Annotated in this window: 197 protein-coding genes, 4 tRNA genes and 3 rRNA genes (1 of these 204 running past the window's edge); 59 read left to right on the forward strand and 145 right to left on the reverse strand. The window is 71.2% G+C overall.

From position 1 onward, the window contains the following. Positions 1-2318, forward strand: the 3' portion of a protein-coding gene (gene glgB / locus DEJ11_RS11030) for a 1,4-alpha-glucan branching protein GlgB (protein WP_111103451.1). The gene continues 244 nt to the left of window position 1, outside the view; the window shows 2318 of its 2562 coding nt (coding positions 245-2562); its start codon lies off the left edge, out of view; the stop codon is at positions 2316-2318. 211 nt (positions 2319-2529) lie between these two features. On the opposite strand, the gene DEJ11_RS11035 is transcribed toward glgB, so the two are convergent. Together DEJ11_RS11035 and DEJ11_RS11040 are read right to left on the reverse strand one after the other, a co-directional pair. Next, a complete protein-coding gene (locus DEJ11_RS11035; protein ID WP_111103453.1) occupies positions 2530-3540 on the reverse strand; it encodes a tetratricopeptide repeat protein in 1011 nt (336 codons plus the stop codon). After that, positions 3537-5279 carry a DUF8094 domain-containing protein gene (locus tag DEJ11_RS11040; protein WP_111054720.1) on the reverse strand — a complete coding sequence of 581 codons (1743 nt, stop codon included), beginning with the start codon at positions 5277-5279 and terminating at the stop codon, positions 3537-3539. The genes DEJ11_RS11035 and DEJ11_RS11040 overlap by 4 nt, the downstream gene beginning before the upstream one ends. A gap of 184 nt (positions 5280-5463) precedes the next feature. Here DEJ11_RS11040 and DEJ11_RS11045 point away from each other — a divergent pair, with 184 nt between their 5' ends. Continuing rightward, positions 5464-7305, forward strand: a complete 1842-nt coding sequence (locus tag DEJ11_RS11045) for a coiled-coil domain-containing protein (protein ID WP_181440821.1) — start codon at positions 5464-5466, stop codon at positions 7303-7305. Positions 7306-7392: 87 nt separating this feature from the next. On the opposite strand, the gene DEJ11_RS11050 is transcribed toward DEJ11_RS11045, so the two are convergent. From DEJ11_RS11050 to DEJ11_RS11095, 10 genes are all read right to left on the reverse strand, one after another. Beyond that, complete coding sequence (locus tag DEJ11_RS11050) at positions 7393-8142, reverse strand: alpha/beta hydrolase (RefSeq protein WP_111103454.1); 750 nt, start codon at positions 8140-8142, stop codon at positions 7393-7395. Then, positions 8139-8441: an Rv1322 family protein gene (locus tag DEJ11_RS11055; RefSeq protein WP_111103455.1), complete on the reverse strand. Its 303-nt coding sequence runs from the start codon at positions 8439-8441 to the stop codon at positions 8139-8141. The genes DEJ11_RS11050 and DEJ11_RS11055 overlap by 4 nt, the downstream gene beginning before the upstream one ends. A 12-nt stretch (positions 8442-8453) precedes the next feature. Beyond that, positions 8454-9368, reverse strand: a complete 915-nt coding sequence (locus tag DEJ11_RS11060; RefSeq protein ID WP_245166192.1) for an aggregation-promoting factor C-terminal-like domain-containing protein — start codon at positions 9366-9368, stop codon at positions 8454-8456. Between the two features lie 147 nt (positions 9369-9515). Beyond that, positions 9516-10064, reverse strand: coding sequence for a DivIVA domain-containing protein (locus tag DEJ11_RS11065; protein ID WP_071406375.1), 549 nt, complete (start codon positions 10062-10064; stop codon positions 9516-9518). Between the two features lie 84 nt (positions 10065-10148). Then, positions 10149-11093, reverse strand: a complete 945-nt coding sequence (locus DEJ11_RS11070) for a phosphatidate cytidylyltransferase (RefSeq protein ID WP_111038634.1) — start codon at positions 11091-11093, stop codon at positions 10149-10151. A gap of 65 nt (positions 11094-11158) precedes the next feature. Then, complete coding sequence (gene frr, locus DEJ11_RS11075; RefSeq protein ID WP_027465871.1) at positions 11159-11713, reverse strand: ribosome recycling factor; 555 nt, start codon at positions 11711-11713, stop codon at positions 11159-11161. A gap of 47 nt (positions 11714-11760) precedes the next feature. Then, positions 11761-12480 (reverse strand): UMP kinase, encoded by a 720-nt coding sequence (gene pyrH, locus DEJ11_RS11080; protein ID WP_071406376.1) that lies wholly within the window; start codon positions 12478-12480, stop codon positions 11761-11763. Between the two features lie 127 nt (positions 12481-12607). Next, positions 12608-13435: a translation elongation factor Ts gene (gene tsf / locus DEJ11_RS11085; RefSeq protein WP_027465873.1), complete on the reverse strand. Its 828-nt coding sequence runs from the start codon at positions 13433-13435 to the stop codon at positions 12608-12610. An 88-nt stretch (positions 13436-13523) separates the two neighbouring features. After that, on the reverse strand, positions 13524-14441 hold the full coding sequence (gene rpsB / locus DEJ11_RS11090; RefSeq protein WP_027465874.1) for a 30S ribosomal protein S2: 918 nt from the start codon (positions 14439-14441) through the stop codon (positions 13524-13526). A gap of 321 nt (positions 14442-14762) precedes the next feature. Beyond that, positions 14763-16205 (reverse strand): sugar porter family MFS transporter, encoded by a 1443-nt coding sequence (locus DEJ11_RS11095; protein WP_258367097.1) that lies wholly within the window; start codon positions 16203-16205, stop codon positions 14763-14765. Positions 16206-16524: 319 nt separating this feature from the next. Here DEJ11_RS11095 and DEJ11_RS11100 point away from each other — a divergent pair, with 319 nt between their 5' ends. After that, complete coding sequence (locus tag DEJ11_RS11100) at positions 16525-17100, forward strand: murein hydrolase activator EnvC family protein (RefSeq protein WP_111093366.1); 576 nt, start codon at positions 16525-16527, stop codon at positions 17098-17100. A 66-nt stretch (positions 17101-17166) separates the two neighbouring features. Here the strand turns inward: DEJ11_RS11100 and DEJ11_RS11105 are convergent, their stop codons facing one another. From DEJ11_RS11105 to rplS, 9 genes are all read right to left on the reverse strand, one after another. Further along, a complete protein-coding gene (locus tag DEJ11_RS11105; RefSeq protein WP_111103457.1) occupies positions 17167-18099 on the reverse strand; it encodes a tyrosine recombinase XerC in 933 nt (310 codons plus the stop codon). A gap of 25 nt (positions 18100-18124) precedes the next feature. Beyond that, positions 18125-19360, reverse strand: coding sequence for a DNA-processing protein DprA (gene dprA, locus DEJ11_RS11110; protein WP_111103458.1), 1236 nt, complete (start codon positions 19358-19360; stop codon positions 18125-18127). After that, positions 19360-20883, reverse strand: coding sequence for a YifB family Mg chelatase-like AAA ATPase (locus tag DEJ11_RS11115; protein WP_111103459.1), 1524 nt, complete (start codon positions 20881-20883; stop codon positions 19360-19362). The genes dprA and DEJ11_RS11115 overlap by 1 nt, the downstream gene beginning before the upstream one ends. Continuing rightward, positions 20880-21257 carry a YraN family protein gene (locus tag DEJ11_RS11120; protein WP_258375369.1) on the reverse strand — a complete coding sequence of 126 codons (378 nt, stop codon included), beginning with the start codon at positions 21255-21257 and terminating at the stop codon, positions 20880-20882. Before DEJ11_RS11120 ends, DEJ11_RS11115 begins: the two co-directional genes overlap by 4 nt. A gap of 163 nt (positions 21258-21420) precedes the next feature. Next, entirely contained in the window at positions 21421-21771 is a 351-nt protein-coding gene (locus DEJ11_RS11125; protein WP_017888250.1) for a histone-like nucleoid-structuring protein Lsr2, read from the reverse strand. A gap of 117 nt (positions 21772-21888) precedes the next feature. After that, entirely contained in the window at positions 21889-22212 is a 324-nt protein-coding gene (locus DEJ11_RS11130; protein WP_017888251.1) for a DUF2469 family protein, read from the reverse strand. Between the two features lie 44 nt (positions 22213-22256). After that, positions 22257-22964, reverse strand: a complete 708-nt coding sequence (gene rnhB / locus DEJ11_RS11135) for a ribonuclease HII (RefSeq protein WP_111023976.1) — start codon at positions 22962-22964, stop codon at positions 22257-22259. Further along, positions 22961-23704, reverse strand: a complete 744-nt coding sequence (lepB, locus tag DEJ11_RS11140) for a signal peptidase I (protein ID WP_111103462.1) — start codon at positions 23702-23704, stop codon at positions 22961-22963. Before lepB ends, rnhB begins: the two co-directional genes overlap by 4 nt. Positions 23705-23827: 123 nt before the next feature. Next, a complete protein-coding gene (gene rplS / locus DEJ11_RS11145) occupies positions 23828-24184 on the reverse strand; it encodes a 50S ribosomal protein L19 (RefSeq protein WP_017888254.1) in 357 nt (118 codons plus the stop codon). Positions 24185-24352: 168 nt separating this feature from the next. On the opposite strand from rplS, the gene map reads away from it, so the two are divergent. Further along, entirely contained in the window at positions 24353-25135 is a 783-nt protein-coding gene (gene map / locus DEJ11_RS11150) for a type I methionyl aminopeptidase (protein WP_110863976.1), read from the forward strand. Positions 25136-25305: 170 nt separating this feature from the next. On the opposite strand, the gene trmD is transcribed toward map, so the two are convergent. The 8 genes from trmD to aroA form a co-directional block, all read right to left on the reverse strand. Further along, positions 25306-25998: a tRNA (guanosine(37)-N1)-methyltransferase TrmD gene (gene trmD, locus DEJ11_RS11155; protein ID WP_110863975.1), complete on the reverse strand. Its 693-nt coding sequence runs from the start codon at positions 25996-25998 to the stop codon at positions 25306-25308. A 4-nt stretch (positions 25999-26002) separates the two neighbouring features. After that, the gene (gene rimM / locus DEJ11_RS11160; RefSeq protein WP_171907871.1) at positions 26003-26548 is read right to left on the reverse strand and encodes a ribosome maturation factor RimM; all 546 of its coding nucleotides are present in this window, start codon (positions 26546-26548) and stop codon (positions 26003-26005) included. A 19-nt stretch (positions 26549-26567) separates the two neighbouring features. Next, on the reverse strand, positions 26568-26804 hold the full coding sequence (locus DEJ11_RS11165; protein ID WP_017888258.1) for an RNA-binding protein: 237 nt from the start codon (positions 26802-26804) through the stop codon (positions 26568-26570). Between the two features lie 3 nt (positions 26805-26807). Continuing rightward, positions 26808-27221: a 30S ribosomal protein S16 gene (gene rpsP, locus DEJ11_RS11170; protein ID WP_027465884.1), complete on the reverse strand. Its 414-nt coding sequence runs from the start codon at positions 27219-27221 to the stop codon at positions 26808-26810. A 164-nt stretch (positions 27222-27385) separates the two neighbouring features. After that, positions 27386-29521, reverse strand: coding sequence for an oxidoreductase (locus DEJ11_RS11175; RefSeq protein WP_111103463.1), 2136 nt, complete (start codon positions 29519-29521; stop codon positions 27386-27388). A 4-nt stretch (positions 29522-29525) separates the two neighbouring features. Then, the gene (locus DEJ11_RS11180; protein ID WP_111103464.1) at positions 29526-30389 is read right to left on the reverse strand and encodes an SDR family oxidoreductase; all 864 of its coding nucleotides are present in this window, start codon (positions 30387-30389) and stop codon (positions 29526-29528) included. 83 nt (positions 30390-30472) lie between these two features. Beyond that, a complete protein-coding gene (locus DEJ11_RS11185; protein ID WP_111103465.1) occupies positions 30473-31651 on the reverse strand; it encodes an acyl-CoA dehydrogenase family protein in 1179 nt (392 codons plus the stop codon). Then, entirely contained in the window at positions 31648-34878 is a 3231-nt protein-coding gene (aroA, locus tag DEJ11_RS11190; protein ID WP_111103467.1) for a 3-phosphoshikimate 1-carboxyvinyltransferase, read from the reverse strand. The genes DEJ11_RS11185 and aroA overlap by 4 nt, the downstream gene beginning before the upstream one ends. 119 nt (positions 34879-34997) lie before the next feature. Between aroA and DEJ11_RS11195 the strand changes: the two genes are divergently transcribed. The 3 genes from DEJ11_RS11195 (at position 34998) to DEJ11_RS11205 (ending at position 38795) form a co-directional block, all read left to right on the forward strand. Next, the gene (locus DEJ11_RS11195; RefSeq protein WP_181433023.1) at positions 34998-36137 is read left to right on the forward strand and encodes a glutamate--cysteine ligase; all 1140 of its coding nucleotides are present in this window, start codon (positions 34998-35000) and stop codon (positions 36135-36137) included. A gap of 256 nt (positions 36138-36393) precedes the next feature. Next, positions 36394-37461 carry a tetratricopeptide repeat protein gene (locus tag DEJ11_RS11200; protein ID WP_111047090.1) on the forward strand — a complete coding sequence of 356 codons (1068 nt, stop codon included), beginning with the start codon at positions 36394-36396 and terminating at the stop codon, positions 37459-37461. An 86-nt stretch (positions 37462-37547) separates the two neighbouring features. Continuing rightward, positions 37548-38795 (forward strand): ATP-binding protein, encoded by a 1248-nt coding sequence (locus DEJ11_RS11205; protein ID WP_111103469.1) that lies wholly within the window; start codon positions 37548-37550, stop codon positions 38793-38795. A gap of 75 nt (positions 38796-38870) precedes the next feature. Here DEJ11_RS11205 and ffh read toward each other — a convergent pair whose 3' ends face one another. After that, a complete protein-coding gene (gene ffh, locus DEJ11_RS11210; protein ID WP_027465889.1) occupies positions 38871-40421 on the reverse strand; it encodes a signal recognition particle protein in 1551 nt (516 codons plus the stop codon). 44 nt (positions 40422-40465) lie between these two features. Then, the gene (locus tag DEJ11_RS11215; RefSeq protein ID WP_111103471.1) at positions 40466-41149 is read right to left on the reverse strand and encodes a VOC family protein; all 684 of its coding nucleotides are present in this window, start codon (positions 41147-41149) and stop codon (positions 40466-40468) included. Between the two features lie 84 nt (positions 41150-41233). Between DEJ11_RS11215 and lipB the strand changes: the two genes are divergently transcribed. Beyond that, positions 41234-41965 (forward strand): lipoyl(octanoyl) transferase LipB, encoded by a 732-nt coding sequence (gene lipB, locus DEJ11_RS11220; protein WP_111103503.1) that lies wholly within the window; start codon positions 41234-41236, stop codon positions 41963-41965. Then, positions 41962-42945: a lipoyl synthase gene (lipA, locus tag DEJ11_RS11225; protein ID WP_111103473.1), complete on the forward strand. Its 984-nt coding sequence runs from the start codon at positions 41962-41964 to the stop codon at positions 42943-42945. The genes lipB and lipA overlap by 4 nt, the downstream gene beginning before the upstream one ends. Positions 42946-43023: 78 nt before the next feature. Here the strand turns inward: lipA and DEJ11_RS11230 are convergent, their stop codons facing one another. After that, positions 43024-44049: a TerC family protein gene (locus DEJ11_RS11230; RefSeq protein ID WP_110859106.1), complete on the reverse strand. Its 1026-nt coding sequence runs from the start codon at positions 44047-44049 to the stop codon at positions 43024-43026. A gap of 217 nt (positions 44050-44266) precedes the next feature. On the opposite strand from DEJ11_RS11230, the gene ftsY reads away from it, so the two are divergent. Together ftsY and DEJ11_RS11240 are read left to right on the forward strand one after the other, a co-directional pair. Next, positions 44267-45136 (forward strand): signal recognition particle-docking protein FtsY, encoded by an 870-nt coding sequence (gene ftsY / locus DEJ11_RS11235; protein ID WP_017888268.1) that lies wholly within the window; start codon positions 44267-44269, stop codon positions 45134-45136. A 106-nt stretch (positions 45137-45242) separates the two neighbouring features. After that, positions 45243-45401 carry a hypothetical protein gene (locus tag DEJ11_RS11240; protein ID WP_017888269.1) on the forward strand — a complete coding sequence of 53 codons (159 nt, stop codon included), beginning with the start codon at positions 45243-45245 and terminating at the stop codon, positions 45399-45401. A 96-nt stretch (positions 45402-45497) separates the two neighbouring features. Here the strand turns inward: DEJ11_RS11240 and DEJ11_RS11245 are convergent, their stop codons facing one another. The 7 genes from DEJ11_RS11245 to DEJ11_RS11275 all read right to left on the reverse strand — a co-directional run bounded on the left by DEJ11_RS11245 (position 45498) and on the right by DEJ11_RS11275 (position 54710). After that, the gene (locus DEJ11_RS11245) at positions 45498-49250 is read right to left on the reverse strand and encodes an AAA family ATPase (RefSeq protein ID WP_111103474.1); all 3753 of its coding nucleotides are present in this window, start codon (positions 49248-49250) and stop codon (positions 45498-45500) included. Between the two features lie 31 nt (positions 49251-49281). Further along, entirely contained in the window at positions 49282-50253 is a 972-nt protein-coding gene (gene mutM, locus DEJ11_RS11250) for a bifunctional DNA-formamidopyrimidine glycosylase/DNA-(apurinic or apyrimidinic site) lyase (RefSeq protein ID WP_071405663.1), read from the reverse strand. 4 nt (positions 50254-50257) lie between these two features. After that, on the reverse strand, positions 50258-50983 hold the full coding sequence (gene rnc / locus DEJ11_RS11255) for a ribonuclease III (RefSeq protein ID WP_173034235.1): 726 nt from the start codon (positions 50981-50983) through the stop codon (positions 50258-50260). A 13-nt stretch (positions 50984-50996) separates the two neighbouring features. Further along, complete coding sequence (gene rpmF / locus DEJ11_RS11260) at positions 50997-51200, reverse strand: 50S ribosomal protein L32 (protein WP_017888273.1); 204 nt, start codon at positions 51198-51200, stop codon at positions 50997-50999. A gap of 55 nt (positions 51201-51255) precedes the next feature. Next, positions 51256-51828 carry a YceD family protein gene (locus tag DEJ11_RS11265; protein WP_071405664.1) on the reverse strand — a complete coding sequence of 191 codons (573 nt, stop codon included), beginning with the start codon at positions 51826-51828 and terminating at the stop codon, positions 51256-51258. 130 nt (positions 51829-51958) lie between these two features. Then, a complete protein-coding gene (gene coaD, locus DEJ11_RS11270; protein ID WP_110863963.1) occupies positions 51959-52444 on the reverse strand; it encodes a pantetheine-phosphate adenylyltransferase in 486 nt (161 codons plus the stop codon). A 37-nt stretch (positions 52445-52481) separates the two neighbouring features. After that, positions 52482-54710 (reverse strand): ATP-dependent DNA helicase RecG, encoded by a 2229-nt coding sequence (locus DEJ11_RS11275; RefSeq protein ID WP_258375372.1) that lies wholly within the window; start codon positions 54708-54710, stop codon positions 52482-52484. 97 nt (positions 54711-54807) lie between these two features. On the opposite strand from DEJ11_RS11275, the gene DEJ11_RS11280 reads away from it, so the two are divergent. Continuing rightward, complete coding sequence (locus DEJ11_RS11280) at positions 54808-55368, forward strand: RsmD family RNA methyltransferase (protein WP_027465899.1); 561 nt, start codon at positions 54808-54810, stop codon at positions 55366-55368. A 93-nt stretch (positions 55369-55461) separates the two neighbouring features. Here the strand turns inward: DEJ11_RS11280 and thiL are convergent, their stop codons facing one another. Next, positions 55462-56457, reverse strand: coding sequence for a thiamine-phosphate kinase (gene thiL, locus DEJ11_RS11285; RefSeq protein WP_111103476.1), 996 nt, complete (start codon positions 56455-56457; stop codon positions 55462-55464). A 24-nt stretch (positions 56458-56481) separates the two neighbouring features. Between thiL and DEJ11_RS11290 the strand changes: the two genes are divergently transcribed. Next, the gene (locus tag DEJ11_RS11290) at positions 56482-56967 is read left to right on the forward strand and encodes a DUF3515 family protein (RefSeq protein WP_111023961.1); all 486 of its coding nucleotides are present in this window, start codon (positions 56482-56484) and stop codon (positions 56965-56967) included. 9 nt (positions 56968-56976) lie between these two features. On the opposite strand, the gene DEJ11_RS11295 is transcribed toward DEJ11_RS11290, so the two are convergent. The 6 genes from DEJ11_RS11295 to leuC form a co-directional block, all read right to left on the reverse strand. Then, positions 56977-58059 carry a D-alanine--D-alanine ligase family protein gene (locus DEJ11_RS11295; RefSeq protein WP_111103477.1) on the reverse strand — a complete coding sequence of 361 codons (1083 nt, stop codon included), beginning with the start codon at positions 58057-58059 and terminating at the stop codon, positions 56977-56979. Positions 58060-58118: 59 nt separating this feature from the next. Continuing rightward, positions 58119-59132 carry an NAD(P)H-dependent glycerol-3-phosphate dehydrogenase gene (locus DEJ11_RS11300; RefSeq protein ID WP_031259730.1) on the reverse strand — a complete coding sequence of 338 codons (1014 nt, stop codon included), beginning with the start codon at positions 59130-59132 and terminating at the stop codon, positions 58119-58121. A gap of 79 nt (positions 59133-59211) precedes the next feature. Continuing rightward, positions 59212-59961: a lysophospholipid acyltransferase family protein gene (locus tag DEJ11_RS11305; protein WP_071405671.1), complete on the reverse strand. Its 750-nt coding sequence runs from the start codon at positions 59959-59961 to the stop codon at positions 59212-59214. A gap of 80 nt (positions 59962-60041) precedes the next feature. Beyond that, positions 60042-61409: a UDP-N-acetylglucosamine 1-carboxyvinyltransferase gene (murA, locus tag DEJ11_RS11310; RefSeq protein ID WP_111023958.1), complete on the reverse strand. Its 1368-nt coding sequence runs from the start codon at positions 61407-61409 to the stop codon at positions 60042-60044. Further along, a complete protein-coding gene (leuD, locus tag DEJ11_RS11315) occupies positions 61409-62005 on the reverse strand; it encodes a 3-isopropylmalate dehydratase small subunit (protein ID WP_111103481.1) in 597 nt (198 codons plus the stop codon). The genes murA and leuD overlap by 1 nt, the downstream gene beginning before the upstream one ends. Then, the gene (gene leuC, locus DEJ11_RS11320; RefSeq protein ID WP_111103483.1) at positions 62005-63462 is read right to left on the reverse strand and encodes a 3-isopropylmalate dehydratase large subunit; all 1458 of its coding nucleotides are present in this window, start codon (positions 63460-63462) and stop codon (positions 62005-62007) included. Before leuC ends, leuD begins: the two co-directional genes overlap by 1 nt. A 202-nt stretch (positions 63463-63664) precedes the next feature. On the opposite strand from leuC, the gene DEJ11_RS11325 reads away from it, so the two are divergent. Next, complete coding sequence (locus tag DEJ11_RS11325) at positions 63665-64732, forward strand: FUSC family protein (RefSeq protein ID WP_181440822.1); 1068 nt, start codon at positions 63665-63667, stop codon at positions 64730-64732. Between the two features lie 344 nt (positions 64733-65076). Here the strand turns inward: DEJ11_RS11325 and DEJ11_RS11330 are convergent, their stop codons facing one another. The 5 genes from DEJ11_RS11330 to DEJ11_RS11350 all read right to left on the reverse strand — a co-directional run bounded on the left by DEJ11_RS11330 (position 65077) and on the right by DEJ11_RS11350 (position 66796). Further along, a complete protein-coding gene (locus DEJ11_RS11330) occupies positions 65077-65682 on the reverse strand; it encodes a histidine phosphatase family protein (RefSeq protein ID WP_027465908.1) in 606 nt (201 codons plus the stop codon). Continuing rightward, positions 65679-66068 carry a fluoride efflux transporter CrcB gene (crcB, locus tag DEJ11_RS11335; protein WP_111087783.1) on the reverse strand — a complete coding sequence of 130 codons (390 nt, stop codon included), beginning with the start codon at positions 66066-66068 and terminating at the stop codon, positions 65679-65681. The genes DEJ11_RS11330 and crcB overlap by 4 nt, the downstream gene beginning before the upstream one ends. Beyond that, positions 66065-66505, reverse strand: a complete 441-nt coding sequence (locus tag DEJ11_RS11340; protein ID WP_111103486.1) for a fluoride efflux transporter FluC — start codon at positions 66503-66505, stop codon at positions 66065-66067. The genes crcB and DEJ11_RS11340 overlap by 4 nt, the downstream gene beginning before the upstream one ends. Before the next feature lie 106 nt (positions 66506-66611). Continuing rightward, positions 66612-66687 (reverse strand) — tRNA-Glu (locus DEJ11_RS11345). A 33-nt stretch (positions 66688-66720) separates the two neighbouring features. Next, positions 66721-66796: transfer RNA gene (locus tag DEJ11_RS11350), tRNA-Glu, on the reverse strand. Between the two features lie 103 nt (positions 66797-66899). On the opposite strand from DEJ11_RS11350, the gene DEJ11_RS11355 reads away from it, so the two are divergent. Then, positions 66900-67805, forward strand: a complete 906-nt coding sequence (locus DEJ11_RS11355; RefSeq protein ID WP_111047103.1) for a DUF72 domain-containing protein — start codon at positions 66900-66902, stop codon at positions 67803-67805. Between the two features lie 110 nt (positions 67806-67915). On the opposite strand, the gene DEJ11_RS11360 is transcribed toward DEJ11_RS11355, so the two are convergent. The 6 genes from DEJ11_RS11360 to DEJ11_RS11385 all read right to left on the reverse strand — a co-directional run bounded on the left by DEJ11_RS11360 (position 67916) and on the right by DEJ11_RS11385 (position 73424). Beyond that, the gene (locus tag DEJ11_RS11360) at positions 67916-68551 is read right to left on the reverse strand and encodes an MBL fold metallo-hydrolase (RefSeq protein ID WP_111103488.1); all 636 of its coding nucleotides are present in this window, start codon (positions 68549-68551) and stop codon (positions 67916-67918) included. A 10-nt stretch (positions 68552-68561) separates the two neighbouring features. After that, complete coding sequence (locus tag DEJ11_RS11365; RefSeq protein WP_111103490.1) at positions 68562-69578, reverse strand: LacI family DNA-binding transcriptional regulator; 1017 nt, start codon at positions 69576-69578, stop codon at positions 68562-68564. A 21-nt stretch (positions 69579-69599) separates the two neighbouring features. Further along, positions 69600-70097, reverse strand: coding sequence for a hypothetical protein (locus DEJ11_RS11370; protein WP_111103492.1), 498 nt, complete (start codon positions 70095-70097; stop codon positions 69600-69602). A 5-nt stretch (positions 70098-70102) separates the two neighbouring features. Then, positions 70103-70945 (reverse strand): carbohydrate ABC transporter permease, encoded by an 843-nt coding sequence (locus DEJ11_RS11375; protein WP_071405697.1) that lies wholly within the window; start codon positions 70943-70945, stop codon positions 70103-70105. A gap of 65 nt (positions 70946-71010) precedes the next feature. Then, entirely contained in the window at positions 71011-72036 is a 1026-nt protein-coding gene (locus tag DEJ11_RS11380; protein WP_111054684.1) for a carbohydrate ABC transporter permease, read from the reverse strand. Between the two features lie 104 nt (positions 72037-72140). After that, on the reverse strand, positions 72141-73424 hold the full coding sequence (locus DEJ11_RS11385) for an ABC transporter substrate-binding protein (RefSeq protein ID WP_111047108.1): 1284 nt from the start codon (positions 73422-73424) through the stop codon (positions 72141-72143). Positions 73425-73718: 294 nt separating this feature from the next. Here DEJ11_RS11385 and DEJ11_RS11390 point away from each other — a divergent pair, with 294 nt between their 5' ends. Then, entirely contained in the window at positions 73719-75035 is a 1317-nt protein-coding gene (locus tag DEJ11_RS11390; RefSeq protein ID WP_111029127.1) for a glycosyltransferase family 2 protein, read from the forward strand. A 146-nt stretch (positions 75036-75181) separates the two neighbouring features. Here the strand turns inward: DEJ11_RS11390 and DEJ11_RS11395 are convergent, their stop codons facing one another. Next, entirely contained in the window at positions 75182-76474 is a 1293-nt protein-coding gene (locus DEJ11_RS11395) for a glycosyltransferase family 2 protein (protein WP_111103493.1), read from the reverse strand. Between the two features lie 182 nt (positions 76475-76656). On the opposite strand from DEJ11_RS11395, the gene DEJ11_RS11400 reads away from it, so the two are divergent. From DEJ11_RS11400 to DEJ11_RS11415, 4 genes are all read left to right on the forward strand, one after another. Beyond that, a complete protein-coding gene (locus tag DEJ11_RS11400) occupies positions 76657-76881 on the forward strand; it encodes a hypothetical protein (protein ID WP_111029125.1) in 225 nt (74 codons plus the stop codon). Positions 76882-77010: 129 nt separating this feature from the next. Beyond that, positions 77011-77925: a beta-1,6-N-acetylglucosaminyltransferase gene (locus DEJ11_RS11405; RefSeq protein ID WP_111029124.1), complete on the forward strand. Its 915-nt coding sequence runs from the start codon at positions 77011-77013 to the stop codon at positions 77923-77925. Beyond that, positions 77922-79466: a lipopolysaccharide biosynthesis protein gene (locus DEJ11_RS11410; protein WP_111029123.1), complete on the forward strand. Its 1545-nt coding sequence runs from the start codon at positions 77922-77924 to the stop codon at positions 79464-79466. Before DEJ11_RS11405 ends, DEJ11_RS11410 begins: the two co-directional genes overlap by 4 nt. Next, positions 79463-80644, forward strand: coding sequence for a glycosyltransferase family 4 protein (locus DEJ11_RS11415; RefSeq protein ID WP_111103494.1), 1182 nt, complete (start codon positions 79463-79465; stop codon positions 80642-80644). Before DEJ11_RS11410 ends, DEJ11_RS11415 begins: the two co-directional genes overlap by 4 nt. Before the next feature lie 45 nt (positions 80645-80689). Here the strand turns inward: DEJ11_RS11415 and DEJ11_RS11420 are convergent, their stop codons facing one another. The 25 genes from DEJ11_RS11420 to otsA form a co-directional block, all read right to left on the reverse strand. Next, positions 80690-81697, reverse strand: a complete 1008-nt coding sequence (locus DEJ11_RS11420) for a glycoside hydrolase family 16 protein (RefSeq protein ID WP_146250048.1) — start codon at positions 81695-81697, stop codon at positions 80690-80692. Next, positions 81694-83622 (reverse strand): DUF7402 domain-containing protein, encoded by a 1929-nt coding sequence (locus tag DEJ11_RS11425; RefSeq protein ID WP_111103496.1) that lies wholly within the window; start codon positions 83620-83622, stop codon positions 81694-81696. The genes DEJ11_RS11420 and DEJ11_RS11425 overlap by 4 nt, the downstream gene beginning before the upstream one ends. After that, positions 83609-87160: a glycosyltransferase gene (locus DEJ11_RS11430; protein ID WP_111103497.1), complete on the reverse strand. Its 3552-nt coding sequence runs from the start codon at positions 87158-87160 to the stop codon at positions 83609-83611. The genes DEJ11_RS11425 and DEJ11_RS11430 overlap by 14 nt, the downstream gene beginning before the upstream one ends. After that, a complete protein-coding gene (locus DEJ11_RS11435; protein ID WP_111029118.1) occupies positions 87157-88119 on the reverse strand; it encodes a glycosyltransferase family 2 protein in 963 nt (320 codons plus the stop codon). Before DEJ11_RS11435 ends, DEJ11_RS11430 begins: the two co-directional genes overlap by 4 nt. Next, positions 88116-89048 carry a glycosyltransferase family 2 protein gene (locus DEJ11_RS11440; protein ID WP_111103499.1) on the reverse strand — a complete coding sequence of 311 codons (933 nt, stop codon included), beginning with the start codon at positions 89046-89048 and terminating at the stop codon, positions 88116-88118. The genes DEJ11_RS11435 and DEJ11_RS11440 overlap by 4 nt, the downstream gene beginning before the upstream one ends. A 427-nt stretch (positions 89049-89475) precedes the next feature. Next, the gene (locus tag DEJ11_RS11445) at positions 89476-92241 is read right to left on the reverse strand and encodes an alpha/beta fold hydrolase (RefSeq protein WP_181440823.1); all 2766 of its coding nucleotides are present in this window, start codon (positions 92239-92241) and stop codon (positions 89476-89478) included. Between the two features lie 363 nt (positions 92242-92604). Next, a tRNA-Gln gene (locus DEJ11_RS11450) sits at positions 92605-92676 on the reverse strand. Between the two features lie 45 nt (positions 92677-92721). After that, positions 92722-93723, reverse strand: coding sequence for an NAD(P)/FAD-dependent oxidoreductase (locus DEJ11_RS11455; protein ID WP_111103504.1), 1002 nt, complete (start codon positions 93721-93723; stop codon positions 92722-92724). A 36-nt stretch (positions 93724-93759) separates the two neighbouring features. Further along, complete coding sequence (gene gltX, locus DEJ11_RS11460; protein WP_111103501.1) at positions 93760-95247, reverse strand: glutamate--tRNA ligase; 1488 nt, start codon at positions 95245-95247, stop codon at positions 93760-93762. Between the two features lie 115 nt (positions 95248-95362). Beyond that, a 5S ribosomal RNA gene (gene rrf / locus DEJ11_RS11465) occupies positions 95363-95479 on the reverse strand. 152 nt (positions 95480-95631) lie between these two features. Continuing rightward, positions 95632-98759, reverse strand: a 23S ribosomal RNA gene (locus tag DEJ11_RS11470). A gap of 432 nt (positions 98760-99191) precedes the next feature. Next, positions 99192-100713: ribosomal RNA gene (locus tag DEJ11_RS11475) — 16S ribosomal RNA — on the reverse strand. The 16S, 23S and 5S rRNA genes sit together here, the layout of an rRNA operon. 519 nt (positions 100714-101232) lie before the next feature. After that, positions 101233-102003, reverse strand: a complete 771-nt coding sequence (locus DEJ11_RS11480) for a fumarylacetoacetate hydrolase family protein (protein ID WP_027466538.1) — start codon at positions 102001-102003, stop codon at positions 101233-101235. A gap of 30 nt (positions 102004-102033) precedes the next feature. Beyond that, the gene (locus tag DEJ11_RS11485) at positions 102034-103143 is read right to left on the reverse strand and encodes a branched-chain amino acid aminotransferase (protein ID WP_027466537.1); all 1110 of its coding nucleotides are present in this window, start codon (positions 103141-103143) and stop codon (positions 102034-102036) included. Positions 103144-103158: 15 nt separating this feature from the next. After that, positions 103159-104232, reverse strand: coding sequence for a 3-isopropylmalate dehydrogenase (locus tag DEJ11_RS11490; RefSeq protein WP_111104491.1), 1074 nt, complete (start codon positions 104230-104232; stop codon positions 103159-103161). A 13-nt stretch (positions 104233-104245) separates the two neighbouring features. After that, positions 104246-105835, reverse strand: coding sequence for a phosphoglycerate dehydrogenase (serA, locus tag DEJ11_RS11495; protein ID WP_071405810.1), 1590 nt, complete (start codon positions 105833-105835; stop codon positions 104246-104248). A 157-nt stretch (positions 105836-105992) separates the two neighbouring features. Further along, positions 105993-106376 carry a hypothetical protein gene (locus DEJ11_RS11500; protein WP_111055293.1) on the reverse strand — a complete coding sequence of 128 codons (384 nt, stop codon included), beginning with the start codon at positions 106374-106376 and terminating at the stop codon, positions 105993-105995. Further along, positions 106373-106837 carry a hypothetical protein gene (locus tag DEJ11_RS11505; protein ID WP_111047588.1) on the reverse strand — a complete coding sequence of 155 codons (465 nt, stop codon included), beginning with the start codon at positions 106835-106837 and terminating at the stop codon, positions 106373-106375. The genes DEJ11_RS11500 and DEJ11_RS11505 overlap by 4 nt, the downstream gene beginning before the upstream one ends. Positions 106838-106896: 59 nt before the next feature. Continuing rightward, the gene (locus tag DEJ11_RS11510) at positions 106897-108087 is read right to left on the reverse strand and encodes a mannitol-1-phosphate 5-dehydrogenase (RefSeq protein ID WP_071405813.1); all 1191 of its coding nucleotides are present in this window, start codon (positions 108085-108087) and stop codon (positions 106897-106899) included. 209 nt (positions 108088-108296) lie between these two features. Then, positions 108297-109322 (reverse strand): ketol-acid reductoisomerase, encoded by a 1026-nt coding sequence (ilvC, locus tag DEJ11_RS11515; RefSeq protein ID WP_027466530.1) that lies wholly within the window; start codon positions 109320-109322, stop codon positions 108297-108299. Between the two features lie 71 nt (positions 109323-109393). Then, positions 109394-109894 (reverse strand): acetolactate synthase small subunit, encoded by a 501-nt coding sequence (gene ilvN, locus DEJ11_RS11520; RefSeq protein WP_017888842.1) that lies wholly within the window; start codon positions 109892-109894, stop codon positions 109394-109396. After that, positions 109891-111714: an acetolactate synthase large subunit gene (locus DEJ11_RS11525; RefSeq protein WP_027466529.1), complete on the reverse strand. Its 1824-nt coding sequence runs from the start codon at positions 111712-111714 to the stop codon at positions 109891-109893. Before DEJ11_RS11525 ends, ilvN begins: the two co-directional genes overlap by 4 nt. Positions 111715-111759: 45 nt before the next feature. Beyond that, positions 111760-113454: a dihydroxy-acid dehydratase gene (ilvD, locus tag DEJ11_RS11530; RefSeq protein WP_071405815.1), complete on the reverse strand. Its 1695-nt coding sequence runs from the start codon at positions 113452-113454 to the stop codon at positions 111760-111762. Positions 113455-113524: 70 nt separating this feature from the next. Next, positions 113525-114307 carry a trehalose-phosphatase gene (gene otsB, locus DEJ11_RS11535; RefSeq protein ID WP_111039909.1) on the reverse strand — a complete coding sequence of 261 codons (783 nt, stop codon included), beginning with the start codon at positions 114305-114307 and terminating at the stop codon, positions 113525-113527. Next, positions 114300-115892, reverse strand: a complete 1593-nt coding sequence (gene otsA, locus DEJ11_RS11540) for an alpha,alpha-trehalose-phosphate synthase (UDP-forming) (RefSeq protein WP_071405817.1) — start codon at positions 115890-115892, stop codon at positions 114300-114302. The genes otsB and otsA overlap by 8 nt, the downstream gene beginning before the upstream one ends. A 250-nt stretch (positions 115893-116142) precedes the next feature. Here otsA and DEJ11_RS11545 point away from each other — a divergent pair, with 250 nt between their 5' ends. Then, positions 116143-118944, forward strand: coding sequence for a hypothetical protein (locus tag DEJ11_RS11545; protein WP_111104443.1), 2802 nt, complete (start codon positions 116143-116145; stop codon positions 118942-118944). An 83-nt stretch (positions 118945-119027) separates the two neighbouring features. Then, positions 119028-119999, forward strand: coding sequence for a magnesium transporter CorA family protein (locus DEJ11_RS11550; RefSeq protein WP_111089174.1), 972 nt, complete (start codon positions 119028-119030; stop codon positions 119997-119999). 45 nt (positions 120000-120044) lie between these two features. Here DEJ11_RS11550 and DEJ11_RS11555 read toward each other — a convergent pair whose 3' ends face one another. After that, positions 120045-121196, reverse strand: a complete 1152-nt coding sequence (locus DEJ11_RS11555; RefSeq protein ID WP_111089173.1) for an SLC13 family permease — start codon at positions 121194-121196, stop codon at positions 120045-120047. A gap of 93 nt (positions 121197-121289) precedes the next feature. Here DEJ11_RS11555 and DEJ11_RS11560 point away from each other — a divergent pair, with 93 nt between their 5' ends. Next, positions 121290-121478 (forward strand): hypothetical protein, encoded by a 189-nt coding sequence (locus tag DEJ11_RS11560; protein ID WP_027466522.1) that lies wholly within the window; start codon positions 121290-121292, stop codon positions 121476-121478. A 123-nt stretch (positions 121479-121601) separates the two neighbouring features. Here DEJ11_RS11560 and DEJ11_RS11565 read toward each other — a convergent pair whose 3' ends face one another. Beyond that, positions 121602-122765, reverse strand: a complete 1164-nt coding sequence (locus DEJ11_RS11565) for a mechanosensitive ion channel family protein (RefSeq protein WP_111039907.1) — start codon at positions 122763-122765, stop codon at positions 121602-121604. A gap of 138 nt (positions 122766-122903) precedes the next feature. On the opposite strand from DEJ11_RS11565, the gene DEJ11_RS11570 reads away from it, so the two are divergent. After that, the gene (locus tag DEJ11_RS11570; RefSeq protein ID WP_111031878.1) at positions 122904-124436 is read left to right on the forward strand and encodes an amino acid permease; all 1533 of its coding nucleotides are present in this window, start codon (positions 122904-122906) and stop codon (positions 124434-124436) included. A 76-nt stretch (positions 124437-124512) separates the two neighbouring features. Then, positions 124513-124812: a hypothetical protein gene (locus tag DEJ11_RS11575; RefSeq protein WP_146245099.1), complete on the forward strand. Its 300-nt coding sequence runs from the start codon at positions 124513-124515 to the stop codon at positions 124810-124812. 68 nt (positions 124813-124880) lie between these two features. On the opposite strand, the gene DEJ11_RS11580 is transcribed toward DEJ11_RS11575, so the two are convergent. The 7 genes from DEJ11_RS11580 to DEJ11_RS11610 all read right to left on the reverse strand — a co-directional run bounded on the left by DEJ11_RS11580 (position 124881) and on the right by DEJ11_RS11610 (position 129902). Then, positions 124881-125540, reverse strand: coding sequence for a PepSY domain-containing protein (locus DEJ11_RS11580; protein ID WP_181440879.1), 660 nt, complete (start codon positions 125538-125540; stop codon positions 124881-124883). 49 nt (positions 125541-125589) lie between these two features. Further along, on the reverse strand, positions 125590-126987 hold the full coding sequence (locus DEJ11_RS11585; protein WP_111104446.1) for a sensor histidine kinase: 1398 nt from the start codon (positions 126985-126987) through the stop codon (positions 125590-125592). Next, positions 126980-127657, reverse strand: coding sequence for a response regulator transcription factor (locus DEJ11_RS11590; RefSeq protein ID WP_111104447.1), 678 nt, complete (start codon positions 127655-127657; stop codon positions 126980-126982). Before DEJ11_RS11590 ends, DEJ11_RS11585 begins: the two co-directional genes overlap by 8 nt. A gap of 48 nt (positions 127658-127705) precedes the next feature. Then, positions 127706-127918 (reverse strand): SCO4848 family membrane protein, encoded by a 213-nt coding sequence (locus DEJ11_RS11595; protein ID WP_027466517.1) that lies wholly within the window; start codon positions 127916-127918, stop codon positions 127706-127708. A 162-nt stretch (positions 127919-128080) separates the two neighbouring features. Beyond that, entirely contained in the window at positions 128081-129007 is a 927-nt protein-coding gene (locus DEJ11_RS11600; RefSeq protein WP_111104449.1) for a hypothetical protein, read from the reverse strand. After that, positions 129004-129465 carry an ImmA/IrrE family metallo-endopeptidase gene (locus DEJ11_RS11605; RefSeq protein WP_071405780.1) on the reverse strand — a complete coding sequence of 154 codons (462 nt, stop codon included), beginning with the start codon at positions 129463-129465 and terminating at the stop codon, positions 129004-129006. Before DEJ11_RS11605 ends, DEJ11_RS11600 begins: the two co-directional genes overlap by 4 nt. Further along, positions 129462-129902 carry a hypothetical protein gene (locus DEJ11_RS11610; RefSeq protein ID WP_051596928.1) on the reverse strand — a complete coding sequence of 147 codons (441 nt, stop codon included), beginning with the start codon at positions 129900-129902 and terminating at the stop codon, positions 129462-129464. Before DEJ11_RS11610 ends, DEJ11_RS11605 begins: the two co-directional genes overlap by 4 nt. A gap of 101 nt (positions 129903-130003) precedes the next feature. On the opposite strand from DEJ11_RS11610, the gene DEJ11_RS11615 reads away from it, so the two are divergent. After that, on the forward strand, positions 130004-130654 hold the full coding sequence (locus tag DEJ11_RS11615; RefSeq protein ID WP_502866900.1) for a YigZ family protein: 651 nt from the start codon (positions 130004-130006) through the stop codon (positions 130652-130654). 105 nt (positions 130655-130759) lie between these two features. On the opposite strand, the gene DEJ11_RS11620 is transcribed toward DEJ11_RS11615, so the two are convergent. After that, positions 130760-130832: transfer RNA gene (locus DEJ11_RS11620), tRNA-Lys, on the reverse strand. Positions 130833-130927: 95 nt separating this feature from the next. Here DEJ11_RS11620 and bcp point away from each other — a divergent pair. Further along, the gene (gene bcp, locus DEJ11_RS11625) at positions 130928-131398 is read left to right on the forward strand and encodes a thioredoxin-dependent thiol peroxidase (RefSeq protein ID WP_111104451.1); all 471 of its coding nucleotides are present in this window, start codon (positions 130928-130930) and stop codon (positions 131396-131398) included. Positions 131399-131477: 79 nt separating this feature from the next. On the opposite strand, the gene DEJ11_RS11630 is transcribed toward bcp, so the two are convergent. Continuing rightward, positions 131478-131909 (reverse strand): hypothetical protein, encoded by a 432-nt coding sequence (locus DEJ11_RS11630; RefSeq protein WP_111104453.1) that lies wholly within the window; start codon positions 131907-131909, stop codon positions 131478-131480. Between the two features lie 261 nt (positions 131910-132170). Here DEJ11_RS11630 and DEJ11_RS11635 point away from each other — a divergent pair, with 261 nt between their 5' ends. Then, entirely contained in the window at positions 132171-132419 is a 249-nt protein-coding gene (locus tag DEJ11_RS11635) for a WhiB family transcriptional regulator (protein WP_017888820.1), read from the forward strand. A gap of 173 nt (positions 132420-132592) precedes the next feature. Here the strand turns inward: DEJ11_RS11635 and DEJ11_RS11640 are convergent, their stop codons facing one another. Further along, positions 132593-134095: a sensor histidine kinase gene (locus DEJ11_RS11640; protein ID WP_110865382.1), complete on the reverse strand. Its 1503-nt coding sequence runs from the start codon at positions 134093-134095 to the stop codon at positions 132593-132595. 118 nt (positions 134096-134213) lie between these two features. On the opposite strand from DEJ11_RS11640, the gene DEJ11_RS11645 reads away from it, so the two are divergent. After that, complete coding sequence (locus DEJ11_RS11645) at positions 134214-134654, forward strand: Rv3235 family protein (protein WP_111104455.1); 441 nt, start codon at positions 134214-134216, stop codon at positions 134652-134654. A 143-nt stretch (positions 134655-134797) separates the two neighbouring features. Here DEJ11_RS11645 and secA read toward each other — a convergent pair whose 3' ends face one another. The 6 genes from secA to mtrA all read right to left on the reverse strand — a co-directional run bounded on the left by secA (position 134798) and on the right by mtrA (position 143512). Further along, positions 134798-137584 carry a preprotein translocase subunit SecA gene (gene secA / locus DEJ11_RS11650; RefSeq protein ID WP_110865380.1) on the reverse strand — a complete coding sequence of 929 codons (2787 nt, stop codon included), beginning with the start codon at positions 137582-137584 and terminating at the stop codon, positions 134798-134800. A gap of 170 nt (positions 137585-137754) precedes the next feature. Continuing rightward, positions 137755-138465 (reverse strand): ribosome hibernation-promoting factor, HPF/YfiA family, encoded by a 711-nt coding sequence (gene hpf, locus DEJ11_RS11655; RefSeq protein ID WP_071405776.1) that lies wholly within the window; start codon positions 138463-138465, stop codon positions 137755-137757. A 158-nt stretch (positions 138466-138623) separates the two neighbouring features. After that, entirely contained in the window at positions 138624-139286 is a 663-nt protein-coding gene (locus tag DEJ11_RS11660; protein WP_146250089.1) for a ComF family protein, read from the reverse strand. Positions 139287-139383: 97 nt separating this feature from the next. Further along, the gene (locus DEJ11_RS11665) at positions 139384-141066 is read right to left on the reverse strand and encodes an LpqB family beta-propeller domain-containing protein (protein WP_111047600.1); all 1683 of its coding nucleotides are present in this window, start codon (positions 141064-141066) and stop codon (positions 139384-139386) included. Then, positions 141066-142832: an MtrAB system histidine kinase MtrB gene (mtrB, locus tag DEJ11_RS11670; protein WP_258375502.1), complete on the reverse strand. Its 1767-nt coding sequence runs from the start codon at positions 142830-142832 to the stop codon at positions 141066-141068. The genes DEJ11_RS11665 and mtrB overlap by 1 nt, the downstream gene beginning before the upstream one ends. A gap of 5 nt (positions 142833-142837) precedes the next feature. Further along, positions 142838-143512, reverse strand: coding sequence for an MtrAB system response regulator MtrA (gene mtrA, locus DEJ11_RS11675; RefSeq protein ID WP_017888813.1), 675 nt, complete (start codon positions 143510-143512; stop codon positions 142838-142840). A 329-nt stretch (positions 143513-143841) separates the two neighbouring features. Between mtrA and DEJ11_RS11680 the strand changes: the two genes are divergently transcribed. Genes DEJ11_RS11680 through DEJ11_RS11700 form a run of 5 tightly spaced genes read left to right on the forward strand, consistent with a single transcriptional unit; the run spans position 143842 to position 149276 of the window. Beyond that, positions 143842-145035 (forward strand): glycerophosphoryl diester phosphodiesterase membrane domain-containing protein, encoded by a 1194-nt coding sequence (locus DEJ11_RS11680; RefSeq protein ID WP_111104461.1) that lies wholly within the window; start codon positions 143842-143844, stop codon positions 145033-145035. Further along, the gene (locus DEJ11_RS11685; protein ID WP_146250090.1) at positions 144990-145673 is read left to right on the forward strand and encodes a DUF4129 domain-containing protein; all 684 of its coding nucleotides are present in this window, start codon (positions 144990-144992) and stop codon (positions 145671-145673) included. Before DEJ11_RS11680 ends, DEJ11_RS11685 begins: the two co-directional genes overlap by 46 nt. Beyond that, a complete protein-coding gene (locus DEJ11_RS11690; RefSeq protein WP_111104467.1) occupies positions 145670-146911 on the forward strand; it encodes a DUF4350 domain-containing protein in 1242 nt (413 codons plus the stop codon). The genes DEJ11_RS11685 and DEJ11_RS11690 overlap by 4 nt, the downstream gene beginning before the upstream one ends. 53 nt (positions 146912-146964) lie before the next feature. Continuing rightward, entirely contained in the window at positions 146965-147924 is a 960-nt protein-coding gene (locus DEJ11_RS11695; RefSeq protein WP_111104500.1) for an AAA family ATPase, read from the forward strand. Beyond that, a complete protein-coding gene (locus tag DEJ11_RS11700; RefSeq protein WP_111104470.1) occupies positions 147924-149276 on the forward strand; it encodes a DUF58 domain-containing protein in 1353 nt (450 codons plus the stop codon). The genes DEJ11_RS11695 and DEJ11_RS11700 overlap by 1 nt, the downstream gene beginning before the upstream one ends. Positions 149277-149289: 13 nt before the next feature. Here DEJ11_RS11700 and DEJ11_RS11705 read toward each other — a convergent pair whose 3' ends face one another. Beyond that, the gene (locus DEJ11_RS11705; protein ID WP_111055276.1) at positions 149290-150288 is read right to left on the reverse strand and encodes a stage II sporulation protein M; all 999 of its coding nucleotides are present in this window, start codon (positions 150286-150288) and stop codon (positions 149290-149292) included. Between the two features lie 42 nt (positions 150289-150330). On the opposite strand from DEJ11_RS11705, the gene DEJ11_RS11710 reads away from it, so the two are divergent. Next, positions 150331-151200: an RDD family protein gene (locus tag DEJ11_RS11710; RefSeq protein ID WP_111104473.1), complete on the forward strand. Its 870-nt coding sequence runs from the start codon at positions 150331-150333 to the stop codon at positions 151198-151200. A 123-nt stretch (positions 151201-151323) separates the two neighbouring features. Here DEJ11_RS11710 and ahcY read toward each other — a convergent pair whose 3' ends face one another. Further along, entirely contained in the window at positions 151324-152802 is a 1479-nt protein-coding gene (ahcY, locus tag DEJ11_RS11715) for an adenosylhomocysteinase (RefSeq protein ID WP_111104503.1), read from the reverse strand. Between the two features lie 105 nt (positions 152803-152907). Then, positions 152908-153123: a DUF3499 family protein gene (locus DEJ11_RS11720; protein WP_071405769.1), complete on the reverse strand. Its 216-nt coding sequence runs from the start codon at positions 153121-153123 to the stop codon at positions 152908-152910. A gap of 59 nt (positions 153124-153182) precedes the next feature. On the opposite strand from DEJ11_RS11720, the gene DEJ11_RS11725 reads away from it, so the two are divergent. Continuing rightward, positions 153183-153623: a metallopeptidase family protein gene (locus DEJ11_RS11725; RefSeq protein ID WP_071405768.1), complete on the forward strand. Its 441-nt coding sequence runs from the start codon at positions 153183-153185 to the stop codon at positions 153621-153623. A 58-nt stretch (positions 153624-153681) separates the two neighbouring features. Here the strand turns inward: DEJ11_RS11725 and DEJ11_RS11730 are convergent, their stop codons facing one another. The 5 genes from DEJ11_RS11730 to manA form a co-directional block, all read right to left on the reverse strand. Continuing rightward, a complete protein-coding gene (locus DEJ11_RS11730) occupies positions 153682-155091 on the reverse strand; it encodes a DUF5719 family protein (protein WP_071405767.1) in 1410 nt (469 codons plus the stop codon). Continuing rightward, positions 155088-157925, reverse strand: a complete 2838-nt coding sequence (locus DEJ11_RS11735) for a glycosyltransferase (RefSeq protein WP_111039892.1) — start codon at positions 157923-157925, stop codon at positions 155088-155090. Before DEJ11_RS11735 ends, DEJ11_RS11730 begins: the two co-directional genes overlap by 4 nt. Positions 157926-158103: 178 nt before the next feature. Continuing rightward, positions 158104-158436, reverse strand: a complete 333-nt coding sequence (locus DEJ11_RS11740) for a WhiB family transcriptional regulator (protein WP_081827389.1) — start codon at positions 158434-158436, stop codon at positions 158104-158106. A gap of 188 nt (positions 158437-158624) precedes the next feature. Continuing rightward, positions 158625-159587 carry a UDP-glucose 4-epimerase GalE gene (gene galE, locus DEJ11_RS11745; RefSeq protein ID WP_071405789.1) on the reverse strand — a complete coding sequence of 321 codons (963 nt, stop codon included), beginning with the start codon at positions 159585-159587 and terminating at the stop codon, positions 158625-158627. Positions 159588-159687: 100 nt separating this feature from the next. Continuing rightward, on the reverse strand, positions 159688-160896 hold the full coding sequence (gene manA, locus DEJ11_RS11750) for a mannose-6-phosphate isomerase, class I (protein ID WP_111104479.1): 1209 nt from the start codon (positions 160894-160896) through the stop codon (positions 159688-159690). Between the two features lie 66 nt (positions 160897-160962). Between manA and DEJ11_RS11755 the strand changes: the two genes are divergently transcribed. Further along, entirely contained in the window at positions 160963-162342 is a 1380-nt protein-coding gene (locus DEJ11_RS11755) for an O-antigen ligase family protein (RefSeq protein WP_111104482.1), read from the forward strand. A 13-nt stretch (positions 162343-162355) separates the two neighbouring features. On the opposite strand, the gene DEJ11_RS11760 is transcribed toward DEJ11_RS11755, so the two are convergent. Continuing rightward, positions 162356-163708, reverse strand: a complete 1353-nt coding sequence (locus DEJ11_RS11760; RefSeq protein ID WP_111104485.1) for a hypothetical protein — start codon at positions 163706-163708, stop codon at positions 162356-162358. A 92-nt stretch (positions 163709-163800) separates the two neighbouring features. Between DEJ11_RS11760 and DEJ11_RS11765 the strand changes: the two genes are divergently transcribed. Continuing rightward, a complete protein-coding gene (locus DEJ11_RS11765) occupies positions 163801-165102 on the forward strand; it encodes an O-antigen ligase family protein (RefSeq protein WP_146243540.1) in 1302 nt (433 codons plus the stop codon). Positions 165103-165197: 95 nt separating this feature from the next. Here the strand turns inward: DEJ11_RS11765 and DEJ11_RS11770 are convergent, their stop codons facing one another. Both DEJ11_RS11770 and DEJ11_RS11775 read right to left on the reverse strand, forming a co-directional pair. After that, on the reverse strand, positions 165198-165944 hold the full coding sequence (locus DEJ11_RS11770; RefSeq protein ID WP_111029478.1) for a polyprenol monophosphomannose synthase: 747 nt from the start codon (positions 165942-165944) through the stop codon (positions 165198-165200). After that, a complete protein-coding gene (locus DEJ11_RS11775; protein WP_071405761.1) occupies positions 165941-168427 on the reverse strand; it encodes a glycosyltransferase in 2487 nt (828 codons plus the stop codon). Before DEJ11_RS11775 ends, DEJ11_RS11770 begins: the two co-directional genes overlap by 4 nt. Before the next feature lie 138 nt (positions 168428-168565). Here DEJ11_RS11775 and DEJ11_RS11780 point away from each other — a divergent pair, with 138 nt between their 5' ends. Then, positions 168566-169852 (forward strand): glycosyltransferase family protein, encoded by a 1287-nt coding sequence (locus tag DEJ11_RS11780; protein ID WP_181440880.1) that lies wholly within the window; start codon positions 168566-168568, stop codon positions 169850-169852. Between the two features lie 99 nt (positions 169853-169951). On the opposite strand, the gene DEJ11_RS11785 is transcribed toward DEJ11_RS11780, so the two are convergent. Together DEJ11_RS11785 and DEJ11_RS11790 are read right to left on the reverse strand one after the other, a co-directional pair. Next, on the reverse strand, positions 169952-172444 hold the full coding sequence (locus DEJ11_RS11785) for a hypothetical protein (RefSeq protein WP_111055270.1): 2493 nt from the start codon (positions 172442-172444) through the stop codon (positions 169952-169954). 91 nt (positions 172445-172535) lie between these two features. Beyond that, a complete protein-coding gene (locus DEJ11_RS11790) occupies positions 172536-173144 on the reverse strand; it encodes a hypothetical protein (protein ID WP_111054490.1) in 609 nt (202 codons plus the stop codon). Positions 173145-173333: 189 nt separating this feature from the next. On the opposite strand from DEJ11_RS11790, the gene DEJ11_RS11795 reads away from it, so the two are divergent. The 5 genes from DEJ11_RS11795 (at position 173334) to DEJ11_RS11815 (ending at position 178658) form a co-directional block, all read left to right on the forward strand. Beyond that, positions 173334-174236, forward strand: a complete 903-nt coding sequence (locus DEJ11_RS11795; RefSeq protein ID WP_111029474.1) for an ABC transporter permease — start codon at positions 173334-173336, stop codon at positions 174234-174236. A gap of 3 nt (positions 174237-174239) precedes the next feature. After that, positions 174240-175469, forward strand: a complete 1230-nt coding sequence (locus DEJ11_RS11800; protein ID WP_111054489.1) for an ABC transporter ATP-binding protein — start codon at positions 174240-174242, stop codon at positions 175467-175469. Next, positions 175388-176563 carry a glycosyltransferase family 2 protein gene (locus DEJ11_RS11805; RefSeq protein ID WP_258367052.1) on the forward strand — a complete coding sequence of 392 codons (1176 nt, stop codon included), beginning with the start codon at positions 175388-175390 and terminating at the stop codon, positions 176561-176563. The genes DEJ11_RS11800 and DEJ11_RS11805 overlap by 82 nt, the downstream gene beginning before the upstream one ends. Positions 176564-176637: 74 nt before the next feature. Further along, positions 176638-177807, forward strand: a complete 1170-nt coding sequence (locus tag DEJ11_RS11810) for a glycosyltransferase family 4 protein (RefSeq protein WP_220038316.1) — start codon at positions 176638-176640, stop codon at positions 177805-177807. Then, entirely contained in the window at positions 177804-178658 is an 855-nt protein-coding gene (locus DEJ11_RS11815; protein ID WP_071406439.1) for a glycosyltransferase family 2 protein, read from the forward strand. The genes DEJ11_RS11810 and DEJ11_RS11815 overlap by 4 nt, the downstream gene beginning before the upstream one ends. Positions 178659-178915: 257 nt before the next feature. On the opposite strand, the gene DEJ11_RS11820 is transcribed toward DEJ11_RS11815, so the two are convergent. From DEJ11_RS11820 to DEJ11_RS11830, 3 genes are all read right to left on the reverse strand, one after another. Continuing rightward, on the reverse strand, positions 178916-180619 hold the full coding sequence (locus tag DEJ11_RS11820; RefSeq protein ID WP_146250040.1) for a glycosyltransferase: 1704 nt from the start codon (positions 180617-180619) through the stop codon (positions 178916-178918). 140 nt (positions 180620-180759) lie between these two features. Continuing rightward, a complete protein-coding gene (gene rfbA, locus DEJ11_RS11825) occupies positions 180760-181623 on the reverse strand; it encodes a glucose-1-phosphate thymidylyltransferase RfbA (protein WP_111029470.1) in 864 nt (287 codons plus the stop codon). A 14-nt stretch (positions 181624-181637) separates the two neighbouring features. Then, complete coding sequence (locus DEJ11_RS11830; RefSeq protein ID WP_017888782.1) at positions 181638-182246, reverse strand: dTDP-4-dehydrorhamnose 3,5-epimerase family protein; 609 nt, start codon at positions 182244-182246, stop codon at positions 181638-181640. A gap of 98 nt (positions 182247-182344) precedes the next feature. Between DEJ11_RS11830 and DEJ11_RS11835 the strand changes: the two genes are divergently transcribed. From DEJ11_RS11835 to DEJ11_RS11860, 6 genes are all read left to right on the forward strand, one after another. Further along, positions 182345-183286 (forward strand): glycosyltransferase family 2 protein, encoded by a 942-nt coding sequence (locus tag DEJ11_RS11835; protein ID WP_111029469.1) that lies wholly within the window; start codon positions 182345-182347, stop codon positions 183284-183286. Next, on the forward strand, positions 183276-184835 hold the full coding sequence (locus tag DEJ11_RS11840) for an ArnT family glycosyltransferase (RefSeq protein ID WP_111054485.1): 1560 nt from the start codon (positions 183276-183278) through the stop codon (positions 184833-184835). Before DEJ11_RS11835 ends, DEJ11_RS11840 begins: the two co-directional genes overlap by 11 nt. Next, positions 184832-186472 (forward strand): glycosyltransferase family 39 protein, encoded by a 1641-nt coding sequence (locus DEJ11_RS11845; RefSeq protein WP_111103276.1) that lies wholly within the window; start codon positions 184832-184834, stop codon positions 186470-186472. Before DEJ11_RS11840 ends, DEJ11_RS11845 begins: the two co-directional genes overlap by 4 nt. After that, positions 186469-187455 carry a dTDP-glucose 4,6-dehydratase gene (gene rfbB / locus DEJ11_RS11850; protein ID WP_071406432.1) on the forward strand — a complete coding sequence of 329 codons (987 nt, stop codon included), beginning with the start codon at positions 186469-186471 and terminating at the stop codon, positions 187453-187455. The genes DEJ11_RS11845 and rfbB overlap by 4 nt, the downstream gene beginning before the upstream one ends. An 11-nt stretch (positions 187456-187466) precedes the next feature. Further along, on the forward strand, positions 187467-188318 hold the full coding sequence (gene rfbD, locus DEJ11_RS11855; protein ID WP_111103274.1) for a dTDP-4-dehydrorhamnose reductase: 852 nt from the start codon (positions 187467-187469) through the stop codon (positions 188316-188318). Positions 188319-188508: 190 nt separating this feature from the next. Then, the gene (locus DEJ11_RS11860; protein ID WP_111103273.1) at positions 188509-189651 is read left to right on the forward strand and encodes a glycosyltransferase family 4 protein; all 1143 of its coding nucleotides are present in this window, start codon (positions 188509-188511) and stop codon (positions 189649-189651) included. A gap of 13 nt (positions 189652-189664) precedes the next feature. On the opposite strand, the gene DEJ11_RS11865 is transcribed toward DEJ11_RS11860, so the two are convergent. From DEJ11_RS11865 to DEJ11_RS11890, 6 genes are all read right to left on the reverse strand, one after another. Then, positions 189665-190432 carry a glycoside hydrolase family 16 protein gene (locus DEJ11_RS11865; protein WP_111103272.1) on the reverse strand — a complete coding sequence of 256 codons (768 nt, stop codon included), beginning with the start codon at positions 190430-190432 and terminating at the stop codon, positions 189665-189667. A 237-nt stretch (positions 190433-190669) separates the two neighbouring features. Then, a complete protein-coding gene (locus DEJ11_RS11870) occupies positions 190670-190942 on the reverse strand; it encodes a hypothetical protein (RefSeq protein WP_111103271.1) in 273 nt (90 codons plus the stop codon). Between the two features lie 40 nt (positions 190943-190982). Further along, positions 190983-191495, reverse strand: a complete 513-nt coding sequence (gene purE / locus DEJ11_RS11875) for a 5-(carboxyamino)imidazole ribonucleotide mutase (RefSeq protein ID WP_206647624.1) — start codon at positions 191493-191495, stop codon at positions 190983-190985. 9 nt (positions 191496-191504) lie between these two features. Beyond that, positions 191505-192602: a glycosyltransferase gene (locus DEJ11_RS11880; RefSeq protein WP_111103270.1), complete on the reverse strand. Its 1098-nt coding sequence runs from the start codon at positions 192600-192602 to the stop codon at positions 191505-191507. Positions 192603-192675: 73 nt separating this feature from the next. Further along, positions 192676-194331, reverse strand: coding sequence for a glycoside hydrolase family 6 protein (locus tag DEJ11_RS11885; protein ID WP_111103269.1), 1656 nt, complete (start codon positions 194329-194331; stop codon positions 192676-192678). Between the two features lie 222 nt (positions 194332-194553). Beyond that, a complete protein-coding gene (locus DEJ11_RS11890) occupies positions 194554-195690 on the reverse strand; it encodes a 5-(carboxyamino)imidazole ribonucleotide synthase (RefSeq protein ID WP_111022330.1) in 1137 nt (378 codons plus the stop codon). 113 nt (positions 195691-195803) lie between these two features. Between DEJ11_RS11890 and DEJ11_RS11895 the strand changes: the two genes are divergently transcribed. Both DEJ11_RS11895 and DEJ11_RS11900 read left to right on the forward strand, forming a co-directional pair. Continuing rightward, positions 195804-196292, forward strand: a complete 489-nt coding sequence (locus DEJ11_RS11895; protein ID WP_071406423.1) for a GtrA family protein — start codon at positions 195804-195806, stop codon at positions 196290-196292. Positions 196293-196307: 15 nt separating this feature from the next. Further along, on the forward strand, positions 196308-197864 hold the full coding sequence (locus tag DEJ11_RS11900; protein ID WP_111103267.1) for a DUF2142 domain-containing protein: 1557 nt from the start codon (positions 196308-196310) through the stop codon (positions 197862-197864). Between the two features lie 292 nt (positions 197865-198156). Here DEJ11_RS11900 and DEJ11_RS11905 read toward each other — a convergent pair whose 3' ends face one another. Then, a complete protein-coding gene (locus DEJ11_RS11905) occupies positions 198157-199188 on the reverse strand; it encodes a lysylphosphatidylglycerol synthase domain-containing protein (RefSeq protein WP_111029461.1) in 1032 nt (343 codons plus the stop codon). Positions 199189-199298: 110 nt separating this feature from the next. Further along, entirely contained in the window at positions 199299-201170 is a 1872-nt protein-coding gene (locus tag DEJ11_RS11910) for an ArnT family glycosyltransferase (RefSeq protein ID WP_181440810.1), read from the reverse strand. Between the two features lie 106 nt (positions 201171-201276). Between DEJ11_RS11910 and DEJ11_RS11915 the strand changes: the two genes are divergently transcribed. Beyond that, positions 201277-202554 carry an acyltransferase family protein gene (locus DEJ11_RS11915; RefSeq protein WP_181440809.1) on the forward strand — a complete coding sequence of 426 codons (1278 nt, stop codon included), beginning with the start codon at positions 201277-201279 and terminating at the stop codon, positions 202552-202554. A 136-nt stretch (positions 202555-202690) separates the two neighbouring features. Continuing rightward, positions 202691-203641 (forward strand): GH25 family lysozyme, encoded by a 951-nt coding sequence (locus DEJ11_RS11920; RefSeq protein WP_111031922.1) that lies wholly within the window; start codon positions 202691-202693, stop codon positions 203639-203641. Positions 203642-203647: 6 nt separating this feature from the next. Here DEJ11_RS11920 and DEJ11_RS11925 read toward each other — a convergent pair whose 3' ends face one another. Then, positions 203648-203875: a hypothetical protein gene (locus tag DEJ11_RS11925; RefSeq protein WP_111029457.1), complete on the reverse strand. Its 228-nt coding sequence runs from the start codon at positions 203873-203875 to the stop codon at positions 203648-203650. 131 nt (positions 203876-204006) lie between these two features. After that, a complete protein-coding gene (locus tag DEJ11_RS11930) occupies positions 204007-205230 on the reverse strand; it encodes a polysaccharide pyruvyl transferase family protein (RefSeq protein ID WP_181440808.1) in 1224 nt (407 codons plus the stop codon). Positions 205231-205278: 48 nt separating this feature from the next. Between DEJ11_RS11930 and DEJ11_RS11935 the strand changes: the two genes are divergently transcribed. After that, entirely contained in the window at positions 205279-206481 is a 1203-nt protein-coding gene (locus DEJ11_RS11935; protein WP_146250038.1) for a glycosyltransferase, read from the forward strand. Positions 206482-206551: 70 nt separating this feature from the next. Here DEJ11_RS11935 and DEJ11_RS11940 read toward each other — a convergent pair whose 3' ends face one another. The 3 genes from DEJ11_RS11940 to DEJ11_RS11950 form a co-directional block, all read right to left on the reverse strand. Then, positions 206552-207859, reverse strand: a complete 1308-nt coding sequence (locus tag DEJ11_RS11940) for a UDP-glucose dehydrogenase family protein (protein WP_111103263.1) — start codon at positions 207857-207859, stop codon at positions 206552-206554. A gap of 70 nt (positions 207860-207929) precedes the next feature. Further along, positions 207930-208478: a PH domain-containing protein gene (locus DEJ11_RS11945; protein ID WP_071244247.1), complete on the reverse strand. Its 549-nt coding sequence runs from the start codon at positions 208476-208478 to the stop codon at positions 207930-207932. A gap of 4 nt (positions 208479-208482) precedes the next feature. Next, positions 208483-209283 (reverse strand): biotin--[acetyl-CoA-carboxylase] ligase, encoded by an 801-nt coding sequence (locus DEJ11_RS11950; RefSeq protein ID WP_111103262.1) that lies wholly within the window; start codon positions 209281-209283, stop codon positions 208483-208485. Between the two features lie 74 nt (positions 209284-209357). Here DEJ11_RS11950 and DEJ11_RS11955 point away from each other — a divergent pair, with 74 nt between their 5' ends. Together DEJ11_RS11955 and DEJ11_RS11960 are read left to right on the forward strand one after the other, a co-directional pair. Next, positions 209358-210953 (forward strand): acyl-CoA carboxylase subunit beta, encoded by a 1596-nt coding sequence (locus DEJ11_RS11955; protein WP_071406413.1) that lies wholly within the window; start codon positions 209358-209360, stop codon positions 210951-210953. Continuing rightward, positions 210953-211207, forward strand: a complete 255-nt coding sequence (locus tag DEJ11_RS11960; protein WP_051596908.1) for an acyl-CoA carboxylase subunit epsilon — start codon at positions 210953-210955, stop codon at positions 211205-211207. The genes DEJ11_RS11955 and DEJ11_RS11960 overlap by 1 nt, the downstream gene beginning before the upstream one ends. Positions 211208-211837: 630 nt before the next feature. Here DEJ11_RS11960 and DEJ11_RS11965 read toward each other — a convergent pair. The 4 genes from DEJ11_RS11965 to DEJ11_RS11980 all read right to left on the reverse strand — a co-directional run bounded on the left by DEJ11_RS11965 (position 211838) and on the right by DEJ11_RS11980 (position 216298). Beyond that, the gene (locus tag DEJ11_RS11965) at positions 211838-212887 is read right to left on the reverse strand and encodes a DUF8320 family protein (protein ID WP_111022366.1); all 1050 of its coding nucleotides are present in this window, start codon (positions 212885-212887) and stop codon (positions 211838-211840) included. Beyond that, positions 212884-214137, reverse strand: a complete 1254-nt coding sequence (locus DEJ11_RS11970) for a sensor histidine kinase (RefSeq protein WP_111093348.1) — start codon at positions 214135-214137, stop codon at positions 212884-212886. The genes DEJ11_RS11965 and DEJ11_RS11970 overlap by 4 nt, the downstream gene beginning before the upstream one ends. Before the next feature lie 5 nt (positions 214138-214142). Further along, entirely contained in the window at positions 214143-214862 is a 720-nt protein-coding gene (locus tag DEJ11_RS11975; protein WP_017888757.1) for a response regulator transcription factor, read from the reverse strand. Positions 214863-215038: 176 nt separating this feature from the next. After that, positions 215039-216298, reverse strand: coding sequence for a class I SAM-dependent RNA methyltransferase (locus DEJ11_RS11980; protein ID WP_111029452.1), 1260 nt, complete (start codon positions 216296-216298; stop codon positions 215039-215041). Positions 216299-216312: 14 nt separating this feature from the next. On the opposite strand from DEJ11_RS11980, the gene DEJ11_RS11985 reads away from it, so the two are divergent. Continuing rightward, positions 216313-217107 (forward strand): Maf family protein, encoded by a 795-nt coding sequence (locus DEJ11_RS11985; RefSeq protein WP_111103261.1) that lies wholly within the window; start codon positions 216313-216315, stop codon positions 217105-217107. Between the two features lie 79 nt (positions 217108-217186). Further along, positions 217187-218971: an acetyl/propionyl/methylcrotonyl-CoA carboxylase subunit alpha gene (locus tag DEJ11_RS11990; protein WP_111103260.1), complete on the forward strand. Its 1785-nt coding sequence runs from the start codon at positions 217187-217189 to the stop codon at positions 218969-218971. A gap of 85 nt (positions 218972-219056) precedes the next feature. On the opposite strand, the gene DEJ11_RS11995 is transcribed toward DEJ11_RS11990, so the two are convergent. From DEJ11_RS11995 to DEJ11_RS12045, 11 genes are all read right to left on the reverse strand, one after another. Next, positions 219057-219995, reverse strand: coding sequence for a hypothetical protein (locus DEJ11_RS11995; protein ID WP_111103259.1), 939 nt, complete (start codon positions 219993-219995; stop codon positions 219057-219059). Between the two features lie 179 nt (positions 219996-220174). Beyond that, on the reverse strand, positions 220175-221851 hold the full coding sequence (locus DEJ11_RS12000; protein WP_111103258.1) for a phospho-sugar mutase: 1677 nt from the start codon (positions 221849-221851) through the stop codon (positions 220175-220177). Then, positions 221848-222690, reverse strand: a complete 843-nt coding sequence (locus DEJ11_RS12005; RefSeq protein ID WP_111031934.1) for a purine-nucleoside phosphorylase — start codon at positions 222688-222690, stop codon at positions 221848-221850. The genes DEJ11_RS12000 and DEJ11_RS12005 overlap by 4 nt, the downstream gene beginning before the upstream one ends. Before the next feature lie 29 nt (positions 222691-222719). Next, positions 222720-222998, reverse strand: a complete 279-nt coding sequence (locus tag DEJ11_RS12010) for a PTS sugar transporter subunit IIB (RefSeq protein ID WP_027466460.1) — start codon at positions 222996-222998, stop codon at positions 222720-222722. After that, a complete protein-coding gene (locus tag DEJ11_RS12015) occupies positions 222995-223441 on the reverse strand; it encodes a PTS sugar transporter subunit IIA (protein ID WP_111103257.1) in 447 nt (148 codons plus the stop codon). The genes DEJ11_RS12010 and DEJ11_RS12015 overlap by 4 nt, the downstream gene beginning before the upstream one ends. Before the next feature lie 3 nt (positions 223442-223444). Continuing rightward, positions 223445-224557: an adenosine deaminase gene (locus tag DEJ11_RS12020; RefSeq protein WP_111103255.1), complete on the reverse strand. Its 1113-nt coding sequence runs from the start codon at positions 224555-224557 to the stop codon at positions 223445-223447. 120 nt (positions 224558-224677) lie between these two features. Further along, positions 224678-225976 (reverse strand): thymidine phosphorylase, encoded by a 1299-nt coding sequence (locus DEJ11_RS12025; protein WP_111103254.1) that lies wholly within the window; start codon positions 225974-225976, stop codon positions 224678-224680. 5 nt (positions 225977-225981) lie between these two features. Further along, positions 225982-226464 carry a cytidine deaminase gene (locus DEJ11_RS12030; RefSeq protein WP_071406404.1) on the reverse strand — a complete coding sequence of 161 codons (483 nt, stop codon included), beginning with the start codon at positions 226462-226464 and terminating at the stop codon, positions 225982-225984. Positions 226465-226483: 19 nt separating this feature from the next. Beyond that, positions 226484-227776 carry an ABC transporter permease gene (locus tag DEJ11_RS12035; protein WP_084741425.1) on the reverse strand — a complete coding sequence of 431 codons (1293 nt, stop codon included), beginning with the start codon at positions 227774-227776 and terminating at the stop codon, positions 226484-226486. Then, entirely contained in the window at positions 227773-229140 is a 1368-nt protein-coding gene (locus tag DEJ11_RS12040; RefSeq protein ID WP_181440807.1) for an ABC transporter permease, read from the reverse strand. The genes DEJ11_RS12035 and DEJ11_RS12040 overlap by 4 nt, the downstream gene beginning before the upstream one ends. After that, a complete protein-coding gene (locus DEJ11_RS12045) occupies positions 229137-230657 on the reverse strand; it encodes an ABC transporter ATP-binding protein (protein ID WP_071406403.1) in 1521 nt (506 codons plus the stop codon). Before DEJ11_RS12045 ends, DEJ11_RS12040 begins: the two co-directional genes overlap by 4 nt. Between the last annotated feature and the right edge of the window lie 29 nt (positions 230658-230686).

Raw genomic sequence — 230686 nt, forward strand, 5'->3', positions numbered from 1 at the left:
ACGCCCCGACGGCCCCGACCGGCGGCGCTGCACCCGTGGTCCGTCCGGCCTCCGTCGACGCGCCGGTCGCCCCCAGCGCCGCTGCTCCGGCGTCGGCTGCTGCCTCGGCTCCGGCCACCGCTGCCGCCACCGGCACGGCCGCGGATCCGCGTCCGGCTCCGATCGAGGACTGGCTGCGTCTGCAGGTGGCCGAGGGCCGCTGGTCCCAGCCGCACGACGTGCTCGGCCCGCACCCGGTCGACGGTGGCACCAGCGTCCGCGTCGTCCGGCACCTGGCCCGCGCGGTGCGCCTCGTGCGCCCCGACGGCGACGACATCGAACTCACGCACGAGGGTGACGGGCTCTGGGCCGGCGCCACTGCCGAGACCCTCGGTCGCTACCGCGTCGAGTCGGAGTACGACTACGACGAGTCCACGGACGAGGACGACGCCACCTGGACCACCGACGACGCGTACCGGTTCGCCCCGACGCTCGGCGAGCTCGACCTGCACCTGTTCGGCGAGGGCCGTGACGAGCAGCTCTGGCACCACCTCGGCGCACACGCCCGCACGGTCGACGGTGTCGACGGTGTCGCGTTCGCCGTCTGGGCACCCCGGGCGACCGCCGTCCGCGTGATCGGTGACTTCGAGGGCTGGGAAGGCCGCACCACCGCGATGCGCCGTCTGAGCGACCTCGGCGTCTGGGAGCTGTTCTGGCCCGGCGCCGTCGTCGGGCAGCGCTACAAGTTCCAGATCCTCACCGACTCCGGCTGGGTGGAGCGGGCCGACCCCTTCGCCCGCGAGGCCGAGATCGCGCCCGCCACGGCCTCCGTCGTCACCGAGTCCACGTACACGTGGTCCGAGGGCGACGCCGCTTGGATGGAGCGCCGCGCACAGACCACCACGCACGACGCCCCGATGAGCGTCTACGAGGTGCACCTCGGCTCGTGGCGCCCCGGCCTGTCGTACCGCGAGGTCGCCGACCAGCTCATCGGGCACATGGAGTACACCGGCTTCACCCACGTGGAGTTCCTGCCGCTCGCCGAGCACCCGTTCGGCGGCTCGTGGGGCTACCAGGTCACCGGGTACTACGCGCCGACCGCACGCTTCGGTTCGCCGGACGACCTGCGCTACCTGATCGACCGCCTGCACTCCGCCGGCATCGGCGTGATCATGGACTGGGTTCCCGGGCACTTCCCGAAGGACGAATGGGCACTCGGTCGCTTCGACGGCTACGCGCTGTTCGAGCACCCGGACCCGCGCCGCGGCGAGCAGCTCGACTGGGGCACCTACGTGTTCGACTTCGGACAGCCGCAGGTGCGCAACTTCCTGGTCGCGAACGCGCTGTACTGGTTCGAGGAGTTCCACATCGACGGTCTGCGGGTCGACGCGGTGGCCTCGATGCTGTACCTCGACTACTCCCGAACCGACTGGCTGCCGAACATCCACGGCGGCCGCGAGAACCTCGACGCGATCTCGTTCCTGCAGGAGACGAACGCGACGGCGTACAAGCGCTACCCCGGCATCGTCATGATCGCCGAGGAGAGCACCTCGTGGCCGGGCGTGACCCAGCCGACGAGCGCCGGCGGACTCGGCTTCGGGCAGAAGTGGAACATGGGCTGGATGCACGACTCGCTCGAGTACGTGCAGCGCGACCCCGCGTACCGCAGCTACCACCACGACGAGATCACCTTCTCGTTCGTCTACGCGTTCAGCGAGCAGTTCACCCTGCCGATCAGCCACGACGAGGTCGTGCACGGCAAGGGCTCCCTGTACGGCAAGATGCCCGGCGACGAGTGGCAGAAGCTCGCCAACGTGCGTGCGTACCTGGCGTTCATGTGGGCGCACCCCGGCAAGCAGCTGCTCTTCATGGGCCAGGAGTTCGCCCAGCCCGCCGAGTGGTCCGAGGCGAAGGGCCTCGACTGGTGGCTCCTCGACCAGCCCGGCCACCGCGGTGTGCAGGACCTCGTCGCGGAGCTCAACCGCGTGTACAAGGACTCCCCTGCGCTCTGGACGCACGACTCGACGGCCGACGGCTTCGAGTGGCTCGAGGGTGGCGACGCACCGCACTCGACCCTCGGGTTCCTGCGGAAGGACGGCGACGACCGGGTCGCGGTGTTCGTGAACTTCTCCGGCGTGCCGGTGGAGCGTCGCTTCGGGCTGCCGACCGCCGGCGAGTGGCACGAGGTGCTCAACACCGATGCTGCCGAGTACGGCGGCTCCGGAGTCGGCAACCTCGGCGTCGTCACCGCCGAGGACACCCCGTGGGCGGGCCGCCCCGCCTCGGCGCACCTCGTGGTGCCGCCGCTCGGTGCCGTCTGGCTGAAGCTCGCCCAGTAGCCCGGCCAGCGTCCGCGACGCGACCGACCGACAGACGGGAGGCCCGGTGCCAGCTGGCACCGGGCCTCCCGTCTGTCTCGTCCCGGGCGAGCGGTTGTGCTCGGGACGCCGTCGTGTCCTCGAGACGCCCCCGAGACGCCGAGACGCCGCCGGATTCGGCGGCGTCTCGGTGTGACGACGGCGTCTTCTTCGCCGTACGGACCCCGCAGGTCTAGTACAGCGCGTTCGCCAGGCGGCGACGCGCCGCGACGACGCGCGGGTCCTCGCTGCCGATGAGCTCGAAGTACTCGACGAGCCGGACGCGCAGGGCCTCACGGTCGTCGCCGAACACCGTCGGCACCAGGTCCAGGAGACGTCCGAACGCGTCGTCGACGTGCCCGCCCGAGATGTCGAGGTCGGCGACCGCGAGCTGTGCCTGGACGTCCTGGGGCCCGGCGGCTGCTGCCGCACGGATCTCGTCGGCCGTCCGGCCGTTCAGCCGGTCGAGCAGCGACACCTGTGCGAGTCCCGCGACGGCCATCTGGTCGTGCGGGTCCTGCAGGATGGCGGTCTTGTACTCCTCGATCGCGGTGGCGTAGTCGCCCTGCTCGATCGCGTCGTACGCGGCCTGGTGGTGCGGCGGGAGTGGCTCCGGCTCCGGCTCGCCCTGCTCAGCGTCGACGTCGGTCGCAGCGCCGGCGACGGTCACGCGACCGGCCACGCCGTTCTGCTCGGCAGCCTGGAGCACCTGCTCGTAGACGTCGCGGACCTGCGCCTCGGGCAGTGCCCCGACGAAGAGCCCGAGCGGGCGTCCACCGATGACGGCTGCGACGGTCGGGATCGACTGCGCCTGGAACGCCTGCACGAGCTGCGGGTTCGTGTCGGCGTCCACCTTGGCGAGCACCACGCGGCCGTCGTACTCCGCGGTGAGCTGCTCGAGGATCGGCGAGAGCTGCTTGCACGGCCCGCACCACTCGGCCCAGATGTCCACGATGACCGGGACGACGTTCGACAGCTCCAGGACGTCCTGGAAGGTCGCGTCGGTGACGTCGATCACGAGCGACGGGACGGTCAGGTCGGCACCGTTCGCGGTGCCAGCCTCGGTGCCGGGAACGGCTCCGCCGGCGGAACCCGCCGGCGCCGGAGCACCGGACGGCTGGGACGGCCGCTGTGCGCGGTCGACGAGGGACGACAGGTCCACGGCTCCGCGGAGCCCGGACGGGGTCGGGGGGATGTTGCTCATTGCACCTCACTCGCTGCGGTCAGGCCCTGTGTGAACCCGAGCAGGACCACTTTGCCATCCGAGGCGACCGGCGGCACGTAGAAGAGCAGCTGGACGCTGTAGGTCGCGCTGATGCCCTTCTTGCTCGTGTCCACGCCGGACAGTGCCTTGACGGCACCCTCGGTGTTCACCTCGGCGCCCGACGCGGTCGGGGTCACCTTCTCGATCTCGTCCAGGTCGGCGGAGACCAGGGCGCCGGCGTCGTCGGTCGCGATCGCGACGGCGGAGTCGGCGGGCACCTCGGACGAGTACTCGATCTTCGCCGTGTCCGGCAGGGCCTTGGCCTTCTTGTCCTTGTACGCCTTGCCGATGGTGGTGCGGAGCGCATCGCCCTCGGTCGCGAACAGGTCGGCGTACTCGCTGGCGGTGTCCTTCGACAGGATGTCGCCGTAGGCGGTCGCGACCTGGTCGGGCTGGATCGTCAGGAGCTTCGACTCCGGCGCGAGCAGGGCGGCACCGATCGTCGTCGGGGCGAGGCTCGGGATCTTCGCGTCGGCCTCGAGCGAGACGTCGTACGCCACCTTGTAGGGATCGCGGGCCGTGTCCTGCACCAGGGTCAGGGCCTGCGGTGCCGACTTGGCGTCACAGTCCTCGGCGACGATCGTGAAGACCGTTCGGGGCCAGGTGTCGGTCTGCTGCGGCAGCGCGACGCACACCTGCGCGGCCGAGATCGCCGGCGGTGCCTTGACGTCCGAGTCTTTGCCGCGGATCGAGTAGTTCGCCAGACGGAGGTCGAGCGCCGCGCCGGAGAACCGGGTCCGGACCAGGTCACGGTCGCGCGCCCCGTCGGCCTGCTTGGCGACGGCGGCGGTCCGCTGCACGATGCGGGTGATCTGCTGCTTGGTCGCAGCCGTCGGCTCGGTGGTCTCAGCAGCCCCCGTGGCGGTGGCCGTCGGGGTCGGTGTGGCGAGCGACGGGTCGCCGCCCTGCGGCCAGTAGTCCGAGGAACAACCGGCCAGGGTCAGGGCGCCGACGAGCAGCACCGGGACGCCGATGAGGGCGCGCGTGCCGCGACGACCGCGACGCGGGACCTGGGCACCGGCGGCGGCGGCGCGACGGGACGCACGCACCCGCGGCGGGCGGCTGCCACCACTGCGACGGCGGGGGCCGCGGCCACGGCGCTGGTGCAGGAAGGCGAGGACGAGCAGCACGAGGCCTCCGAGGACGAACACGCCGCCGGCCACGAGCAGCGGACCGACCGCCGGCGTCGCGGTGTCCTGCGGCCAGGTGACGGACACGTCGCTCGGTGCTGCGGCCTTGCCGTCGCTCACGACGAGGACCGAGACGTCCTGCGGCAGGCGGACGGTGAACTGCCCGGCACCGTCGTACTCCTGGTACCAGAGGTCGCTGCCCTTCGGCGACGGGACGCTGGTCTCGCTGCCCGAGGTCGACCCGACCAGCGAGCCCTTCTCGGCGTCGAAGCGGAGCGTGGTGTGCTCGGCGTCACCGATCCAGGCGTCGACGTCGGCGGTCTTGCCGTAGGCCGCGAAGACCTTGCCGGAGCCGGACACGTTGATGCGCTGGTAGCCGGGGTTGGCGTTGAGCGTCGTCCCCGGGATCACGGTCACCGGGGCGGAACTGGTCGTCGAGCTCTCGGCCACGAGCGAGGACGGCGGCGCGAACACGGTCCGCTGTCCCACCGCCAGCGCCACGAGCAGCAGACCGATGACGAAACTGACGATCGCCAGGACGAATCGCACGAACTCTCTCCCTACCGCGCCGGGGTGGGGATGTCGGCGCGCGAATCAGCGACTCAGGATAGCGAGCAACGCTGGACAGCGCATCAATCCGCGCTGTCGCCGGACTCAGACGACCCGCTCCGGCCGCCACTACAATCGACCGCGGGCCGATCCGGGCCCTCCGCCGAGCACCCAGGAGCGACACGTGGCGAACGACGAGGCCGAGTTCGGGACCGAGCTGCGGGGGTACCGCCGCGACGAGGTGGAGCGTTCGCTGAACGACCTGCGCCGCGAGCTCATCAAGTCGAACAACGACCGCGCCGACGCCGCGAAGGAGATCCGTCTCCTGCAGGCCCGGGTCTCCGAACTGCAGGGCGAGCTCGACGAAGCCGGCACCCCCACGTACAGCGGTCTGGGCACCCGCCTCGAGTCCACCCTGCGTGTGGCCGAGGAGCAGTCGACCCGCCTCATCAGCCAGGCGGACATCGACGCCCAGCGCCTCCGGGCCTCGAGCCGTTCCGAAGCCGAGCGCACCGTCCGCGAGGCCCAGGAGGAAGCGCGCGACACCCTCGAGGACGCCCGCACCCGCGCCACCAACGAACTGACCCGCGCCCGCGCCGAGGCAGCCGACACGGTCGAACGTGCCCGCGCCGAGGCCGGTCTCCTCACGCAGGACGCCCGCAACGAAGCCGCCGCGATCCGCGGGGCCGCCGTGACCGAGGCCGCCGAGGTCCGTTCCGTCGCCATCCGCGAGACGAACGCACTGCGCGCCCAGGTCGAGCACGAGGTCGCCGAGCTGCGCGAGATCGCCCAGCGCGAGTCCGCCGACGCCCGCACCGCTGCCGCCGAGCTCGACCGCGAGACCGAGCACCGCCGTTCCGTCTTCGAGGCCGACCACGCCCGCCGCACCGAGGACCTCGACCGCGAGGAGACGACCCGGCGAGAGGCCCTGGAGCGCGAGGTCACCGAGGGCCGTGCCGCCTGGCACCGTGAGCGTGACGAGGAGCAGCAGGCACACGCGCTGGCACTCGAGACCGGTCGCGCCGAACTCGAGTCCGAGGTCACCCGCCGCCGCGCCGAGCTCGACTCCGAGGTCGCGGACCGCCGCCGCGAGCTCGACGAGGAACTCGCCGCGGCCCGCGCCCAGTGGGACCGCGAACTGGCAGCAGCCCGCACCTCACTCGAACAGGAGATCGAGGCGGCCCACGCGCAGCTCCGCGTCGACGAGGAGCAGACCCGCGTCGAGAACGCGCGCCTGGTGCAGGAGACCGCCGACCGGATCGCCCGGGAGCTCGAGGAGCACGACGCCCGGATCGCGCAGGAGCGCGCCGAGGCCGATGCGGCAGCCGAGCGTGCCGTCCGGGAGCACGAGACCGCCATCGCCGCCCGACGCGAGCGCGAGCACGCCGAGGTCGACACCGAGATCGCCGACCGCCGCACCGCCGAGCTCGGGGTGCTCGAGGCCGAGCGCACCGCCCTGCGGCAGGAGATCGACACCGCACGCGCCGCCCTGGTCAAGGAGCGCGACGAGGTCCGCGCCGAGATCGCCCGGGAGCGCGACGAGGCCCGCACGACGCTCGAGTCGGAACTCGCGTCCCGCCGCGACGACGCCGAGCAGGACTACCTGCGGAAGCACCACGAGACGGTGACCGAGACGCAGAAGTACCTGGACGAGGCCAACCTGCAGCTCGCCGAGGCCACGCGCCGCGCGACCGAGGCCCGCGAACGCGCCGAACGCCTGCAGCAGGAGGCCGACGACCTCGAGCGCACCAGCACGGCCGAGGCCCAGGAGCACGCCCGCACCATCGTCGCCGACGCGCAGGACCGCGTGCACCGGATGGTCGCCGACGCCGAGGAGCGCACCGCCGGCGTCATCGCCGAGGCCGAGGACCGCCTGGCGGCGATCCGCACCGAACGCGAAGCCGTCGCAGGCTACCTCGAGAACCTCCGCGGGGTCCTCACGAACGCCACGGGCCTGCTCGGCACGGCACCCGCCGCAGCGTCCGCTGCGGACGCTGACGACGACGTGGACGCGACCGACCGCTGACGGTGCACGGCCTGGAGGCGCGACCCGCGCCTCCAGGCCGTCCCACCTGGTGCAGGGGGCGGGCCGCAGGGCGTCGTACGGACGTGCTCAGACGGGCCAGTGGGTCGGCAGCGGGGCGCTGCCCGGCACGACGAGGTCGGCGATCGCGTCGAGGACGATCCGCACGTACCGCTCCCCCACCCACAGGTGCTTCGCACCGTCGACGGGCACGACCCGGACGTTCGGGGCGAGCGCGAACCGTGCCGCCGCGGCCTCGGGCTGCAGGAAGTCGTCGTGCTCGGGGACGAGCGCCACGACCGGGACCCCGACGGCAGCCCAGCGGGCGAGCTCCTCGTCCGAGGTGCGGTGCAGCGGCGGGGACAGCAGGACGACACCGGCGACCGTGCCGGCCTCGACGTGTTCGAGCGCGTGCTTGAGGATCACCTCGGTGCCGAAGGACCACCCCACCAGCCACGGGGTCGGCAGGCCGCGGTCGACGACCTCGGCGACGGCGGCGCGCAGGTCGAAGCCCTCGGACACGCCCTCGCCGAAGACGCCCTCGGACGTGCCGCGCGGGGACGTGACGGACCGGAAGTTGAACCGCAGCACCGCGATGTCGGCGAGGGCGGGCAACCGTGCCGCGGCCTTCTTGAGGACGTGCGAGTCCATGAACCCGTGCGCGGTCGGCAGGGGGTGGAGCGTCACGATGGTCCCGCGGGCCGGGGCGTCGGCCGGCTCGGCGAGCTCACCGACGAGCGTCAGGTGGTCGTCCGTGACGAGCTCGATCTCGGTACGACGGGCCGGCAGCACGGTGGCGGACCGGATCTCGGTGTCGTGCGGCACGTCGTGCTCGGTCATGCGATGCTCCAGCAGTGGTTGTGCCAGTGCCGGCGCGACGCCAGGTCGGCGGCGTCGCCGAGCACGCCGTCCGCACGCCAGACCACCACGTGGGCGGTGCCGGGCAGGACGGTTCCGCCGCACCCCGGGCAGATGTACTCCTTCTGCGCCGACGCGGCCGAGATCGGCTGCACCTGGTACTCGCGACCGTGGCGGACCTCGGTGCGCTTCCACGAGCTCATCAGCCGGTCGAGGGTGGTCTCCTCGTCAGGCTCGACGTCGCGACCACGGGGACGCCGCGGCCGGTTGCTGCGCGGCACCCGAGCAGCCGATCAGTACCAGTTGTTGGCCTGGCTGTGCCCCCAGGCACCGCAGGGGGTGCCGTAGACGCCGGCGATGTAGTTGAGACCCCAGGTGATCTGTGTCGCCGGGTTGGTCTGCCAGTCGGCGCCGGCCGTGGCCATCTTGCTGCCGGGGAGGGCCTGCGGGATGCCGTACGCACCGCTGGGGTTGTAGGCGTTCACCCGCCAGCCGGACTCCTTGTTCCACAGCGAGACCAGGCAGTTGTACTGGTCGGTGCCCCAGCCACGAGCCGTGACCTGCTGCAGGGCGATCGCCTGCGCGCTGCCCGGGTCGGGCGTCGCGGCGGTGGCGGCGAGCGTGTTGGCGGCCGAGACCGGCTGGGTCTCGGTGGCCGCGGCGTCCGCGCTGTCGTCGGTGGTCTCGGCGTCGGCGTCGGCTTCGTCCTCTTCGACGACGGGCTTGACGACCTTCGGGGCCGGGACGGTGACGTCGTAGCCGTCACGGTCGGCGGCGGCCACGGCGTAGGTGCCGTGCGCGGTGTACTGCTGCGGCGCCGGCGGCGTCTTCACGAGCACCGGGGTGTCGACGGCGGCCTGTGCCACGTCGGCCTGCAGCGGGTTGAACAGCGACCCGCCGACGAACAGGAACACGCCGACGAAGGACATCATCGGGGCGACCGCGCGCTTGCGGGCGACGGCGTTCACCGACGACGCGGTGGGCTTCACGAGCTTCGGCGTCGCACGGCGCTGCACCGTCGCGGTGCGCTGCTTCGCGGGACGCTGGTCGGCCTCGACCAGGGCATCGTGGGCGAAGGACGCCACACGCTCGTCGGAGACGCGGTTCGCCGCCACCGACTTCGGCGTGGCGACCGGACCCGTCGTCGCGGGCGCTGCCTGCGGGGTCACCCCGAACGCCGACGTCTCCGTCGTGCGGGTTCGCTGCATTGCCGCGCGGCGCTCACCGGAAGCCTGGAGGCTGAGGTGCTCGCGGGTATCGCGGTCGGAGCTTGAGTCTGCCGTGTGCCTGCCCATGAGTAGGACCAGGGTAACGGAACGATCACGGAAAGCGAAGCACCTGGGGACAGCGCGTCGTCACCGGACAGCGAGCATCACTTCGACGACGGCGTCGAGCAGGGCGTCGACCTGCGCCTCGCGGTACCCGCCGTGCTTCGGGCGGAAGACGATCGAGCGGACCTCGGTGAGGCTGAGCGGCTTGCCCTCGCGGAAGTACCCGGCGAGTCGGGCGGCGAACGCGTCGACGTCCTTCGGGTGGTAGCCGGTGCCGAGCACGCTGACCCGGCTGAACCGCTGCCCGTCGGGCCGCTCGAGCCGCGCCACGACGTCGGAGGCCTTCGTCCGTGCCTCGGCGTACCAGGCCTTCTTGCCGACCTCGCTCATCTCCCGCTCACGCTCGCGGGCCGCGAAGGCGTCCTCGAGTCGCTCGAGTGCGGCGTCGACGTGCGACGTGGAGTAGCCGCCCTTGCGCATCGAGAACGCCGTGGCGCGGATCTTCGCGGCCTCGATGCCGGGGGCGCTGTCGTCGGCGGAGTACGCGCGCCGGGCGTCCTCGAGGAAACGCTCGACTTCGTCGACGTCGTAACCGAGGGCGGAACGGGCTGCGGTCGGGAAGGTGGTGGCCACGGCGTCATTCTGCCAGTCCCGGACCGTGGCACAACCTGGACGCGCTGAGTGCGGCGTTCAGCCCGGCCCGACAGCGGTCAGTGGTCAGTGGTTGACGACGAGGTACAGCACGTAGGCGACGGCGGCGGACGGCAGGATGCTGTCGATGCGGTCGAGCAGGCCGCCGTGTCCGGGCAGGAACGACGAGATGTCCTTGATGCCGAGGTCGCGCTTGATCATCGACTCGGTCAGGTCCCCCAGCGTGGCCGAACCGGAGATGAGCACACCGAGCAGGACACCGGTCCACCAGGGCAGCCCGAGCATGAACACGGCCACCAGGATGCCGACGACGATGCTCGCCGCCACGGACCCGGCGAAGCCCTCCCACGTCTTCTTGGGGCTGATGCGGGGTGCCATCGGGTGCTTGCCGAGGTTCAGCCCGGTGGCGTACGCACCGGTGTCGACCGCGACGACGACGAGGATGAACCCGATCACCCAGAGGTTGCCGTCCGGCTGGGCGGAGAGCAGCACGACGCACGCGCCGAGCAACGAGATGTAGGCCTGGACGAACAGCCCGTTCGTGAGGTCTCGGGCGACGTTGCCAGCCGGGGGCTTCTGCCGCGCGACGGCGACCTCGACGAGTCGCCAGACGCTGATCAGGACGATGCCGCCGAGCAGGGTGAACAGCGCCGCGACCTGGCCGAGCAGGAACGCCGCCGGCACGATCGCGATCGCGACGGCGACGCTCGGGATCCGCGGGACGTCGCGGCCGGCGAACCGCATCGCGCTCGTGAGTTCGTAGACGCCGACGCCCAGCAGGAACGCCGCGACGACCATGAAGGACGGCGGCCAGAGGAGCAGCGTGCCGAGCATCACGACCGCGAACGCGAGCGCGATGCCGATCGCCGCCGGCAGGTTGCGCCCGGTCCGCGCGGTCAGCGCTTCGTTGCGCGCGCCGAAGTCGGCCTTGCGCTGGCGGAGCTGCGCCTCGAAGTCGGTGCGCGCCGCTCGTGCGCGCGCATCGAAGTCCTGACGGAGCCCCTTCTTCACGGGCCCGCTCGACGCGGGCCCGTGCTCTGCTGTGGGGCGGTCATCGCCCTGGTCGGAGCGACGCATCAGACCTCGAGGAGTTCGGCTTCCTTCTTCTTCAGCGACTCGTCGATCTGGTCGACGTGCTTCTTCGTCAGGGCCTCGAGGTCCTTGTCGCCGCGCGAGATCTCGTCGTCGGAGATCTCACCCTTGAGTGCATCGAGGTCGTCCTTGGCCTTGCGGCGGATGTTCCGGACGACGACCTTGTGGTCTTCGCCCTTCGTCCGCACGAGCTTGACGAACTCCTTGCGGCGGTCCTTGGTGAGCTCCGGGATCGTCACGCGCACGATGTCGCCGTCGTTCGTCGGGCTGGCACCGAGGTTCGGGAAGGTCGCGATCGCGCGCTCGATCTCCTTGAGCGCCGTCTTGTCGTACGGCGTCACGATGAGCGTGCGGGCCTCGGGCGTCTGCAGCGACGCGAGCTGCGCGAGCGGCGTCGGCGTGCCGTAGTACTCGACCGGGATCTTCTGGAAGAGTGCCGCGTTGATGCGGCCGGTGCGGACGGTCGAGAAGTCGTCCTTGGCGACCTCGACAGCCTTCGCCATCTTCTCGGTGGCTTCGGTCAGGACATCACTGATCACGGTGTTACTCCTTCGGTACTGGCGTCGAGTCTAGTCAGCGCCGGGGGTCAGTTGCTGACGACGGTGCCGATGCGCTCGCCACGGATCGCGGCCTGGACGTTGCCGTCGCCCTCCATGCCGAAGACGTGCATCGGCATGCCGTTGTCCATGCAGAGCGAGAACGCGGTGGCGTCGACGACCTTGAGGCCCTTGAGCAGCGCGTCCTGGTAGGTCACGTGGTGCAGCTTCTCGGCGGTGGCGTCCTTCTTCGGGTCGGCCGTGTACACGCCGTCGACGCCGTTCTTGGCGACGAGGACCTCGTCCGCCTTGATCTCGAGCGCACGCTGCGCCGCCACCGTGTCGGTGGAGAAGTACGGCAGTCCGGCCCCGGCGCCGAAGATGACGACCCGGCCCTTCTCGAGGTGCCGCTCGGCGCGCCGCGGGATGTACGGCTCGGCGACCTGGGTCATCGCGATGGCGGACTGCACGCGGGTCGCAGCGCCCGCCTGCTCGAGGAAGTCCTGCAGCGCGAGTGCGTTCATCACCGTGCCGAGCATGCCCATGTAGTCGGCTCGCCCGCGGTCCATGCCGCGCTGCGAGAGCTCGGCTCCGCGGAAGAAGTTGCCCCCGCCGACGACGATCGCGATCTCGACCTCGCGCGCGGCGACGGCGATCTCCTTGGCGATGGTGCCGATCACGTCGGGGTTCACCCCGAGGGAGCCGGCGCCGAACGCCTCTCCCGACAGCTTCAGCAGAACGCGGCGTCGTCCGGTCTTCTCGTCGGTCATCTGGTCCGCACCCTTCGTCGTGGTCTCGTGGAAATGTACTCGCGGATGTGTCGCGCGCGTGTCGTGCCGGCGCGCGCGAAAAACGGGGCCAGGAACCTGGTTGGTTCCTGACCCCGTCACGGGTTCGTTACGCGCCGACCTTGACGCGGGCGAAGCCCTGGATCGTGATGCCGGCGTTCTCGGCGGCCTTCGCGACGGAGATCTTGTTGTCCTTCGCGTAGTCCTGGTCGAGGAGCGACACCTGCTTGATGTAGGCGTTCACCCGGCCCTCGACGATCTTCGGGAGCGCAGCCTCGGGCTTGCCCTCTTCGCGCGTGATCGCCTCGACGGTCGCACGCTCCTTCTCGATGGCCTCGGCCGGGACCTCGTCGCGGGTCAGGTACGTCGGGTTCGCGAACGCGACGTGCTGGGCGATCGAACGTGCCTCCGCGGCGTTGTCACCCTCGTACGCGATGACGACGGCGATCTGCGGCGGCAGGTCCTGGCTGGTCTTGTGCAGGTAGATCTCGAAGGCCGAGCCCTCGACACGGCGGACCGTGCGGACCTCGAGCTTCTCGCCCAGCGCGGCAGCCGACTCGTTGACGACCTCGAGGACGGTCTTGCCGTCCAGCGGTGCGGCGTTGGCGGCAGCGACGTCGGCGGCACCGGCAGCGGCGACCGCGCCCAGCACCTTGTCGGCGAGGGTCGTGAACTTCTCGTTCTTCGCGACGAAGTCGGTCTCGCTCGCGAGCTCGACGACCGTGGCGGCGCCGTTCTCGGAGGTCGCGACGACGACACCCTCGGAGGTGGCACGGTCGTCGCGCTTGGCGACGGCCTTGGCACCCTTGATGCGGAGCAGCTCGACGGCCTTGTCGTAGTCGCCGTCGGCCTCGACGAGCGCGTTCTTCGCGTCCATCATTCCGGCGCCGAGGTCCTCGCGGAGCTTCTTCACGTCAGCAGCGGTGAAGTTTGCCATTGACTGGAGTCCTTTCTGGACTGTACGTGTGTGGAGAGTGGAGTGCAGTCGGGGCGCCGGACCCGATGGGGTCCGGCGCCCCGGCGACTCACTCGGCGGGGGTGGTCTCCGCGGCTGCCTCGGCCTCGGCCGTCGGCTCCGCGTTCTTCGCCTCGTCGGCGATCGGCTCGCCGATCTCCTTCGCGGCGACCTGCGCGTCAGCGTCGTTCTCCTCGACGGGGGCGGCGGGCGCCTCGGTCGTGGCGGCGGTCTCGCCACCGAGGAGCTCCTGCTCCCACTCGGCGAGGGGCTCGCTGGCCTCGTCCTCGTCGCCGCCGTTGTGGCGGGTCTTCAGGCCCTCGGCCGCGGCGTCGGCGACGATGCGGGTCAGGAGACCGACGGAGCGGATCGCGTCGTCGTTGCCCGGGATCGGGTACGTGATCTCGTCGGGGTCGCAGTTGGTGTCGAGGATGCCGATGATCGGGATACCGAGCTTCTGCGCCTCGTCGACGGCGAGGTGCTCCTTCTTGGTGTCGACGATCCAGAGCGCGCTCGGGGTCCGCGTGAGGTTGCGGATACCACCGAGGGTCTTGTGGAGCTTGTCCAGCTCGCGCTTCTTGATGAGGAGCTCCTTCTTGGTGAAGCCCTTCGTCGTGTCGTCGAAGTCGATCTCCTCGAGCTCCTTCATGCGCGCGAGGCGCTTGGAGACCGTCTGGAAGTTCGTGAGCAGACCGCCGAGCCAACGCTGGTTGACGTACGGCTGGCCGACGCGGGTCGCCTGCTCGGCGATGGAGCCCTGCGCCTGCTTCTTGGTGCCCACGAAGAGGATCGTGCCACCGTGCGCGACCGTCTCCTTGACGAAGTCGTACGCGCGGTCGATGAAGGCCAGCGACTGCTGCAGGTCGATGATGTGGATGCCCGAGCGCTCGGCGAGGATGAAGCGCTTCACCTTCGGGTTCCACCGACGGGTCTGGTGTCCGAAGTGGACGCCGCTGTCGAGCAGCTGGCGGATGGTGACGACGGCCATGTGCCGTCCTCCTTCTGTGTTCTCGGCGCGCAGCCGTGCTCTCGCACGTCGCTGCGGACCTGTTGCGGTTGTGTCGATCACGACCGTCGGTCGTGGTCCCTGGTGTCCTGGCACGCGACCGCCCGCTCGTGAGAGCGGGACCGGTGGTCGGGTACCGAGCCCGTGAGGGCTTGGTGGACACGCGAAGTCAGCGCGCATCAGCACGCTGCTGGATAGATGCTAACAGAAGGGAGGCCCGGATCACGCGCGCCTCGCGGCTGACGTGATCCGGGCCTCCTGTCCGGCGATCCGTGCGAACGGACGCGGTGCGCGACCGGCCGATCAGGCCTTGGCGTCCACCGTGTCGCCGTCGGCGGAGATGCCCATCTCCTCGAGTGAGCGGCCCTTGGTCTCCGGGATCTTGGCGATGACGAAGAACAGCGACAGCAACGCGAACAGCGCGTAGATGCCGTAGGTGACCGTCAGGTTGAAGCCGGACAGCACCGGGAACGAGATCGTGACGATGAAGTTCGCGATCCAGTTGGCGGCCGAGCCGATGCCCAGCGCGGTGGCGCGGATGCGGTTCGGGAACATCTCGCCGAGCAGCACCCACATGAGCGGACCCCACGTGGCACCGAATGACACCACGAAGAGGTTCGCGAAGATCAGCGCGATGACGCCCCACGAGCCGGGGAGGCTCGGGCTGCCGTCGACGATCGTCGCCTGCGAGAACGCGATGGCGACCATGGTGAGCGAGACGAACATGCCCGCGGAACCGGCGACGAGCAGCGGCTTGCGGCCGACCTTGTCGACCAGGAAGATCGCCACGAAGGTGACGGCGACGTTGACCACCGAGGTGATCGTGGAGATGAGGAACGAGTCCTCCTCCTTGAAGCCGACGGCCTGCCAGAGCGTCGTCGAGTAGTAGAAGATCACGTTGATGCCGACGAACTGCTGCAGCACGGCCAGGATGATGCCCACCCAGACGATCGGCTGGAGCCCGAAGCGGTTGCCCCGGATGGAGCCCTTCTTCTCGTTGGCTTCCTTCTTGATGCCGTCCTGGATCTCCTCCAGGCTCGTGTTCACGGTGTCGCGCGGGACGATCTTGCCCATCACCACGCGCGCATCGTCAGCACGGCCCTTGGTGAGCAGGTAGCGCGGGGACTCCGGCAGCGTGATCGCCAGGACGCCGTAGACGACCGAGGGGATCACCCCGACCAGGAACATCCAGCGCCAGGCGGCCAGGCCCCAGACCTCGGCCGAGGCGCTGCCCGCGGTGACGGCGAACAGCTGGTCGGACAGGAGCGCGGCGAAGATACCGAGCGTGATCGCCAGCTGCTGGAACGAGGCCAGCCGCCCGCGGATCGCCTTCGGGGAGACCTCGGAGATGTACGCCGGTGCGATGACCGAAGCGGTACCGATGCCGAGACCGCCGACGAGACGCCAGATCACGAGGTCCCACGTCGCGAACGCGAACGCCGAACCGATCGACGAGACGAAGAACAGCACGGCGGCCCAGAACATGATCCGCGTGCGGCCGTAGCGGTCGGCGAGGCGGCCTGCGAAGTAGGCGCCGAACGCGCAACCGATCAGGGCCGATGCGACCGCGAATCCGCTGGCCGCGTCGGAGAGGTTGAACTCGCCCTTGATCGCGTCGACGGCGCCGTTGATGACGGACGAGTCGAAGCCGAACAGGAAGCCACCGACCGCCGCCGCGATGGCGAACAGGGTGACCTTCCCCTTGAACGCACGGTCTTCGCCGTGCCCGGTGGTCGTGGTGGACACGATGCTCCTGGGTTCTGCCGCCGTGCAGTTGTGCAGCACGGTGCCCCGGCGGTCGGCTGGTTCGCCGTCCGAGCGGCGTTGCGTGTTCCGGAGCGGCCCCGACTGTACTCCTCGCTCGGGATCTGGTCATAACCGGGGCGTGATCGGGACGGCGCGGGCCTTGCGCGGCGACGCGGAACGACACTGTCGCCGTCGTACGACGTCGGTTCTGTCGTCTCCGTCCTCGGCACGTTCCTCCCCAGGCCTGGAGGCGCGACTCCCCCTCCACGGATCGCCCACGCCCGCCCCGGGGCCGGGTTCCACCGCCCAGGCTGGGGACATGCGATCGAGTGCGCGTCCCGTCCTGCTGTCCGTGGTGTGCGCGGCGGTGCTGGGCGGGACGGCGGTGTTCGGTGCCGCGCCGTCGACGGGAGCCGGGGTGTCGGTGGGCGCCGGGGCGTCGGTGGGCACTGCCACCGATTCGGGCCGGGTCGAGGCTCGCTGGATCTGGCCCACGGGATCGCGGGTGGTCGAGCGCGCCTGGGAAGCGCCGTCCTCGGACTACGCCGCCGGCCACCGGGGCCTCGACGTCCCGGCCGCCCTCGGCAGCACCGCCTCGGCGGTGGACGACGGCACCGTGGCGTTCGCCGGCGCGGTCGGTGGCCGCACCGTCGTGACGATCGACCACGGCGACGGACTGGTCAGCACGCTCGACTCGGTGACGCCCCTGGTCGCCGCCGGGGACGAGGTCGTGCAGGGCGCGCCGGTCGGCCGTGTCTCGGTCGGGCACTGTCCGGCGTCGGCGCCGTGCCTGCACCTCGGTGCTCGCGTCGACGGTCGTTACGTCGACCCGATGGCGTACCTGCCACCGGCTGAGTGGCCAGTGCTCCTGCCCGAGTCGGCCTGGCCCGGATGAGTCGAGCCGACCGGAAACCGATCGGAAGCTGACCGGGAACCGACCGGGACGCACGTCGGCCCACCGTCAGGCGCGCGGGTGCGCCGTCCGGTAGACCTCGCGCAGCCGGGCCGACGACACGTGCGTGTAGATCTGCGTCGTGCCGAGGCTGGCGTGACCGAGGAGCTCCTGCACCGCGCGCAGGTCCGCTCCCCCGTCGAGCAGGTGCGTCGCCGCGGTGTGCCGGAAGGTGTGCGGCCCGCTCGGGCCCTCGCCCGGCAGATCACCGAGCAAGCGCGCCACCACGCGGTAGGCACTGCGGACGCCGAGTCGGGCGCCACGGTCGCCGAGGAACAGCGCCGCGCCTACCGGTCCCTCCGCCCGTGCTGCGAGGGCGGGCCGTCCGCGCTCGAGCCACGCCTCGAGTGCGTCCCGCGCCGGAACCCCGAACGGCACCACGCGTTCCTTGCCGCCCTTGCCGAGCACCCGCACGGTCAGGCGTCCGCGATCGACGTCGGTCACGTCGATCCCGACGAGTTCGCCGACCCGGATGGCCGCCGCGTACAGGAGCTCGACAAGGGCCAGGTCCCGCAGCGCCGCCGGGTCGTCCGTCGCCGCTCGTGCACCGAGCCCGTCGAGCAGGACGCGCACCTGGTCGGCTGACACGACGCGGGGAAGGTGCGCCCCGCCCTTCGGTGCACGGAGCCGGACCCCGGCGTCGGTCGTGGTCACCCCGGTCTCGCTCGCCCACCGCGTGAACGCCCGCACGGACGAGGACCGCCGAGCGATGGTCGACCGGGCGAGCCCCCGGTGGTCGGCGTCCCACAGCCAGTCGCGCAGGAGCTCGAGCTCGACGTCGGCGACGCGGTCGACCCCTCGGGTGTCCGCGAACGCCACGAGCTGCTCGAGGTCGTTGGCGTACGCGCGCAGGGTCTGCTCGCTGAGGCCCCGCGCGTGCCGGGCGTGCCCGAGGAAGGCGTCCACCGCCACCACGAGTCGACCGTCCGTCCGCGCAACCACGACGCCAGCGTACGGCTGTCGACCGTCATGCCCGGCCCCACCCGCCGCCGCTCGCGACGACGAGTCCCTGCAGCTGCGCCAGGGCGAGCGCGTCGGCGACGTCGGCCGTCGACATGCCTGCCCGACGGGCGATCTCGGCTTCGGGCAGCGCGCGACGACCCAGCGCGTCGAGCACCCGGAGCACCTCGGGGTCCTGCCGACCGGACAGGAGCGGTTCGTCCGGCAACGCTCCCCCGCTCGTCCCGGTCGCCGGCCTCGCCGCCGCGACCGGATCCCCGGGGTGCACGACGATCTGCGCCCGTCCCTGTGCGATGAGCCGGTGGCACCCGACCGATGCCGAGGACGCGAACGCTCCCGGGACCGCGAACACCGGCCGGCCGAGCTGCGCGGCGTGGTGGGCGGTGTTGAGCGCCCCCGACCTGGCGCCGGCCTCGACCACGACCGTGACGTCGGCCAGCGCGGCGATCAGCCGGTTCCGCGCGAGGAAACGCCACCGCGTCGGTCGCGTCCCCGGTGCCGACTCGGCGAGCAACGCCCCCTGCCGCGCCACGTTGTGGAGCAGCTGCGCATTCCCCACCGGGTAGAGCTGGTCGATACCACCCGCCAGGACGGCGACCGTGGGCGTCCCGGCGGCGACGGCGACACGGTGCGCCACCGCGTCGATGCCGTAGGCGCCCCCGTTCACGATGAGGAATCCCGCGTCCGCCGCCGTCGAGGTGATCTCCGCCGAGGCCTCGGCACCGGCCACCGTGTTCGCCCGGGACCCCACGACGCCCAGCGCCGGCATCCCCTCGCCGAGGCGTGCACCTGTGCTGCGCGTCCAGAGGACCACCGGGGCGTGCGCCCCGAGGTCATCCATCGCGGGCGGCCACCCGTCGCTCTCGGGGACCAGCAGTCCGGCTCCGACCGCACCGGCCGCCGCGAGCACGTCGCCCACCTCGACAGCGGCCAATCGGGGCCGCCAACGTTCCACCGCGGTCTGCAGCACGCCGAGCAGCACCGCTGGGTCCTCCGCACCCGGCACCTCGGCGTCGACGCAGCATCCCAGCAGCGAATCGAAGTCTCCGTCCGCGGCGAGCAGCACCGCACCGAGCGCACGCTCGGGTCCGAGGCCGGTGAGGAGCTCTCCGGCGACGGAGTCCCCCGGTTCGACGATGGCCGACCAGGCGACCCGTGCCGCGGCCTGCACCGGATCCACCGCGGCACCGCTCCGTCCCAGCAGGCGCGCCACGGTGTCGAGGAGCTCCGTGCCCGCCTGCATCACAGCGCGCTCCGCAGGGCCAAGGCGCCGCGGACGTGCGCACCCGTGGGCCGCTCCACCGCGTCGAGGTCGGCGAGTGTCCACGCCAGTCGCATCACACGGTCCCACCCGCGCATCGTCAGGGTCCCGAGGTCGAGTGCGCGGTCGAGGTCAGCCGTCGACCCGGGTTCGATGCGCCCCTCGGCTCGGAGCCACGTCCCGGTGACCTCGGCGTTGCGCGTCCATCCTGTGCCGTGCAGTCGCTCCGCCATGCGGGCTCGTGCTGCCGCGACCGCCGCACGCGCGACCGCCGTCGTCGGGGTGCTGCCGTCCTTGTCCCGCATCCGACCCGTCGTCACCCGGGGCACCAGCACCCGGATGTCCATCCGGTCGAGCAGCGGCCCGGACATGCGGCCGAGGTACCGGCGGACGGTGCTCGGCGAGCACTCGCACGGCTGCCCGTGCGCACCACCGGCGTTGCCGCACGGACAGGGGTTCGCCGCCAGGACGACCTGGCAGCGTGCGGGGAACTCAGCCGCTCCCGCCGCACGGTGGATCGTGATCCGCCCGGACTCGAGCGGTTGCCGGAGCGCGTCGAGCACGGCCTGCGGGAACTCCGGTGCCTCGTCGAGGAACAGGATGCCCCCGGTGGCGCGCGACACGGCTCCGGGGCGCAGGACCCCGGATCCGCCGCCGATGAGCGAGACCGCCGATGCGGAGTGGTGCGGGGCTTCCCACGGTGGCTTCGTGCTCCACGACGCGGGACCCAGCCCGGCGACGGACCGGACGGCGGCGACCTCGAGCGCGGTCTCATCGTCGAGGTCGGGCAGTAGCCCGGGCAGCCTCTCGGCGAGCATGGTCTTGCCCGCGCCCGGTGGCCCGAGCAGCAGGGCGTGGTGTCCCCCGGCCGCCGCGGCGATGAGTGCTCGGACGCCGACCGGGTTCCCCACGACGTCCGACAGCTCGGCCACGGGACGCGGCACGGCCGTGACCGGGACCGGCAGCACCGGGTCGACCTCGACCGTCGGCAGGAGCGCCCCGGCGTCGATCGCCGCCGCCCGCAACGAGTCCACGCCCCGGATCCGGACCCCGCCGACCACACGGGCCTCGGTCAGGTTGCCGACGGGCAACACGACGCGGTCCACACCGGCGTCGCGCGCGGCGATCAACATCGGGATCACGCCGGGGACCGGACGCACCCGCCCGTCGAGGCCGAGCTCGCCGATGTAGACGATGCGCTCCGAGACGTCCGGCGCGAGACCGGCACCGGCCAGCACGGCCATCGCGATGGCCAGGTCGAACCCCGAACCGCGTTTCGGGATCGCCGCCGGGGTCAGGTTCACGGTGATCCGGCGGGCGGGCAGCGGACACCCCGCGTTCGCCGCCGCGGATCGCACACGTTCCCGTGCCTCACCCAACGAGGTGTCGGGCAGACCGATGATGCTGAACGCCGGCAGCTGACTGGTCAGGTGTGCTTCGACCTCGATGCGTCGACCGGTGACGCCGAGCAGCGCGACCGCGGCAGCGCGCCCTATGCCGGTCACAGCACACCCGCCAGGTGCTCGACGACCGTGCGGGGCCCGTCGACGTGGACCGCGACGACGTCCACCCGGACCGCGCGCGCCGAGACCTCGGGATGCGCGTCGAACCACTCGGGCACGAGTCGCCGCATCCGGGTGAGCTTCACAGCGGTGATCGCCTCGAACGGGTGGCCGGTGGTGGCTCCGGAACGGGTCTTCACCTCGATGAAGGCGAGCGTGCAGGAATCCCACGCGACGATGTCGATCTCACCGCGGGCACATCGCCAGTTCCGCTCGAGCACGCGGAATCCCCGGGCTTCGAGCCAGGCCACCGCTCGTTCTTCACCGAATCGTCCGAGTCGGCCGTTCCGGAGCGACCGCCCCGGTGCTCGTTGCACGTCTTGTTCCATGTCGTTGCCTCCACGACAACGATCTCCGGAACGAACACACCGATCGGCGGAGTCGGAGAGTCTGTGGAATCAGCGCGGGCGAATTGCCCCTGTGGAGGAAAGAAGAAGGACCCGGGTGATCGAGATCACCCGGGTCCTGCTGCGACGAGCGTCAGTGCGCTGCTGCGTAGGCTTCCTGCACCTGCGTCGAGATGCGCCCGCGGGAGGAGACCTCGTACCCGTTCTCCTTGGCCCACTCGCGGATCTTGCCGAGTTCTTCGGAGTTGCCGCGCTTCGGGGCGGACTTCGGCGCGGAACCGCCGCCGGTGCGACGACCGGAGACCTTGCGCGCTGCGGCGATGTAGTCGGAGATCGCCTCGCGGAACTTGTCGACGTTGTCGTTCGACAGGTCGATCTCGTACGACGAGCCGTCGAACGCGAATTCGACCGTCCGGCCTTCACCGGTGGTGATGGGGGAATCGTCGAGGTCGTCGACGAGCTGGACGGTGACCTTCTGTGCCATGGGGTGCTCCTGTTCGTGGGGCGGTTATTTCCCCATCAGAATAGCGCGCACAATTCACTGACGGTCCGGATCAGCGGCGATTCACCGAGAAAGAAGCAAGAGAAAGGAAATTGACGATCACTCGTCGAGTGCGAGTTCCTTCGGCAGTTCGAGTTCCCGCGTCGTGAGTTCCTCGACATTCACGTCCTTGAACGTGAGTACCCGGACACCCTTGACGAACCGGTCGGAACGGTAGACGTCCCAGACCCAGACGTCGTTCATCGTCAGTTCGAAGTAGAAGTCGTGCTCCGTGTCACGGCGCACGAGTTCGACCTCGTTCGCCAGGTAGAAACGGCGCTCCGTCTCGACCACGTAACGGAACTGCGACACCACGTCGCGGTACTCGCGGTACAGGGCCAGCTCGACCTCGCGGTCGTAGTCGTCGAATTCGTCCTCATCCATTGCGCCCACAGTCTACGGCGACGGAGGCCGTGCGGACGACGGGCTCAACCGGCGAGGGCGTCGAGTTCGTCGAAGCCGTCCAGTGCGACGCTCGAGGCCTGGTGCAACCACGACTTCCGGTGCAGCGCGTGCGCCCCGATCGCCCGGATGGCGTCGTAGTGCGCCGTCGACCCGTAGCCCTTGTTCGACACCCACCCGTAGTGCGGAGCCTCGTCGTGAGCGGAGATCATGAGCGCGTCACGAGCGACCTTGGCCACCACGGACGCCGCGGCCACCGAGGCGCAGTCGCGGTCGGCCTTGACCCGGACGACGACCTCGAGCGGATCGGCGGCCGGACGGAGCGACGCGGGCAGGGCACGGCTCAACCAGTCGAACGAGCCGTCGAGCACGACCACCGCGCCGTCGAGGGACACCCCGTCGGCGACCAGGGAGCCGAGCGCCTGCGCACCGGCTGCACCGAGAGCGGGCACGATGCCCTGCTGGTCGACGAAGTCAGCCGAGGCCATGCCGACCGCCGTGCGCGCCCAGCGCTGCACGACGGGCACGAGGTCGGTGCGGCGCGCTTCGGACAACAGCTTCGAGTCCGCGAGCCCCTGGGGCACACGACCGATGTCGAGCGTCACCGCGGCCACACCGACGCCGACCGGACCGGCGATGGCGCCACGGCCGACCTCGTCCATGCCGATGACCGTCACGCGGCCCTCGGCGAGCAGACGTTTCTCGACCCGGAGCGACGGACGGACGGCGGTCACTCGTCGCGCTCCTCCACGCCGGCGAACACGTCGGGGTGGTCGTCGAGCCACGTCCAGCGGCTCGCCGGCCACGAGATGACGAACGCGCGGCCCGTGACGTCGGACATCGGGACGAAGCCCTTCGACGGGGTGTCGCCGTTGTACCGGGAGTCCTTCGAGTCGTTCCGGTTGTCGCCCATCACCCAGATGGTGCCCTTCGGCACGGTCACCGAGAAGTCGGTCGCCGAGGCCGGGGCGCCGGCGGGGAGCTTCAGGTACGGCTCCTTGATCGGCACACCGTTCACCGACATCTGCCCGAGGTCGTTGCAGCAGGACACCTTGTCACCGGGCAGACCGATGACGCGCTTGATCAGGTGGTCGTCGCTGTCACCGGTGCCGAGACCGACCTGGGTCAGCGCCCAGTCGATGGCCTTCGCGGGCTGGGTGTCCGGCGTGACGCTCGGCACCTCGGACCCGGTGAGCCAACCGCCCGGGTCCTTGAAGACGACGACGTCTCCCCGCTTCAGCGCCACGGCGCCGGGGACGAGCTCGTTGACGATGACGCGGTCGTTGATCTGGAGCGTGTTCTCCATCGACGCCGACGGGATGTAGAACGACCGGATCAGGAACGTCTTCACCAGGAACGACACGAGCAGTGCCGCGATGAAGATGATGACGAGGTCGCGGAGGAATGTGAGGACACCGTTCCGTTGCTTCTCGGCACGTGGCCTGCGCCCGGAATCCTCTGTCGTGTCCGTCATTTCCGCTCTCGTTCGAACCACTGACTCCCCGCAAATGGGAAGAGCCCCCCGTCGATGCACAACCGTACATGGACGAGGGGCTCGCAGCGGCGTCCGGCTCGCGGACGTTCACTGTGAAGGCGATCAGGCGTCGCGCTTCTCCTTGATCTTGCGGCGGGCCGCCTTGCCGCGGAGCTCGCGCAGGTAGTAGAGCTTCGCACGACGGACGTCACCCTTGGTGACGATCTCGATGTGGTCGATGATCGGCGAGTGCACCGGGAACCAGCGCTCGACGCCGACCTGGAAGCTCACCTTGCGGACCTTGAAGGTCTCGCCGATGCCGTGGCCCTGACGGCCGATGACGACTCCCTGGAAGACCTGGATACGCGAACGCGTGCCTTCGATGATGTTGACGTGCACCTTGATGGTGTCGCCGGGACGGAAGTCCGGGACGTCGGTACGCAGCGATGCTGCGTCGACGTTGTCGAGGAGCTGGCTCATGGTGGGTTTCACTCTCTGCGGACGCGCACGGGTCGCCGCGGATCGAAGGTTCGGAAAGTGGTGGTGCGTGCCCGGTGTCGGCGACTCCCCCGTGGCAGAGTCCAGCCAGGGCACAGCGTTCAATACTGCCACAGAGAGCGCGGGAGACAAAACGACGAGGATGGACCCATGATCGAACTCCGCACCCCCGCCGAGCTGGACGGACTGCGCGTCGCCGGCCGGTTCGTGGCCGACGTCCTGGACGAGCTGCTCGAGACCGTCGACGTCGGCGTCAACCTGCTCGACCTCGACCGCGTCGCGGCGCGGATGATCGCCGAACGCGGGGCGGAGAGCTGCTACGTCGACTACCACCCGTCGTTCGGCATGTCGCCGTTCGGCAAGAACCTCTGCACCTCGGTCAACGACGCCGCCCTGCACGGCCTGCCGCACGACCGCACCCTGCAGGACGGCGACCTCGTGAGCCTGGACTTCGCCGCGAGCGTGGACGGCTGGGTCGCCGACTCCGCCGTCAGCGTCCAGGTCGGCACGCCGCGCGACGAGGACCAGGCATTGATCGCCACGGTCGAACGGGCACTGGCCGCCGGCATCGCCCAGGCGGCTCCCGGCAACAAGCTGGGCGACGTCTCGCACGCCATCGGTCACGTGGCGCACCAGGCCGGTCACGACGTGAACCTGCAGTTCGGCGGGCACGGCGTCGGTCGCACGATGCACGGGGACCCGCACGTGCCGAACGACGGCCGCCCGGGTCGCGGCCTGAAGCTCCGGCCGGGTCTGGTCGTCGCGATCGAGCCGTGGCTCATGCAGACGACCGACGAGCTCTACCAGGACGACGACGGCTGGACGCTGCGCAGTGTCGACGGCTCGCGTGCCGCGCACGTCGAGCACACCGTGGCGGTCACCGAGGCCGGCCCCGAGGTCCTGACCCTGCGTCGCGCCCAGCGCGACCAGTAGCGAGCCTGGAGGCGCGGCACCAGCTGGCACCGCGCCTCCAGTCCGTCACGCGTCGTCCCCACCCCACGGAAGCGACAGATCTCGCGGCCCGCGGACCGTCACAACAGCGAAAGCGACAGATCTCCGCGGATGTTCCGCGGAGATCTGTCGCTTTCGCGAGACGGGTGACGCTACGCGTCGGGCAGCAGGTCCGGACGGACGCGCCGCGTCCGCTCCAGCTGCTGCTCGTGCCGCCAGGCACCGACGCGGGCGTGGTGCCCGCTGAGCAGGACGTCGGGGACGTCGAGGCCGCGCCACGACGCGGGCTTGGTGTACGAGGGGTACTCGAGCAGGCCGTCCTCGTGGGACTCCTCGACCAGCGACTCGGGGTTGCCGACGACGCCGGGGACGAGTCGTCCGACGGCCTCGATCATCGCCATCGCGGCGACCTCGCCGCCGTTCAGCACGTAGTCGCCGAGCGAGAGCTCGACGACGGTGGCGCGCGACGACGCCCACTCGAAGACGCGGGCGTCGATGCCCTCGTACCGCCCGCAGGCGAACACGAGGTGCTCCGACGTCGACGCGAGCGACCGCGCGATCGACTGCGTGAAGGGCGTACCGGCCGGCGTCGGGACCACCAGGGTCGACGAGCCGTCGGGCCGGAAGAGCGCTTCGAGTGCCTGCGCCCACGGCTCCGGCTTCATCACCATGCCGGCGCCACCGCCGTACGGGGTGTCGTCGACGGTGCGGTGCCGGTCGGTGGTCCACGACCGCAGGTCGTGCACGTGCAGGTCGAGCAGCCCGCCGGAGCGGGCCTTGCCCAGCAGGGACACGTCCAGCACGGAGAAGAACTCCGGGAAGATCGTGACGATGTCGATCCGCACGGGACTAGTCCGTGACCGTCTCGGGGCGCGAGGTGTCCTCGGGGTCCTCGAACAGGCCCTGCGGCGGCGTGACCGTGACGGTGCCGGCCGCGATGTCGACCGCGGGCACGATCGCCGAGACGAACGGCACGAGGACCTCGCCGCGGGACGGCGTGTCGATCGCGAGCAGGTCCTGTGCGGGCATGTGGTCCACGCGCGCGACGGTGCCGACCTCGACGCCGTCGCGCAGGACCTTCAGCCCGACGAGCTGGTGGTCGTACCAGGCGTCGTCCTCACCGGTCTCGGCGTCGGCGTCCTGCTCGACCCAGAGGATGATGCGCGCCAGGGACTCGGCCGCGGTGCGGTCGTCGATCCCGGCGAAGAACGCGACGGGGTGACCGTTGTACCAGCGGAGTTCGTCCAGCTCGAGGGTCTTGCCCGACCACGGTGAGTCGTCGGGAACCTGGAGCGTGAAGGTGGCGCCCGGGGTGAACCGACGATCCGGGTCGTCGGTGTAGAGCTCGAGCTTGATGCCGCCCTTGAGCCCGTGCGCCTTCGTGATTCGACCCACCCGGAGCTGGGTCGTCTCCCTAGGAATCGGTGTCCACCACGTCGACCCGCACGCGCTTGCCGTCGGCCAGGGCCGTGACGAGCGTGCGGAGCGCCTTGGCGGTGCGCCCGGCGCGACCGATCACGCGGCCGAGGTCCTCGGGGTGCACGCGCACCTCGAGGACCTCGCCGCGTGGGGAGGTGGAGCTGGCGACGCGCACGTCGTCAGGGTGATCGACGATCCCCTTGACGAGGTGCGTCAGCGCGGATTCGAGCAAGGACTACGCCTCGGTCGTCTCGTCGGCGGTCTCGGCGTCGTCGGCCTTGGCGGCGGGAGCCGTCTTCTCCGACTTCGGCTTGAGCACGGCCTTCTTCGAGGAGTCGACCTGGAAGGCCGGCTTCGGCTCGGCGACCTTGACCTTGGACTCGGTGTCCTTCTCGCCCTTGAACTTGGCCCAGTCGCCGGTCAGCTTGAGGAGGGCCGCGACCTGCTCGGTCGGCTGCGCGCCGACGCCGAGCCAGTAGAGCGCACGCTCGGACTCGATCTTGATGACCGAGGGCTCCTCGGTCGGGTGGTACTGACCGATCTCCTCGAGGACACGACCATCGCGCTTGGTGCGCGAGTCGGCGACGACGATGCGGTAGTAGGGCGCACGGATCTTACCGAGACGCTTCAGACGGATCTTGACAGCCACAATTGCTCCTGTTTGCTTTCGTTGTGGTTGAACTGGAACCGCGGGCGTGGGGGCACACACGGCGAAAGCTCGAGAGAGATCGCTCACAGCTGGATAGAGGGTCGAGCTGCGGCGATTCGACCGTTCATTCTTGCAGATTCCCGGCCGTGATGCGAGCCGACTCGCTACGGCGCGAGGCGCCGCACCGCTTCGAGGGCCTCGGACGTCGCCCGGACCGCGTCCACGCTCCGTGCGTCACGCGCGCCGCCGACGACGGCGTACGGCACGCCGGCGGCCTGGAGGCCCGTCACGAGTCCGTCAGGCGCGTCGCCCTCGGCGTCGGTCGCGCGCTCCTGCCCGGCGCAGACCACGACGGTGTCCGCCGGCACGCCGACCTCGTCCCCGTGCTCGTCGCGGATCCAGAGCACCCCGGGTTCGATGCGCAGGTACTCCTGCACGCCGCCGACCATCCGCACCCCGGCGTCCCGCAGCCGACCGATCGCGACCCAGCGCGAGGTGATGCCGATCCCCTGGCCGAACTTGCCCGAACGCCGGAGCACCGTCACCTGGGACCCCGGCCGGGTGGTGCGCTGTGCCGCGGGGAGCCGCTGCGGCACGTCGCCGACGAGCTCCTCGGACACGTCGAGGTCCCACCGGGCCGCGAACTCGGCTGCCCGGACGACCTCGTCGGGCGACTCGGTCAGGAACGCCGCGGTGTCCACGCCGATGCCGCCGCCGCCGATGATCGCGACGGTGCCCTCGGGTACGCCGTTCCGCAGGGCCTGCTCGTAGGACAGCACGTGCGGCAGGTCGCTGCCGGGGACGTCGATGCTCCGCGGGACCACCCCGGCCGCGAGCACGACGGCGTCACTGTCGACGAGGTCCGGAGCCGTGGCCGGGCGTCCGAGGTGGATCGTGGCGCCCCGCTCCGCGAGCTCGGCGCGGGCGGACCGCACCGTGGCGGCGTAGTCCTCCTTGCCCGGGACGAGTGAGGCGAGACCGAACTGGCCGCCGAGGCGGTCGGACGCCTCCCAGACGGTGACGTCGTGGCCCCGGCGTGCGGCGTCCACCGCGGCGGCGAGCCCGGCCGGTCCGCCACCGACGACGTCGACGTGCTTCGGGTCGGTGGTCGGGCGGGCGGGGAACGCGACCTCGCGGGCGGCACGGGGGTTCACGAGGCAGGACACCGGTGCGCCGATGATCGAACGGTCGAGGCACGCCTGGTTGCAGCCGATGCAGGTGTTCACCAGGGCGAACCCGCCCGCGAGCGAGCGCGACACGATGGCGGGGTCGGCGAGGAACGGTCGGGCGAGGGCGACGGCGTCGATGGTCCCGTCGGCGAGGACGGCCTCGCCGTCGCGCAGGTCCGTCATCCGGTTCGACGCGATCACGCGGACGTCCGGGTACGGGGACGCGCGCACCACCGCGGCGATCCGTGTCGCGTACGCCAGCCAGGCCCCGTGCGGCACCGAGGCCTGCACGGTCGGGGTGCGGGACTCGTGCCAGCCGATGCCGACCGAGATGCCGTCGAGTCCGAGCGGCAGCAGGTCGTGCACGAGCGCGTCGACCTCGTCCTCGGTCGACGAGCCGGGCATCAGGTCGGCGCCGGACAGCCGGATGGTCACGGCGAGCTCGGGCACCGCGGCGCGCACCGCCCGGACGACCTCGATCGCGAAGCGCCGACGCCGTTCCGCATCGCCGCCCCACTCGTCGTCGCGCAGGTTCGTCAGCGGTGACTGGAACTGGTTGATCAGGTACCCCTCGGACGCCATGATCTCGACGCCGTCGAACCCGATCGCGCGGGCGGTGCGGGCCGCGGCGGCGAAGTCCTCGATCGTCCGCTCGACCTCGGCCGACGTCAGCTCGGTCGGCACCACACCGCGGGCGGCCGCCCACGGCAGGGCCGAGGGCGCCACCACCCGCTGCGGGTCTCCGTGCCGGTCGACCATGCCCGACGCGAGCGCGTACCGCCCGGCGTGGAACAGCTGCGCGAGGATCGTCCCGCCCTCGTCGTGCACGGCGTCGACCGCCACCCGGAACCGCTCGTCGGCTCCCCCGACGCCGAACACCGCGAAGTCCGGACCGCCACGGGCCTCGTCGTTCACCGCGATGCCGCCGGTGATGATGCACGCCGCCCCGCCGGCCGCCCGTTCGCGGTAGAAGGCGGCCATGCCGGCTCCGCCGTCGTCGTGCACCTCGAGCCCGGTGTGCATCGACCCCATCACCACCCGGTTCGCCAGGTGCAGGGGGCCGAGGGTCCAGGGTGACGCGACCGTCCGGAGGGACTCCGGCACGACGGGGGCGGAAGCGACGCTGCTCATGCGCCTATTCTGCGGTGTCCGCGGCCGGAGCGTCGGCCGGCAGCACCGCGTCGCGGAGGGGCGACGTCGTGTCCGACCAGTACGGCGGGGCGATGACCGTCAGCCCGCCGTCGACCGAGAGCACCTGCCCGGTGATGTACCCGGCCTTGTCCGACAGCAGGAAGTCGACGGCGTCGGCCATGTCATCGGCCGTCCCAGGGCGCTGCAGCGGGAGCTTCTCGAGCACGGTGTCCATCGGCGCCTGGCCGGGGACCTTCGTGTAGAAGTACTCGAGCGAGTCGGTGTCGATGAGGCCGCCGTTCACCGCGTTGACCGTGATCTGACGCGGACCGAACTCCACCGCCATGTACTTCATGTACGCCTCGCTCATGGCCTTGGCGGCACCGAGTGCGGCGTAGGTCGGGAATGCCCGGAGTGATCCGTACGAGGTCACGACGACGATGCGGCCACCCCGGTCCATGAGTTCCGCGGCGCGCTGGGCGCCGAGCACGAACGAGCGGGCGTTCGTGGCGTAGCTGCGGTCGAGGTGGTGCAGCTTGAGGTCGGCGACGGGCTTGAACGCGCTGGCGGCGGCGTTCGCCACGAACATGTCGAGGCGTCCGTAGGTGTCGCGCACCAGGTCGAACAGGGCGTCGATCGACTCCGGCTGCTCGATGTCGACCTGCGCCGTGATGCCGTCGCCGCCGGCCGCCTTGACGTCGGCCAGGGACTCCTCGGCCAGGTCGGCGTTGCCCTTGTACGTCACCACGACGGTGACGCCGCGCTGGCCGAGCTTCTGCGCGAGCAGGCGGCCGATGCCGCGCGAAGCGCCGGTGACCAGTGCGATGGGCGAGCTGAGCGCGATGGGTGCGTTGGTGCTGTCGGTCACTGCGGTCCTTTGCGTGCGTGGGGACGGACGGGAGGCGCGGGGCGGGCCCGCCACGGGCCTCCAGTCCGGTGGTTGGTTGTGGTCTAGAACCCGGCCTTGCCGGTCACGACGGCGCGGCCGACGATCAGCTTCTGGATCTCGTTGGTGCCCTCTTCGAAGCGCTGCGCGCGTGCGTCGCGGTAGACGCGCTCGATGGCGTTGCGCTTCCAGTAGCCCTGCCCGCCGTGCACCTGCAGGGCCTTGTCGGTGACGCGCGCGAGCATGTCGACGGCGACCATCTTCGAGGCACTGGACAGGGTGCCGGCGTCGGGGCGGTCTTCCTCGTAGGCGCGGGCGGCCTCGAGCACCAGGGCGCGTGCTGCGGCGATGTCGGCGTAGTTCTCGGCCAGGTAGAACTGGATCGCCTGGCGGCTGGAGAGCTGCTTGCCGAACGTCTCACGCTTGTTCGCGTACTCGACGGCGAGCTCGTTCGCCCGCTCCGCGAGCCCGACGGCGCTCATCGCGACGGACACCCGGCTCGGCAGCAGGAAGCCGCCGAGCGCGACCTCGAGACCCTGGCCCTCGGCGCCGAGCAGTGCACTCGCCGGCACGGGCACGTCGGTGAAGCGCAGGATCGCGTGGTCGGTGCCGCGGATGCCCATGGTGTCGGAGTCGTCGATCACCTCGGCACCCGGCAGCCCGTTGTTCGGCATGAGGAACGCGACCGTGCCGTCCTGGCCGCTCGTCCCCTCGAGGCGGGCGGCGATGAGCCAGTAGTCGGCCTTGACGCCGAAGGTGATGAGGTGCTTCTCGCCGTTCATCACGTAGGTGTCGCCCTCGCGCCGGACGGTCGTGCGGATGTCCGCTCCGGTGCCCGCGGTGGCCTCGGTCAGGGTGAACGCGACGAGCGTGTCACCGGCGACGGACGGCTTGACGACCCGCTCGATCTGCTCCGGCGTCGCGTAGGGGGCCATCGCGCGCCAGGTGCCGTTGATGACGTGCACGAGCATGCGGATGGAGGCGTGCGAGCGGGAGACGACCTCCATGATCTCGAGGTAGCGCGAGAACGGGATCGCCCGTCCGCCGAGCTCCGTCGGGGCGGCGAGGCTGAGCCACCCGTTCTCCTTGAGCTCCTGGAACAGCTCGGGGGCGACCCGGCCCGTGCGCTCGATCTCGTCCGCCCACTCCTCGCCGGGGCCGCGCACCCACTCGGTGACCTCGGCCTTGAGCTGCTGGAAGGCGGCTTCGTCGAAGCCCGTGCTCGTCTGCTCGACGATCGTCATCGTGTCTCGTTCTCCTTCGTCGCGACGAGCGCGGCCGCCTGCTCGCGCAGGATGTTCTTCTGGACCTTGCCGACCGCGTTGCGCGGCAGCTCGGTGGTGTACTCGAGTCGCTCCGGCCAGTAGTACTTGCTCACGCCGGCCGTGTCGAGGTACTGCTGCATCCCGGCGAAGTCGAGCGGCTCCTCCGCGCGGGCGTTCACGACCCAGGCGCAGGCACGCTCACCGAGCCGCTCGTCCGGCATCGCGACGATCGCGACGTCCGTGACCAGCGGGTGCTGGTACAGCAGGTTCTCGATCTCGACGACGGGGATCTTCTCGCCGCCGCGGTTGATGACGTCCTTCACCCGCCCGGTGATCGACAGGAAGCCCTTCTCGTCGACCTTCGCCAGGTCGCCGGTCCGGTACCAGCCGTCCGCGGTGAACACGTCGTCGGTCAGGTCCGGGCGGTCGAGGTAGCCCGCGAACATCGTCGGCGAGTGCAGCTCGAAGTTGCCCTCGGTCCCGGCGGGCAGCTCGATCCCCGCGTCGTCGACGATGCGGATCGCGATGCCCGGCAGCGCCCGGCCGTCGTGACCGTACGCGTCGGCGGGGTCGTCGCTCGGGCTGGACAGGGCTCCGAGACACGTCTCGCTCGTCCCGAAGGCGCCGAGGATGGCGCTGCCGAGCACCGTGCTCGCTCGCTGGGCCAGTGCGCGGGGCACCGCGGCGCCCGTCGGCACGAAGATCCGGAGCGACTCGGGCTGCGGAGCACCGGCCTCGACCAGGTCGACGAGGTCGGTCAGGAACGGCGTCGCGCACTGCACGAAGGACGCCCGTGCGACGCCGAACGCCTGCTCGAGTGCGACGCGGCCGTCCCACACCGGCTGGATGACCTGCGGGGCACCGAGCCGGAACGCCAGCAGCATGCCGTACAGGAACCCGGTCTGGTGGGCGAGCGGCGACGGGATGTAGATGCGGTCGGCGCTGGTCAGCCCGGACTGCGCCACGTGCATGGCGGTCGCGAGCCCGAGCGTGCGGTGCGGGTGCTGCACGCCCTTCGGCTCCCCCGTGGTGCCGGAGGTGAAGAGCAGCTGGCACACGTCATCCGGGCCGGGAGCGTGCGACGCGATCTCGTCGACGTCGACGTGCACTGCGGCGAGGGCGTTCTCGAAGTAGCGCCAGTGCCAGTCGCTCGCCACGACCCGTTCCAGGGCGTCGGCGGGCAGCGGCGGCTGGTTCGTCGGGGTGTCCCCCTGCCCGCGGGCCTCGGCGCGGAGCACGATGACGTGCTCGAGCGACAGGCGGCGGTCCTGCGCAGCGGCCTCGTCGATGACGTCGAGGAGTTCGAGCGCGGGACGGCGCTTCCGGAACACGTTCGGCAGGAAGACCACACGGGCCTTCGAACGCGCCAGCGTCATCGTGGTCTCGCGGGGACCGAACACCGGCATGATCGGGGTCGCGACGGCGCCGATCTGGATCGCACCGAGGGTGATCGACACGAACTCGCGCCAGTTCGGCAGCTGCATCGCGACGGATTCACCCGTGCGCACGCCGAGTTCGAGCAGCAGGGCGGAGACCCGGTCGGCCTCGTCCTGCAGCTCCTTCCACGTGGTGTTCGCGGGCGTCGCACCGCCGACCTCGATCACGGCCAGGCCGTCGGGGTCGGTCTGCGACAGGGCGCGGACCCGCTCGCTCAGGACGAGCGGGTCGGCGTCGACGCCGGCGAGCTCGGGCACGGCGACGGCGGGCTGCGCGGCGGTGGGCTGCGGGCCGGCGGGCTGCGCGACTGGCTGGTCGGTCGGCTCGGGCGCCGCAGACGTCTCGAGGGGCGTACCGAGGTGCGTGCGGACCCCGTCGGCCTCGGCGGCGTCGATCCGGTCGTCCCGCGCCACCTGGGCTGCGAGCCGGTCACCGACGGACATGTCGAGCCCGACGGAGTTCATCGCCTCGAGGAACGTCGGGTAGGAGATCCGGTAGGCACGCGGGTAGGTCAGGCCGGACACCCCGTCGGCACCCGAGGCCGCGACCGCGAGCGACATCAGCACGCGGTGGTCGTTGAACGAGGACATCGGCGCTCCGTGCAGCCCGGCCGCACCGACACCGGTGACCCGCAGCTCGTCCGCACCCTGCTCGGCACGGCCGCCCATCCGGTTCAGCTGGAGCATCGCCGCCACGCGGTCGGACTCCTTCAGCCGGATGTGCGCCACGTTCCACAGTCGACTCGTGCCCTCGGCGAAGGTGGCCATCGTGGACAGCACGGGCAGCAGGTCCGGGATCGGACGGCAGTCGACGTCGAGCGGCCGGAGCGGGGACCCGTCGTGCTCGATCCGGACGAAGCCGGTCTCCTCGTCGATCCGCATCGGGACGCCCATCGCGGTCGCGAGGTCCAGGAACTCGCTCTCCGGGTGGTCGGTCTCGGCCGTCGTCGTGGCCGTCATGCCCCGCAGCAGCACGTTCGACTCGCGGGTGCCGGCCGCCGCGATGCCGAACGCTGCGGAGCCGATGTCGGGCGGGATGACGTAGTCGTGCGGGGTGGCCTGCTGGCCCGCCGGGATCCGGTACTCGAGCCAGTCGTCGGAGACCTCGACCGTCAGGCCGAACTGCCGCATCATCCGCACGGTGAGCTCGACGTAGGGCTGCTCGTTGAGCCGCCCGCCGGTGATGTGGATCCGGGTCTCGTGCTCGGCGAACGGTGCCACCAGCAGCAGCCCGGACACCCACTGCGACAGGGTGCCGGCGATCGTCACGTCACCGCCACGCGGACGCTTCGGCTGCACGGTGACGGGCGGGCAGTCGTTCGTCGCCTCGAGCTCCACCCCCATCTGCGTCAGCGAGGTGAGGAGCGCCTTGATCGGCCGGCGCTGGAAGTACTTCATGCCCGACAGGGTCATCGGGCGGTCGGCCAGCGAGGCGAGCCCGGTCATGAAGTAGAGCGTGGTGCCCGAGGACCCCATGTTGAGCAGTCCGTCGGCACCGCGCGAGCCGTGGTCCACGACATCGGTGGCCTGGTACCGGCCGCCCAGTCCGGTCACGTGGTACGCGTTCCCACGACGCTTGACGTCGACGCCGAGCGCCCGGAGCGTGCCCACGGTCCACTCCACCTGTCGCGTCGCGCTCACCCCGGACACGACACTCGTCCCCTTCGCGAGCGACGCGAGCACCAGCGCGCGGTGCGCGTGGTACTTCGAGACCGGGATGTCGAGTTCTCCGACGAGCGGGGCGTTCGTCCCGCGCACCACCAACTGCATGCGTACCTCTTCCCTGTAGGAACATTTCAACGGTACGCCCACAGTGGAACTAGTTGCAGGACGATCCGCACGATCGGGACAACGCTTCGTTGTGCGTGTCCGACAAGGACCCGGGCAGGATGGACGGCATGGACATCCGCTTCACCGAGTCCCGCCCGTCGACCATCGGCGTCGAGTGGGAACTCCCCCTGGTCGACCGGTCGACCGGCGACCTCGCTCCCCGCGCCCCCGCCGTCATCGCCGCCGTGCACGAGCGGCTCGGTGACCACGACCGCGTCACCGAGGAGCTACTGACCAACACGGTCGAGGTCGTCTCGAGCGTCCACGACCGCGTGGGGGCTGCGACGAGCGAGCTGTCCGGCATCATCGGCGAGGTCATCGACGCCGCCGAACCGCTCGACGCCCAGGTGATGTGCTCGGGCACGCACCCGTTCGCGGTGTGGGACCAGCAGGAGATCACCCCGGACAGCGAGCACTACACGACCCTCATCGACCGCACCCGCTGGTGGGGACGCCAGATGCTCATCTGGGGCGTGCACGTGCACGTCGGCATCGACGACCGCGACAAGGCCGTCCCGATCATGAACGCGATGCTCGCCTACGTCCCGCACCTGCAGGCGTTCACCGCGTCGAGCCCGTTCTGGGGCGGCACCGACACCGGGTACGCCTCGAACCGCGCCCTCATGTTCCAGCAGCTCCCGACCGGCGGGCTCCCGCCGCAGCTCGGCGCCTGGGCGAACTTCGAAGAGGTCGTCGGCGACCTCACGCACACCGGCGTCATCGACGGCGTGAAGGACCTGCGCTGGGACATCCGTCCGTCGCCGGGCTGGGGCACCCTCGAGAACCGGGTCTCCGACGGCATCTCGACCCTGCACGAGGTCGGCGCCGTCACCGCGCTCGTCCAGTGCCTGGTCACCGCCTGCTCGGACCGGCTCGACGCCGGTGAGACCCTGCCCACCATGCAGCCGTGGTTCATCCGCGAGAACAAGTGGCGCGCGGCCCGCTACGGCATGGAGGCCGAGATCATCACGAACGTCGCCGGCGACGAGCGGCTCGTGACCGACGAGGTGCACGACCTGGTGCAGCGGCTCGACCCGATCGCCGAACGGCTCGGCTGCCAGGACGAACTGCACCACCTCGACACGATGATCGAGCGCGGTGCCTCGTACCAGCGGCAGCTGCAGGTCGCGCAGGAGAACGGCGGCGACCTGCGCGAGGTCGTCCGCCACCTGGTGACGGAGTTCCGCGAAGCGCTCTAGCCGCGACCGGCCCGCCCCCGAATCGGGCGTACCTGGTCGAATCGGGCGTACCTGGTCGTTCCTTTCGACCAGGTACGCCCGATTCCACTTTCCATCGCGCGTGCGATGGGAAGGAACGTCGCGGCGCGACCACGAACGGACGGGAGGCCCGGTGCCAGCTGGCACCGGGCCTCCCGTCCTGGGGGCATCGGCAGTCCACGGCGAACGCTACAGTTCCCCTGCGGCGGGGGAGGCAGCACAGCGCGGACCGGCGACGGTGATCCGTGCCGGCGCGCTCGTCGACGCCGGTCGACCGGAACAGGCACTCGCCGAGGTCAGGGCGGCCGAGCACGACGAAGGCGAATCGATCGCCGGACAGCGCGTACGCGCCCTGGCGCTGCTCGCGCTCGACCAGCCGGACGCGGCGTGCGAAGCTGCTCGACGAGCGGTCGCTCTCGCGCCGGGTGACAGTACCTCCCTCCGCGTGCTGTCGACCGCCCTGCTCCGCTCTGGGGACCGGATCGGAGCCGTCGAGGCCGCCCGTCGTTCGGTCGCCGCGGACCCGGGATCGTGGCAGGCGCACGCTGCGCGAGTCGATGCCCTCTGGCTCGGCGAGCAGAACCGCTTGGAGGCGATGCGGGCGAGCTTCGAAGCCGTGCGCCTGGCTCCCACCGAACCGTTCGTGCACCGCCAGCACGGCGACCTCCTGCTCGCCGTCGGACGGCAACGGGAAGCGCAGGACGCGTACCGCCGGGGGCTCGCGCTCGCTCCGGAGGACCGAGGGGCACGGCACAACCTGGCGGTGGCACGGCTGCGGCACGGCCACGAGAGCGAGTCCGCGCTGGCCTTCGCGGGCATCCTGTCGACGAACCCGACGGACGCCACAGCACTGCGGAACCTCATGATCGGCGTCGTCAACCCACTCGCCCGCATCAGGGTGGCCCTCGGCGGCGCGGCAGTGATCACCGCCCTCGGCTTCCTGGCGACGATCGACAGCGGGGATCCGGGGATGGAGCGCTGGGCGACCACCTTCCCGCCGGTGACCGCCCTCGCCGTGATCGCCTTCATCGCCCTCCGGTTCACCTCCGAGGCACGGCCTCGCCTCGCCTTCCTCGTCTCGGTTGCTCGACGAGCGGTACCGGGTTGGGGACTCGTGACGCTGGTCCTCGGTGGAGCAACCGCGATCTCGGCGACCGGGCTGTTCCTCCCACCGGTCGCCGCGCTCGTCGCGCAGGGTCTCGTGTTCGTCGGGGTCGTCATCGCGTCCGTCCTGATGAAGCGCATCCTGCGCGCCTTCCCGAGGACCCGCCCAGCGGTGCACGAGGACGACGATGACGACGGGTGACGAGCTCGCCCTCGCGACCGAACTGCGCCTGGCCTGACGCCGCGTCGCGCGACACCACCGAACCGACCGCTCCGAGAGGACTCCCGATGAACGACGACCCGGTCCACGACGACCCGGTGATCGGCGCGCTCCGACGCGCGGTCGACAGCGCACCCCACGACGTCGCACTGCGTGTCCACCTCGGTCGTCTGCTCCTCGAAGCCGGACGTCCGGCTGAGGCGACCGCCGAAGCGGCAGCCGCACTCGCCATCGCACCGACCGACGCCGCGGCGGGCGCGCTCATGCTGGCGGTGCTGCGCCCGGGTGCCGCCACGGCACGCCCCGCGGACGCGCCGACCGACGCTCCCGCCGCTGGTGCGCCGTCCGACTTCGACTGGCACGCCGCGGAACAGCAGGTCGAGCACATCGTCGAACCGTCCTTCGTCGAGGACTCGGCTCCCGACCCGGACCTGCCGTCGGCGTTCTCGGTCGAGCCGTCGGAGGTCCGGTTTGCGGACGTGGGCGGGATGGAGGCCGTCAAGCAGCGGCTCACCGTCGCGTTCCTCGCCCCGCTCGCGAACCCCGAGCTCCGGGCGTTGTACGGCAAGAGCCTCCGCGGCGGTCTGCTGCTGTACGGCCCTCCGGGGTGCGGGAAGACGTTCATCGCCCGGGCTGTCGCCGGCGAGCTCGGCGCACGCTTCATGAGCGTCTCCATCACCGACGTCCTCGACCCCTACCTCGGCGCGAGCGAGCAGAACATCAGGGCGGTCTTCGAGGCCGCACGCGCCGCGGCTCCATGCGTGGTGTTCTTCGACGAGGTCGACGCGCTCGGCCAGCGACGGAGCCAGACCCGCAGCTCGCACGTGCGCGGGATGGTGAACCAGCTGCTCACCGAACTCGACGGCGTCGACGGCGGGAACGAGGGCGTGTTCGTGCTGGCTGCGACGAACCAGCCGTGGGACGTCGACCCCGCGCTCCGTCGTCCGGGTCGGCTGGACCGGACGGTGCTCGTCCTGCCGCCGGACGCCCCGGCACGCGACGCGATCTTCCGCGGGCACCTCCGCGACCGACCGGTCGAGGGCATCGACGCCGCAGCGCTCGCCAAGCGGACCGAGGGCTTCTCCGGTGCGGACATCGCCTACGTGTGCGAGGTCGCCGCCGAGCACGCGCTCATGGACAGCATCACGACGGGCACTGCACGGCTCATCGGGATGCCGGATCTGCTCGCCGCCCTGGGTGAGGTCCGGCCCTCCACGAGCGCCTGGCTCGAGACGGCTCGGAGCGTCGTCCTGTTCGGCGAGGACGACGGGACGTACGCCGACCTGCGGGCGTACCTCAAGAAGTCCAAGCGCTGAGTGACGGACGGGAGGCCCGGTGCCAGCTGGCACCGGGCCTCCCGTCCGTCAGGTGGTCGCGATCGCGAGTCGCGACTAGCGACCCAGGAACTTCTGCAGCGACGCGAGCTCTTCCTCGGTCGGTGCCTTGCCGCCCTTGGCGCCCCCGAGGCCGAGGCCGGACCCCTGCGGAGCCTGCTGCGGCGCAGCCGCCGCGCCGGCCGCGAGGGCTGCGCGCTTGGCGGGGTTGCCCACCTTCGACTTCTTCTTGCCGCCCTGCTGCTGCTTCTTGCCGCCGTGCATGCCCGGGATCGGACCCATGCCCGGCATCTGCGGCACGCCACCGCGGGCGACGGTCTTCATCATCTTGGCGGCCTGCTCGAAGCGGTTGACCAGCGCGTTGACCTCGGTGACCGTCGAGCCGGCACCGCGCGCGATGCGCAGACGGCGCGAACCGTTCAGGAGCTTCGGGAGCTCGCGCTCCTGGGGCGTCATCGACTGGATGATCGCCTCGGTGCGGACGATCTCGCGCTCGTCGAAGTTGTCGAGCGCCTCGCGCATGCCCTTGGCTCCCGGGAGCATGCCGAGCATGCCCTTGATGGAGCCGGCCTTGCGGAGCTGCTGCATCTGCTGCAGGAAGTCGTTCAGCGTGAAGTTGTCGGTCGCGATCTTGTCCGCGACCTTGCGCGCCTCTTCCTCGTCGAAGGCGCCCTGCGCCTGCTCGATGAGGGACAGGATGTCGCCGAGGTCGAGGATGCGGCTCGCCATGCGGTCCGGGTGGAACGGCTCGAAGTCGTCGAGCGACTCACCCGTCGACGCGAACATGATCGGGCGGCCGGTCACACTGGCTACCGACAGGGCGGCACCACCGCGTGCGTCACCGTCGAGCTTGGAGAGCACGACACCGGTGAAGTCGACGCCTTCCTGGAAGGCACGGGCCGTGTTGACGGCGTCCTGACCGATCATCGCGTCGATGACGAACAGGACCTCGTCCGGGTCGACGGCCTTGCGGATGTTCGCGGCCTGCTTCATCAGCTCGGCGTCGACACCGAGTCGACCGGCGGTGTCGACGATGACGGTGTCGTACTGCTGGTCGATCGCGGCCTTGATGGCGTTCTTGGCGACCTTGACCGGGTCGCCGACACCGTTGCCGGGCTCGGGCGCGAACACGTGCACGCCGGCCTGCTCGCCGACGACCTGCAGCTGCTGCACAGCGTTCGGACGCTGGAGGTCCGCCGCGACGAGCATCGGGGTGTGGCCGTCCTTCTTGAGCCACTTGCCGAGCTTGCCCGCGAGGGTGGTCTTACCGGCACCCTGCAGACCCGCGAGCATGATGACCGTCGGCGGCTTCTTCGCGAACTCGAGCCGTCGCTGCTGCCCGCCCAGGATGCCGACGAGTTCCTCGTTGACGATCTGGACGACCTGCTGCGCCGGGTTGAGCGCGCGGTTGACCTCGTCGGAGAGGGCACGCTCGCGCACCGATGCGGTGAACGCCTTGACGACCTCGAGCGCGACGTCGGCGTCGAGGAGCGCCCGCCGGATCTCGCGGACGGTGCCGTCGACGTCGGACGGAGTCAGCCGACCCTTGCTCCGCAGATTGCGGAAGGTCTCGGTCAGCCGATCGGAGAGTGAACCGAATTGCGCCATGATCCGTCGATTCTACAAGGCTCCCGCCGACGGCACCGGCCCGTTCACCGCAGGAGGACACCCTCGGTCAGTTCGAGCGGTGCCCCGAGCCCCACGTCGATGACCACCGGCGCGCTCGACGGGCTCCGGTCGCCGGTCGGGAACCAGCGTCGGTCGGGCGACACCAGGATCACGAGACCGTCCACGTCGCCGACCGCCGCGAACGACTCCCCCGGCGGGTTGGCGTAGGGCTCGAGACCGGCGCGTCGCAGGGCCTCGACAGCGCCGAGGACGTCGGGGACGGGGACGCCGACCTCGCTGACGGAGACGAGCGGGACGACGGCGCCGGTGCCGGTGCCGGTGCCGGAACCGTCGCCGGCGCGCCGGGCGCCCGACTCGAGGTCCCGCCGCTCGATGAGCTCGAGGAGCTGCTCGTCGGGCCCCTCGAAGTAGACCGACCGCGAGTTCCAGTTCGGCGGCCCCTCGAACTCGTCCTGGTCGTCCGTACCGAGCACCGTCGTCAGTCCGGCGATCCAGGCCTTGGCCGCGTCGAACGTCCCCGTGGGGATCGTGATCGCCAGGTGCAGGGCTCCGGTCATCTCCGGCAGTTCGCGGAACACGAGGAGCGACGAACCCACCACGACGCGCACCGTGGCGTCGACGATCTCGACCGGACACCCCAGTCGTTCGTAGAAGCGGGCGGTGTCGGAGAGCGATCGGGTGGCGAGCTGTACCTGTCGGATGTCCATGTCCTCATCGGACCATCTCAACCATTGTTGAGGTCAAGCACCCGGTTGTTGGACGCCGTCCAGAAACTGTCGTACGCTCGCCGCATGCCGGAACTCGAGATCGTCCGCCACCACGGCCTGCTCGACTACGCGGACGGCCTCGCCCTGCAGCGGGACCTGCACGCCGACGTCGTCGCCGGCCGCTCCCCCGGGGCCCTCGTCCTCTGCGAGCACCCGTCCGTGTACACCGCCGGACGCCGCACCGAACCGTCCGACCTGCCGACGAACGGCGCCCCGGTCGTCGACACCGACCGTGGCGGACGCATCACCTGGCACGGGCCGGGGCAACTGGTCGCCTACCCGATCGTCCGGCTCGCCGAACCACTCGACGTCGTCGCCTGGGTACGCGACCTGGAGCAGGTCGTCATCGACGCCGCGGCCGCAGTCGGGGTGCACGCCGAACGGGTCGCGGGTCGCAGCGGCGCCTGGGTGCCGGGCACGGACGGCACCCCCGCCGCCAAGGTCGGCGCCATCGGCCTGCACGTCGCCGAGGGCGTGACGAGCCACGGCATCGCGATCAACTGCGACAACGCCCTGGACGCCTACGCCGCGATCGTCCCGTGCGGCATCGCGGACGCCGGGGTCACGACGCTGAGCGCCGCCGCGGCGCACGTGGGGCTCGCTCCCGTGACCGTCGACGACCTCGCACCCCTGGTCGCGCACGGCGTCCAACAGGCCGTCGACGGCATGCACAGCGGCCACCGGATCAGCACGACGACCCCCAGCACCAGCACGAGCACCAGCACCGCGCCCGCCCGACAGGAGACCCTCGTATGACCCTCGCCCCCGAAGGCCGCCGCATGCTCCGGGTCGAGGCCCGGAACGCCGAGACCCCGATCGAGACGAAGCCCGCGTGGATCAAGACCCGTGCCACGCAGGGCCCGGAGTTCCGCGAGCTGTCGAGCCTGGTGCGCGACAAGCAGCTGCACACCGTCTGCCAGGAGGCCGGGTGCCCGAACATCTTCGAGTGCTGGGAGGACCGCGAGGCCACCTTCCTGATCGGCGGCTCGCAGTGCACCCGTCGCTGCGACTTCTGCCAGATCGACACCGGCAAGCCGGAACCGCTCGACCGCGACGAGCCCCGCCGGATCGCGGACTCCGTGGCGGAGATGGGGCTGCGGTACGCGACCGTGACCGGCGTCGCCCGCGACGACCTGCCCGACGGCGGCTCCTGGCTCTACGCCGAGACCATCCGGGCGATCCACGAGCACTCCCCTGGCACCGGCGTCGAGATCCTGGTGCCGGACTTCAACGGGCGACCGGACCAGCTCGGCCCGGTGTTCGACGCCCGTCCCGAGGTCTTCGCCCACAACGTCGAGACCGTCCCGCGGATCTTCAAGCGGATCCGGCCGGCGTTCACGTTCGAACGCTCCCTCGACGTCATCACCCAGGGCCGCGACGCCGGACTCGTCACGAAGTCGAACCTGATCCTCGGCATGGGCGAAGAGCGCATCGAGATCGAGGACGCCCTGCAGCGCCTGTTCGACGCGGGCACGGACATCATCACGCTGACGCAGTACCTCCGCCCGTCGCCCCGGCACCTGCCGGTCGCGCGCTGGGTCAAGCCGGAGGAGTTCGTCGAGCTCCGCCAGGTCGCCGAGCAGATGGGCTTCGCCGGGGTGCTCGCCGGACCGCTGGTCCGGTCGTCGTACCGGGCGGGCCGGCTCTGGGCACGGGCGACGGTGGCCCGCGGCGGCTCGGTTCCGGAGCACCTGGCCCACCTGCTCGACGCGACCCCTGGTCGCCAGGCCGTCTGACGCTCCGGACGACACCCGGACAGACGGGAGGCGCGGTGCCAGCTGGCACCGCGCCTCCTGTCCGTCAGGTGGTGACGACTACTTGGCGTCGGCCTCGACCGACTCCTTCGGCTGGCCGGTCGGGGTGAGCCCGCGCTCCTGGCGGCGCTTCGAGACCACCAGCGACGCAGTCGTGGCGACCGCGATCGTCAGCGCGATGAAGCCCAGCGAGAACCAGATCGGGATCTCCGGCGCCCACTCGATGTGCTCGCCGCCGTTGATGAAGGGCAGCTCGTTGACGTGCATGGCGTGGAAGACGAGCTTCACACCGATGAACGCGAGGATGACGGCCAGGCCCTGACCCAGGTAGATGAGGCGCTCGAGCAGCCCGGCGATCAGGAAGTACAGCTGCCGGAGACCGAGCAGCGAGAACGCGTTCGCCGTGAACACGATGAAGGCGTCCTGCGTCAGCCCGAAGATCGCGGGGATCGAGTCGAGCGCGAAGAGCACGTCGGTCAGGCCGATGGCGACCATGACGAGCAGCATCGGGGTGAACAGCCGCTTGCCGTCGACGCGGGTGGTCAGGCGGTCGCCGTCGTAGTGGTCCGAGGTCGGGATGATGCGCTTGAGGATCCGGATGAGCCGGGATTCACCCTCGCTGCCGTGGTCGTTGCCGCTGCGGGCCTGCGACCAGGCGAGCCAGAACAGCAGCGCACCGAACAGGTAGAAGACCCACGAGAAGTTCTCGATGATCGTGACGCCGAGGGCGATGAAGACACCGCGGGCGACGAGCGCGATCGCGACGCCGACCAGCAGGACCTTCTGCTGGAACTCCTTCGGCACGGCGAAGCTCGACATGATGATGAGGAAGACGAAGAGGTTGTCGACCGACAACGCCTTCTCGGTCAGCCAGCCGGCGAAGTACTCGCCACCGGCCTGCCCGCCGCCGAACACCAGGATGCCGATGCCGAACAGGATCGCCAGCCCGATGTAGAAGGCCGACCAGAACGCGGATTCGCGGATGTGGGGCACGTGCGGCGTGCGGACGTGCGAGTAGAAGTCGAACACCAGCAGCGCGAGGATGCCGGCGATCGTGATGAGCCAGACGAAGAGTGGGACGTCCACGGTTTCCTTCAGGTAGGGCGCGCCGCTGATGTGCGGGTACGCCGAGGCCTGAAGGTCTCTTCCGTCGCTCGGCACCGGAACCGGTGTCGCACGACCGGCGCCCCGGGGCCGGATCGTTCCGGACCGTACTGACGGGGTCACCGAGAGGGAATACTCCCCTTCGTGATCCCGAGCATACCGGGCACAGCGGACATGTGCCGCGCTCTAAGCTGGGAGCATGGCGAGTTCTTGGTCACTGTCCACACGGCTGCGCGGCCTCTTCCAGCGCAAGACGATCGACGAGACCACGTGGGAGGACCTCGAGACCGCCCTCATCGGCGCCGACTTCGGGCCCGACATCTCCGAGGAGATCATCGAGGACCTGCACGCCCGCGTCGACCGGTACGGCACGACCGACCCCGCCGACCTGCAGCGCATGCTCCGCGAGGTCCTCGAGGAACGGCTCTCGAAGCTCGACACCACCCTGAAGCTCAGCGCGCGGCCCGCCGTGGTGCTCGTCGTCGGGGTGAACGGCGTCGGCAAGACCACGACGATCGGCAAGTTCGCCAAGTTCCTGAAGACCTACGACCGCACGGTCCTCGTCGGCGCGGCGGACACGTTCCGCGCCGCGGCGGTCGAGCAGGTCGCCACCTGGGCCCAGCGCGCCGGGGTCGACGTCGTCCGTCCGTCGCAGCCCGGGCAGGACCCGGCATCGGTGGCGTACCAGACCGTCGAGAAGGCGATCCGCGACCAGACCGAGATCGTCGTCATCGACACGGCCGGGCGTCTGCACACCAAGGCCGGCCTGATGGACGAGCTCACGAAGATCAAGCGCGTGGTCGAGAAGCAGACCGAGATCAGCGAGGTCCTGCTCGTCCTCGATGCGACGACGGGCCAGAACGGCCTCGCACAGGCTCAGGCCTTCATCGAGGGCGCCGGTGTGACCGGCCTCGTCATCACGAAGCTCGACGGCTCGGCCAAGGCCGGGTTCGTGCTGAGCGTGCAGGAGAAGACCGGCATCCCGATCAAGCTCATCGGGCAGGGCGAGGGCATCAACGACCTCACGGGCTTCACCCCGCACGTGTTCGTGCAGAACCTCGTCGGCTGAGCGAACGCGGTCTCGTCGGCTGAGCGAACGCGTCGGCACGCCGAGGAGTAGCGTCCCTGACGGTCCGGGCATCTGCTCGGTCTCGTTCCAGGGATAGGAGACCCTCATGCCCGCACTGCTGATCATCGCGATCATCGTCGGCCTCGTCCTGCTCTTCAGCGGCATCTTCGTCGGTGCGCTGAAGCTCCTGCTCTGGGTGGGCATCGTGCTCATCCTGCTCGGGATCATCGGCTGGCTGCTCCGGACGATCCGCGGTCGCGCGTAGCGACCCGGCGTCCTGTCCGGACGCACCTGACAGAACGGGAGGCGCGGTGCCAGCTGGCACCGCGCCTCCCGTCTGTCGTGGTCGCGACCAGGGCGCCTAGGCGACCGCGTCCGCCGGCTCGCGCTTCTGCACCCGCTGGCCGACGACGGCCGAGACGCCGTCCTGCCGCATCGACACCCCGTACAGTGCGTCGGCGATCTCCATCGTCCGCTTCTGGTGCGTGATGACGATGAGCTGGGACGACTCGCGGAGCCGCTCGAACACGGTCAGCAGGCGGCCGAGGTTGGCGTCGTCGAGTGCCGCCTCGACCTCGTCCATGATGTAGAACGGCGACGGCCGCGCGGTGAAGATCGCGACGAGGAGCGCCACCGCCGCCAGGGACCGCTCGCCGCCGGACAGCAGGGTCAGGCGGTCGATCTTCTTGCCGGCGGGCTTCACCTGCACGTCGATCCCGGTGCCGAGCAGGTCGGTCGGGTCGGTCAGGTTGATGGACCCCGAGCCGCCCGGGAACAGGATCGGGAAGATGACGTCGAACGCTTCCTTCGTGTCGTTGAACGCGGACTCGAAGATCGTCTGCATCTTCGTGTCGAGCTCGTCGATGATCGTCAGCAGGTCCGTCCGGGTCTTCTGCAGGTCCTCGAGCTGCTCGGCGAGGAACGCGTGCCGCTGCTCGAGCGCCTGGAACTCCTCGAGCGCGAGCGGGTTCACCTTGCCGAGCTGTCCGAGGTCGCGCTCGGCGGCCTTGAGTCGGCGCTCCTGCTCGGCACGGACGTAGGGCACGGTCTCGACGTCGGCCGGGTCGATCTCGTCGGACGTGTCGAACTCGGGCAGCGCCGGGCCGCCGGGCAGCGTGGACTCCGCGTCGACGAGCGCCAGGTCGTCGGTGCTCGTCTCGGCGTCTTCGTGCGCGTGCGAGTCCGTGTCGGTGTCCGCGCGGTCCGGTTCGGTCACGCCCGCGGCTTCGGCCGCGGCGACCGCAGCCGCGCGCTCCGCCTCGCGGTGCTTCCGCGCGCGCACCCGCGGGTCCACGAGCACGTCGACCGGCACCGGCACGTGCGGCCCGTACTCGGCCACCAGCACGGCCTCGGTCAGCCCGAGCTCGCTCTGCGCCCGGTCGAGGACGCCGGACACGTGCAGCTTCTTCTCGTAGATCTCCATCTCGAGCGAGTGCACGCCGTCGGTGATGGTCTGCAAGCGGTCCCGGAGCTCGCGCTCCTCGTTGCGGATCGTCTGCAGCTCGGTGTTGCGCTTCGACCGCTCGGCTTCCTCCGTCGCCAGCTGCACCCGCGCTTCGGCCAGCGAACGGTCGACCGCACCGAGCACCCCGGGCAGGTCGGCGAGGACGGCTTCCGCGGTCCGGATCTGGCCGCGTCGGATGACGGCGAGCCGTGCGGCCTCCTCGGCGGCGGCGCGCTCCGCCTCGAGCTGGCGTTCGAGCTGGTCGGCGCGGTTCCGTTCGGCGCGCACCCGCTCGCGCACGGTCTCGACCTGGATCCGCTGCTCGACCTCGGCGGCACGTGCGGCTTCGAGCGCGTCCTGCAGCGCGGGACGCTCGGACGCGTCGACCACGGGACGCTCCTGCTCGGTGAAGGCCCCGTGCGCCGACTCGGCCTCGGCCAGCACCGCCTCGGCGGTCTCGACGGCGCCGTCGGTCTCGGCCAGCGCGGCACGCAGCCGTTCGACCTCGGCCGCCGCGTTCTCCGCCTTCGCCCGCGTCGACGCACTCGTGCGGTCGTACTCGGCCTTCGCCCGCGTGTACGCGCGGGACGCTGCGTCGGCCTCGTCCGCACGGCGGCGTGCGTCCTCGACGGCACTGCGTGCGGCCTGGAGGCCCGTGGCCGCGTCCTCGGCGTCGGTCGCGATCGCGTCGCGGCGCGTCACGGCGTCGTCGCGCTCCGCGACGAGCTCGATGCGCGAGGTCACGCGCTCCCCGCCGCCGGTCACGCGGACCGCGCGGACGAGGTCGCCGGACCGCGTGACCACCGTGGCGTGCGGGGCGGCCGTGAGCACCGCCTCCAGGTCGAGGTCGTCGGTCTCCGCGACAAGCGTGTCCCGCAGGATCGACGCGAGCGCCGGCGGTCCCTGCACCAGGTCTGTGGCACGGCGGACGCCGGCCGGCAGGGTCTCGGGCAGGGCGGTGGTGACGGACGCGGCGTCCGCGACGACGACGTCGATCCGGCCGAGGTCAGCAGCGCGGGCGTGGTCGACGGCGTCGAGCGCTGCACCGCGGTCGTCCGCGAGGACGGCGTCGGCGAGTCCCTCGAGCGCGGTGGCGATCGCGGCCTCGAACCCGGGCGACACCGTCAGGCTGTCGGCCAGGCGACCGACGATGCCCGCGCGACCGGCGTCGATCAGGGCCTGCGAACCGTCGCGGACCTCGATCGACATGCCGAGTGCGGAGACCCGGGCGTCGAGGGCGTCCCGCTCGCGTTCGAGGGTGTGGAGGCGGTCGCGCTGCTCGTCGCGCGTGGTCTGGGCCCGTTCGAGCTCGGCGCGCGCCTGCTCCAGGGTCTGCGCCAGCGCGGACTCGTCGACGCCCTCGGACGGGTCGACACCGAGTTCGGCGAGGGCCGCCGCGGCACGCTCGGCACGCTCCCCGGCCTCGGCCAGAGCCCGCTCCCGCCGCTCGCGGTCGGCGACGGCGGAACCGCGCTTCGACCGGGCGACGTCGACGGCGCTGGCGAGCCGCTGCGCCTCGAGGTCGTGCTGCGAGACCCGGGCTGCCTGGGCGGCGATGCGTTCGTCGAGGGCGTCCAGCGCGGCGCGTGCGTCCTGCACCGCGCGGGCGGTCGTCGCCGAGCCGCCCTGCATCTCGTCGGCGCGGGCGGCGAGACGGTCGGCCTCGGCACGGACCCCGGCGACCTGCTCCTGGGTGACAGTGGGCCCCTGCTGCGGGGCGTCGGCCTGCTGCGCGAGGAACATCAGGCGCTGGTTCGCCAGGCTCGACAGGCCGCGGAGGCGCTCCTGCACGCTCTCGAGCCGGTGCACCACGGTGCGGGCGCGGTCGACGTCGTCGCCGACCATGCTCTGCTCGACGTGCTGCTGGCGCACCCGGGTCTGGTCGAGCCGCTCGGTCAGGACGATGCGCTCGGACTTCCGTCCCGCCTCGACCTCCTGGTGGTCGTGCAGCTCGCGGCGCAGGCGCACCACGTCGTCGGCCAGGATGCGGGCCTTGGCGTCGCGGAAGACCGCGGCGACCGACTGGGCCTTGCGCGCGACCTCGGCCTGGCGCCCGAGGGGCTTCAGCTGCCGCCGGATCTCACCGGCCAGGTCGGACAGGCGGGTCAGGTTCGTCTGCATCGCGTCGAGCTTGCGGAGGGTCTTCTCCTTGCGACGGCGGTGCTTCAGGATCCCCGCGGCCTCCTCGATGAAGCCGCGGCGGTCCTCCGGGGTTGCGTGCAGCACCTTGTCGAGCTGCCCCTGCCCGACGATGACGTGCATCTCACGGCCGAGGCCGGTGTCGCTCAGCAGCTCCTGCACGTCGAGCAGACGGCAGTTCTCGCCGTTGATGGCGTACTCGCTGCCACCGTTGCGGAACAGCGTGCGCGCGATCGTCACCTCGGAGTACTCGATCGGCAGCAGGCCGTCGCTGTTGTCGATGGTCAGCAGCACCTGGGCGCGACCGAGCGGACCGCGGGTCGAGGTGCCGGCGAAGATGACGTCCTCCATCTTGCCGCCGCGCAGGGTCTTCGCCCCCTGCTCCCCCATCACCCAGGCCAGGGCGTCCACCACGTTCGACTTGCCGGAGCCGTTCGGGCCGACGATGCACGTCACGCCCGGCTCGAACGCGAACGTCGTCGGCTGCGCGAAGGACTTGAACCCCTTGATGGTCAGGCTCTTCAAGTACATGCGGTCTCCGGATGCTCTGGTTGGCGTCAGGCTAACGCGTGCGGGCGCGGGGACGGGGTTGGCACACGGGGCAGATGTGGCTCGACCGGTTCATGAAGGCCTCGCGCACGATCGTCGTGCCGCAGCGCGGGCACGGCTTCCCCTGCTGCCCGTAGACGTTCAGGCGCTGCGAGAAGTACCCGGACTGCCCGTTGACGTTGACGTACTGGGCGTCGAAGCTCGTGCCGCCGTCCTCGAGCGCCCGGCGCAGGATGGCACGGACCTCGTCGAGCAGCCGACGCAGGTCGGCACGGGTGAGGCGGTCGGCGGCGCGGTCGTAGTGCAGTTTCGCGGCCCAGAGCGACTCGTCGGCGTAGATGTTGCCGATGCCGCTCACGACGCCCTGGTCGAGCAGCACCCGTTTGATGCCGCTCGAACGCTTCCGCGCCATCGCGGTGAACCGGTCGTCGTCGAACGCGGGGTCGAGCGGGTCACGGGCGATGTGCGACACCTGCCCGGGCACCCACCGACGCCACACGGCATCGGGGTCGATCGCGTCGACCTGCCCGCCGAACCCGGCGGGAGCACCGTCGATCGTCGGCACCATCGCGTCGATCGCCATCGAGCCGAACGTGCGCTGGTCGACGAACTCGAGTTCCACCGGGGGCTCCGCCGCACCCGAGCGGTCGGTGCCCGCGGGTTGCACGTCGATGAGGATGCGCCGGTGCTTGGCCGCCGGTCGACCACGGCCGAGCAGGATCTGCCCGCTCATGCCGAGATGGGCGACGAGTGCCTCGGGGCGGTCCCCGTCGTGCTCGGGCTGCAGCGGCATCCACAGGAACTTGCCCCGGCGGACGGCGGCGGCGATCGTGCGACCGGTCAGTCGGTCGGCGAAGTCCTCGGCAGGGCCGTCGTGCCGGGTGAGGGCACGGTCGTCGACCACGTCGACGTGCAGGACCCGCGCGCCGCTGACGGCGGGTTCGAGGCCGGCGCGGACGACCTCGACCTCGGGGAGTTCGGGCACGCGGTCAGGCCGCTCGGCCGGACAGCCGGGTCCAGGCGTCGAGCGCGGCGGCCATCTCGGCGGCCTTCTTGCTCGACCCGGTGCCGGTGGCGATGTCCTCGCCCTGCAGGACGACCGTCGCCATGAAGGTCTTGTCGTGGTCCGGGCCGGTCTCGGTGACGCGGTACGCCGGGTTGCCGAGCGAACGACTCGAGGCGAGCTCCTGCAGGCTCGTCTTCGGGTCCATCGCGGCGCCGAAGCGGTCCGGGTCGATCATGAGCGGTTCGACCAGGCGGAGCACGAGTTCGGTGGCCGGGTCGGGGCCGGCCGACAGGTACGTCGCGCCGATGACGGCTTCGACGGTGTCGGCCAGGATCGACGACTTGTCGCGCCCGCCGGTCTGTTCCTCGCCCTTGCCGAGGCGCAGGTAGCGGCCGAGCCCGATCATCCGGGCGATCTCGGCCAGCGCCACGGTCGACACGAGGCTCGCCCGACGCTTGGCGAGGTCACCCTCGTCGAGGTCGGGGAACGACCGGTAGAGCTTCACGGTCACGGCCTGGCCGAGGATCGAGTCCCCGAGGAACTCGAGGCGCTCGTTGTGCTTGATGCCCCCGTGCTCGTAGGCGTAGGAGCGGTGCGTCAGGGCGAGCTGGAGCAGCTCGAGGTCGATGTCGGCCCCGAGGATGCCCTGCAGACGAACGACGTCCGGCCCCGCGGGGCGAGACCCCGCAGCGCCGGACGTTGTCGTCATGCGTTCGGTCCGATCAGACGTCGGCGACCTTGCGGCCCTTGTACTCCATGTACAGGGGCGTGCCGGCCGAGTCCTCGACGACCTTCGCGCGGTGCGGGAGGCTGTAGGTGACCTGACCGTTCTCGATCGTCTTCACGAGCTGGATCGGCGTGGCCTTCCACTGCGAACGACGGGCGTGCGTGTTCGCACGGGACTGCTTGCGCTTGGGAACGGCCATGGTGAATCTCTTTCGGTTGGTCGGTGGTCGGTACGGGGGCTGGCGGTGTCGGGACCTACTCGGTCTCGGCCCGCTCCTCGCCCTCGGTGGTCTTCGGTGCGGTGGTGTCACCGTCGGTGCTGTCGTCGAGCTCGATCGCGCTGAGCGCTGCCCAGCGGGGATCCAGCACCTGACGAGCGGGCTGCTCGCCGAGGTCGGCCAGACGCTCGCCCGTCACCGGGTCGAGTCCTGGGCAGTCCGGTCGGCAGACCGGCTGGAACGGCAGCGACAGCACCACCGCATCTCGAACGACCTGTTCGGTGTCCACGTGGTCATCGCGAACGAAGAAGTCGAAATCCTCCGAGGCATCATACGCGAACAGCTCGGCAAAATCGACCTCGATCGGTTCGCTGATGTCGATGAGGCAGCGCGAGCACTCCCCCGTGGCGTCGGCCGAAGCGTGTCCGGACACGAGGACGCCCTCGTGCAGGCCTTCGAGTTTGACGTCGATGTGCAGTTCGGCACCCTGTCGGACGCCGATCAGACCGGCCCCCATCGCGTCGGGCACCTCGATGTCGAGCGAGTGCTCGCGCATCTCACCCGGCCGGTGCGCGAGGTCGCGCACGCGCAGGGCGTAGGGGCTGTTCACGGGGGAAGACACGATCGACAAGCCTAGCGCGATCGGGGCCGAGAGTCGAGGTGGCGACAGGCGTGTCCGGACGCGGTGGGGCGCAGTGCGCGTGCTGGGCGGACTGGGCGGGCGTGCTCAGCGGGTGTGCTCAGCGGGCCGCGAGCGCGTCGGCGACCGTCTTCGGCACGTAGGGCGTGACGTCACCGCCGAGGGACGACACCTGGCGGATCAGCGAGCTCGACACGTGCGCCCGCGACGCCTCGGGCAGCAGGAACACCGTCTCGACGTCGGCCAGGTGGCGGTTCATGATGGCCATCGGGGTCTCGTACGCGACGTCCTCGCCGGACCGCACGCCCTTCACCAGGACCTTCGCCCCGACCTGCCGGCAGTAGTCGACCAGCAGCCCGGACGTCCACTCGCCGACCGTGACCGTCTCCGGCGCGCCGACCTCGACCAGCGAGTCCTTGATGAGCCGAACCCGGTCGACCGCCTCGAACATCGCCGGCTTCTTGTCGGGGTTGTGCACCACGAGGACGTGCACCTCGTCGAAGAGCCCGGCCGCGCGGCCGATGACGTCGAGGTGCCCGAGGGTGACGGGGTCGAAGGAACCGGGGACCACCGCGATCTGCGCCATGGCAGCGACGATACCGCGCGGGCCGTCGGGCTCCGGGTCAGTTCTTGCCGAGGAACGCCGCGTCGGACTCGTCGAGACGCCGGGCGAGGGCGTCGCGGAGGGCCGGGGACCCCTCGAGCTCGGGATCGGGTTCGAGCACGCGCTCCGCTTCTCCGCGCGCGTCGACGATGAGGTCGGCGTGCTCGACCACCCGGAGCAGGTTGAGCGAGGAGCGACCACCGGACTGCCGTTCGCCCAGGACGTCGCCCTCACGCCGGAGCTCGAGGTCGACCCGGGCGAGCTCGAACCCGTCGTCCGAGGCGGCCACGGCGTCGACGCGCTCGCGCGAGGTCGTCTCGAGCTCGGCCGAGGTGACGAGCAGGCAGACCCCGGCCCACTGCCCGCGACCGATGCGGCCACGGAGCTGGTGGAGCTGCGAGACACCGAACCGGTCGGCGTCGAGGACGGCCATCATCGCCGCGTTCGGGACGTCGACGCCGACTTCGATCACGGTGGTCGCCACGACCACGTCGAGGTCGCCGGCGGCGAAGGACGTCATCACGCGGTCCTTCTCGTCGGCGGTCATCCGGCCGTGCAGGACCGCGATCGAGCGCCCTTCGAGCACGGGCATGGTGCGCATCCGCTCGGCGGTGGCGAGCACGGTCGCCGGCGCACGCTTCGGGGCGTCGTCCTCGCCCTCGGCCGGCTCCGGCTCGCCGTCGTCCTCGGTGTGGGCGTCGTCGATGGCCGGGCAGACGACGAACGCCTGGCGGCCCTTGGCGAGTTCCTCGGCCATGCGTGACCAGATCCGGGGTTCCCACCCGGGGTGCTCCGCCAGCGGGACCGTGAAGGTCTCGACGCCGGCGCGCCCCGACGGCATGCCCGTGATGGTCGAGACGTCGAGGTCGCCGAACACCGTCATCGCGACGGTGCGCGGGATCGGCGTCGCGGTGAGCACGAGCACGTGCGGCGGGGTCGTGCCCTTGGTGCGGAGGGCCTCGCGCTGCTCGACACCGAAGCGGTGCTGCTCGTCGACCACCACGAGCCCCAGCTCGGCGAAGTCCACCCGGTCGCCCAGGAGCGCGTGGGTGCCGACGACCAGCCGTGAGCTGCCCGACGCGGCGGCGAGCAGGGCACGGCGCCGTTCGTCGGTGGACTGCGACCCGGTCAGGATCACCGGTCGGAGCTCGGCGGCGAGGTCCGGCCCGAGGAACTTCACGATGGAGCGCAGGTGCTGGGCCGCCAGCACCTCGGTCGGGGCGATGAGCGCGGACTGGCCGCCGGACTCGGCCACCGTGAGCATCGCCCGGATCGCCACGAGGGTCTTGCCGGACCCGACCTCGCCCTGGATCAGCCGGTGCATGGGCCAGGTGCGGGCGAGGTCCTGGTCGATGTCGGCACCGACGGCCCGCTGGTCGTCCGTCAGCGTGAAGGGCAGGGTGGCGTCGAAGCGCTCGAGGATGCCACCGGGGGTGGCCACGCGCGGGGTCGCCGCGGTGCGACGGGCCGCGATCCGGCGCTGTACCAGGGCGGTCTGCAGCACGAACGCCTCGCGGTAGCGCAGGGCGTCCTGCGCGCGCTTGAAGTCCACGACCTTCTCGGGGCGGTGCAGCAGCTCGAGGGCACGGCGGAACGGCACGAGGTCGAGCCGGGACCGCGCGGACGCCGGCACCGGGTCGGGCAGGTCCGGCAGGGTGTCGAGGACGATCCCGATGGACTTCGCGATCTGCCACGAGGTGAGCGAGGCCGTCGCCGGGTAGATCGGGATCGGCTGGCGCGACCACCGGATCGCTTCGTCGGAGCCGGGCTCCGCCGTGGCGCGAGGGTCGTCGGGGTCGAACAGCTCGTAGTCCGGGTGGGCGAGCTGCCGGGCACCCCGGTAGTCGCTGACCTTGCCGGAGAAGATCCCCCGGGCGCCGGGGACGAGGTCCTTCGTGCGCCACCCCTGGTTGAAGAACGTGAGGGTGAGCAGGCCCTTGCCGTCGCCGATCTTCGCTTCGAGGATCGAGCCGCGGCGCGCGCGCATGGTGCGTTCACGGACGTCGACCACCTCGGCCACGATGGTGACGGGTTCGCCGATCGCGAGCGAGTCGAGGGCGGTCAGTGCACCACGCTCGGCGTAGCGGCGGGGCGCGTGCTCGAGGAACTCCCCCACCGTGCGGTAGCCGAAGGCCTTCTCGATCGCGGTCGCCGTCCGACCGCCGAGCACGTTCGCGAGCCGCGCGTCGAGCGGCGCCGGACCGAGGTCGGGCGCGGCCGGCGCAGCGGGGGTTCCGGAGGTGACCACGCTCCAACGGTACCGGGCACGACCGACCCCACCCGTGCCTCCCGAGCGGCCTGTGGAGAACACCGGACCGCACCCGTCGGGCCGATACGGTGGCTGCATGACCCGCATCATCGCCGGCGCCGCCGGCTCCCTGACGCTCCGGGTGCCGAAGTCCGGCACCCGCCCGACGAGCGACCGCGTGCGCGAGGCGCTGTTCTCGTCGCTCGAGGCACGGGGGCTCGTCGAGGCCACGTCGGTGGCCGACCTGTACGCGGGGACGGGCGCGCTCGGGCTCGAGGCGGCGTCCCGCGGTGCGGCCGAGGTCGTCCTGGTCGACCGGGCGTCCGCCGCCGCGCAGGCCTGCCGGGCGAACGCGAAGGCCGTGCAGCAGCGGGTGCCGGGCGTCCGGATCGACGTGCAGCCGCAACCGGTGCTCGGGTACCTGCGCGGGACCGTCCGCACCTTCGACCTGGTGTTCATCGACCCGCCCTACGACGTCACGGAGCACGAGCTCGCCGAGGTGCTCGAGGCCCTGGCGCCGAAGCTGACGCCGGATGCGGTCGTCGTGGTCGAGCGGAGCAAGCGCTCCCCTGAGCCCACCTGGCCGGCGGGGCTCGCGCCGTTCAGCAAGCGCAGCTACGGCGAGACCGTCGCGTGGGAGGCCGTCGCCGCCGGCTGAGGCGCTCTGCGCGTGTGCACGCGCTCTGCGACGGTGCACCTGTCGAACGACGCGTGTTCTGTCGCCACACGGTGGTGCACCGACCGGGCCCGGTCAGCCGGCGGCACCGTCCCAGTCGGCGTAGGGGTCCCAGCCGGTCGTCGGCACCGCGGCACCGGCGCGCAGCACGTCCGCGTCGCCGCGCTCCCGCACGACACCGATGCGCCGGAAGCCCCCGGGCAGAGCCGCGCCTGCCGGGAACGTGGCGAGCAGTCCGTGGTCTTCGCCACCGTGCAGCGCGACCTCGTCGAGGTCGGCGGCGGCATCGAGTTCGAGCGTCACCCGGCTGGCACGGGCGAGCCGACCGGCGTCGATCGCCAGGCCGTCGGACAGATCGAGCATCGCGGTGGCCCCGGCCTCAGCCGCGAGCGGCCCGTCGGCGATCGGGGGCACCGGGCGGCGCTGGCGGCCGACGTCGGGGTCGACGTCCGCGCCGCTCGCCAGCGTCGCGGCACGGTCCGGCTCGCCCCGGTCGTCGACGCCGTCGCGGAACAGCCGGGACAGCCCGCGCGCGGCACGTCCGAGCTCGCCGGACACCGCGAGCACGTCGCCGACGGTCGCACCCGACCGGAGCACGGGCGCGCGGCCCAGCAGGTCACCGAAGGCGGTGACGGCCACCGTGAACGTCGCCGAGGTGGAGAGGTCTCCCCCGACGACCCCGCACCCCGGCGCGAGTGTGTCGACGGCGAGCCGGAAGCCGTCGGCGATGCCCTCGAGGACGGCCACGGGGGTGTCCTGCGGTGCGGCGAGGGCGATCACGAGGCCGCTCGGTACAGCACCCATCGCGGCGACGTCGGAGAGGTTCGTGGCGGCCGCCTTCCAGCCGATGTCCGTCGGCGACGACCACGCCCACCGGAAGTCCGGCCCGTGCACCATCATGTCCGTCGTCACGACGAAGCGGCCGTCGGGGGCGGCCACGACCGCGCAGTCGTCTCCGGGGCCGAGGATCGGCGTCCCTGCGGGTAGACGGCTCGTGATCCGGTCGAGGACGACGAGTTCACCGAGCTCCCCCACCGTCGGTCCGGCCCAGGCGTCGTCCGTCGCATCCACACGAGAACGGTAGCCTGGACGGCGATGGACACCGCGCGCCGCACCCCTCGGACCCTCGCGATCGTGGGGGCCGTGATCACCCTCGCCGCCGGGCTGACCGGGTGCACGAACGCCGTGTCGATGTCCGCCGCCCCGTCGGCCAACGCAGCGGCGTGCGCGGCCGTGCAGGTCCGACTGCCCGCGACCGTGGACTCGAAGTTCGACCTGCGGAACACGAACGCGCAGGCGACCGCTGCCTGGGGTGACCCCGAGGTGGCGATCTACCACTGCGGTGTCGCCGTCCCCACCGTGTCCGACCTGCCGTGCTTCTCGCAGGGCGGCGTCGACTGGATCCGCGACGACCGCGGCGACCAGGTCGTCTACACGACGTTCGGTCGGTCACCGGCCGTGCAGGTCGTGGTCGACTCGACGAAGACCACGTCATCGGTCGTGCAGGAGCTGTCCGACGCCGTGTCGTCACTGCCCAAGGACGGACACGAGTGCCTCGACCCCGCCGACGTGCAGGGCTGACCGAACTGGTCAGCGGACGGCGGCTCGACCCAGCTCGATGAGCTCCGTGATCAGCTCGCCGTAGGACACGCCCGACGCCGCCCAGCAGCGCGGGTACATCGACAGCGGCGTGAAGCCCGGCATCGTGTTGACCTCGTTCACGACGAAGCCGTCGTCGGTCAGGAAGCAGTCGACACGGGCGAGCCCCGAACCACCGATGGCCTCGAACGCGCGGGCACCGATGGAGCGGATCTCGTCGGTCTCGTCGTCGGTCAGCGGTGCCGGGCAGAGCAGCGACTCGTCGCCGCCCAGGTACTTCGAGGCGAAGTCGTAGAAGCCGTCCTCGGCCACGACGATCTCGCCCGGCAGGCTCGTGCGAGGCACACCGTCACGGCCCTCGAGCACGGCGACCTCGACCTCGCGGCCGACCACGCGGGGCTCGACGATCACCTTGGAGTCGTGCTCGAACGCCAGGTCCATGGCGGCGCCCAGCTGCGAGGGCTCGTCGACGCGTGAGACGCCCATGCTCGACCCGGCGCGGGCCGGCTTGACGAACAGCGGCCAGCCGTGCGCGGCGATCGTCTCGGCGACGTCCACCGGGTCGGCCGCCCACTGCCGACGGAGCACCGTGGTCCACCGTGCGACCCGCAGCCCGGCGTGCTCGAGCACGGCCTTCGCGACGTGCTTGTCCATCGCCAGGGCGCTCGCGAGCACGCCGTCGCCGACGTACGGCAGCCCGGCGATCTCGAGCAGGCCCTGGATCGTGCCGTCCTCGCCGAAGGGGCCGTGCAGGATCGGGAACACCACGTCGACCGGGATCGCGGTGACCGTGCCGTCGGGGTGGGACACGACGAGTTCGTTGGTGGCCGGCGAGGTCGGGAACGCGATCCGCGTGCCGTTGTCGGGCACGGTCGGCAGCGCGCCGTCGCGGATGGTCCACTGCGCCGGGTCGTCCGACTGCAGCGTGAAGGCACCGTCCTGGGTGATCCCGATCGGCACGAGGTCGTACTCGGCCCGGTCGACGACGTCCATGATGCCGCCGGCGGTCACGCAGCTGATCTCGTGCTCGCTCGAGCGACCTCCGAAGAGCACGGCGACGGTGGTCCTGGGCATGGGGGTTCCCTCGGGGATCGTGGGCACGGGAGTCCCTTCGTGACTCGGTGCGGGACCGGTCACTCGCCCTGCGGCTCGTCGGTCTCGGTGAGGTGCGGCGCGATGTTGCGCGGATCGAGCCTACCGGCGAGGACCTCGCCGACCTGGCTGACGATGGGCATGTCGACGCCGTTCGCCGCGGCCAGCTCGAGGATCGGGGCGACCGAGGCCAGCCCCTCCGCCGTCTGGTTCATCTGGCGGACGACCTCGTCGAACCGGTAGCCCTGGCCGAGCAACCGCCCGGCGGTGTTGTTCCGCGACAGCGGCGACTGGCACGTGGCGATGAGGTCGCCGAGGCCCGCGAGCCCGGACAGCGTGGACGACTGCGCGCCGAGCGACACCGCGAAGTCGGTCATCTCGGCGAGGCCGCGCGTGATGATCGAGGCCTTGGTGTTCTCGCCGTAGCCGACCCCGTCGACGATGCCGATCGCGACGGCGATGAGGTTCTTCAGCACGCCGCCGAACTCGGTGCCGATGACATCGGTGTTGATGAACGACCGGAAGTAGGGGTTCGTCGCGACGGCGGCGACGTCGGTGGCGGTCTCCAGCGAGGACGACGACACCACGGCGGCGGTCGGCTGCCGACGGGCGATCTCGAGCGCCAGGTTCGGGCCGCTGGCCACGGCGATGCGGTCCTGGTCGATGCCGAGGCCCTGCAGCAGGACCTCGCTCATCCGCAGACCCGTGCTCTTCTCGACGCCCTTCATGAGGCTGACGACCGGCACGTCGGCGGGCAGCAGCTCGCGGATCGCGGCGAGGTTGGAGCGCAGGGTCTGCGAGGGCACCGAGACGTACACCTGCGAGGCGCCGTCGAGCACGCGCTCGAGCGACGTCGAGGCGGTCAGGGTGCGGGGCAGGTTGATGCCGGGCAGGTAGTCCGAGTTGCGCTTGGTCTCGGTGATCTCGCGGGCGACCTCGGGGCGTCGTGCCCACACCACGGTGGACGCACCGCCCTCGGCCAGCACCTTCGCGAACGTGGTGCCCCAGCTACCGGCACCGATCACGGCCACCCGGGGCTTGTCGGTCGACTGCATGACCACCCGGATCGCGGCGGTGTCGAAGGCCCCAGGAGCCGCGGCGGCGGGGTCGGGTCGGTCGTCGTGGGGTCGGAGGTCACTCAAACCGGCCGGTCTCCTTCTGGTTGTTCGCCGCCGGGTCCCAGCGGGTCGCGGGTGCCCGTTCGCCACGGAGCACCTCGAGCAGCGCGGTGATCTCGCGCATGACGAGTTCGGTGGCCTCGCCGAGCATCTGCTGGTCGATCTGCCGACCGCGGTACGCCGACAGGTCGACCGGGTCACCGATGATGACGTCGACGCGGGACGGCGGGAACAGCCGGAGCTTCTTGCCGTACCTGGCCATGATGTTCTGCGTGCCCCAGTGGGCCATCGGGATGAGCGGCACGTCGTTCTCGAGCGCGATCCGCACCGCGCCCGTCTTGCCGCGCATCGGCCACAGGTCGGGGTCGCGGGTGAGCGTGCCCTCGGGGTAGACGATGATCGCCCCGCCCTGCTCGACCAGGGATCGGCCCCCGCCGAGGGGGTCGCTCAGGCGCGTCCGGCCGGAGCGCTCGACCGGGATCTGTCCCATGCCGGACATGAGCTTGCCGACCACCGGCACCTTGAACAGCGACGCCTTCGCCAGGAACCGCGGGGCCCGCTTCGAGATGTACACGGCGGTGCCCACGACCAGGGGGTCGATGTTCGTGAAGTGGTTCGGTGCGAGCACGAACGCGCCCTCGGCCGGCAGGCGGTTCGGGCCGTGCCAGTGGTAGCGCGCCGAGAACCGGAACGTCGGGATGACGATCGAGGCGACGATCCGGAACGCGGTGTTCAGCTCACCGCGGCGCCACCGGCGCCCACGCACGGGGAGGCCGGTCGTGACCTGCGCGTCGGAGCCGCCACGGGCCTCCAGACCTTCGCCTTTTCCTTCTGCCGGCACTGTGCCTACCCAGCGAAGTCGAAGTCGGCGCCGAGCTTGCGCAGCTTCGGGATGAAGTGCTCGTAGCCGCGGCTGATGATGCCGACGTTGGTGATGTGCGACTCGCCGTCGGCGGTCAGCGCCGCGATGAGGTGGCTGAACCCGCCGCGCAGGTCGGGGACGCGGACGTTGGCGGCGTGCAGCTTCGTCGGACCGGTGATGACGGCTGCCTGCTCGAACGGGCGGCGGGCGACACGGCGGTCGTGGCCGGGCAGCCCCTCCTTGTGCACGACGATGTCGGCACCCATCTCGTTCAGGGCGTCGGTGAAGCCGAAGCGGTTCTCGTAGACGGTCTCGTGCACGATGCTCTGGCCGTCGGCCTGGGTCAGCGCGACGATGAGCGGCTGCTGCCAGTCCGTCATGAAGCCGGGGTGCACGTCGGTCTCGATGACGACGGGCTTCAGGGTGTCCAGCTCACGGTAGAACCGGATGCCGTCCTCCTGGATGTCGAACCCGCCGCCGACCTTGCGGAAGACGTTGAGGAACGTCATGAGCTCCTGCTGGTTCGCGCCCTCGACGAAGATGTCGCCGTTGGTGGCGAGCGCGGCGGAGGCCCAGCTCGCGGCCTCGTTGCGGTCGTTGATCGCACGGTGCGTGTAGCCGCGGAGCGACTCGACGCCCTCGATGAAGATGACGCGGTTCGGCTCGACCGAGACGATGGCGCCCATCTTCTGCAGGATCGCGATGAGGTCCATGATCTCGGGCTCGATCGCGGCGTTCCGCAGCTCCGTGACGCCCTTGGCGAGGGTCGCGGAGAGCAGGACCTGCTCGGTGGCGCCGACGCTCGGGTACGGCAGCTCGATCGAGGCGCCCTTCAGGCCGTCCGGGGCCGTCAGGTGGATGCCGTTGACCTGCTTGTCGACGACCGCACCCATGGCACGGAGGGCGTCGAGGTGGAAGTCGATCGGACGGTCGCCGATGCGGCAGCCGCCGAGGTCGGGGATGAACGCCTCGCCGAGCTTGTGCAGCAGCGGACCGCAGAACAGGATCGGGATGCGGCTCGACCCGGCGTGCGCGTCGATCTCGGCGAAGTGCGCCGACTCGACCCGCGACGGGTCGAGGATGAGTTCGCCTCGTGCAGGATCGGTGATGCGCACGCCGTGCACCTCGAGCAGCCCGCGGACCACCTTGACGTCGGAGATGTCCGGCACGTCACGGAGGATCGACGGGGTGTCACCGAGCAGCGACGCCACCATGGCCTTGGTCGCGAGGTTCTTCGCCCCACGGACCTCGATGCGCCCCACGAGCGGCTTGCCCCCGCGGATGACGATCTCGTCCGACTTGAGGCCCACGCGCGCCCCTGCGGCCGCTGCGTCCTGTACGAGAGAGTTCACTACTTCACCGGCAATGTCTTCGGCCGCCAACTGGAGCGGCGGGATTCGAACTCCGTGATCGAGGTCTCGTCACGGAGGGTGAGCCCGATGTCGTCGAGCCCTTCCATCAACCGCCAACGAGTGTAAGCGTCGATCTCGAAGGGGACGTCCACATCCCCCAGCGACACGCGCTGCGTCACGAGGTCGACCGTCGCCTCGATGCCCGGGTTCGCCTCGATGGCGGCCCACAGGCGCTCGACCTCCGGTTCGGTCACGATCGCCGTGACCAGGCCCTGCTTGCCGGCGTTGCCCCGGAAGATGTCCGCGAACCGGGGCGAGATCACGACCGAGAAGCCGAAGTCGCGGAGCGCCCAGACGGCGTGCTCGCGGGACGAGCCGGTGCCGAAGTCGGGCCCGGCGACGAGCACACGGGCACCCTGGTAGCGCTCCTGGTTGAGCACGAACGAAGGGTCCTGCCGCCACCCGGAGAACAGGGCGTCCTCGAAGCCGGTCTTCGTCACGCGCTTCAGGTAGACCGCGGGGATGATCTGGTCGGTGTCGACGTTGGACCGCTTGAGCGGCGCGGCGATGCCGGTGACGGTGGTGATCTTGTCCATCAGAAGGTCCCCTCGGTGGCGGTGGCGGACGTCGCCGCCGCGATCTCGTCGTCGGTCTCCAGGTCCCACGGGCTGGACAGCGTGCCGCGCACCGCGGTGGCCGCGGCGACGAGCGGCGACACCAGGTGCGTGCGGCCGCCCTTGCCCTGGCGCCCCTCGAAGTTGCGGTTCGAGGTGCTCGCGCAGCGCTCCCCCGGAGCCAGCTGGTCCGGGTTCATGCCGAGGCACATCGAGCAGCCGGCGAACCGCCACTCGGCACCGAACTCCTTCATGACGACGTCGAGCCCCTCAGCCTCGGCCTCGAGCCGGACGCGCGCGGAGCCCGGAACCACCATGACCCGAACACCCGGCGCCTTCTGCCGGCCCTTGATGATCGACGCGAAGGCCCGCAGGTCCTCGATGCGTGAGTTCGTGCAGGACCCCATGAACACCGCGTCGACGGCGATGTCCTTCATCGGGGTGCCGGCGGTGATGTCCATGTACTCCAGGGCGCGGCGTGCGGCGGCCTGGTCGTTGGGGTCGCTGTAGGTGGCCGGGTCCGGCACGCTCTCGGACAGCGAGACGCCCTGGCCGGGGTTCGTGCCCCAGGTGACGAAGGGCTCGAGCTCGTCCGCGTCGATGAACACCTCGGCGTCGAACACGGCGTCGTCGTCGGTGGCGAGGGTCTCCCAGTACGCGACGGCGTCGTCCCAGTCCTGGCCGGTGGGCGCGTGGTCGCGGCCCTGCACGTAGTCGTAGGTGGTCTGGTCGGGGGCGACCATGCCGGCGCGGGCACCGGCCTCGATCGACATGTTGCAGATGGTCATGCGGCCCTCCATCGAGAGCGCACGGATGGCGGAGCCGCGGTACTCGAGCACGTAGCCCTGGCCTCCGCCGGTGCCGATCTTCGCGATGACGGCCAGGATGATGTCCTTCGCCGTCACCCCCGGGCGCAGCGTGCCCTCGACCGTGATCGCCATCGTCTTGAACGGCTTGAGCGGCAGGGTCTGCGTGGCGAGGACGTGCTCGACCTCGGACGTGCCGATGCCGAACGCCATCGCGCCGAAGGCCCCGTGGGTGCTGGTGTGCGAGTCACCGCAGACCACGGTGATGCCGGGCATGGTCAGGCCGAGCTGCGGACCGACCACGTGGACGATGCCCTGCTCCTTGTCGCCCAGGGAGTGCAGCCGGACGCCGAACTCCTCGCAGTTGCGACGGAGGGTCTCGATCTGGATCCGGCTCGTCGGGTCCGCGATGGGGCGGTCGATGGCGAGCGTCGGGGTGTTGTGGTCCTCGGTCGCGATCGTCAGGTCGAGGCGACGCACCGGTCGCCCGGCCTGCCGCAGGCCGTCGAACGCCTGCGGACTCGTCACCTCGTGCACGAGGTGGAGGTCGATGTAGAGGAGGTCGGGGTTGCCGTCCTCGCCCTTGACCACGACGTGGTCGTCCCACACCTTCTCGGCGAGCGTCTTTCCCATGAGCTCAGCCCTCCTCGTCCTCGTCGTTGCGCCGCGACCGCGGCGCGATCAGGCGACTCTACCATTGGTATACCAACGCGCGGCACCCCGCCCGCCGCGGGTCCGTCACCCCGCCGTCGCAGGCCCGTCACCCCGTGGCGACACGGCATGGAGGCCCGTGGCGACTCCCCGACACCTGTCGCGGTGGGAAGATGGTGACGACATGACGACACCTGCGCACTCGACCCGGACCATCAACCTCGAGGGCGCGGCACGCGCCGCGATCGCCGGTGGCGCACCGCTCGCGCTGCTCATCGCCCTCGGCATGCCGGGGTACGCCGCCTTCGCCATGTTCGCCGGGTTCACCGCCATCTTCGGCGCGACCGAGCCCTACCGGCAGCGTGCCGTCACCACCGGCGTCGCGGGTGCGCTGCAGGCACTCTGCATGTTCGCCGGCATCGGGGTCGGGCTCGTCGGGTCGCCGCTCTGGCTGCAGGCCGTGGGTCTCGTCGTCGTCCTGGTGGTCGCGGTCTGCACCCTCTCCACGCTCCGGGCGATCCCCGCGCAGCCGATCTTCCCGGTGTTCGCGTTCGTCGTGTCCGCACTCGTGCCGATGCGCCCGGCGGACGTCCCGCTCGTCACGACGATCATCGTCTGCTCGGTGGTCTGGGCCTGGCTGGTCGCGATGTCCGGTGCGGTGCTCCGTCGGGTGCTCCACCCGCACGCCCCGCACCGGTTCCGCCCGCTGGCCGATCGCAAGCACCGGTCGCTCGCGGTCCTGCGGACACCGGCGCTGTGGGAGACCGTCGGGCTCAACGTCGTCGGGTCACTCGTCGCCGGGGCCGTCGCGGAGTCGATCCCCGGGCTCGGGCACCCGTACTGGGCGGTCATCGCGGTGGTGTCGACCCTGCCGGCGATCCGGCAGCGGCACACCGTGGTCCGCGCCGGGCAGCGTGTGGTCGGCACGATCGGCGGCACCGTGATCGCGGTCGGCATCCTGCTGCTCGAGCCGTCGGCGTGGTGGATCGTCGTGCTGGCCGTCGTCGGGCAGTTCTTCGCCGAGATCTTCGTCGCCCGGGACTACGCCGTGTGCCTGCTGTTCCTCACCCCGCTCGCCCTGGCGGTGTCGTGGCTGAGCCTGCCCGAGGCGCCGCAGCTGCTGGCGCTCGACCGCATCGCGCAGACCGTGCTCGGTGCCGTGGTCAGCGTGGGGCTGCTGCTCGTCGGGCGTGCGATCGAGCGCCGGCGCGGCCGTGCCCTGGGTGCGACGAGCGCGATCCGGACCGTCTGACGCGCCCGGTCGTTCCGGGCGTCCCTGGTCGAACCGGGCGTACCCGGTCGTTCCGGGCGTCCCTGGTCGAACCGGGCGTCCCTGGTCGTTCCTTTCGACCAGGGATGCCCGATTCCGCCTGCCATCGCGCGTGACAGGGGAAGGAACGTGCGCGGACGGCGGACGGGAGGCCCGTGGCGGCGCCGCCACGGGCCTCCCGTCCGCCCGTGGTCGCGACCACTGCGACCTGCGAAAGCGACACATCGCTGCGGAACAACCGCGGGGATCTGTCGCTTTCGCGGACGGGACGGCACCGCGTGCCGCGGGTCTGTCGCTTTCTCGAGCCCGTCCGCGCCACCGCCGCGTCAGTCGCGCGGCTGGATGTTCCAGGCGTCGATGACGGGGCGGCCGTGCTCGTAGCCGAGGATGCTGACCGAGGCGGTGCCGAGCTTCAGCACGGCGCCGTCCTGCGGTGCGAGCCGGATCCACGCGGCACCGAGCGCCCGCAGCACGTGGCCGTGGGCGATGAACACGGCGTCGTGGCCCTCGGCGAGCACCGGACGGGCACGGTTCAGGATGCGCTCGACGCGGACCCGGACCTCGGCGGCGTTCTCCCCGGGGGTGTCGCCGGCGGGGACCCCGTCGGTCCAGAGGTCCCACGGCCCGTGGCGCAGCACCTTGATCTGCGGGGTGGTGAGGCCCTCGTACGCGCCGTAGTCCCACTCGTACAGGTCCTCGTCGAGCTCCGGCTCGACGCCGATCAGGTGCGCGGTGTCGCGGGCGCGCTGCAGCGGGCTCGACAGCGCCAGCGCGAACGACCGGTCCCCGAGGTACCGGCCTGCGCGCTTCGCCTGCTCGACACCGTTGTCGGTGAGCGGGATGTCGGTGCGGCCGGTGTGCTGCCCGCTCTTCGACCACTCCGTCTCTCCGTGACGGACGAGGACGAGTTCGCCGGGGCGTTCCGAGGTCATGAGTTCCTTCCGATCCAGAGGCCGAGCGCAGCTGCGCCGACCGAGACGACGAGCATCCCGAGGCCGTTCAGGACGGCGAGCCGGGTCTTGCCGGATCGGAGGAGCTGTACGGTCTCGACGCTCGCCGTCGAGAACGTCGTGTACCCACCCATCATGCCCGTCCCGAGCACAGCGACCGTCGAGGCGGGGATGGTGCCGGCCTGCCCGAGGCCCGTCAGGACCCCGAGCACGAGCGATCCGGACACGTTGATGAGCAGGGTCCCGACCGGGAACCCGGCGAACCGGGTACCGGCGACGCGGCCCTTGACGAGCCCGTCGAGCACGAAGCGCAGCGCGGCGCCGGCTCCCCCGCCGACGGCGACCAGGATCAGTTCGACCGGGCTCATCGGGCGTCCTCTCGGGGTTCGGTGCGGGGCCGGGTGGCGGCGGCGACCCACAGACCGAGGACGACCGCGGCGAGTCCGAGCACGACCGACAGCAGCGCGTATCCGGTGCCCGCCGTCCAGCGCCCGAGGTCGAGCAGCTGCGCGGTGTCGTCCGCGAGCGTGCTGTAGGTCGTGAAACCGCCGAGGACGCCGGTGCCGACGAACAGCCGGACCGCGCGACGACGACCGACGTCCGGCCCGCGGCGTGCGAGCGCGTCGAGCAGGAACCCGAGGCAGAACGCCCCGACGACGTTGATCCCGAGGATGGTCCAGCTGATCCCGTCGTGCGCGGGGAACGCCGTGGCGAGGAGTGCGCGGACGGCCGTCCCGATCGCGCCGCCGAGGGCGACCAGGGCGACGAGCCTCCAGCGCAGGTGCGGTGGGCGTTCGGCGTGCATCGTGCTCCCGTCGCGAGGCGATCGTTCCCCGGATGACGGGGACGATCCAGGCTAGCCGAGACGACGAAACCCCCGCCGAGCCGGAGCTGGACGGGGGTTTACGTGCTGGTGACCCCAGCGGGATTCGAACCCGCGTTACCGCCGTGAGAGGGCAGCGTACTAGGCCGCTATACGATGGGGCCGCGGCTGTTGTCGGACTCGGAGCATGTCACCTGTGGTGACCCCAGCGGGATTCGAACCCGCGTTACCGCCGTGAGAGGGCAGCGTACTAGGCCGCTATACGATGGGGCCGTTCCGACAACTCGACAAGTATTGCACAAGGCTCGCATCCGCACCAAAACGGGGCGTGTCGCCCGGGTGTGCCGCCATGTCGGAGCAGGCATACGGTGGATCGATGACGGCCGACCACGACGCGATCGCCCGGGCCAGACACGTGAGCGGCTGCCCGTCGGCCACGGTGCGGATCGGCCTGTCCGGGTGGCAGTACGACGGCTGGCGCGGGGACTTCTACCCCGACGGCCTCGCGAAGCGGCGGTGGCTCGAGCACGTGGCGTCGCGGTTCCCGACGGTGGAGCTGAACGGATCCTTCTACTCGCTCCAGCGTCCGGCGCGCTACCGGGCGTGGCGTGCGGCCTCGGGCGGGCAGCCGTTCCGGTTCGCGGTCAAGGGCGGCCGGTACGTCACGCACATGCTGCGGCTCCGGAACGTCGAGACCGCGCTGGCGAACTTCTTCGCCTCGGGTCCGCTGGAGCTCGGGGACACCCTCGGGCCCGTGCTCTGGCAGCTGCCCGAGCGCCTGCTGCCGACGCCGGAGGTGCTCGACGCGTTCCTCGGGCTGCTCCCCCGGACACACGGTGCGGCCGCCGAACTCGCACGCCATCACGACGACAAGGTCCCCGGCGAACCGGACGGTCTCGTGGTGCCCGAGGAACCGGCGTGGTCGATCCACCACGCGCTCGAGTTCCGGGCCGCCGGCTTCGGCGACGAGCACCTCGACGTGCTGCGCCGACACCGCATCGCCCTGGTCGACTCGCACGCCGGCGACTTCCCCCGCTTCCGGGCGGACACCGGGGCACCACTCGCGTACCTCCGGTTGCACGGCGCACCCCGGACCTACCACGACGGGTACTCACCCCAGGCACTCGGCGGGTGGGCGACGACGGTCCTCGAGCACGCCGAGGCCGGCCGGGACGTCTACGTGTACTTCGACAACGACGCCGAGCGGCACGCTCCGTGGGACGCCCTGGCGCTCGACCGCCTGGTCGCGGCGCGACTGCGCCGGCGGGCGCCCGACCGGTGAGCAGCAGAAGCCGGGTGCGTGGACGCGACCCGTCGCGTTCTGCTCACTCGGTGACGGACAGGAGGCGCGTGGCGACGCCGCCACGGGCCTCCAGGCAGCGCAGCGCAGCCCTAGAGCGTGAGCGACTCCCCCGGACGCAGCACGACGAGCGACCCGCCGGGCTCGACGGCCTCGCGGAGCCGGCCCGTGTGCATGCCGAGGCCGACCTCGGACAGGGTGGCCTCGTGGATCGGGTACGCCCGGGACGGCGCGATCGCGGCGACGTAGTCCATCATCTCGGCGACCTTGAGCCACGGCGCCCCGACGGGTGCCGCGAGGACCTCGACCGGGACGCCCGGGTCCGTGTAGGAGTCGCCCGGGTGGAACAGCCGGCCGTTCACGAGCACGCCGGTGTTGTCGACGATCGGCACCGAGGCGTGGATCAGCTGGTGCCGCGTGCCGTGGAAGGTGAGCGTGAAGGGGCCGACCGTCCGGTGGTCACCGTCCGTGACGACGTCCACCGTGACACCCGCCTCGGCGAGCGCCGCGCGGACGCCCTCCGGTCCGATGACGACCGCACGGGGGTTGGCGTCGAGGATGCGCCGGACCTGCTCGGCGGTGACGTGGTCCGGGTGCTCGTGCGTGACGACGACGGCGACGACCCCGGACGCGTCGACCGGTCGGGTGAAGTTCCCCGGGTCGAGGACCAGGCGGGCGTCCCCCTCGGTGATGACCTGGCAGGCGTGTTCGAGTTTGGTGACCTCCATGCGGGCGACCCTACGCGGGACCGTGCGGGCGGGGGCCCGTGGTCGCGCGGACGACCAGGTGCGCTGGTGCCGCCGCGATCGGGCCGGCGACACCGCCGTCGACCTCGGCGAGCACCGCCCGTGCAGCGGTGCGTCCCTGGGCCACCGGGTCCTGCGCGACGGTGGTGAGTCCGACGGTCGAGCCGTACTCGTGGCCGTCGATCCCCATCACGGACACGTCCTCCGGGACCGCGAGTCCGGCTCGGCGTGCGGCGAGCAGGACGCCGAGGGCCATCTCGTCCGACGCGCAGAGCACCGCCGTCGGTCGCTCCGACGCGGGCTCGGCGAACAGCACGGCCCCGGCGGCGGTCCCGCCGGCGAACGAGAACCGGCCGTCGAGGGACCACCGTTCCGGCACGGCCTGTCCCGACGACCGCACGGCGTCGAGGAACCCGTCCCGTCGCAGGTGCGGCACGGCGACGTTCATGCCGGCCTCGTCCTGCCCGCCGACGTAGGCGATGCGCCGGTGGCCGAGGCCGTGCAGGTGCTCGACCGCGATCCGGGTGACCTCGCGGTCGTCGACGCCCACGTTCCGCAGGCCCGGTGCCGGGCTGCCGATGACGACCATGGGGTGCCGGCTGAGTTCGAGCTCGGCCCGTTCGGTGGCGTCGAGCACCAGGGAGAGCAGGACGAGGCCGTCGACGCGGTGCCGCAGCATCGAGCGCCGGAACGCCCGGTCGCGGTCGCCGCCCGGGCCGCCGAGGTTGTAGAGGACCAGGTCGTACCCGGCCTGGCGGAGCTCCGCGTCGACACCGCCGAGCGCCTTCACGTAGAACCAGCGGTCGATGACGGGCACGACCACCCCGACGGCGCGCTGACGCCCGGTGGCGAGGCCGGCCGCCGCCGAGCTCGGGACGTACCCGAGTTCGTCGGCGACCCGCTGCACCTGCTCGATCGTGGTGTCGGCCACGTTCGACATGCCGCGGAGCGCCCGCGACACCGTGGACTTCGACAGCCCCGTGACGGTCGCGATCTCCTGGATCCCCATCGGTGCGACCCGGGAGGCCCGTCAGCCGTCCGTGCCGTGCGTCACGTCCGCCGGTGTGTCGGGTCCACCCCGTCGGGCCGCCACCGCGGGCACGCCGCGGTCCGCCCGGCGTTGCGGCACCCGTGCGGGGCGAGCCGGCCGTCGTGCAGCCGGTGCGACCTCGTCCCAGCCCGCGTGCTGGTGCACCCGTCCGTCCGCGCCGGGTCGAGGCCTGCGACCGGTGGGGTCGGTGACCGACGTGTGCACCGGGGCGACCGCGGGAGCAGCACCGACGCCCCGGGGCACGGACGCACCCGTGCCGTCCTGCGGTGCGGTCCGGCGGAGGACGGCGACCCGCCACCGGTCCAGGGCGACGACGCCGAGCACGCACACGAGCAGGGTGAGCGCCCAGCCGAGCGCCGGTCGCCCGGTGAGCTCGCAGAACACCGTCACGCCGAGGAACAGGACGCCGAACATCCCGACGAAGCCGATCGACTCCTCGATGTGGGCGGTGGGACGGGTGGGTCCGCGCTGGGCCATGGTCGTCAGCCCTTCACGCCGCCGGCGGTGAGCCCCGCCACGATGCGCCGCTGGAAGATCAGCACGAGGATGACCAGCGGGATCGTGACGATCGTGCCGGCGGCCATCACCGCCGTGTAGGGCTCCTGGTGCGGCTGCGACCCGGCGAACGAGGCGATCGCCACGGTCACCGGCTGGGTCGCGTCGCTCGAGAGCTGCGACGAGATGAGGTACTCGTTCCAGCTCGAGATGAACGCCAGGATCGCCGTGGTGAACACCGCCGGCGCCGCGAGCGGCAGGATGATCCGCCGGAACGCCTGCACCCGGGTGCACCCGTCGATGCGGGCTGCCTCTTCGAGGTCCCACGGCATCTCGCGGAAGAACGACGCGAGCGTGTACACGGTCAGCGGCAGCACGAACGAGATGCTCGGCAGGATGAGCGCCTGGTACGACCCCATCCACCCGATGTCGGTGAACAGCTGGAACAGCGGCGAGATGAGGGCGACGCCGGGGAACATCGACGCGGCCAGGATCGCGCCGGCGATGAGCGACTTGCCGCGGAACTCGAGCCGGGCGAGGGCGTACGCCGCCGTGGTGCCGACGAGCAGGGCGATGACGGTCACCGCGACCCCGATGAACACGCTGTTCAGGAGCGCTCGGCCGAGGTGGTTGCCCAGCGCGGTCGAGAACGCGGTCGCGTAGTTGTCGAGGGTCACGTGGGTGAACCACGGGGTGGCGTCGAACGTGTACCCGACCTCGCGGAAGCTCGTGACGACCATCCAGTAGAACGGCAGGAGGCACCACACGGCGATGACGACGGCCTGCACGGCGGTCCGGAGCTTCGGGCCCGTCTCGCGCCGGACCCGCACGTCGGGACGGTCCGTCGCCCGGTCGCGGGTCGCGGCGGTGCGGCGGGGACGATCTGCTGCGAGGGTCACTTGAGTTCACCCTTCTGCTGGGCTGCCTGCGTCTGCACGACGTTCGCGCCGAGGAACCGGACGAAGACGAACGCGACGATGAAGACGATGAGGAACGTGATGGTGGACAGGGCTGATGCGGCGTTGAACCCCTGCCGGATCTGGTCGACGACCAGCACCGACAGCGACACGGTCGCGTTCCCGGAACCACCACCACCGCCGGTCATGATCGCGATGAGGTCGTAGATGCGCAGGGCATCGAGGACACGGAACAGGATGGCGACCATCAGGGCCGGCCGGACGAGGGGGAGCGTGATGAGGAAGAAGCGCTGAAGGGTCGAGGCGCCGTCCATCTTCCCCGCCTCGTAGACGTCCTCGGGGATGAGCTGCAGACCGGCCAGGATGAGCAGCGCCATGAACGGCGTGGTCTTCCAGGTGTCGGCGATGACGATCGCGAACCGTGACGCCCATTCGTCGGAGAACCAGAGGACCTGGTGCCCGATCACGTGGTTGAGCACACCGTTCGCGTCGAAGATGAAGTACCAGAGCTTCGCGGTGACGGCAGTCGGGATCGCCCACGGCACCAGGATCGCGGCACGGACGAGGGCGCGGCCCTTGAAGTTGCGGTTCATGATGATGGCCATCCACAGACCGATGACGGTCTCGAGGATCACGGTCACGAACGTGAAGAAGAACGTGTTCCCGAAGGCGACCCAGAACTGGGAACCGAGGTTGCCGGGCGGGCACGCGACGTCCCCGCACCGCTGGCCGAGCCAGTGCACGTAGTTCGTGACGCCGGCGAACCCGCCCTGCACGAACAGGCCGGTGGCCTTGTCGAGGCCCTGGTCGAGCTGGAACGACTGGATGACCGCGCTGACCACGGGGTACCCGATGACGATCGCGAGGAGCACGATCGTCGGGCCGATGAGGTACACGGCCCAGCGGCCGTGCTCGGCGTTGAGTCCGCCCTTGCGCCGTCGGCGCTTCGGTTCCGTGCCCGTCGGGTTGGGGATGGCTGCGGGGATCTCGGTTGCTGCTGACACGTGTCGGCCTCCTTGCCGGGGGTGTCGGAACGCAAGTAGGGGGCGGACGGGAGGCCCGTGGCGGACCCGCCACGGGCCTCCCGTCCATCAAGCGGCGTGCGCCGCTAGCTGCTGGTCGCCGACTTGAGGGCGTCCTGCATGTCCTTCATGGCTTCGTCGACCGACTTCGATCCCTTGAGCGCCGCGTAGGTGTTGTCCTGGATCGCCTTCGTGACGGCCGGGTAGAACGGCGTGACCGGGCGCGGCTCCGCCGACTCGATCGACTTGAGCAGCGTCGGCAGGTAGGGCAGCTGCTTCGTCAGCTCGGGGTCGGTGTACAGGTCACCGACGACCGGGGCGAGCGAGCCCTGGGTCGCGAAGAACTTCTGCGTCTCGTCCGAGGTCAGGAACTCGAGGAAGTCGTGCGCCGTGGCCTTGTGCTTCGAGTACACGCTGATCGCGGCGTTGTGGCCGCCGAGCGTGGAGGCACCGACGCCGTCGGCACCGGGGATCGGCGCGATGCCGAAGGTGTCCTTGACCTTCGACGAGCCGTCGGTCTTGGCGAGGCTGTAGACGTACGGCCAGTTGCGCAGGAACAGCAGCTTGCCGGCTTCGAACGCGGTGCGGCCCTGCTCCTCCTGGTAGGTGATCGCCTCGGCCGGGATGTTCCCGTCCTCGAACGCGTCCACCAGGTTCTGCAGGCCGGCCTTCGCCTTGTCGGTGTCGACGTCGGGCGCACCGTCGCTCCCGAGCACCGAACCGCCGGAGCCGTTGATCGCCTCGGAGGCGTTCACCGTCAGGCCCTCGTACTTCGCGAACTGCCCCGCGTAGCAACCGATGCCGGCGTCCTTCGCGATCTTGCAGTCGTCCATCATCTCCTTCCACGTGGTGGGAGGCGTCTTGACGAGGTCCTTGCGGTAGTAGAGCAGTGCGCCGTCCGACGTCTGCGGAGCGGCGTAGAGGGTGTCGTTGTAGGTGGCGGTCTTCACCGTCGACGGCAGGAGCTTCGAGGTGTCGATCTCCATGTCGCCGGTCAGCGGCGTCAGCCAGCTCTTCGCGGCGAACTCGGCGGTCCAGACGACGTCCACGTCGACGACGTCGTAGTTCTCGTCCTTCGCCTGGAAGTGCTGCACGAGGTCGTCGTGCTGCTGGTCGGCCTGGTCGGACTGTTCCTTGAAGGTGACCTTCTCGTCCGGGTGGGCCTTGTTCCACTTCGCGATGAGCGGGCGGACGACGTTCGAGTTGTCCTTGCCCTGCACGTAGGTGATGGGGCCGCGGCTGTCCTGGCCGCTCTTGGCGTCATCCGATCCGGCGCCGGAGCTCCCGCTCGAGCAGCCGGTGAGCACGAGGCCGATGACGGCGACCCCGGCAACGGATGCGAACCGCACCCTGGAGCGTGTTGTCTTCACAGCGTTGTCTCCTCATTGAGATCACCAGGGGGCATCGATCGGGTTCGACGACACTGCCCTGGAGCAGGCGCCGCTGCCTGCTGGTGGAGGAAGCTACGCCCGGTCCGGCGGGAGCGCAACCGGTTGCATCGGTTCCGTGACCTGAGCGTGACCCATGAGGTTCCCGTGGCTTCCTGGGTGAGCGCTCACCCTCGTCTGGGGCACACGCACCGCACTGCGGAACCCCGCACGAACCCCGCCACTGCTGGTCCGGTCCGTTGTCCGGACGCCGCGGGCGGTCGTAGCGTCCCGAGCATGACCCTGCACTCCTCCGTCACCGTGCCCGGCCCCCGTCGGGTCGTCAGCGTCGACCTCGACGCTCCGCTGCCGCGCCTCGTCGCCGACGAGACCGGCGAGTCCGCCATGGTGATCGGCTACCGCGGCGGCCACCCCACCGGCACCCTCGACGTGCTGCTCACCGACGACCCTGCCGACGCGGCCCGCGCCCTCGAGGCGCTGCAGGAGACCGTCCTGGCCGACGTCCCCGCGGTGTCCGACGACGACCTGCCGACCATCTCGGTCGTCGTGTCCACGGTCGTCGACCGCGTCGAGGACCTCGGCAAGCTGCTCGACGTCCTCGAGCACCTCGACTACCCGCGGCACGAGGTCATCCTCGTCGACAACCGCGTCCGCGTCCCCGCCGGCGACGCGCTGCCCGCGATGCTCGCCGGGCGGAACGTCCGCCTCGTCGAGGAACGCCGCCCCGGTCTGTCCGCCGGACGGAACGCCGGTGTCGCCGCCGCGACCGGCGACGTCATCGCCTTCACCGACGACGACGTCCGCGTCGACCCGCAGTGGCTCCGCGCCATCGGGTCCCGGTTCGTCAGCGAGCCCGGCCTGGACGCCGTCACCGGCGTGATCCTGCCGAGCGAGCTCACCACCCCCGCCCAGATCTGGTACGAGGCGTACTACGGCGGGTTCAGCGCCGAGCGCACCTTCTCGCCCGTGACGATCGTCCCGGACGACGTGCAGGGCACCATGCGGCACGCCCGCGTCTCGGCGGTCGCCCCGTCCGGGGAGGTCCTCAAGCACTTCGCCGTCTACGGCATCGGCGCGTACGGCGCCGGCGCGAACATGGCCTACCGTCGCACCCTGATCGAGGCCGTCGGCGGCTTCGACCACACCCTCGGCGCCGGCTCCCCCGCCCGTGGTGGCGAGGACCTGGCGATGTTCATCGAGACGCTGTGGCGCGGTGGGAAGATCGGCTTCGAGCCCCGCGCGGTCGTGCACCACCGGCACCGCCAGACCATCGAGGACCTGCACAAGCAGCTGCACGGCAACGGCGTCGGCTTCACCGCCCTGATGTTCGCGCTCGCCGCGAAGGACAAGCGGCACGTCGCCGTCCTCGCCCGCCTGATGCCGCTCGCCGCGAAGGTCAAGTCGAAGCAGATGCTCTCCCGCCTGGCCGGACGCCGGGACGCCGCGACCGAGGTCACCAACGACGCCTCGACCACGCGCATCCCGAAGACCCTGGCGTACCACGAGCTGCGCGGGTTCCCCGCCGGCCCGGCCGCCTGGTTCCGCAGCCGACGCCGCTGGCGCGACGTCGAGGCCGGCCGCTTCCGGCCGTAGTCGCGCGGCATGACGGACGGGAGGCCCGTGGCAGTGTCGCCACGGGCCTCCCGTCCGTTCTGCCGCGCACGTGGAACGCGACAGAGCACGCGTCGATCGGCGCGTGCTCTGTCGCAAAGCCGGTGCCGGCGTGCCGGTGCCGCCCCTCAGCGCGCGGTCAGCCGCCCGGCCACGTACCGCCACGGCCCGCCCAGCGCGGCCGTCAGCTCGGCGCGCTTGAGCCCACGCGTCGCCTCGGTGAACTCGGCGTCGACGGGCCAGCCGCCGCTCGCGTCGACGGGGCGCTCGTCGGCACTCTGCCCGAGGGCACCGAGCCGCCGGAGCGCGCCGGCCGCACGCCGCAGCACCGCGAACGCCGTCGAGGGCCGCAGCACGAGTTTCGTCACCCAGGCGCCGAGCCCGGTGCCGTAGCCGATCGCCTGCGAGCGCAACGCGGCACGGTCCTTGCGGTGCTCGTGCCAGACGACGGCCGAGGGTTCCACGGCGAGCGCGCCACCGGCGAGCAGGACGCGGGTGAACAGGTCGGGGTCCTCACCCGCTCGGGCGCGGGTGCCGGGGCCGAGAGCGACGTCGAAGCCCCCGAGCTGCCGGACGGCGTCGCGGCGCACGGACATGTTCGCGCCGGTGCCGAACGCGCCGACGGTGAAGGGGAACAGGGGCTCGTCGACGGGCGGGGCGGACGTGCGGTACACCCGGCGCTCGAGGTTCCGCGCCCAGGTCACCCGCTCGTCGAAGAAGCGCTGCGTGGGGGTGCGGAGCTCGCCGCTGGGGACGAGTCCGGTGACGCACCAGACGTCGGCGTCGCGCTCGTAGGCGGCGGCGATGGCCGCCATCCAGTGGCGGTCGACCACGACGTCGTCGTCGATGAACGCGACGATCCCGCCGGTGGCGCGGGCCAGTCCGGCGTTGCGGGCCCGGGAGACGCCGGCACGTGCCTCGAGGACGTAGTGCACGCGCGGGTCGTCGACGGCGGCCACGACGTCGCGGGTGCCGCTGGTGACGGGGGCGTTGTCGACGACGAACAGCTCGAAGTCGTCGTAGGCGGAGTCGAGGACGGAGCGCATGGCGCGCGCGAGCGCCACGGGGCGCTCGCGGGTGCCGATGACGACGGAGACGCGTGCGCCGTCCGCAGGGGCGTCGACCGGGAGGCCCGGGGCCGGCAGCCGACGCAGGGCCGGTCCCAGCTCGGCCGGGTCCACCGCCCCGCGGTCGTCGACGCGCACGTCGACGAACCCGGCGACGTCGCGGCCGTCGCGCACCATGAGGCGGGCGCGGCGGAAGCCACCGGCGCCGGCGAGGTGCACGGTGTCGGCGGCGAGCGCCGCGGACCGGTCGACGGCGCCGACCCAGGCAGCTCCGACCCAGGTGGGGGCGTCGGGCGAGGGCATCGCGGGGTCGAGCGTGAGGGCTCGTTCCGCGGTGGTGGTGTGGTCGGTCATGGTCGTCCCGTCGGGCCGGTCTGGTCGGGTGGACGTGGCAATGCTCAGCGCGCTTCGACAGGGGGTCAACCGCGATGCTCGGAGGATGCGGGGAGGCTGCGGTTTGCCGCCACTAGACTCGCGGGAGACGCCGGTCGACCCGCCGGTGCGACCCCGGTCCCCGCCGGACACGAGGAGGACGCATGCCGCTGGCCCGAACGATGGACCGGCTCGGCCTGACCAGGCGTCCGCGCCCGACGTTGCACCTGGTTCCGGACCCCCACGCGTCCGATCTCGTCGTGGTGCACCTCGATGCCGACGACGCCGCGTGCGGCACGTGCGGGCACGCCCAGGCGGCACACGAGCACTACCGTCCGGGCACGGACTGCGCGCTCTGCGACTGCCCGAAGTTCCGCCGCGCCCGCTGACGCGATCCCCTCGCGCGATCCCCCTCGCGCACCCCTCGATCGGGGGGCACCTGCGGGAAACCGCCGTTCCCCCGCAGGTGGTCCCGACCTCCCTTGTCGGTGCTGCCGGGCCCGCTTAGCGTCGCGGACATGGCCATCACTCCCACGCCACTCGCGTGCATCGTCCTCGCCCACGAGGACCCGACGCACGTCCGTCGGCTCGTGGCGGCGCTCGACCCGTTCCCGGTGTTCCTGCACTGCGACGCGAGCACCGACGACGACGTCTTCGAGGCGATGACCGCCGGCCTGCCCGAACGGGTGCACGTGCTGCCGCGGATGCGCACCGGATGGGCGAAGTGGGAGAACGTCGCGGCCGAGGTCGCCGGCTACCGTGCTGCCCTGGCGCAGACCGACGCCACCCACGTGGCGTTGCTGACCGGCAGCGACTACCCGTTGGCCGACGCCGACGAGATCTCGGCGCTCCTGACGGCGAACCCCGGGCGATCGTTCGTCGAGGCGAAGCCGCTCCCGCACCCCGCGTGGGGTCGCGACGGCGGTCGGTCGCGCGTGCGGTTCCGGCACTGGGCGTGGCGGAAGCACATGCTGCGCCTGCCGGTCCCCCGTCGGGTCCCGCGCGACGTCGTGTTCGGCGGCGGCTCGCAGCTCAAGGTCTTGGCCCGGCACCACGCGCAGGGGGTCGTCGACGTGTTCGACGGGCGCCCCGACCTGGTGGCGTTCTGGGAGCGGGTGTGGATCGGCGACGAGACCTTCGTGCCGTCGGTCCTGCTGACCCCGGCGTTCACCCCGGACTTCGCGGACGCCCACGCGGCGCAGCCGCTCTGGTGGATCGGGTGGGACGGCACGAAGCAGAAGAGCCCGCCGTGGCTCGGGATCGAGGACGCCGGCCGGGTGCTGGAGCGTCGCACGGCGGCTGACCAGTCGACCCCGTACGTGTTCGCCCGGAAGTTCTCGACGTCGCGGAGCGCTGACCTGCTCGACGTGGTCGACGCGACCTTCGGGCTCCGCACGTCCGCCGATGACCAGCCGGTGGTGGTGGCGCAGTGACCGTCCCCCAGACGCGACGCGAGGCGCGTGCGGCCGAGGCGGCTGCGGTGGCGGCACAGCCCGACGACGACGAGCTCGAGGCGTCCGTGCAGCCCGCAGCCCCCGGCGCGCTGTCCACCGACACGGACTCGATCGCCGTCGCACGCGGCTCGTCCGTCCTGTTCGGCCGCGGTCTGCTCTACGTGGTCGTCTGGTCGATGCAGCTCGTCGTGAGCTCGCTGATCTCCCCCGTGCTCGCGCACCTGATGCCACCGGCCGAGTTCGGCGTGCTGGCCTCGGCGATCGCGCTGTACCAGGCCCTGGTGGTCGTGGCCGTCTGCGGCATCGACCAGGCATCGGTGCTGCAACGCGCCGAGGACGGCGACGACCGGCGTGCCCGCGGCTTGATGTTCGTCGGCATGGTCACCGCGGTCACCGTCACCGTGTTCGCCCTGGTGTCGATCCCGCTCTGGGGCGACGCCGCGGGCTTCGTCGACCAGCACCCCCTGCTGCTGGTCGCCGTCCTCTGGACCGGGCCCGCCGCGATCGTGCAGCTGTCCCTCGCGCTGCTCGTCGCCCAGGACCGCATCCGCGTGTTCGCCGTGACGAGCCTGCTGTCGTCCGTCGGCGGGTCGATCATCGGCCTCGGGCTCCTCGCCGCCGTGCACGCCGACGCGACCACGTACGCGTGGGGCGGGGTCGTGGCGCAGGGTGCCGCGATGGTCATCGGCATCATCGCCACGAAGCCGCGCGTCCGCGGTCTGTTCGACCACCGCACCACGAACCGGGCGTTCAAGCTCGGTGTCCCGATCGCACTCGGCAGCCTGTCGTACTTCGTCCTGAACGCCGGTGACCGGCTCGTCGTGCAGCGCCTGCTCGGTGCCGACGAGGTCGCCCGCTACCAGATCGCCTACGTCGTCGGCTCCGCGGTCATCCTGCTGCTGACCTTCACGAACCAGGCCTGGGCGCCGCACTTCGCCGCCCTCCGCGACGCCGTGGCCCGCCGCCGGCTCGCCATGCACGCCCGCGACGAGCTCTACATGCTGCTCGCCCCCGTGCTCGTCGCCGTGACGCTCGTGTCGCCGGTGGCGCTGCCGATCCTGGCCCCGGCGTCGTACCGGGTCGAGTCCCTCACCATCGTCGTCTTCGTGGTCGCCCTGACCGCGTTCCCGGTCGTCGCGAGCGGTGCGACCGGCCGGCTCCTGCTGGTCGAGCGCCGCGGGGTGACGGTGGGCGTCATCGGCGCCGTCGCCGGCGTCGTCAACATCACGGCGAACCTGGTGCTGGTGCCCCTGACCGGCATCGTCGGCGCGGGCATCGCCACGGTCATCGCCTACGCCGTCCTCGCCGCACTGCAGCAGGCCTCCCTGCCGGATCGCCGTGAGTGGCGCGGCCCCCGACGCCGAGTGCTGCTCGCCATCGCGATCGCGATCCTCGTCGCTGCCGCCTCGCTCCTCCCGCCGCAGGACCTCGCCTGGAACATCGTGCGCGTCGTCGGCGTGGCCGCGTGCCTGCCCTGGTTCTTCCGCCGCCTGAAACTCGCTCGCGGAGGATCCGCATGACCTGTCCCACCCCCCGTCCGCTGCGTGTCGTCGTCGCCACCAACGGACTCGCCATCACCGGCGGTGTCGAACGCTGCGTCGTCGAGGACGTCGGCGAGCTCGTCGCGGCCGGCCACGACGTCGAGGTGTGGCACCGCGCCGGTCCGGACGGCGACCCGGATGAGGGCCGCGCGGTGTTCGACCGGACCGGTGTCCGACTGCGGCACGCCCGCGACTACCGCTTCGGCATCCGGACCGCCCCGACGGACATGTTCCGCTTCGTCCGTGAGGGCCTGCGCCTCCGCCGGTCGCGCCCGGACGTCCTGTGGCTGAACCGTCCGGAGTTCCTGCCGTGGGGCCGCGTCGTGTCCTTCGTGTCCGGCGTCCCCCTGGCCGTGCACCTGCACCACGCCCCGAACTACCGCCGTCTCGGCCCGTTCGCGGGGGGCCGGACCCGGTACCTCGCGGTCTCGGCGGCGATGGCTCGTGCCTGGACCGCCGTCGGCGCCCCGCCGGACCGGGTCGACGTGGTCCCGAACGGCGTCGACACCGCGGCGTTCCCCGCCGCCACCGGGGCGAGCACCCGTCGCGCGCGTGCCGCGCTCGGCCTCGACCAGGACCGCCCCGTGGTGCTCTACTACGGTCGGCTCACGCGCTCGAAGGGCGTGCTGGCCCTCCTGGAGGCGTGGGGGCGCGTCCACGCGTCGGCCCGCGTCCTCGTCGGGCCCGGCACACCGCCCGCCCCGGCTCCGGTGCTCGTCCTGGCCGGTGCGCTGTACCCGCAGGACGCCCCCGCCGTGCACCGCGCGATCGCCGCGTTGCCCGAGGGCTCCGTGGTCGTGGTGCCCGAGCGCGACGACGTCGTCCCCCTGCTGCACGCCGCCGACGTCGTGGTGGCACCCTCCATCGAGCCCGAGGGCTTCGGCCGTGTGGTCGTCGAGGCGATGTCCACCGGACGCCCCGTCGTCGCGGCGGCGTCGGGCGGCACCGCCGAGATCCTCAGTGGCGAGTGGACGCGGTTCACCGTCGACCCCACCGAGACCGCCGCGCTGGCCGACAAGGTCCTCGAGGCGCTGCACGCGGCCGGCACCGAACCCGGTCTGGCGGACCGGTGCCGCGCCTGGGTGCGGGACCGCTACGGCCGGGAGCGGCACGTCGCGGCGCTGCTCCGGGCGCTCGAGGCACACGCGAAGCACTGACGACCTACGACGACTGAACAGTGCCGACGACGACGTCGGCACCGTTCAGTCGTTCGGGACCGTCGTCGCGGTGTCGTCCGGCAGCGACGCGCTCGGCACGGCACCGTCCGCCGGCACGTCGATCGTCATCCAGTCGATGAGGACCGACCCGGCGGCGTCCGCCGGTGGGTTCCCGTCGTTCGACCCGGCCTGCACCACCAGGTGCATCCGAGCGGTCGGGATGTTCTCCGTCGTGGTGCCGACGACCTCGTCGTCGACCAGGAACGACATCCGGTCGGCGGTCCACTGGATCGTGTAGGTGTGCCAGTCCTTCAGCGACGCCTCGGTCTGCTGGTCGACGCACTTCTCGGCGGGGTCGGCCAGGCAGTGCACGTTCAGCCAGGCGGGCGCGCCGAGCGCTCCCTCGGGGAAGTCGATCTCACCGTCCGACCACAGGTTCTCGTCGCTCCACAGCAGCACGGCGACGCCGTAGCCGTCGACCTCGTCGCTGCGCATCCGGATGCTGTACCGGCCGGCGGTCTGCCCGCCCCACTCGCCGTCGACGAGCGGCACGACACCGCCCGCCAGCGGCACCCCGGCGCGCGTGGTCCGCAGGCGCACGTCGAGCACGCCGTCGTGCGTCGACAGGGTCGACGCCTGGTAGCGCCCCGTCCCCGCGGTGTCGGCGAACCCGTGGTAGGCGACGAACCGGTCTGAGTACCGGGACTCGAAGGTCCGGTTCGTGGCGGCGTCGGCGAAGTCCTCGCCGAACACCCGAGTCCACCCCTCGGGCTCGGAACTCGGCATCGAGACGCCGCTCGGGTCGTCGAGGGTCACGTCGTCACCGTTCGCCGTGGTGGTCGCGGTCGTGGTGCCGGCGACGATGCCGGCAGCCACGAGCAGGGCGCCGGCCGCGAGCGCGGTCCGGCGGGTGCCGGGGCGCCGCGGGGGCCGGTGCCGGGACAGGCCGCGACCGTGTGCCGGTGGGGCGCCGTGGGCCGACGCTGCGTCGTCGGCGACGTGCTCCGACCAGGTGGGGCGGGCCTCCCGGCCGTCACCCTGGTCGTCGGTCACCCGGTCGTCCACGCGCGGATCTCGGAGAGTCCGACGTTGCCCGTGCTGTTCGAGACGCCCGTCACCGTGAACCGCACCCAGGTGACGTCACGCGGGGTGAAGTCGACCGTCAGGGCGTCGCCGCCGTTCGGCAGGGTGCCGACCGCGACCTGGCTGCCGTCCGAGAACGTCAGGGTGCCGCTGGTGACCTGGTCCGAGCTGTTCGGACGGTCGTGCAGGACGATCCGACCGAGGCGCTGCGAGGCGGCCCAGTCCAGCTGGATCCACACCCCGGTCCGGCCCCACGGGGCGACCCACTCGGCCGTCAGGTTGTCGGGGTAGCCCGACACGACGCCGTCGACGGCCTTCGCGACGGTCTGCCCGGTGGACTGGTCGTCCCACGCGGCGGTCGGGGTGGCCGAACCGGTGACGTCCGCCGGCGTCGGCGTCGTCGTGTCCGCCGGCCGGAACGCCCGGATCTCGGCGAGGCCGACGTTCCGGGTCGTGCTGCTCACGGAACCGACCGTGAACCGCACCCAGGTGACCTGGCGGGCGCTGAACGCGACACGCTGCACGGCGCCCCCGTTGTCGAGCGACGGGACGGCGACGCTGGTGCCGTCGGAGAACGTCAGCGTGCCACCGGTCACCTGGTCGTCGCTGTTCGGTCGGTCCGCCAGGTCGATCTCGTGCAGGGTCGTGCCGGCGGACCAGTTCAGCTGGATCCACGTGCCCGCCCGGCCACCGGGCGCCGCCCACTCGGCCGTCGGGGCGTCCGGGTAGCCGCTCACGACGCCGTCGACGGCCTTCACGGCGGTCTGACCGTCGGCCGGGTTCTCGGCGCTCGCGGTGACGGTCGCGCCGGCGGTGACGTCGGTGCCCTGCGAGGTCGGCGGGTCCGTCGGGGGCTGGGCCGACGAGCCGACGGCGTACTGGCGGCTCAACCAGGAGCCCTCCGGGCGCGATGCGCAGGCGGAGGTGGACCCGCAGGTCTCACCGTCGTACGCGGCGTACGCGAAGAAGGCGGCGGCCTTCGCGGCCGTCTGCGCGGAGCTCAGGTTCGACGGGCGGTCCGCGATCGGGTACCCGAGGTAGCCCGTGAACGTGTGCGCCGCCGTGTACGCGGACTGCGCCTGGTCGGCGAGGTACGCGACGGTGTGGTGGTCGCTGTGGTCGCCGTCGCCGTACGTGCCGCCGTGGTCGAGCGTGTGGATCTCGGTCGGCGCGTACCCCGTGACGAGCCCGGAGAACGTCGCGCGCAGGTCGGTCAGCGAGAAGGAGGTCGGTTGGGCAGCCCCGGCGACGGTGTGGATCGTGGAGATCTGGCCCTCGGAGAGCTTCTCCAGGCTCTCGCTGCCCGTGGCCGCGAAGCCGGAGCCGTCGATGTTGCCGTCCGGCAGCTCGAGGAACACCAGGCTGAGCCGCGGGGCCGTCGTCAGGGTCGCCGTACGGAGCGTGTGGCTGGCGACCGAGAGCTGTCCGGCGGTCCAGTTCGACGAGACGCCGGCGATCGACGCGTACGACGCCATCAACCCGTTCTCGCGGGACTGCCAGTACCAGGCGGGCTTGCCGGCGTCACCCGCGGTGACGATGACCGAACGGACGCACTTGCCGGCGTCGATGTCCGCACGGAGCTCGGTGCCTGAGAACAGCAGGTCGTCGTCGGCGTGCGCCACCATCGTGAGGACCCGACCGGCGCTGCAGTCGGCGTTCGCGGCGGCCGTGCCACCCGTCGGGGTGCTGCTGGGCGTCGGCGTGGGCGTCTGCGTGCTGGTCGGCGTGCTCGGCGGCGGTGTCTTCCGACCTCGTGCGTCGGCGGACATCGCACCGCCGGGTCCGGCGATGACGGCGACGACCGCCAGGACCCCCAGGACCGCCGCGGCGGACGTGGCGCGCGTGCGCCACGTCCGCCGGGCGGCCCGGGTCGTGCGGTGTTCAGTTCGTGGCATGTGCGAGTCCTGCCTGGGTCAGTTCGTAGACGGCGGTGGTGCCGGAGCCGAAGACGCGCTTCCAGTAGGGCGAGTCGGCCATCGCGGCCGCGAGCTCCTGGTAGTCGGCGTCGGTCTGGTACCCGTACCGCTCGTCGTAGGCGCCGAAGGGTTCGGCGACCAGTGCGTAGTACTTCGTCGCCGGCCAGTCCAGGACGAGCTGGCGGGTCATCGTGGACACGTCGGCCTCGGCGTCGTAGCCCTCCGGCTCCGGGTACGCCCCGAGGACCTCGCGGGACAGCGCTCCGACGTCGAAGTAGCGTGCGCCGGTGTTGCTCGGGACGGCGTTCGCCGAACCGGTCAGCAGCATCAGGGAGCCCTTCGGCGCGGTCGCGTCGTAGAACTGCGTCGCCGCCGACTGGCTGCGCGTCGGGACGCGGTTCCAGTCGAGGGCGGTCTGACCGAACGCGCCGATCCCGACCATCGCGGCGACCGCGGCCGCAGCGACGACGACCTTGACCGCCGTGGGCCGCACCGTACGGGTGACGAGTCGACCGACGGGAGCCAGCCGGCCGCTGGGCATCGGGAGCCCCGCCGCCAGGATCGCGATCCACGGTGTCGCGAACAGCACGACGCGGAAGATGCCCTCCTGGCCGTAGTTCGTCGCGACGAGCAGCGAGATCGGGCTCGCCGCCGTGGCCAGCAGTCCCCAGTGCACGCGGTCGCGGCGCATCAGCACGGTGATCACGGCGACGAGACCGAGGACCACGAGGGCCGCCGCGGGGATGTCGAACGCGAGCCGTGTGACGAGCGGCTTCGGCAGGACCGTCATGTCGTGCGACGGCGGCTGCACGTTGTCGAGCACCTTGCCGACGGCTCCCAGGGACAGGAACTTGCCGAGGATGTCGTCGTTCAGCAGGGCGAAGCCGACGGCGGGGACGAGCACCACGACGGGTAGCCACCAGGGGCGGAGCAGTCGGAACACGATGAGCGTCACGAGTGCGGCGACCGTCAGGTACGGCGAGATCTGGTGGGTGACGACCAGCACGATGGCGATCAGCGTGATGGCGATGATCCGGGACAGGCCGACGCGGCGGGCGCGCAGGATCGTCGAGCGGACGCCGTCGGCGGCGGTCACCGCGGTGCGTCGCAGCGGGCCGACGGCCAGCACGAGGATCACCAGGGACATCAGGATACCCACCGACTGCGGCGAGAAGTACGTCGTGTTGAGCGAGCCGGTCATCGCGGTCAGGAACGCGGCGATCCAGGGGCGACGGTTCCCCGGCAGCCAGTTGGCGGCCAGGACACCGACGGCGATCGTCGTGCTGAAGGCCAGCAGGACGGGGACCCACGCGGCGATGGTCATCGCGTTGCCAATCCCGCCGACGTCCGCGACCCAGGCGCCACCGGCGAACAGGCCGGACCACGTCTGGAAGATGTCGGCGGCCGGGTTGGTCGAGCCCCAGCGGCGGATGTACTCGAGCACACCGATGTGGCGGGCGGCCGCCATCACGGTGGGCATGCCGTACGTGATGGCCTGTGCGAGCTGGATCGACCCGCCGAGCACGACGACCGGGATCGCGAGTCCGCGACCGCGCACCAGGGCGACGACGGCAGCGGCGACGACGATCGCCAGTCCGATGACCAGGCCCGGGCCGAGCGAGCCGAACAGTCCGTCCGGCACCGGGTCGCCGATGTGCGTGAGCGCGGCGACGACGATGACGAGCAGGCCGACGACCGAGCCGGCGGTGACGGTGTCGGTGGTGGTCCAGCGACGGGCCGTGGCGCCCTCGGCGGCCGGCTCGAGGCGGGCGCGCTGCAGTTCGGCGACGTCACGCGGCACCGCGATCGCGAGGGCGACGGCGGTGAGTACGACGACCCCGACGAACGGCACCGTCGGGTTCCAGAGCTGGAACGTCGCCATTGTGTAGCCGATGCCGATCGTGCCGACGAGCGACGCCGTGACCGCGAAGACGCTGAAGCGTGCCAGCGGCATCGGGCGGACGAGCAGGAGGGGTGCGACGCCGAGCAGCGCGAACAGGTACACGCCGATCGCGCTCCCCCGCAGCACCGGGAGTCCGGCGATCGCAGCGACCCCGGCGACGAGGAGCGTCAGGACGACGATCGCCGCTGCGGTGAGTCGTGCGATCGGGCTCATCGCGTCCACCGCGAGCGGGCGGGCGGGACCGGCCGAGGCCAGACCGTGCCGGAGCTCGTGGCGACCACCGGCGTTGCGGTCGATCGTGCCGCCGCCACGCAGGCGTTCGACGAGCGCCAGGAACGGCGCCGTCAGGACCGAGCGCTGCTCGACCCCGCGCAGCCGCCGCTGGGTGGCGGCGAACTCGGCGTCGACCGCGTCGGGTACGCGGTCCGCGTCACCGGGCTGGTCGCCGGCGATGTCCGTCGCACGGTCGCCCTGTTCGAGGCCGAGTCGTGCGAAGGCGCTGAGCGCCTCGGGCGCTGCGTCCACCGATGCGGTCAGCGTGTCGCGGTCGATGGCGTTCTTGGTCATCCAGGCTCCGAGTCCGTGGCCGTGCGCGGCAGCGGCGGCGCGGAGCGACGCGACGTCGTCCGCCGATCGCTGCCACGCGATCGCGGCCGGTTCGACGGCGATCGCGGATCCGGCGAACAGCAGTCGTGTGAAGAGGTCGAGGTCGTCGCCGCCGCCGACGCGGGTGCCGGGACCGAAGGCGGTGTCGAACCCGCCGATCCGGAGCGCGGTCGCGCGGTGCACGGCGAGGTTCGCGCCGGTGCCGTAGGCCGAGGCGGCGAAGGGGTGCAGCGGGAGGCCGTCGACCGGTTCGTCGAGCCGGAAGACCCGCCGGCGGACGGTCCGCCCACCGGGGGTGCGGTCGTCGTGCCAGCGCTGCGCCGGCGTCCGGAGCTCGGCACTCGGCACGAGCCCGGTGACGCAGGCCACGTCGGGGTCGGCCGCGAAGGCGCGGGCGATCGCGGCGATCCAGTCACCGTCCACGACGGCGCCCTCGTCCACGAAGGCGACGACGTCGCCGGTCGCGACGAGCAGACCGGCGTTCCGCGCGGCGGCGAGGCCACCCTCGGGTGCCGGGATGGTGGTGACGCGGCGTCCGCTGATGTCGACGGTCGCCACACCGCCGTCGTCGGCGCCGTGCGAGACGACCACGACGTCGAAGTCGGGGTGCCCGTTCGCGAGCACCGACCGCATGGTCGTGCCGGCGGCGCCGTCCGTGCAGAGCACCACGGTGACGGACGGCAGCACCAGACCTGCTGCCGGCCGACGCTCGGGTGCCGGCATGGGCCGGATCGCGCGCTGCAGCGCACGGACGTCGATGGTGCCGCCGATGCGGCGGCGTTCGGTGATCTCGGCCTCGACGAAGCCGAGGGGCTCGCCGTGGTCGCGGACGAGCAGTCGAGCGCGCCGGTAGCCCGCGGCGCCCTCGAGTGCGACCACGTCACGGTGGCTGGACGCGTGCACGTCGGCACGGTCGACCTCGCCGACCCAGAGCGCGCCGTCCCAGGTGGGGACGAGCGGCCCGGTCACGACCGGCGAGAGGACCATCGCCAGGGTCGCGCGGGTCACCGCGTCCCCACCGGCTGGGGGGCGGGGGCGGCCGCCGGGGTGCGGACGACGACGCCACCGAGGACACGCCCGACGGCGTAGCCGGTGACGGTCGACGCGACGGAGAGCACGATCGCGAAGGCACGCAGGGCACCGCCACGACCGATGTGGCGCAGTTCGCGCAGCACCGCTCCGGGGATGACCTTCGTCAGGTACGTCGACTCGCTGGCGAGCGAGTCACCCGTGCCGACGCGACGGCTCAGGACGGCCTTCGAGATGCCCTCGTAGTAGCTGCGACGGCGCAGGTAGCGCATCGTCACGCGGTCCGGGGAGACCCGGTGCGAGACGTTCGAGCCCGGTTCGTGCCGGATCCGCGCACCGGGACGGGCCTGGGCGATGCGGATGCAGAGTTCGGTCTCCTCGCAGCCGAGCGGCTGGTTGCCGACGCGGCCGATGCCGGAGCGGAACCCGCCGGCGAGCAGGATCGCGTCGCGGCGGAACGCCATGCTCGATCCGATGACGTTGCGCACGTCGCCGGGGGTCTCGGGTAGCCCGCGGTAGGAGCAGCCGACGATCCAGAGGAGTTCGTCGGCGTACGGGCCGGCACCGGTGGCGGTGGGCCAGGACGGTGTGGCCCGGCCGCCGACGCCGACGACGTCCGGGTCCTCGAGGGCGGTGAGCATGTGGCCGAGCCAGTCCGGGTCGGCCGTTGCGTCGTCGTCCAGGAACGCGACGACGTCGGCGTCGGTGAGGGCGACGCCCGTGTTGCGGGCGCCGGACAGGCCGCGGTCCTCGGTGTTCGGGACGACGCGGAGCTCGGGCCAGCGCGCCGCGGCGCGGGCGAGGAGCTCGGGTTCGTGGTCGATCACGACGACGACCTCGGGGGCCTCTGGCTGGCGCTTGGCGGACTCGACGCTGTCCTGCAGGTCGCCCCAGCGCTGCTGGGTGTAGGCGCAGATGACGACCGCGACGGTCGTCACGCGACTTCCTCCTCGAGGCTGGCCACGGCGGCCACGGCGGCGACGGGGGCGCCAAGCGGGGCGTGCCCGGCCGCGTGGACCGCGGCGTGCGGTGCGGAAGCGTGCGGTGCTGCGGCGTGCGGCACGGCGGCCAGCTGCTCGGCCGGCGGCACGACGCTCATCGCGGCACGACGGACCTCGGAGCGACCGATCGCGGCGCGACGACGCTCGTGCATGATCGACTTCAGCACCCGGATGCCGTCGGTCACGGCGTTCAGGTTGCTCGAGCCGTGCACGCGGAGCTTCTCGTGGCTGGGGACCTCGGTGATCGCGAGCTCGGCGGCCGACCAGCGGCAGGTGAGCACAGTCTCGATCTCGAACCCGTCGCCCCAGAGCATCGAGCCGTCGGACGGCTTCGGCAGCTCGGAGGACAGCAGGCCGATCTCCGGCAGGACGTCCGCCCAGAAGGCGTTGTAGCCGTAGCAGAGGTCGCTGTAGCGGGTGCCGAGGATGATGTTGCAGAGCATGTTCAGGCCACGGTTGCCCAGGTTGCGGACGATCGTGATGTCGTCGCTGCCGCCGCCGAGCGAGTAGCGGGTGCCCTTCGCGACGTCGGCGCCCTCGACGAGTGCCTGCACGAAGCGCGGGATCTCGTCCGGGTCGGCGGAGCAGTCGGCGTCGAACATGACGACGACGTCGCCGGTGACGGCCTCGAACCCGCAGGCGAGGGCGTTGCCCTTGCCCTTGCGGGTCTGGTGCACGACGCGGATGTCGGGCATCACGCGCTGCGCGGTGGCGATGGTGTCGTCGACGGAGTTGCCGTCGACCAGGATCACCTCGTACACCGGCGGGAGCTTCGGCAGGATGATCTCGAGGTTTCGGGCCTCGTTCCGCGCCGGGATGACGACGGAGACCCTCGGGTCTGCGGGGCGAACGGTACGTGCGGGCATGGGCGCGGTCCTGTCGGGTCAGGGTTGCTGTCGGGTTGTGGCTCGTGTGACGAGCGGAGCGTCCTCGGATGACGCATCGACGACGGTGACCGTCGTCGGTCGAGCAGCGGGACGCGGGTACGACGCCGCCGGCTTCGCAGGTGAGTGGGTACTCTCCCCCGCGTGTCCAACCATCGTCGCGGGCTGGCAGGCGGTCAATGCGCGGTGCGGTCCCTTGCGGACACCCGGGTGCGGATACGGAAACCCGCAACACCGCGTGCCGGCCACGTGCCGTGGACGCACCGACAGGCGGACTGGAGGCGCGGTGCCAGCCCGCCCCGCGCCTCCCGTCCGCTTCCTGGTCGCGACCACCGCACCCGGTGAACAGAAGACGTCGCCTCCGGACTGCGGAGGCGACGTCTTCTGCTCACTCGATGTGCGCAGCGGCTCAGTTCCGGCCCGCGCCCTCCGTCGCGAACGCCGCACGCAACGCCGTCGCGAGGTCGGACACGTGCGGTTCCCGCAGCAGCGAGCTGTGCTCGGCCGCGATCCGCACGGTCTCGGTCCGCCCGCGCAGCAGCGCGGACCAGCCGGTCGCGTCCGGGTTCGCATCGGCGAGCACGTACGTCGCCCGTCCGTGGAACGGCGTCGGGTGGTGCCGCCGGGTGACGAGCTCGGCCTGGTCGAAGAAGGCATCGAAGTCCTTCTGCCCGCCGTGCCGCAGCACACCAGCGCTGTAGGCCCGCGCGCGCTTCGCGACGTGCTCGCCCCACGACATGCCGGACGGCATGACCCGCCGGACGACCCCGGCGAGGCGCTGGTTGACGGCCCGGACTGCGGGATTGCGGTGTTCGCGGGGCTCGAGCCGTCCAAAGTGCTGCCGGACCCCCTCGGCCCCGGTCCGCGGCAGGTAGGTGTCCAGCAGCGCGATGTGCTCGACCTGCTCGCCGCTCTCGGTGAGCAGCCGGGCGATCTCGAGCGCGATCAGCCCGCCGAGCGAGTGGCCGACCAGCAGGTACGGTCCGCGCGGCTGCACGATGCGCATCAGGGCGACGTACCGGCGGGCGCTGGCCTGGATGCTCCAGTCCGGCATACCCCGACGCTCGAGGCCGTGCTGCTGGAACGCGTACACGTCGTGCTCGGGCAGGTAGCGGGACAACGGCAGGAACGTCAGGGCGAGCGCACCACCGCCGGCGAAGCAGAACACCGGCGGACGGCCGGACTCGCGCGCGCCGGACACCTTGACGACGTCGGGGTGGCTCGGCAGCGCGCTCGTGCCGCTCCGCACCCGTCGGGCGAAGGCGCGGAGCGTCGGGTGCTCGAGCACGTCCGAGGAGCGCAGGTCGACCCCGAGCCGGTCCTGCACGACGGCGAGCATCTCCTCGGCGGACAGCGAGTCGCCGCCGAGGGCGGAGAAGTCCTCGTCCAGGTGCACGCCCCGCAGGCCGAGCACCTCGGCCCAGATCTGTCCCACGACGAGCTCCCACTGGTCGTACTCGCCCTCGACCATCTCGGTCTCGACGCTCGGCGCCCCGGGGAGTTCGGCCCGGTCGACCTTGCCGCGCTCGTTCCGCGGCAGTTCGGTCATCGGCACGATCGACGCCGGCACCATGTACTCGGGCAGCCGCTCACGGAGCGCCCGTCGGAGCGCACCCGGGGCCGGGGTGCGGTGCCCCGGGCGACCGACCACGTAGGCGACGAGCCGGGTGACGGAACCGGGGTCGACCTGTGCCGTCACGACCGCGTCGTGCACCTCGGGGACCGCGCGGAGCGCCGCCTCGACCTCACTCGGCTCGACCAGGTAGCCGCGGACCTTCACGGCGTCGTCGGATCGGCCGAGCAGCACGAGCCGGCCGTCGGGGTCGACGCGTGCCAGGTCGCCCTGCCGCCAGCTCGGGGTCCCGACGGGGATGCCGGCGACGGCCTCGGCCTCGCCGGTGTGTCCCGCCCGTTCGGCGGTCTTCTCCGGCGCACCCCAGTAGCCCGCGGTCAGGGCGTCGGAGACCACGACGAGCTCGCCGGTCTCCCCCGGGTCGGCAGGGCTGCCGTCCTCTCGGAGCACGAGGACCGTCTTGCCGGGCAACGGCCACCCGGCGGGCACGACGCCCTCGGGCACCGGCTCGCCCGGTGCCACCGGGCAGTACGCGACGCACGCGGTCTCGCTCGAGCCGAAGGCGTTCAGGAGCAGCGTGTCCGGGTCCAGGTGGGGTCGGGCCGCGGCGAGGTCGGCGCCGGTGACGGACTCGCCCGTGGTCATCAGGAAGCGCAGCCCGCCGAGCACCGGTGCGGTCCCGGCGGCGGTCCCGTGCGACCCGGGGGCGTTCTGCGACCCGACGATCGAGCGCAGCAGGTGCGGGGTGCAGACGAGCACGTTCACGTCGTCGTCCCGGAACCGTCCGAGCAGCCGCTCGACACCGAGTTCACGCGGCTCGAGCAGCACGATGGTGCCGCCGCAGAGCAACGTGTCGAACGAGAACAGGAGCCCGGCCGCGAACGACAGCGGCAGGACGACACCGAGCCGGTCGCCCGGGCCGAGGCCGAGCGCGACCGCGTCCTGCTCGGCGTCGGCGATCTGCTGCCGGTGCGTCAGGACGACGCCCTTCGGCATGCCGGTCGAGCCGGAGGTGAAGACGATGGCGAAGGGGTCCCGCCCGCCGGGGCGCACGCCGACGGTGTCCGCCGACGGGGCCGCGCCCGGTTCGCCCGCGTCCAGCAGTTCGCCGAGTGCGTGCACCCGGCCGTCCCGTTCCGCGACCACGTCGGCGGCCAGCGCTGCACGCTCGGTGTCGGCGACGATCTCGTCGACGCCGGCGAGCCGGGCCACGTGTGCCAGCCGTGCTGCGGGCAGGTGGTCGTCGAGCACCACCACGGTCCGTCCGGCACGCACCAGCGCGAGGATGCCGATCACGGCCTCGGTCGACTGCCCCGCCATCAGCCCGACCGGCTTCGATGCCCCGCCCGGGGTGTCGCCGACGCCGGCGCCGCTGTGGTCGTCGGGTCGGAGCGTCACGGCCAGGGCTGCGGCCACCGCGCGCGAGGCCCGGTCCGCTTCGCCGTAGGTGTACGGACGGCCGTCCCCCGCGAGCGCGGCGGCGTCGCCCCGGAGCGCCACCACCCGGTCCCAGCGGTCCAGGACGGAGTGGTCGGCCGCCGCGGGCACGGCTGCTGGGTGGTTCCAGGGATCGACGGTCGTCAGCGGGTCGACGGAGGTCACGATGACACCTCGGGTGCTCAGCAGCGGACCGCCACGACTCCCGCGACGGTCCTCCGACCGTAGGTCCGCGTTCCCCCGGCCCGCGAGCAGGCTCCGGCCCGGTGCGGGGAACCGCAACCGGCCTGGAGGCGCGGCCTGCGCCCGCCACGGACGGTACGACTCCGGAACGACCGGTCCACCGCCGTGGGCGCCGTCCGCACGGCGGCTCGCCCGGCTCGGGGATCGTGCGGTTCCGCGCAACCTCCGGATCAGCCGTGGCGCGACCGTGGATGCGCCGTGCATCGCCGATGAGGACGCTCTGAACGAGAAGGTCCCGGCAACGAGAACAGCCCCCGGGATGTCCCGGGGGCTGTTCGTCGAGTGCTGGGGTACCTGGACTCGAACCAAGAACGACGGTACCAGAAACCGCTGTGTTGCCAATTACACCATACCCCAAAAGGCCTGTCGGCCTTCTGGCCCGGTCACCCGGGGCACGATCAACTACTGTACAGCATCCCGGAGGTCCGCAAGACCACCCACCAGGTCTCGGTGCACGGCGGCGGCGGTCGCGGCTCCGTGTCCGGCGGCGACGATGAGCTGCTCCGGCCCGGGAGGCGTGACGTCTCCCACGGCGTAGAGCCCCGGGACGGACGTCCGCCCAACCCGGTCGACCACGAGGAGTCCCTGCGTGTCGCGCTGGAGCCCGTCGAGCGCTCCGGGCGTGTCGCCGTTCGCGGCCGTGTTCCCGCTCGTTGCGCTCGGACTCGTGGTGGCGCCGGTGCCCAGCCAGTCGAGGTCGGCGTGCCACACCGGTCGGACGAACCCACCGGTCCGCGGCTCGACGTGGCCGTCGGCGAGCCGGACGCCGGTCATCCCGGAGCGATCGCCCTCGAGGTCCTCGACGACCCGCTCGTCCACGACGATCCCCACCGAGGCCAGCCGAGCGCGGCCGGAGTCGTCGAGCGGCGCCACCCCGTTCGTGTAGACGATCAGGTCATCGGTCCACGCGGCGATGAGCAGCGCCCGATCGACCACGTCGTCGGTCTCGCAGATGAACGCGAGCGGCTGCCCGGCCTTGTCGTACGCATCGCACTCGACGCAGCTGTGCACCGCGGTGCCGTAGAACGCACGCAGCATCGGCAGCGCCGGGAACTCCTCACGCAACCCCGTCGCCACGACGACCGTCCGGGCGCGGGCCTCGAGCTCGGTGCCGCGCCACGAGCCGTGCACCCGCCAGGTGTCCGTGTCGGCGTCCGGGGCCACCAGGTCGACGACGGACTGGACGACCGTCGCTTCCGGGTACCCCTCGACCTCGGTCCGCCCGAGCTTGCGGAGTTCGAGCGGCGAGATGCCGTCCCGCGTCAGGAACCCGTGCGACCGCAGCGTCGCGGCGTTCCGGGGTCGGTTCGCGTCGACGAGCAGCACGGTGCGCTTCGCACGGACCAGGTTGAGCGCAGCGCTCAGCCCGGCCGGCCCGGCGCCGATGACCGCGACGTCGTGCATGACCTGGTCGGCGTGCTCCGTGCTGCTCACGGTCGGTCAGCGCGCCGCGAGGGCGCGGAGCCGGGTCAGGGTGGACTCCTTGCCCAGGATCTCCATCGACTCGAACAGCGGCGGGCTGATCCGGCGTCCGGACACTGCCACGCGCAGCGGGCCGAAGGCGACGCGGGGCTTCAGGCCGAGCTCGTCGATGAGGGCCGCACGGAGCGCACCCTCGATGGCCTCGGTGGTCCAGTCCTGGACGCCCTCGAGCGCGGCGGTACTCGCGGTCAGGACCGTCGCCGTGTCGCCCTTGAGCGAGGCCAGGGCGTCGTCCTCGACCACGAGGTCGGCGTCGGACGTGAACAGGAAGCCGAGCATCGCCGGCGCCTCGCCGAGCAGCTGCATGCGCTCCTGCACGAGCGGAGCCGCCTTGGTCAGGACCTCGAGCTGCTCCGGGGTCGCCGGGTCGCTGATGAACTCCGACAGGTACGGCAGCAGACGCGACCGGAAGTCCTCGGGAGCGAGCAGACGGATGTGGTCCCCGTTGATCGCCTCGGCCTTCTTGTGGTCGAAGCGGGCCGGGTTCGGGTTCACGTCGGTGACGTCGAACGCCGAGACCATCTCGTCGATCGAGAACACGTCGCGGTCGGGCCCGATCGACCAGCCGAGGAGCGCCAGGTAGTTGACGAGCCCCTCCGGGATCATGCCGGCGGCGCGGTGGTGGAACAGGTTCGACTCGGGGTCACGCTTCGACAGCTTCTTGTTGCCCTCCCCCATCACGTACGGCAGGTGTCCGAACACGGGGATGGAGGGCGCGAGGCCGATCTCGTACAGCGCCTCGTAGAGGGCGATCTGGCGCGGGGTCGACGACAGCAGGTCCTCGCCCCGGAGCACGTGCGTGATGCCCATCAGGGCGTCGTCGACCGGGTTCGTGAACGTGTACAGCGGCTTGCCGTTCGGACGGACCACCACGAAGTCGGGGAACGTGCCCTGCTTGAAGGTGATCTCCCCGCGCACCAGGTCGTCGAAGCTCAGGTCACGGTTGGGGACCCGCAGGCGGAGCGCCGGCTCGCGGCCCTCGTCGCGGAACGCCTGGCGCTCGGCATCGGTCAGGTCGCGCTCGTGGTTGTCGTAGCCCTGCTTGGGGTCACGACCGGCCGCCTTGTTCCGGGCTTCCATCTCGTCCGGCGTGACGAAGGACTCGTAGATGTGACCCGACTCCTTGAGCTTCGCGATCACATCGTCGTAGATCGCGGTGCGCTCAGACTGCCGGTACGGTCCGTGCTCGCCGCCGGCGTCCACGCCCTCGTCCCAGTCGAGCCGCAGCCAGCGGAGCGCGTCGAGGATCTGCCCGTACGACTCCTCGCTGTCGCGGGCGGCATCGGTGTCCTCGATGCGGAACACGAGCTTGCCGCCGGTGTGGCGAGCGTAGGCCCAGTTGAAGAGCGCGGTGCGGATGAGCCCCACGTGCGGGGTCCCCGTCGGGCTCGGGCAGAAGCGGACGCGGATGTCGGAGCCGGAGGAAGTGGTGAATGGCGCAGTCATGACCCGACAACCCTACCGCGGCGTCAGTCCCTCCCACCTGCCCTGTGGAGGGGCCGTGAACGCAGAAAACCCCTGACCACGAATGGTCAGGGGTTCCCTGGTGTTTCTCCGTTAAGTCCGGCGGCGTCCTACTCTCCCACAAGGTCCCCCTTGCAGTACCATCGGCGCTGAGAGGCTTAGCTTCCGGGTTCGGAATGTGACCGGGCGTTTCCCTCTCGCTATGACCACCGGAACACCTTCGACCATGATCTGGTCTCAAAGCTGTTCCGACTGCTGCCCTCGGTGAAGAGGGCAGAGCGGTGTATTCAGTTTCGATTCCCGATCGTCTGTCGGGAACCACAAAGTGGACGCGAGCCCGTGCAACAAGTGCACGGAAATCAGTGTGTTATCAAGTCTTCGGCTTATTAGTACCGGTCAGCTCCACGGGTCGTTAGTCCCCGCTTCCACATCCGGCCTATCAACCCAGTAGTCTGCTGGGAGCCTCTCACACTCAAGGTGCATGGAAATCTCATCTCGAAGACGGCTTCCCGCTTAGATGCTTTCAGCGGTTATCCGGTCCGAACGTAGCTAATCAGCGGTGCCCTTGGCAGAACAACTGACACACCAGAGGTTCGTCCATCCCGGTCCTCTCGTACTAGGGATAGATCTTCTCAAATTTCCAACGCGCGCAGCGGATAGGGACCGAACTGTCTCACGACGTTCTAAACCCAGCTCGCGTACCGCTTTAATGGGCGAACAGCCCAACCCTTGGGACCTACTCCAGCCCCAGGATGCGACGAGCCGACATCGAGGTGCCAAACCATGCCGTCGATATGGACTCTTGGGCAAGATCAGCCTGTTATCCCCGAGGTACCTTTTATCCGTTGAGCGACAGCGCTTCCACAAGCCACTGCCGGATCACTAGTCCCGACTTTCGTCCCTGCTCGACCTGTCAGTCTCACAGTCAAGCTCCCTTGTGCACTTACACTCGCCACCTGATTGCCAACCAGGTTGAGGGAACCTTTGGGCGCCTCCGTTACTCTTTGGGAGGCAACCGCCCCAGTTAAACTACCCATCAGGCACTGTCCATGAACCCGATCAGGGTCCTACGTTAGACATCCAAAGTGACCAGAGTGGTATTTCAACAATGACTCCACGAACACTAGCGTGCCCGCTTCACAGTCTCCCACCTATCCTACACAAGCCACTCCGAACACCAATACCAAACTGTAGTAAAGGTCACGGGGTCTTTCCGTCCTGCTGCGCGTAACGAGCATCTTTACTCGTAGTGCAATTTCGCCGAGTTCGCGGTTGAGACAGCTGGGAAGTCGTTACGCCATTCGTGCAGGTCGGAACTTACCCGACAAGGAATTTCGCTACCTTAGGATGGTTATAGTTACCACCGCCGTTTACTGGGGCTTAAATTCAGAGCTTCGCCCAAAGGCTAACCCTTCCTCTTAACCTTCCAGCACCGGGCAGGCGTCAGTCCGTATACATCGTCTTGCGACTTCGCACGGACCTGTGTTTTTAGTAAACAGTCGCTTCCCACTGGTCTCTGCGGCCTTCAACGCTCACGGAGTAAATCCGGTCACGTGTCCGGCCCCCCTTCTCCCGAAGTTACGGGGGCATTTTGCCGAGTTCCTTAACCACGATTCTCTCGATCTCCTTGGTATTCTCTACCTGACCACCTGAGTCGGTTTCGGGTACGGGCGGCTGCAACCTCGCGTCGATGCTTTTCTCGGCAGCATAGGATCACTGATTTCCCCTTACGGGTACGCGTCGGATCTCAGGCGTACAGACGACGGATTTGCCTATCGTCAGCCCTACATCCTTACACCAGGTTCACCTTACGGATACCATCGCCTGGCTCAGCTACCTTCCTGCGTCACACCTGTTCATACGCTAACCGCACCAGCATGGGGTCGAGCGTTAGACCGGCCACCATCACCCCGAAGGGATCCGGTTGTACCGGGTTAGGACTCTTAGCACCACTGGATTAGCTTGGGCGGTTGTTCGCCGGTACGGGAATATCAACCCGTTGTCCATCGACTACGCCTGTCGGCCTCGCCTTAGGTCCCGACTTACCCAGGGCGGATTAACCTGGCCCTGGAACCCTTGGTCTTTCGGAGGACGGGTTTCTCACCCGTCTTTCGCTACTCATGCCTGCATTCTCACTCGTGTAGCGTCCACGGCTGGATCACTCCGCCGCTTCACTCGCCACACGACGCTCTCCTACCACTCCGCACGACTGAACCACGAAGGCTTGTCTATAGTGCGAAATCTACAACTTCGGTGGTGTGCTTGAGCCCCGTTACATTGTCGGCGCGGAATCACTTGACCAGTGAGCTATTACGCACTCTTTCAAGGGTGGCTGCTTCTAAGCCAACCTCCTGGTTGTCTGTGCAACTCCACATCCTTTCCCACTTAGCACACGCTTAGGGACCTTAGTTGGTAGTCTGGGTTGTTTCCCTCTCGACGATGAAGCTTATCCCCCACCGTCTCACTGCTGCGCTCTCACTCACCGGCATTCGGAGTTTGGCTGACGTCAGTAACCTGTTGAGGCCCATCGGCCATCCAGTAGCTCTACCTCCGGCGAGAAACACGCAACGCTGCACCTAAATGCATTTCGGAGAGAACCAGCTATCACGAAGTTTGATTGGCCTTTCACCCCTATCCACAGCTCATCCCCTCCATTTTCAACTGAAGTGGGTTCGGTCCTCCACGACGTCTTACCGTCGCTTCAACCTGGCCATGGATAGATCACTTCGCTTCGGGTCTAGAACATGCGACTCAAACGCCCTATTCAGACTCGCTTTCGCTACGGCTGCCCCTCACGGGTTAACCTCGCCACATATCACTAACTCGCAGGCTCATTCTTCAAAAGGCACGCCGTCACCCCTACTAAGGAGGCTCCGACGGTTTGTAAGCAAACGGTTTCAGGTACTATTTCACTCCCCTCCCGGGGTACTTTTCACCTTTCCCTCACGGTACTTGTCCGCTATCGGTCATCTGGGAGTATTTAGGCTTATCAGGTGGTCCTGACAGATTCACACGGGATTTCTCGGGCCCCGTGCTACTTGGGATACACATCCGGCCATAACACCATTTCGTCTACGGGGCTGGCACCCACTACGGCCCGGCTTTCAAACCGGTTCGACTATGATGCGCTGTAACCGTCCCAGTCCGGCAGAACTGAGTGACGTGTCCCACAACCCCGACCATGCAACGCCCGCCGGCTATCACACATGATCGGTTTAGCCTCATCCGCTTTCGCTCGCCACTACTCACGGAATCACATGTTGTTTTCTCTTCCTGTGGGTACTGAGATGTTTCACTTCCCCACGTTCCCTCTACCCGCCCTATATATTCAGGCGGGAGTCACCAGGTCGCAAAACGCCTGGCGGGGTTTCCCCATTCGGAAATCCTCGGATCGAGGCTCGATTATCAGCTCCCCGAGGCTTATCGCAGATTTCTACGTCCTTCATCGGCTCCAGATGCCAAGGCATCCACCGTTTGCTCTTAGAAACTTGACCACAAAGATTAAAATTGCGATCCAACGTCACCAATCAGCAGCCCGAAGGCTGGTCATGGATGACGCGAATCAAAGATGCTCGCGTCCACTGTGTAGTTCTCAACATACGATCGGCACCAGCACTCCCCCACCACAACGGTAGGTTCACCCTGGCCCGACGAAGGACCCGTAGGCCCAACCCCCACCACCACTCACGTGACAGTAGGAAGCCTGGTCCCTCAGGACCCAACAACGTGCACCAGTCAGCAGCTCCACCCCGACCCGTCCCAACCCTGCAAGCAGAGCGTACTGAGGTCGGAAGCATCACTCCCAACTGCACTGTCAATGTTCCACCCATGAGCTACCCGTCGGACACGTTCGGTCCGAAACAGGCGCCTGGACCAGCAACCAACCACCCCTAATGGGCGACCAGCACTGACCAGATGCTCCTTAGAAAGGAGGTGATCCAGCCGCACCTTCCGGTACGGCTACCTTGTTACGACTTAGTCCTAATCACCGATCCCACCTTCGACGGCTCCTTCCACAAGGGTTAGGCCACCGGCTTCGGGTGTTACCGACTTTCATGACTTGACGGGCGGTGTGTACAAGGCCCGGGAACGTATTCACCGCAGCGTTGCTGATCTGCGATTACTAGCGACTCCGACTTCATGAGGTCGAGTTGCAGACCTCAATCCGAACTGAGACCGGCTTTTTGGGATTCGCTCCACCTTACGGTATCGCAGCCCTTTGTACCGGCCATTGTAGCATGCGTGAAGCCCAAGACATAAGGGGCATGATGATTTGACGTCATCCCCACCTTCCTCCGAGTTGACCCCGGCAGTCTCCTATGAGTCCCCGGCATAACCCGCTGGCAACATAGAACGAGGGTTGCGCTCGTTGCGGGACTTAACCCAACATCTCACGACACGAGCTGACGACAACCATGCACCACCTGTACACCGACCACAAGGGGGCGACCATCTCTGGCCGTTTCCGGTGTATGTCAAGCCTTGGTAAGGTTCTTCGCGTTGCATCGAATTAATCCGCATGCTCCGCCGCTTGTGCGGGCCCCCGTCAATTCCTTTGAGTTTTAGCCTTGCGGCCGTACTCCCCAGGCGGGGCGCTTAATGCGTTAGCTACGACACAGAAACCGTGGAAAGGTCCCTACATCTAGCGCCCAACGTTTACGGCATGGACTACCAGGGTATCTAATCCTGTTCGCTCCCCATGCTTTCGCTCCTCAGCGTCAGTTACGGCCCAGAGATCTGCCTTCGCCATCGGTGTTCCTCCTGATATCTGCGCATTCCACCGCTACACCAGGAATTCCAATCTCCCCTACCGCACTCTAGTCTGCCCGTACCCACTGCAAGCCCGAGGTTGAGCCTCGGGATTTCACAGCAGACGCGACAAACCGCCTACGAGCTCTTTACGCCCAATAATTCCGGACAACGCTTGCACCCTACGTATTACCGCGGCTGCTGGCACGTAGTTAGCCGGTGCTTTTTCTGCAGGTACCGTCACTTTCGCTTCTTCCCTACTAAAAGAGGTTTACAACCCGAAGGCCGTCATCCCTCACGCGGCGTTGCTGCATCAGGCTTTCGCCCATTGTGCAATATTCCCCACTGCTGCCTCCCGTAGGAGTCTGGGCCGTGTCTCAGTCCCAGTGTGGCCGGTCACCCTCTCAGGCCGGCTACCCGTCGTCGCCTTGGTGAGCCATTACCTCACCAACAAGCTGATAGGCCGCGAGTCCATCCCCAACCAAAAAATCTTTCCACCACCAGACCATGCGGCCAGTGATCATATCCAGTATTAGACGTCGTTTCCAACGCTTATCCCAGAGTCAGGGGCAGGTTACTCACGTGTTACTCACCCGTTCGCCACTAATCCACCCAGCAAGCTGGGCATCATCGTTCGACTTGCATGTGTTAAGCACGCCGCCAGCGTTCGTCCTGAGCCAGGATCAAACTCTCCGTAAAAAATACAGACCCAACACCCGAAGGCATCAGACCGAGTTGATTCTGACTGTTGACTGTCTACTGACAATCTTCAATCCAAAAGGAATTGCTTCATGACCCAGTCAGCAAGCCGACCAGGCACGAGGTCAATCAATAAATTGGCATTGACAATGTGCACGCTGTTGAGTTCTCAAGGACCAGACGCACTCCCCGCTCGACCCACGAAAGGTTCCGCCAGAGAGGCATTCGTCTTGTACAACATCCTGGGCGCACAACCAGAGGTTGTGTTTCCGAGGAGTTGGTTGCCTGAGCGGGACCCCGTCCGGACTGCATCTCCAGGTTCTCAACCCGGTGATCGTCTCGGCCGTTCCGTTCTCCGCCTCAGCGGCAACGAGTGATTACTTTACGCAGAGGTGAACGGCAGCGCCAAGCCGGCCCACATCCCGGGCGTGTCGCCCTCCGCGCCGCGGTTGGGCACTCCCCCGGCAACGACGAACGGCCCGCTCCCCACCTGGGGGAACGGGCCGTTCGGGAGCGCTGTCAGTGCCGCGCGATGACCGGGTTCTTGAGCGAACCGATGCCGGAGATGGTGACCTCGACGATCTCACCGTCGCGGATCTGCCCGACACCGGCCGGAGTCCCGGTCAGGATGACGTCACCGGGCAGGAGGGTCCAGATGGAGGACACGAACTCGACGAGCGACGGGATGTCGTGCACCATCTCGTTCGTCGAGGCCGCCTGCCGGAGGTCACCGTCGACGCGGGTCTCGATGCGGATGTCCGACGGGTCGATCTCGGTCTCGATCACCGGGCCGAGCGGGCAGAACGTGTCGAAGCCCTTCGCCCGGGTCCACTGACCGTCGCGAGCCTGCAGGTCTCGGGCGGTCACGTCGTTGGCGATCGTGTAGCCGAGGATCACGCTCGCGAAGTCCTCGCGCCGGACGTTCTTCGCGAGCGAGCCGATCACGATGGCGAGTTCGCCCTCGTGGTCGACGCGTCCGATGTCGGCCGGGAGGCGGATGGGCTCGTCCGGACCGATCACCGAGGTGTTCGGCTTGAGGAACACCACCGGGTCGTCGCCGGCGCGTTCGTCCATCTCGGAGGCGTGCTCCGAGTAGTTGAGCCCGACGCCGATGACCTTCGACCGCGGGATGACGGGTGCGAGGAGCTTGGCGTCGGCGAGTGCCACGCGCTCCCCCGTGGTTTCGAACCCCTGGTACATCGGGTCTCCCGCGAGCACCACCAGAGCGCGCTCGTCGAGGATGCCGTACCGGGGGTCTTCACCCTTGCTGCTGAACCGTGCGATCTTCACCGTTCGACCCTACCCACGCCCGCCGGTCGATCAGGACGCGTCGGTCAGCTTGGTCATCCACCCGTGCGGGTCGGGACGACGGCCGTACTGGATGTCGGTGAGTTCATCGCGCAGGGACATCGTGAGTTCCCCGGCCCCCACGGTCGGCGAACCGATCGTGAAGCCGTCACCCCGGAGTTCGGCGATCGGGGTCACGACGGCGGCGGTCCCGCACGCGAACGCCTCGGTGATCGAGCCGTCGGCGACGCCGTCACGCCACTCGTCGAGGGTCACGCGGCGCTTCTCGACGGTCAGGCCGCGGTCCTCGGCCAACTGCAGGATCGAGTCACGCGTGATCCCCTCGAGGATGGAGTCGGAGTCCGGCGTGACGAGGGTGCCGTCGGACTTGACCAGGACGACGTTCATGCCGCCGAGCTCTTCGAGGTACTTGCCCTCCACCGAGTCGAGGAACATCACCTGCTGGCAGCCGTGCTCGTAGGCCTCTTGCTGGGGCAGCAGCGACGAGGCGTAGTTGCCGCCGGTCTTCGCCGCACCGGTCCCGCCCTTGCCAGCGCGCGCGTACTGCGTCGACAGCCAGATCGACACCGGCTTCGGGCCCGAGGTGAAGTACGCACCGGCGGGGCTCGCGATGCAGTGGTACGCGACGGCCTGTGCCGCGCGGACCCCGAGGAACGACTCCGTCGCGATCATGAACGGCCGCAGGTACAGGCTGGTCTCGGGTGCCGATGGCACCCAGTCGACGTCGGTCTGCACGAGCTGCCGGATCGACTCGACGAACGCCTCGACCGGGAGCTCCGGGAGCGCCAGGCGTCGGGCGGACCGCTGGAAGCGTCGGGCATTGGCGTCCGGTCGGAACGACCACACCGAGCCGTCCGCGTGCCGGTAGGCCTTGAGCCCCTCGAAGATCTCCTGGGCGTAGTGCAGGACGCTCGCGCTCGGGTCGAGGGACAGCGGCCCGTACGGGTGGATCGACGCACTGTGCCAGCCGTCGTCGAGCGTCCACTCGACCGTCGCCATGTGGTCGGTGAAGTGCTTGCCGAAGCCCGGGTCGGCGAGGATCTGCTCACGCTCGGCAGCCGCGCGGCGGTCGGCGGACGGGGTGCTGGCGAACTCGAGTCCGAAGGCGGTGTCGGTGCTCATGGGGAGGACTCCTTCTCAGGCGGTGGTGGTGCGTGCCGTGGCCGCGGCGGCGATCGCGTCGCCGATCTCGGCCGTGCGACGCGGCGTGGTGCCCCGGTCGGCGAGGTCGGACTCCACCGCAGCCGTCACCGCGGCCGCCAGGTCACCGCGACCGAGGTGGTCGAGCAACAGGGCGACGGAACGGATCGCGGCGGTGGGGTCGGCCAACTGCTGACCTGCGATGTCCGGCGCGGAACCGTGGACCGGCTCGAACATGCTGGGGAAGGTGCCGTCCGGGTTGATGTTGCCCGAGGCCGCCAGACCGATGCCGCCGCTGATCGCGCCGGCCAGGTCGGTGATGATGTCGCCGAACAGGTTGTCGGTGACGATGACGTCGAACCGTGCGGGGTCGCGGACCATGTGGATGGTGACCGCGTCCACGTGCTGGTAGTCGACCGTGACGTCCGGGTACTCGGCGCCGACGGCCGCGACGGTGCGCTGCCAGAGGGCTCCGGCGTGCACCAGGACGTTGCTCTTGTGCACGAGGGTCAGGTGGCGACGCGGGCGTCGGTCGGCCAGCGCGAAGGCGTACCGCACGACCCGTTCGACACCGAAGGCGGTGTTCAACGAGACCTCGGTCGCGATCTCGTGCGGGGTACCGGTCCGGATGGCGCCGCCGTTGCCGACGTAGGGCCCCTCGGTCCCTTCGCGCACGACCACGAAGTCGACCTCGCCGGGGTCGGCGAGCGGCGTCGGGACGGCCGGGTGCACCGTCGTCGGCCGAAGGTTCACGTAGTGGTCGAACGCGAAGCGGAGCTTGAGGAGCAGCCCACGCTCGATGATGCCCCCGGCGAGCCGCGGGTCACGCGGGTCACCGCCGACCGCGCCGAGCAGGATCGCGTCGTGCTGCGCGATCGCTGCCATGTCGTCGTCGGTCAGGACGTCGCCGGTCTCCAGGTACCGTGCGGCGCCGAGGAAGAACGGGGTCTCCTGCACCACGAGGTCGTCCGGCAGGACCGCGTGCAGGACCTTCAGGGCCTCGTCGACGACCTCGGGGCCGATGCCGTCACCACGGATGACCGCGAGTCGGATCGTCTGCGCGCTGCTCATGTCCGCCACTCCCCTAGAGCGTGATGTCGATCTCGCGGAGCGAGGACGCGTCGATCGCCGAGCGGACGTGCTCGAGGATCTCGGCCGGCACGGGCGAGTCGACCGTCAGGACGCTCAGCGCCTGGCCACCGGCGGCTTCGCGCGAGATCTGCATCGCGGCGATGTTGATGCCGGCCTGGCCGAACTCCTTGCCGTAGACCGCGACGATGCCCGGACGGTCGGTGTACTCCATGACGACGTGGTGCCGGTCGAGCGGCACCTCGACGTCGTGCCCGTTGATCTCGACGAGCTTCTCGACCTGCTTCGGGCCGGTGAGCGTGCCGGAGACGCTGATCGCCGGGCCATCGGACTGGGCACCGCGGATCGTCAGCACGTTGCGGTACTCGGGGCTGTCGGTCTCGGTGATGAGGCGGACGGTGACCCCGCGCTGCTCGGCGATGAGCGGAGCGTTGACGTAGGAGACCTGGTCGCTGACGACGTCGGTGAAGACGCCCTTGAGCGCCGCGAGCTTCAGCACGCTGACGTCGTACTCGGCGAGCTCGCCGTGCACCTCGACGTCGATGCTCGTGACCGGCGAGGTCGCGAGGGCGGTGAAGACCTGGCCGAGCTTCTCGACGAGCGGGATGCCGGGGCGCACGTACGGGTCGATGACCCCGCCCGCGACGTTGACCGCGTCGGGCACGAGCTCGCCGCCGAGGGCGAGACGGACCGACTTGGCGACCGAGACGCCCGCTTTCTCCTGCGCTTCGTCGGTGGAGGCGCCGAGGTGCGGCGTCACGACGACGTTCGGGAGTGCCAGGAGCGGCGAGTCCTTCGGGGGCTCGGCGACGAAGACGTCGAGGCCGGCGCCGGCGATGGTGTTCGACGTGAGGGCCCGGTGCAGGGCGTCCTCGTCGATCAGGCCACCGCGGGCCACGTTCACGACGAACGCGGTCGGCTTCATCAGGGCGAACTGGTCGTCCGAGATCATGCCGAGGGTCTCCGGCGTCCTCGGCATGTGGATCGTGGTGAAGTCCGCCCGACGCAGCAGGTCCTCGAGGGAGACGAGCTCGACCCCGAGCTGCTGCGCACGTGCGGTGGTGACGTACGGGTCGTACGCGATGACCGTCACGCCGAAGGCCTGCAGCCGCTGGGTGATGAGCGCGCCGATGCGGCCGAGGCCGATGATGCCGACGGTCTTCTCGTAGAGCTCGACACCGGTGTACGACGAGCGCTTCCACGCACCGGCGGCCAGCGAGGCGTGGGCGGCCGGGATGTGCCGTGCGAGCGACAGGATGTGCCCGACCGTGAGCTCCGCCGCCGAGATGATGTTCGAGGTCGGGGCGTTCACCACCATCACGCCGGCGGTCGTCGCGGCCTTGATGTCGACGTTGTCGAGGCCGACGCCGGCGCGGGCGACGACCTTGAGGACCGGTGCCGCGGCGATCGCCTCGGCGTCGATCTTGGTGGCGGACCGCACGAGGACGGCGTGCGCGTCGGACAGCGCCGCCAGGAGCGCCGGACGGTCGGTGCCGTCCACGTTCCGGATCTCGAAGTCGGGCCCGAGGGCGTCGACCGTTGCGGGCGAGAGTTCTTCGGCGATCAGGACGACCGGCTTCGACACAGCAGCTGTTTCCTCACTCGAGACGGTTGGTATCCCACCATGCTATCGACGCGGGCCGGTGGTTACGACCGCGGGAGCGGTCCTGTGGAGAACCACACGACGGCCAGGAGGGGCGGGGCGGGGCCGCACCGCGCCTCCTGGCCGTGGGCGGGTCGCGTCAGAAGTCCAGCAGCGTCGGGACGAACAGCTGGAGGTCGAGCCAGAGGGCGCCGGCGCCCGCGAAGGCGACCACGAACACCGCGATCGTGACGGGCAGGCTCGAACGCCGGGTGATGACGATCGCCGCGACGAACGCGACCGGCGCGATGAGGATGTCGAGCACGAGCCACAGCCACGGGGTGCTGGTCTGCAGCGAGTCGCCGCCCGAGGTCGTCTGGAGGAACGCGTTGAAGGCGTCCACCCGCTGGTTGATCTGCGTCAGGTTGCCGACGGCCTGCACCGTCATGTACGCGAACAGCGCCGCGAACACGACCCAGACCACGATCTTCGCGACCACGGGGGCGCTGTTCCGGCGGGTCGTCGCCGGCACTGCCCCGGTCACCCGAAGCTCCGCGTCAGGAGGAACGGCCAGGGGAAGAGCACGACGGCGCCGAGGAGCATCCAGAGCAGGCGGGTCCGCGTGCGGCTGCTGCGCGCTGCCCAGAGCACCACCGTGAACCAGAGTGCCGGCGCGAGGATCGCGAGGAAGCGGAGCACCTCGACGAAGAGCGTGAGGACCGTGTCGACGCCGGAGACGTACGCGGTCGACGCGGTGAGGAGCCAGGCCACCGTGTAGAGGAGGTAGAGGCCTCCGAAGACACCGAACCCGACGAGCGCGCCGGAGGTCTCGGGCGCCTCGGGGTCCCGCTCGCCGCGCTCGCGCACCGCCACCGGGTTGTGCGCCGCGTCGACGTGGGTGGCGTCGTCGGCGTCACCCCAGCTGAGGGCGGCGTCGTCGGTGTCGACGGCGTTCGGCACGTCCGGGTCGATCGACCCGTCTGGTGGGGATGCTGCCGTGGTCATGCCCCGATTCTACGAGGGACCCGACACCGGGAGGACCAGCGACGGCCGGGAGGCCGAGGTCAGACGTCGGCCGGCTGCGTCGCGAGGACCTCCGCGACGACGTCGCGGACGGCCGGGAAGAGCGGGTGGCTCTCCATGAGGCCCGTGAGGATCTCGGTCAGCGCGTGCGCCGTCGCCCCGGAACGCAGGAGTGCGTGCAGCTCGATCGACTCCGGGTCGTTCTCGTCGTCGAATGCGAGCGCCACGCGGACGGCACCGAGCAGGTGCTCCACGGGCAGGCCGCGCTCGGCGAGCTGCGACGCGGGGCCGACGAAGCGTTCACGACGGCCCAGCTTGCGGAGCGGGTTGCGTCCGACGCGCGCGGTGGAGTCCGGCAGGTGCGGGTTCGCGATGCGGGAGAGGTTCGCGGCGACGTAGCGCGCGTGGTCCTCGGGGTCGAAGCCGTGCTTCGCGATCAGCAGTGCGGTGGTCTCGGCGAGCACCCCGTCGACCTCGGCGCGGACGGCGTCGTCCTCGAGTGCTTCGCGGATGAGCCGGATCCCCCGCACGTAGCCGTGGTAGGCGGCGGTGGCGTGCGCCGTGTTGACCGTGTAGAGCTTGCGCTCGACGAACGGCTGCAGGTCGTCGACCCAGGTGACGCCCTCGATCGTCGGCGGTTCGGCGTCGGAGCCCAGGAACGGGGTGCGCTCGATGACCCACTCGTAGAACGGTTCGAGCACGACGTCGAGGCCGCCGGACTGACCGAGCACCCCGGACTGGTCCGGGACGATGCGGTCGATCGCGCAGTTCGCGAAGACGGCGGCGATGTCGCGGTCTTCGAGGATCGGGGCACGGCGGATGCTGGCGTGCAGCGAGTCGGTCGCGTTGAACGCGTTCTCGCAGGCCACGATCGTGACGTCGCCGCGCTCGAGCGGGCGTGCCGCGAGGCCCTCGGCGATGAGCGGCGCGACGAGCGGGAGCGTGCGTGCGCCCACGGCGGTGGTCACGACGTCGGCCTCGGCGATGGCCTGCACCACACGCTCGCGGTCGGTCTTGCTGCTGAGCGCTCGGAACCCGTAAACGAGGTGCTCGACCGGCATCTCGCCGACCTCGTGCACCACGAACCGGCCGGCTTCGTTCAGGGCCGAGACCACGCGTTCGTCGACGTCGACGAAGGTGAGCTCGTAGCCGCTCGCCACGAGGAACTGGCCCACGAACCCGCGCCCGATCTTGCCGGCGCCGATGTGGACCGCTCGCTTCGTCACCGCCATCGAACGATCATCCCATGCTGGTCGGGGCGGTCCTGACCGCGGGTGCGCAGCACGGCCGACGGGTGTCGGGAATCGTCCGCGCGCACGGCGGAGGGACGCCGGTCCGCGGCGTCGGGGCTGGAGAAGAGCTGCTGCATAACGTTCGGGTCACATCGCGAGGCGGCGGTGCAGGTGCACCGCCGCCTCGTCATCGAGTGGTTCTCGGAAGACTACCGCGCGGCCGAGCCGTCCACGTAGTCGCCGTCGTTCTGCTTCCACGCGAAGAGCGCGCGGAGCTCACGGCCGGTGGCCTCGATCGGGTGGCCCTCGCCCTTGGCACGGAGCGCCTTGAACTCCGGTGCGCCGGCGTCCTGGTCCTCGATGAAGCGCTTCGCGAAGGCACCGTTCTGGATGTCCGCGAGCACCGCCTTCATGTTCTCCTTGACGTCCGGCGAGATCACGCGCGGGCCGGAGACGTAGTCACCGAACTCAGCGGTGTCGGAGATCGACCAGCGCTGCTTGGTGAGGCCGCCCTCCCAGATGAGGTCGACGATGAGCTTGAGCTCGTGCAGGACCTCGAAGTAGGCGATCTGCGGCTGGTAGCCCGCCTCGACCAGGGTCTCGAAGCCGTACTGGATGAGCTGCGAGGTGCCACCGCAGAGGACGGCCTGCTCGCCGAACAGGTCGGTCTCGGTCTCCTCGGTGAAGGTCGTCTTGATGCCGCCGGAGCGGAGGCCACCGATCGCCTTGGAGTACGACCACGCGAGGTCCCAGGCGGAACCGGACGCGTCGACCTCGACGGCGACGATCACGGGGACGCCACGGCCGGCTTCGTACTCGCGACGGACGGTGTGGCCCGGGCCCTTCGGCGCGACGAGCGACACGTCGACGCCCTCGGGCGCCTCGATGTAGCCGAAGCGGATGTTAAAGCCGTGGCCGAAGACGAGCGTCGCGCCCGGCTTGAGGTTCGGGCGGATGTCCTCGGCGTAGACGATGCGCTGGACCTGGTCCGGCGCGAGGATGACGACGACGTCGGCCCAGGCGGTGGCGTCGCCCGGGGTGTGGACCTCGAAGCCCGCCTCTTCGGCCTTCTGCCGGCTCTTCGAGCCCTCCTGCAGGCCGATCTTCACCTCGACACCCGAGTCACGGAGGTTGAGGGCGTGGGCGTGGCCCTGCGAGCCGTAGCCGATGACGGCGACCTTCTTGCCCTGGATGAGCGTCAGGTCGGCGTCGGCGTCGTACACGATGTCAGTCACGAGGGTGTGTCTCCTTGGTTCTGTGGTCGGTGCCGGGCACCATCGGCGCCCGGGAAGGGTGTGACGGGCGCTCAGCGCACCCGGTCGGTGATGCTCTTCGGTCCGCGGCCCATGCCGAGGAGGCCCGCACGGGCGAGCTCCTTGACGCCGTAGGGCTCGAGCACGCGGAGGATCGCCTGGATCTTGCCGGGGTCGCCGGTCACCTCGACGATCAGGGAGTCGGTCGCCACGTCGACGACCTGGGCACGGAACAGGTTCACTGCTTCGAGCACCGCCGAGCGCGTCTGGTTGTCGACGCGCACCTTCACGAGCATGTGCTCGCGCTGGACCGACTGCGAGAAGTCCAGTTCGACGATCTTGATGACGTTCACCAGCTTGTTGAGCTGCTTCGTCACCTGTTCCAGCGGGAGGTCCTCGACGTCGACGACGACCGTGATCCGGCTGAGGCCGTCCACCTCGGTGTTGCCGACGGCGAGCGACTCGATGTTGAACCCGCGCCGGGCGAAGAGTCCGGCGACACGGGTCAGCAGGCCGGGCTTGTCCTCCACGAGGAGGGAGAGGACGTGGCTCATGCGGTTTCTCCCGTCATGTCGGCGTCCTCGTCGTCCCAGGTGGGCGCGAGTGCCTGGGCGTACTCGATGGACGAGTTGCTGACGCCCTGCGGGACCATCGGCCACACCATCGAGTCACGGCTCACGACGAAGTCGATCACCACCGGGCGGTCGTTGGTCGCGAGGGCGAGCTCGATCGCGGCGTCGACCTCGTCGGCCTTCTCGACCCGGATGCCGAGGGCACCGTAGGCGTCGGCCAGCTTCACGAAGTCCGGCACACGGCGCGAGGCGTGCCCCGTCTCGAGGTCGGTGAAGGAGTGCCGGCCGTCGTAGAACAGCGTCTGCCACTGCCGGACCATGCCGAGCGACGAGTTGTTGATGATCGCGACCTTGATCGGGATGTCGTTGATGACGCAGGTCGCGAGTTCCTGGTTCGTCATCTGGAAGCAGCCGTCGCCGTCGATCGCCCAGACCACGCGGTCCGGCTGTGCGACCTTCGCACCCATCGCCGCGGGGACCGAGTAGCCCATGGTGCCGGCACCACCGGAGTTGAGCCAGGCGTTGGGCCGCTCGTACTTGATGAACTGCGCGGACCACATCTGGTGCTGGCCGACACCGGAGGCGTAGACGGCCTCGGGACCGGAGAGCTCACCGATGCGCTTGATGATGCCCTGCGGCGCGAGGAGCCCGTCGGTCGGCTCGGCGTACCCGAGCGGGAAGTCGGTCTTGAGCTGGTGGAGCTTCGCCCACCACTCGTCGGTCGACGCGCGGTCCTCGACGGCGATGCCGCCCCAGGCGTCGAGCAGGTCGACCAGGACCTCGCGGGCGTCACCGACGATCGGGACGTCGGCGAAGCGGATCTTCGAGATCTCGGCCGGGTCGATGTCCACGTGCACGACCTTGGCGTCCGGCGCGAACTCGTCGGCCTTGCCCGTCACGCGGTCGTCGAAGCGGGCACCGAGGGCGACGATGAGGTCGCTGTCCTGCAGCCCGAGCACCGCGGGCACCGTGCCGTGCATGCCGGGCATGCCGAGGTGCTGCGGGTGCGAGTCCGGGAACGCGCCGCGCGCCATCAGGGTCGTGACGACCGGCGCCCCGGTCGCCTCGGCGAAGCGGAGGAGCTCGGCGGTCGCGCGGGAGCGGATGACCCCGCCGCCGACGTAGAGCACCGGGCGCTTCGACTCGGACAGCAGCTGCGCGGCCGCGGTGATCTGCTTGCCGTGCGCCTTGGTCACCGGGCGGTAACCGGGCAGGTCGATCTTGGGCGGCCACACGTAGGGCGCCGACTTCTGCTGGGCGTCCTTCGTGATGTCCACCAGCACGGGGCCGGGCCGACCGGTCGTCGCGATGAGGTGTGCCGCGGCGAGGGTCGCCGGCACGTCGGCCGGGTCGGTGACCAGGAACGAGTGCTTCGTGATGGGCATCGTGATGCCGACGATGTCGGCTTCCTGGAACGCGTCGGTGCCCATCAGCGTCGAGAACACCTGACCGGTGATCGCGATGAACGGCACCGAGTCCATGTAGGCGTCGGCGATGGCCGTGACGAGGTTCGTCGCACCGGGGCCGGACGTCGCGATGGCGACCCCGACCTTGCCGGACGACGAGGCGTAGCCCTCGGCGGCGTGGCCGGCGCCCTGCTCGTGACGGACGAGGATGTGGCGGATCGTGGTCGACGCCATCAGCTCGTCGTAGAACGGGATGATCGCGCCGCCGGGCAGGCCGAAGACGTCGGTGATCCCGAGGTGCTCGAGCGTCCGGAGGACGGCTCCCGAGCCGGTGAGGATCTCCGGCGACCGGCGTGCACCGGCGGCCGCGGACAACGGAGTTGCTTCCGTGGGCATGAGTGGTCCTTGCCTGAGTGGTGGCGGTGGTGCGGGTGTCGGACGCTAGCCCGTGACCGCGCCCTGGGCGGCGGACTTCACGAGCTTGGCGTACTTCGCGAGGACTCCGCGGGTGTAGCGCGGGGGCAGCGGGGCCCAGCCGTCACGGCGGGCCTCCAGCTCGGCCGGGTCGACCAGTAGGTCGAGCGAGCGAGCCGCGATGTCGACACGGATGCGGTCGCCATCACGAACGAAAGCGACTGGACCTGCGTCCACTGCTTCCGGTGCGATGTGGCCGATGCACAGGCCGGTTGTGCCGCCTGAGAATCGACCGTCGGTCAAGAGTAGTACATCCTTGCCGAGGCCCGCGCCCTTGATGGCCGCGGTGATGGCGAGCATCTCGCGCATGCCCGGGCCGCCCTTGGGGCCCTCGTAGCGGATGACGACGACGTCGCCCTTCTCGATCTTGCCCTCGGTCAGGGCGTCCATCGCCGCACGTTCGCGGTCGAACACGCGGGCGGGGCCCTCGAAGACGGAGGCGTCGAAGCCCGCGGTCTTCACCACGGCACCCTCGGGGGCGAAGGAGCCCTGCAGGACGGTCAGGCCACCGGTCTCGTGGATCGGGTTGTCGAGCGTGCGGAAGACCTCGCCGTCGAGTGCCGGCGGGTCGATCTCGGCCAGGTTCTCGGCGACGGTCTTGCCCGTCACGGTCATGCAGTCGCCGTGCAGCAGGCCCGCGTCGAGCAGCGCCTTCATGATCACGGGGATGCCGCCGTTGCGGTCGACGTCGACCATGACGTACTTGCCGAAGGGCTTCATGTCGGCCAGGTGTGGGACCTTGGAACCGATGCGGTTGAAGTCGTCCAGCGACAGCTCGACCTCGGCCTCGTAGGCGATCGCGAGCAGGTGCAGGATGACGTTCGTCGACCCGCCGAGGGCCATCGCGACGGCGATCGCGTTCTCGAAGGCTTCCTTGGTGAGGATCTGCCGCGCGGTGATGCCGTGCTCGAGCATGTTCACCACGGCCTCACCGGAGCGGTGCGCGTAGTAGTCACGGCGACGGTCGGCGCTCGGCGGAGCGGCGGAGCCCGGCAGCGACATACCGAGCGCTTCGGCGACCGAAGCCATCGTGTTCGCCGTGTACATGCCACCGCAGGCGCCCTCGCCCGGGACGATGGCGCACTCGATCTTCTTGAGCTCTTCCTCGCTCATGGTGCCGGCCTTGCAGGCACCGACGCCCTCGAAGGAGTCGATGATGGTGACTTCCTTCATCGTGCCGTCGGCCTGCTTCACGTAGCCCGGCATGACCGAACCCGCGTACAGGAACACGCTCGCCAGGTCGAGTCGCGCGGCGGCCATCAGCATGCCGGGGAGCGACTTGTCGCAGCCGGCGAGCAGGACGGTGCCGTCGAGGCGCTCGGCGTTGACGACGGTCTCGACGCTGTCCGCGATGACCTCACGCGAGACGAGGGAGAAGTGCATGCCCTCGTGGCCCATCGAGATGCCGTCCGAGACGGAGATGGTGCCGAACTGCAGCGGGTAGCCGCCACCGGAGTGCACACCCTCCTTCGCACCCTGCGCGAGGCGGTCGAGCGACAGGTTGCACGGCGTGATCTCGTTCCACGAGGACGCGATGCCGATCTGCGGCTTGCTCCAGTCCTCGTCTCCCATACCGACGGCCCGCAGCATGCCACGCGAGGTGGTTGCTTCGATCCCGTCGGTGACGACCCGGCTGCGCGGCTTGACGTCGATATCAGGCATGGGATGAGTCTAGGACGCTTTGGGATACCAGCCGTGCACCCCCGTGCATTCTCATGCTCGGGGGCCGCGATCAGCGGGTGGCGCGGAGCCTCGCCAGCTGCTTCAGGACCCCGGTCAGGGCCGCCGGGTCGGCGATGCGGTAGCCGGCCCGGGTCTGGCCCGGCCCGACCTTCACCCCGACGTCGCCGTCACCGAGCACGCGGAAGGCGTCCTCGTCGGTGACGTCGTCGCCGGCGAAGAACACCGCGTCGGCACCGTGCAGCTCGCGGAGCCGGGCGATCGCGTCGCCCTTCGTGACGTGTCGCACCGCGAACTCGACGATGTCCTTGCCACCGCGCTCGAGCACCTCGGGGTCGGCCTCGTGCGCCGCGCGGCTCGCCGCCGCGTTCGCCTCGGCCGCGACCTCGGCGGAGACACGGCGCGTGTGCACCCCGTGCCCGGCGGGCTTGTGCTCGATGACGACACCCGGGAACCGTTCGCCGACCGCGTCGAGCGCCGCACCGATCCGTGCCACACGCTCGACCTCGTCGTCACTGAGCGCAGCCTCGTCGTGGCCGTCCACGCGCCACTCGACGCCGTGCGAGCCGACGAGCGCCATGTCCTCGGGTGCGTGGGTCACCGCGGCCAGGCTGCCGAGGGGACGCCCCGACACGAGCACCACCTCGGTGTCCTTCGCACGGTGCAGGGTCAGGACCGCGGCCCACGACCCGGGCAGCGCCCCGACCTGCGAGGGGTCGTCGGCGAAGGGGGCCAGCGTGCCGTCGAAGTCGAGGGCGACGATCAGTCGCGGCGCAGCCGCGAGCGTCTCGAGGGCCGCGTCGATGGCGGACTGGTCGGTGGTGGTCTCAGTCATCACGTGCCTCCCGGGTGTCCTCGGCAGCCCTGGCGGACTGGGCGTCCTGGTCGAAGATCGACATGTTGTCGGTCTGCGCCTCGCGGTGCTGCTCGCGCGGGTCGGCGGCGGACGGGTCGATCTGGGCGTTCCGCGGCGCGTGGCGGTCGAGCGCCTCGAGGAACGAGCGCGACCAGCGCGCCACGTCGTTGTCGCGGACGCGCTTGCGGAGCGCGCGCATGCGCGTCGACCGCTCGCGACGCGGCATCTGGATCGCGCGTTCGATCGAGTCCTTGAGCGCCCCGATGTCGTGCGGGTTGACGATCACGGCCTGCTTGAGCTCGTCGGCGGCACCGGCGAACTCGGACAGGATGAGCACCCCGTCGTTGTCGAAGCGGGCGGCGACGTACTCCTTCGCGACGAGGTTCATGCCGTCGCGCAGTGCGGTGACGAGCATGATGTCGGCGGCCAGGTACAGCGCCACCATCTCCTCGCGCGGGTAGCCGTGGTGCAGGTACGAGATCGGCTGGTGGCCGATGACGCCGAGGTCGCCGTTGATGCGGCCGACGCTCAGCTCGATCTCGTCACGGAGCGCCGCGTACGAGTCGACACGCTCGCGGCTCGGGCTCGCGACCTGGATCAGGGTGGCGTCCTCGACCGCGATGCGGCCGTCCTCCACCAGCTCGCCGAAGGCCTTGATGCGGTGGCGGATGCCCTTGGTGTAGTCGAGCCGGTCGACGCCGAGCAGCACCGTCTTCGGGTTGCCGAGGCTCTCGCGGATCTCGCGCGCACGCTCCTGCACCTCGGGCTTGCGGGCGATCGCTTCGAAGCTCTCGGCGTCAATCGAGATCGGGAAGTGCCTGGCCTCGACGTGGCGGACCGTGATGCCCTTGCGGCTGCGCGGGGCTGCCGGGTCGTCCACCGGGACGTCGATCGTGGTGCCCTTGGTCGTGTAGCCCTTGATGTGCCGCACCGCTCGGAGGAAGTCGCTGGCGTCGTCGTGGCGCTGGAAGCCGATGACGTCGGCGCCGAGCAGTCCGTCGAGGATCTGCGCACGCCACGGCAGCTGCGCGTAGATGCCGACCGGCGGGAACGGGATGTGGTTGAAGAAGCCGATCGTCAGGTCGGGGCGCTTGGCGCGGAGCAGGGCCGGCACGAGCTGCAGCTGGTAGTCCTGCACCCAGACGATGCCGTCCTGCTCGACGATCTCGGCGATCTGCGCGGCGAAGCGCTCGTTCACCCGCTTGTAGGCATTCCACCAGTCGCGGTGGTAGCTCGGGTGCTCGATGACGTCGTGGTACAGCGGCCAGAGCGTGTCGTTGCTGAAGCCCTCGTAGTACTCCTCGACGTCGTCGTCGGAGAGCGGGACGGGGACGATGTGGATGCCCTCGTTGTCGAACGGTGCGACCTCGACCTCGGCCTGCCCCACCCAGCCGACCCAAGCTCCGTCGTTCGCGCGCATCACGGGTTCGAGGGCGGTCACGAGGCCACCCGGCGAGTGCCGCCAGCCCTCGTTGCCGTCCTGGTCGACGACGCGGTCCACCGGGAGTCGGTTGGAGGCGACGACGAACGAGTAGCGGGTCTGTTCGGTGCGGTCTGCAGGCATGGGGTGGTGTGATCTCCGTTCCGCCCGGCCGGGGCCGGGTGCGTCGGGTGCGTCGGTGCGTCGGGTGCGACGGCCGGCGTGGTGCGCCGGGTGGTCCGGCGTGCTGCGCCGGGTGCGCTGCCGAAGTTACCAGCGTGGGGACAGCGTATTCACGGCGGATCGGCGGTTCCGCTACGCTGCAGGCACGTGTCGGGGGGACACGGGTGCTGGAGTGCGGCGCCGGCCTCCCGGTCGGAGAGGACCCCCAGCCGTGAGCGAGAACCCGCCCAACCAGCCCGTCCCGCCGTCGCAGCCCGGTCCGGGCCAGCCCGGTGCCGGCCAGCCCGGTCCGGGCCAGCCCGGTGCCGGCCAGCCCGCCTGGAACGGCCAGCCCGCCTGGCAGCAGCAGCCTGGAGGCCCGCAGCAGTGGTCGGGTCAGCCCGCCCCCGCCGCGCAGCCGTCCGATGCGTTCGGTCGCTTCCTGCGGTCCGTGTCCGGTCGCGACTGGCTGGCGGCCGTGCTCGCCGCCGTCGGCGGCTGGGTCGCGGCGTACGTCGTCGCCGGGCTCTCGCTGCTCATCACCGTCGGACTGCTCGCGTCGGGCGGCAGCGGGTCGGCCGCTCCGTCCACCGGGTCCGGCACCGACCTCGGCGCGGGCTCGGCCCCCGACGTGGAGTCCCTGCTCTCCGGCGTGAGCGTCCTGCTCGGCGCGCCGGCGCAGCTCGTGGCCCTCGCCGACCTCGGCCGACTGCACCTGTCCGGGTCGATCGGGTTCCTCGGTTCCGGCTCGGGCTCGCTCGCCGTGGTGCCCGCGCTGGTGCTCGCCGCGCAGGTCGTCCTGGCCGTCGTGCTCACCCGCCGGATCCGCACGCGTGGCCTCGGCCGCACGCAGGTGCTCGTCACCGCGGTGGTCTCCGGCCTCGTCACCACCGTGCTCACGAACGTCGCCGCCGGCCTCTTCGCGATCCGGTTCCCGTCGGTGTCCGGCGCGGTCATCGAGCCGGTGCACGCCGTCGGTCTCGGCAGCATCATCGGCGCGTTCGTCATCGGCGCCCTGGCGGCACTCCTCGCCCGGCCCTCCGTCCTCGCCGGGCGCAACGTCTTCACCGCCCGCCTGCTCGGCACGCTCCGGGTCGCCGCGTCGCAGCTCACGGTCCTCGTCGTGCTGGTCGCCCTCGTCGTCATCGTCGTCGCCCTGATCGCCCAGCCGTCCTACGGCTCCGCGTTGCCGCTCCTGCTCGGCAACGTCGCGATCGGGCTGACCGCGCTCGGGTTCTTCGGTGGTGTGGGGACGTCCGGCTTCGGGTCCGCCAGCGACACCGCCTCGGTGTTCGGCGGAGCCGGTGGCTGGACCTGGCTCGTCGTGCTGTTCGTCGTCGTCACCTCGGTCGCGGCCGGGCTCGCCCTCGCCGTCCGCCGCAACGACCGGATCCGCACCACGCTCGACTGGGTCGTCACGCCGCTGGTGTGGTTCGCACTCGGTCTGCTCTGCTTCGTCCTCGGCACCGGCGTCGTCTCGTACCAGGTGAGCAGCACGAGCTCCGTGGACGGCTCGGGGTCGATCGGCATCGCGCCGTGGACGCCGATCGTCTTCGCCCTGTGGGGCGGCGCGATCGAGGTCGTCGCCCGGTACCTCGCCCCGGTGCTCCTGCCCCGCCTCGGCGGAGCCGTGGTGCTCCGGACGTCCCGCCTGGTCGGAGCGGACCCCCGCCCCGTCGTGCCGCCGGCGTTCCCGGCCGGGCCCGCTGCCGGTCAGGGTGCTCCCGTCGCCGGTCAGGGCGCTCCCGTCGCGCCCACCGCGACGGTCGACCCGGCCGCGCCCGGTGCTCCCGTCGCGCCCGGCGCTCCCGGCGCTCCCGTTGCACCCGGCGCGCCTGTCGCCGCCGACGCGCCGGCTGCCGCCGCGTGGAACACTCCCCCGGCCGCTGACCAGCACGTGCCGTACCCGCCGGCCGGGCCTGCCCAGGAGCCCGCGTACGGCGTGCAGTCGATCTCCGGCGCGCAGCCGGCGTCCGGGTCACAGCCGCCCTACGGCGCGCAGCCCCCGTACGGCGCACAACCGGCCGACGGTTCGCAGCCGTTCATCGGCGGTGGTGCCCCCGCTCCCGCACCGATGTCCCCGCGGGCCAAGAAGATCCTGGTCCGTTCCCTCATCGCCGGTGGCGCCGTGATCGTCGTCGTCATCGCCGGCGCGGTCACGACGAGCGTCCTCCGCGCCAACGTCTGGGGTCCGGCACCGACCGTGAAGTCCTACGTGCAGGCCATCGCCAGCGGTGACGCCGACACCGCCGCCGACCTGAGCGAGATCCCCGACGACGCGGCGATGCTCGACTCGAAGGTGCTCGGGAGCGCGAAGGACCGCCCGTCGGACATCCGCGTCGGCCGGGTCGCCCGGACCGGTGACACCGCCATCGCCACCCTGAGCTACACCCAGGACGGCAAGAACCGCTCCGGCCAGGTGTCGCTGCGGCGCACGGGGACCTCGTTCCTGGTGAAGGACGAGTGGCGTGTCACCCAGCCGCTGGCCCAGCAGGTCACCCTGACGGCCTCGGACGTCCTCGAGGGCGCTCCGGTGACCGTCGGCGGCAAGGAGATCGGGGAGATCAGCGACGGCAAGTTCACGTCCCTCGCCTACCCCGGCACCTACCAGGTCTCGGTCGGCGGGACGAAGTACTTCACCGGCGGCACCGAGAAGGTCGCCGTGGGTGCGGTCACGTCGGGCTACGTCGACTTCGCGCCGAAGGCGACCAAGGCACTCGAGCAGGACGCCGAGCAGTACGTGACCGACCTCATCGACGACTGCGCCGAGAAGACCGAGCTCCGGGCCCTGAGCGGCTGCCCCTGGTACGGGCCCTACGACGCCGACGGCGGCGTGCAGTACGACGTCACGTCGATGCCCGAGCTGGAGGTCGAGGCGTCGCGCGCCGGCACCGTGATGGTGACGAGCACGAAGGACGGGAGCGTCTCGTACGGCTACACCTCGTACCTCGGCGACAAGAAGCGCGGCGAGGACTCGTTCAGTGTGAACCAGTACCTGAAGGTGCAGGACGGCAAGCTCGTCTCCGCCTACTGAGCAGGAGCCGACCGAGCGGCTCCGCAGCACCACGACGGCCGACCCGGATCTCCCGGGTCGGCCGTCTCAGTAGGCTGACGAGCATGGTCAGGACACGGGCGTGGTGCAAGGGCGACACGGTCGAGCGGGACTTCCCCGTCGACCGGATCTCCGACCTCGTCGCCGACCCGGACACCTTCGTCTGGATCGACTACACCGACCCGACGTCGGCGGACCTCGAGCAGATCGAGGAGGAGCTCGGCATCCACGCACTCGCGGTCGAGGACGCCGTCGAGCACGGACAGCGGCCGAAGCTCGACCGGTACCGGGACAGCCTGTTCCTGGTCGTCTACGACGTGGGCGGCACGGACGACGAGGGTGACCTGATCACGCACGAGGTCAAGGCCTTCGTCACCGAACGGGCGCTCGTCACCATCCACGGGTCCGACGTCGACACCACCCCGATGGAACACCGGCTCACGGCGAACTCCGACATCGCCGAACACGGCGTGCCCTGGCTCGTCTGGGCGCTGCTCGACGCGGTCGTCGACCGGGCCACCGACACCGTCGAGGACCTCGAGCGGCAGATCGATGCGCTCGAGGACGACCTGTTCGAACCGGGCGACCCCCGCGAGCAGCAGATCCAGCGGCGGTCGTTCCGGCTCCGCAAGACCCTCGGGGTGCTCCGGCGGCTGGTCGTCCCGACGCGGGACAGCGTCGCCTCGTTGCTGCACGGTGACGCGGAGACGATCTCGAACGGCATCCGTCCGTACTTCCGCGACGTCGAGGACCACCTGGTCTCGATCGCCGACTCCGTCGAACAGCTCCGTGACGCCGTGTCGAGCGTGCTCGACACGACCCTGAACCTGGCGTCGAACCGGCAGAACACCGTCATGAAGAAGGTCACGAGCTGGGCGGCGATCATCGCGATCCCGACCGGTGTGACGAGCTTCTTCGGGCAGAACGTGAAGTTCCCGGGCGAGGGCGCCTGGAGTGGTCTCTGGGCCTCGCTCGCGATCATCACCGCGTCGTCGCTCGTGCTCTACCGCGTCTTCAAGACCCGCGACTGGCTCTGACCGCGCACGGCACCGGCACCGGCTCGGCACCGGGCTCCGCCGGCGTCAGAGCGCGAGCGCCAGGACCCCGGCGACGACGGTGAGCGGCGCGACGACGCACCCGAGCGCCATGTACCGGCCCCAGGACAGGTGCACGCCCTCGGCCGACAGCCGTGCGTGCCACAGCAGCGTCGCGAGCGAGGCCCACGGCGTGATGAGGCAGCCGGCGTTGACGCCGATGAGCAGCGCCGCGTACCGGACGGCCTCGTGCCCGGCGGCCGGTTCGAGCACCAGGTACGCCGGCAGGTTGTCGATGCCGTTCGCTGCGACCGCGCCCGCCCCGCCGAGCAGCAGCAGTGGGCCGGTCCCGGTGCCGCCCTGCAGCGCGTGCACGATCGGGTCGGTGATGCCCGTCGTGTGCAGCGCCTCGACCACCACGAAGAGCCCGGCGGCGAACAGCAGGGTCGACCATGGCACGCGGGACACCCGGAGTTCGGACGGTGACCGGAACGCCGCGACCACGACGAGCACCACGGCGGCCAGGACCGCGGCGATCCACACGGTCACCCCGGCCGTCAGGGCGACGACGAGCGCGACGAGCACCGCGGAGGCAGCCCAGAAGAACACCGGGTCCTTCGGCGTGCGGACGGACACCGGCGAGTACCGGCCGAACAGCTTGCCGCGGAACACCACGAGCAGGACGACGCACGGCACGACCACGCCGGCGACCGCGGGCCAGGCCATCAGCCCGGCGAACGGCAGCGGGCCGCCGAGCCCCATCCGGTCGACGGCGAGCAGGTTCGTCAGGTTCGACACCGGCAGCAGCATCGAGGCCGTGTTCGCGAGCCAGACCGTGGTCAGGGCGAACGGCATCGGGGGCAGTCCCACACGCCGTGCGAGCGAGATGACGATGGGGGTGAGGAGCACCGCGGTGGTGTCGATCGACAGGAAGACGGTGCAGAGCACGGCGAGCACGACGACCGCACCCCAGAGCCCGATGGTGCGTCCGCCACCGACCCGGGCGGCGACGTCGGCGAGGCGGTCGAACACTCCGGCGTCCGCGGCCAGCTCGGCGACGATGGTCAGTCCGAGCACGAACCCGAGGACCGGCAGGACCCGGTCGGCGAGGACGGCGAGGTCGTCGAGGGGCAGCAGCCCGAACACGACGCAGACCGCGCCGACCACGAGCAGGGCCGCTCCGATGACCGCTTGACGCACGAACACTCCTCCGGCAGACACCGCGGCAGGGTGACCGGCGGCGCTCCAATGTACGGGCCGGTAGCGTTGTCAGCACGACGACAGGAGGCCTCTGTGCGCAAGTTCATGTTCAACGGTGCGGTGTGGAGTTCGCTCATCAGCGGCTACAGCGTGCTGCAGACCACCCGCCAGGGACCGCGCGACTGGCGGCTCGCGCTGACCTGGGTCGCGTGGCTCGCCACGACGATCGTGGCGATCGGCACGGTCGTCGAGGACGACCGCGCGGTCAAGGCGCGCCAGTAGGTCCAGACGCGGCAGGCGGTTGCAGACGCGACCGGCCTGACGGACGGGAGGCACGGTGCCAGCTGGCACCGTGCCTCCCGTCCGTCGTCCGTCCCGTGCACGGCACGCGGTCACGTCACCGGGTCAACGCTCGGACTCCGGGATGCCGGACGTCTGGATCGGTCCGGTGAAGAGCGCGCCGCGCTCGTCGTCACCGAACAGCTGCGAGTCCCCCTCTGCCGGGCGTCCGCGGCGGCGCGGTGCCGCCGCACCCGGCTCGGTGAGCTGCACCCGCTGGACCGGCAGGGCGTCCGGGTGGGTGCGCTGGATCCACTCGACCATCTCCTCGCGGACGTAGCAGCGGAGGTCGAACAGGCCTCCGGCGTCGGGTGCCGTCACGAGGATGCGGACCCGGACCAGTCCCCCGACGGCGTCCGTGACCTGGAGCACCTTGACCCGGCGGTCCCAGATCGTCGAGGTGTCGAGGATCCGGTCGAGCTCCGCCCGCATGTCGGCCGGGCTCACCCGCCAGTCGAGGTCGAACTCGACGGCACCGAGCAGTTCGCTGCCGGTCCGGGTCCAGTTCTCGAACGGCGTGCTCGTGAAGTACGTCGACGGCAGCACGAACCGACGGTCGTCCCACAGGTGCACGACGACGTAGGTCAGCGTGATCTCCTCGATCCGTCCCCACTGCTGCTCGACCACGACGACGTCGTCGACGCGGATCGACCCGGAGAACGCCAGCTGCATGCCGGCGAACACGTTGCCGAGCGTGGACTGCGCGGCGAGGCCCGCGACCACGGAGATGAGACCGGCGCTGGCGAGCACGCTCGCGCCCGCGGCCTCGACCCCGTCGAAGGTCAGCAGGATCGCGCCGACCGCGATGATGACGAGCACGGCGACGGTGAGCCGCCGGATGATGAGCACCTGGGTGCGGATGCGACGCGCCTGCCGGTTGTCGGGCACGTCGATGCGGAAGCGGTGGAGCCCGAGGTCCTCGAGGAAGATCGCGACCTGGCACGCGAGCCAGCAACCGGTCGCGATCGTGACGATCAGGAAGGCGTGCGCGACCTCGTCGCGCCACGGGTAGGCGTCGGGGTTCCGCGGGATGCTCGACGTGAACGCGATCCAGAGCAGGACCACCAGCAGCACGGTGCGGAAGGGGTGCTTCGTCCGTCGCGAGAGCACGCCGGCCCAGCGTTCCCGGCGCGCGATCGCCCGGAGGACCAGGTGCAGGACGAGGGCGACGACGGCGGTGACGAGCAGGGCGAACCCGATCGCGACGAGGAGTCGGAGGAGGATGTCCATCCCTCCATGCAAGCAACGGACGACGGTCGTCGTTCAGGTTCGGGCCGCCGTCGGCTGTGCGGACGTTCAGTCGCTGCGGTTCGACCGAACCGGGTTTTGCGTGACGCCCCGGTCCGGTGCGCATGTAGGTTCTCTCGCATGACAGCGCAGAACGACACGGGTGGCAACCGAGCGCCGGCGAACGACTTCTCGCACGAGCAGGAGGGCTACCAGCACGGTCTGAAGCCCCGGCAACTGCAGATGATCGCGATCGGCGGCGCGATCGGCACCGGCCTCTTCCTCGGTGCCGGTGGACGCCTGCACACCGCGGGCCCCGCGCTCGCGCTGACCTACCTGGTCGCCGGGATCTTCGCCTTCTTCATCCTGCGGGCCCTGGGCGAGCTGGTGCTGCACCGCCCGTCCTCGGGGTCGTTCATCTCGTACGCCCGCGAGTTCTACGGCGAGAAGTTCGCGTACGCCGCCGGCTGGATGTACTTCCTGAACTGGGCGATGACCTCGATCGTCGACACCACCGCGGTCGCGATCTACCTGCAGTACTGGTCGGCCTTCACCGCGGCGCCGCAGTGGCTGCTGGCGCTGATCGCCCTGATCGTCGTCCTCGCGGCGAACATGGTCGCCGTGAAGGTGTTCGGCGAGCTCGAGTTCTGGTTCGCCCTGATCAAGGTCGCCGCGCTCGTGGCGTTCCTCGTCGTCGCGATCATCTGGCTCGTCTTCGCGTTCCCCGTCGAGGCCGGTGGCGAGGCCGTCCGCACCGGCTTCTCGATCTGGGGCGACAACGGCGGGCTGTTCCCGAACGGGCTGCTCCCCGCGGTCATCGTGATCCAGGGTGTCGTCTTCGCCTACGCCGCGATCGAGCTCGTCGGCACCGCATCGGGTGAGACGCAGAACGCCGAGAAGGTCATCCCGCGCGCGATCAACTCCGTCGTCTTCCGCATCGCGGTCTTCTACGTCGGGTCGATCGTCCTGCTCTCCCTGCTGCTGCCGTACACGGCCTACAAGGAGGGCGAGAGCCCCTTCGTGACGTTCTTCTCGTCGCTCGGCAACCCGCACGTCGGCGCGATCGTCGGCGGCATCATGAACTTCGTCGTGCTCACCGCCGCCCTGTCGTCCCTGAACGCCGGCCTGTACTCCACCGGACGCGCGCTCCACTCGATGGGCATGAACGGTTCGGCGCCGAAGTGGACCACGAAGATGTCGAAGGGCGGCGTCCCCTACGCCGGCATCCTGCTCACGGCGGCCTTCACCGTCGCGGGCGTCGTGCTGAACTACTTCGTCCCGAAGCAGGCGTTCGAGATCGCCCTGAACATCGCCAGCCTCGGCATCATCACCGCGTGGGGCACGATCATCCTGTGCCAGATGCGGCTGCGCCAGTGGGCCAAGCAGGGGCTCGCGAAGGAACCCTCGTTCAAGCTGCCCGGTGCTCCGGTCACCGCCTGGCTGACCCTGGCGTTCCTCGCCTCGGTCATCGTCCTGATGGCGATCGACTACCCCGTCGGCACGTACACCATCGCGTCGCTCGTCATCATCATCCCGCTGCTCGTCGTCGGCTGGTTCCTGCAGCGTGACCGCATCCTGCGCATCGCCGCCCTGCGCGAGGGCGTCACGGGCCCCTACCCGATCGGCGTCCGCGACCCCGCCGCCTCGGTGCGACGCGACGGCGACGGGAGCTAGCGCTCCGCTTGTCCCCGGAACGCAAGGCCCCAGCGCCGAACACGAGCGGTCCGGCACCCGTCGCTACCATCAGCGGGTGCCGGACCGCTCTCCTTCTCCCACCCTCGACCTGCAGCTCAGCTGGCGAGGTGCCTACGGACGCCTCCGGGTGTTCGCGGATCGTCTCGAGGCCGAGACCGACTACCAGCGCGAGACCCGCACCGTGGTGCCGATGGACGCGGTGCAGGGGTGGCGCCTCGGACCGTGCGACGAGGACGCCGTCTGCGTGGAGTTCCTCGCCGGACAGGACACCTACCGGGTGCTGCTCGACACCACGGACGAGCAGCTCGCTGCGCTGGCGATCCGGAAGGTGCTCGGACCGCCGCTGGAGTCCTGAGGACGCCGGTGCCGGGCTCCGTGGCCCGCAGCCCCGTTGCCCGGGGCCCCGTTGCCCGGGTGCCCGGCTCAGTCGTCGGTGTCGACGCGGTCGGTGACGACGTCACCGGAGCCGGCGTCGATGCGCACGCTGTGCTTGGTGCCGGACGAGTCGAGCACGTCGCCCTCCCAGACGACCGTGCCGACGTGGTCGTCGAGCCCGAGCTCGGTCACGGTCCCCGCGTGCAGGTCCTGGAAGGCGTCGACGGCCTGCTTGACGCTCAGGTCGGCGGCGGCGACGAAGCGCTCGTGCTCGGCCTTGTCGTCGGCGTCGGCGGCCTCGGTCTGCGGGGTGCCGGCGACCGTGGAACCGTCGGCGTTCGTGTGCACCTCGTGCTCGGTGCCGTCCTTCGTCACGACGAGGACCTCGTAGGCGGAGGCGCCCTGCTCCTGCTCGACCGAGATGACGGCGCCCGAGCCGACCTCACCGCGTGCGGTCGCGACGGCGGCGAGCAGGGCCTTGTTCGAGCCGGAGGACGCCGAGCCGGACGATGACGAGCCGGTGCCGGTGCCGGTGCCGGCCGAGTCCGTCGCCGACGAACCGACCGAGCCGGAGCCGGCCGAGCCGGTGTCGTCGTCGGAGTCGTCGCTGGCGCAGCCGGTGAGTGCGAGCGCCGCGACGATCGGCAGGGCAGCGAACGCGGCGATGCGGCGGGCGGAGGGCTTCTGGTGCTGGGTACGGAAGTTCATGTGGACGAGCATCGCGTCGGGGTGCTGAAGCAGCCCTGAAGCCGCCTGTTCAGCCGCCGAGTGCGATGCGGACGACGAACCGCGCGCCGCCGAGCGGGGACGTGACCACGGTCGTGTCCCCGCCGTGCGCCCGTACGGCGTCGCGGACGATGGCGAGGCCGAGCCCCGCGCCGCCGGCGTCCCGGCTGCGGGCCTCGTCGAGACGGACGAACCGCTCGAAGACGCGCTCGCGCTCGTCCTCGGGGACGCCGGTGCCGTCGTCGTCGACCGTGAGCACCGCGGACCCGTCGTGCTCGGTGAGCGACACGGCGACGCGTGTGCTCGCGTGCCGGACGGCGTTGTCGACGAGGTTCCGGACCACCCCAGCCAACACGCGCTCGTCGCCGAGGACCCGCGCTGCCGAGATCGCCGAGCCGTCCACCCGCACCACCGGCGCGTCGCCGTGCCGCTCGGGCGCGACACCCGCCGTCGACCGTGCCCGCGCGCGGGCCACCGCGTCGAGCGCGAGGTCGTCGAGGTCGACGGGGCGCCGCGTGCGGATCCCGCCCTCGTCGAGGCGGGAGAGCTCGAGCAGCCCGGTGACCAGGTCCTGCAGCCGCACCGCCTCGGACCGCACGACGTCGGCGAGGTCCGCCACCTCGGTCCGCTCCGGGTGCGCGACGGCGACCTCGGCGTGCTGCCGGATCGACGCGATCGGCGACCGGAGTTCGTGGGAGGCATCGGACACGAAGCGCCGCTGGCTCTCGGCGGAGCGTTCGAGGCGGTCGAGCATGGCGTTCATGGTGCTCGCGAGCCGGGCGACCTCGTCGCCGGTGTCCGGGACCTCCACCCGGGCCTCCGGACGGGCCGCCCGGATCGTCTCGACCTCGGTGCGCATCCGTTCCACCGGCCGCAGCGAGCGCCCGGTGACGGCCCAGGTGACCGCGACCAGCAGGAGCACCAGCACGGGCACCCCCACGGCGAGGAGCACGACGGCGGTGCGGACCGCGGTGTCGGCCTGGTCGAGCGTGGCGCCGTAGACGAGCGTCGCCTCACCGCCGCCGGGCAGGTCCACGTCGTCCGCCACGAGCAGCCAGCGTTCGCCGTCGTGGGTCCACCGGGACTCGTCGGCGGTCGGGAGGGCGTCCCCGTCGGCGTCCTCGCCGTGCGCCAGGACCGCCCCGCCGTCGCCGATCACCTGCACCAGGACGTCCTCGTAGCCGGTCACCGCGGCCGCACCGTCCGCCTCGACCCGGGAGGACACCTGCTCGAGACCCGCCTCGGCGGAGGTCCGCACGCCGTCGAGCAGCACGAGCCGCAGCACGACGACGAAGGCGACGGCACCGATGACCAGGGCCGCGAGGACGACGGCACCGGCGCCGAGCGTGGTGCGGGCCCGGACCGACCGGGCGCGCCGTGGCCTGCTTCGTGCGGCTCCGCTCGCACCGTGCTTCGGCCGCTCAGCCACCGTCCGCCGCCAAGCGGTACCCGGCGCCCCGGACCGTCTCGATCGCGGCACGCCCGAACGGTCGGTCGAGCTTCCGGCGGAGGTGCCCGACGTACACCTCGACGATGTTCGGGTCGCCCTCGAAGTCGACGTCCCAGACGTTCTCGATGACGTCGCGCTTCGACCGGACCTGTCCCGGGTGCCGTGCGAGGTACTCGAGCACGGCGAACTCGCGGCTGGTCAGCTCGACAGGGGTGTCGCCGCGGACCACGGTGCGCGCCGCGGGGTCGACCACCAGGTCGCCGAGCGTCAGGACGGTGGGGCGCTCGCGGGCACCCCGTCGGACGAGCGCCCGCAACCGTGCGACGAGCACCGGGTGCGAGAACGGCTTGGTGACGTAGTCGTCGGCCCCCGCGTCGAGCGCCTCGACCTGGTCCCACTCGCCGTCCTTGGCCGTCAGCATGAGCACGGGGGTCCAGTCGCCGTCGGCGCGGAGCCGCGCGCACACGGCCCAGCCGCTCAGGCCGGGCATCATCAGGTCGAGCACGATCGCGTCGTAGCGGAACTCACGCGCGTGCCACAGACCGTCCACGCCGTCGTTCGCGACGTCGACCGCCCACCCCTCGGCCTCGAGGCCGCGGCGCACGCCGTCGGCGAGCCGGACCTCGTCGTCGACCACCAGCACACGCATGGGGTCGATCCTGCCGTGCCCCGCTGAAGCAGGGCTGAAGCGGCGGGCTCAGACCAACAGCAGGATCCCGGCGATCACGGACGCGACGGCGATGGCGAGCGCGATGAGCAGGAGCACGAGGTGCACCGTGTAGAACGTCGTCGGCTTGCCGGCGGCGTCGCGGGCACGGGAATCCTTCGCGACACGCTGGAAGAAGCGCGGCCAGGTGACGACGTTGAAGACGGCGCCGATGAACAGGACGACTGCGGCGAAGACGAGCACGGGACGATCCTAGTGAACGTTCGCGGCGACGATGCCGGTACGTCGACGCCGGGCGGGTGGTGCTCGGCCGCCCCCAACGCGGCCGAGTCCCGACCCGGCAGGCCACAGGATCTGTAGCACTTGCTACAGACTGTACACGGCCTGTCCGGCAGCGTCGAGGGACTACGCCGTCTCGAGCGCGGCCTCGGCGTCGGCGAGGGCGGCACGCTCGGCGTCGGTCAGGGACGCCCGTGCTCCCCGGACGCCGTCGTTGATCTCGACGATGCGGCGGCTGAGCCGGGTCGCGGGGTCGTCGGTCGGCGGGTAGGCGTTGTCCACGCCGATCCGTTCGTGCAGCGGCGCCAGGCGGCGGAGCGCATCGTCCACACGGCGGGCACGGCGGCGGCGGGAGATCCGGTGCCCGACGACGAGCAGGAGCATGCCGGACGCCACGCACAGCACGGCTCCCGGCGTGGTGATGTCGTAGGGCAGCGAGAGCGCGTGCGTGACGTCCAGGTCGCCGGCGACGTGGGCGACGTCCATCACGACGACCACGACCATGCGGACGACCCCGAGCACCCCACCGAGGACCAGGACCCACAGCCCCACCAGGTCGGTGGTCGTCCGGGCTTCGCGCAGCCGGAGCACGCAGATGAACCCCGTCGCGCCGAGGGCCACTCCGAGGTAGACGGTCTGCGCGATCGAGTAGACGGTGGCAGCCGGGTGCGAGCCGGCGTCGAGCATGAAGGTCGTCGTCGTCGCCGGCTTGTCGAGCACGGTGAACGCGACGACGACCACCACGACGACCACGGCGAAGGACACCACGACCGCGTTCCGGAGCCAGGGCCGCGCCGCGCCGACCGCCTTCGCCACGCCCCACAGCAGCGTGCTCGTGCCGGCCACCATGAGGCAGTCGCTGATGACGGTCACGACGTTGAACCCGCCGAGCAGCGGGTCGAGCCACCGGTACAGCGGGTCGACGTTCGTCACGATGGTGGCGGCGAAGAGCAGGAACGTGAACGCCAGGGTGCGGTCCTGCCCGCGTTGCAGGACCAACAGCACGATCGTCCCGACGATGAGCAGCACCGCCTGGACGACGGCGATGATCACCCGAAGACCCCGCGGAAGGCGCTCGGGCGGCCGCGGTGCTGGCGGATCACGGTGGCCAGGCGGTCGGCGAAGACCTCGGCCTCGTGCTCGTAGGTGTTCGAGAACATCCCCCGGGCCAGCGCACGCTCGACCTTGTACTCGGGCAGGTCGGGGATGACGTCACGGATGTAGGCGCTCTGCGGGGCGTGCTCCTGGTGCCGGTGCAGGACGTGCCCGAGCTCGTGCCCGATCACGAACGAGCGGAACGTCGGCGAGGTCGTCGGCGAGATCATCACGAGGTGCGCGTGCTCGAGGGTGGCCACGAAGCCGCACACGGGTTCGGCGGCCAGGAACGACTCCTCGCGCACCACGATCGGCTTGCCGACGACGTCAGCGGCGGCGGCGACGGCCTGGTCGACGTCCGACCACCCCTCGGCGGCACCACGAGCCCAGAACGCCTCGACGAGGGCGTCGGTCATGCGACGCTCCCCCGCTGCGATTCCTCCTCGAGCACCTCGGCGATGCGCCGCAGCGCGTCGGGTGAGAGCTCACCGGGGAAGGTCCGGGCCGCGAAGCCGCTCACGCGGGCGGACCGCAGGGACCGGACGAGGGCGAGCTGGGCACCGATCCGTTCCGGCACCTCGCTGTCCTCGAGCAGGAAGCGTTCGTCGACCTCGAAGTACCCGGCCAGCAGGCGCAGGAGCTCGGTGTCGCGGTTGCGGCGGCCGTCGCCGGAGAGCATGTAGGTCCACTTCGCCCGCGACAGCGACCCGCCGTGCGCCGCGACGTACTCCTCGATCGAGGAGAACGGCACCGGGGCGCCACGCTGCGACTCCTCGAAGTCGAGGAGCAGGTTGAGGCGGCGCGCGAGCTCGGCGGCGTCGAGCGCCCCGCCCTTCAGATCACCCGTGTCCATCTCGGACTCCTCCCCAGCCGTGTCCGCGCGACCTGTGGGTCCGGCGCGTGGACGCCATGCTAGCGCGGGTGCCCGGCACGCGCGCCGCTACCCTCGTGGGCATGCCCCGCCGCTTCCCCGCCACCGTCGCGGCACCGGTCGAGCACGAGATCGTCATCACGAAGTCGCGGTTCATCACCACCGTCGCGCCGGTGACCGGGGTCGAGGACGCCGACCGCGTGATCGCCGAGGTCCGCCGGCGGTACTGGGACGCCCGGCACAACTGCACGGCGATGGTCACCGGCGTGCTCGGCGACCAGGCCCGTTCCTCGGACGACGGGGAGCCCTCCGGCACCGCGGGCGTCCCGATGCTCGAGGTCCTGCGACGCCGCGGGCTGACCGACGTCGTCGCGGTCGTCACGCGGTACTTCGGCGGGGTGAAGCTCGGTGCCGGCGGACTGGTCCGGGCCTACTCGACCTCGGTGTCCGAGGCGCTCGACACGGCGCTCCTCGTCCGTCGCGAGGCATTGACGCAGGTGCGCTTCGACGTCGACCACGCCGACGCCGGGCGGCTCGACAACGTGCTGCGCGACTGGGTGCGGCACCACCACGCGACGCTCGGCCCGACCGAGTACGGGCAGGCGGCGACCTTCGAGGTGTGGGTCCCCCACGAGGCGCTCGGCGCCCTGACGGCCGACCTCGCCGCCGCGTCGGCCGGTTCGCTCGCACCCGTCATCGGCGAGGAGCGGATCGTCGACGTCCGCGCCGACTGAATTCGCGGTTCCTGCACACCTCGGGCGTGTCTCGGCATCGGCGTGGAAACCTGCCGGGAACGCACGAACGCCCCGACTCGATGAGCCGGGGCGTTCGTCCTGCAGTGCACCCCCTCGGACTTGAACCGAGAACCCACTGATTAAGAGTCAGTTGCTCTGCCAATTGAGCTAGAGGTGCATGTTCCGGCTTCCGTGCCGCAACGGGAATCAACAATAGCATGGGTTTCGCGCGCCCACGACCACTCGCGGGCGCACGACGCGAACAGGAGCACCATGACCGACCGTCTCGTCCCCGGCGACACCGCCCCCGACTTCACGCTGCCCGACCAGGACGGCGTCGAGCACTCCCTCGCTGCCCTCCGCGGCAAGAAGGTCATCGTGTACTTCTACCCGGCGGCGTCCACCCCGGGCTGCACCACCGAGGCCTGCGACTTCCGCGACAACATGTCCTCGCTGCAGGCCGCCGGCTACGAGGTCCTCGGCGTCTCGAAGGACGAGCAGGCGAAGCTCAAGACCTTCCAGCACGAGCAGGCGCTGACCTTCCCGCTGCTGAGCGACCCCGACCTCGCCGTGCACAAGGCCTACGCGGCCTGGGGTGAGAAGAACAACTACGGCAAGATCGTCACCGGCACGATCCGGTCCACGATCGTGGTCGACGAGAACGGCGCCGTGCAGCTGCCGCTCTACAACGTCAAGGCCACCGGGCACGTGGCGAGCCTGCGGAAGAAGCTCGGCCTGGTCTGAGGGCTGGCCACGCACTTGAGGCCCGGTGCCGGTTCCGAGAACCGGCACCGGGCCTCCAGTGCGTGGCGGACCAGACCGTCTACTCGGCCGGACGCGCGAGCGCGGCCGTCACCGACCGCGACAGCACCAGCGTGATGCCGAGCAGGGCCGGGACGAGCAGCACCCAGCCGACCGCGGCGACGCGGAAGACGCCCTGGAACGCCCCGATCGCGATGGCGCCCTGCAGGACCTGCCAGACGATGATGCCGGAGCGCACCCACGCCCGGCCCTGCCACAGGCCGTTCAGCAGCGCGCCGAGCCAGAGCGCAGCGATGGCGACGAGGACGGTGAGGGCGATGCCGGACGCGATGCTCGTGGCCGGGGCGACCAGTAGTTCGACGACCAGGACGACGGTCACGACCACCAGCGCGAGGAACTCGAGGCCGACCACGGCGAGCAGCCCCAGCATCGCCGGCGACCGGCGCGCGACGGGCGTGGAGGGTTCGGTGTCGTTCGGGGTGTCGTCGTGCACAGTGATCCTCCAGCATCGGAACCCTTGATTTGGCCCTACCAGTATGGAACGATATTGGAGGTCGTTTGGACGGCACGATGTGGTGTGCGTCTCCCGTGGTTCATCGCTCCTCCCCCGAGCGTCTCGCGGGCGTCAGACACGCTTCCTGCGGACTCCTCCCCACAGTTGTCCCCTCCATGCCGCATGCATGGTCAGCGGTCCGATCCCCCGAACCACGGCCCCGGCCTGCCGTTCGAGCATCGACATCAAGGAGCACCACACATGGACTGGCGTGACAAGGCTGCCTGCCTCACCGCAGACCCCGAGCTCTTCTTCCCCGTCGGGAACACCGGGCCCGCCGTCGACCAGATCGAGAAGGCCAAGTCGGTCTGTGCGCGTTGCACGGTCACCGAGATGTGCCTGCAGTACGCACTCGAGAACAACCAGGACTCGGGTGTCTGGGGTGGTCTCAGCGAGGACGAGCGTCGTGCGCTGAAGCGTCGCGCCGCCCGCGCTCGCCGCGCGTCCTGACCCCGGTCGTCTGACACCACGACGCCCGTCGTCCCTTCGGGGACGGCGGGCGTCGTCGTGCGTGCGGGCGGTGCGGTTTCTGCAAGACACCGGTGTTCACGGATCGAACACCGGAACGCGGGTGTTCGACCGGTGAACACCGGTGTTTTGCGGACTCGAACCGCCGGGCGGCGTCAGGCGGCGGGGGCGGTCAGCCAGCGGAACGGGATGGTGATCGTCACCTCGGTGCCGCTGCCCGTCAGGGTGTGCCAGTCGATGGTGCCGCCGAGCTCACCCTGGATGAGCGTGCGGACGATCTGCGTGCCGAGGCCCGAGCCGACCTTGCCCTCGGGGAGCCCCACGCCGTTGTCTCGGACCTCGATCTCCAGGTGGTCGTCGAAGCGGCGGGCGACGATCTCGACCTCGCCGTCACGGCCGTCCAGCCCGTGCTCGACGGCGTTCGTCACGAGCTCGGTGAGTCCGAGGGCGAGCGGCGTCGCGGCCTCCGACGGCAGCACCCCGAACTCGCCGGTCTTCTTCGGGTGCACGGTGGTGTTGTGCGACGCGGCGACCTCGGTCACCAGCTTGAGCACCGAGTCGAACACCTCGTCGAAGTCCACCGTCTGGCTGAGGCCGCTCGACAGGGTGTCGTGCACGACGGCGATGGCGGCGACGCGGCGCATGGCGTTCTGCAGCGAGGTCCGCGCTTCGTCCGAGTGCGTACGACGCGCCTGGATCCGCAGCAGGGACGCCACGGTCTGCAGGTTGTTCTTCACACGGTGGTGGATCTCGCGGATCGTGGCGTCCTTGGTGATGAGCTCGCGCTCCTGGTGCCGCAGCTCGGACACGTCGCGGCAGAGCACGATGGCACCGATGCGCTCACCGTGGTCGCGGAGCGGGATCGAGCGGAGCGACACCGTGACGCCCTTCGACTCGATGTCCGCCCGCCACGGTGCACGGCCGGTGACGACGAGCGGCAGGGACTCGTCGACGTCGAGCTGGGCGCCGATGAGCTCGGTGGTGACCTCGGCGAGGGACTTCCGCTCGAGCTCGCCCTCGAAGCCCATGCGGTTGAACGCGCTCAGGCCGTTCGGGCTCGCGAACGTGACGATGCCGGCGGTGTCGAGCCGCAGCAGACCGTCGCTGGCACGGGGCGCCCCACGACGGGGGCCCGCCGGTGCACCGAGGTCGGGGAAGTCACCGGTGGCGATCATGCCGAACAGGTCGTTCGCGCTCGCGGTGAAGTTGAGCTCCTGGCGGCTCGGGGTCCGCATCTCGTCCTGGTTGGAGTGCCGGGTGACGACGGCGATCGGTCGCTCGGTGGTCTCGGCGCTCTTCGCGCTCAGGCGGCGGAGCACCGGGATCGCGCGGACGCGGGTCGGGGTGTCCTCGTACCAGTCCGGTTCGGCGGAGTCGACGACCCGGGATCCGGCGAAGCTCTCGGTCACCTGGCCGCGCCACTCCTCGCGGATCTCCTGCCCGACGATGTCGCGGTAGAACAGCGTCGCCGCGGAGCTCGGCCGGGCGTGTGCGACGGCCACGAACGAGCCGTCCTCGGCGGTCGGGACCCAGAGCACCATGTCGGCGAAGGACAGGTCGGCGAGGAGCTGCCAGTCCCCCACGAGCAGGTGGAGCCACTCCACGTCTGCTTCCGAGGAACGGCCTTGCGCGAGGACGAGGTCACTGAGGGTCGACACCCACCCAGTCTAGGTCCGCTGCCTTGTGGAGAACGTCGCCCTCTCCACAGGGTAGACCGGTGTGTATTTCGTATGTCGCACGCCCCATACGCTCGCTCCAACGACGGAAGGGGCAGGGGTGGCAGAGCAGGCACGCCGCATCGATCACGAGACGACGACGGCGCACCCACCGCCGCTGCGGATCGTCGAACCGGCGCCGGAGCCCGCCGTGGCGACCGGTCCCCCGGACCCGGCGACGACCGCACGGGCGCTCGGGCTCTGCGTCGCGGAGGTGCTCACCGGCGCGCGGGAGGTCGACAGCATCGCCCGCTGGATCAGCGACGACGTGCAGCGGCACCTGCAGCAGCGGGCCGCGGTGGCAGCGCACGCCCGGGGCTCCGGTCGGCGGGCACGTGGGCGCCCGGTGCTCCGGGTCGGCAGCGTCCTGGTCTGCCGCCCCGCGGCGGGCGTCGCCGAGGCGACGGTGATCGTGCACACGCGCAGTCACGCTCGAGCGGTCGCCATGCGGCTCGAAGAGCGACACGGACGCTGGCAGGCGACCGCGATCGGGGTCCTGTAGCCGGGTCGCGGACGGACGGGAGGCCCGGTGCCAGCTGGCACCGGGCCTCCCGTCCGTCGTCGGTCACGCCTGGTGAGCGGGAATGGTCGGGTCCCGACGTGGGACCCGACCATTCCTGCTCACGATGCGCTCGCGCGCGGTCGCTAGTTCTTCTTGGCCGCCTGGCGACGCTCGGCGCGGTTGCTCGCCGCGGCCTGACCGGAGGCGGTGGCCGCGTTGCCGAACGCGGAGCCCTGCTCGGGCTCGGCGACCGCTTCGGCCTCAGCCTCAGCCTGGGCGCGCTGCGCACGAGCGGTCGCGGCCTGCTCGAGGCGACCCTTCTCGTCGCGGACCTCGACCTCGCCGTCGATCGACGGTGCCGAGTACTCGAGGCCGGAGACCTCGTCCTCGCCGAGACCCTTGGCCTCGATCACCGCGTTCTCGCCGTCGGACTGCACCTGGACCTCGAGGTTGAAGAGGTAGCCCACGGACTCTTCGCGGATCTGCCCCATCATCGTCTGGAACAGGGCGTAGCCCTCGCGCTGGTACTCGACCAGCGGGTCGCGCTGCGCCATCGCGCGGAGGCCGATGCCGTCCTTGAGGTAGTCCATCTCGTACAGGTGGTCGCGCCAGCGGCGGTCGATCACCGAGAGCACCACGCGACGCTCGAGCTCACGCATCGCCTCGTCGCCGAGGAGCTCCTCGCGCTGCTGGTAGGCCAGCTTGGCGTCGGAGAGGATCTCGCGGGCCAGGAAGTCACGCGATGCCTTGCCCTTCGAGCCGGCCTCGGTGATGACCTCGTCGATGGAGATCGAGATCGGGTAGAGCGTGCCGAGCTCGGTCCACATGGCGTCGAGGTCCCAGTCGTCCGGGGAGCCTTCGCCGGTGTGGCTGTCGATCACGTCGTCGATGACGGCCTTGAGGAACGACTGCGCGCGGTCGTGCAGGTCGTCGCCCTCGAGGATGTGGCGGCGGTCGCTGTAGATCGCCTCGCGCTGGCGGTTCAGGACGTCGTCGTACTTCAGGACGTTCTTGCGGATCTCGGCGTTGCGGCCCTCGACCTGCGCCTGGGCGGAACGGATCGCACGGCCGACGAGCTTGTTCTCGATCGCCAGGTCGTCCGGCACGTTCGAGCGGCCCATGAGGCTCTCGGCGGCACCGGAGTTGAACAGGCGCATCAGGTCGTCGGTCAGCGACAGGTAGAAGCGGCTCTCGCCCGGGTCACCCTGACGGCCGGAACGACCACGCAGCTGGTTGTCGATGCGGCGCGACTCGTGGCGCTCGGTGCCGAGCACGTACAGGCCGCCGACGGCGCGGACCTTGTCGCCCTCTTCCTCGACCTCGGCCTTGACGCGGGCGAACACGTCGTCCCACTCGGCCTCGTACTCGTCGGGGGTCTCGGTCGGCGACAGGCCCTTGGCGTGCATCTCCTGCACGGCGAGGAACTCCGCGTTGCCACCGAGCATGATGTCGGTACCACGACCAGCCATGTTCGTCGCGACGGTCACGGCGCCGAAGCGACCGGCCTGGGCGACGATCGCGGCTTCACGTGCGTGGTTCTTCGCGTTGAGGACCTCGTGCTTGACGCCCTGCTTGGCGAGGAGCTTCGACAGGTACTCGGACTTCTCGACGCTCGTGGTGCCGACGAGGACGGGCTGGCCCTTCTCGTGGCGCTCCGCGATGTCCTCGGCGACCTGCTCGAACTTCGCCTTCTCGTTCTTGTAGACGAGGTCGGTCTGGTCGATGCGCTGCATCGGCTTGTTCGTCGGGATGGGCACGACGCCGAGCTTGTAGGTCGACATGAACTCGGCCGCCTCGGTCTCGGCGGTACCGGTCATGCCGGAGAGCTTCTGGTAGAGGCGGAAGTAGTTCTGCAGCGTGACGGTTGCGAGGGTCTGGTTCTCGGCCTTGACCTCGACACCTTCCTTCGCCTCGATCGCCTGGTGGATGCCCTCGTTGTAGCGGCGGCCCATCAGGATGCGGCCGGTGTGCTCGTCGACGATGAGCACCTCGCCGTTCATCACGACGTAGTCCTTGTCCTTCTTGAACAGGGCGACGGCCTTGATCGAGTTGTTGAGGAACGAGATGAGCGGGGTGTTCGCCGACTCGTACAGGTTCTCGATGCCGAGGTAGTCCTCGACCTTCTCGATGCCGGGCTCGAGGACACCGACGGTGCGCTTCTTCTCGTCGACCTCGTAGTCCTCGCCCGGGGTGAGGCGCTTGGCGATCGAGGCGAACTCGGTGAACCAACGGTTGGCCTCGCCCGAGGACGGACCGGAGATGATGAGCGGCGTGCGGGCCTCGTCGATGAGGATCGAGTCGACCTCGTCCACGACGGCGAAGAAGTGACCGCGCTGCACCATGTCGGACGCCTGCCACGCCATGTTGTCGCGCAGGTAGTCGAAGCCGAACTCGTTGTTGGTGCCGTACGTGATGTCGGCGGCGTACTGCTCGCGGCGCTCGGCCGGGGTCTGGTTCGCGATGATGCAGCCGGTGGTCATGCCCAGCGCGCGGAAGACGCGGCCCATGATCTCGGACTGGTACGACGCCAGGTAGTCGTTGACCGTGATGACGTGCACGCCGCGCGACGGGATCGCGTTGAGGTACGCGGCGGTCGTCGCGACGAGGGTCTTGCCCTCACCGGTCTTCATCTCGGCGATGTTGCCGAGGTGCAGTGCCGCGCCACCCATGAGCTGCACGTCGAAGTGCCGCATGCCCAGGGTCCGCTTGGCGGCTTCACGCACGGCGGCGAACGCCTCGGGAAGGAGGTCGTCGAGGGTCTCGCCGTTGGCGTACCGCTCGCGCAGCTCCTTGGTCTCGTCGTGGAGTTCCTCGTCGGTGAGGCTCGAGAAGTCGTCCTCGAGGTCGTTGATGGCCGAGGCGTACGCCTTCAGCCGGCGGAGGGTTCGTCCTTCGCCGATGCGGAGGACCTTCTCCAGCACGTTTGCCACGTGAACTCCTTACGAGGTCGTCGCGCGCGACCTGCACGCCCGATCGACCAGTCATGCTAGCAACCCGCGAACCCGCGGCGCTGTGAGCGGCGCGGCTGTCGCGGACACGGGTGTGCGCGGCCCGCGAACGGACCGCGCACACGGTGCGGGACCGGAGGCCCCGAGTCGGATCAGGCGATCGCGGCTGCGCGCTCCGCGTCGGTGTCGACCGCGGCCGGCGCCTGGCCGGCGGGCACCTCGTCGATGCCGATCACGCCGTAGTCCCAGCCCTTGCGTCGGTACACGACACTCGGACGGCGGGTCTCGGCGTCGAGGAACAGGTAGAAGTCGTGCCCGACGAGTTCCATGTAGTACAGGGCGTCGTCGACCGTCATCGGGGCCGCCTCGAAGACCTTGTGCCGGATGACGACCGGGCTGTAGACCTCGTTCTCGTCCTCGGCGGCCTCTTGATCGACGACCGGGACGGCACCGGTCGCGACGTCCTCGATGAGCTTGCCGTCGGCCGGGACGACGCCCATGCCGTCGAACCCGCTGCCGGCGGCCTCGGCGACCGAGGTGGGGCGGTGCCGACCGTGGTGCACCTTGCGGCGGTCACGCGCCCGACGGAGGCGTTCCATGATCCGCGCGAAGGCGAGGTCGAAGGCGGCGTACTTGTCCGACGCCGCGGACTCGGCCCGTACGAGCGGCCCCGGTCCGATCAGCGTGAGCTCCACGCGGTCCTCGCCCTGGCTGCCGCTCGACTTCTCGTGGTGGCGGCTGATGCGCACCTCGAAGGCGAGGGCGCGGTCGGCGAGCACGTCGATCTTCTCGGACTTCTGTTCGACGTAGGTGCGGAAACGGTCGGTGACCCCGACGTTCCGGCCCGTGATCGTCACGTCCATGTGGCGGCTCCCATCCAGTGTCGGCGCGTCGCCTCCGTCCGGCGACCCGAACGCCTTGTCGCGAGGCTAGACCCGGCGCACCCTCGGCGTCACGGGGAGGCGGCGAGTCCGTCGGACACTCACCGGACACACAGCGGCCACCGGGTGTTCACCGATCATCAGTCGTCGACGCTCGCCACGGCGACGCAGCGCACCACCCGACCACCCGCCGCCCGCACCGCTCGGACGCCCTCGGCCATCGTGACGCCCGTCGTCACGACGTCGTCGACGAGCACGACGTCGCGGCCGTCGACACCGGTCGCCCGCAGGGTCCCGACGGTCGCGGCGACGCGTTCCACCGCCGACCGCTCCTTCTGCCCCGGTCCGGATCGCCGTCGTCCGGCAGGGGTCCGGCCGAGGCGCCCCGTGTGCCGGACACCACCACGCGCGAGCAGCAGCACCACCGGGTCGAACCCACGGCGTCGGGCACCCGCGCGGGACGGCGGCACCCGGAGCACCACGGTGCCGTCCGGGGCCGCGGCGAGCGCCGCGCGGACGAGGACACCGAAGCGGACGCCGAGCGGACGGGCGACGTCGACCCGGCCCCGGAGCTTGAGTTCGAGCACCAGGGTGCGGACCAGCCCCTCGTACTCGAAGGCCGCGTCGAGCCGGACGCCGGCGACCAGCCGGACCCGCCGGGGCCGTGCGTCGAGCGCCGTGCGGCACGGTGGGCAGAGCGCGCGGTCCGGGCGGCCGCAGCCCAGGCAGGCGACCGGCAGGAAGAGCCCGAGCACGGCGAGCAGGGCGTCACGCCACGGGGTGGGGGCGTCGTCAGGGGGCATGCCCACGACTGTGGTGGTGACCGGACGACGGCGGTGGGCCGGCGTGCCGGACGGTGGACGGGCCTCCAGGCCAGGTGGGGTGTGGAGGACGGTGGCGTCAGCGCTGGACGCCGAGCACGTCGGCGGTGACGCCCGTCGAGTCCCAGCCGCCCCCGGTGGACTGCAGGACGTCGCCGCTCGACATCCGCAGCAGCAGCGCGCCGCCGCTGCCGCCGCTGATCGCGGTGGCGCGCCCGTCGGGCTTCGGCAGGGTGCTCGACTTGCCGCCGATGGTGGTGCGGACGATGTTCGGACCGGTCGGCGTCTGCCCGACCGAGGCGACGTCGGTGTCGTTCACCCACGTGGCGTCGACCGCGGTGCCGCTGGCGGCCTGCACCCGGACCGGGGCGCCGAACGAGGTCGGTGACCGGTCGGACCCGCGGATGATCGCCATCACGTACAGGCCGGGGCCGTCCGCGGTCTCGATGAGCGCGAGGGCCCTGGTGGAGTCGCGGGACACCTGGAACGAAACGAGGTCGCCGCGCGGCAGGGTGGTGCGCACCTGGTGGGGGTCGCCGCCGAGGCCGTAGGCGGTGATGTGACGGGTGTCGGACTGCTGCCCCACCCAGACGAAGCCGAGGTCGTCGACGGCGGGGGCGACGAGGTCCTCGCGGGCGTCGACGCGCAGGCGGTCCTTGCCACGCACGACGACGACGCCGTCCCGGTTGCCGACGGCGGCGGTGGTGCCGGACGCCGACAGGGCGATCGAGGTCGGGTCGAGGCCGGCGATCGCGGCCCCGACGCCGCTGCCGAGCTCGGCGACCTTGCCGGTGCCCGAAGCGGCGTAGCCGACGACGCCGTCCTCATCGACCAGGGGTCGGGGGTCGACGTCGGGGTTCTGCTGGGCGTCGGCTCCCCCGGAGTCCGGCACCGACAGCGTCGCGCCCTCGATCGTCATCGACACCGACGAGATGGTGGCGACCGAGGCGAGGGACTTGCTGAGCTGTTCGCGCATCCGGACCTTGTCGACGGTGCTCGCGCGCAGGGCGTCGCTCGACAGGTCGACCAGGGCGGTGCCGCTGTCGATCGTCACCGCGTTGAGGGACAGCTGGGTGCCCTCCGGGAACGACGAGACGACGGCGCCCTTCAGCCAGTCGGCGGGGCCGGCGAGCAGGGCGCTGGCGATGCGGGTGCTGGTGGAGGACCGAGCGAGGAACCAGCGCTGGTCGGGCACCAGGAAGCGGTAGGTCGGGTCGTAGAAGTACAGGGCGTGCGACTGGAACACCGACTCGAAGCTGACCGGCGACAGGATGATGCCGTCCGGGGCGTAGGCGATGCGCCACTCGCCGTCCTCGCGGACGAACTGGAACGTCAGCGTCGACGAGGTCGGGCGGACCGCCTGGGTGTACTCCCCGTCGGAGTCGACCGTGGCGCTGGCCGTCATCGTGTAGGTGAGCTCGCGGTCGTCGGCGCGCTCGACGGTGCCGCTGCCGTCCCGGATCGTGACGCCCTGCCGCGGGTTCCACCGCTGGGCGAAGTCGGCGGCCAGGAACTGCCGGGCGATCGCGTAGTTGTCCTGGGCACCGGTGGCGGCGGCGATGAACCCGCGGAGGATCGCCGTCTGGTCGGACCCGGTGATCGGCTTGTCCGGCCGGAAGTCGACGCCCGAGAGCGACTCGTCCTTGATCGTCTGCCCGGTGCGCACGGCACCGTCGGTCGGGATGGCCGCGCAGGCGGTGACCGCGAGCAGGCTGACCGCGGCGAGCGCGACGGCGAGGACGTGGCGGATCCGGTGGCGCATCAGGACTCCTCTCGCACGGCGCGGGGGCCGTCGTACGACTCGTCGAGCTCGGGCAGCGGGATGGCCGAGGTGGCTGTGGTGCCCTGCTCGTTGCGGGGCAGGGTGAGCACGAACGTCGATCCCGCGCCCGGTCGGGACCACACGTCGATGCGCCCGCCGTGGAGCTTCGCGTCGCCGAGGCTGATCGCGAGGCCGAGGCCGGTGCCGCCGATGGTGCGCTTGCGGCTCGGGTCGGCCCGCCAGAAGCGGTCGAACACCCGTGCGGCGTCCTCCGGCGGCATCCCGACGCCCTGGTCGCGGACGGCGATGGCGACGGTGCGTGCGTCGCTGTCGACGACGACCTGCACGGGCTTCGCGTCGCCGTGCTCGATGGCGTTGCCGACGAGGTTGCGCAGGATCCGGCGGACCCGCTTGGCGTCGAGCCGCATCGTGGTGTGGCCGCCGGGGGTCGCGAGCTGCAGGTCGATGCCGGCGCGTTCGGCCAGCGGGCGGAACTCCTCGACGATGTCCGCGGCGAGGGAGGCCGGCACGACGGGTGCGGTGTCGAGCTGCACCGCCTGGGCGTCGTACCGGGAGATCTCGAGCAGGTCGGCGAGGAGCATCTCGAAGCGCTCCACCTGGGCGTGCAGGAGTTCGGCGGACCGGCCGACCGACGGTTCGAACGCGTGCCGGGAGTCGTAGAGCATGTCGCCGGCGAGCCGGATCGTGGTGAGCGGGGTACGGAGCTCGTGCGACACGTCGGAGACGAACCGCTGCTGCACGCGGGAGAGCTCGGCGAGCTGGGTGATCTGGCGGCTGACCGCCTCGGCCATCCCGTTGAAGCTCCGTGCCAGGGTCGCCAGGTCGTCCTGGCCGCGCACCGGGATGCGCTCGTCGAGGCGCCCCGCGGCGATCTTCCGGCTCGTCTCGGCGGCTCCGCGGATCGGCACGACGACGAGCCGGACGACGAGCGAGGTGACCAGGGCGATGAGCACCATGAGCGCCACACCGCCGATGGAGAGGGTCTGGGAGACGAAGTCCAGGGTCTGCTGCGCGTCGGAGAGGTCGTAGACCAGGTAGAGCTCGTACTGGCCGGCGCTCGGGATCTGCAGCGTGGAGCCGACGGCGAGCCCCGGCACCCGGCGCCCGTCGTCGTCGAGTTCGACGGGCTGCAGGCTGAGCCGACCGGTGTTCTGCGCGACCTCCTTGCGCAGGGCATCGGTGATCACCGCGTCCGGGAAGTCCTGGCTGGCGATGGTCTGCAGCGTCTGCGGGGTGGACTGGTCCGGGCTCCGCTCGATGGCGATGCTCGTGCCGCCCGGGCTCGTCGTGTTCGACAGGATCGCCTGCTGGGCCTCGTTCTGCAGGGTCTCGAGCTCGGACTGGTTGTTGTCCTCAGCTGCCGTGGCCGCGTCGAAGATCCCCTGGGCGACGATGGTGGCCCGTGCGGACTCGGACTCGATCTGGTCGCGGCGCTGCGAGTAGACGTTCGTCGAGATGCTCACCATGACCGCGGTGCCGATGATCGCCACCGCGAGCCCGGTCGTCATCACGGTGATGGCGACCGAGCGGAACATGAGCGAGCGCCGCCACAGGTAGGCGATCGGACGCCAGGCGCGTCGGAGCCAGCGCCGCATCCGGCGACGGCTGCGGTCGACGACGCCGATCGAGACGGTGGTGCTGCCGGCCCCACCGGCACCGCCGGACCCACCGGCGCCGGTGGCCCGGCCGGCGCCGCCGACCCGGCCCGAGCGTGCCGAGCCCGACGGGCGCGTCGAGGGCGGCACGGTGCTCAGGCTCCTCCGGCGCGGTACCCGACGCCGCGGACCGTGGTGACGGTCTTCGGGTTGTCCGGGTCGTGCTCGATCTTCGCGCGGAGCCGCTGCACGTGCACGTTCACCAGACGGGTGTCTGCCTTGTAGTGGTAACCCCAGACCTGCTCGAGCAGCATCTCGCGGGTGAACACCTGGTTCGGCTTCTCGGCGAGCGCCCGGAGCAGGTCGAACTCGAGCGGCGTGAGCGCGATCACGGTGTCACCGCGGCGCACCTCGTGCCCGGCGACGTCGACCGTGACGTCGCCGACGTGCAGCACGGTGGCGTCGGACGCGCTCGGCCGCAGGCGGGTCCGGATGCGCGCGACGAGCTCCTTCGGGTTGAAGGGCTTCACGACGTAGTCGTCGGCACCGTTCTCGAGCCCGAGGACGACGTCGGCGGTGTCGCTCTTCGCCGTGAGCATGATGATCGGCGTGCCGCTCTCGGCACGGATGCGCTTGCACACCTCGATGCCGTCGATGCCGGGCAGCATGACGTCGAGCAGGACGAGGTCCGGCTTGGTGGCGTGGAACGCGTCGACGGCGTCGTTGCCGTCGGCGCTGAACTCGGGTTCGTACCCCTCGGAGCGGAGCACGATGCCGATCATCTCGGAGAGGGCCTGGTCGTCGTCGACGACGAGGATGCGCGGTGTCATGTGATCTGGACTCCGGGTGGCGTGCGGGTGCCGTGGTCGGCACGTGTCCCCACACGATAGCCGAGGCCCCGCCGCGCCGGGTTTTCCGCCAGGATGGGGGTGGACCGTGCATCGCTGGCTCGGTCCGACACGACGAGGGGGCTGGAGTCATGTCCGATTGGCACACACCGGGCGGTGGGCAGCAGGGTGCGCCGACGCCGCCGGCGTCCGGACCGGCGCGGGGACCAGGACCCCAGCCTGGAGGCCCGCCCCGCTTCTCCGTGCCGCCGCAGCCCGCCCCGGGGCCGGGTCCGGGGCGACCGGGCGGTCCGTCCGGTGGCTCGCGTCCGGTGATCCCGCTGCGCCCGCTCGGTCTCGGGGACATCCTGGCCGGGGCGTTCACGGTCTTCCGCCGGAACGCCCGCGTGCTGCTGCTCTGGAGCGTGCTGCTGAGCGGTGTGCTCGGCCTGCTCTCGACGCTGGCCAGCACCTTCGGGCAGCAGGCGTTGCAGTCGCGGATGTTCTCGGCCCTCGACGGCGGCAGCGGTGCCGACTCGGTGGTCGCTGGCACGCTGACGCTCACGGCACTGCTCTCGGTCGTGCTGCCGTTCCTCGCCTACCTCGGTCGCGGGTTCCTGGTGGCGCCGGTCGCCGCGGACACCGGGCAGCGGGTCCTCGGCCGTCGCGCCACGTTCCGGGGGCTGTGGGCGCTGCTCGCCGGCCGCCGGTGGTCCGTCGTCGCGTGGATGCTCGTGCAGATCGGGGCCGGTGCGGTCCTCGCGCTCCTGGCCGGGCTCGTGTTCTTCGGGGTGTTCGCGGCCATGGGTGCCGCCGACTCCGGCACCGGGTGGTTCGTGCTGGTGCTCGTGCTGTTCGTGCTCGGCATCGGTGTCGTCGTCGTGTGGCTCGCCACGCGCTTCGTGCTCACCGTCCCGACCATCGCGCTCGAGGGCCGGCCGGTCTTCGCCGCAGCCGCACAGTCGTGGCGCCTGACCCGCGGGGCCTTCTGGCGGACCTTCGGCATCCTGCTGCTCGTGCAGCTGATGTTCGGGTTCGCGGCGTCCATCGCGTCGATCCCGCTCACCATCGGCGCCGTGCTCGTCGGGGGCACCTTCGACCCCCTCGGGCAGACGGGCGGCACGTCGGGAGCCGGCACCGGTGCGGTCATCGCCATCGTCGTCGGGAGCCTGCTCGCGATCGCGGTGCAGTGCATCACCGACGTGCTGAGCGCCTCGATCACCACGTTCCTCGCCATCGACCGGCGGATCCGCACCGAGGCGCTCGACCAGCGGATCGCATCGCACCTGGACTCCGGGCAGCCGACCGACCCGTTCGCCCCGTCCGAGCCCGTCGCACGCCCGCCGTGGCCGCCGCAGCAGCAGTGGGGTGGCCAGCAGTGGCAGGCGCAGCAGCAGCAGCCGTGGCCGGGGCAGCAGCAGTGGCAGCCGGCCCAGCAGCAGCCGTGGCAGCCCGGTCAGCAGCAGCCGCAGCAGCAGCCGTGGCAGCAGGGTCCGGGCCAGGCGCCGCCGAACGGCTCCGCGTGACGGCGGTCGACCCGGACGAGGCGCGTCGCCTGCTCGAGCGCGAACTCGAGCGGTCCGCCTACGACGGTGCCCGGCCGACGTGGTGGGACCGTGCCTCGCGCTCCTTCCTCGACTGGCTCGGGTCGCTCCGCGCCGACGGCATCGACTCCCCCGCGGCGGCCCGCACCGCGCTGGTGATCGCGATCGTGGTGCTCGTCGCGGTCATCGTGCTCGTCGTCGTCGCCCGCGGACTCCCCCGCCGGCGCGCGCGGGCCGGTGACGGTGACACCGGCGGGGTGTTCGACGCCGACGACCTGCGCTCCGCCCGGGAACTCCTCGAAGCGGCCCAGGCCGCCGTCCGTCGCGCCGACTGGTCGGCAGCGGTGCTCGACGGGTTCCGCGCGATCGCCAGGGGGTTCGGCGAACGCGACCTGGTGCCCGACGTGCCCGGAGCCACCGCGCGGACGATCGCCGCGCGGGGTGCGGTGCCGTTCCCCGCGTCGGCCGGTGCACTCGACGCGGCAGCGACCGCCTTCGACGCGGTCCGGTACCTCGGTGCCGAGGCCGACGAAGCCGCGGCCCTGCGCGTGCTCGACACCGAGCGGACCGTCCGGCAGGCCCGGCCCGCCCGGGCCGAGGGACCGGTGGTGCCGGCATGACGACCGACACCGCTACGCGGACGAGCGCCGAACCGACTCCTGCTCCTGCTCCGGCCGAGGGACGCCGGTTCCGCATCGGGTTCTGGGTCGCGATCGTCCTGGTCGGCGTCCTGCTCGCCGCGCTGACCGCCCTCGTGCAGGGCACCGACCCGGACGCACTGCGCGCACTCGACCCGACCTCGACGACGGCCAGTGGTTCTGCCGCGCTGGTCCGGGTGCTCGAACAGCGGGGCACCGCGGTCTCCGTCACCGACACCGTCGACGGCGTCGGCGGGATCGACGGCGGCACGGTGTTCATCGACGACGCCGACGGCGCGCTCGACCCCGCCGTCGCGGAACGCATCGCCCGCACGGCCCGGCACGTCGTGGTCGTCGGCACGAGCGGCGCCGGCCTCGACGCGCTGCTCGGGTTCCCGGTCGACCCGCCCGCCCAGATCGACGGTGACGCCACCGTCTCGACGGCCTCGTGCGGGATCCCGGCGGCGGCCTCGGCTGCCCGGGTGACGACCGCCGGCTCCGGGTACACCGTGGACGACGACGCCGCCGAACGGTGCGCGCCGACGGGCGAGGGCGGCTCCCGGGTCTGGGGCCTCGTGCGCACCACGACCCCGGGCGGTGACGTCACCCTGCTCGGCACGACCTCGGCGTTCCGGAACGACACGATCGCCACCGCCGGGAACGCCGCGCTCGCCCTCGGGCTGCTCGGCGCCGACGAGCGACTCGTCTGGTACACCCCGGCGGTCGGCACCCCCGACGCCGCACCGACCCTCGGCGAGCTCGCCCCGCCGTGGGTCCCGAGCGCCCTCGCACTGCTCGCCCTCGTCGCCGTGGCGGCCGGTGTCTGGCGGGGCCGACGGCTCGGCCCGCTCGTCGTCGAGCGGTTGCCCGTCGTCGTCCGTGCTGCCGAGACCACCGAGGGTCGCGCCCGGATGTACGCCCGCACCCGTGACCGCACCCACGCCCTCGACACCCTGCGCGTCGCCGCCGTCCGCCGCATCGGCCGGATGCTCGGTCTGCCCCGTTCGGCCCACGTCGACGAGGTCGTCCGGACCGCGGCCCAGGCCACCGGCATCCCGCACACCCGTGTCGGCGCCGTGCTCGTCGGCGGGACCACCGACGACGACCGTGCGCTCGTCGACGGCACCGCCGCGCTCGACGACCTCGAACGCGCCGTCCGCCGGGCGACCTCCGGTGACCGACCGACCTCCGACCCCGACCGACCAGGAGCACGACCGTGACCGACCTGCCCCCTGCCACCACCGAGCACACCGCACCGGAGCACGACCCGACGATCGCGGCCGGCACCGACCTGCGCGACGCGTTCGGCCGGGTCCGCACCGAGGTCGCCAAGGCCGTCGTCGGCCAGGAGGGCGCGGTCTCCGGCATGATCGTCGGACTCCTCGCACAGGGGCACGTGTTGCTCGAGGGCGTCCCCGGTGTCGCGAAGACCCTGCTCGTCCGCAGCCTCGCCGCCGCGATGACGCTCGACACGAAGCGCATCCAGTTCACACCGGACCTGATGCCCGGCGACGTCACCGGGTCGCTCGTCTACGACGCATCGACCGGCACGTTCCCGTTCCGCGAGGGCCCCGTCTTCACGAACGTCCTGCTCGCCGACGAGGTCAACCGCACGCCGCCGAAGACCCAGTCGGCCCTGCTCGAGGCCATGGAGGAACGCCAGGTGAGCGTCGACGGCGACGCCCGGGCCCTGCCCGACCCCTTCTTCGTCGCCGCGACGATGAACCCGATCGAGTTCGAGGGCACGTACACGCTGCCCGAGGCGCAGCTCGACCGGTTCCTGATGAAGCTGACGCTCGACATCCCGCCGCGCGACGTCGAGTGGCAGGTGCTCCGGCGCCACGCCGACGGGTTCGTCCCGCGCGACGTCCGGTCCGCCGGTATCAACCCGGTGGTCGGCGTCGACGAGGTCGTCCGTGCGCAGCGTGCCGTCCGCGGCGTCGGGGCGCGCGACGACGTGCTCGCGTACATCGTCGACCTCGCCCGGGCCACCCGGCAGGCACCGTCCGTCCGCGTCGGGGTGAGCCCCCGCGGAGCGACGGCACTGCTCGCGGCCGCCAAGGCCTGGGCCTGGCTCACGGGCTACGACGCGATCACCCCGGACCACGTGCAGGCCATGGCCCTGCCGGTCTGGCGGCACCGCCTGCGGGTCGCCGCCGACGCCGAGCTCGAGGGCGTCGGCGCCGACGGCGTGCTCCAGCAGGTGCTCGAGCAGGTGCGGGTGCCGATCTAGTGGCGGTCTCCGGCCGGTTCGTCGCGCTCCTCGCCGTCGCCCTCGTGCCCACCGTGCTGCTCGGCAGCGGGTGGGCCGGTCTGGCGTGGGTCGGGGTGGTGCTGCTCGCCGCGGCGCTCGACGTCGTGCTCGCCGCCGACCTGCGACGGGTCCGCGTGGAGCGACGGATGCCCCGGCTCGCTCGACGCGACAGCACCGCGGACGGCACCCTCGTGCTCGCCAACGACGGCTCCCGGACGGTCCGCGGTGTGGTCCGCGACATGTGGGAGCCGTCGGCAGGCCACCTTCCCCGTCGGATCCGGATGACGGTCCCCGCCGGGGAGCGACGGACGGCCCGGATGCGCTTCACACCGTTCCGTCGTGGTCGACGCCGCACCACCGGGGTCGCCGTGCGGTCCTTCGGTCCCCTGGGCCTCGCCGCACGGCAGCGGGTCGTCGCAGCACCGGGCGAACTCGTCGTGACGCCGCCGTTCCGCTCCCGGCGGCACCTGCCGTCACGGTTGGCACGGCTCCGCGAGCTCGACGGCGAGACCACGCTGCAGCTCCGCGGGCACGGCACCGAGTTCGACTCGCTGCGCGACTACGTGCGCGGCGACGACGTGCGGTCCATCGACTGGCGCGCCACCGCGCGGCGGCAGGACCTCGTCGTCCGCACCTGGCGTCCGGAACGCGACCGACGCGTGGTCGTCGTGGTCGACGCGGGCCGGGCGGGTGCCGGCCGCGTCGCCGACGAACCCCGACTCGACACCTTCATCGAGTCGGCGCTGCTCCTCGGTGCCCTCGCTGCCGCCGCCGGTGACCGCGTCGACCTGGTGGTCCTCGACGACACGGCACACGATCGCGTGCACGGTGCCACCCGCACCGACGTCGTGCAGCGCTTCGGCGAGGCACTCGCGATGGCCGAACCCGGGCTCGCCGCGACCGACTGGGCATCCGTCCCCGCGCTCGTCGACTCGATCACGACCTCGCGCGCCATGGTCGTCCTCGCCTCGAGCCTCGATTCCGTCGGCGCCTCGGGCGACCTGCTCGCCGTACTCCCCCGACTGTCCCGACGGCACGCGGTCGTCGTGACGAGCATCGAGGACCCGGCCGTCCAGCGGATGGCGCGCGGCGGGGTCGACCCGACCAAGGCGATCCGCACCGCGCGGGGCGGACGGGTGCCGGGCCTCCCGACCGGCGCGGAGCGCGACGTCTACCGACGCGCGGCCGCCGAACGCACCCTGCTCGACGCGGACGGTGCTGCCGACGTCGCACGGCGCTCCGGCGCCGAGGTCGTGCGCGGCGCACCGGCGGACGTCCCGCCGCTCGTCGCCGACGCCTACATCCGGGCGAAGGCCACCGGCCGGCTCTGAACCGGGACGGACGTCAGCCGGCCACCAGGGCGGTTGAGCCGCGCTCGAACTCCTCGAGGTCGCCGCGCTCCCCCGCTCGGTACGCGCGGCCGCCGAGCACCCACTGGTAGGCGAGCACCGCGACCAGGGCGAGGGTGCCGATGCCGATCTTGATCGGCCACGGCCAGTCCTGCCGCGTCACCACGCCCTCGACGATGCCGGACAGCAGCAGGGTCAGGGTCAGGCCGATCGCGATGGTGATGAGTGCGCGGCCGTCCTCGGCGAGGGCCTGGGCGCGCGTGCGTCCAGGCCCCGGCGCCACCCACGACCAGAAGATCATCAGCCCCGCACCGCCGGCGAGGAACACCGAGTAGAGCTCGAGCTGCCCGTGCGGGGAGATGTAGAGGAAGAAGTCGGCCAGGCGCCCCTGGGAGTGCATGATCGCCGCGGAGACCCCGAGGCTGACGGCGTTCTGCATGATCGAGAACGGCACGAAGACCCCGGTGATGCCGAACGCCACCATCGTCGCGGCGATGTAGGCGTTGTTCGTCCAGACCTGCGCGGTGAAGGCCCCGAGGCCACGGTCGGAGTAGTAGTCGACGAAGTCCTGCGTGGCGTACCGGCGCAGGGCCTCCTCGCTGCCGAACGTCGCCGTCGCACCTGGGGTGGTCGTGATCCAGACGGCTACGATCGCCCCGATCGCCACCGTCGCGAGCGCGACCCAGATCGTCACCCAGCGGATCCGGTAGAGCGCCGCGGGCAGCTGCCGCGTGAAGAACAGGGCGACGGCCGTCAACGGGTCGACGGGGGTGCCGGTGAAGCGCAGGCGGGCGCGGAACAGCGTGAGCGAGAGCCGGTCGCCGGTCACGGTGCGCGGTGCAGCGCCCCGGATGCGGGCGAGGTCGGTCGCGGCCTCCTGGTAGCCGGCGACGAGCCGGTCGACGTCCGCACCGGACCGGTGCCGGGCACGCGCCAGACGGTCGAGCTCCTGCCACCGGTCACGGTGCACCTCGGTGTAGGCATCCAGGTCCACGTGTTCCCCCTCAGGTCGCGCGATCTCCGACAGAATGATCCCATGCCGAAGCCCCGCACGCCGCGTGACCTCGCCGACGCCCGGTTCTCGCGCGACCTCGACGAGACCGCCGACGAGCTGGTGGTGGGCGAGGGCGTCGCGCTCGACGTCCAGCCCGCCGGACTCGTGCTGCGACTCGCGGCCGCGCTGCTGGACGGCCTGTGCGTCCTCGTCCTGTTCGTGCTGGCGCTGTTCGGCGTCTGGCGGCTCTGGCCGAGGGGGCTCGAGCCGGCCTGGGGTGCTGCCCTCAACATCGTGCTGCTCGTCGTCGTGCTCGTGCTGGTGCCCGCGGCGGTCGAGACCGTGACGAAGGGGCGGAGCGTGGGACGGTTCGCCACCGGCACCCGCGTCGTCCGGCTCGACGGCGGCGCGATCGGCTTCCGGCACGCCTTCACGCGGTCGCTCGTCGGCCTGTTCGAGCTGTGGATGACGTTCGGCTCGGTCGCCCTGCTCGTCGCGCTGTTCGGCAGTCGGCCTCGGCGCCTCGGGGACCTGCTGGCGGGCACGATCGTGCAGCACGAGCGCCTGCCGAAGCAGCGGGACCCCGAGGTGCTGCTGCCCCCGGAGCTGACGGCCTGGGCCGGTGTCGCGGACGTCTCGGCGCTGCCGCAGCGGTTGGAGAACCGCCTCGGTGCGTTCTTCCGCGGGGCTGCACTGATGCGCCCCGAACTTCGCGAGACTGCGGCGCAGACCCTGGCGGCCGAGGTGTCCGCGTTCGGACACCCGGTGCCGTCGGTCCCGCCCGAGGTCTTCCTGGCCGGGGTCGTCGTGCTGCGGCGTCGTCGGGACGTCCGGGCGCTGGGTGCCCGCGCCGAGCTGCTGACCGCAGCGGGGGCAACCGCGGCGGCGCCCCCGCCGGGCTTCCCGCGCTGACGCGCGGCGCGGCGCGGCGCTGACTGCCCCCGCGCAACACCGCGAAACGGACACAGCACCGCGGAGATCCACGGTGCTGTGTCCGGAACCAGGTTCCGCCGGCCCCAGGCCGCCCCGCCGCGCTCAGTAGCGGTAGTGGTCCGGCTTGAAGGGACCCTCGACCGGCACACCGATGTACGCCGCCTGCTCCGGACGCAGCGACGTCAGCTGCACCCCGAGGGCGTCGAGGTGCAGCCGCGCGACCTTCTCGTCCAGGTGCTTCGGCAGCACGTACACGCCGGTCGGGTACTCCTCGCGCCGGGTGTGCAGCTCGATCTGCGCGAGCACCTGGTTCGTGAACGAGTTGCTCATCACGAACGACGGGTGCCCGGTGGCGTTGCCGAGGTTCATGAGCCGGCCCTCGGACAGCACCAGGATCGACCGCCCGGTCGGCAGCCGCCACTCGTGCACCTGCGGCTTGATCTCGACCTTCGAGACGCCGGGCAGCGCTTCGAGCCCCGCCATGTCGATCTCGTTGTCGAAGTGCCCCACGTTCGCCACGATCGCCAGGTGCTTCAGCCCGAGCATCTCGTCCACCCCGACGACGCCCAGGTTGCCCGTGCACGTGATGACCATGTCGACGGTGTCGACGACGTCCGCCAGGCGCGCGACCTGGTAGCCGTCCATCGCCGCCTGCAGCGCGCAGATCGGGTCGACCTCGCTGACGATGACGCGGGCACCCTGCCCGCGGAGCGCCTCGGCCGCACCCTTGCCGACGTCGCCGTAGCCGACGACGAAGGCGACCTTGCCACCGATGAGCACGTCGGTGGCCCGGTTCAGGCCGTCGGGCAGCGAGTGCCGGATGCCGTACTTGTTGTCGAACTTCGACTTCGTCACCGAGTCGTTGACGTTGATCGCCGGGAACTTCAGCTCGCCGTTCCGGAACAGCTCGTACAGGCGGTGGACGCCCGTGGTGGTCTCCTCGGTGACGCCCTGGATGTCGGCCGCGATGCGGGTCCAGCGGTCCGACGACGTCTCGAGCGACCGCGCGACGGTGTCGAGCACGATCTTCCACTCGGTGCTCGCGTCCGGCTCAGCGACCGGAGCGGCACCGGCCGCCTCGGCGTCGGCGCCGGTGTGCACGAGCATCGTGGCGTCGCCGCCGTCGTCGAGGATCAGGTTCGGTCCGGTCCAGTCGGCACCCGCCGCGGCGGCCTCGTCGCTCCAGTCGAAGATGCGGCTGGTGCACCACCAGTACTCCTCGAGCGTCTCGCCCTTCCACGCGAACACCGGGACGCCGGCGGGGGCGTCCGGGCTGCCGGTGGGTCCGACGGCGACGGCGGCCGCGGCTTCGTCCTGGGTGGAGAAGATGTTGCAGCTGGCCCAGCGCACCTGCGCGCCGAGGACGACGAGCGTCTCGATGAGCACCGCGGTCTGCACCGTCATGTGCAGGGACCCGGCGATGCGCGCGCCGGCGAGCGGCTGCGACGCAGCGAACTCGTCACGCAGGGACATCAGGCCCGGCATCTCGTTCTCGGCGAGGCGGATCTGGTGCCGGCCGGCCTCGGCGAGGGACAGGTCGGCGACGCGGAACGCAGCAGCGGTGCGGGTTTCGGTGGGCATGCCCACCAGTCTTCCATGCCGGGAGGCGCGGATCACCAGCCGATCCCGGTCACGTTCCCCGGGCCTCCAGACCGACCCCCGCACCCACGTCGCGGACGCGAGCCGTCAGTCGACGTCGCGCGGGAGCGGCTCGCGCCGCACCACCTGCCAGCCGCGCGGGACGCGCAGGGCGGCAGCGTGCCGGGCGCAGAGGTCGTAGCCGTGCGGCTCGACCCGGGTCGACAGCGGACCGACGACCACCATGGAGTCGCCGTAGTCGTACGTCAGGGTCGACGAAGCGCTGTTGGCACACGCCACCTTGCTGCAGATCCGCACGTCCATCTCGACAGGGAGCCTAGCGGAGCGTCCGGCGCGCACCCGTCCCCGCGTACGATGTGGGGATGCGTCGGAAGCCTCGCCTCGTCACCCCGGTCGACCGCGGTCGGGGGCGCTCCCGGCACGGCCGCGGTGGGCGCTCGAGCGTCACCGGGCCCGAGCTCGCGCCGATCATCACCCGCGCCGAGGCGTTCGACCGGATCGTCGGCGACAGCGCGCACTACCTGCTCGGTCTCTGGCCCGAGGAGCTCTCCGGCGTCGTGTTCCAGGTGGCGGACATGCCGAGCGACACGACCCTGCCGGACGAGATGCCGCGCTGGCGGATCGACCGCGACACCCGCCGCGTGACCGTCTTCCGGATCCCCGTCGAGCGGGTGAACCGGAGCCCCGAGAAGGACGACTCGGACCGCCGCATCATCATCGAGACCGCGGTGTTCCGCGCGGTCGGCGAGCTGATCGGCAAGGACCCCTGGGACCTGGCACCGGACCGCTACCGGCACTGGTGAGCCGGGCGGACCGCGCCGGCCCGTCGTGCCGCCGGCGCTGGGCTGACCGCGCCCGGCGTCAGGGGTAGACGCGGACCGGCGTGGAGACGTCGGTCGCCGGGCGCACCGGGAAGCCGGCGATGCCGTCGGCCCCGCGGTAGGTCACGCCCGCGACGATGCCCTCCGTGCCGGTCAGCGTGAGCTGCTTCGCGGTCTGCACCGGGAGCGTCACGGTCGCACCGGACAGGATCTTCAGCGTGCGCCGCTCGTCGCCCGACCGCACCGTGACGGAGCGGTCCTGGCGGGTGGGGTTCACGAAGTTCAGCCGCACACCCTCGCCCGGGGCGATGGCGGTGATCGTCCGGTCGCCCAGCGGCTCGGCCGAGGCGAACCACCCGAGGTCGGTGCCGCTGCTGGCACCGTCGGTCGGCGTCGTGGTGCGTGCACCGGTGACGACCGGCTCGGTCGAGGTGACGGTGAACGAGTACCGGCCGTCCGGGAAGTCGTCGAGCGCGACGTCGGTGACGACCCCGGGCTCGGCGGTGGCGTTGACGGTCGTGCCGCCGCCGTCGGCCGTGCTGATGCCGAGGGTGACGCGCGCCGACTTCGTGCCGGGGACGAACAGCCGGACGATCGGCGCCGCGTCGGCCGTGTCGTCGCCGCGCTGGGCGGCCTGCGCGTCGGCGAGGGCGACGGCGGGGATGACCTGCGAGCGGGACGGCGCGGCCCCACCGGAGACGATGTCGTAGCCGCCCGGGGTGAGGGTGCGGACGACGGACTCCTGCATGTGCGCGACGATCTGGCCGCCGGACGACGTGACGTGCACGACGGTCGAGGCGGCGTCGGACACGAAGCCCGACAGCGGGACGACCTTCTGCGTGTTCGGCGCGACGACGATGCCGGTGGTCCCGGGTGCGCTGACCGTCCCCGAGCCGTCGAAGATCGTCAGGTCGACGGTGGCGTTCACGTCGGTCGGGTTCGAGAGCGTGACGAGGCTCGTCCGACCGGTCTCCGTCGAGCCGCCGACGAGCCACGTGGACTGGGTCGGGTCGTCGCACGAGGCGGCGCCGGCGCCCACCAGGTCGCCGCTCGAGACGCTCTGGAAGCTGCTGCCCGCGACCTGCGGCGTCGTCTCGCCAGCGGGGGCCGTCAGGAGCCGGGGGTCGCTGCCGCCGGTGGTCGAGGAGTCGAGCGAGGACCGCTCGACCGTCGAACCCGTCGTCGCCGTCGCGACGGTCGCGGTGCCGACGGTGCTCGCCTGCGTCGCGTCGTTGCCGGCGTCGTCGGACAGGCGCAGCGCACTGCCGGCGCAGACACGCTCGGCGGCCGCGGGGACCGGCGTGACGGTGCGTCCGGCCGGTCGACCGGGTTCGGACTCGGTGCCGATGGCGTGGGCCGCGGTGACGGCACCCGCGGCGACGACGACGGCGACGGCCGTGGCGGTGCCGCGGACGATCCAGCGCCGGACCGAGGAGGGGTTGGTGCTCATTCGTCGCGCTCCTCGTCGAAGGTGGTGGCGGGTTCCTCGGCCTCGATGACGTTCGAGGTGGCACGGCGGCGGCGGGGGGCCGTCGGGACCGCGAGGAGTGCTGCGGCGCCGAAGACCACGCCGAGCACGACGAGGTACAGCACGTGGGTGGCCTGGGTCGCCGCGGAGCCGGAGCGGGTGCGGTCGACCTCGCCCTCGTAGTGGAACAGCTGCCCGTTCGTGGTCTCGCCGATGCTCGTGAAGAGCGCGTTCTGACCGATCGCGCCGGCGGCCCGGTCGTGCACGGTCTGCGCCTCGGGGTCGTCACCGGCGTCGTCGATGAGCACGAAGCTCACGCCGAGCTCGCGGAGCGCCGGCCGGGGGTCGTACCCGCTGCGGCTCGCCAGGTTGCCGGCGAGCGTCGTCAGCCGTGCGCCGGACTCGCTCAGCCGGAGTGCGGTGGCGTCGAGCGTCGACTGGTCGTCGAGGGTGGAACCCTGCCCGCGCTCGAGCGTGACGGCGAGCGAACCGTCGTCCTGCGGGACGACCACGAGCGTGCCGACGTCCGGGTTCGCCTGGGCCTCGGCGTTCACGTACGCGCTGAGCACCCGGCCGGTGGTCGGCTCGATCGTGGCGGTGCCGAGGTAGAACGCCGCGAAGGCCGGAGCCACGGCCACACCGGCGAGCACGGTCGCGACGAGCCCGGTGACCGGGGCGGCCTTCGGCAGCACGTCGATGCCGATGCAGGCCGCGACCACGAGGGCGAGCCAGTACACGGACAGACCGCTGCCGGGCCAGACGATGGTGGTGGTCGACCCGACACCGGTGACCGTGACGTGGGTGGCGGCGAAGGCCGTGGCGAACCCGAGGAGCGCGATGACGAGCGCCGAGCCCGCGACCGCCCAGCGGTGGCCGAGCATCGCCCCGATCGCAGCGGCTGCCACGGGGAGCGCGAGGACGGCCATCACGATCGGCAGGACCGTGGCGACCAGCGCGAGTCCGGACGTCGCGGGGAGCCAGCCGCTCCAGTCGGGCAGGGGCTGGCCGATGGCCAGCTGGAGCGCGGACGGCGCCCGGGTCGCGGACGGCGCACCCGGGTCGGCGAACACCGCGAGCAGGTTGCCGCGTGCGGCCTGCGCCAGGATCAGCGGCAGGAAGAGCACCGCGGTCGGCACCGGGATGAACAGACGACGGTGGGCCCGGCGCCAGCCGACCAGGAGCGCGACGAGCCAGCCGACCAGCAGGACCGGCAGCAGCGACGGCGCCGAGGCGGCGACGACGGCGAACAGGAGCGACGCTCCCGAGGCCCAGGCCCACGAGCGGTGCGCCTCGAGCACGGCGACGAACAGCCACGGCAGCACCAGGTGCGCGATCACGGCGCCGAGGTGTCCGGTCGTCACGGCTCCGACGAGCGACGGGGCGATCGCGTACAGCGACGCACCGATGACCGGCACCCAGGTGCGGGTCGTGACCTTGCGGACCGCGAACCAGGCGCCGAGTGCGGACAGCGGGAACGCGACGAGCATGACGAGCACGACCGCGGTGGACGGCGACCAGAACACGATCGAGCCGAGCACGGCGAGCACCGCGGCGAAGGGGTCCGACGGGCCGGTGAAGCCCGTACCGAGCGAGTGGAAGCCGTACCCGACGTTCTGCCAGAGCTGTCCAGGGGTCGCGGAGAGCGGCAGGAGACCCCCGCCGGTCAGGGCCGGCGACCCGAGCAGCGGGTAGAGCGTCACGACGCTGAGGACCGCCGCGGCCAGGACCACCCAGATGCCGCCGTCGCTCAGGAACGACGCCCGGGCGATCGGGGCGTCCTCCGCCCGGGCGAGTTCGACGTCCCGGGAGGTGGTGCGGTGCTCGTGCACCCGACGCCAGCTCACGCGGAGCGGTTCGACGGCGGCCCAGCCGAGCTTCTTCGTGCGGGCGAGGTTCTTGCGCGCCCGCCCCGTGCCGCCGCCGAACGCGACGGCGAACGCGGCGGAGAGCTCGGGGACCACGGCAGCGGGGTGCTTCGCGACCAGGTGACCGAGCGCGCGGCCGATCGCGAACGGCACGAGCGTGAGCCAGTGCAGCCAGACCAGCGCGGCGGGCGCGTACGTCATCCGGCGGTGCAGCTGCGCCTGCCGGTGCATCCGGACGCGCCGCGCCTCGGACACGCGCTTGCGGCCGAACTCCTCGATCGGTCCGGCGCTGGTGACCTTGGCCTCCGGCACGAGGGCGACGCGGTGCCCGGCGAGACGGACCCGCACCGAGAAGTCGAGGGCCGCGTCGACGTCCGGCAGCGCCGGGTCGAAGCCGCCGAGTTCGTTCCAGACCGAGCGGCGCACGAGCATGCCGCCCGCGGCGACGCCGAGCACGTCGGTGTTGCGGTCGTGCTGGCCCTGGTCGAGCTCGTCCTGCACCAGCACGATCGACCGGCCGAAGCGGGTCATGCTCTCGCCGAAGGCGCGGATGAGCGAGGGGTCGTCGTCGGCGACGAGCTTCGGACCGGCGACGACGACCGACGGCGCGATCTCGACGGCGGACAGCAGGTCGGCGAGCGCGGTCGGTGCCGGCGCGTTGTCGTGGCCGAGGACCCACAGCCACTCGTCGACCGGCTCGTCGGTCGCCGCGGGCGGCGCGCTGCGCTCGCCCTGGCGGACGGCGTCACCGAACGCGGTACCGGCTGGCAGCCGGACGAGCTGCGCGGACCCGCCGAAGGACAGTTCGGCGGTCGATCCGTCGGTCGTGCCGACGTCGACGACCACCAGGTTCTCGGGGTGGCGGGTCTGGGCGGCGAGCGCGTCCAGGGTCCGGTCGAGGTGGGCCGCCCCGTTGGCGGCGACGAGGATCGCGGTGACTCTGGGCTGCATGACGGGCGTCACTCTACGGTCTGGAGGCGCGGTGTCGGCCGCGGACGGCGGCGCGCCGTGAACCTTTGGATGCGCTCACTGCGCGGTGCGGGACGGGCGGAGGTGGTCGCCTTCCGGCGCCTTCGTCGCAGGCTCCTCAGGGGCGCAGTCGCACGGCGCTGGCGCGCCGTGAACGCTCCTACGCCCTTTTCCGCAACTTGCGGCGTTCACGCTCGGAGAGGCCACCCCAGATGCCGAAGCGTTCGTCGTTCTCGAGCGCGTACTCGAGGCACTGTGCCCGGACCTCGCACGAGGTGCAGATCTTCTTCGCCTCGCGCGTGGAGCCGCCCTTCTCGGGGAAGAACGCCTCGGGGTCGGTCTGCGCGCAGAGCGAGTCGACCTGCCAGGCGAGCGGGTTCTCCTCGTCGTCGGTCTCCGGACGTCGGACACCCGGGACGCCGAGCGCCACGGGATCGACGTGCCAGTCCTCCGGAACTCCGGCGTGGAACTCGGAACCGTTCACCCTGATCACCCCTGCCGCCTCGACAACGAACCCCAACTCTTGCGGCCGTTGTCTGTAATTACAGCGGTGTCATTCGCCTGAGTCAAGTCGCGGATCATAGAAGGCACTGACCGCTCCAGCGTGTCATGTCCCCCGTTTGGGCGTGTCGCACCGCTCGGGTGGGCCTTCCGGGGGACAACTGACTCGTCCTCAGGCGCTCAGGAGGCGCTGCGACGGGCCTCCCAGGCGCTCGACACCATCTCGTCCAGGGAGTGCCGCATGGCCCACTCGAGGTCACGGGCGGCGGCTTCGCCGGTCGCGACGATGCGGGCCGGGTCGCCGGGGCGCCGCGGTGCGATCTCGGGGTCGAAGGCGATCCCGGTGCCCGACGCCATCGCGTCCATGATCTGCCGGACGCTCACACCGTCGCCGCTGCCGAGGTTGTAGGCACGCTCCAGCGGCTCCCCCGCCTCGAGCTTCCGCGCGGCGACCGCGTGCGAGTGCGCCAGGTCGGCCACGTGCACGTAGTCGCGGACGCAGGTGCCGTCCGGGGTGGCGTAGTCGTCGCCGTTGATCCGCGGGGTCCGGCCGGCGAGCAGCGCGTCGAAGACCAGCGGGAACAGGTTGTGCGGGCTGGCGTCGTACAGGTCGGGCTCCCCGGAACCGACGACGTTGAAGTACCGGAGCGACGTGGTGGTGAAGCCCGCGGCGACCTCCATGTCGCGCAGCAGCCACTCGCCGATGAGCTTCGACTCGCCGTACGGCGACTCCGGGTTCTTCGGGGTGGACTCGACCACGGTCTCGACGTCCGGCGTGCCGTAGACCGCCGCGCTGGACGAGAAGACCGCCTTGGTGACGCCGGTCTCGGCCATCGCGCGCAGCAGGGTCGCCATGCCGGTGACGTTCTGCTCGTAGGTGTGCAGCGGGCGCTCGACCGAGACGCCGGCGTACTTGAACCCCGCGACGTGGACCACACCGGTGACCTCGTGCTCGCGCAGCGTGCGTGCGACGAGCTCGCCGTCGAGGATCGTGCCCTCGACGAACGGCACGTCGTCCGGGACGAACGCGCGGAAACCGCTCGACAGATCGTCGAACGCGACCGTGTCGATGCCGGCCGAGCGCAGTGCTCGGACGACGTGGGACCCGATGTACCCGGCACCGCCGGTGACCAGCCAACTCATGGTCGCCACGCTAGCGGACGTCGGCGACGCTCCGGTGGCGGTGTGCGGGTCCACGCCACGGCGTGCGGCCCCGCGCCGGTCCCGGTGCCGGTCCGCGCCCCTAGGCGCCGGTGGCGATGAACACGGTCGACGTGATGCCGTCGGAGGAGTCCGCCTCGACCGTCACGTCGCCCTCGTCCGGCGTGATGAAGCACGACTCGCCCTTGCGGAGCAGGGTCGCCGACTGCGCGCCGACGAGCGTGACGACGCCCTCGGTGCAGATCGCGATCGACGGCCCCACGAGCGGGGCGACCCCGCCGGTGCTCAAGCCCACCGGGCGACCGTCACCGTCCACCCGCAGCAGCGCGAAGCCGACGCCGTCCGGCGCGAACCGGTCGACGCCCTCGGCGATGCGCTCGGGCTCGAGGACCGGTGCCGGGTACGCGGTGAAGTCGAGCACCCGCAGGAGCTCCGGCACGTCGACGTGCTTCGGCGTGAGCCCGCCGCGCAGCACGTTGTCCGACGGCGCCATCAGCTCGATGCCGAGTCCGTCGAGGTACGCGTGGATGTTGCCGGCGGGCAGGTACATGGCCTGCCCCGCGGTGAGCGTCACCCGGTGCATGAGCAGGGAGACGACGATGCCGGGGTCGCCGGGCCAGGTGGTCGCCAGGTCGCGGACGGTCGCGGTGTTCGGGGTGAGCAGGTCGTCGTCGAGCGAGACGGCCAGGTCACTCGCGGCCTGCACCACGGCGAGCGCGGACTCGTCGGCGGTCTCGAGCCAGCGGACGGTGTCCTCGAGCCCGTGCAGCAGGTGCACCTCGAGCGGACCGAGGCGGCCGGTACCGGCGTCGAGCACGCGGACCTCGGCCAGGGTCTCCTCGACCGGGCGGAAGCCGCTCAGCGCCTCGAACCGCTCGCTCAGCGCGACGACGAGCTCGGGCTTCGGGAACGGGTCCTTGTAGTTGCGGGCCGGGTCGTCGAGCGGGATCCCCTCGCGCTCCTCGCGGGCGAAGCCCTCTTCTGCCTGCTCCGGGGTCGGGTGCGCCTGCAGCGAGAGCGGTGCCGCAGCGGCGAGCACCTTGAGCAGGAAGGGCAGGCCGGTGCGGTCCGGACCGAGTGCGGTCTCCGGCTCGTCGGCGATCCAGTCGCGGAGCGTGTCGGCCCCGCCGACCATGGCCGGGTTGACGACGACACTGGGGCTGCCGGCGTGGGCGCCGAGCCAGAGCTCCGCCTGCGGGGCACCCGTGACGGTGCGGCCGAGGAGCTCCGGGATCGCGGTGACCGAGCCCCAGGCGTAGTCGCGGGGGGTGTTCGTGATGCCGAGGAACATGGGCCCGAGCCTACCGGCGCTGCCGGTGGAGTCCTGCGGACGGCGACCGGCCGGTAGCCTGGCGTCGTGACGAACACCTGGCCGCTGGCGCGCGGGACCGTACCGGAGCGCGAGGCGTTCGCCTTCGGGGTGACGACGCTGTTCGTGCTGTTCGCGGGCGACGCCGTGCCGAACACCCTGACCTGGGTCGGGGCCGGCGTCCTCTGGGCCCTCGTCGCGGCGTGGGGCATCACGATCCTGGTCCGGGCGAGGCCGCCGCTCGTCCGCACCCCCTGGGCGCTCTGGGCGTTCCTCGGCTGGTGCCTGGTGACCCTGGTGTGGTCGCACTGGCGGTTCGCGACGATCTCGAGCCTGACCGTGCAGGTGATCTGTGCGGCCGTGGCGTTCACGATCGCCTCGACCCTGACGTGGCGCCGGATCACCGATGCCCTGAGCCTCGCGCTCCGCTGGGTCCTCATGCTCTCGCTCCTGTTCGAGGCCGCCGTCGCGGTGTTCGTCCGGCACCCGATCGCCCCGATCTGGACGGACTACGGCGACCGCGACGTCCCCGACGCCTTCTACTTCTCGCGCGCCGAGCTCTTCACCGGGGGCCGGATCCAGGGGCTGCCCGGCAACGCCAACCTGCTCGCGATGGTGGCCCTGCTGGTCGCGATCGTGGTCGCCGTGCAGTTCGCCGAGGGTCGGATCCGCCGGAACCAGGCGATCGGCTGGCTCGTCGTCGCGGCACTCGGCTTCGTCCTCACCCGCTCGTCGACGGTCATCGCCGCCGCACTCGTCGTGGCCGTGGTCGCACTCGCCGCCGTCTGGATGCGCCGTGTCCCGACCGAGCGCCGCACCCCGCGCTACCTGCTGCTGGCGGTGGGTGCCGTCGTCGTCGCCGTCGCCGCGTTCGTGCTGCGCGGCCCGGTGTCCGAGCTGCTCGGCAAGGGCTCGGACGCCACCGGACGCGGGGAGATCTGGGCGAAGGTGCTCGGCCTGATCGACCAGCACCCCGTGGGCGGCTGGGGCTGGATCGGGTACTGGTGGCCGGGCATCCCGACGCTCGCCGACCTGGCGCAGCGCAAGGGCGTCACGTACCTGCAGGCCCACGATGCATACCTGGACGTCTGGATGCAGACCGGCATCATCGGCCTGGTGCTCTTCGCGATCTACGTGGTCACGACGCTGTCCCGCTCGTGGGCCTGCGCGACCCGCATCGGGTACGACGCCGCGCTGCGTCCGCGGTCGTTCGACCCCGTGTCGCTCCTGCCGCTCCTGGTCGTCGTCGCCCTGCTCGTGCAGTCCGTCGCGGAGTCCCGCCTGCTCTACCAGGGGAACTGGGTGCTCTTCGCCCTGCTCGCCATCAAGACGCGCATCGTGCTGACCGGCGAGGAACCGGTGTCCACCGGCGACGGTCCGCGCACGCCGCCCGCCAAGCGCGAGTTCCGCTGGGCCGGCACGCGCTGACCCGGACACTCCCTCAGCGCGACAGCCACGAGCACGACACCGGGGACGACCACGGGTTCGACTTCACCCGGGCAACCTCGAGCGTCGGGTCCGCGTCGCACGCCGCCACCGCCGCCGGCAGCTGCCCCGCCCACACCGGGCCGCCGCTCCGCCGCGTGTCCGTCGGCGCGACGTGCAGGACCGCCGACGCGACGACGGCGGTGACCACGCACCAACCGGCCAGCGCGCCGACGAGGCGACCAGGGCCTCCCGTCCGTCCGGCAGCACGCGACCAGCTGCCGGCGTCCACGAGCGCGGCTGCGGCGACCACCGCTGCGCTCACCAGCAGCAGGCCGGCGGCCGCGGCGTAGCGCTGCGGCGGCACGGCGGCCATCGCGGCGACCGGCGCCGACCAGCGGAGGCCGTCGCCGCCGTTGGCGAGCAGGGCCACCCACCACACCGCGACGGAGCCGACGGCGAGGGCTGCGACCATCCACCGGGTGCGCGCCGGCCCGACCACGACGGCCGCCACCAGGACGACGAGCAGCAGGGCTGCCGGCACCACGACCACCGCCCAGCCGTGCTCGACCACCGCCGTCAGGACCGCGCCGAGGTCCGGGTCCCAGGCACCCGCCACGGGACGCAGCAGGTACCCCGCGAGCACGTCGTGCGCCGCCGGCGACCCCGTGGCGAGGGCACGCGGACTCGTCAGGGTCGTGATGCCCTGCACCGCCAGGGCGACGACCACGACGAGCGTGACCGGCAGCGCGGTCCACCGGCCGGCCGGCCCGGGCGCACGGCCACGCGGCGTCCAGGCGAGGAGCAGCAGGGGCGCGAACAGCGCGGTGAGCGGTTCGGTGAGGACCGCTGCACCCGCGACCACGGCGAGTGCCCCGGCCGCCCACCACGACCGAGCGCGCCACGCGAAGACCCACGGCACCAGGACGAGCAGGAACCAGTGCAGGTTCGCCGCGTTGCCGCTGATCTCGTACGGGGCGAGCGGCAGGACGACGGGGACGGCGGCGAGCACCAGCCGCAACGGCCACGGGCGGACGACGTCGCGGGACAGCACGAACACCAGGGCGCAGACCCCGCCGACGACCGTGCACGCGGCGAGCGCCACCACCTGCGCGTACCGCTCGGGCGGCAGCGCGTACCCGAGGTCGACGATGAGCCGCGGCAGCAGGTGCACGTACCCGGCGTAGGGGTGCAGCAGGGTGTCGACGGGACCCATCGCGATCCGTTCGCGCAGGAACACGCCGCCGTCCTCGGCCCAGACGGTGTTCCGCGGCACCGGGCCGAGCCGGTACCAGGCCAGGGCGGTCGTGAGCAGGCCGACGACGACCGCGACGAGGGGGACGCCGGCGACCCTGCGCGCGAGGTCCATCCGGTGAGGATAGTTCGGTCATCGCGCATCGTCGATACAGCCACACCGCGATGCGGTGTGCTCGTCACAAGGTCGTGCGCCAAGATGGACGCGTGACGGACGGCCGGGTGAGCAGACAGGTGCTCGGGCGCCGGTACCTCTCCGCCTGGATCGGCTTCTCGGCCGGTGGACGGTTCAGCCAGGCGCTCGCGACGGTCATCGTGCTGTTCGGGTTCGGCCAGCCGACCGTCGAGGCCCTCGTCGGCCGGGCGGGGACCTGGGCGGTGCTCGTGACGCTGTTCGTGCTCGCGGGGCTGAGCCTGCTCGGCCAGCGCTACCGGATCGAGTGGCACGGGGTCCTCCCCCTCTCGCTGCTGGCCTTCGTCGGGTACTGCGCGTTGAGCGTGCTCTGGAGCGAGTACTCCTGGGTGGCGCTCCGCGGACTGGTGCAGACCGTGTGCTTCATCGGCCTCGGGCTGTACCTGGCCCTCGGCCGCGACCTGGTGCAGGTGATCCGGGCCTCGGGCGACGCCTTCCGGATCCTGCTCGTGACGGCCCTCGGACTCGAGGTCCTGTCCGGCCTGGTCCTCGACGTCCCGTTCCCGGCGTTCGGCATCCGCGGCGACATCGCGTACGGCGGCCCGATCCAGGGCATCGGCGGCACCCGCAACTTCATGGGCTTCATCGCCGCGATGGCCCTGGTCACCTTCGTGGTCGAGTTCCTCACCCGGTCGGTCACGGTCTGGCGCGCGATCGCCTCGACCTCGCTCGCCGTCATCGCCCTGATGCTCGTGCAGTCCCCCATCACCGGGCTCGCGATGATCGCGCTCGCCGTCACCGCACTGGCGCTCTGGTCACTCCGGCACGCACGACCGGCGACCAGGCCGGTGGTCAACGGCGTCCTCGGCGCGGTCGTCCTGCTGACGCTCGCCGTCGGGGTGCTCGCTCGGCACCGTCTGCTCGCCGAGATCGGGGCGGCCGGCGGCACGGCCACCCGGACGGACCTGTGGTCGCAGATCCGGGTCCTGGTGGAGCGCTACCCGATCCAGGGCTGGGGCTGGGTGGGCACGTGGCCGACCGAGCCCGTCGTGCCCTACGTCACGCTCATCGACCCCGCCGGCGTCCGGTTCACCTCGGGCCTGAACGCCTTCGTGGACGCCTGGCTGCAGATCGGGTTCGCGGGCACGCTCATCCTGGGCATCACCGCGTTGCTCGCGTTCGCGCGTGCCTGGGTCACGGCGACGACGTTCCCCGGGGTGGCGTACGTGTGGCCGGCCGCCGTGCTCGTGCTGCTCGCCGTCACCAGCACGGCGGAGAGCTACCTGCTGCACGGCGCGGGGCTGATGTTCTTCGTGACGGTCCTCGTGATCGCCGCGCGGCGCCGCTCGTGGCGCCGGCACCTGCCGCGCGTGTAGCGGCGGTACGGCGCGACCCACGGCCGGCCTGGAGGCCCGTGGCGGCCCCGCACCGCGCCTCCAGGCCGCCAAGCCCAGCGTTCCGGGCGCGCGCGCTACGGGCGCGTGCGGCGACCGAGGCGGCGCTGCACACCCCACTGGGTGACGCGGAGCATGGCCTCGAGGACGATGGACCGGCTCATCTTGGAGACGCCGTGCACGCGGTCGCGGAAGCGGATGGGCACCTCGACGATGCGGCCGCCGAGGGCGTCCACGCGCAGCGTCATGTCCACCTGGAAGCAGTACCCCTTCGAGTCCACCGACCCGAGGTCCATCCGCGCGATCGCCGACGAGCGGTACACGCGGTAGCCGGCGGTGATGTCCCGCACGTCGAGCCCGAGCACCAGGCGGGCGTAGGTGTTGGCCCCGCGGCTGAGCGCCTGGCGCCGGAGCGGCCAGTCGACGACCGACCCACCGGGGACCCAGCGGGACCCGATGGCGAGCAGGACGTCGTCGGACGCGGTCACGGCGTCGACCAGGGCCGGCAACCGGTCGGCCGGGTGCGAGCCGTCGGCGTCCATCTCGACCAGCAGCGGGTACCCGCGCTCCAGACCCCACCGGAAACCGGCGACGTACGCCGTGCCGAGCCCGAGTTTGCCGGAGCGCTGCAGCAGGTGCACGCGGTCGTCCGCGGCCGCCAGGGACCGCACGATGTCCCCGGTGCCGTCCGGGCTGCCGTCGTCGACGACGAGCAGGTGGGCACCGGGCACCGCCGCCAGCACGGCGGCGGTGATCGCACGGATGTTCTCGGCCTCGTCGTACGTCGGGACGATGACGAGGGCGGTGGTCTCCCCCGGGGTCACCGGTTCAGGCGCCGCTTCACCTTGCCGGCGACGCTGCGGGGACCCTCGGTGCGCAGGTAGTGCACGGCACGGCCGAGGTCGTAGCGGACGCCGGAGAGCTTCTTGCGCTCCGGGACGCGGACGCGCATCTTGTGCGGCTCGATCGACGACGCGGTGTCGCGCACCGACTTGTCCGCAGCGCGGATCGGGTTCCGGCAGAACTCGACGAGCGGGGCGAGGACGTTCTCCCACGTGAACTGCTCGCGCACGCGGTCGACGTTGCCGATGAACTCCGTGCGGGCCTTCTTGTCGAAGAGCGCCGTCTCGAGCGCGGTGGCCAGGCCGTCGATGTCCTGCTCGTGCACCGCGATGCCGAGCTTCTCTTCTGCGACGAGGTCACCGAACGAGTCGCCGGCCGTCGTGACGATCGGCAGACGTGCCCACAGGTAGTCGAGGATGCGGGTCCGGAACGAGAAGGTGGTCTCGAGGTGCTCGTAGTGCGTCGAGACGCCGGCGTCGGCCTCGAGCAGGTAGGCGCCGCGCTCCTCGTACGGGATCCACTGGTCGTTGAAGAACACGTGCTTGCCGGTGAGACCGAGGGCGTCGGCCTCGGCGCGGACCTTCGCGACGATGTCCATCTCGGGGACGTCGGGGTTCGGGTGCTGCACGCCCATGAAGAAGAGCTTCACCGACGGACGGCGCTCGGCGAGCTGGGCGATCGAGCGGACCAGGGTGATCGGGTCGAACCAGTCGTAGATCCCACCGCCCCAGACGACGAGCTTGTCGTTCTTGCCGATGCCCGGCACGACGCCCTTGACGCGCTGCTGGTCGTGGACCGGCGGCGTCGAGGACAGGCCGAACGGCACGACGCCGATGAGCGAGCGCAGGTCGGCGTCGCGCGAGTACGTGCGGGCGTTCACACGGCCGGAGCCGGCGAGCTGCCCGAGCCAGAACATCCGCTGGCGCTCGGAGGCGCAGATGAAGTAGTCGCCGAGCTCGAGCTGGTGGTTCAGCGTGTCCGAGGCGTCGAGGATCTGGCGGTTCCACTTGTCGACGTCGTCGCTGCGGCCCTGTTCGAGCTGCTCGAGGTGCAGCGGGTCGTAGACGTCGACGACCAGGATCTTGCTGGTCGACTCGAGCACCGGGAACAGCCGGAGCGCGTGGCCCTGCACGATGATGACGTCGGCCCAGCCCTCGTGCTCGACCATCTGGCGCGGGTGACGGTGCGGGACCGTGACGACCTCGTACGACGGGTCGATCGGCGACGAACGGGTCAGGCTGACCACGCGGACGTCGTGCTCGGACGCCAGCTGCTTGGCCATCTGCGTGGCCCGGATCGCCGGACCGGCCATCTTCGCGCCGATCGAGTCGCCCGTGATGATGAGGACGCGGCGACGGGTACCGACCTCGAGCACGCCGAGGGAGTGCACGATCTTGTCGTAGCCGGCCAGGTAGTTCTCGATCGGGTAGGCGGGCTCGTCGCGGTTGCCGAACAGGCGGAGGAGCTCGCGGTCGGACCGGACGCGGGTCGCCTGGATCTGGCGGCGGGACTCGGTCATCGACGGCAGCTGCTCGACGAACTGGTCGACGCCGTATATGCCCGCCATGCTCGTCTTCGGCACCGGGATCGTCGGGACGCTGTCGTCGCCGGGGTTGCGCAGGTCGAGCTCGGTGGAGTCGAGCTCCCCGCGGCCCACGGCACGGCGGACGGCGAGCGCCAGGGAACCGGGCAGCGCCGCGGCGAGCTGCTCGTCACCGAGGTTCTTGTAGAGCGTGAACAGCGCGTTCCGCTCGAGCAGGTAGGTCTCGCGGAAGTCGCCGAACTTGTTCATCGACGCGTGGTGCTTGTGGAACGCGACCGACTTCGGCTGGTACCGGAAGCGCCAGCCGAGCAGGTTGAGCCGCCAGCCGAGGTCGACGTCCTCGTAGAACATGAAGTAGCGGTCGTCGAAGCCGTCGAGCTGCTCGAAGAGCTCGGCGCGGATGAACATCGCGGCGCCGGTGCCGAACAGGACGTCGGTCTCGCTCTCCCACCGGCCGGTGTCCGGCGACCCGGCGAAGGGCTTGTAGCCCATGCCGTACCAGGTCATCGCGGCCTCGGTGAAGTCGACGTTGACGCCTTCCCAGTCGAGGACCTTCGAGGCGACGGCGCCGATGTCGGCACCGGAGGCGAAGGTGGCCATCGCCTCGCGCACCCAACCGGTGTCCGGGCGGGCGTCGTTGTTGAGGAACGCCACGACCTCGCCGGAGGACTTCTCGACGCCGAGGTTGCACCCGCCGGTGAACCCGAGGTTCGCGCCAGCGTCGATCAGGGTGAAGTCGAGGCTCGAGGCCTTCAGACGCCCGAGGTGCTCGGGGCCCGAACCGTTCTCGACGACGATCACCTCGAGCTTGTCCTGCGGCCAGTCCTGCTTGCGGAGTTCCGCGATGCTCGTCAGGGTGTCGTCCGTGCCCTTGTAGTTCACGAGGATGACGGACACGACTCCCGGCTTGCGCTCTGTCACGCGAGTTCCTCCAGCAGCTGCCGCGCACCGGGCGCGGGTCGATGGGTCGGCCGACGGGGTGCCGCGGGCCGATGACACCCTACAAGGCGCGCCCAGCGACTCCCTGCCGCCGCTGCGGATTCGTGCAGAATGGCGTGCGTGACCGCAGTGATCCCGAGCACCCCCATGTCCTCTCCCCTCCGCGAGGACTACGCGGCCCTCGCGGCCGACGAGCACGCCGAGGGCCCCCGCAGCACGATCCGCTTCGCGGTGTCGACCGCCGACCCGGCCGAGGGCAAGGGCGACCTGTTCGTCGCGCTCGGGCTGGCACGAGCGCTCCGGGCCGAGGGCTGGGGCGTCGCGATGTGGCCGCTCGAGCGCTGGGGCGAGGAACTCCCCGCCGACACCGCCGTCGTGGTCAGCATGATCGAGTCCTTCGTGCCCGGGTACGTCCCAGCCGGCACCGCCCTGGTGGCGTGGGTGCGGAACTGGACCGCCAAGTGGGCCGCCCTGCCCTACCTCGACGAGTTCGACGCGGTCTGGACGTCGTCCGGGATCGCCCGCGACGCGATCGCGGCGGCCTACTCCGGCCCCGTCGAGGTGGTGCCGATCGGCGTCGACACCGAGCTGTTCACGACCGACGCCCCCGCACCGCGCGAGCGCACGGACCGCGCCGTGACCACCGTCAACTTCTGGGGCGTCCGCCGCCGTGTGCAGGACGTCCTCGCCGAGGTCGCCCCGGCCGAACCGATCGTCTGGTTCGCCGCGAACGTCGACCACGTCGAGGCCTCCGCGGGCGTCGAGCTCCGCCCGGCCGTGTCCTACTTCGCCCTGCCCGAGGTCTACCGCGCCGCCGGCTTCGTGGTCGACGACGTCATCGAGCCGGCCGCCGAGTACGGCACCCTGAACTCCCGCCTGTACGAGTCGCTCGCGTCCGGGGCGCTGCCGGTCACCGACTGCGCGCTCGGGCTCGACGAGCTCGGCCTGTCCGACGTGCCGGTGTTCGACGACGCCGACTCCCTCGAGCGCGTGCTCGCGATGCCCCGCGACGAGCGCACCGCCCTGGTCGCCCGGCTCCGCGCCGTCGTGGTCGAGCGGCACTCCTTCCGCAGCCGAGCCGAGCAGGTCGGTCCGTCGCTCGACGCCGCGGTCGCCGCCGCCTCGGGCCGGAGCGGCGAGCGTGGCGCGTTCCTGCGGTGGGCCACCGCCCAGCGCGAGACACTCCGGCAGACCGAGCACGACCGCGACGTCCACCTGGCCGGCGTGCACGACATCAATGCCCGCCTGGTCGAGTCGGAGCAGAAGGTCGGCGCGTACGACACCGCCCGTCGCCTGGCCGAGGCGGAGCGCGACCAGATCGCGGCCCGCTTCGAGGGCCTCACGCGCTCCCCCGAGTACCGGCTGCTGCACGGCGTCGGCCTGATGGCGCGGCGCGTGCGCCGCTGACGGCGGTCGACGCGACCCACGACGGACGGGAGGCCCGGTACCAGCTGGTACCGGGCCTCCCGTCCGTCTTGTGGTGACCGTCTACTGCACGGTGACCGTCTACTGCACGGTGACGGTCTTCGTGCCGAAGCTCTTGTAGGTGCCGCTCGGCAGGTCCTGGAAGTAGACGCGCACGGTGTGCGTGCCCTTCTTCACCCCGGTGAGCTTCCGCGACAGGCCGACGTCCGAACCCCAGTCCGGGTGCACGGCCTGCACGTCGGTGCGGGTCGCGTTGACGGTGCCCGGCGAGACGGCGACGCCGTCCAGGTGGATCTTGTACTTGACCGGGTCCCAGACGTCCGGGTCGATCGCCCAGCCGGCCACGGTGATGGTGCCCGTGCCGCCGGTGACGGACTCGTACAGGCCCTTGACCGAGCCGGTCTTGCCCGTCTTGCCGGTGGTCGGCGGGTCGGTGACCGTCACGCTCTTCGTGCCGAAGCTCTTGTACGTTCCGCTCGGCAGCTCCCGGAAGTACACGCGCACGGTGTGCGTGCCGGCGGTCAGCCCGGGGATCTTCAGCGAGAGGCCGACGTCGGAGCCCCACGCGGGGTGCACGGCCTCGACGTCGGTCCGCTTCGCGTTCGCGGTCCCGGGGGCGATGGCGACACCGTCGACGTGGATCTTGTAGGCGACGGGGTCCCAGACGTCGGGGTCGATCGCCCAGCCGCGCACCGTGGCGCTGTTCACGCCACCGACCACGGACTCGAACGCACCCTTGAGCGAGCCGGTCTTGCCCGTCTTGCCGGTCGTCCCCGACGCGTCGGGTTCGGCGGTCGACGCGGCGGTCACCGTCACGGACTTGGTGCCGAAGCTGACGTACTTGCCGCCCTGCAGGTCCTGGAAGTAGACGCGCACGGTGTGCTTGCCCGCCTTCAGGCCGGTGAGTCGGAGCGTCAAGCCGACGTCGGAGCCCCACGTGGGGTGCGTCGCCTCGACGTCGGTGCGGGTCGCGTCCGCGACCCCGCTGTTCGTGCTCACGCCGTCGACGTGGATCTTGTACTTGACCGGGTCCCACACGTCCGGGTCGATCGCCCAGCCGCGCACGGTGGCCGTGCCGACGCCGCCGGTGACGGAGTCGTACGACCCGCGCACGGCACCGGTCTTGCCGGTCTTGCCGGTGGTCGGGGCGTCCACGACGACCGACTTCGACGCGACCTTCACGTACTTCGTGCCGGGCTTGTCCATCACGTACAGCGTCACGGCGCGCGAGCCCGCGCTGATGCCGCCGATCGTCTTCGAGAAGCCGAGGGTGCTGCCGACGCCGGGGTAGACCTTCGCCACGTCGGTGCGGGTCTTGTCCGCCGTGCCGGTCGCCTTGCTCACGCCGTCGACGAGGATCTTCCACGAGCCGGGCTTGGACGAGTCGGGGTCGAGGACCCAGCCGGTGGCCGAGATCGTGCCGACGCCACCGGTCACCGAGTCGAGGACGCCCTTGGGGGCCGCGCTCGTGATGGTCCGGGTGTAGCAGCCGAGCAGGGTGTTCGCCCCGCGGCCCTGGTTGATGGCGTAGCTGCAGACGGAGTGCTTGCCGAGGCTCAGCCCGGTCAGTTCGGCCGAGAACCCGTGCCGGGTGTTGTTCGCGCCGAGGGTGCCGGCCAGGTCGCTCCGGGTCTTGTCCGCGGTGACGGTCTTCGCGCCGGCGCCGTCGACGTAGAACGCGACGCGCAGGGCGTTGGTGGTGTCCGGGTCGGCCGCCCAGCCGGTGACCGTGATCGACGAGGTGGAGGTCGCGGTCACGGAGTCGACGTCGCCGTAGGGGTTGCCGCCGCCGGCCGCAGCACCGAACCAGTCGGTGTACATGCGCCAGAAGTTGCGGTTGCCGTAGGCGGAGCAGCTGTCACCGGAACCGTAGAGGTTCGACATGGCCGCCGCGTTCGGGGTGTACGGGGTGTAGATGTACAGGCTCGCGGTGGCCTGGTTCTGGATGTAGACGGACTTCCGACCGCAGGCCGCGTTCGGGTTGAGCAGGATCGAGTTCGTCCGGCCCGCCTGGTACGCCCACGAGGTCGGCGACGCCTGGTACCGCTTGAACTGCAGGGCCGCTGCGTAGACCTGCTGGCCGAAGCCGAAGTACGCCGGGTCGCACGGGGCGGTGTCCGGGCACGCGAAGCCGGTGGCGTGCAGGTACATGTAGGACGTCGGCGAGGACGTCGTGACGATGCCCTGCTCCTTCTGCAGGAGCACGAGGAGCACCTTCTGGCTGATACCGCACGCGGCACCGACCTGGGCGATCATCGTCGCGGCCGACTTGGTGCCACCAGCGATGGCCGCGCACCGGCCGGAGACGGCACCGATCGAGCTCATCTTCTGCGAGAAGTCCTTCAGGCAGGCGGGGCCGCTCGACGACTTCCGGCAGTTCGGCGCGACGCTCGTCAGGAACGACTGCACGGCGGCGGCGTTCATCGCCGAGCCGTTGTAGAAGTTCGCGTCGCTGATGATGTTGCCCGGGTCGAAGTCCGACGCGACCGCGGCCGAGGCCGACTGGGTCGTGTTCTGCTCCGCGAGCACCGTGCCGAAGGTCAGGCCGCTCATCGCGACGGCGAAGGCCGCCACCAGGGCGAGGGAGCTCCGGAGGGAACGGCGGGAGCGGGCTGCTCGGGGGGAACGGGTGGTGCGGGGGGTGCGGGGGGTGGGGGGGTGCGCATCACGGGACCTCGGCGGTCAGGGGGTCGGACGTCGTCGACGCGGAGCCGACGGCGTAGGTCAGGGTGACGGTCCAGGTGCCGCTCGACACCTTCGCCGCGGGGAACGACACCTGCGCGCAGTTCACCGACGAGGCACTCGCCTGTGCGGTGCTCGTGGCGGTGCGCGTGACGCCGTCCTTCGTCGCGGTGAAGGTGCACTTCCCGCTCGTGTCGGTGGTGCCGGAGACCAGGCCACCGGCCTGGAGGGTCTTCGACCCGGTGTCCCAGCCGGCGAACGTGACGACGGCCGTGGCCGGGTACTCCGACGGGTCGGCGTCCGGCTGGTTCGTCGCGCCGCTGCCCGGGAACGCACCGGGGGTGTCGTCGTCGGAGGCGCCGGCGTCGTCGCCGTCACCGTCGTCGGACCCACCGTCGGTCGGCGTCGAGGCCGCGTCGGTGGGGGCCGAGGTCGCCGAGTCGTCGTCCGTCGGGGTCGCACTCGGGGTGCGCGAGACGGACGCGGACGGCGACGGGGTGGCGTCGTCGCCACCACCGGAACAACCGGCCAAGAGGAGACTGAGTGCACCGACCACCGCGAACGCAGCGATCGGCCTGGATGCGAGGAGCATGCTGACGGGCCGTCCTGTGGATGTTGACAAGGGTCCGGGTTGCAACAACGGTAACTCGAAAGTGAAGGTTGAGGGTTGGATCGGCCGGAATCACCCCCACTCGGGGTGCACGACGACCGTCGCCCAACCCCGTCCCGCGGGCCCGGTGAGTATGCTGTTCCGGTCCTGCCCCCACGAACGAAGAGACGTATGGTCGACCAAGCCCGCATGACCGCGCTCGCGAAGGAACCCCTCGTCGTGATCGGCGCTCCGACGAGCGCCTTCCGCGGGACCTTCCGTGAGCTGCGCGACGTCTTCCGGCAGCGCGAGATGCTCGGCATGCTCGTCCGACGTGACCTGAAGGCACGCTACAAGGACTCGGCACTCGGGTTCGTGTGGACGCTCGTGCGCCCGCTGACCCAACTGCTCATCTACTACTTCGTCATCGGCAAGGTCCTCGGCGCCGCCAACGGCATCGACAACTTCGCGATCTACGTCTTCACCGGCCTGACCGCCTACACGCTCTTCAGCGAGATCGTCGCCGGGTCGACCGGCTCGATCGTCGGCAACTCCGGGCTGATCAAGAAGGTCTACGTCCCGCGCGAGGTCTTCCCGCTCGCCAGTGTGGGCGCGGCCCTGGTGAACTTCACCATCCAGTTCGCGATCCTGCTGGCCGCGACGGTCGTCATCGGCGTCTTCCCGTGGCACGAGGGTCTGGTCTACCTGATCCCCGCGCTCGCGGTGATCCTGGTCTACGGCGCCGCCATCGGCCTGGTGCTGTCCGCGCTCAACGTGTACCTGCGCGACGTGCAGTTCGTCATCGACGTCGGCCTGATGGTCCTGCTCTGGGCCTCGCCGATCGTCTACTCGTACTCGCGCGTGGTCGCGACCGTGAACGCCGACTGGCTCCTCACCCTCTACACGAACAACCCGCTGACCCTGTCGGTGCTCGGCCTGCAGAACGCGATCTGGCTGCACGACCCGGCGGACGTCACGTACCCGGACCACCTGATGCTCCGGCTGGGGATCGCGTTCGTGATCGGCCTCCTCTGCCTCATCGGTGCGCAGCGGATCTTCTCCCGCCTGCAGGGCAACTTCGCGCAGGAGCTCTAGACCATGGCCATCAGCACCCCCGTCGCCCCGTCGACCGCCGGCGAGACCGCCGAGCGTCCCGACGTCATCGTCATCGACCACGTCCGCAAGCGCTTCACGGTCCGCAAGGACAACACCCTGCGCGAGCGGATCGTCACGCTCGGCCGCGCCGGGCGGAAGCACCGCCAGGACTTCTGGGCCCTCGACGACGTCACGGTGTCGATCCAGGCCGGCTCGACCGTCGGGCTCATCGGCCAGAACGGCTCCGGCAAGTCGACCCTGCTCAAGGCGATCGGCGGCATCATCCAGCCGACCTCCGGCACGGTGTCCCGCCGCGGTCGCCTCGCCGCCCTGCTCGAGCTCGGCGCCGGGTTCCACCCCGACCTGTCCGGCCGCGAGAACGTCTACCTCAACGCGAGCCTGCTCGGCCTCAGCCGCAAGCAGACCGACGAGAAGTTCGACGACATCCTGGCGTTCTCGGGCATCGGGGACTTCATCGACACCCAGGTGAAGTTCTACTCATCGGGCATGTACGTGCGGCTCGCGTTCGCCGTCGCCGTGCACACCGACCCCGACGTCCTGCTCGTCGACGAGGTCCTGGCCGTCGGTGACGAGGCCTTCCAGCGCAAGTGCCTCGACCGCATCCGCACCTTCCAGGAGGCCGGCAAGACGATCATCATCGTCACGCACTCCCTCAGCCAGGTGCAGGAGATGTGCGACCGCGTCGTCCTGCTCAACAAGGGCAAGGTGCTGCACGACGGTGACCCCGTCCAGGCCGTGAGCATGTTCCGCGAGGTGCTCGAGGAACGCCGTCAGGGCGAGCTCAGCACCGACGTCGCCGTCGGCAGGGGCAAGGTCATCGGCGCGAGCGTGCACGTCGACGGCAAGGAGCCCCGCGCGGACGTCATGCCCGGCGACGACCTCGTCGTGGACATGGAGTTCGAGCACCTCGACGGCATCGCCGACTGGGAGGCCGCGGTCCAGATCAACAACGCCGGGGGTCAGGTCGTCTACGGCACCACCACCGGCATCATGGGCCTCGAACTGCAGCCGCTGCACGGTCGCCGGAAGCTCCGCCTGCGGATCGCCGACACCGCGTTCGGCACCGGCAAGTACTTCATCAACGTGTCGATGATGGACTCCGCCGGGCGCCACCTGCACGACATGCCGGAGTGCGACTCGTTCGAGGTCCCCGGGTTCGAGCACGCCGTGGGCACGGTCTACGCCGAACCCTCGATCGAGGAGCTCGACTGACCCCGGACGACGGCGACACCGGGACCAGCGCCGACGGCACGCCCCGTGCCGGCTCCGCGCCACGGGCCGACGGCACGCTCCGCACCGCGGTCGTCGTCGTGAACTGGAACCGCGCCGACCTGACCACCGCGGCCGTCCGCGCCGTGCTCGACGAGGGCACGCCCGACGACGTCATCGTCGTCGACAACGGGTCGTCCGACGACTCCGTCGCGGTGCTCCGCCGTGCCCTGCCGGACGCCACCGTCATCGCACGCGGCGACAACGGCGGCTTCGCGGCCGGTGCCAACACCGGCATCCGGCACACGGACGCCGACGTCGTCGTGCTCCTGAACAACGACGCCGTGCCCGCACCGGGCTTCGTCGCGGCGCTCCGCGACCACCTGGCGCACGCCGGGCCCGAGGTCGCCGCCGTGACGGGCCGGATCGTGCTCGCCGGACGCTGGACGGGCCTCCCGGCCGGGGTGGAGCCCGCCCCCGGCCAGCGCGTGCTGCGCGACCACGACGGCCGTCGCTGGACGCCGTCGGCGGACGGCGAGGTCCGGCTCAACTCGACCGGCGTCCGTGTCGACCGCGACGGCAACGGGATGGACCGCGACTGGTTCGCGCCCGTCGACCGGGTCGCCGACGTCGACGTCTTCGGGTTCTCCGGCGGCGCGTCCGCGCTCCGCCGAACGGCGCTGGACGACGTCGGCCTGCTCGACGAGTCCCTGTTCATGTACTACGAGGACACCGAGCTCGCCTGGCGGCTGCGCCGCCGCGGCTGGCGCGTCGAGCACGCGGCCGACGCGGTCGTCGAGCACGACCACTCGGCGTCGTCCGGCGTGCAGAGCGACCTGTTCGTCTTCCGGAACGCGCGCAACCGCATCGTCGTCGCGCTCTGGCACGCCCCGTGGCCGACCGTCGTGCGGGCGAGCGTCCGCACCCTGGTGCGCGGCCTGCGCGGGCTGGCCTCCGGTCGCACCCGCCGGGAGGCGCGGCTCGTCCTGACGGCGTTCGCGGACGTCGCGGGGACCCTGCCGGTCCACCTCGCGCGCCGGCTGCGCGAGACCCGGCGCGCGTCCGTCCCGCGCCGCAGCGTGGACCCGGGCGCATGAGTGCAGCGGGCTATCCTGGACACTCCCCCGTCGACGGCCCCGGCCACGACGTCCCCGCCCGGAAGGAACCACGCGTGCCGCAGCTCACCGTCCTCGTCGACGGCACCGCGGTACCGCAGGCCCTCGGCGGCGTCGGACGCTACGTCGAGGGGGTCGTGTCCCACCTGACCGACCCGTCGCTCGACGTCCACCTGGTCGTCCGCCCCGTGCACGCTCCGCACTTCGCCGCCGTCGCGCCGCACGCGACCGTGCACACGGCGCCGGGCTGGACCGACTCGGTGCCGCGCCGGTTCCTGTGGGAGCAGACCGGGCTGCCGGCGCTCGGCCGTCGGCTCGGGGCGCAGGTGCTGCACTCCCCGCACTACACGTTCCCGTTCAGCTGGCGCGGCGGGTCCGTCGTCACGCTGCACGACGCCACGTTCTTCTCGAACCCCGAGTGGCACTCGCGCCTGAAGCGCACCTTCTTCACCTGGTGGAGCCGCCGGTCCCTGCGCACCCGACCCGTCGTCATCGTGCCGAGCGCCGCGACCGCGACCGAGGCCGCCCGGGTCGTGCGGGGCATCCGCGCCGACGTCCGGGTCGCACCGCTCGGCGTCGACCGCACGGTGTTCCACGAGCCCGACGTCGCCGCGGTCGAGGACGCCCGGATCGCCGCCACCCTGCCCGAGGGTGCCCCGTGGATCGCGTTCCTCGGCACCATCGAACCGCGGAAGAACGTCACGGCGCTGCTCGACGCGTACGCCTCGGTGCGCGCCGCGCGTGCTGTTGCCGGGTCGGACGGTCACCCGGGTGCGGAGACCCCGTGGCTCGTGCTGTCCGGGGCCCGAGGCTGGGACGAGTCGGCCATCGCGCGGCTCGACGCCCTGCAGCCCACCGACCACGTCATCGAGGCCGGCTACCTGCCACTCGAGGACCTCGCCGGGTTCCTCGGCGGTGCCGAGTTCGTCGTCTACCCGTCACTCGGCGAGGGCTTCGGGCTGCCCGTGGTCGAGGCGATGGCCTCCGGCGCGTGCGTCCTGACCACCCGGCGGCTGTCCCTGCCCGAGGTCGGCGGTGACGCGGCCGTCTACAGCGAGCCCGACGCGACCGCGCTGGCGTCCGCGATGACGGCGCTGCTGGACGATCCCGCGCTCGTGGCCTCGCACCGTGCGGCGGCGCTGACGCGGGCCTCCGCGTTCACCTGGGAGGCCACCGCCGCCGTGCACGTCGAGGCCTACGAGTCCGTCGCCGGGGGTGCGCGGTGATCCGGGTTGCGGTGCTGACGGTCACCTACAACACCGGCGAGACCATCCGGCCGTTCCTGGCGAGCGTCGCCGGTGCCTCGAAGGACCCGGTCGCCGTCGTCATCGCGGACAACGGTTCGGCCGACATCGACGCACTCCGGGCGATCGGTGAGTCCTACGGCGCCGTCGTGGTGTCCTCCGGTGGCAACCGCGGCTACGGCGGTGGGATCGACGCGGCCCTGAGCGCCCTCGACGACGTGCTGCCGGACGTCCGCCCGGAGTTCCTGCTCGTGACGAACCCCGACGTCGTGCTCGGCGAGGGCTCGATCGACGAACTCGTGGCCGCCGCCGACCGGTTGCCGTCGGGTGGGTCGTTCGGCCCCCGGATCCTCGACGACCAGGGCGAGACCTACCCGTCCGCCCGGCAGCTCCCCTCGCTCCGGACCGGCCTCGGGCACGCGGCGTTCTCGCGGTTCTGGCCGGCGAACCCGTGGAGCCAGCGGTACTGGTCCACCACGAAGGTCGTCGAGCGCGAGGCCGGCTGGCTCTCCGGTGCGTGCTTCCTCATCCGGACGTCGCTCTTCCGCGAGCTCGACGGGTTCGACGAGTCGTACTTCATGTACTTCGAGGACGTCGACCTCGGGCAGCGCGTCGGTCGGTCGGGCCGAGCGAACGTGTACGTCCCCTCGGCGGTCGTCACCCACACCGGAGCCCACTCGACGTCGTCCAACCGGCGCCGGATGGAGATCGAGCACCACCGCAGCGCCTACCGGTTCCTGTCGCGGAAGTACCGGGCGTGGTGGCTCTGGCCCCTGCGCGTCGTGCTGCACGCGGGCCTGTCGCTCCGCGCCCGCTGGGTCACGCGGAAGTAGCTCCCGCTCGGTCGGGGTCGTTGCGCGCGGGGTCTGCCGTCGCGCCCCCGCGCGGGCATCGCGCCCCGACTCCTCGGGGCGCAACGACCGCAGCGGGGCGCGCACATCGGTCGCGGGTTCGGAGGCCCCGGTTCGATCGCGTTCCGCACAACCGAAGTGCACGCGAACCGCGGGATTGCGCGGCTCGAACACACTTTGCTTGTGCGGAGCGTCGCGCGGCGGGGACGCGGGCAGCGGGTGGCGACGGCGTCGGCGGGTCAGGGGTGCAGGCGGGTGCGCGACGCGCGGGCCGCCGCAAGCAGTACGGCAGCGCGGGCGTCGAAGGAGTGCTCGGCGGCGATGCGCTCGGCCACGGCGGCCCGCTCGGCAGCCGACGGCCACGCGCGCGCCGGTTCGAGCAGGTCGGCCAACTCGTCGCGGGAGCGCGCGACCGCGAGCGTCGGGACGTCCAGCACGTCGGACAGCCCGGCCACCGGGTCGGTCACGACGACTCCCCCGGACGCCAGCACGTCGAACACCCGGTTCGACACGAAGCCCCCGGCGGCCATGTCGGGCCAGTGGTCGTTGAGCACCACACGCGCCGAGGCGTAGGCCGCCGCGACCTCGGCCCGGGTCAGCGACGGTTCGCCGAGCGACTCCGCGGGGACGACCTCGTCCCAGCCCGGACCGTGCACGCGCAGATCGGCACCGAGCGCGACCGCGTCGGACACGATGGGCCGCGCGGCACCGCGAGTCGAGCCGACGAACACCACGTGGTCGGCATCGGGACTCGTCGCCGTGCGCGCGACCGGGTGGAACACCGCCGGCTCGGTCGCCTGCAGCAGGGTCCGGACCGGCACGCCCGCACGCGCAGCGGCTGCGGCTGCCCACACCGGCCCGGCCGCGAACACCGCGTCGAACGACCGCAGTTCGGTGTCGGCGACGTCGTCGGGGTGGCTGATCACCCAGAGCAGGTTCGCCGACGCCGGGTTCGGCGGCACCCGGTCGAGGCCCCGGATCACCAGGGTGACGTCGTCCGAGGCATCGTCGTCCCGCACGTGGGCGTCGCGTCGGTCGATCCGGACCCGCTGCCCGAGCCGCTCGAGTGCCCCGGCGAGCTCGGCGGCGAAGTGCACGTCGCCCCAGCCGTCGCCCTCCGGCCCGGCGGGCGCAGCGATCTTGAGCGACCAGGTGAGGTGTTCGGCGTCGCCACCGGTCAGGCGCGCGGCCGAGGCCACCGGCCGGGCACCCCAGGGCGGCAGCGGCGGTCCGGCGACGACACCGGCGCCCTCGGACGCGCGGTTGCGCCAGGCGGTGAACGCGTCGACGGTCGCGGCGTCGACGGTGCGGCCGGCCTCGACCGAGCGGGTCGCCTCGCCGACGACGCGCACCGCTCCGCCGTGGGCATCGGCGACCGCGCGGGTCCAGGCCGTCAGGGTCATGCGTTCGTCCGGGAGGCACGGTGCCGGCACCAGCGCCGCCCCCGGCACCGAGAGCACCGGCTGGTCCGCCGCGAAGACGGTGTCGACGCCCGTCACGGTGTCGGCGCGGTCGTCCGACCACGGCAGGGCACCGGGGCGCAGCAGCCGGGCACCGGAGCGGAGCGTGCGGTCCGGCATCCGGACCCGGGCCTGCGCGACCGAGCCCGCCGCCGCCAGCGCGTGCAGCGCCGGCACGTCGACCGACACCGAGGTGTCGACCACCACGAGCGTCCGGCCCACACCGGCTGCGACACCGGCGTTGATCGCCGAGCCGAGGCCGTCGACGGGTTCCGGTCGGACCCACGGCAGGCGACGACCGAACGGGTCGACCGGCGAGGCATCCGCCACGTAGCTCACGGCGCGGACGTCGACCCCGCGGCCGAAGGCATCACGGGCGACCGACACGAGCCGGCCGACCTCGGCGTGCCGGTCCGAACGGGTCGTGACGAGCACCGTGACGTCCTGGTCCAGCCGCGGCAGCGGGTCCGGGAACCCGGTCACGGGAACGACGGACGCCGCCGTCACGGACGCGGGACGGGCCTCCTGGCCGGGGTGGCCGGGGTGGCCGGGGAGGCCGGAGGCCGTCGCCTCCGGACGGCGGCGTCGACCGAACCAACCAGGGGCGGGGGTCACGTGCGGAGCTAGACGCCGAGGAGTCGCTGCAGGTAGACGCCGTAGCCGCCCTTGACCAGCGGCGCGGCGAGCTCGGCGAGCTGCGCGTCGTCGATCCAGCCGTTCCGCCAGGCGATCTCCTCGATGCAGCCGATCTTGAAGCCCTGACGGTCCTCGATGACCTTCACGTACTCCGACGCCTGCATCATCGACTCGAACGTGCCGGTGTCGAGCCACGCGGTGCCGCGGTCGAGGACCTGGACGCCGAGCTCGCCTGCCTCGAGGTAGCGCTCGTTGACCGTGGAGATCTCGAGCTCGCCACGGGCGCTCGGCTCGATCGTCTTGGCGATCTCGATGACCTTGTTGTCGTAGAAGTACAGGCCGGGGACGGCGTAGTTCGACTTCGGCTCGGCCGGCTTCTCCTCGATGGAGACGGCGGTGAAGTCGTCGTCGAACTCCACGACGCCGTACGCCTTCGGGTCGGCCACGTGGTAGGCGAAGATCGTCGCACCCTGGACGTCGGTGTTCTTCCGGAGGTTCGTGCCGAGGCCGGTGCCGTGGAAGATGTTGTCGCCGAGGACGAGGGCGACGCTGTCGTCGCCGATGAACTCCTCGCCGATGACGAAGGCCTGCGCCAGACCGTCCGGGGACGGCTGCACGGCGTACTGGATCTCCATGCCGAGCGCCGAGCCGTCACCGAGCAGGGCCCGGAACTGGTCGTTGTACTCCGGCGTCGTGATGACCAACACCTCTCGGACGCCCGCCATCATCAGGGTCGACAGGGGGTAGTAGACCATCGGCTTGTCGTAGATCGGCATGAGCTGCTTGCTGATGCCCTTGGTGATCGGCCAGAGGCGCGTGCCGGAACCGCCGGCGAGGATGATGCCCTTCATCGGTGTCCCGTCCCTTACTTCTTCGTCCGGAGCGACTCGGTGTACGCGACGCACTCCTCGTACGTCGGCAGCAGGCCCTGTGCCGCGGCTTCCTCGAGGGTGGGGGCGCTGGTGTCCTTCTCGGACAGCACCAGCTCGCCGAGGCCCTCGGGCAGGTCGAGCCCGACCGTCGGGTCGAGGATCGTGATCCCCTTCTCACGCTCGGGGTCGTAGTGCGCGCTGACCAGGTAGTTCACGGTCGACTGGTCCTCGAGCGCGACGATCGCGTGGCCGAGCCCCTCGGACAGGTAGACGGCCTTGCGGTCGACGTCGTCGATCCGGACGGAGTCCCACTGGCCGAACGTCGGGGACCCGACGCGGATGTCGACGATGTAGTCGATGAACGCCCCGCGCACGGCGGTGACGTACTTCGCCTGGCTCGGTGCCACGAGGGCGTAGTGGATCCCGCGGGCGACACCGGCCGCGGAGATCGACATGTTCACCTGGCGGAGGTCGAGCGGGTGACCGACGGTCTCCTCGAGCACGTCGGCGCGGTACGCCTCGAGGAATGCTCCTCGTGCGTCGCCGTGCTGGACGGGCGTGAACTCCCACGCGCCAGGGATCTTCAGTTCGCGGATCTGCACCGGGGAAGCCTAGCAAGCCGTGAGTTCGCATAGGCTGTCCTGGTTCTGTGCCCCGCGCCCCGCGCGCTGCGACTCCCGAAACGAGACCAAGCGAGCCCGTGAAGCTATTCGTCCAGATCCCCTGCCTCAACGAGGAGAACACCCTCGCCAGCGTCATCGACTCCATCCCGCGGGAGATCGACGGCATCGACGAGATCGAGATCCTGGTGATCAACGACGGCAGCACCGACCGCACCGTCGAGGTCGCCAAGGAGCACGGCGTCAAGCACTTCGTCCACCACACCACGAACATGGGTCTCGCCCGTTCGTTCCGTGACGGCGTCGACTACGCGCTGCTGCACGGTGCGGACATCGTCGTGAACACCGACGGGGACAACCAGTACCCGCAGGCACAGATCGCCGAGCTCGTGCAGCCGATCCTCCGTAAGGAGGCCGAGATCGTCATCGGTGACCGGCAGACGCGCACCATCGAGCACTTCTCCGGCTTCAAGAAGATCATGCAGCGCTTCGGCTCGTGGGTCGCCAGCCGCGCTGCCGGGCTCGACCTGCCCGACGCGGCCAGCGGGTTCCGCGCGTACTCGAAGTACTCGCTCATCCGCCTGAACATCGTGACGCGCTTCAGCTACTGCATGGAGACCATCGTGCAGGCCGGCTACAAGCGCCTGGCGATCGCGTCGGTGCCGATCACGACGAACCCGAAGACCCGCGAGTCGCGGCTCTTCAACAACATCTTCCAGCACATGTTCGAGTCCGGCTCGGCGATCGCCCGCGTCTACCTGATGTACCGGCCGATGGCCCTGTTCCTCTGGGTCGCCGCGGTGCTCGGTGCGCTCGGGCTCTGGCCGCTCATCCGCTACCTGGTGCTCCTGGCGATGCAGACCGGCGGCAACCACCTGCAGTCGATCATCCTCGGTGTCGTCCTGCTCATCACGGCGCTCCTCTCCATAGTCATCGGCGTCGTGGCCGACCTCACCCGCCTCAACCGCACGCTGGCCGAGGAGCAGCTCGACCTGCAGAAACTGCAGCGGTATGGCGACTGACACGGCCCCGGCCGTGTCGCGCTCCGACGTCCGACCCGCGGTCGGGCGGCGCGAGCGCATCCTCGTGATCGCGTTGACGGTGGCCTTCGCCGCCGTCCTCGCGGTCTGGGCCGTCGTCACCACGACGTACAAGGCCCCGGACGAGCCGACCCACGTCGACGCCGTGCTGCACCTGGCGATCGGTGACGGCTGGCCGGCGCCCGGCGCGATGCACTACCTCAACGCGGTGCACGACACCCAGATCAGCAACATGCGGCAGTCGACCGACGTGAACCAGACGTGGGGCGAGTTGCTCCGCGAGTTCCCGGGCGTGCACCCGACGAGCATCGACCAGATGTCGCAGCACCCCGCCACGTACTACGCCCTGGCCGCCGGGGTCCTGCAGCTGGTGCACTTCGAGGACCTCCGCTGGGACCTCGCCGTCATGGTGCTGCGACTGTTCGACGCCCTGCTCGTCCTGCCGCTGCCGTTCCTGGCGTGGGCCACCGTGCGTCGGCTGACGCGGTCACCACGGGCCGCCCTGGTCGGCGGTGCGGCGGTGTTCGCCCTGCCCGAGGTCGCCTCGATCGGCACCTCGGTCACGAACGACGCGCTCATGCTGCCGCTGTCCGGGGCGCTCGTGTACTTCGTGGTGCGACTGCTCACCGGCGACCTGCGGGTGCGCACGACCATCTGGATCGGGCTGCTGCTCGGCGCGATGCTGCTCGTCAAGGGCACCGCGCTCCCCGCGATCCCGTTCGTGGGCATCGCCGTGATGGCCGCGGGCTGCACCCGGGCGACCGTCTGGCGGAACGCGCTCCGGACGCTGTGGACCCTGGGGCTCGCCGCCGTCGTCGGTGGCTGGTGGTGGCTGCGCAACATCCTCGTGTACCGCGACATCCAGCCGGACGGCATGGCCGGCGCACGTCCGCCGATGCCGTTCCCGGCCGGCACCGCCGCCAGCCCCGAGGTGTTCCTCCGCGACTACTGGAACGGCGTCACCCGCACCTTCTGGGGCAGCGTCGGTGGTCTCACCCAGTTCCAGCTCGCCCAGGTCCTGATCGACGGGCTGACCATCGCGTCGCTCGTCGGCATCGTCGTCTGGGGCTTCCGCCGCGGCCCGTCGCTCCGCCCGGCGATCGTGCTGGCGTCGTTCCCCGTGATCCTCATCGCCCTGCACCTGCAGAGCGGGTGGGGCGGGTACGTCCGGAGCACCATCGTCGCCGGCACCCAGGGGCGCTACTACTACCCCACGCTCATCGCCCTCATCGCCCTGAGCGCCCTCGCCTGGCGCCGGGTCACCGTGACGGCAGCCGGCACCACCCGGCTCGCCGTCGGGATGTCGATCGCGGCGATGGCCATCGCGCTGTACGGCGTCGTCTACGCGCTGCGGGCCTTCGGGCGCGACGCCGCCTTCTGGGTCGACGAGTTCGCGGTCGGCCGGTTCGACCGCTACGGCATGGTCCCCGCCGGCACGAACTTCACCCTCGTCGCCGTCGCCGCGGTCGCACTGACCGTCACCGCCGTGCTGCTCGTCCGGTTCATGCGCCGTCCGGAGGTCCCCGCGTGAGCGCCCCGCGACCGCTCGTCGGCCGGCACGAGTGGGTCCTGCTCGGCACCGTGACGCTGGCCTGGCTCGCCTTCCTGCTGACCTTCGCCCTGGTCACCCCGGCCTTCGGGGCACCCGACGAGCCCGCACACGTCGACGCCGCGTTCCGCCTCGCGCTCGGACTCGGCTGGCCGCACGGCGGCGAGATGCACTACCTCGCCGCCGTGCGGCAGATCGTCGAGCACCCCGCACCGGCCGTCGACCGCCCCACGGTCGACGCGCTGCTGGCGGCGGTGCCCGGGGACTCCCCCGCGATCGACCCGATGTCCCAGAACCCGCCGACCTACTGGTTGGTGGCCGCCGGGATCCTGCGCGTCATCCGGTTCGGCTCCCACGACTGGGCGACCTCGGTGCTCGTGCTCCGCGTGTTCGACGTGCTGCTCGTCACCGCGCTGCCGGTCCTGGTCTGGGCGACGGTCCGTCGGGTGACCCGCTCGCCCCGCACCGCACTCGTCGCCCCGGTCCTGCTCTTCGCCGTCCCGCAGCTGGCGCAGGTCACCTCCGGCGTCACGGTGTGGGCACCGGTCGTCCTGCTCGGCGCGGTGCTCGTCTGGCTGAGCGCACGCGTGCTGACCGGCGACCGTTCGTGGTGGACCACCGCCGGGCTCGCCGTCGCCGTCACCGGGCTGGCGGCCCTGAACGCGCTGGGGCTCCTGGCGATCCCGTTCGTCGTCCTCGTGTCCGCCCTGGCACCGGGCCGGACGTGGGGCCGCCGGGGCCTGCACGCCGGCGTGGTCGTCCTCGCTGCCGTCGCCGTGTCCGGCTGGTGGTGGGTGCGGACGCTGCTCGTGAGCGGGACGCTCCTGACCGACGCCCTGCGCGCCGTCACGACCGTGCAGCCGTACCCGGCGGGCGGTGCGAACCCCGGGGCGTTCGCCGGGCGCCAGTGGGACGGCCTGACCGCCTCGTTCTTCGGCGCACTCGGTGCGAACCAGTGGCCGTTGCCGGCGATGGTCATCGACACGCTCGCGGTCGTCGGACTGGCCGTCATCGGGTGGTCGTACGCCCGCCGGGCTCCGGGTCGCCGGGTGACCACGATCCTGCTCGTCTGGCCGACGGTCGTCCTCGTCGCCACCCTCGCCTACAACTGGCGGAACTACCTCGGCACGCACCAGGGCAACGGGCTGCAGGGCCGGTTCCTGTTCGTCGCGGTCGTCGCGCTCGTGCTCGCACAGGCGGTCGCGTGGCACGCCCTCGTCGTCCGTCCGGAGCTCCGCCGACGCCTGGCCCGGCTGGCGGTCGTCGGTTCGCTCGCGATCGGCACGTACGGCATCGGCCTGACCTACCGCGGCGGGTGGGAGAACACGCAGTTCCGCATCACGCCCGGCGGGATCTCCGCGATGGCCGGCGGCGCGGTCGCCGGGCCGTTCGCGATCCTGCTGGTCGCCATCGTGTTCACGGCCGCCGCCGTCGCGACCGTCGTCCTGGTGTGGCGCACCGTCGCCGAGCCGGGAGCACCCGCCACCACCGCCGAGCCCGCCGACGCCGAAGCCGCCGAGCCCGCCGACGCCGAAGCCGCCGAGCCCGCCGACCCCACCAGCGGCCCGCTAGAATCGCCGCCGACCCACGAACCGACCGTCAGGAAAGAGAACTCGTGAAGATCCTCGTCACCGGAGGAGCCGGCTTCATCGGCTCGAACTTCGTCCGCCGCACGCTGGAGGACGCGTACCCCGGCCTCGAGGGCGCCGAGGTCGTCGTCTACGACGCACTGACCTACTCCGGCAACGAAGCGAACCTCGCCCCGGTCGCCGACTCCCCCCGCTACACCTTCGTGCACGGCGACATCCGCGACGCCGCGAAGCTCGACGAGGTCGTCCCGACCGTCGACGCCATCGTGCACTTCGCCGCCGAGTCCCACGTCGACCGCTCGGTCCGCGACTCCGGCATCTTCGTCGAGACCAACGTCGTGGGCACCCAGCGCCTGCTCGACGCCGCGCTCCGCCACGGCACCGAGCGCTTCGTGCACGTCTCCACCGACGAGGTCTACGGCTCCATCAGCGAGGGCTCGTGGGACGAGGAGCGCCCGCTCGAGCCGAACTCGCCGTACTCGGCGTCGAAGGCCGGCAGCGACCTGCTCGCTCGCAGCTACCACCGCACGCACGGGCTGAACCTCTCGATCACGCGCTGCTCGAACAACTACGGGCCGTACCACTTCCCCGAGAAGGTCATCCCGCTCTTCGTCACCAACCTCATCGACGACGTGCACGTGCCGCTGTACGGCGAGGGCAACAACATCCGCGACTGGCTGCACGTCGACGACCACACCCGTGGCATCGCGATGGTCCTGACCCGTGGCCGCGCCGGTGAGATCTACAACATCGGCGGCGGCACCGAGCTGACCAACAAGGAGCTCACGCAGCTGCTGCTCGACGCGACCGGCAAGGACTGGTCGTACGTCGACCGCGTCGCCGACCGTCTCGGCCACGACCTGCGCTACTCGGTCGACATCTCGAAGATCCAGGCCGAGCTCGGCTACGAGCCGCTCGTGCCGTTCGAGCAGGGCCTGGCCGACGTCGTGCAGTGGTACCGCGACAACCGCGCCTGGTGGGAGCCGCTCAAGCAGCGTGCGGCCCTGAGCTGAGCCGGCACACCGTGACCAGGTACCTCATCACCGGCGCCGCCGGCATGCTCGGCCAGGACCTCCAGGCCGCACTCGCCGGCCGCGACGTTACCGCGCTGTCGCGGGCGGACCTCGACATCACCGACCCGGCCGCGGTGGACGCCGCCGTCGCCGGGCACGACGTCGTGATCAACTCGGCCGCCTACACGAAGGTCGACGACGCGGAAGACCACGAGGACGACGCCCACGCGGTCAACGCGACGGGGCCGAAGCTCCTGGCCGAGGCCGCGGTCCGTCACGGCGCGAAGCTCGTCACCGTGTCGACCGACTACGTCTTCGACGGCAACGGCACCGCGCCCTACGCCGAGGACGCCCCGACCGACCCGATCAACGCCTACGGCCGCACCAAGGCCGCCGGCGAGGCGTACGTGCGCGCGATCGCCCCGGACACCTCGTACGTCGTCCGCACCGCGTGGATCTACGGCGCGCACGGGCCGAACTTCGCTGCGACGATGCTCCGGCTCGCGGGGTCGCACGACACCGTCAGCGTCGTCACCGACCAGGTCGGCCAGCCGACGTGGACGGGCGACCTCGCCGCGCGGATCGTCGAGCTCGTCGATGGGGACGCCCCCGCGGGCATCTACCACGGGACGAACGCCGGCCAGGGTTCCTGGTTCGACTTCACGCAGGCCATCTACCGCGAACTCGGGCTCGACCCGGAGCGCGTGCTGCGCACCGACAGCGCCGCCTTCGTCCGGCCGGCGCCGCGCCCGGCGTACAGCGTGCTCGGCCACGACGGCTGGTCGCGTGCCGGACTCGCGCCGATGCGCGACTGGCGCGACGCGTTGCACGCTGCGGTCGCGGCGGGTGCGCTGACCGCGTAGGCACGGCTCTCGACCGGGAGGCGCGGGTCGGGTTCCGCACACCGCGGACCCGACCCGCGCCTCCTGTCCGACCACCGACCGCGCCCAGGGGGCGCCGGGACCACCCTGGTAGTGTCGGGCAGCCGAGCGCGGGGCCGGCCCTCGGCCCCCTGACCACGGGTCCACGAACCACGACGAGGAGCACAGCACCATGACCACCCTCCACGTCATCGTCGACCAGATCGTCGCGCCCGTGCCGGGCGGCATCGGGCGCTACGCCGAGGAGCTCGCGCGACACCTCGTCGAGCACGCGCCGAGCGGCTGCGAGGTCGCGGGTGTGGTCTCCGCCGTCGGGTCCGACGAGATGGCGCACCTGCGCACGCTCCTGCCCGGACTGTCCGACCTGCAGCGACTGCCGCTGCCACGTCGTGAGCTGTCGCTCGCCTGGCAGGGCGGGTTCGTGGGCGGCATCGCGAAGGGCATGGTGCACGCGCCGAGCGTGCTCGCACCACTGGTCAAGCACGACCGTTTCCAGGACCCGGGCCGGCAGACCGTGGTGACCGTGCACGACGTGGTGCCGTGGACCAACCCCGAGACCCTCACGCCGCGCGGCGTCCACTTCCACAAGGCGATGGTGAAGCGGGCGTGGAAGCACGCCGACGCCGTCGTGGTGCCGACCCACGCCGTGGCGGGGGCGCTGAACGAGATCCACCGGTTCGACGACCGGCTCCGCGTGATCGGCGGTGCCCCGAGCGGACGCCTCCGCCTGCCCGTCGACGCCGACCTGCGCGCCGAGCGCCTCGGCCTGCCGGACCGCTACGTGCTCGCGGTCGGCACGCTCGAGCCGCGCAAGGCCCTGGCGTCCCTGATCGAGGCGATGGCCCACCCGGATGCCCCCGGCGACGTGCCCCTCGTCATCTCCGGCCCGGACGGCTGGGGCGACGTCGACGTGTACGGCACCGCGGAGCGCGCGGGCCTGTCGCGCGACCGGGTGAAGGTCCTCGGCCGCATCGACGACGCGGACCTCGCGGTGGTCTACGACCGTGCGACGGTGTTCGTGTTCCCCAGCCTCGCCGAGGGCTTCGGCCTGCCCGTGATCGAGGCGATGAGCTTCGGCACCCCGGTGATCCACTCCGACGACCCCGCCGTGGCAGAGGTCGCGTCGGACGCCGGCGTCACCGTCGCCCGGTCACCGCGGGAGTCCTACCCCGCACGGATTGCACAGGCCGTCTACCAGGTCGTGAACGACCCGCAACTGTCCAGCCGGCTGGCCGTGGCGGGGCCGGACCGTGCACGCATGTACGACTGGTCCGACTCCGCCGCGGAGACCTGGCAGCTGCACGCCGACCTCTGACGGCCGGAGCGCGTCAGCCCTTGTACGTGTAGGTGCTGACCCAGTCGATGTACAGGTGCCCCGCATCGCCCCAGTCGCCCACCTGGAACATGTAGCGGTGCGCGGTCTTCGGCACGTGGGTCGTGATCGTCTTGATCACCTTGCCGTCGAGGCGGTACCGCACGGACTTCCCGGGCACCCACTCGATGGAGTACGTGTGCCACGAACGCCACGAGACGCCGGTGCTCAGGCTCGTCGCGTTGGCCTCCTGGCCCGCGATCATCGAGTGGTGGTGCAGCATCGGCTGCTGGTCGAAGTTGGCCTCGGGGTAGTCGATCTCCCCGTCGGCCCAGCGGTCGGACGACGGCCAGAGCATGAAGGCCGCGCCGTTGCTGGCACCGCCCGTGGCCTTGGCGCGGACGATGAACTTGCCGCCCTTGTGGCCCCAGGCTCCCGTCGGCGTGCCGAAGGTGCCGGCGGCGCCGTGCTTGCCGTCGAGCTTGACGTCCATGTACCCGTTGTGCGAGCTGATCTGCGAGCCCGAGTAGTACATGCCGCCGGTCCCGTCCGGGTACGGCTGCCACGAGTTGGCGTACTTCTTGGCGAAGGCGCCCTTCGCACTGGCCGCGGTGCTGAACTGCTCGCGGAAGGTCTGCTTGAAGTTCCCGACGTCGCCGAGCGGTGCCGAGCTAGCGGTCGCTGCGGTCCCCTGACCGAGCGGTCCGGCGACGAGTGCTGCTCCGAGGAGCACGACGGCGAGTGCGGCCCTCCTGGTGGTGCGCTTCTGCATGAGGTCGGTCACTCCCTGACGTGACTGTTCGCACCCGTTCCCGTGGGTGCCGGGCCATCGGATCTCGACTGCCCGGCGTTTACGGTAGTTGCTGTCCACAATCTGCGCCTGGGGGTTGACACTTCAGCGCACCCCCAGTACACGGGGCTTGCGCGAGGATCAGCCGTCGGGCAAGAAGTCCTGGTCAGTGCGCGTGGCGTGGCGTCGGCATCGGTCGGATCAGCTGCGCGCCGACGTCGGGTGGTGGGGTCAGGGCCGTGCGCGACGGCGTCGAGCGACGACGGCGACCACGACGGCGGCCACCACGGCGAGGACGGCGACGACCGCTGCGGCCTCGGCGACGTGGAGCGCCGCGAACCACGAGTCGAACTGCGACTTCGTCGCCACGACGTCCGGGCCCGCGCCGCGGAACCACCCCGCCACGGGGTTCACCGGACCGGCCGCGCCCGCAGCGACCGCGCAGACCACCGCGGCGACCACGGCGACCGCGGAGAGGACGAGGACGAGGACGGCATGGCGCATCCCGCTACCGTAGCGCGGCTCGGACCCCGCAGCGGCGGCCTCAGAGCGAGTCGCGGAGGCGCGCCGCCTTCTCCTCGACCAGTCGCTCGAGCCCGTCGGCGTACTCGGTCAGGCGAGCGGCGACGGCCGGCTCCGAGGAACCGATGATGCGCGCGGCCAGCAGACCGGCGTTGGCAGCACCGTTGATCGCCATCGTCGCGACCGGGATCCCCGCCGGCATCTGCACGATCGAGAGCAGCGAGTCGAGGCCGTCGAGACGCGCGAGCTGCACCGGGACACCGATCACCGGGAGCGTCGTCATCGAGGCCACCATGCCCGGCAGGTGTGCCGCTCCGCCGGCCCCGGCGATCACGACGCGGATGCCACGAGCTGCGGCGCCGCGGGCGAAGCGGGTCATCTTGTCCGGGGTGCGGTGCGCCGACACGACGTCCGCCTCGAACGGGATCCCGAGTTCGGTGAGGATGTCCGCCGCGGCACGCATGGTCGGCCAGTCGGAGTCCGACCCCATGATGATCGAGACGAGCGGCTGTGCGGGTGCGGCGGTGTCGGTCACGCGACGAGCCTAGCCGAGCAGCACGCGTCGCCAGGTGTCGCCGTCACGGCCGATCGTGCGGTCGCCGGCGACCCAGCGGGCCGCCGCCTCGTCCGTCCGGCCACGGTCGACGGCGGTCCGGACGGCGTCCCGCCACGCATGGACGTCGTCCGGCACGGCCACGGCCCCGTGGGCCCGTGCGACGGCGTAGGAGGGACGGTCGGACACCACGGCGGGCAGCCCGAGCGCGGTGTACTCGAGGAACTTCAGGTCGCTCTTCGCGCGGTTGAACTCCTCGTCACGGAGCGGTGCGACGCCCGCCCGCCAGCGCTCCCGGTGCGCCACGAGCCATCGGGAGAACGCCGGGTAGTGCCCGTCGGGCACCTCGACCCGGCGGAACCAGTCGGCACCGCCCTCGTCGGTCACCCCGATGACCTCGAGCCGGATCGGGGTGCCGTCGGCGGTGGTGAGGTCGGCGAAGACGTCACGCAGGAGCTCGAGGTCGGCGGCGTGGGTGAGCGTGCCCATGTACAGCACCCGGTGCTCCCCCGCGGGCCGCTCGTCGTCGTCCGCGGTGGGGCCGGCAGTCCAGATCGTCGGGTCGAGGGCGTTCGGCACGACGACGACGTCCCGCGCCACCGGACGGACCACGTCGGCGAGTTCGGGCGTGCTCACGACGACGGTGTCGGCACCGCGCACCAGGGCGTCGATCGAGGCGAGCCGGTCGGGGTCGTACTCGGCGCGGGCCAAGCGGGCGCGTCCGGACTCGGTGAAGAAGTCGTCGTCGACCTCGGCCACGACGCGGATGCCCCGGGAGGCGGCTGCTGCCAGGAAGGGCTGCACGTCGGCACGGGGAAGGATGTCCCGCTGCACCAGGAGTGCGGCGTAGGGCGCCTGGTCGGAGCCGTCGACGAACGCCGCCGGGTCCACCTGGCGTACCTCGGCGGTGCCGCTCGCGGCCAGGTGCTCGGTGCGGCGGACGACACGGACGTGTGCCGAGGCCGGGTGGGCGCCGCCACCGCCCGCGACGACGTACCCGAGGACGGGCAGGGGCGCCGGCTGTGGCGGGGCACCTGCGACGGCGCGGCGCAGGCGTCCGGCGGCCCGGCGGACGAGATCACGCGGCATGCGCCCATCCTCTCGCACGCCGCGCACCGTGCGACGAACGCCGCACGGCGAACGCCGCACGGCGGACGCCCCCTCAGCGCACCGTCACCGTCCGGCACGGCGACGCCCTGCGGTCCGCTCCGCTCCCGGTGTTGTGGACGATCGCGCAGACGGTGTGCTTGCCGGCCGCAGCCCGGACGGTGCCCGCGAAGCCGTGCGACCCACCGGAGCCCCAGGTCGCGTCCACGTCGGCGCGCTTCCGACCGGCGTCCAGCGACGTCACCCGCTTGCCGTCGACGGTGATCGCCACCCGGCTCGCCGAGGCCACCGCGTCGCCGTCGAACGCCCAGCCGCGCACCGCGATGCCACGGGTCACGGCCTTCGCGGACTCCAGTTCGGCGTACGGGTCGTGCCGGTAGGCGCGGACGGTCGAGCAGCCGAGCGGGGTGTCCGACCCCGCGCCGATGTTCACCGCGGTGACGCAGACGCGGCGAGCGCCGGCCGCGGTGGGCACCACGACGTCGAAGCCGTGGGTCGCGCCGACCCCGGAGCGTGCGTCGACGTCCGGACGGTCGAGCCCGGCGGTCGTGACGCCGGCCGAGACGCCGTCGACGGTGGCACGGACCCGCACGGGCTGCGTGGGGTCGTCCTCGTCGTAGGCCCACCCGGACACGCGGACGCCGCCGCCGGTGCCGGCGACGGCCTCGAGCGTGCCACGGGGGGTCAGGTCGGCGGCGGGCACACCCAGGCGTGCGTTCGCGACGAGGGCCTGTGCGTAGGTCGAGAACCACTTGCCGGCGGCCGGGGCCCCGTTGCAGGTGCCGTCGCTCGCGCCGGGGGTCTTGACCCACAGCAGGGCGTCGAGCGCCGTGCCGTCGGACACCACCCGGGGCGAGGTGCCGAGCCCGGCCCCCGGCCCGTTGCACCAGGTGCCGCGCCAGCCCTGCCCGTTGCGCGAGGTGTCGATGACGTAGTGCGAGCCCCCGGTGGCGGCGGACACCTTCTGCGCGTACGCCTGCTCCTGGGCGGTCGGGTAGTAGTTCGCGACGTTGGTGAAGAACCCGCGGGCCTGCTGGACGCCCGCGCTGTTCAGCCGCGACGCCATCAGCGCGGGCTGCACCCAGTTCGAGTTGCCGGCGTCCAGGTAGGCGGGGACCCCGGCGGCGGTCAGCCCGGCGACGGTGCGGGACAGGATCCGGTAGCGCTGCTCGTCGAGCGCGGTGCTGCACTTGGCGTTGCTGAGCATCGCGAGCGAGTCCGGTTCGACGATGACGGCTGCGCGGTGGCCCGCCAGCGCCGCGGTGACCTGGTCGACCCAGGCGTCGTAGGACCCCTCGTCGAAGCCGCCGGCGGAGTACCCGCCGCAGTCACGGTCGGGGATCGCGTAGAGCACGAACACGGGGGTGGTGCCGGACTGTTCGGCACCGGTGAGGGCGGTGCTGATGGTCTTGGTCAGCTGCGTCCCCTGGCTCCAGTCGCCGAGCCAGGTCGCGACGGGGTACCCGGCGATGGTCTTCGCCGCCGCGGCCCCGGCCGGGTCGGTGGCGGCCAGGGCGGCCTGCGCCTTCGCGGCCTCGCTCGTCGGCGACCGGTACGGCCCGGCGCCGTAGAGCGACGCGGACGTGGCCGAGCGGATGGTCGAGGCCGAGGTCGCTGCGGACGCGGTCGCGGTCGGCAGCAGGCCGGCGACGGCTGCGACGAGGGCGATGGCTGCACCGCAGACGGCGGCACGACGCGGACGGCGGCGCATGGGGACTCCCTGGACGGTGGGCGCGGACTGTACCAGGGGAACACGCGCTCCCGGCTCCCGCCAGCCTCCCGAGCGGGTGCCACCCGAGGGGGTGTCCGCAGAGCGGCCGACAAGTGTGTCCCGCACCCGTGACGGACGGGAGGCCCGTGGCGGCGTCGCCACGGGCCTCCCGTCCGTCAGCGGGTCACGTCGAGGACGCCACCCGGTGTCGCGGACACCGGCTCAGTCGTCGAAGTGCGCCGCGGCCGCGCGGGCGCGGTAGACGACGTCGTCGACGTCGTCGCCGAGCACCGTGACGTGCCCGATCTTCCGGCCGGGCCGGGGCGCCTTGCCGTAGAAGTGGTACTTCGCCTCGGGGAAGGCCTCGAGCGCTGCGGGGTACCGGGCGGCGAGGTCGCCGTCCGCGGGTCCGCCGAGCACGTTGACCATGACCGACGCGGGGGCGAACGAGCCGGTTGCTCCGAGCGGCAGGTCGAGGACGGCGCGCAGGTGCTGTTCGAACTGGCTCGTGGTGGCGCCGTCGATGGTCCAGTGCCCGGTGTTGTGCGGACGCATCGCGAGTTCGTTGATGAGGATGCGCTCGTCGTCGGTCTGGAACAGCTCGACCGCCAGCACACCGGTCACACCGAGTTCCTCCGCGATGCGGACGGCGATCGACTCGGTCAGGTCGGCGATCCGGCCGGCGCTGTCCGGGGCCGGTGCGATGACCTCGGCGCAGACCCCGTCGCGCTGCACGGTCTCGACGAGCGGCCAGGCGACGACCTGCCCGGAGGGACGGCGTGCCACGGACTGCGCGAGCTCACGGGTGAAGGGGACGAGCTCCTCGACCAGGAGGGCCTGGTCGCCGCCGGCCTCGGCCACGGCGATGAACCAGTCGTCGACGTCGGACGCGTCGGAGACGACCCGGACGCCCTTGCCGTCGTACCCGCCCCGCGGCGTCTTGACGACGGCACGGCCACCGTGGTCCGCCAGGAATGCTCGGAGGTCATCGGGTCCCTGCACGGCGGCCCAGTCGGGCACCGGCAGTCCGAGTTCGCTCAGCCGGCGACGCATGGTGATCTTGTCCTGGGCGACGGCCAGCGCGTCCGGTCCGGGGTGGACCGACACGCCCGCGTCGACCAGGCTGCGCAGGACGTCCTGCGGCACGTGCTCGTGGTCGAAGGTCACGACGTCGACCTGTCGGGCGAACTCGAGCACCGTGGCGGCGTCGTGGTAGTCGCCCTCGGCGGTGGCGGCGATCGCGGCGGACATGCCCGGCCCCTCGGCGAGCACCCGGATGTCGATCCCCAGTTCGACCGCGGCCGGCACCATCATCCGTGCCAGCTGTCCTCCACCGATGACCCCGACGCGCAACGCCATGCTGTGTGATCCTTCCGGCGCTCCCACCGTGCGGTGGGAACGCGTTGTCTACAATCGCTGTTCGGGTCGCGCTCTGCACGACCGGTCACAACTCTACGGATCCTGGAGGGCTCGTGCGGCGCCTCATCGCCCAGCTGGCACGCTTCGGCGTCGTCGGTGCCGTCGGCTTCGTCGTGGACACCACGGTGTTCAACGTGCTGCGCATCACCGTCCTGAACCCCGAGGACGTCCACTCGGGGCCGTTCTGGGCGAAGGTCATCTCCACCGTCGTGGCGATCTTCGTGAACTGGATGGGCAACCGGTACTGGACGTTCCGCGAGCAGCGTCGCGCCGTGGCCACCCGCGAGGGCATCGAGTTCGTCGTCGTGTCGCTCGGCGGCATGGTCATCGCGCTCGCCTGCCTCGGGGTGTCGCACTACGCGATGGGGCTCACCTCGGTGCTCGCCGACAACGTCGCGAACATCATCGGGCTCGTGCTCGGCACGGTCTTCCGGTTCTGGCTCTACAAGGTCTGGGTCTACCACCCCGAGCGCACGGCCACGCAGCCGGCCGCCGCGGACGAGTCGGTGTCCGACGGCCCGCGGGTCCCCCACGACGTCTGACCTAGGATCGGTGGGGTGACGGCCGAGACGACCACCACCCCCGCCCCACCCCGCACCGCGCGCTGGGAACGTGTCGCGATCGCGGTGATCACGGCGACCTTCGGGCTCTGGCTGGTGGCGTGGGCGTTGCTCGTCCCGGTGTTCGAGGCCCCCGACGAGACCGCGCACATCGACGCTGCCGTGCACGTCGCCCTCGGTGACGCCTGGGCGGCCCCCGGCGAGCTGCACGTCACCAACGCCGTGCAGGCCGCGAAGGTCGAACAGGCGACGAAGCCGTCCGACGAGTGGTCGACGGTGAGCGAGCTGCTGCAGAACGCACCAGGACCCTCGGCGACGGTCAACCAGATGACCCAGCACCCGCCGACCGCCTACCTGGCCGGAGCCGCCGTGCTGCGGGCCGTCGACTTCGGCGAGCTCCGCTGGGACCACGCGTTCATCGCCCTTCGCCTTGCCGACGTGCTGGCCGTCACCGCGCTCCCCCTGCTCGCCTGGGCGTCGGTGCGCCGGGTGACCCGCAGCCCCCGCGCCGCGTTGATCGGGGCCCTCGCCGTGTTCGCGACGCCCGAGCTCGCGTCGATCGGCTCGTCGTTCTCGAACGACGCCCCGGTGCTGCTCGTCGCCGGGATCGTCGTCTGGCTCGCCACCCGTCTGCTCACCGGTGACACCCGCTGGCGCACCACGATCGCACTGGCGGTGATCCTCGGGGCCCTGGTCTGGATCAAGGGCACCGGATTGCCGGCGGTGCCGTTCGTCGCGGTGGTGGTGCTGTTCGCCGGCGCCGGGGTGCTGTCCCTGCGGCAACGGATCGTCCGCACGGTCGTCACGATGGCGGTCTCCGGAGGCATCGGTGCCTGGTGGTGGCTGCACAACCTCGTGTCGTACGGCCGGATCCAGCCGAACGGCTACACGGCCATGCGGCCCCCGAAGGACTTCCCGCCGGGCGAGAGCCCCACGCTCGGGCACTTCCTCGACGTCAGCTGGGGCACCCTGTCGCGCACGTTCTGGGGCAGCTTCGGCGGTCGCGCCCAGGTGACCATCGGCGACCTGCTCACCGCCGTCCTGACCCTGGTCGCCCTCGTGGTGCTCGTCGGCTGGGCGTTCCGCCGCGGCCCGGACCTGCGGGTGGCCCTGTGCCTCGCGGTGTTCCCGGCGCTGCTGATCGGCATCCAGAACCGCACGAGCGCGCACTCGTACCTCACCACCACCGAGGTCGCCGCCACCCAGGGCCGGTACTACTTCCCCGCGATCGTCTGCCTGATCGTGCTGAGCGCGCTCGCGTGGCGACGCCTGGTGCCGGCCGGGCGGGCACGATCCTGGGCCGCGGTGGCGCTGGCCGTCGTGCTGCCCGCGGTGGGCGTGTACGGCTTCGCGGTGGCGTCGGCCTGGTTCTGGAACGCGGCGCTGTTCCCGGTGACGGGCCGCGGGCTGCTGCGGTACTCCGAGATCGGGCCGGTGCCGCCCGCGGTGCTCGTCGTCGTCGTGGCCCTGGTCGCGGTGGGGCTCGTCGCGTCGGTCGTGCAGGTCGCGCGCGCCGACCGCCGGGCCCTGTCGACGACGGTTCCCGTCCGCTGACACGCCCGGCTGCGGAGCGCCGCGGTCGCACGACGTGCCGCAGGCCCGGCGCCGAGGGGTCGCGAACTGTCGGCAGGCGCGGCCGCAGGCGACACTTCGTGACCCCTCGGCGGACGGCGCGCGGCGTGCGGTGGGCGCACCCACGAGACGGACGGGAGGCCCGGTGCCAGCTGGCACGGGCCTCCCGTCCTTCGTCACGCGCGACCGGTGCCCCACTCCGTGAGCAGGAATGGTCGGGTCCGTCATCCGGACCCGACCATTGCTGCTCACGAAGCGCTGCGCGCGACGCGCGTCAGGCGGCGGGGACGCCGCCCTCGACCGCGGAGGGGTCGTCGGTCGGGCGGTTGCGCCGGAACCACGTCGGGGCCGCGGCGCAGAGCAGGAAGAGTCCGTCGACCGCGAGGCTCCAGACACGGGTGACGACGACCACGACCAGTGCGATGGGCGCCGGCATGACGAGCGCCAGCAGGAGGGCCTGCACGCCCTCGCGGACGCCGAGCCCGCCGGGGGCGAAGACGGCCAGCATGCTGATCGCCGAGGCCATGCTCGCGGCACCGATCACGAAGGCCGCGTCGGTGAGCTTCAGCGACGGGTACACGCCGAGGGTGATGAAGTAGTACGCCGTGCCGGACAGCACCGCACCCGCGACGTAGAGCCCGGCTCCGCCGAGGACGGTGCCGAGGTTCGGACGGACGTCGGCCTCGAGCGGCTTGCGACGCAGGATCTTCAGCGCGATCCCGATCAGGAACACGAACACGCGCGGGATCAGGCAGACGACGCAGCCCACGAACGCCGCGATCATCAGGACGATCAGCCACGGGTCGAGGTTGTGCGTCCGCGGGTCGATGAGCAGCAGCACGAGCGCCAGGGCCAGCGTGGCGGCGATCTGCAGGGCGCCCTCGAGCAGCCCGCTCACGCCGAGGCGGGCCTTCGAGACGCCGTGCTTCGAGGCGAAGTAGACCTTGCCGATGATCCAGGTCGCGGCACCGGGGATGTAGCGGCCCATCCAGGACTTCGCGTACACGTAGGTCAGGGTGACGCCGCTGCCCTTCAGCCCGGTCGCACCGAGCCGTCGCAGCAGGTAGAACCAGATGCCGACGCCCCAGTACCGGAAGCCGAGGCTGATCACCGTCGCGAGGATCACCCACGACCACTGCCAGTCGAGCCCGGCGAGCTGTCCCCAGTCGACGCTCCGGACGTACAGCACGAGGAACACCGCGAGCAGGACGTAGAAGGCGATGGGGATCGCCTTGCCGAGGAACCGTCGTCGCTTCGACGGACGCTTCCCCTCGGGCGCGGGGGTGTCGCTGGTGCTTGCGGACAAACGGGTCTCCTGCTCAGGTCACGGGCTCAGGTCATGGTAGACGCTGGTGCGGGCCGCTCCCTGCGGTGCTGCCGCAGGGAGCGGGTGCCGGGGACGTCACCGGTCGAGCGTCACCGGGCGAGCTTGACGATCTGCACGCGGCAGGGGATCTCCGGGTCGGTGGAGCGGTCGGCGCTGCACGAGATCGTCGCGTTGTACGTGCCGACCAGCTTGCCGGCCACCGAGTAGTCACGCGCCGGGGCGGTCGCCGGGTCGAACTGCACGAAGTACTGCACGCCCTCGTCGATGAACAGGTTGCGCATCGCGTCCGAGTGGTACGTGTAGCCCTGACCTGAGCGACCGTACACACGCGTGTCGGTCAGGAACGCGAGCGAGGAGAGCGAGCGGTAGTTCGAGCCGATGACGGTGGCGTCCTCGGGCAGCGCGCCGCTCGCCCGGATCTGGTCGGCGAGCCGGACGATCTCCGGCACGTCGGTCGGCCCGAACACCCGCAGCGCCTCGGTGCGGTTGACCGACGGGTAGAACGGCGCCGGGGACCCGAACCAGTTCTGCGTGTACGAGGCGATCGGCACCACGGCGATCGCGACGCACGCCACGATCGTGCGGACCACGCCCCGACGGCGCACCAGCCGCCAGACGGCCGGCAGCATGAGCGCCCCGATCATCGCCGTCAGGTAGAACAGCGGCCAGTAGTACCGGGCGTTGCCACCGCCGCTCGACGACGACGTGATCATGCCGTAGCCGACGAAGTACACCAGGGTCGTCGCCGCGACGATGCAGGTGAACGCGTAGCGGCGGAACCGCACGACACCGATGACGAGTGCCGCCGCGAAGAGCAGGGCGATCGGTGCCGCGAACGGGGCGAAGGTGCTGATCTTCTGCAGGTAGTACGGCAGGGCGAGCATGCGCTCGTGCAGGTAGTACCCGGCACGGGCCGCGATGCCGGACTCCTTCGTCACCTTCGGCGCGGTGTCCTCGGTGGTGGACTGCGTGGGCGGCGGCACCACGTCGGGGTCCGGGTTGTCCATCGGGCCCTGCTTGTAGACCGACGGGGTGAAGTCCTCGTTGGGCGAGAAGGCGTGGTCGTTGGGCGGGACCGGCAGGAACGGCCAGTCCGTGGCACGGCCGCCGTCGTCGAACTTCGAACCGATGTTGACCGACAGCGACGACCCGAGCGTCACCGTGCCGTACTTGAGGGTCAGTGCGCCGACCCACGGGGCGATGACGACGGCGAACACGACGATCGTGGCGACCGGGGCCGTCCACCAGTGCCGGACGGGCTCACGGCGGCGACGGGCGGACCAGACGCGCAGCAGCAGCCAGAGGATCACGGCACCGACGGCCACGGGCAGCAGGAAGAGCTTGGTGAAGTACCCGAGCGCGGCCACGACGCCGAGCACCGCGCCGGAGGCGACCCGCGCACGCGTCGAACCGTGCAGCGCCTGGTCGGCCCACCGGAGCGCCCAGAGGAACCCGACGATCCACGCGACGACGAGCAGGTCCGGGGTCTGCACCGACACGGCGCTCATCAGGGCGGGGATCGCGGTGACCATGAAGAGCACGGCCGGGACGATGCGGTGGTTCTGCGACCAGACCAGCCACCCGCCGATGCCGAGCACGACGGCCACGGCGAAGCAGTTCACGATCGCGAAGGCCGTCTGCATGCCGAGCCCGAGGGCGATGAACGGCGCCATCATCCACGAGACCAGCGGCGACCAGTACGCGTTGATCGCGTCGGGCAGCCAGCCGTTCGCGTACTCGCGCGCGATGCCCATGTAGGAGATGCCGTCGACGTTCGTCACGCCGAGGCGGTTGTGGTACGCCACGGCGGCGCTCAGGGCGACCCCGATCACCACGAGCACGCCCAGGATCAGGGGTGCGACGACGTGCCGGTACCGTCGCGCACCCGCCCCCGAACGCCGTCGTGCGGGCTCGTGGGTGCTCTGCGGTGCTGCGGTCGTCGTCACGGTCACGTGCTTCATCATGACATCCGTTCGCTTGCCGGACCGCACCGAGGCGGATCGCGGGCCCCGCTCGGCGTGTGGGAGACTGCCGGGGACCCCGCTCCGACCACCTCGAGGACGTTCGTTGGCCACCGAAACCCGCGCAGCCGAATCCGCAGCCGAACCGACGGCGGCCGCTCCCCGCGCAGGGGGCCGGCTCGAGTTCCCGTACCTGGACGGGCTCCGCGGTCTCGCCGCCCTGGCCGTGGTGTTCTACCACGCGTACCTCTTCACCGGGACGACCGGCACCGGGCCCACCGAACTGCCGTGGCTCCGACCGTTCATCGGGTGGGGCTACCTCGGCGTCCCGCTGTTCATCGTCCTGTCCGGCTACGTCCTGATGCTGCCCGTGGTCACCCGGTTCGACCGCTACCGGTTGCCCGGTGGCTTCTGGAAGTTCATCTGGCGCCGCGCCCGACGGATCATCCCGCCGTACTGGGCGTCGCTCATCGTCTTCGCGCTCATCATCCTGTTCGTCCCGGTGATGGGGCAGCCCGGCGGCACCCAGTGGGACACGAAGCTGCCGATGGGTTGGGGCACGTTCCTCACGCACTTCTTCCTGGTGCACGACTTCTTCCCGCAGTACATCGGCAAGATCAACGGCCCGATGTGGACGGTCGCCGTCGAGTGGCAGATCTACTTCCTCATGCCGCTGCTGATCCTGCCGCTCTGGAAGGTCTTCGGCGGGTGGGCGACCGCGTCCTCGCTGGTCCTCATCGGCATGTGGATGGGCGCCGAGAGCCGCTACTCGTGGATGCACCCGTGGTTCGTCGGCCTCTTCGCGGTCGGCATGCTCGCCGCCGAGCTCACCGTCAAGGCCCGTGACGAGCACCTGACCGGCAAGCTGAACGCCTCGAAGCTCGGCGGTCCGCGGTGGCAGAGCGGCGTGTTCGTGGCCGCGATGTTCGTCGGCATGCTCCTCGTCTTCTTCCGCAACCGCGACTACTGGCAGCACCAGACCTGGCCGTCCGAGGTCGTCCTCGGCATCTTCGCCGGCATCCTGCTGACCTGGATGGGCCGCAAGGCGGTCACCGGGGAGCACACCTGGCTCGCACGCTTCTTCGCGTGGAAGCCGTTCGTGCTCGCCGGCCTCGTGTCGTACACGATCTACCTCTTCCACAGCCCGTTGCTCGGACTCGGCAACCTGCTGCTCCTGCCGATGGGCCTGTACCCGAAGTGGCAGTTCCTGATGATGGTCTTCGTGGTGATCCCGATCACCCTGGCGATCTGCGTCGGGATGTGGTGGCTCGTGGAGCGCAACTTCCTGAACCGCCGGCAGAAGCACGCCACCCGCGAGGTCTCCTCGCGCGGGCGCCTGCCCGAGGTCGAGACGGACGACGAGGGCACCCGCACCGCCCGCTAGCCCCGACAGCGGACACCGCAGCGGACGCCGCACGGGTGCGTCTCACGGACAGGTGTCGCCGAGTCCGGGTAGCATCGCTCGGACCGCGGCGTGGGAGATCAGGCCCACGGCATCTCGACAGGGAAGACGAGACCACATGCGCGCACCCATCAGCAGGATCCTCGGGCTCGGCACCGCTGCCGCCGTCGCCGGGGTCATCACCTTCGGCAGTGGCCCGGCGGTCGGCGCGACCGCCACCGCCGCCGCAGGCACCGACACCGGTCAGCAGCTCTCCATCGCCGAGATGGACCGCACCGGCAACCACACCATGGGTGCCGGCATCGCCGCCCACGCCGGTGAGACCCACGTGACGACCTCCCCCGACGCGACCTCGGGCGGCGGCGTGAGCGCCCAGTCCCTCAGCTCGTCGGCCGCTGCCGCCACCGCCGGCGGGCCACCCCCCGGCCGGGTGCAGGGCTTCGACATCAGCGCGTGGCAGCCGAGCGTCAACTTCCTGCAGGCCTACCGCAACGGCGCCCGGTTCGTGTACGTCAAGGCGACCGAGGGCACCTCGTACGTCAGCTCCACCTACAAGCAGCAGTACGCCACCGCCAAGCAGCGCAACCTGTACCGCGGCGGCTACGTCTACGCCCAGCCGAGCCAGGCGAGCGGCGCCGCGACCGCGAACTACTTCTTCGCCCACGGCGGCCAGTGGAGCAAGGACGGCAAGACCCTGCCGCCGCTGCTCGACATCGAGTACGGCAGCGCCGCCCAGGGCACCTGCTACGGCAAGTCGTGGGGCGCGATGCGCACCTGGATCAAGGACTTCAACCGGACCGTCGTTGCCAAGACGGGTCGGTACCCCGCGATCTACACCACGACCGACTGGTGGAAGCGCTGCACGAACAACAGCAACCAGTTCTCGAAGAACCCGCTGTTCGTCGCGATCTACCCGGTGAAGAACTTCACCACCCCCGGCACCCTCGGACGCAGCTGGTCGAAGTGGACCTTCTGGCAGTGGGCGGCCAGCGGCACGCTCCCCGGCGACCAGGACGTCTACCGCAACGACATCACGTACCTGAAGCGCTTCGCGTCCCGGACGAGCTGACGCCCGTCAGGGACGTCGCTGCGATCGACGGCCCTGCCACCAGCCGACGGCGAACAGCACCGCGCCGACGAGCAGGAACGGCCCACCCGCGAAGACGAGGAACGCCGCACCGAACGGGAAGCTCCCGCCGGTCGCGGCGTACACGGTGAGGATCAGCGCCCCGGTTCCGGAGACGGCTCCGCCGATGGCGGCGGTGACGCCGCCGGCGACGGTGAGGGATCGACGCTCGGTCATGTCGTCAGCCTAGGGGCGCGCGCCCCCGGCGCTCGGCCACCGCGAACGGACAGGAGGCCCGTGGCGGTGTCGCCACGGGCCTCCTGTCCGTCACGGGCGCGCGTTCGCACCCGCCGTGTCAGCACACAGTGTCAGCGGACGTCGCGCGTCGCCTCGGCGAAGTCGGCGTCGAGGGCGGTCGCCATGCGGGCAACGCCCTGCGCGAGCTGCGCGCGGACCGCGTCGCGGTCCGCGTCGAGCGCCTCGAGCTGCGCCGTGACGTCGTCGACGAACGTGGGCTCGAGTGCGGCCTCGATCGGCTTCGAGTAGGCCTGCTGGCCCATCTGCTCGAAGAACAGCCGGCCCTTGTCGACGTAGTAGAGCACCGCGGCGGGGACCCCGGCGATGGTCGCGACGATCGCCGAGTGCAGGCGGCTCGCCAGGAACAGGCGGCTGCGCGACATCAGCCCGGCGTACTCGGACGGCGAGAACTCGTCGGCCTCGACCACGTGGGTGCGGTCGGCGTGCCGCATCAGCGCGATGACCTCGCGGGCGAAGGCGGCGTCACCCTCGGACGCCTCCATGTGCATCGGGTAGAACACGACGTCGGCGTCCCAGCGGTCGATCACACGGTCGGCGAGGTCGGCGACGGCCTGCCGGTAGGTCACGAGCTTGTCGCTGTCGACACCGGTCTGGCGGAAGCGCTTCGGCAGGAACCGGAACGGGATCCAGCCGCTGCGCTTGTAGTGGAACCAGCGACGGACGCCGAAGCCGATCGAGCCCTCGAGCTGCTCGGCGGTCAGGCCGGTGGTGCGCTCGAGCCGCTCGAGCACCTCGGCGTCGGGCGGGGTGACCGTCCCGACGACCGCGGGGTCGAAGGACGAGACGATCGGCGTCTTCACGCCCCAGGACAGGAGCTTCTCGCGGGACTCGTCGTCGCGGACGGCGAAGGCGCTGCACAGGTCGACGGTGGCGCGGATAAGGCGCTTGCTGACCCCGGCGGTGGTCGGGCCGATGCCCTGGAACGCCCCGACGAGGTTCTTGTTGACCGCACGGACGAGCAGCATCTTGCCGAACCAGTACACGAGGCCGAGCTTGTTCGTGTAGTCCTTCAGGATCTCGCCGCCACCCCAGAGCACCACGTCGGCGCCGCGAGCGGCACGGAGCAGCGCGAACAGGTCGCCGAGGCCGGTGCTGTACGGGGAGACCGGCAGGAACCGGATCCCGAACCACGCGGCGTCCCGCTCGGGGTACTGGGACAGGGACACGATCTCGGCGTCCGGCCACCGACGACGGACGAGCTCGACGTTGCCGGCGAGGATCGCCCGGTCCCCGCGGTTGTGGGGCGAATCGCTATTGTGGATCAGTACGCGCACGGGGTGAGAGCCTACCGGACCGTCCCCCGCCAGCCCCGGAAAGGCACGATGTCCCGCACCACTCGCTCCGCCCGCTCCCGCCAGGACCGCCCCCGCCTGCTCGTCCTGGGCTCGACGTTCCCGGCCCGTCCGGACGACGGCGTTCCGGCGTTCGTGCTCGACCTCGCCCACCAGGAGGCCACCGAGTTCGACACCCTCGTGCTCACCCCCCGCGTGCCGGGTGGTGCCGCGAAGGAGCGCATCGGCGACGTTGCGGTGCGCCGCTACCCGTACTTCCCGCGTCGCTTCGAGGACCTGGCCGACGGCGCGATCCTCGACAACCTCAAGGAGCGGCGCTCCCGCATCGTGCAGGTGCCCGCGCTGGTGCTGGCGCAGTACCTGGCCGTGCGGCGCGTGGTGCGCTCCGCGAAGCCCGACGTCATCCATGCGCACTGGGCCATCCCGCAGGCCCTCGTCGCGACGCTGGCCGCACCGGGTGTGCCCGTCGTCGTCACGACCCACGGTGGGGACATCTACGCGCTCCGTGCGGCTCCCCTGGTCCGGCTCAAGCGCTGGATCTTCGGACGGTCGGCGCACGTCACCACCGTGAACTCCGAGATGCGCGAGCGCCTGACCGAGTGGGGCGTCCCCGAGTCGCGCTCGACCGTGATCCCGATGGGTGTCGACCTCGGCCCGGCCCGCGACACCCGTGCCCGCGTCGCGCCGCAGGAGCACCACGTGGTCGCGGTCGGTCGTCTGGTCGAGAAGAAGGGCTTCGGCAACCTGATCGAGGCGCTCCGCGGCCTGGGCGACGACGTGCCGTGGCGGCTCACCGTCGTCGGCGACGGGCCCTACCGCGCCCAGCTCGAGCAGCAGGCGGCGGGGCTGCCGGTGACGTTCCTGGGCCAGCGGGGCCGCACCGAGGTGCTCGAGACCCTCGCGTCGGCCACCGTCGTCGCGGTGCCGTCGATCCCCGCGGCGAACGGCGACCAGGAGGGCCTGCCGGTCACCCTGCTCGAGGCCGCGGCGGTCGGGGCCGCGATCGTGGCGAGCGACCTGCCGGGCATCCGGGACGTCGTGCAGGACGACGTGTCCGGCGTGCTCGTGCCCCCGGGCGACGTCCCGGCGCTCCGCGCAGCACTGCAGCGCGTGCTCACCGACGACGCAGCGCGCTCGCGCTACCAGGAGCAGGCCGTCGTCTCGGCGGCGGAGTTCTCCACCGAACGGATCGGCGAGCGCTACCGGGCGGTGCTGCGCGCGGCCATCGGCTGACGACGCGGCGAACACACCGGAGGCCCGGTGCCGGTCCCACGGACCGGCACCGGGCCTCCGGTCGGTCGCGCTAGCGTCCCATGCCGCGGTACGTGAAGCCGGCGGCGGTCCACGCGTCACGATCGAGGCAGTTGCGGCCGTCGATGACGACCGCCGACGCCACGAGTGCGGCGGCGGCGGTCGCGTCGAGCTCCCGGAACTCGGTCCACTCGGTGAGCACGAGCACGAGCTCCGCCCCGCCCAGCGCCTCGGCCGCACTCTCGACGTAGTCGAGCTCGGGGTGCACGCGGCGTGCGGTGACGACGGCCTCGGGGTCGTACGCCGAGACGACGGCGCCGAGTTCCTGCAGGCGGGCTGCGATGTCCAGGGCCGGCGAGTCGCGCACGTCGTCGGAGTTCGGCTTGAAGGCCAGGCCGAGCACCGCGACGCGCTTGCCGCTGACGACCCCGCCGAGCAGCTCCTGCGCCAGCTCGACGACGTGCGCGCGACGGCGCAGGTTCGTGGCGTCGACGTCGGCCAGGAACGCCAGGGACTCCCCGACGCCCAGCTCGTTCGCCCGCGCCTGGAACGCACGGATGTCCTTCGGCAGGCACCCGCCACCGAAGCCGAGGCCGGCGTTCAGGAACTTCCGGCCGATGCGGGCGTCGTGGCCGATCGCGTCGGCGAGCGCCGTGACGTCGGCACCGGCGACCTCGGCGATCTCGGCCATCGAGTTGATGAACGAGATCTTCGTGGCGAGGAACGCGTTCGCGCTGATCTTGACGAGCTCGGCGGTGGGCAGGTTGACGACGAGTCGGGGCGTGCCGGTGGACAGCGCCTCGGCGTAGACCTCGTCGAGGGCGGCGACGGCCTGTTCGCCGGCCTCGCCGTCCGGCACGCCGTAGACGAAGCGGTCCGGCGCGATGGTGTCCTGGACCGCGAAGCCCTCACGCAGGAACTCGGGGTTCCAGACGAGCGTGGCACCGGGGACGTCCTCGCTGACCTCGGCGGCCAGGCGTGCGGCGGTGCCGACGGGCACGGTCGACTTGCCGACGACGAACTCGCCGGCGGACAGGTGCGGCGTGAGCGCGGCGACGGCGGCGTTGACGTAGGTCAGGTCCGCGGCACCGGTGGGGCCCTGCGGGGTGCCGACGGCGAGGAAGTGCACGCGGGCACCGGCGACCTCGGCCATGTCGGTGGTGAAGCGGATCCGACCGGACTCGAGGGCCTCGGTCAGGATCTCGGGCAGGCCGGGCTCGAAGAAGGGGGCCTCGCCCGCGGCGAGCCGCTCGATCTTGGTGGGGTCGACGTCCACGGCGACGACCTCGTGTCCGAGTTTGGCCATGGAGGCGGCGTGCACGGCACCGAGGTAGCCGCAGCCGATCACAGAGATACGCACGTCGAAGAAGGTACCGGTTTCTCGCCGAAGTCTCATCACGACGCCCGCGACGAGGCTCGCAGCGGCCGGGTCAGGCCCGCACGTCGCCCCACGGCGGACGGTCCGGACCGCCGACGATCTCGTCCCAGTCCGGCTCACGGTGCCGGCGTCTGGCCTCGTAGGCCTCCACCAGGTCGTGCAGGACGGCGACGACGAGGTCGGCGTGCGGCACATCGGCGAGGACCACGGCGGGGTCGTCCCCGGGGAACACGAGCACGTCGCCGGAGCGGAACAGCCCCTGCAGCCCGCGGCGCCGCACGGTCACGTCGTAGCCGCGGGAGTGCAGGAGTTCCCGTCGGGTCCGCGTGCCGAGTCCGTTGACCACGACCAGGCGACGCGTGGTGACGACGTACCGCTCCGACATCCAGCGGAACAGCGGGACGGCGCCGCCGAACACGACGAGCACCACGACGACGAGCGCGACGACGGCGTTCAGCCACGCCAGCTGCGCCTGGAACACACCGAAGCCGAACCCGCCGGCCGCGGTGACGAGCACGACGAACACCGCCGGGCGCACCAGCCGACGGGCGTGTGGTCGCAGGCGTGCGACGACACGTTCGGGCGGGGGCTCGGCGGTCATGCCGTCATGCATACCGCAGGTGGGTGACGTCCCCCACCGCGACGCCCCTGGTGCCGCCCGCCTGGTCCCGGATCGTGATGCGACCGGCGTCGTCGATGCCGGTCGCGTCGGCCTCCTCGACGGTGCCGTCCGGCAGCTCGAGGCGGATGCGGCGACCGATCGTGCCGCACGCGGCGCGGACGTGGGACCGGACCGTCTCGGCGGCGGGACCCCCGGTGACCAGGCCGGCCACCGCCTCCAGGACGGACCGCAGGAACGCGGACAGGACCGCGTCGGCCAGGGCTGGTGCGTCGTCGACCGCGCCGGCGAGCAGGAGCGAGGTGGACGTCGAGGTGGGCAGCCGATCAGCCGGGATCGTCAGGTTCACGCCGGCCCCGACCACGACGCTGCCGTCGGCGGCGACCTGGCAGAGGATCCCGCACACCTTGTCCCCGGCGACCTGCACGTCGTTCGGCCACTTCACGACGACGTCGGCGCCAGGCGGGAGCACCGACGCGATCGCGTCGCGCATCGCCGCCCCGGCGACCAGCGGCAACCAGCCGCGGTCGTGGTCGTCCAGCTCCGCACGGACGAGCACGCTGGCGGCGAGCGTCTCACCGGCCGGAGCGGTCCAGGTGCGGTCCAGCCGGCCCCGGCCCGCGGTCTGGTGCAGGGTCGCGACGACGCTGCCGTGCTGCTGCCCGGGGGCGGCGGCGAGCAGGTCCGCGTTCGTGGACCCGGTCTCGGCGGGAGTGGTGATCGTCGCGCCCGCCGACCGGACAGCCTCGCTGGTGGCGGGGAACGACGGCGACGGGGATGTGGACATGCACGCAAATGTACGGGCAGGAACCGTGGGGGTCCTCCAACCGGCAGCGTGGCACCCGCCGGTAGGGTGAGCGGGTGACTTCAGGAGACACCCCCGATCTGTCGACGACGGCCGGCCGACTGGCCGACCTCCGCGACCGGTACCACGAGGCCGTGACCGCCGCGGGCGAATCCGCCATCGCCAAGCAGCACGCGAAGGGCAAGGGCACCGCGCGCGAACGCATCGAGCAGCTGCTCGACGAGAACTCCTTCGTGGAGTTCGACGAGTTCGTGCGACACCGCACCACGTCGTTCGGCATGGACGCCAAGCGCCCCTACGGTGACGCGGTCGTCACCGGCGTCGGCACGATCCACGGCCGCAACGTCGCCGTCTACGCGCAGGACTTCACGGTCTTCGGCGGGTCGCTCGGCGAGGTCGCCGGCGAGAAGATCATCAAGGTCATGCAGCACGCGCTGAAGACGGGCGTGCCGATCATCGGCATCCTCGACTCCGGCGGCGCCCGCATCCAGGAAGGCGTCGTCGCGCTCGGCAAGTACGGCGAGATCTTCCGCCTGAACACCCAGGCCTCGGGCGTCATCCCGCAGCTGTCGATCGTGATGGGTCCGGCGGCCGGCGGTGCGGTGTACTCCCCCGCCCTGACCGACTTCGTCATCATGGTCGACAAGACCAGCCACATGTTCGTCACCGGCCCCGACGTCATCAAGACCGTCACTGGCGAGGACGTCGGCTTCGAGGAGCTCGGCGGCGCCCAGACGCACAACGCGGTCTCGGGCGTGGCCCACTACCTGGCCGAGGACGAGACCGACGCGCTCGACTACGCGCGCTCGCTCATCGGGTTCCTGCCGGACAACAACCTGTCCGACCCGCCGGCCTACGACGTCGCCCCGGAGCTCGAGACCACCGACGCCGACCACGAGCTCGACCTCGTGATCCCGGACTCGACGAACCAGCCGTACGACGTCACCACGATCATCGAGCACATCGTCGACGACGGTGAGTTCCTCGAGGTCCAGCCGCTCTTCGCGCCGAACATCCTGATCGGCTTCGGCCGGGTCGAGGGCCGCACGGTCGGCATCATCGCGAACCAGCCGCAGGCGATGGCCGGCACGCTGAACATCGACGCGGGCGAGAAGGCCGCCCGCTTCGTGCGGTTCTGCGACGCGTTCGGCATCCCGATCCTGACCCTGGTGGACGTGCCCGGCTACCTGCCCGGCACCGACCAGGAGTGGACCGGCGTCATCCGCCGCGGCGCGAAGCTGCTGTACGCCTACGCCGAGGCCACCGTCCCGCTCGTCACCGTCATCACCCGCAAGGCCTACGGCGGCGCGTACATCGTGATGGGCTCGAAGCAGCTCGGCGCCGACATCAACCTGGCGTGGCCGACCGCCGAGATCGCCGTCATGGGCGGCCAGGGCGCCGTGAACATCCTGTACCGCGCCGAGATCAAGCGCGCCGAGGAGTCCGGCGAGGACGTCGCCGCGGTCCGCACGAAGCTCGCGAACGAGTACACGTACAACGTCGCGTCGCCGTACCTGGCGGCCGAGCGCGGTGAGCTCGACGGCATCATCCAGCCACACGCCACGCGCGTGTCGGTCATCAAGGCCCTCCGGTCGCTGCGGGGCAAGCGCGCCACGCTGCCCCCGAAGAAGCACGGGAACATCCCCCTCTGATGGGTCGCCACGCAGCAGCCGTGCCCTCGGACGAGCCCGCCTCGGTGGCGGACGTCCGGGTGGTGTCGGGCGACCCCACCCCCGAGGAACTCGCCGCCGTCGTGGCCGTCCTGCAGCGCCAGGCCGACGAGGCCGCTGCCGCCGGACGAGCCGCCGTGGTCGTCGAACCCCGCACCGGGTGGGACGCCGCGGCCCGCGGACTCCGCCGCCCGCTCGACCACGGACCGGGCGCCTGGGGCCGATCGCTCCGCTGATGTACCCCTGGTGCGCTGGCGACCGGAACGGTTGCAGGGCGCACTTCCCGGTCGGTATCCCCTCACTCGGGGGACACGTTCAGCGGATACGGACCGGAAATGCCGGAATTGTCCCCCATAATGACGACTGACATGCGGCTCGTGCGTGGGCATAGTAGTTGGTGTTCGGTGTCCTTCAACGAAAGACATCGCAGGACGGTGGCCGACTAGGGTACGAAGCCACCGCCCGCTGCGAGGCAGGGCGACATTCGGGTTGTCGCTCAGCCTCGGGTCGTGAACGGGCCGGTCGGTATCCGACCGGCCCGTTCCCCGTTTCCGGGGGTCTGTCGCGGGTGCGGGCGGGTGTCAGTGCGGTTGGCGGGGCGGTGGCGAGGCCGATCCGGAACGACACCGTCGACGTCGTACGACAACGACACGGTCGCTTCCGTGCGCGCGCCCGCCCGACGCACCCACGTGACGGCCTGGAGGCCCGTGGCGGGGCCGCCACGGGCCTCCCGGCTGTCCCCCATCGCGTCCACCGCCGCCCGCACGCCCGGCGCTCCACGCGCGTCCGCTGCGCCGTCCGCACCACGTTCGCGACGATCCACGCGTCGATCACGTGGTGCATCGTCGCGACACGCGTGCCGCGCGCTACGCGGGCTCGTGCCGCGGGATCTCCAGCCAGAGTGCGACGGAGTCGTCCTCGTCCCCGTCGTCGTCGTCCATCCCGGCTCCGAGCGCCGCGGACTCACTGGCCGCGCCGTCGAGGCGGAGTCCGACGACGGTCACCGCGGAGTCGGAGCCTTCGCCCACGGTCCGGACGATGACGTTGTCGGCATCGCGGGCCTGCCGGAGCGCCTCGGCGACACGGGCGTGGATGCGCCGGATGTCCGGGGCGTCCAGGTCGTCGAGCCCGCCGTCGTCGTGCAGCTGGACGGTCGCTCCGCGGCGACGCAGGCGCATCACCTCGTCGCGGACGTCGTCGGACAACAGGGACCGGCCCCGGATCTCGTCGCGGATGGCCTGCTCGAGGTGCAGGCACTCGGCGCGGTCGGCGTCGTCGAGGTCGCCGCAGGAGTCGATGATGCGCTGCAGCATCGGCAGGGCCATCCGGGTGGTCTGACTCAGGCGGAACTGCCGCTCGAACACGTGGGCGTCCTGCGCGGCCTGCCAGTCGGCGGTCTCCTGCTCGGCGAGGACGAGTTCACGGGTGTTCCGGATGGCGCGGCTCATCGCGGCGGCGAAGACCGTGGCGATCGCGACCCAGGCGACGCTGCCGACCACGCCGAGCCCACCGAGCGAGCCGAGACCGGCCCAGGCGACGGTGTACACGGTCAGGAACAGGACGCCGGCCCACGCGAAGGGGCCCCGACCGCGCACGACGAGCACCACCATGAGCGTGCCGATGGCCGCGATCCACCAGGTGGCGGAGCCCGGACCACGACCATCGACGAGGACGGGGGCGGCGATCACCGGCATCACGATGGCTGTCGCGAGGGAGAAGCAGGCCGTCCAGACCGGCAGGACCCTGCCGGGGACGAACAGTGCGAGGCCGGTGGCCGCGGCGTACAGGACCATGCAGGCGACGATCGGGGCGACCTGGTCGACGCGCGGCAACGTGGCCGCGGCGAGGACCAGGTGGTAGAGGGAGAACAGCGACGCGAGTCCGAGGGCGATGCTCGCCGGCAGGGAGACCTTCATGCGGTCGTCCTCGCGGCCGGCGACCACGTCAGCACGATGCGGGTGCCCTCGCCCGGGGCGGTGTGCACCTCGGCGCGGCCGTCGACGGTCGCGACGCGCTCCACGATGGAGCGGCGGACACCGAGCCGTTCGGCGGGGATGTCCGCGACGTCGAACCCGCGGCCCTCGTCACCGACCTCGACGAGCACCCCCTGCCCCTGCTGCTCGATGCGGACCCAGCGGGAGACGTCAGCGTCGCCGGCGTGCTGCACGCTGTTCACCGCGGCCTGCAGCGCCGCCGAGGCCAGCGCGTCGGCGACCGACGCGGGCAGGCGGACCGACCCGGTCGGCGTCGGGACGAGACGGACCGGAGCGGGCAACGCACCGACCCCCTCGCGGATGCGCGCCCGGAGTTCGCCGAGGGCGACCGGCGCGACGTCACCGGGGCCGTCGGTGGCGGCGGCCTCGAGGTGGTCGATCGCGTTCCGGGCCATCCGCGCGGCGAGGGTCTTGGCCTCGAGCGTGTCGGCCCGTGCGGCGGAGAGCAGCGTCGTGAGCACGCTGTCGTGCACGATGGCGTCCACCTGGACCCGTTCGACCTCGGTCGCGTGTTCCCGGATGGCGAGCGAGTACCGCCGCACGGCCGTGGACTGCGCCGTGTCGACCGACGTGGCCGCTCGCCGCAGCACCACGGCGATGACGAGCACCGCACCGCTGAGCAGCGCCGTGTACACGCCGTCGAGCAGGACCGCGAGGACCCCGACGTCGCCGCCGAGCGGGCTGAGCCGGATGACGACGTACACCGCCGGCACGAGCGCCGTGTAGACCGTCGCACGCCACGTGGCGAAGCCCATCGCCGCTGCCGTGCAGCCGACCGTGCAGAACCACCACGGCCACGGCTGCTGCGCCGACGGGATGGGCTCCTGCACGGTGGCCGTCCACGTCACGAGCACGACGAGGAACAGCAGCGCGCAGACGATCTGCGCCAGCTGCGCGACCCGCTGCACGAAGGCCGAGACCCCGATGAACACGAACGACGCCGCGAGGGCGAGCATCAGCGTCGGACCCCAGAACGGGTCGAGGTACGGCAGCTGCTGCAGGACCGCGGGCGCGTCGACGATGCCGAGGCCGATCGCCGCCATCGCGAGGAGGATCGCGAACGCGCGCTCGACCGACGCCTGCGTGATCGAGGCGCGGACGCTGCGCGCCGGATCGGCGCCGAAGGGCGCCGGTTCGACGACCGTCCGCGCCGACTCAGCCGCGGTCGCCATCCGTGTCAGCGACCGTCGCCGTCGGGGTCGATGCCCGAGTCGAGCCCGGGGAGGATCCCGTCCTCGACGGCTCGACGCAGCAGGTCGACCTTCGTCGGGGCCGGGCGACCGACCTCGACGTACTTCACACGGATCCGGTCGAGGTACTCACGGGCCGTCGAGTAGCCGATGCCGAGCTGCTGGGCGGCGAGCTTGAGCGGGAGACCCGAGGCGTAGAGGTGCAGGATCTCGCGCTCGCGACGGCCGAGCTGTGCCTTCGCGAAGTCGCGGTCGGCGTCGATGGCGCTCGCCCACTCGAGGTTGTTGAGCACGTCACCGCGTGCGACGGTGGCGACCGCCGCCATCACGGTCTTGGTGGCCGAGGACTTCGGGATGACGCCGGCAGCCCCTGCTGCGAGCGCCTCACGCACGTTGGCGACACGGTCCGCGATGGAGTGCACGAGCACCGCCGATCCCGTCCCCTGCACGCCCTTGACGTTCTCGGTCACGGTCGAACCGTCACCGAGGGACAGGTCGAGGACGACGACGTCGACCTCTCGCCCGTCGAGGTTCTGGACGTACTCGGGGACGCTGGCGGCGGTGAGCACCACCTCGAACCCCTCGTTCTGGCACGCCGCCTGGATCCCGAGTCGGACGGACTCGTGGTCGTCGACGATCGCGACCCGGACCGGCCTGGTGGCCGCCCCTGACGTCTCGGTGCTGGTGGTTGTCGTTCCTGCTGCCACAGTGGCCTCTCGTTCCGATGCGCGACGCCGGCCCCTGAAACCGGAGTGCCATCAACGACCCAGGATACCCAGCCCGGACTCAGGTGCGGGGCTTCTCCGCTGCGCCACGCTGGCCGGTCCGCCGATTGGTGGACACCCCGACACGCAAGGACCCGCGGTCGAGCGACCCCCGGACCTCAGCGCGTGGGGACCAGGCGTGCGACGGCTTCCAGGTGGTGCGTGTGCGGGAACAGGTCGAAGGCCCGCAGTGCTTCGAGCCGGTAGCCGAGGTCGGCGAACGTCGCGACGTCGCGGGCCAGTGCCACCGGGTCGCACGCCACGTAGACGACCTGCTCCGGCTGGAGCGCGGCGATCTGCACGACCACGTCACGACCGGCACCGGCGCGGGGCGGGTCGAGCACGATCGTGCCGGCGCGGAAGCGGTCCTTCTCGGCGCGCGAGGCGTTCGCCACGGTGTTCGTCAGCCAGCGGTCGACGCGGCCGGTCTCGGCGCGGGCGCCGAGCCACTCCGACAGGTTCTCCTGCGCGTGCTCGGTGGCACGGGCGGCGCTCTCGACGCTCGTGATGCGTGCCTTCGGGCCGGCCAGGTCACCGAGGGCGGCGGCGAGCAGGCCGACACCGCCGTACAGGTCCAGGTGGGTGCCCTCGGGGTCGAGTCGGTCGCGGTCGACCAGGTCCTGCACGGCCTCGGTGAGCACGGTCGCCGCGGCACGGTGCACCTGCCAGAACCCGTTGTCGTCGACCTGGAACGTGCGCTCCCCCACGACCTCGGTCACCACGGTGGGCTTCTGGTCGTCGATGACGAGCCGCGCGCCCTCCGAGCCGCTCGGTGCGAGGACGTCGATGACCGAGGACCCCGGCAGCGCACCACGGCCGAGCGGGGCGCTCTGCTGCACGACGGCGGTCGCGAGCGGCAGGCCGGTCACCTGGATGACGGAGTGGGAGCGGGCCGCGAACGGGCCGGCGGTGCCCTGCTCGTCGACGTGCAGCCGGACGCGCGTGCGCCAGCCGAGGCCGTTCGCCGCGTCGTCGCCGGGCGCGGCCTCGACGACGACGTCGTGGCCGAGCACCTCGGCGAGGTCCATCCGCGCGAACCGCGCGAACGAGTCGACGAGGACGTCGTGCTTCAGCGTGCGCTGGTGTGCGAGAGCGATGTGACCGAACTCGGCACCACCCGGGCGCGTCTCGGGGTCACGCTCGAGCGCGGCCTCGGGCCAGACGTGGTCGACGCGGTGCTCGCTCGGCGTGATGACGCTGACCGTGTCGGCGCGCCAGAACGACTTCTTGCGGTCCTCGGTCACCCGGGCGACGACGCGCTCCCCGGGGATCGCGTCCGAGACGAAGACCACCCGTCCTTCGTGCCGTGCCACCGAGATGCCGCCGTGGGCGATCCCGGTGACGTCGAGTTCGAGCAGCGTGCCGACGGATTCACCCATGGTGAGATGGTCCCATGCGTCTGTACCTCGCGAGTACATCCCCCGCCCGCCGAGCACTCCTCGCCCAGTCCGGGATCGAACCCGTGCTCGTGTCCCCCGGGGTCGACGAGGACGCCGTCGGTGCCGCAGCAGCGGCATCGCTCGGCCGCGACCTGACCGGTCCGGAGCTCGTCTCGCTCCTCGCCGTCGCGAAGGCGTCCGCGGTCGCCGACTCCGCGGTCGCCGGGTCACCGGTCGACGGAGTGGTGTTCGGCGGCGACTCCGCGTTCGAGGTCGACGGACAGCTGTACGGCAAGCCGCACGACCCCGCGGTCGCCCGGGAGCGCTGGCGGCAGATGCTCGCCGCCGGCGGCGGGACCCTGTGGAGCGGACACTGCGTGATCGATCGACGACGCGACGACCGGCACCGCGACCCGGAACCGGCCACGGGACGGCCTGGAGGCGCGGCACCGGCCCGCACCGTGCCTCCCGTCCGGTCCCTGGTCACGTCCACCGCCGGCGTCCCGCAGCTGGGTGACGTCGCGCCCGGCAGGTCGGCGCTGGCCGCCGCCGGCGACCGCGTGGTCGCGGTCGACAGCGCGGTGCTGACCTTCGCCGACGACGTGTCCGTCGACGAGATCGACGCGTACGTCGCGACGGGCGAGCCGCTCGAGGTGGCGGGTGCGTTCACCATCGACGGTCGGGCCGCCGCGTACATCACGCGGATCGACGGAGCGCCGTCCGCCGTGATCGGGATGTCGCTGCCGGTGCTGCGGTCGATGCTCCTCCGGGGCTTCGGCATCGCCTGGCACGACCTGTGGGCACTGTAGACATCCGCACCTCTTCCGGGTGGTTCTTTGTGGGTGCCAGTCAAAACGCACTCCCGCCGCACGAATACGCTGCTGTGTCATGCCCCGTATCAGCAAGGTCCTCATCGCGAACCGCGGCGAGATCGCCGTCCGCATCATCCGCGCGGCCCGCGACGCGGGCAAGGCATCGGTCGCGGTCTACGCCGACCAGGACCGCGATGCCCTGCACGCCCGCCTCGCCGACGAGGCCTACGCGCTGAACGGCACCACGAGCGCCGAGACGTACCTCGTCATCGACAAGATCATCTCGGTCGCCCGCCGCTCCGGTGCGGACGCCGTGCACCCGGGCTACGGGTTCCTCGCCGAGAACGCCGACTTCGCCCGCGCCGTCATCGACGCCGGGCTCGTCTGGATCGGCCCGTCGCCGGAGTCGATCGAGCGCCTCGGCGACAAGGTCTCCGCGCGCCACGTCGCCGAGAAGGTCGGCGCACCGCTCGCCCCCGGCACCATCGAGCCCGTGCAGGACGTCTCCGAGGTCTTCGACTTCGTCGACCAGGTCGGTCTGCCCGTCGCGATCAAGGCGGCGTTCGGCGGTGGCGGTCGTGGTCTGAAGGTCGTCCGCGACCGTGCCTCGGTCGAGGAGCTCTTCGAGTCCGCCACGCGTGAGGCGATCGCCGCGTTCGGTCGGGGCGAGTGCTTCGTCGAGAAGTACCTGGACAAGCCGCGCCACGTCGAGACCCAGTGCCTGGCGGACGAGCACGGCAACGTCGTCGTGGTCTCCACCCGCGACTGCTCGCTGCAGCGACGCCACCAGAAGCTCGTCGAGGAAGCCCCGGCGCCCTACCTGACGTCCGAGCAGCAGACCGCACTGTACGAGTCGTCCAAGGCGATCCTGCGCGAGGTCGGCTACGTCGGCGCCGGCACCTGCGAGTTCCTCATCGGTGCCGACGGCACCGTGTCGTTCCTCGAGGTGAACACTCGCCTGCAGGTCGAGCACTGCGTCTCCGAAGAGGTCACCGGCATCGACCTGGTGCGCGAGCAGTTCCGCATCGCCGAGGGTGGCGTGCTCGACTACTCGGACCCCACGCCGCGGGGGCACTCGTTCGAGTTCCGCATCAACGGCGAGGACCCGGGTCGCAACTTCTTCCCCGCGCCCGGCCCCGTGCACGCCTTCAACGCACCGTCCGGCCCCGGTGTCCGTGTCGACTCGGGCGTCGTCTCCGGTGACGTCGTATCCGGTTCGTTCGACTCGATGCTCGCGAAGCTGATCGTCACCGGCGCCACCCGTGCCGAGGCGCTGGAGCGTTCGCGTCGTGCACTCGCCGAGTTCGAGGTCACGGGCCTGCCGACCGTGCTCCCCTTCCACCGTGCCGTGGTGTCGGACCCGGCGTTCGCGACGGCCGACGACGAGCCGTTCAGCATCTACACGCAGTGGATCGAGACCGACTTCGTCAACGAGATCCCGGCGTGGAGCGGTTCCCCCGAGGAACTGCCGGCCCCGGCTGGGCGCGACAGCGTCGTGGTCGAGGTGCAGGGCAAGCGCATCGAGGTCACCATGCCGTCGATCGTCGGTGGCGGTGCTGCCGGCGGTGTCGCCGGTCGTCGTCCGGCCGGCCCCACCGCTCCCCCGAAGCGCCGCTCGTCGGCCGTCCGCGGGGGCCTGGCGAAGTCCGGGTCGTCCGTCGCGTCGCCGATGCAGGCCACCGTGGTGAAGCTCGCGGTCGCCGAGGGTGACACCGTGGTGAAGGGCGACCTGCTCGTCGTGCTCGAGGCCATGAAGATGGAGCAGCCCGTGCAGGCCCACAAGGACGGCGTCGTCACCGGGCTGAACGCCCCGGTCGGCCAGACGGTCTCGTCCGGTCACGTGCTGCTCGAGCTCGCGTAGCGCGGGGGTTCCGTCTCGCCCCCGGAACCAGGTTCCGGACACAGCACCGTGCATCTACACGGTGCTGTGTCCGTTCCCCGGTGCGTCACCACGTCGGTGTCGTGCGGCTCGCCAGTGGGACCGGGAGTCCGGACCTCCGGAGCGTGATCGGAGCATCGCCGCCGGGCAGAACCTCGCGCCAGATCAGCCTCGCGACACCGCGGACCCCCGGGACCGCACGCACCGCGTCTTCTCGGAACTTCTCCGCAATCACCACTTCTTCTGCCGTCCGCGCGCCCCGAACCTCGCCGGCCCGGTACTTGACGAGTCCGTCGAACTCCACGACCACCCCCTGCTCCGGAAACCAGAAGTCGACCCGTGCGATGCATCGGCCGTCGACGGAGAACTCGTGTTGCAGCTCCGGCCGTGGCAACCCGAGATCGTGCATCACCAACAGCGCGAGGCTCTCTCCGGCGGACTCGATCCGACCGTCCGCGAGCTCGAGGAGCGCTCGGACCCGCTGGACACCGCGGCGTGTCGGTCGCGACTCGAGTTCGGCCAGCAGGTCGTGACGGTCGCCCCCTCGTCGGAGCACCGCGTCGAGGATGACCAGGGCATGGCCCCGGTCGGATCGGAGCGCAACGTCGATGGCCGTGGTCACCAGGTCCGTCGTCTCGACCCCGTCGATGAGCACGGTTGCCACGTCTCGACCACGTGCCGGCACCTTGTCGCTGAACCGCAGGCGCTGCGCGCGGTCGCGCGTGGGGTCGGTGAGGGCCACGCGATCCGGGAGTGGCCCGAACCAGGGCAGCTCGTGCATCACGACGGCCGACGCGTGCGACACGATCAGCCCCGGACGGGAGGCAGCGAGGACGGCATCGATCCGAGCACGGTGACGAGCCGCTTCCGACGCATCCCGGAACGCCTGGGCGGGGGTCGAAACGCCGTGGCCGATGCGGAGGAACTCGCCCCGCTCCGATCTGCGCCGCATGCTGCGAGCCGTTGCGCTGTCCACCGGAGTCGTCATGAGCGTGAGGCGTTCCATCGGGACAGCGTGGCGTCCGGGCGGCCGCTCACGGCACGATGACCCGGTCGCTGTGGAGAACCAGCAGACCCGTTGCCATTGTGGAGCGGTACCGGGCTTACGCGACACTGCGGAATGGACACAGCACCGCGAAGATGCGCGGTGCTGTGTCCGGAACCTGGTTTGAGCGGGACCGCGCCCTACGACACCAAGGGGCGCACCGACTCGGCGAGGGCGTCGACCAGGCGCTGGGCCTCGGCGGGGGTGTCCGCGACGGTGTCGATGTAGACCTTCACCTTGGGCTCGGTCCCGCTCGGGCGGACGATCACCCGGGCGTCGCCGGACAGGTCGTAGCGCAGGATGTCCGAGGGCGGGAAGCCCGCCACCCCGTCGGCGTAGTCCGTCACCGTGTGCACGTCGAGCCCGCCGAGCGTCGACGGCGGCGTGGACCGGAGCGACGCCATGATCTCGCCGATGCGCGACAGGTCGTCGACGCGGGTCGCGACCTGCCCCGATGCGAACGCGCCGAACTCGGCGGCGAAGGCCTCGAGGTGGTCGGCGATGGTCGAGCCCGACGCGGCGAGCTCGTCGGCGAGGGACAGCAGTTCGAGCGCAGCCGAGATGCCGTCCTTGTCGCGCACGACCGACGGGTCGACCAGGTAGCCCAGGGCCTCTTCGTAGCCGAACAGCAGCTCGGGCACCCGCGAGACCCACTTGAAGCCGGTCAGGGTGTCGCGGTACTCCAGCCCGTGGCGCGCAGCCACCCGGGCCAACGCCGGCGACGAGACGATCGACGCGGCGAGCGTGCCGGTCGCGCCCGACTCGGACGCCCGTGCAGCGGCACGCCACCCGAGCAGCCAGCCGACCTCGTTGCCCGACAGCCGGCGGTACGACGGCGCACCGGTGTCCGTGGCCGTCGGGATCGCGAGCGCGAGCCGGTCGGCGTCGGGGTCGTTCGCGATCACCAGGTCGGCGCCGACGGCGAGACCACGGGCGATCGCCAGGTCCATCGCACCCGGCTCCTCGGGGTTCGGGAACGACACCGTCGGGAACGCACCGTCCGGATCGATCTGCTCCGGCACGACCGCCGGCTCGGCGAACCCGGCCGCGGCGAACACCGCGCGGGCAGTCTCCCACCCGACGCCGTGCATGGCCGTGTAGACGACCTTCGGCTGCTCCTCGACCCCGAGTGCCGGAGCGGGCACGATCGCGGCCGTGGCGGCCACGTAGGCGTCGACCAGGGCCGACGACGCGACGGTGTAGTCCGTGCCGCGCGGCAGGTCGGTGACGGAGCCTGCGGCGACGGCGTCGATGGCGGCCGCGATCTCACCGTCGACGGGCGGCACGATCTGCGAGCCGTCGTCGTCCTGACCGAGGTAGACCTTGTACCCGTTGTCCCGCGGCGGGTTGTGGCTCGCGGTGACCATGACGCCAGCACCGACGTCCAGGTGCCGGACGGCGAACGCGAGCACCGGCGTCGGCAGGGCCGAGGGCAGCAGGGTGACCTCGAGCCCGAGGCCGCGCATGACCTCGGCCGAGTCACGTGCGAAGACGTCCGAGTTCACCCGGCCGTCGTACCCGATCACGACGCTGCGCGAGCGCCCGCTGTCGATGAGGAACCGTGCGAGCCCCGCAGCGGCCTGGGTCACGACGACCCGGTTCATCCGCAGCGGGCCCCAGCCGAGCTCCGCGCGGAGTCCGGCGGTGCCGAACTGCAGCCGGCCGTCGAACCGCTCGGCGAGCGCCCGGACAGCGGGACCGTCACCGTCGGCCGCCGCGTCGATCGCCGCGGCCAGCTCGTCACGGGTCTCCGGGTCGGGGTCCTGCGCCAGCCACGCCCGCGCGGTGCCGAGCACCTGGTCGAGGTCGAGCTTCACGACGCCGGCTGCCCGAGTGCGGCGACCACGCGTGCGAGCAGGTCGGCGATCACCGGCTCGGCCTGCTTGCCGGCCTCGAGCACCTCGGTGTGCGACAGCGGGGTCTTCTGGATGCCCGCGGCGAGGTTCGTGATGAGCGAGAACCCGAGGACCTCCATGCCGGCCTGACGGGCGGCGATGGCCTCGAGCGCGGTCGACATGCCGACGATGTGTCCGCCGATGGTCTTCGCCATCTGGACCTCGGCCGGGGTCTCGTAGTGCGGGCCGCGGAACTGCGTGTACACGCCCTCGTCGAGCGACGGGTCGACCGTCCGGGCCAGCTCGCGCAGCCGCGCCGAGTACAGGTCGGTCAGGTCGATGAACGTCGCGCCCTCGAGCGGGCTGTCCGCGGTCAGGTTGATGTGGTCGCTGATGAGCACCGGGGTGCCCGGGGTCCAGTGCTCCTTGATGCCGCCGGCGCCGTTGGTCAGCACCATGATCGAGGCACCGGTCGCCGCGGCCGTGCGGACGCTGTGCACGACCCGACGGACCCCGTGGCCCTCGTAGTAGTGGGTGCGGGCACCGATGACGAGCGCGTGGCGGCCGTCGGCGAGGCGGATCGACCGGATGGTGCCGGAGTGTCCGGGGACGGCCGAGGCGCTGAACCCGGGGACCTGCTCGGCCGGGATCTCGGACACGGTCTCACCGATGATGTCGGCGGCCTTGCCCCAGCCCGACCCGAGGGTCAGGGCGATGTCATGCCGCTCGATGCCGGACTGTTCGGCGATGACGGCGGCGGCGGCCCGCGCGACCTCGAACGGGTCGGCAGCGGGGTCGTTCAGCGGGTTCTCGGTGCTCATGCCCCAACTCTAAAGGGCGGACTGCACGCTCAGTGCTCGCCGAGCGCCCGGTCCACCGCCGCCGTGATCTCACCCTGGTCGAAGTGGTTCGCGATGACGATGACCTCGGCGTAGGTGTCACCGATCGCCTCGACGAACTCCTGACTCGTCAGGATCACGTTGGCGTCGTCGGAGACGTCGCGCACCGAGGCGACGTCCGCCGCGACGACCGACGCCGACAGCCCGAGGGCGTCGAGCGCCTTCTCGGCGTTCACCTTGAGGATGCCGCTCGAGCCGATGCCGGCGCCGCAGATGGTCACGATCTTCACGCGGAGACCCCCATGATCGCGCGGACCTCGTCCGCCGTGGTCGCCGCCGCGATCCGTCCGGTCACGGTGGCGTCGTTGAACAGGTTCGCGATCTCGCCGATCGACTCCAGGTGGGTGCCCACCTCGGCCACCGCGAGCCCGAGCACCACACGGACGGGGTCGTTGTGCGGGTGGCCGAACGCCACCGGCGTCGCGAGCGTCACGATCGCGAGTCCGTCCCGCACGACCGCGCCACCCGGCCGGGCGTGCGCGAACGCGAGCCCCGGCGAGATGACGATGTACGGCCCGTGCTCCTCGACCATGCCGATCATGGCGTCGGTGTACTCGTCGGTGGTGGCGCCCGAGGCGACGAGCGCACGGCCGACCAGGCGCATCGCGTCACGCCACGCGGGCGCGTCCGCACCGAGGAGGACGGCGGTGTCCGGCAGCGGTGGCAGTCCCATGCGTCAGGCCTCCTGGTACCCGGCCGTGATGGTGGCGATGATCTCCTCGCGGTCCTCGAGCGGCAGGAACGACCCGAGCGCGGCGTTGATCTGGAACGCCGCCAGGTCGTCGAGGTCGTACCCGAACGTGCCGGCGAGCAGTGCGAGCTCCTTCGACAGCGAGGTCCCGCTCATCAGGCGGTTGTCGGTGTTCACCGTGACCCGGAAGCCGAGCTGGTAGAGCACGTCGAACGGGTGGTCGGCGAGGTCGTCGCCCCACGCGGCGATCGCCCCGGTCTGCAGGTTGGACGACGGCGAGACCTCGAGCGGGATCTCGCGGTCACGGACCCACGAGGCGACCTCGCCCAGGGAGGCCAGCGTCGAGCCGTCCCCGGCGTCGGACAGGGCGACGTCCTCGAAGATGCGGACGCCGTGCCCGAGGCGGAGCGCCCGGCCGTCGACCAGGGCGGACCGGATGGACCCGAGCCCGTCGGCCTCGCCCGCGTGCACGGTGACGGGGAACAGTTCGGATGCCAGGTAGTCGAAGGCGGCGCGGTGGTTCGAGGCGGGGAACCCGGCCTCGGCACCGGCGATGTCGAAGCCGACGACCCCGGCGTCACGGTGCCGGACGGCGAGCTCGGCGATCTCGAGCGACCTGTCGGCGTGCCGCATCGCGGTGACGAGCTGGCCGACGCGGATGCGCCCACCGGCGGCGTCGACGGCTTCCTCGATGCCGGCCTGCACGGCCTCCACCGTCTGGTCGAGGGTCAGTCCGCCCTGCAGGTGCTGCTCCGGCGCCCAGCGGACCTCGCCGTAGACGACGCCGTCGGCGACCAGGTCCTCGACGAACTCGCGGGCGATCCGGGTGAGCTGCGGCGCGGTCTGCATCACCGACGTGGTGACGTCGAACGTCTTCAGGTACTCGACCAGGGAGCCGGAGTTCGACTGGTCGGCGAACCACTGCCCGAGCTCGGCCGGGTCGGTGGTGGGGAGCGACACACCCGCCGAGGCCGCGAGCTCGATGATGGTCGCTGGCCGCAGGCCGCCGTCGAGGTGGTCGTGCAGCGAGACCTTCGGCAGGTCGTTGATGACCGCCCCGGCGTCGGGCAGGCGGTAGGTCGGGGCGTCGGCGCTCATTCCCCCAGGCTATCGGTGGTCACCGCCGCCGCGCAGGCACCTGTGCACAACCCACGACCGAAGACACTGGAGGCTCCCCACAGGTGTGCAGGGAGCCTCCGGGCGGTCGGGTGGCCCGGTTCAGGACCCGATGCGCTCGCGCACGATCGGCCCACGTGCCGCGGCAGCGGAGCCCTCCGGGCCGATGGTCCACGCACCCTCGAGCGACTCGAGTGCGCGCGGGATCCGCGACGCGTCGTCGGAGTGCAGCGTCCAGAGCGGCTGGCCCTCGGTCACGCTGTCCCCCGGCTTGACGTGGAGCTCGATGCCCGCACCTGCCTGCACCGGGTCCTGCGCGCGGGCACGACCGGCCCCGAGCCGCCAGGCCGAGACGCCGAACGGCAGCGCGTCCTGCTGCGTGAGGACCCCCGACGTCGGAGCGGTGACGACGTGCTGTTCGCGGGCCACGGGCAACGCGGCGGAGGGGTTCCCGCCCTGCGCCTCGATCATCCGACGCCAGGTGTCCATGGCGCGGCCGTCCGCGAGCGCCGCGGCCGGGTCGGCGTCGGGCAGTCCCGCCAGGGTGAGCATCTCGGTCGCGAGCGCCACGGTCAGCTCGACGACGTCGGCGGGGCCGCCGCCGGCGAGCACCTCGACCGACTCCCGCACCTCGAGCGCGTTGCCGATCGTCAGCCCGAGCGGGACCTCCATGTCGGTCAGGAGCGCCGAGGTCGCGACCCCGGCGTCGTTGCCGAGGTCGACCATGGTCTGCGCGAGCTCCCGGGACGCCTCGTACGTCGGCATGAACGCGCCGGAACCGAACTTGACGTCGAGCACGAGCGCACCGGTGCCCTCGGCGATCTTCTTCGACATGATGCTCGACGCGATGAGCGGGATGCACTCGACCGTGCCGGTGATGTCGCGGAGCGCGTAGAGCTTCTTGTCCGCGGGAGCCAGGCCGGACCCGGCGGCGCAGATGACCGCGCCGACGTCCTGCAGCACCTGCATCATGCGGTCGTTCGAGATGGACGCCTGCCACCCGGGGATCGACTCGAGCTTGTCGAGCGTGCCGCCGGTGTGCCCGAGTCCGCGGCCGGACAGCTGCGGCACGGCGACGCCGAACGACGCCACCAGGGGTGCCAGCGGCAGGGTGATCTTGTCGCCGACCCCGCCCGTGGAGTGCTTGTCGACCGTCGTCTTGCCGAGCGACGAGAACGACATCCGCTCCCCCGACGCGATCATCGCGAGCGTGAGGTCCTTGATCTCGCGCCGCTCCATCCCGTTCAGGAAGATCGCCATCGCCATCGCGGCCATCTGCGGGTCCTCGACGTAGCCGCGGGTGTACGCGTCGACGAGCCAGTCCACCTCGGCGGTGCTGAGGGCCCCGCCGGAGCGCTTCGTGCGGATGAGGTCGACGGTGTCGAACGGCTCGACGGCCATGCGGATCAGTGCTCCTGCTGGTAGGTGGCGAGGGTCCGCGGCCCGAAGGCGTCCGGCAGGACCTCGTCGATGGTGCGGATGCCGGAGAGCGTCTCGAGGAGCATGCCCTCGGTCGAGTGCTCGAACAGCAGCTGGCGGCAGCGGCCGCACGGCATCAGGGTCGCCCCGTCGCCGTCGACGCACGTGAACGCGACGAGCTTGCCGCCGCCGGTCATGTGCAGCTGCGACACGAGGGAGCACTCCGCGCAGAGCGTCACCCCGTAGCTCGCGTTCTCGATGTTGCAGCCGGAGACGATCCGGCCGTCGTCGGTGAGCGCCGCGGCGCCCACCGGGAACGACGAGTACGGCGCGTAGGCGCGCCGCATCGCGGCCGTGGCGGCGTCCCGCAGGACGCCCCAGTCCACGTCGTCGACCGGGAGGCCCGTGGCGGCGTCCGTCGGGTCGGTGGCGGTGACCGCCTGGTCACCTGCAGCGTGTGCGTCGGTCATGTGTCGTGCCTCCAGGCCGTCAGCTCTTGATGTAGGGCTTGCCGGACGCGGCGGGGCCGCGCGACTGCCCGACCAGGCCGGCCACGGCGAAGATCGTGACCACGTACGGCAGCATCAGCAGGAACTCGCTCGGTACGGGCGAGCCGACCGCGCTGAGCGTGTTCTGCAGGTTCGACGCGAAGCCGAACAGCAGGGCGGCGAGCGTGGCCTTGATCGGGTCCCAGCGGCCGAAGATCACGGCGGCCAGGGCGATGTAGCCCGCGCCCGCGGTCATGTCCTTCGTGAACCCGCCGGTGGCGTCGAGCGTGAAGTACGCCCCGCCGAGGCCCGCGATCGCACCGGCGAGCGAGACGTTCCAGAACCGGGTGCTCGTGACGTTGATGCCCACCGTGTCGGCGGCCTGCGGGTGCTCGCCGACGGCGCGGAGTCGCAGACCCCAACGGGTCTTGAACAGGCCGAAGGTGACGACCGCGACGGCGACGTAGGCCAGGTAGACGACGACCGACTGCTCGAAGAAGATCGGTCCGATGATCGGGATCTGGTGGAGCACCGGGACCTCGAACTTCGGGAACCGGATGCCGATGTTGAGCGTCTGCTGGTTCGGGGACAGCACCTGCGAGTACAGGAAGCCGGTCAGGCCCGAGATGAAGGCGTTGATGACGACACCGACGATGACCTGGTCGACCAGGTACTTGATGCTGAACGCCGCGAGGACGAACGACACGAGCACACCCGCGACGAGGGCACCGACGAGACCGACCCAGGGCGACCCGGTGAGCGAGGCGATGAGCGCCGAGGTGAACGCACCGGCGAGGAACTGGCCCTCGATCGCGATGTTCACCACACCGACCCGCTCCGAGATGACGCCGCCGAGGGCACCGAACACGAGCGGGACCGCGAGGCCGAGCGCACCGAAGAGCATGCCGGGGATGGTGATCGAGTCGCCGGCGACCGCCCACGCGAGGAAGCCGACCACGAAGACGATCGCGAACACCGAGGTCACCCAGAGCGGCACACGACGCGAGGCACGGGTCTCGACGATCGCGTACACCGTGGCGAGCGCGAGCAGCACGGTGACGACGATCCCGGTGGCCGTCGCCGGCAGCGGGAGGTTCGGCAGCGCGAAGAAGTCGCCCTTCGACGCCAGGCGGAGCGTCGCCGTTCCGGGGCGGTGTCCGAAGCCGAACAGCACGAGCGCGAGCAGCGTGAACACGCCGTACCCGATCGGGAGCTTCCAGCTGCGGGTCGTCTCGACCGGGCGGTCGTCCAGGGGCATGCGCGGCGCGGCCGCGGTGGGGCTGAGGGTGCTCATGCGGCGACCGCCTTCTTGCTGTTCTTGCTCGTCTTCGTGCGCTTGCGTGCACCCGGCTGCGGGATCCGGAAGATCGCGCGGACGAGCGGCGGCGCCGCGATGAAGAGGACGATGAGGGCCTGGATGACGCCGACGATGTCGATCGGGATGCCGTTGGCGGCCTGCATGGCGTAGCCACCGTTCTTCAGGACGCCGAACAGGATCGCCGCCCAGAACACGCCCCACGGCTTGGAGCGGCCGAGCAGTGCCACGGTGATGGCGTCGAAGCCGATGCCGGCGTCGATGCCCGAGGTGAAGCCCGTGGTGACGGCACCCTGCACCTGGTAGGCGCCGGCGATGCCGACCAGGGCACCGGAGATGACCATGACCCAGATGGTCAGCGACGGGACGCTCATGCCGGCCACGCGGGCGGCACGGGGGTTCTCACCGATGGTGCGGAACCGGAAGCCGAGCGACGACTTGTTGACGAGCCACCAGACGACGACGACCGCGATGATCGCGACGATGAACCCGAGGTCCACGCCGTACCGCACACCGAAGAGCTGCGGCAGGAGCGCGCTGTCCTTCGTGGCGGGCGAGATCGGGTTGCTGCTGCCCGGGGCCTGCAGCAGGCCCGGGGTGCGGAGCAGGTAGCTGACCAGGTAGAGCGCGACGTAGTTGAGCATGATCGTGACGACCACCTCGTTCGCACCCGTCCGGGCCTTGAGCACCCCGACGATGCCGCCCCAGACCGCGCCGCCGACGATGCCGGCGATGATCGTGAGCGGGATGTGGACCGCGGCGGGACCGTCGAACGAGAACCCGACCCATCCGGCGGCCGCGGCCCCCATCAGGATCTGGCCCTGGCCGCCGATGTTGAACAGTCCGGCGCGGAACGACAGCGCGATCCCGAGCCCGGCGGCGATGAGCGGCACCGAGTAGTCGACGGAGCGCGTGAGCGGCCCGATCGCCTGCTGGAAGGAGTCCGCACCGAAGTTGAACACCGACCCTTGGAACAGCGAGGCGTAGGCGCCGCCGACCGCGGTGCCGATCGCCTGGAGCATGTCGGTGGGGCGGGCGAAGAAGTACCCGGCGGTGGCACGGACGTTCTCGTCCGTCACCGCGATGAGGATGCCGCACGCGACCAGCGCGAGGACGACGGCAAGCACCGTGACGAGCACGGAGCCGTTCAGGATCCCCTGCAGGGCGGCCTGCCAGCGGTCACCACCGGCGCCGTTGCGGCGCTCGGTGTCCTCCGCCGAGTCCGTCATCAGGTGCGGGGTCGACTCGACCTCCTGCAGACGGTCGTCGGTGAGCGGGGCGTCCGCGGTGCCGTGCGCAGCCGGGGTCGGCTGCTGCGTGTTGTCTGGTTCCTGCGCGGTCACGCGGCCAGCTCCGTTCCTTCAGGGATCTCCCCGGCCATCATGAGGCCGAGGACGTCACGGGGGGTGGTCGCGGGGACGATGCCGACGATGCCGCCGCGGTACATCACGGCGATCCGGTCGGCCAGGGCCACGACCTCGTCGAGCTCGGTGGAGACGACGATGACCGGCACACCGGTGTCGCGGGTTGCGACGATGCGCTTGTGGACGAACTCGATGGAGCCGACGTCGATGCCGCGGGTGGGCTGCGCGGCGACGAACAGCCGCAGCTCGCGGCTCAGTTCGCGCGCCAGGACGATCTTCTGCTGGTTGCCACCGGACAGCCGACCGGCCGCGGTGGTGCGACCCGGCGTCCGGATGTCGAACTCGGCGATCTTCTCGTCGGCGAAGGCGTCGCGCTCGGCCGAGCGGATCGTGCCGGCGCGGACGAACTCGGCGTGGTCGGCCCGGTCGAGCATCAGGTTCTCGGCGATCGTGAACTCGCCGACCAGGCCGTCCTCCTTGCGGTCCTCGGGGACGAAGCCGACGCCGGCGTCGAGCACCTGCTTGACGCTCCGGCCGGTGAGTTCCTTGCCGTCGAGGGTGATGCGGCCGGCGTGGGCGGGCTCGAGGCCGATGATCGCCTCGGTGAGCTCGGTCTGCCCGTTGCCCTGCACCCCGGCGATCGCCAGGACCTCGCCGCGGCGCACCGTGAAGGAGACGTCGTCGACGAGCACGATGCCGGACGGGTCGGTCACGGTCAGGTTCTCGACGACCAGGGCGTCGGCGCCACCGGTCGCAGGAGCCTTGTCGACCACGAGCGAGACGGCACGGCCGACCATCAGCGCGGCCAGCTCGTTGTTCGTGGCGGTCGGCGATGCCTCGCCGACGACCTTGCCGAGGCGGATGACCGTGATGCGGTCGGCGACCTCGCGCACCTCGCGGAGCTTGTGGGTGATGAAGACGATCGCGGTGCCGGCTTCGCGGAGCTGGCGCATGATGCCCATCAGCTCGTCGGTCTCCTGCGGGGTGAGGACGGCCGTCGGCTCGTCGAACACCAGCACGGAGGCGTCGCGGGACAGCGCCTTGATGATCTCGACGCGCTGCTGCACACCGACGGGCAGGTCCTCGACCTTGGCGTCGGGGTCGACGTCGAACCCGAAGCGATCGGAGATCTCCTGCACGCGCTTGCGGGCACCGGCCAGGTCGAGCCGCCCGCCGAAGGTGGTCTGCTCCTGCCCCAGCATGACGTTCTCGGCGACGGTGAACACGGGCACGAGCATGAAGTGCTGGTGCACCATGCCGATACCGGCGCGCATGGCGTCACCGGGGCCGTCGAAGTCCTGGACCACGTCGTCGAGCAGGATCTCGCCCTCGTCGGCGTCGTACAGGCCGTACAGGACGTTCATCAGGGTGGACTTGCCGGCGCCGTTCTCACCCAGGAGGCAGTGGACCTCACCCGGCTCGACGGTGAGCGAGATGTGGTCGTTGGCGACCAGGGCGCCGAACCGCTTGGTGATGCCGCGGAGTTCGAGCTTCATGTTCGGGAGTCTATTTCTGTCTCGCGCGC

The organism is Curtobacterium sp. MCLR17_058 (genome assembly GCF_003234705.2).
In the GTDB taxonomy this organism is placed as follows: Bacteria; Actinomycetota; Actinomycetes; order Actinomycetales; family Microbacteriaceae; genus Curtobacterium; species Curtobacterium flaccumfaciens.

Coding starts and splice junctions, on each gene's coding strand:
- DEJ11_RS11035 (WP_111103453.1), bottom strand. CDS start 3,540: ATGAGCAACATCCCCCCGACCCCGTCCGGGCTCCGCGGAGCCGTGGAC.
- DEJ11_RS11050 (WP_111103454.1), bottom strand. CDS start 8,142: ATGACCGAGCACGACGTGCCGCACGACACCGAGATCCGGTCCGCCACC.
- DEJ11_RS11060 (WP_245166192.1), bottom strand. CDS start 9,368: ATGCAGCGAACCCGCACGACGGAGACGTCGGCGTTCGGGGTGACCCCG.
- pyrH (WP_071406376.1), bottom strand. CDS start 12,480: ATGACCGACGAGAAGACCGGACGACGCCGCGTTCTGCTGAAGCTGTCG.
- tsf (WP_027465873.1), bottom strand. CDS start 13,435: ATGGCAAACTTCACCGCTGCTGACGTGAAGAAGCTCCGCGAGGACCTC.
- rpsB (WP_027465874.1), bottom strand. CDS start 14,441: ATGGCCGTCGTCACCATCCGCCAGCTGCTCGACAGCGGCGTCCACTTC.
- DEJ11_RS11100 (WP_111093366.1), top strand. CDS start 16,525: ATGCGATCGAGTGCGCGTCCCGTCCTGCTGTCCGTGGTGTGCGCGGCG.
- dprA (WP_111103458.1), bottom strand. CDS start 19,360: ATGCAGGCGGGCACGGAGCTCCTCGACACCGTGGCGCGCCTGCTGGGA.
- DEJ11_RS11125 (WP_017888250.1), bottom strand. CDS start 21,771: ATGGCACAGAAGGTCACCGTCCAGCTCGTCGACGACCTCGACGATTCC.
- DEJ11_RS11130 (WP_017888251.1), bottom strand. CDS start 22,212: ATGGATGAGGACGAATTCGACGACTACGACCGCGAGGTCGAGCTGGCC.
- lepB (WP_111103462.1), bottom strand. CDS start 23,704: ATGACGGACACGACAGAGGATTCCGGGCGCAGGCCACGTGCCGAGAAG.
- rplS (WP_017888254.1), bottom strand. CDS start 24,184: ATGAGCCAGCTCCTCGACAACGTCGACGCAGCATCGCTGCGTACCGAC.
- map (WP_110863976.1), top strand. CDS start 24,353: ATGATCGAACTCCGCACCCCCGCCGAGCTGGACGGACTGCGCGTCGCC.
- DEJ11_RS11175 (WP_111103463.1), bottom strand. CDS start 29,521: ATGAGCAGCGTCGCTTCCGCCCCCGTCGTGCCGGAGTCCCTCCGGACG.
- DEJ11_RS11185 (WP_111103465.1), bottom strand. CDS start 31,651: ATGACGATCGTCGAGCAGACGAGCACGGGCTTCGACGAAGCCGCCTTC.
- aroA (WP_111103467.1), bottom strand. CDS start 34,878: ATGCAGTTGGTGGTGCGCGGGACGAACGCCCCGCTCGTCGGAGAACTC.
- DEJ11_RS11195 (WP_181433023.1), top strand. CDS start 34,998: ATGGACGGCATGGACATCCGCTTCACCGAGTCCCGCCCGTCGACCATC.
- DEJ11_RS11205 (WP_111103469.1), top strand. CDS start 37,548: ATGAACGACGACCCGGTCCACGACGACCCGGTGATCGGCGCGCTCCGA.
- ffh (WP_027465889.1), bottom strand. CDS start 40,421: ATGGCGCAATTCGGTTCACTCTCCGATCGGCTGACCGAGACCTTCCGC.
- DEJ11_RS11215 (WP_111103471.1), bottom strand. CDS start 41,149: ATGGACATCCGACAGGTACAGCTCGCCACCCGATCGCTCTCCGACACC.
- lipB (WP_111103503.1), top strand. CDS start 41,234: ATGCCGGAACTCGAGATCGTCCGCCACCACGGCCTGCTCGACTACGCG.
- lipA (WP_111103473.1), top strand. CDS start 41,962: ATGACCCTCGCCCCCGAAGGCCGCCGCATGCTCCGGGTCGAGGCCCGG.
- ftsY (WP_017888268.1), top strand. CDS start 44,267: ATGGCGAGTTCTTGGTCACTGTCCACACGGCTGCGCGGCCTCTTCCAG.
- DEJ11_RS11240 (WP_017888269.1), top strand. CDS start 45,243: ATGCCCGCACTGCTGATCATCGCGATCATCGTCGGCCTCGTCCTGCTC.
- DEJ11_RS11245 (WP_111103474.1), bottom strand. CDS start 49,250: ATGTACTTGAAGAGCCTGACCATCAAGGGGTTCAAGTCCTTCGCGCAG.
- rnc (WP_173034235.1), bottom strand. CDS start 50,983: ATGACGACAACGTCCGGCGCTGCGGGGTCTCGCCCCGCGGGGCCGGAC.
- rpmF (WP_017888273.1), bottom strand. CDS start 51,200: ATGGCCGTTCCCAAGCGCAAGCAGTCCCGTGCGAACACGCACGCCCGT.
- coaD (WP_110863963.1), bottom strand. CDS start 52,444: ATGGCGCAGATCGCGGTGGTCCCCGGTTCCTTCGACCCCGTCACCCTC.
- DEJ11_RS11280 (WP_027465899.1), top strand. CDS start 54,808: ATGACCCGCATCATCGCCGGCGCCGCCGGCTCCCTGACGCTCCGGGTG.
- DEJ11_RS11290 (WP_111023961.1), top strand. CDS start 56,482: ATGGACACCGCGCGCCGCACCCCTCGGACCCTCGCGATCGTGGGGGCC.
- DEJ11_RS11295 (WP_111103477.1), bottom strand. CDS start 58,059: ATGCCCAGGACCACCGTCGCCGTGCTCTTCGGAGGTCGCTCGAGCGAG.
- DEJ11_RS11300 (WP_031259730.1), bottom strand. CDS start 59,132: ATGCAGTCGACCGACAAGCCCCGGGTGGCCGTGATCGGTGCCGGTAGC.
- leuD (WP_111103481.1), bottom strand. CDS start 62,005: ATGGACAAGATCACCACCGTCACCGGCATCGCCGCGCCGCTCAAGCGG.
- leuC (WP_111103483.1), bottom strand. CDS start 63,462: ATGGGAAAGACGCTCGCCGAGAAGGTGTGGGACGACCACGTCGTGGTC.
- DEJ11_RS11325 (WP_181440822.1), top strand. CDS start 63,665: ATGACGACACCTGCGCACTCGACCCGGACCATCAACCTCGAGGGCGCG.
- DEJ11_RS11330 (WP_027465908.1), bottom strand. CDS start 65,682: ATGACCTCGGAACGCCCCGGCGAACTCGTCCTCGTCCGTCACGGAGAG.
- crcB (WP_111087783.1), bottom strand. CDS start 66,068: ATGAGCCCGGTCGAACTGATCCTGGTCGCCGTCGGCGGGGGAGCCGGC.
- DEJ11_RS11340 (WP_111103486.1), bottom strand. CDS start 66,505: ATGCACGCCGAACGCCCACCGCACCTGCGCTGGAGGCTCGTCGCCCTG.
- DEJ11_RS11355 (WP_111047103.1), top strand. CDS start 66,900: ATGACGGCCGACCACGACGCGATCGCCCGGGCCAGACACGTGAGCGGC.
- DEJ11_RS11360 (WP_111103488.1), bottom strand. CDS start 68,551: ATGGAGGTCACCAAACTCGAACACGCCTGCCAGGTCATCACCGAGGGG.
- DEJ11_RS11365 (WP_111103490.1), bottom strand. CDS start 69,578: ATGGGGATCCAGGAGATCGCGACCGTCACGGGGCTGTCGAAGTCCACG.
- DEJ11_RS11370 (WP_111103492.1), bottom strand. CDS start 70,097: ATGGCCCAGCGCGGACCCACCCGTCCCACCGCCCACATCGAGGAGTCG.
- DEJ11_RS11390 (WP_111029127.1), top strand. CDS start 73,719: ATGACCCTGCACTCCTCCGTCACCGTGCCCGGCCCCCGTCGGGTCGTC.
- DEJ11_RS11395 (WP_111103493.1), bottom strand. CDS start 76,474: ATGACCGACCACACCACCACCGCGGAACGAGCCCTCACGCTCGACCCC.
- DEJ11_RS11400 (WP_111029125.1), top strand. CDS start 76,657: ATGCCGCTGGCCCGAACGATGGACCGGCTCGGCCTGACCAGGCGTCCG.
- DEJ11_RS11405 (WP_111029124.1), top strand. CDS start 77,011: ATGGCCATCACTCCCACGCCACTCGCGTGCATCGTCCTCGCCCACGAG.
- DEJ11_RS11415 (WP_111103494.1), top strand. CDS start 79,463: ATGACCTGTCCCACCCCCCGTCCGCTGCGTGTCGTCGTCGCCACCAAC.
- DEJ11_RS11425 (WP_111103496.1), bottom strand. CDS start 83,622: ATGCCACGAACTGAACACCGCACGACCCGGGCCGCCCGGCGGACGTGG.
- DEJ11_RS11440 (WP_111103499.1), bottom strand. CDS start 89,048: ATGCCCGCACGTACCGTTCGCCCCGCAGACCCGAGGGTCTCCGTCGTC.
- DEJ11_RS11455 (WP_111103504.1), bottom strand. CDS start 93,723: ATGCACGACGTCGCGGTCATCGGCGCCGGGCCGGCCGGGCTGAGCGCT.
- gltX (WP_111103501.1), bottom strand. CDS start 95,247: ATGACTGCGCCATTCACCACTTCCTCCGGCTCCGACATCCGCGTCCGC.
- DEJ11_RS11485 (WP_027466537.1), bottom strand. CDS start 103,143: ATGAGCACCGACACCGCCTTCGGACTCGAGTTCGCCAGCACCCCGTCC.
- DEJ11_RS11490 (WP_111104491.1), bottom strand. CDS start 104,232: ATGAGCAGCGCGCAGACGATCCGACTCGCGGTCATCCGTGGTGACGGC.
- DEJ11_RS11505 (WP_111047588.1), bottom strand. CDS start 106,837: ATGACCACGGCAGCATCCCCACCAGACGGGTCGATCGACCCGGACGTG.
- DEJ11_RS11510 (WP_071405813.1), bottom strand. CDS start 108,087: ATGGCGGTGACGAAGCGAGCGGTCCACATCGGCGCCGGCAAGATCGGG.
- ilvN (WP_017888842.1), bottom strand. CDS start 109,894: ATGAGCCACGTCCTCTCCCTCCTCGTGGAGGACAAGCCCGGCCTGCTG.
- DEJ11_RS11525 (WP_027466529.1), bottom strand. CDS start 111,714: ATGCCCACGGAAGCAACTCCGTTGTCCGCGGCCGCCGGTGCACGCCGG.
- ilvD (WP_071405815.1), bottom strand. CDS start 113,454: ATGCCTGATATCGACGTCAAGCCGCGCAGCCGGGTCGTCACCGACGGG.
- otsB (WP_111039909.1), bottom strand. CDS start 114,307: ATGACTGAGACCACCACCGACCAGTCCGCCATCGACGCGGCCCTCGAG.
- otsA (WP_071405817.1), bottom strand. CDS start 115,892: ATGCCTGCAGACCGCACCGAACAGACCCGCTACTCGTTCGTCGTCGCC.
- DEJ11_RS11550 (WP_111089174.1), top strand. CDS start 119,028: ATGGTCAGGACACGGGCGTGGTGCAAGGGCGACACGGTCGAGCGGGAC.
- DEJ11_RS11565 (WP_111039907.1), bottom strand. CDS start 122,765: ATGGACATCCTCCTCCGACTCCTCGTCGCGATCGGGTTCGCCCTGCTC.
- DEJ11_RS11570 (WP_111031878.1), top strand. CDS start 122,904: ATGACAGCGCAGAACGACACGGGTGGCAACCGAGCGCCGGCGAACGAC.
- DEJ11_RS11580 (WP_181440879.1), bottom strand. CDS start 125,540: ATGAACTTCCGTACCCAGCACCAGAAGCCCTCCGCCCGCCGCATCGCC.
- DEJ11_RS11590 (WP_111104447.1), bottom strand. CDS start 127,657: ATGCGTGTGCTGGTGGTCGACGACGAGGTCCGGCTCGCCGACGGCGTG.
- DEJ11_RS11605 (WP_071405780.1), bottom strand. CDS start 129,465: ATGACCGACGCCCTCGTCGAGGCGTTCTGGGCTCGTGGTGCCGCCGAG.
- DEJ11_RS11610 (WP_051596928.1), bottom strand. CDS start 129,902: ATGGACACGGGTGATCTGAAGGGCGGGGCGCTCGACGCCGCCGAGCTC.
- DEJ11_RS11615 (WP_502866900.1), top strand. CDS start 130,004: ATGCCCCGCCGCTTCCCCGCCACCGTCGCGGCACCGGTCGAGCACGAG.
- bcp (WP_111104451.1), top strand. CDS start 130,928: ATGACCGACCGTCTCGTCCCCGGCGACACCGCCCCCGACTTCACGCTG.
- DEJ11_RS11635 (WP_017888820.1), top strand. CDS start 132,171: ATGGACTGGCGTGACAAGGCTGCCTGCCTCACCGCAGACCCCGAGCTC.
- hpf (WP_071405776.1), bottom strand. CDS start 138,465: ATGGACGTGACGATCACGGGCCGGAACGTCGGGGTCACCGACCGTTTC.
- DEJ11_RS11660 (WP_146250089.1), bottom strand. CDS start 139,286: ATGCCCCCTGACGACGCCCCCACCCCGTGGCGTGACGCCCTGCTCGCC.
- DEJ11_RS11665 (WP_111047600.1), bottom strand. CDS start 141,066: ATGCGCCACCGGATCCGCCACGTCCTCGCCGTCGCGCTCGCCGCGGTC.
- mtrA (WP_017888813.1), bottom strand. CDS start 143,512: ATGACACCGCGCATCCTCGTCGTCGACGACGACCAGGCCCTCTCCGAG.
- DEJ11_RS11690 (WP_111104467.1), top strand. CDS start 145,670: ATGACGACCGACACCGCTACGCGGACGAGCGCCGAACCGACTCCTGCT.
- DEJ11_RS11710 (WP_111104473.1), top strand. CDS start 150,331: ATGCCGAAGCCCCGCACGCCGCGTGACCTCGCCGACGCCCGGTTCTCG.
- ahcY (WP_111104503.1), bottom strand. CDS start 152,802: ATGCCCACCGAAACCCGCACCGCTGCTGCGTTCCGCGTCGCCGACCTG.
- DEJ11_RS11720 (WP_071405769.1), bottom strand. CDS start 153,123: ATGGACGTGCGGATCTGCAGCAAGGTGGCGTGTGCCAACAGCGCTTCG.
- DEJ11_RS11725 (WP_071405768.1), top strand. CDS start 153,183: ATGCGTCGGAAGCCTCGCCTCGTCACCCCGGTCGACCGCGGTCGGGGG.
- DEJ11_RS11730 (WP_071405767.1), bottom strand. CDS start 155,091: ATGAGCACCAACCCCTCCTCGGTCCGGCGCTGGATCGTCCGCGGCACC.
- DEJ11_RS11735 (WP_111039892.1), bottom strand. CDS start 157,925: ATGCAGCCCAGAGTCACCGCGATCCTCGTCGCCGCCAACGGGGCGGCC.
- galE (WP_071405789.1), bottom strand. CDS start 159,587: ATGAGTTGGCTGGTCACCGGCGGTGCCGGGTACATCGGGTCCCACGTC.
- manA (WP_111104479.1), bottom strand. CDS start 160,896: ATGTTCCTCGGCATCACGAACACCCCCCGCGACTACGCCTGGGGCTCG.
- DEJ11_RS11760 (WP_111104485.1), bottom strand. CDS start 163,708: ATGGACCTCGCGCGCAGGGTCGCCGGCGTCCCCCTCGTCGCGGTCGTC.
- DEJ11_RS11790 (WP_111054490.1), bottom strand. CDS start 173,144: ATGCTCCTCGCATCCAGGCCGATCGCTGCGTTCGCGGTGGTCGGTGCA.
- DEJ11_RS11795 (WP_111029474.1), top strand. CDS start 173,334: ATGGTCGACCAAGCCCGCATGACCGCGCTCGCGAAGGAACCCCTCGTC.
- DEJ11_RS11800 (WP_111054489.1), top strand. CDS start 174,240: ATGGCCATCAGCACCCCCGTCGCCCCGTCGACCGCCGGCGAGACCGCC.
- rfbA (WP_111029470.1), bottom strand. CDS start 181,623: ATGAAGGGCATCATCCTCGCCGGCGGTTCCGGCACGCGCCTCTGGCCG.
- DEJ11_RS11840 (WP_111054485.1), top strand. CDS start 183,276: ATGGCGACTGACACGGCCCCGGCCGTGTCGCGCTCCGACGTCCGACCC.
- DEJ11_RS11860 (WP_111103273.1), top strand. CDS start 188,509: ATGACCACCCTCCACGTCATCGTCGACCAGATCGTCGCGCCCGTGCCG.
- DEJ11_RS11870 (WP_111103271.1), bottom strand. CDS start 190,942: ATGCGCCATGCCGTCCTCGTCCTCGTCCTCTCCGCGGTCGCCGTGGTC.
- DEJ11_RS11880 (WP_111103270.1), bottom strand. CDS start 192,602: ATGCCGCGTGATCTCGTCCGCCGGGCCGCCGGACGCCTGCGCCGCGCC.
- DEJ11_RS11885 (WP_111103269.1), bottom strand. CDS start 194,331: ATGCGCCGCCGTCCGCGTCGTGCCGCCGTCTGCGGTGCAGCCATCGCC.
- DEJ11_RS11890 (WP_111022330.1), bottom strand. CDS start 195,690: ATGGCGTTGCGCGTCGGGGTCATCGGTGGAGGACAGCTGGCACGGATG.
- DEJ11_RS11910 (WP_181440810.1), bottom strand. CDS start 201,170: ATGAAGCACGTGACCGTGACGACGACCGCAGCACCGCAGAGCACCCAC.
- DEJ11_RS11920 (WP_111031922.1), top strand. CDS start 202,691: ATGCGCGCACCCATCAGCAGGATCCTCGGGCTCGGCACCGCTGCCGCC.
- DEJ11_RS11925 (WP_111029457.1), bottom strand. CDS start 203,875: ATGACCGAGCGTCGATCCCTCACCGTCGCCGGCGGCGTCACCGCCGCC.
- DEJ11_RS11935 (WP_146250038.1), top strand. CDS start 205,279: ATGTCCCGCACCACTCGCTCCGCCCGCTCCCGCCAGGACCGCCCCCGC.
- DEJ11_RS11945 (WP_071244247.1), bottom strand. CDS start 208,478: ATGACCGCCGAGCCCCCGCCCGAACGTGTCGTCGCACGCCTGCGACCA.
- DEJ11_RS11950 (WP_111103262.1), bottom strand. CDS start 209,283: ATGTCCACATCCCCGTCGCCGTCGTTCCCCGCCACCAGCGAGGCTGTC.
- DEJ11_RS11960 (WP_051596908.1), top strand. CDS start 210,953: ATGGGTCGCCACGCAGCAGCCGTGCCCTCGGACGAGCCCGCCTCGGTG.
- DEJ11_RS11965 (WP_111022366.1), bottom strand. CDS start 212,887: ATGAAGGTCTCCCTGCCGGCGAGCATCGCCCTCGGACTCGCGTCGCTG.
- DEJ11_RS11970 (WP_111093348.1), bottom strand. CDS start 214,137: ATGGCGACCGCGGCTGAGTCGGCGCGGACGGTCGTCGAACCGGCGCCC.
- DEJ11_RS11980 (WP_111029452.1), bottom strand. CDS start 216,298: ATGGGTGAATCCGTCGGCACGCTGCTCGAACTCGACGTCACCGGGATC.
- DEJ11_RS11985 (WP_111103261.1), top strand. CDS start 216,313: ATGCGTCTGTACCTCGCGAGTACATCCCCCGCCCGCCGAGCACTCCTC.
- DEJ11_RS11990 (WP_111103260.1), top strand. CDS start 217,187: ATGCCCCGTATCAGCAAGGTCCTCATCGCGAACCGCGGCGAGATCGCC.
- DEJ11_RS11995 (WP_111103259.1), bottom strand. CDS start 219,995: ATGGAACGCCTCACGCTCATGACGACTCCGGTGGACAGCGCAACGGCT.
- DEJ11_RS12005 (WP_111031934.1), bottom strand. CDS start 222,690: ATGAGCACCGAGAACCCGCTGAACGACCCCGCTGCCGACCCGTTCGAG.
- DEJ11_RS12015 (WP_111103257.1), bottom strand. CDS start 223,441: ATGGGACTGCCACCGCTGCCGGACACCGCCGTCCTCCTCGGTGCGGAC.
- DEJ11_RS12020 (WP_111103255.1), bottom strand. CDS start 224,557: ATGAGCGCCGACGCCCCGACCTACCGCCTGCCCGACGCCGGGGCGGTC.
- DEJ11_RS12025 (WP_111103254.1), bottom strand. CDS start 225,976: ATGGCCGTCGAGCCGTTCGACACCGTCGACCTCATCCGCACGAAGCGC.
- DEJ11_RS12030 (WP_071406404.1), bottom strand. CDS start 226,464: ATGACCGACGCACACGCTGCAGGTGACCAGGCGGTCACCGCCACCGAC.
- DEJ11_RS12035 (WP_084741425.1), bottom strand. CDS start 227,776: ATGAGCACCCTCAGCCCCACCGCGGCCGCGCCGCGCATGCCCCTGGAC.
- DEJ11_RS12045 (WP_071406403.1), bottom strand. CDS start 230,657: ATGAAGCTCGAACTCCGCGGCATCACCAAGCGGTTCGGCGCCCTGGTC.